Genomic DNA, 230,686 nt, shown 5'->3' with positions numbered 1-230,686 from the left:
AGGCCCTCCGAAAAACACAGCACGCCGGTCACACCGACGGCGGGGTTGTTGGCACGTGCCTTCTTGAGGATGGCAGCCAGGGTCTCCTGGTTGACGGACTCGGCAGCACGGCTGGCATACATCAGGCGTACAAGCATGGTGGTGTCCTTCAGGTTTTCTTGCTGAGCAACGACAGGAATTCGCGCCGCAGGTTGGCGTCTTTCAGGAAGGCGCCCCGCATCACGCTGTTGGTCATCATCGACTCAGTATCTTTCACGCCACGCCAATGCATGCAGAAGTGGTCGGCCTCCATCACGATGGCCAAGCCATCGGGTTTGACGCGCGACTGCAGCTCGTTGGCGAGCATGGTGACGGCCTCTTCCTGGATTTGCGGGCGCGACATGATCCAGTCACAGATGCGGGCGTATTTCGACAGGCCGATGAGGTTGGAATGTTCGTTCGGCAGGATGCCGATCCACACCTTGCCCATGATCGGGCAAAGGTGGTGGGAGCAGGCACTGCGCACGGTGATCGGCCCCACGATCATCAGCTCGTTGAGCCGCTCGACATTCGGAAACTCGGTGACCAGAGGCATCGGCACGTAGCGGCCGCGGAACACCTCGGTCAGGAACATCTTCGCCACTCGCTTGGCGGTTTCGTTGGTGTTGTGGTCGCTGTCAGTGTCAATGACGAGCGCCTTCAGCACCTCCTGCATCTTGGCCTCGACCTCGCCGCGCAATTCGTCGATTTCACCTTCGCGGATGAACGCCGCAATGTTGTCGTTCGCGTGATAACGGCGCTCGGCGCCGACAAGGCGGTAGCGAATGCGATCAGAGGCGCTGAGCTTGGCGAGTTCTTCTTCGCTGCGGAAGATGGGCTGGGAGATGTCGCCTGGCATGGCGGCTCCTGACGGTGCTGATACGGGCCCCGATTGTGCCGGCGGCGGGCGCCATCGGCACGCGGAGGGCCAAGCAGCGGTTATGCCGCCAATTCGTCGCGGGTGGCCAGCAGGCGAAGGTGGAATTAGTCGCACATCGGCCCGGCAAGGTGGGGTGAGCCTGCTGACACCACGCTGTCAGCATCCCCCGCGCAGCATCGTGCCTCTCACTTCAACGGAGGTTCCCATGGCCCAACACACACAACACCACGCCGTCAACTGGTTCGAGATTCCCGTCAGCAACATCGACCGCGCCCAGGCCTTCTACGAGAAGCTGCTCGCCGCCCCGCTGCGCCGCGAGAACATGGGCGAGCACACGCTGGCCGTCTTTCCTTACGACGACAACGCCGTCGGTGGCTGCCTGATGGCCGGCTCGGGCATCGAGCCGTCGAACCAGGGCGCGCTCGTCTACCTGAACGCCAAGCCTTCGCTCGACGCCGTGCTCGCTCGGGTCGAAGCCGCCGGCGGCCGCATCACCACGCCCAAGGTGCAGTTGCCCGGCGACATGGGCGTGTTCGCGCACGTCACCGACACCGAAGGCAACCGCCTCGGCCTGCACGCACTGGCTTAGCATGGCATTCCAGCGCAGGGAGACACGCCCATGAAGCTTGCCTACACCATCGTCTACGTGAGCGACGTTGCCGCGTCGCTCGATTTCTTCGAACGCGCCTTTGGCCTGCCGCGCCGCTTTCTGGACGAGAGCGGCGCCTACGGCGAAGTGGAGACCGGCGCCACCGCGCTCGGCTTCGCACAGCACGCCACCGCGCGCGGCAACGTCGGCCACGACTACGTGGACGCTGGCCGCTCCCCTCAGCCGCTGGGCATGGAGATCGGCCTCGTCACGACCGACGTCGCCGCGGCCTGCCAGAAAGCCGTGAAGGCCGGAGCGACGTTGCTCGCGCCACCGACCACCAAGCCCTGGGGCCAGACCGTCGCGTACGTGCGCTGCCCCGACGGCACGCTGGTCGAGCTGTGCACCGCGGTCGGAGCCTGAACGCCATGGATGAACGCAACAACTGGATCGCCGTGGCCTGCGCCGACCACGTGGCACGCGGTCGCGAGCTGGGCATCATGCAGGTCGGCCACGGCAAGGGTGCGCCGCTCAAGCGCATCCGCGCCGGCGATCGCGTCGCCTACTACTCGCCGGTGCAGACACTGGGCGAAAAACAGCCATGCCAGGCCTTCACCGCCATCGGCACCGTGCGTGACGAACTGGTGTACCAGGCCGACATGTCGGACATGCTCGAGGGCTTCAAGCCGTTTCGCAAGAACGTCGACTACGACCTGCATGCCCACCCTGCCCCGATCCACCCGCTGCTACCGCAGCTGTCATTCACCCGCGACAAGGCCCGCAACTGGGGCTACGTCTTCCGCTTCGGTCTGCTCAAGGTGACCGACGACGACATGGATGCCATCGCCCACGCCATGGGCTCCGCGCAAGACCACAAGCCCGTCCCGAGTCACCCGGGCTTGTCGACGACTGCCGGCCACCACCTCGAACCATCACACCCCCACAACCATGCGACGCGCTGACCGCCTGTTCCAGATCGTCCAGCTGATCCGCGGGCGGCGCCTGAGCACCGCCCAATTCCTGGCGCAACGACTCGAAGTCTCTGAACGCACGGTGTACCGCGACGTGGCCGAGCTGATGGTGCAAGGCGTGCCCATCGAAGGCGAGGCCGGCGTGGGCTACCGCATGCGTTCGGGGTTTGACCTGCCACCGCTCATGTTCACCCACGAAGAAGCCCAGGCCCTGGTCGCGTCCGTGCGCATCGCACAGCCGCGGCTGGATGCCGCATTGGCAGCGCAGGCTGAAAACGCGCTGTCGAAGATCCTCGCCGTGCTGCCTGTGGCGGCACGCGCCGCGGCCGAAAGCCTCGCCGTGTATGCACCGCCGATCGAGTTCGACGCCAGCACGCGCGCGCACCTGGAGCCGCTGCGGCTGGCTGCCGAGGCGCGCCGCAAGGTCAGCCTGCGTTACCGCGACCTGAAAGACAGCGACAGCGAGCGCACGGTGCGCCCGCTCGGCTGCTTCTACTGGGGCGCAGTGTGGACGCTCGCCGCCTGGTGCGAAGCGCGCGACGGGTTCCGTAACTTCCGCGTCGACCGCATCCAACAGCTCGACGTGCTGGACGAAGTCTTTCGCGACGAGCCGGGCAAGACCTTGCCCGACTTGTTCCGCCAGACCGAGCGGGAAGCAGAACTCCGCGGCGTGGCTGCACACAGCTGAGCCACCGCTCGGCAACGCGCTGCCCTCAGCCGAGGCGGTCGGCTTCCTGCTGCTGCCGCCAGCGCAGCAACAACTCGCGCCAGGGCCGCAACAGCATCGCTGCATTGCCCACCCGTTCACCGGAGACGCCGCGCCACAACGCAGATGCATCGAAGCTGAGCACCGGGGACAGGTCGGAGCGGCGAGACACGGGCAGCAGCAAGGGGTTCAGGTTGTCGAAGACCAGCGGGTCGTTTGAGCGGTCGGAGTCGGCGGCACCTATCAGCACGATGTGCGCCCGAGCCAGGCCCGGCGTGTCGGGCGGCGTGTGAATGGCATACATCAGCCGCGCGCATGCACAGGGTGCTGCGCACTCGTGCAGGAGGAAGAACTTCGCGATGGCGAAGTCTTCACAGTCACCGAGCTGCCGCGCCAGGGTTTCCGCAGGCGTCTGCCAGCGATCGACCTCGCCCCACTGCAGATCGTCGCCCGCATAGCCGACACAGCGGTTGATGCTGTTGTTGACGAAGCCCAGCCGTTCCTCCTGCGGCACAGAGCCCGCTGCAAGCGATAAGCGATGAAAGTCACCTAACCCACGGCTCACACGGCTGCCGGCGGGGCTCGAACTCACCGCCTGGGCATGCGAAGGCCCGTGAGCCCACAGGCCGGCGGCCAGAAAGGCGGCAATCGCTCTGCGCAGCATGGCACTCCCTTCTTCCTCGCACGGCGTTCTTGAGTGCGCCCGAGGTCAGCGTGGAAGTGTGGTCCGCTCTGCGTGGAAAACAAGCCTTGTTACCGCCTCACCGGACAAGCGGTCACGGCGGAGGCAGCTCAGCGCTGCTGGCCGGCCCAGAGGCCGTTGACGTTCACCAGCTCGCATTCCTTGGTGTAGGGCTTGCGATGCTCTTCGCACGCGGCCATGGCCGCGACTGCCGCCTGCCGCGGCGAGGCTTGGCCGGAGCGCCAGCCGAAGGCGCCGTCGTCCGACGCGGCAAAGGCCTTGGGGTTGGGCTCTCGCGCATAGGTCGCAAAGGCCTCCTGGGCGGCCGGTGACTCCAGGTATTCGGCCACCTGCTCGGCCGCTTCGGAACGGGCCTCGATGCGTTCGGCCGCTTCCTGCCCGCGCGAACCGCGCTTGATCATGGAGCTGGCAAACGTCGTCGCCAACGCCCCCGCCACGATGACCACGACCAGGATCGCGATGGCCGCGGCCGTGCTGCCTTGCTTCGGCTTCTCGCCGTAGTCGTTGTCCTCCGAGGTGCCGGGCATGAACATCAACACCAGGCTGGCCACCCAGCCGAGGTAGGGGATGAGGGTCACCAGCACCCACCAGCCGCTGCGGTTCATGTCGTGCAGGCGCAGCACCGTGACGCGGATGGCCCAGATGAAGAACAGCACGAAAGCGACGGCCAGCGGAATGAACATCAACCAGCTGCGCGACATCGGCAGCAGCACCGCAGCGCCGATGCCGATCATCGCCAGGCCCACCCAGGCGAGCAGGCCTGCGTTGAGGTAGGTAATGCGCCCCATGCGCCCCTCGAAGCTGAGTCCGATGATGGGCGGTGCCTCGACCAAGGCACCCGAATACACCTCGCCGCCGGCCGAGGACGGCGGGGCATACCGGCTTGCCGATCCGCCGCGGCGAAGCCGTGCCTCTTCGAGCCGCTCTTCGCGGGCGCGATCGGCGTCTTCCTTCTTCGCGGCAATGCCGCGCGGCATGTCGGTCGTGCATTCCTTGCAGAAGACGCGCTTGGACTGACGCGTGCCGCAGTTCGGGCAGACGATCTCTTCTTCAGCCGCTGCAGCCGCAGGCGCTGCGGCGACCGTGGGCTGCAGGGCCATGGACTGCAACGGCTGGACCGACGCCGGCTTTGCGGCGGCGGGCATCGGCGGCGAGGACGATGGCGCAGGCGCCTTCAGCGACTCCACATGCACCCGCACGCCCATCTTCTGCAGCTGCTTCACATAGCGCACCGCGTCTTCGCGCGAGAGGGCCCGCTTGAGCACGGTGCGCTCGCCCGAGAACATGGCGGCGAGCCGCTCGCCCTGCACCTTGAAGGCTTCGCCGAAGCGGCGCTTCACCTCGTCAGCCTGGAACCCGGCCAGTATTTCGCCGGCGAACACCAGGCGCACTTCTGCGTTGCTGCTTTCCAAGATTTCCTCCTCGCGGGTGGGCTCCGCGCATCGGTGGCGCAGGCCCCTGTGTGTTGTTGCGAGGGAGGATAAGCGAGGGGGTGCTGGTTTCCGCGTCAGACCAGCGCACGCAACTCGTCGAGCATGACTTTGTTGTCAAGATCGAAGTAGTGCGTGTGCGCGTCGGCACCGAGGCAGAGGTCGCGGTAGTCGGGAACGCGCTGCACGGGCTTGCCTTCGTAGGCCTGGGGGTCTACCGCCAAGGCCGGAATGGCGGGGTCGCGCGCCTGCGTCCACAACCAACGGCCCACGTAGTCGCCCGCACCCCATACGTTGACCCAGTGCGCCACGCCCAGGTCGCCGCGCGGGTCGGGCCCGGTCGTGGCGTTGGGCATGCCCGGCGGGCCGAGCACCCAGTCGTACTGGCACGGGAAGCGCAGCGCATACAGCTGCCGCAAGGGGCTGCCGGCCGTGAGCAGGCGGATGTTCTTCGCGGCGAGCCGCCGGCCCAGTTGCACCAGACGATCGCTCGCGGCGTCGGCCGGCTTCAAGCGGTGGCGACGCTGCAGGTAGCGCAGCAGGTCGGCCGTGATCACCGTGCCCTGGCTGTGCGAGACGATGACGATGCGCTCGTAGCCCTGGCTCAGCACCTGCTCCAGCACCGCCACGTAGCGCTCGAGGATCATCACCCGCGGGATGGCCTTGCGAGGGAACTCGCGGAAATGGTTGTCCACGTCGAGCGCGGCATCGAGTGGCGCACGCACGGCCTTCAACTGCTTGAAGGCCATGCCGCCCACCGCGACGAGGCCGACAGCACCGCCGGCGATCGTCACCACCAGCCGGGCCAGCAGATCGCCCGACCAGGTGCCCATCGGCAGCGCGACGAGGCCTAGCCACGGCAGCGAGATGTTCAGCCGCGCGAGCTGGCTGCCCACGAGCAGCACGGCCACGCCGACAAGCGCCAGTGCGATGAGCCAGCTCCACCAGCGCACCAGCCGGTCGAGCGCACGGTAGCCCGCCGTCAGCCAGTGCCCCAGGCGCGCCGCGCGAGGCCAGCCCGCGATGCGCAACTCCACCAGCACGCTGGGCAGGTAGATCAAGGCCACGTAGCCCAGCAAGGTGAGCAGCATGATGGCCACGACCGCGAAGGTGTCGGTGCTGGCGTTGAAGCGCAGCGCAAGGAAGCGGTTGGTCTGCATCTGCCCGTTCAGCGTCATGTCCTGGAACCACCAGGGCGCGTAGTGCAGCCCGGAGACCAGCGACTCGAGCGGCTGCGAGACCAGCGCCCACACCGTCATCACGAAGGCGACGAAGATGCCCATCGACACGAAGAGCCCGAGCCGTGCGGTCACGATGCTCTGGCGGCGTTCCAGCGAATCCTGCCCGCCGGTGCAGGCCCATTCGCCCAGGCCGACCGCGGCCGTGACCAGCAGCGCCATCAGCACCCAGCCGCTCAGCTGCATCAGCAGCAGCACCTCGACCGCACGCATCACGCCCGCGACCATGCGCTCGCCGGCGCCGGGCACGTCGTGGGTGGCGGCGCCCCAGGCCATCGAGCCCAGCGTTACCACCATCAAGAGAAGGCCCACGCCGTAGACCGCGCGAAAGCGCTCTTCGCAATAACCGAGAAAGGCGCGGTAGGCCCACAACAGCAAGAGCAGCATGCCGAGCAATACGGCCCAGGCCGCCACGCCCGGGCTGCTGACTGCGAACCAGGCCATCAACGCTGCACACACCGCGCCGGCCCAGAAGCCCGCGATCCACGCAAGGCGCAATGTGTACACGCAGACCACCGCCAAGGCCACGGCCGCCACGACCGCGCCGATGAGGCCCGCAGTGCGCTCGCGGCCCACCATCAGCGCGACGGGCACCAGCACGATCGCGCACACCAGCAGCTGGAGGAACAGCAGCGCGAGCAGGCGCGAAAACACCCAGTTGGCCCACCGGTGCAAACGAGCGAGCCCACGCAGCACGGCGCTGGGCGCTTGGGCCACGGCGGCGAGCGAGATGGTGTCGGCCCCGAGCTTGGAGAGATGGAACAGCAGCGTGAAGAGCTCGGTGAGGATGCGTGTGGCCCCACCGCTCAGGCGCGACAGGTCGGCCCAGTACATCTCGAACACATCGCACTGGCGCGTGGCCGTTTCGACGCGGTGGCGCGGCATCTCGTAATGCGCCGGTGTGACCTCGCTGCGGCGCACCGACGAGGCCTTGGCGAGCAGGTAGTCGGTGAAGCGCACGCCATGGTCGACGGCTTCGCCGTCGTCCTGGCTGACGGCGCTGTTGGGCATCGGCGGCGCCTTGGGATTTTTGTCAGGCCGCTCCCCCAGCTGCGGGTCGAGAAAGTCGCTGCGCAGCGATTGGCGCAGCGACTTGTTGATGCGCTCGATCCACCCCTTTGGGTTCCAGCGCTCGAACGGCACGGCCGGGTTCAGCGGCGTGATCTCGATCGGCATGTCGCTGCGCACCACATCGCCGTGCGCGCCAGCCGCCAATTGCACCGCCACCGCCGCCGAGGTTTCGCCGCGCCGCTGGTCCGCGATGCCATGCACCACGATCACGGCCACGCGTTCCGATGAGTGAGCTTGCGTCATGCGGCGAAGCGTAGGGCCGGGACCGCGAAGGCCTATCCCTAAGGTGTGGGAACGTGGGTAAGCATCATCAACCAGCGCGTCAGCCCATCGGCCACGGCCGCGATGCCGGCCGCAGCAGCTCCCAGGCATGCGAGATCTGCAGCACGCCGAGATCATCGTGACGTTGGCCGACGATCTGCAAGCCGATCGGCAGGCCGCTCTCCGTATAGCCGCAGTTGATGCTGGCGGCCGGCTGCTCGCTCATGTTGTAGGGCAGCGTGAAGGCAATGTGCTCGAAGGGCATCGACGGGTCGTTCGTCGGGCACGGCAGCTCGGCCGCGAAGGCGGGCATGGGCGCGGTGGGCGTGAACACGAAATCGAACGGGCGACAGGCGGTGACGGCCGCCTCACGCATGGCCGCCATCTGGCTGTAGCCGTTGAACACCTGCTCGCCGCTGAGGCCGGCGCCCCCGCGCGCCCACTCCGCGATGAAGGGCAGCACCTTGGCGCGGCGCTCGGGCGGCAGCGCCGAGATGTCCATCCACGCGCGGCAGCGCCAGAACCGGTCCATGCCTTCGGCCATCGAACGCGTCATGAAGGGCTTGAGCGGCTCGACGAAGGCCCCGGCCGCCTCGAAGGCCCGGGCCGCTGACTCGACGGCAGCGCGCACTTCGGCGTCGACCGGCAGGCCCCAACCCGCATCGAGCAGCAGGCCGATCTTCAGGCCGCGCAGCGGGCGCGCCAGCCCCTGCCATGCGATCGGCTGGTAGGGCAGGCTCATCGAATCGCGCACGTCAGGCAACGCGAGCACACGCATCATCAAGGCGGCATCCGGCACGCCGCGCGTCATCGGGCCTGCGACACGGCCGGCATACGGCGGGAAGATCGGAATGCGGCCGAGGCTGGGCTTCAACGCGAAGATGCCGCACCAACTGGCGGGCAGGCGCACCGAGCCGCCGATGTCGGTGCCCAGGTGCAGCGGGCCATAGCCACCCGCAGTCGCAGCAGCCGCGCCGGCACTGCTGCCGCCCGGGTTCTTGCTCGTGTCCCAGGGGTTGCGTGCGAGCGCATGAAAGCTGGAGAGGCCCGACGACAACATGCCGTAATCAGGCATCGTGGTCTTGCCGAGGATCACCGCATTCGCTTCGCGCAGGCGCGCGGCCGGCGGGGCATCGCGCTCGGCCGGCACGAGCTCCATGGCGGCCGTGCCCAGTGGCACCGGCACGCCACGGGTCGCGATGTTTTCCTTGATGGTGACGGGCACGCCGTCGAGCGCACCTTGCGGCTCGCCTCTGAGCCAACGTGCTTGCGAAGCCTCGGCCTGCGCCAGCGCGCCCATCGGGTCGAGCGCATACGTGGCATGCAGCTGAGGCTCGCAGCGTTCGATCTGCGCCAGCACCGCACGCGCCACCTCCACCGGCGACAAGGCCTTGCTGGTGTAGGCCGCGAGCAGCTCGATGGCGCTCAGGGAGTGCAATGCAGTCATGGGAGCTTCCTCAACGCTTCGTTGATCTTCGTTGTTGTGCTTTCTTGTGGCCGCCCTGTCATGGCCCGGTCATTGCCAGCTCACCGCCGCCATGTCGTTGGCGAAGATGGGCGAGCTGCTCCACAGGCCCTTCAACTTCTTGTTGGCCACCGCGAACTGCGGCAGCTGGAAAAGATAGACGTTCACCGCGTCGCTGGCCAGCTGCCGTTGCAGGTCACCCAGCAGCCGCGTGCGCTCCTTGGCTTGCGTGGCGCCGTTGTAGGCGGCGAAGAGGTCGCGGTACGCCTTGGCGTCGTAGCCGAAATAATAGGCCGGGTCGGCGTACACGCCGAAGTCCAGCGGCTCCACGTGGCTGATGACGGTCAGGTCGAAGTGGCCCTTGTAGGCGCCCGAGAGCCACTGCGCCCACTCCACGTTTTCCATCTTCGCGTTGATGCCGACCTTGGCCAGCTGCGAGGCGATGATCTCGCCGCCCTTGCGCGCATACTGCGGCGGCGGCAAGGTGAGCGTCACGTTCAGCGGCAGCGCCACACCAGCTTCCTTCAGCAGCGCACGGGCCTTGTCGGGGTTGTAGGTGTTGGCGCTCGTGAGGTCGACGTAGCCCGCATCGGTGGGCACCATGTGGCTGCCGATGGGCGTGCCGTAGCCTTCTTGTGCGCCGTCGATCACGGCCTTGCGGTCGATGGCCGCAGCCAGGGCGCGGCGCACGCGCACATCGTCGAACGGCTTCTTCTTGTTGTTGATGCCGACGATGGTCTTGCCTTCGGTGCCGCCGACCACCACGCTGAATCGCGCATCGCCCTGGAACTGCTTCAGGCTCTGCGGCGAACCGAAGCGCGGGATCGCATCCACGTCACCCGACAGCAAGGCCGCCACCTGCGCGGCCGGGTCGTTGATGAAGCGGAACACCACCTTCTTCAGCTTCACGTTCGCAGCACTGCGAAAACCGTCCCACTTGAGCAGCGTGACGGACGAGCCCTTCGACCAGCTCTCGAACCGGTACGGCCCGGTGCCCACCGGCTTGGTCGTGGCCTGGGCCGCACTCTTCGGGTCGAGGATCACGGCGGTGCTTTCTCCCAGGCGGAACAGCAGGTTGCCGTCGGCCTTGTCGAGCACCAGCACCACGGTGCCGGGGTCGGGCGCGCTGATGCTCGAGATGTTGTCGAACACCGCCTTCTTCGCCTTGTTGACGCTGCCTTCGGCCTTGGCCCGCTCGAAGCTGAACTTCACGTCGCTGGCGTCGAAGGCCTCGCCATCCTGGAATTTCACATCGCGGCGCAGCTTGAAGGTGTAGAGCCGGCCATCGGGGTCGACCGTCCAGCTCTGGGCGAGCAACGGCGAGACGCTGCCGTCCATGTTGATCTTCGTCAAACCTTCCAGCACGTTGTAGTGGACGATCTCGCCAACGGCGGCGGCCGGGTTGCTCGTCGGGTCCATGCCGGGCGGTTCGAGCGTCATGCCGATGATGGCGCTGTCGGTTCGGTGCTGCGCTGCAGCACCGAACGCCAGGCCGGCCATCATCCAAGCCGCAGTCAACCGACGGAAGGGCAGCGTCATTGGGTTTGCTCCTGTGTGCAAGACGGTCACGCCGCACTCTAATGGACGATGGACGTCGCCCGGGCAACGCCTTCAACGGCCCCTGGAAACCACCCGGTCGGCGGCATCGTTTTCCGCCCCGTATGAGCCGACAGACTCGCTAGACTCCGAGGAACCTGCATCGCCATGGCCCGCTTATGACCCAGTCAGATCGGCACTTCGAGATCATGCGGCGCGACGCAGAGTTCTCTCTGTACCGGGTGCAGGACCCGAATGCCAGCGAGCCCATGCTGGCGAAGTCGGTGGCCAGCGATGCGCCGGGTTCTGTCGGCGCGGCGCGGCTCGGGCATGAACTGGCATTGCGGCTCGAACTCGACCCGCAGTGGGCCGTGCGCCCGATCGAGCTGGTGCGCTGGGACGGCAACCCGACGCTGCTGCTCTCGGACCCGGGCGGCATGCCTCTCGACAGCTTCATCGGCCAGCCCATGGCCGTGCCGGTGTTTTTGCGCATCGCGAGCGCCTTGTCGGCCGCGCTGGCGGGCCTGCACGCGCGCTGCATCGTCCACAAGGACATCAAGCCAGCCAATGTGCTGGTCGACGCCGAGAAAGGCACGGCCCACCTGATGGGCTTCGGCGTCGCCACCCGCCAACCGCGCGAGCGTCATGCGCTGGCGCTGCCCGAAGACATTGCCGGCACGCTGGGCTACATGGCCCCCGAGCAGACCGGCCGCATGAACCGGTCGATCGATTCGCGCAGCGACCTGTACGCGCTGGGCGTCACCTTCTACGAAATGCTGACCGGCGTGCTGCCCTTCGAGTCGGCGGACCCGATCGAGCTGTTTCACTGCCACCTGGCGCGCCAGGCCATCCCGCCCGCCCAGCGGGTGCGCGAGGTTCCCGAGCAGCTGTCGGCCATCGTCATGAAGCTCATGGCCAAGGCCGCCGAAGACCGATACCAGACCGCCTCGGGTCTGCGAGCCGATCTCCGCGGCTGCGAGGCGCAGTGGGACGCGCAGGGGCGCTTCGACACCTTCGTGCTCGGCGCGCACGACGCATCCGACCAGCTGCTGATCCCCGAGAAGCTCTACGGCCGAGAGGCCGAGATCGACGTGCTGGTGGCAGCGTTCGAACGGGTCGCGGCCGAGGGCGCGCCGGAGTTCGTGCTGTTGTCGGGCTATGCCGGCATCGGCAAGTCGTCTGTCGTCAACGAACTGCATCGGGTGCTGGTGCCGCGGCGTGGTCTCTTCGCCGCGGGCAAGTTCGACCAGTTCAAGCGGGACATTCCCTATGCCACCTTGGCGCAGGCGTTTCGCGGGCTGGTCGGCCAGATCCTCGGCCAGAGCGAAACCCAGGTCGACCATTGGCGCGACGCGCTTCAGGCCGCGCTCGGCGCGAACGGGCACCTGCTCGTCAAGCTCATCCCGGAACTCGAATTCATCATCGGCCCGCAGCCGCTGACCGCGGACGCCCAGGACCTGCCGGCGCAGGACGCACAGCGCCGCCTGCAGCAGGTGTTCCGGCGCTTCCTCAGCGTGTTCGCCACGGCGGAGCACCCGCTGGTGCTCTTTCTCGACGACCTGCAGTGGCTGGACTCGGTCACGCTGGAGCTGCTCGAACATGTGATCGGCGAACCCGATCTGCGCCACCTGCTGCTGATCGGCGCCTACCGCGACAACGAGGTCGACGCCCTTCACCCGCTGAAGCGTTCGCTGGATGCGATCCGCCGGGCCGGCAAGGTGCCGGTGCGCGAGATCGTGCTCAGACCCCTGGCGCTCGACGACGTGGCGCGGCTGCTCGTCGACACCTTGCGCCGCGAACGCGCGCAGGTGCAGAGCCTGGCGGAGCTGGTGCACGCCAAGACCGGTGGCAACCCGTTCTTCACGATCCAGTTCATCTCCGCACTGGCCGACGAGCGGCATCTCGTGTTCGAACCCGCTGCCGCGCGCTGGGTGTGGGACACCACCAGCATCCGCGCCAAGGGCTTCACCGACAACGTCGTCGACCTCATGGTGGGCAAGCTCAACCGCCTGCCCGGCGCGACCCTGGCGGCGCTCAAGCTGCTGGCCTGCCTGGGCAACACCGCGGAGAGCGAGCAGCTGGTGCTGATCCACGGGGCGACCGAGGCAGGGCTTCACTCGGCGCTCTGGGAAAGCGTGCGCACCGGGCTCGTCTTTCGCGCAGACGGCAGCTACACCTTCCTGCACGACCGCATCCGCGAGGCCGCGTATTCGCTCGTGCCGCCAGGCGAGCGCGCGGCAGAACACCTTCGTATCGGCCGCCTGCTCGCGGCGCGAATGGCCCCCTCGGAGATCGAAGCCCGGATCTTCGAGGTCGTGAACCAGTTCAACCGCGGGGCCGAGCTGATCACCGAGCCGGCCGAGCGAGAGCGGCTCGCCGAACTCAACCTCATTGCGGGCCTGCGCGCGCAGGAGTCCATGGCCTATGCCGCGGCGCTGAAGTACCTCGGCGCAGGCCATGCGCTGCTGGGCGAAGGTAGCCGGGAGCGACGCCACGAACTCAGCTTTGCGCTCAAGCTCCACCTGGCCGAGTGCGAATACCTCACCGGCAACCTGAGCGCCGCCGAAGAACGCCTGGCTGCATTGGCGGAGGGCAGCACCAGCCATGCCGAGCTGGCCGCCATCACCTGCGCCCAGGTGAACCTCTACACCACGCTGGACCGCAGTGACCGGGCCGTCGAAGCGGGCCTCGCCTACCTGCGGCGCGTGCAGGTGGAGTGGTCGCCGCACCCGACGAGCGACGACGTGCGCGCCGAGTTCGACCAGATGCAGCAGCAACTCGCCGGCCGCCCGATCGAGTCACTGATCGACCTGCCGCTGATGAGCGACCCCGATTCGCGCGCGACGATGGACGTGCTCACGGCCATCTTGCCGCCCACCCTGTTCACCGACGAGAACCTGCTGGGCCTGGTCGTCGGGCGCATGGCGAACATCAGCCTGGCGCATGGCCACAGCGACGGCTCTTGCATCGGTTATGCGTGGCTGGGCATGTTCCTCGGGCCGCGCTTCGGCGATTACGCGGCCGGGTATCGCTTCGGCAAGCTCGGCCTCGACCTGGTGGATCAGCGGGGCCTCAGCCGCTTCAAGGCGCGCGTGTACCTGCACTTCGGCAACGTCGTCTGCCCGTGGACGCAACCCTTCCACACCGGCCGCACCTGGATACGGCGCGCCTTCGAGGTCGCCAACGAAAGCGGCGACCTGACCTTCGCCGTCTACAGCGGCAACCACCTGATCACCAACCTGCTCGCCAGCGAAGAGCCCTTGAGCGAGATCCAGCGCGAGGCCGAGGTCGGCATTGCGTTTGCACGCCGCGCTCGCTTCGGCCTGGTCGTCGACATCATGACCGGCCAGCTGCAGCTGGTTCGCGCGCTGCGTGGCCAGACAGCCGACTTCTCTTCACTCACCGATGCCGGCTTCGACGAAGCGCAGTTCGAGCGCCACCTGGCCGACGACCCGCGCCTGGCCATCGCCGCGTGCTGGTACTGGATTCGCAAGCTGCAGGCCCGGTTCCTGGCCGGCGACACTGCCTCTGCCCTCGATGCGGCGGGACAAGCGCAGCAGCTGCTGTGGACTTCGCCGTCGCACATCGAGGTGGCCGAGTACCACTTCTTCGCGGCCCTGGCGCGCGCCACGCGCTGCGACGAAGCCAGCTCCGAGGAACGCGCGCAACGCGTTGCCGAACTCGTCATCCACCACCGTCAACTGGCGGAGTGGGCTCGCAGCTGCCCCGACAACTTCGACAGCCGCGCCGCCTTGGTCGGTGCCGAACTCGCCCGCCTCGAGGGGCGTGACCTCGAGGCGATGCGTCTCTACGAGCAAGCCGTTCAATCCGCCCACGACCGCGGGCTGGCGCAGAGCGAAGGCATCGCCCACGAACTGGCCGCGCGCTTCTACCTGGCTCGCGGCTCGACCACCGCCGCCCGCGCCCATGTGGACGAAGCGCGAAACTGCTTTGTGCGCTGGGGCGCCACTGCCAAGCTGGGGCAGCTGGACTCTCGCTACCCGACACTCCGCGCGCAGCGCGCTGCGCCTCTCATCGCGCCTCCAGGCAGCGGCGTAGGCCAGGTGGACCTGCTCTCGGTCACCAAGGCCTCGCAGGCCATCTCCGGCCGCATCGTGCTCGACGAACTGGTCGACACGCTGCTGCGCATCGTGCTCGAAAACGCCGGCGCCCAGACCGGCCACCTGCTGCTGACGCGCGGCGCGGCGCTGTTGCCTGCGGCCGAAGCCCATGTCGAACAGCACGCGGTCCAGGTGCAGGTGCAACTGCACGCCGAGAAGACTCTGCAGGCGACCGACCTGCCAGAGTCCATCCTCAACTATGTGCGGCGCAGCCAGACCCCGGTGCTGTTGTCCGACGCGTCGCAAGCCAACCCGTTTTCCTACGACCCGCGCCTGGCCCGGCGGCGGTCGAAGTCGGTGCTGTGCCTGCCCATCACGCGGCAGTCGACGCTGATCGGCCTGCTCTACCTCGAGAACAACCTCGTGGCCCACGCCTTCACGCCGGAACGCCTGACGGTGCTGGAGCTGCTGGCGGCGCAGGCCGCGATCTCGCTGGAGAACGCGCTGCTGTACGCCGACCTGCAGCGAGAAAACGTGGAGCGCCAACGCGCCGAGGCCTCCTTGAGCGAGCGCGACCGGAGCGTGCGCCGGCTGGTGGAGTCCAACATCATCGGCGTCTTCTTCTGGAACACGGCCGGCGAGATCACGGAAGCCAACGACGCCTTCCTGCGCCTGGTGGGCTACACGCGGCAGGAGCTTCTGTCCGGCACGGTCCGCTGGCCCGACATGACGCCGCAGGAATACCGCGAGGCCGATGCACGGGCGATCGCGGAGCTGCTGGAAGCCGGGGCCGGTACGCCCTACGAAAAGGAATTCATCCGCAAGGATGGCCGGCGCGTTTCGGTGACGATCGGCGCGGCCTTTCTCGAAGGCTCGCAGCAGCATGGCGTGGCCTTCGTGCTCGACCTGACCGAGCGCCGCCAGGCCGAGACCGAGCGCGAGGCGCGGCAGGTGGCCGAAGCCGCCAACCAGGCCAAGAGCGAGTTCCTGGCCAACATGAGCCATGAGATCCGCACGCCGATGAACGCGATCCTCGGCATGTCGCATCTGGCGTTGCAAAGCGGGCTCAACCCGCAGCAGCTCAACTACGTGCAGAAGGTGCACCGCTCGGCCGAATCGCTGCTGGGCATCATCAACGACATCCTCGATTTCTCGAAGATCGAAGCCGGCCACCTTGACATCGAACACATCTCCTTCGACCTCGGCGACGTGATGGACAACCTGGCCAACCTGCTGGGCATGAAGGCCGACGAAAAGAACCTGGAGCTGGTGTTCGTGCTGCCGCCCAACCTGCCTCATGCGCTGGTGGGCGACCCCTCGCGCCTGGGACAGGTGCTGCTCAACCTCGGCAACAACGCCGTCAAGTTCACCGAGCAGGGCGAAGTCGTCATCGAAGTGCAGGTTCTGGAGCGCGACGCCGACTCGGTGCGCCTGGGTTTCCAGGTGCGCGACACCGGCATCGGCATCACGGTCGAGCAGATGTCACGGCTCTTCAGGCCGTTCTCGCAAGCCGATTCGTCGACCAGCCGGCGGTTCGGCGGCACCGGCCTGGGCCTGGCGATCAGCCACCACCTGGTGCGCATGATGGACGGTCAACTCGGCGTGGACAGCACGCTTGGCCAAGGCAGCCGGTTCCACTTCAGCGCGCGGCTGGGCCTCGGCCGCGAGCAGGTCATCGAGAGCCCGGGCTTGCTCAGCGCCGACCTGCGCGGCGCCCGCGTGCTGATCGTCGACGACAACGCATGTGCCCGCGAACTGCTGCTGCAGATGACCGGCACGCTCGCCCTGCAACCCACAGCCGCCAGCAGCGGCGCCGAGGCCATTCAAGCCATCGTGCGGGCCGATGCCGACAACGCACCCTATGCCCTGGTGCTGCTCGACTGGAAGATGCCGGGCATGGACGGTGTGTCCTGCGCGAAGCAGCTGGCACAGATGACCCTGCGCCACCGCCCGCCCACCGTGCTGATGCTCACTGCCTTCAGCCGCGACGAGATCGCGCGGCGCATGGCGAACGAACAACTCACCGTGGCGGCCACGCTGGCCAAGCCGGTCACGCCGTCCACGCTGCTCGACGCCTGCCTGCAGGCCGTGGGCCGCATGCGGCAGCAGTCCTTGCGCGGCGAGCTGCGCGAAGAGGCCCTGAGCAGCAACCGCAGCAACCTCGCCGGCGTGCGCATCCTGCTGGTGGAAGACAACCCCATCAACCAGGAGCTCGCGCGCGATCTGCTGACCCGTGCCGAGATCGTCGTGCTCGTGGCCAACGACGGACAAGAGGCGCTGGAGATGCTGTCGCGCGAGCACTTCGACGGCGTGCTGATGGACTGCCAGATGCCCGTGCTCGACGGCTACGCCGCCACGCGCGCGCTGCGCCGGCAGCCGCAGTGGCGCGACCTGCCCGTCATCGCAATGACGGCGAACGCCATGGTCGGCGACCGCGAGAAGGTGCTGGCCGCCGGCATGAACGACCACATCGCCAAGCCCATCCGCGTCGATGAGATGTTCGCGACGCTGGCCCGCTGGGTGCGGCCGGCGGCATCGCCCGCACGCAACCGGTTCCCCGGCATCGAAAGCCAGCTTGCACTCGCCGGGATGATGGGCGACGAGCATCTCTACCACCGCCTTCTGCGCATGTTCCGCGACCGCGAAGCGAGCTTTGCCGCGCGCTTCCAGGCGGCCTGCGCCGCGGGCGACATGCGCACGGCCACGCGCCTGGCGCACGACCTCAAGAGCGTGGCCGCCACCGTGGGGGCGCAAGCGGTTCGCGAAACCGCCGAGGCCCTCGAGCGCGCCTGCTCGAATGGCGCCGGCCCTGCCGACTTCGACAGCCTGCTGTCCACCGTGACGCACCAGCTCGACCCGGTGATTGCCGGCTTGCGCTCGCTGGAGGCGGTTCAGTGAAAGCCCGACCACGGGAGGGATGAGGAACCAGCGGCATGACGCACATTGCCTCCATCAGCTTTGCCAAGGCAGCCGCGTGTGCCACGTTCGCCTTCGGTGCGGGCGCCGCCGCAGCGGCACCGCTGTGTGACAAGTCGCAGATCCGCCTCGTCAACTCGATGCGCGAGATCGCGCAGCCCTATCACGCCAACCTCGACAAGGGCGGCCGCCTGTTTGCCAAGTGGGCCGGCATCGAACCGTCGCGCTACGTGCTGCAGCTCAACCAGGGCGACTCCGACAAGCAGGTCGCGCTGATGCGGGGCCTGCTCACCGCCCAGCCGAAATGCACGGTCTTCAACGTGGAGCCGAATGCTGACCTGGTGATCAAGCCGATGGTCAACGTGGCCAACCGATCGGGTGCCTGGATCGTCTCGCACTGGGCCCACAACGAAGGCTTTCACCCGTTCGACGGCAACGACCAGTGGATCGCCCACGTGGCCATCGACAGCCTCGACGCGGGCGTGTCCATCTCGAAGAGCCTGGCCGATGCGATGGGTGGCCAGGGCGGCATCGTGGCGCTGCAAGGCAGGCTCGACACCGACCCCGCGCGTAAGCGCTTCGCCGGCCTGCAGCAGGTGCTGAAAGACAAGCCCGGCATCAAGCTGCTAGACCAGCAGACCGCCAACTGGGACCGCACCGCCGCCTTCCCCGTGATGCAGACCTGGCTCGCCAAGTACGGCAAGCAGATCACCGCGGTCTGGGCCGCGAATGACGACATGGCGCTCGGTGCCCTCGAAGCGCTGCGTGCTGCGGGTCTGGCTGGCAAGATTCCAGTCGTCGGCGTCGACGGCATCCCGGAGGCGATCGACGCCATCGCCAAGGGCGAGATGGTCGCCACCGTGTCGAGCGATGCGTACTACCAGGGCAGCATCGGTTTCGCGATGGGCGTGTGCGTGCTCACCGGCCAGGCGCCGCTGCCCAAGGCCTGGGCCAAGGAGAAGCGCGAGTTCTATCTCAAGCTTCAGGTCATCACGAAAGACAACGTGGCGCAGTTCCGCGGCGAGCCGCAAGAGTCTGCCTATGCCAAGGAATGGGACTGCGCCAACCTGTGGAGCCGCTCTACGGGGAAGGCGTTTTGACGTCGGAAGGTGTGAATGAATCCGGCGTGCCCGAGCAGGCCGCCAGAATGGGCCCAATCAAGGCGCAAAGCGCAGCCGTAGCTCGGGCTACGGCGAGCATTTGCAACGCCGAGTGGGCGCGTTATGGCGGCATGAGCGGGCAGGCTGGGTTCGTTCGCACCTTCCCAGCCCGGCTGCGCCGGTGGGGTCCCTTCGCCGCGCTGCTGCTGCTGTGCGCCGGCTTCGCAATTGCCGAGCCGCGCTTCGCGACGCTGGAAAACGCGCTCGTCATTGCCGACCGCTGCGCCGTGCCACTGATCCTGTCGGTGGGCATGACCTTCGTCGTGCTTCAAGGCTCGATCGACCTCTCGATAGAGGGCGTGATGGCGGCCAGCTCGCTGGTGCTCGCGCTGCTCGTGGTCAATACCCGAACCGGGCTCGATCTCGGCGTGCTCGGCCTCGCACTCGCGCTGCTGCCCGGCCTGTGTGCGGGGCTGTTGAGCGGGGTGGTGGTGTCGCGCTTCCGGGTGCCCTCGTTCATGGCGACGCTGGGCGCCTGGTCGGCATTCCTCGGGTTGGCGATGCTCTTGTCCGGCGGCCAGCCGCCGCTCATTCGCGATGCGGCGCTGCGTGCCTTCGGCCTGGGTCGCTCGCTGGGCTTGCCGAACCTGGTGTGGGTGGCGCTCGCGGTGCTGGCGCTCGGCGTGCTGCTGCAGCACTGGACGCGCTTCGGCCGCTACAGCCTCGCCATCGGCGGCGGTGAAGACGTGGCCCGGCGCTCCGGGGTACCCGTCACCCGCTACAAGGTGTTGGCCTTTGCCTTCTGCGCCCTGCTCGCCGCGCTGGGCGGGGTGCTGGAGTCGACACGCATCGGCCTGGGCCACGTCGACATCGGCCTCGGTCAGATGTTCGCCACCGTCACCGCGGTGGTGATCGGCGGCACCTCGCTCAGCGGCGGGCGTGGTGGCGTGCTGCAGTCGGCAGTGGGCGCGCTCATGCTGGCCGTGTTGGCCAACGGCATGATCTTCGTCGGCATCTCGCCACACATCCAGAAATCGGTGCAGGGCGCGATCATCTTGTCGGCCTCGCTGTTGGCGACCTGGCACCTGCGCAGCCGGCTGCGGGTCGTCACATGAGCGAGGTCGTGCTACGCGTGGATGGCCTGCGCAAGCGCTTCGGTGCCACCACGGCGCTCGACGGCGTGTGCATGGAGCTGCGCGCGCATGAGGTGCTGGGTCTGGTGGGCGAGAACGGCGCAGGCAAGTCGACGCTGATCACTGTGCTGGCCGGACTGTGTCTACCCGACGAGGGGAGCGTCGTGGTGCGCGGCCGTGCGATCAAGCTCGGCAGCGAGCGCGCGGCGGCCGCGGCCGGCATCGGCCGGGTGGGCCAGGAGCCGTCTGTGCTGCCCAACCTGAGCGTGGCCGAGAACATCCTGCTCGGCCATGAAGGCGCTGCGCTGCGGGGCATCTTCTACGACTGGCGCCGGCTGAACGCATTGGCCGCCGCGCAGCTGGCCAAGCTCGGCAAATTGGGAGAAGGCATCTCGCCGTCGGCGCCGACCGACACACTCTCGTTCGCCGAGCGGCAGATGGCGGAGCTGGCCAAGACGCTCGCGATCGAAGAGCGCACGCCGCACGAGCCGGTGATCCTGCTCGACGAGCCAACCTCCATGCTCGATGCCGGGCAGATCGACGCCGTGCTCGCCCTGATCGAACGCTTGCGCGAACGGGCCAGCGTCGTTTTCGTGTCGCACCGGCTCGACGAGGTGCTGCGCGTGTGCGACCGCATCTGCGTGATGCGCGATGGCCGCGTGGTCGCGCAGCGTGATCGCGCGGGCTGCAGCGTGGCCGAGCTGCGGCAGTTGATGCTGGGGCGCGACGCGGGCACCGAACACAGCCCGCCCACCGCCGCATCCGAATCAGCGAGTGCAGCAGCGCACTGCCTGGCAGTGCGTGCGCTCAGCCGCGCGCGCAGCTACCAGGCCGTTAGCTTCGAACTGCTGGCGGGCCAGGTGCTGGGCATCGCCGGCGCCGAGGCCTCCGGACGCGAGAGCCTGTGCCGCACGCTCTTCGGTGCCGAAGCACCCGACAGCGGTGAGATGCTGCTCGGCGGTCAGGCGGTGCACTTGGCCGGGCCGGCCGATGCCGTGGAGCGGGGTATCGGCTACGTGCCAGCCGAACGCCGCGCCGAGGGCCTCGTCGCCGGCATGGGCGTGCGCGAGAACATGACGCTGGCGCAGCTGGGTGCGCTGTGCCGCGGCCCGGTGATCGCGTTCGCACGCGAGCGCGCCCTGGTGACGCGCTGGATCGAGCGGCTGCGCATCCGGCCCGGTGCCCCAGACACACCGGCCCAGCACCTGAGCGGCGGCAACCAGCAAAAGGTGGTGCTCGCGAAATGGATGATTGCGCGCAAGCCCGTGCTGCTGATCCTCGACCGCCCCTTGCGCGGGCTCGACGTGGCGGCCCGCGCCGAGATGATTCCCTTGATCCGTGAACTCGCGGCCGGCGGCATCGCCATCGTGCTCGTGGCCGACACGCTCGACGAACTGCTCGCGTTAAGCGACGACATCCTGGTGATGAAAGACGGTGCCGTGTCGGGCCGCTTCCCTGCGTCGGCCGCCAAGCCGACTGAACTGCAGGTTCTGGAATGCATGGTGTGAGCATGTCGACACCACCGCTCTCACGCCAGGCTTTCGCGCCCTTCATGCCGTTGCTGGCACTGCTGGCCTTGCTGGGTGCGGTGGGCGTGGCCGCACCGTCGTTCTTGTCGGTCGACAGCCTGGCCGTGCTGGCCGACGAGTCGAGCGTGATCCTGCTGCTGGCCACGGCGCAGACGCTGGTGATCCTGCTGGGCGGCATCGACCTCTCGATGGCGGCGCTTGCCGCGCTGGCGTCGGTGCTGATCGCGCTGTCGCTGCCGGGCCTGGGCTGGGTCGGCGTGATGGGCACGCTTGCACTGACGACGCTGCTGGGTGCCTTTCAAGGCTTCGTGCATGCGCGGGCGCAGCTGCCGTCGGTCATCGTCACGCTCGCGGGTCTGGGCATCTGGTCGGGCGTGGCGCTGGCGATTGCGCAAGCCACCATTCCGGTCACCGAAGGCCATGCCACGGTCGCGTGGCTGGAGGGCAGCAGCCTCGGGGTACCGCACGCGTTCGCATTCGCTGCTGCTGCGCTGGGGGCGCTGGCGGCGGCTTTGCGCTGGCTTCCGCTCGGCCGCTACATCCGAGCGATCGGCCTCAATCCGCAGGTCGCGCTGCTGAGCGGCGTGCGGGTCTGGCGGGTGAAGCTCATCGTGTTCGCGCTGACGGGCCTGTTCTCCGGGCTGGCGGGCATGCTGATGGTGGCGCGCACCTACAGCGGCAGCCCGACCGCGGCCGACAGCCTGCTGCTGCCAAGCATTGCGGCCGTGCTGATCGGCGGCACCGCCATGACGGGTGGCGTGGGTGGGCTTGCGCGCACGCTGATCGGCACGCTCGCGATCACCGTGCTGCGGGTGGGCATTGCCGCCGCGGGCGTGGACCCTGCCTTCGAGCCGATCGCCTACGGTGTGCTGGTGGTGATCGTGGTCGCGTTGACGACCGACCGCTCCGGGGTGTCGATCGCGAAGTAGCCCGTCATCGGGCCGTCGCGCCCGGCAGTGCGGCGAGCAAGGCCTGCGTGCAGGCGTGGGCCGGCGTGCGCAGCACCGTGTCGGTGGGCCCGTGTTCGACGATGCGACCGGCCTGCATCACCGCGACCTCGTCGCACAAATGTTCGACCACGGCGAGGTCGTGGCTGATGAACAGGTAGGCAATGCCGAACTGCTGCTGCAGGTCCTGCATGAGGTTGAGCACTTGCGCTTGCACCGACACATCGAGCGCGCTCAGCGGCTCGTCGGCCACGATCAGCTGCGGGCGCGTGATGAGCGCACGTGCGATGGCGATGCGCTGCCGTTGGCCGCCGGAGAACTCGTGCGGGTACTTGTCGGCATCGGCGGCACGCAGGCCCACCGCGTCGAGGGCTTCGGCGACGCGTCGCGCATCGGGTGCCAGCAGCGGCTCGGCCACGATGCGGCCGATGCGCTGGCGCGGGTCGAGCGAGCCGTACGGGTCCTGGAACACCATCTGGAAACCGGCACGCGCTTCGCGCAGTGCTTGTGGTGACAACGCGTGAAGGTCCTTCCCGTTCATCAGCACGCGGCCGCTGCTCGGACGCTCCAGCGCCATCACGAGGCGGGCGAGTGTCGACTTGCCGGAGCCCGATTCGCCGACGATGCCGAGGCTGCGGCCGGCCTGCAGCGTGAAGCTCACGTCGTGCAACGCCTGCACCACCGGCGCAGCGTGAAAGAGACTCTCTCGCGGCAGGCGGTACTGCTTGCCGAGCTGGTCGACCTGCAACAAAGGCGCGCTCATGTCACTGCATCCAGCCGGATGCAGCGTGCGTCATGCGCTGCGCCCACGGGCATCGGCGCTGGCAGGGCCTGGCGGCACGCATCGACGACCCACGCGCAGCGGTCGGCGAACGGGCAGCCCGCGGGCAAGTCGATGAGTTCGGGCACGCGGCCCGGAATGGTCGGCAGCCGCTGGCCGCGCCCGGCGCCGAGCCGTGGCCGTGCGCCGAACAGCCCGCGTGTGTAGGGGTGGGCTCGCTGCGCGAACACCCGCTCGGTCGGGCCTTCTTCGATCACCGTGCCGCCGTACATCACCAGCAGGCGCTTCACGCGCTGGGCCATCACGTCGAGGTTGTGGCTGATGAGCAGCAAGGCCATGCCGCTGTCGGCGACCAACTCGGCGATGAGGTCGAGGATCTCGCGCTGGATCGTCATGTCGAGCGCGGTGGTGGGCTCGTCGGCGATCAGCAGGTCGGGGCCGCAGGCGAGCGCTGCCGCGATCATCACGCGCTGGCGCTGGCCGCCTGAGAGCTGGTGCGGGTAGGCGTCGAGCCGCTGCGCTGCCTGCGGCATGTGCACGCGGTCGAGCAGGCGCAGCGCTTCGGCGCGCGCGGCCGGCACACCGAGGCCGCGGTGCTGGCGCAGCGGCTCGGCGATCTGGCGACCGACGGTGTGCAAGGGGTTCAGCGCCGTCATCGGCTCCTGGAAGACCATGCCGATGCGGTTGCCACGCAGCTCGCACATCGCGTCGTCCGCCAGGCCGACCAGCTCGCGGCCCTGGAAACGGATGCTGCCGCGGGTGCGGGCGCCATCCGGCAGCAGGCCCATCACGGCCAGCGCCGTCATCGACTTGCCGCAGCCGCTCTCGCCGACCAGGCCCAGTGTCTCGCCACGTGCCAGCGTGAAGCCCACGCCGCGCAGCGCGTCGGTCGGGCCGCTCGCCGTGTCGAGGCCGACACGGAGGTCACTGACGGCGAGCAGATCGCTCATCCCTTGGCCTGCAACAGGTCGAGGTAGGCGACGTCGATGAGCTGGTCGGCAGCAATGCCGAGCCGGGCCATCAGCGCGTGCGCTTCGGCCACGCCGTCTTGCATCGCATCGTCGTCGGCCAGCACGACTTCGAGCTCCATGAAATCACCCAGGCCTTCGACGCGGTCGAGATGGATGCGCGTGCGGCCGGCGAGCAGCAAGGTGCGCAGCTTGCGCACGCGCCCGATCTGGCCGTGCGCGAGCGTGAGCGCCTCGCGAAGCGTGTCGGGCGAGGCGGTGGGCGACAGCACGTAGAACGAGGTCTTGGGCCCGGCCTGGTCGGGCCGCTCGTAGTAGATGAGCTCGCCACGGCCGTCGGCGAAGGCACGCAGCTTGAGCCGGCCCTTCGCTGCGTTGAAGAAGGTGTCGTCTTGCGCGATCAGCTGCGGCTCGCCGTCGGCCAGCGGGCGGGCCAATGCCAGCGTGGCGTCGATGTCCGCGAGGCGGGCCTTGATTTCGATGTTGCGTGCCATGGTGTCAGCGGGTTCGTGAAAGTTTCGGGTCGAGCAGGTCGCGCAGGCCGTCGCCCATCAGGTTGAGGCCCAGCACGCTGAGCGCGATGGCGAGGCCGGGGTAGATGGCGAGCTGTGGCGCCTGGAAGATCATCGTCTGCGCTTCGTTCAGCATGCGGCCCCAGCTCGGTTGTGGCGGTTGCGTGCCGAGGCCCAAATAGCTCAGCGCCGCCTCGGCAAGGATGGCCACCGCGAACTGGATCGTCGCCTGCACGATCAGCACGCTCGCGATGTTGGGCAGCACATGGGCGATGGTGATGTGCCACGCGCCCTTGCCGCAAGCGCGCGAAGCCAGCACGTAGTCACGCGCCCACACGCCCAGTGCCGCGGCGCGCGTGATGCGTGCGAACACGGGGATGTTGAAGATGCCGATGGCCACCACCGAGGTAACCAGCCCCGGGCCGTGGATCGCGGTGAGCATGATGGCGGTGAGCAGCGCCGGAAAGGCGAAGGTGAAGTCGGCCGCGCGCATCAGCAGCTCGTCGACCCAGCCGCGGCGCGCGGCGGCCAGCAGCCCGGCCGCAACGCCCACACCGAGGCCGATGCCCACGGCGATCAGGCCCACGGCAATGGCGTTGCGCGAGCCGACGATAAGCAGCGAGACGATGTCGCGCCCCAGGCTGTCGGTGCCCAGCCAGTGGCTGGCGTTCGGCAAAAGCAGCTTGTTCGGCACGTCGATCTCGGTGGCGGCATGCGGCGTCCACAGCAGCGAAAGCGCGGCGGTGGCGAGCAGCAGCATCACCAGCACGCCGCCGATGGCGAAGCTGCGGTGGCGCAGTGCCCTGCGTGCAAAGCTCATGCGGCACCCACCTTCAAACGCGGGTCGATCGCCACGTAAAGCAGGTCGACGATGAAGTTGATGGCGATCACCGTGGCCGCCATCAGCATCACCACGTTCTGCACGACGACGATGTCGCGGTTGGAGATGGCCTGGAACACCAGCAGGCCGACGCCGGGCAGCGTGAACACCTTCTCGATCACCACCGTGCCCGTCAACAGGCTCGCGAACTGCAGTCCCATCACCGTGAGCACCGGGATCATCGCGTTGCGCAGCACGTGGCGCCACAGCACGGCACGCCGGCTCAGGCCGCGGGCGCGGGCGGTGCGCACGAAGTCTTCGCGCAGCACCTCGAGCACCGCCGAGCGGGTGATGCGCGCGAGGATGGCGGCCTGCACCACGGCCAGCGCGACGGTGGGCAGCACCAGCGCCTTCAGGCCTTGCACGATGCCCTCGTCCCAGCCGGGGAAGCCGCCGGCCGAGAACCAGTGCAGCTTCACTGAGAACAGGAGGATCAGCAGGATGGCGAGCCAGAAGCTCGGCACCGCGATGCCGAGCTGGCTCGCGGCCATCACGCCCACGTCACCGAGCTGGTTGTGCCGCGAGGCGGCGTAGAGCCCGAAGCCGAGCGCGAGCACGGTGGTCAGCGCCATCGCCATCAAGGCGAGCGGCACGGTGACGCCCAGGCGCTCGACGATGAGTTCGCGCACCGGCGTGTCGTACGCGACGCTCATGCCCATGTCGCCGCCCAGCAGCCCGCCGACCCAATGCAGATAACGGTGCCAGGCCGGCTGGTCGAGCCCGAGCTTGTGCGTGAGCGCGGCCACGGCTTCGGGCGAGGCGGTCTCGCCCAGCATCACTTCGACCACCGTACCGGGCAGCAGCACCAGCACCGCAAAAATCACCAGCGAGGCGGCGACCAGCGTGGCGATGAAGGCGGCAAAGCGCTTGAGGAGAAAGAGGCTGATGACCGACTCCGGCAAAAGGCGACGCCGCGCATCATGAACGGAAACTGAGACTAGCTTTTGGCGGGAGCCGTCTTTGGCACGGCCAGCCCGGCGAGGTACGCGTCGAGCACCTGCTTGCCGACCTTCACCAGATCGAAGGCCTTCGGGTCGAGCATCCAGTTCTGGATCAGCCCGTCGATCAGCGCGAAGACGCCCAGCGCCGCGGCACGCGCCGGGATGCGGCGGGAGAGCTGGCCTCGCTGCATGGCCAGTTTGATGCCGCGCTCCGAATGCAGCAGGCACTCGTCACGCGTGGTGAGGTGGCGGTCGCGCACGGCCGTGAGTTCACCGACGTATTCGACCTTGTGGGTGGCGATCTCGAACACCCGACGGACCTGAGGGTTGTTCGCCGTCATTTGCAAGGCATCGACGAAGTTGGCCATCATGTACGCCACCGGGTCGGCCAGCGCCGGGTCGTCGGCGCATTTGGCGGTTTCTTCCAGCGGCAGTGTCACGCGCTTCATCATCGCGTTGAAGAGGTCGGCCTTGTCCTTGAAGTGCCAGTAGATGGCACCTCGCGTCAGCCCGGCCGCCTGGGCGATGTCGTGCAGCGAGGTGCCCGACACGCCGTGCTCGTGAAAGAGCAGCTCGGCAGTGTCGAGGATGAGCGAGCGGGTGGCCTGGGCCTCTTCCTTCGTGCGGCGAACCATGTCGTTCTGCAGTTGTCAATTTACATTCATTATCGTATGTATACTAACCTGACCCGCTTGCCATCCGGTCGTACCCCGACTGCGGCGCAAGCCCATACCTAAATCCGGCGCCCTGATAGGCGCATGCCCGAAGGAATTCGCATGCCTGCGATGAATCAAGCTTTGCCCGTGGCTTTCGCATCCCGTGCCGGCCACCGACTCTGGTGGTGCCTGCTGCCGATCGCGGCACTGGTGCTTGCCGCTTGCGGCCAGAAAGACGGCGCACAAGCGGCCGCTGGTGGCGGTGCACCGCCACCAGCCGAGGTGGGCGTGATCACCGTGGCACCGCGTTCACTGGGCGTGACGACCGACCTGCCCGGCCGGCTCGAAGCCTCGCGTGTCGCGCAGGTTCGCGCACGCGCCGCCGGCATCCTGAAGCAGCGCCTGTTCAAGGAAGGCAGCGACGTGAAGGCTGGCCAGCCGCTGTTCCAGATAGACCCGGCGCCTTACCAGGCGCAGTACGCCAGCGCCCAGGCAGCGCTCGCAAAGGCGCAGGCCAATGTCGCGCAGGCCACCGCGCAGGCCGAGCGCTACAAGCCGCTGCTCGATGCCAACGCCATCAGCAAGCAGGACTACATCAACGCCGTGGCCGCGCAGAAGCAGGCCGAGGCCGACGTTGCCTCAGGCAAGGCCGCTGCGCAGATCGCGCAGATCAACCTCGGTTATGCGGCGGTCACCTCGCCCATCTCGGGCCGCATCGGCCGCGCGCTGGTGACCGAAGGCGCGCTGGTCGGCCAGGGTGAAGCCACCCAGCTCGCCGTGGTGCAGCAGATCAACCCGATGTACGTCAACTTCACGCAGTCGACCACCGAGGTGCTGCGCTTGCGCAAGGCCATCGAGAGCGGCAAGTTCAAGCAGGCAGCCGGCCCCGGCTCGGCCAGCGTGCGCGTCGTGCTCGAAGACGGCAGCCAGTACCCGCAGCCCGGCAAGCTCCTGTTCTCCGACCTGACAGTCGACGCGACCTCGGGCCAGATCACGCTGCGCGCCGAAGTGCCCAACCCGAACGGCATCCTGCTGCCCGGCATGTACGTGCGCGTGCTGATCGAGCAGGCCGAAGCCAATGACGCGATCACGCTGCCGCAGCAAGCCGTCACGCGCGGTGCCACCGGCGACACGGTGATGGTGGTCAGCGCCGACGGCAAGGTGGCACCGCGGCCAGTGAAGGTGGGCACGGCGCAAGACGGCCAGTGGCTGGTGCTCGATGGCCTGAAGACAGGCGAACAAGTCATGGTCGACGGCTTCCAGAAACTGCGCGGCAACGCGCCGGTGAAGGCGGTTCCTTGGCAACCCGCTGGTGCGTCTGGCGCGGCGGCATCGGCCCCGGCCGCAGCGGCACCGGCCTCGCAAGCGGCGTCGGCCAAGTAAGGAACGCACGCCATGGCCCAGTTTTTCATTGATCGACCCATCTTCGCGTGGGTGATCGCGCTGTTCATCGTCGTGCTCGGCGGCGTCTCGGTGACGCAGCTGCCGGTCGCGCAGTACCCGTCGGTGGCGCCGCCATCGATCGTGCTGACCGCCACCTACCCCGGCGCCTCGGCGCAGACGCTGGAAGACAGCGTGATCAGCGTCATCGAGCAGGAGATGAACGGCTCGCCCGGCCTGATCTACATGGAGTCGGTCAGCCAGGCCAATGGCGTAGGTTCGATCACGCTGACCTTCGAGTCGGGCACCGATGCGGCGCTTGCGCAGGTGGACGTGCAGAACCGGCTGAGCCGCGCGTCGCCGCGCCTGCCGGCCGCGGTGACGCAGCAGGGCGTGCGCGTCGACAAGGCGCGTGCGAACTTCCTGCTGTTCACGATCCTGTCTTCCGACAACCCGGCGTATGACCCGGTGGCGCTGGGCGACTACGCCTCGCGCAACGTGCTGCCTGAAATCCAGCGCATCCCTGGCGTCGGCCAGGCGCAGCTCTTCGGCACCGAGCGCGCCATGCGCATCTGGATCGACCCGGCCAAGCTGGTCGGCTTCAACCTGACGCCGAACGACGTCAACACCGCGATCCGTGCACAGAACGCCCAGGTGTCTTCGGGCACGATCGGCGACCTGCCCATCGTGCAGGGCCAGACCATCAGCGCCACCGTCGTCGTGACCGGTCAGCTGACAACCGTGGAGCAGTTCGGCAACATCCTGCTGCGTGCCAACACCGACGGCTCCGCCGTGCGGCTCCGCGACGTGGCTCGCATCGAGCTCGGCGCGCAAAGCTATGGCACCTCGGCGCGCCTCAACGGCAACCCGTCGACCGGCATCGGCGTGCAGCTCTCGCCCACCGGCAATGCGCTGGCCACCGCCACCGCGGTCCACAAGCGCATGGACGAGCTGTCGAAGTACTTCCCGCAAGGCGTGAAGTACGACATCCCGTACGACAGCTCCAAGTTCGTCAAGATCTCCATCAGCCAGGTGGTCGAGACGCTGATCGAAGCCGTGGTGCTGGTGTTCCTGGTGATGTATCTCTTCCTGCAGAACATCCGCTACACGCTGATCCCCACCGTCGTGGTGCCGGTCGCGCTGATGGGTGCCTTCGGGATGATGTTCGCCTTCGGCTTCTCGATCAACGTGCTGACGATGTTCGCGATGGTGCTGGCGGTCGGCATCCTGGTCGACGATGCGATCGTCGTGATCGAGAACGTCGAGCGCATCATGAGCGAAGAGGGCTTGTCGCCACGCGACGCGACCCGCAAGGCGATGGGGCAGATCACCGCCGCGCTGATCGGCATCACGGTCACGCTGGTCTCGGTGTTCGTGCCGATGGCCTTCTTCTCGGGCTCGGTGGGCAATATCTACCGCCAGTTCTCGCTGGTGATGGTGAGCTCCATGCTGTTCTCTGTGTTCCTCGCGCTGTCGCTCACACCAGCGCTGTGCGCCACCTTCCTGAAGCCGGTCGAGGCCGGCCACAAGCACGCAGCCACGGGCTTCTTCGGCTGGTTCAACCGCGGCTTCACCCGCACGGCCAAGAACTACGAAGGCTGGGTCGCCAGCATGCTGAAGCGCACGGGCCGCTTCATGGTTCTCTTCGTCGCCATCGTGGCGGTGGTAGGCCTGATGTACACACGCCTGCCGGCCTCGTTCCTGCCGAACGAAGACCAGGGCTACATCATCGCCAACGTGCAGCTGCCGCCGGGCGCCACACAAGAGCGCACGCTCGAGGTCATGAAGCAGGCCGAAGGCTTCTTCCTGAAGCAGCCCGAGGTCGACAAGATGGTCAGCGTGCTGGGCTTCAGCTTCTCGGGCAGCGGGCAGAACGCGGCGCTGGCCTTCATTCCGCTGAAGCACTGGGACGAACGCAAGGGCGCAGAGCACTCGGCCCAGGCACTGGCCGGCCGTGGCTTCGGTGCACTGATGGGCGTGCGCGATGCGTTCATCTTCGCGCTCAGCCCGCCGGCCATCCCTGAGCTGGGCACGGCGACCGGCTTCACCTTCCGCCTGCAAGACCGCGGCGGCAACGGCCACGCGGCGCTGCTGGCGGCACGCAACCAGATGCTGGGCATGGCCGGGCAGAGCAAGATCCTCGCGGGCGTGCGGCCCGACGGCCTCGAAGATGCGCCGCAGCTGCAGATCGACATCGACCGCGACCGCGCCAGTGCGCTCGGCGTGGGCTTCGACAGCATCAACAGCGCGCTCTCGACGGCGCTCGGCTCGACCTACGTCAACGACTTCCCGAACGCCGGGCGCCTGCAGCGCGTGGTGGTGCAGGCCGATGCACCGCAGCGCATGCAGCCAGATCACCTGATGAAGATCAACGTGCTGAACAACCAGGGCAAGCTGGTGCCGCTGTCGGCGATCGCGACCACGCGCTGGATCACCGGGCCGATGATGACGGTGCGCTACAACGGCTATCCGACGATGCGCCTGGCCGGTGACGCCGCGCCTGGCTTCAGCACCGGTGACGCGATGGCCGAGATGGAAAGGCTCGCCGGCCAGCTGCCTGCAGGTTTTGCCTACGAGTGGACCGGCCAGTCGCGTGAAGAGCGGCTCTCGGGTTCGCAGGCGACGATCCTGGTGGTGTTCTCGCTGCTGGCGGTGTTCCTCTGCCTGGCGGCGCTGTACGAGAGCTGGTCGATCCCGGTCTCGGTGCTGCTGGTGGTGCCACTCGGCGTCCTGGGGGTGGTGATCGGCGCATCGATGCGCGGCCTGCCGAATGACGTGTTCTTCAAGGTGGGCCTGATCGCGGTGATCGGCTTGTCGGCGAAGAACGCCATCCTGATCATCGAGTTCGCGAAAGACCTGCATGCGCAGGGCAAGGGCTTGATCGAGGCGACGCTGGAGGCCTGCCACCTGCGCTTCCGCCCGATCCTGATGACCTCGTTCGCGTTCATCCTGGGTGTGCTGCCGCTGGCCCTGTCGACCGGCGCCGGCTCCGCCAGCCAGCGCGCGATCGGTACCGGTGTGGTCGGCGGCATGTTCACCGCGACCGTGCTGGCCGTGTTCTTCGTGCCGGTGTTCTTTGTCGCGGTGCGCAAGCTCTTCAAGGGAAGCGAACGGCAGCGCCAGATGTATGCGCATGAACTCAAAGCGCATGAACTCAAAGAAAAAGGGAGCGCACCATGACCAAGCGATCGCTCAAGCTCGCTGCCCTGCCGCTTGCTTTGCTGGCGGCGGCCGGCTGTACCAACCTGGCACCAAAGTACGAACGCCCGGCTGCACCGGTGGCGCCGGCCTTCAGCGCCGACGCCGGTGCGGCAGGCCAGGTGCAGGCCAGCAGCATCGACTGGCAGAGCTACTTTGCCGACGAGCGGCTGAAGCGGCTGATCGGCGTGGCGCTGACCAACAACCGCGACCTGCGCGTGTCCGTGCTCAACATCGAACAGGCGCGTGCCACCTACGGCATCCGGCGCGCCGACCGGTTCCCCACCGTGAATGCCGGCGCCACCGCCACCGCGCAGCCCGAAACCGCCACGACGCCGGCGCGGCTCTACACCGTGGGGCTCTCGGTCTCGGCCTATGAGCTCGACTTGTTCGGCCGCGTGCACAACCTGAGCGAAGCGGCGTTTGCGCAGTACCTCGCCACTGAAGAAGGCCGCAAGGCGGCTCAAATCTCGCTCATCTCGGCCGTGGCCAATGCCTACTTGACGCTGATCGCCGACGACGAACTGCTCGGCCTGACGCGCGAGACGCTGAAGACGCGTGAAGAGTCGTACTCGCTGTCGAAGCTCAAGTTCGAGAATGGTGCGGCCTCCGAGATCGACTTCCGGCTGACCGAGTCGCTGCTCGAGTCGGCGCGTGCCTCGCTCGCACAGTTCACGCGCCAGCGCGCGCAAGACGAAAACGCACTGGTGCTGCTGCTGGGCCAGGGCCTGCCGTCTGACTTGCCACCGCCCCTGGCGATGAGCGAGCAACGCCTGGCCACCGACCTGCCGGTCGGCCTGCCGTCCGAGGTGCTGGCGCGCCGGCCCGACGTGCTGCAAGCCGAGCAGCAGCTGATCGCCGCCAACGCCAACATCGGCGCTGCGCGGGCCAACTTCTTCCCGCGCATCACGCTGACGGGGAGCGTCGGCACGGCCAGCACCGAACTGAACGGCCTGTTCAAGAGCGGTTCGTCGGCCTGGACCTTCGCCCCGCAGATCGTGCTGCCCATCTTCGACGCCGGCCGCAACAAGGCCAACCTCGAGGTCTCCAAGGTCAACCGCGACATCGCGGTCGCGCAGTACGAGAAGGCGATCCAGAGCGCCTTCCGCGAGGTGCAGGACGCCCTCGCCGGCCGCGCCACGCTGGGCGAGCAGGCACGCGCTCAGCTCGCACAGACCAACGCCGAGCAGGTGCGCTTCAAGCTCGCCGATCTGCGCTACCGGAACGGGGCCTCGAGCTACCTCGACGTGCTGGACGCGCAGCGCTCGCTGTTCACTGCGCAGCAGGGCCTGGTTCAAGTGCAGGCGCAGCAGGTGCAGAACCTGGTGACGCTGTACAAGGTGCTGGGCGGCGGCTGGACGGAGCCGCAGGCGGCGAAGTAAAGCGCGCCGCCGCCCAGTCGGCGGCGCCCTCTCGATCCATGCGAGACTGCCTCGACAACTCGGGGCATGTGTCGACGCGGCGATGTCGCGAAGCTCGACCGGGCCTCACGCCACTGTGACACGCCAACGCGCCTTCGCCCTCACCTTGCTCGCGATGCTGGCGTTCGCCGGCAACTCGCTGCTGTGCCGGCTCGCGCTGCGGCACACGCACATCGACGCCGCGAGCTTCACCGGCATCCGCATCGCCTCGGGTGCCATGGTCTTGGCGTTGATCCTTCGCTGGCGCGGTGGGCCGCATGGCTTGGCCGGGAGCTGGCCATCTGCGATGGCGCTGTTCATCTACGCGGCCACGTTCTCGTTTTCGTACGTGAGCCTCACCGCCGCCACCGGCGCCTTGCTGCTCTTCGGTTCGGTGCAGGCCACGATGATCAGTGTCGGCCTCTGGCGAGGCGAGCGGCTGAATGGCTGGCGCTCGTTCGGACTCTTGATGGCAGGGGCCGGGTTGGTCGGCCTGCTGTTGCCGGGCTTGTCGGCTCCGCCGCTCACCGGCTCGCTGCTGATGCTGGTCGCCGGGCTCGCATGGGGCGTGTACTCGCTGCGCGGCAAGGCAAGCGGCGACCCATTGGCGGTGACTGCGGGCAACTTCATCCGTGCTGTCGTGCTGGCCGTGGCCCTGTGTGCCGCCATGCTGCCGCGGGCGTCGCTCGACCTGAACGGGGCGCTGTATGCCCTGGCATCGGGCGCGCTCGCCTCAGGGGTGGGCTACGCCATTTGGTACACCGCGCTGCCCCACCTCAAGGTCACCAGCGCCGCGACAGTGCAGTTGAGCGTCCCAGTGATGGCCGCGCTGGGCGGCGTGGCGTTTCTCGACGAGACGCTCGACGCCAGGCTGCTGTTCTCGTCGGCCGCGGTCCTGGGTGGGATCGCGCTGGTGCTGACCCGAAGCGACAGCAAAAAACAGGGCGGTTCGATTCGATAACAGGTCGACGCTTGCGGCTGTTTGGTTCGATGAGCGTCACGGTCGCGACTCAGTGGAATCCTAGAATCCGTTCCCTCATTGCCCATGCGGTGCCTGACAGGCCACGCCACTCACCCCCGCTTCCCCATGACTTCGCGATTCATTCTGCTCGGCCTGCTGCTGGGCATTCACACTTCCTTCGTTCACGCTGGCGACATTCGCGGTGCGGGTGCGACCTTTCCTTCGGACGTCTACAAGGGCTGGGCGGTGGCCTACGAGAAGGAGCGTGGCGGCAAGGTGAGCTACCTGCCGACCGGCTCGGGCGACGGCATCAAACGCATCATCGCGCGGCAGGTGGATTTCGGCGGCTCCGACTCGCCGCTCAACGCCGCCGACCTCGACAAGAACAAGCTGGTGCAGTTTCCAACCGCTGTCGGCGGCATCGTGCCGGTCGTGAACCTGCGCGGCATCGCCAGCAACCAGCTGCGCCTGAGCGGCGAGTTGCTGGCCGACATCATGAGCGGAGAGATCACGCGCTGGGACGACAAGCGCATCGCAGCGATCAACCCCGGCACAGCGCTGCCCGCCACGGCCATCGTGCGCATCGTTCGTGCCGAACGCTCGGGTTCGACCGACGCGTTCACCCGGTATCTGTCGGCGATGTCGCCAGCATGGAAAGCCGGCATCGGCCACGGCCAGTCGGTGAAGTGGCCTGACGCACCGGTCGCGGCCGAAGGCAACGATGGCGTGGTGAAGGCGATCCAGAGCACGCAAGGCGCCATCGGCTACGTGTCCTACGACCGGGTCACACAGCACAAGCTCGTCGGCGTGATGTTGCGCAACCGCGATGGCAGCTTCGTCGCCGCGGCGGAAGACGGCTTCAAGTCGGCGGTGGTCGCATCCGACCTGAACAAGAAGGGCGACGAGACCGCGTCACTGCTGGACCAACCCGGCCCGCTGAGCTGGCCCATCACCGTCACGACCTATGTGCTTGTCGATGCCCAACCCAAGACGGCCGAAGGCGCGAAACACGCGCTGCAGTTCCTGTACTGGACCTTCTTGAAAGGCGATGCGCTGCTGCGCTCCACCGGCTTCACGCCGTTGCCGGTGGCCATCCAGGCGCGGCTGATCTCCCGTTTCCAGAAGATTCAGCCGTTGGATGGCCAGCCGCTGAATTTCTACCTGAACTGATTCGCTTCGAGGACGGTCTGCACCACACCGTCCACATCGGTCTGCCCGAACCAGACGGCGGTGACGTCGCCCGATGGGTCGATCGCCGTCTCCGGCGAGTTGGCCGAAACCGCCACGCCACTGGCAGGCGTGTCGATGGCGACTGGCTTGTGCCACTGGCCGGTGAGCACCTTGTACTGAATGGCCGTGGCGCGATGGGTGCTGTCCGGCGCGAAGACGACCACGACATTGCCGACCACGTCGACCGTGACCGACAAGTTGCCGGAGCCGCCGTCCATGCCAACGGGCGTGACCGCGCGTGGTGCCGACCATGAAACGCTGTTGGGCCGCAACCTCGCGCTGTACAAGCCACCGTTCTGCAACCACACGACGGTCGCATGGCCGCATGCATCAACAGCCAGCGCGGGGCGCGATGCGCCGGCCGGGTCGGTGCCGGCCCGGTCGAGCCGCACAGGCGCGGACCATGCTCCCGCCGCATGGTCGTAGCGCGCGGCTTCGATGCCTGGCGGCACACCGCCACCGAAGTCATGGGCCCATGCCATCGTGACCAAGCCCGCGCCGTCGATGCCCATCGAGAAAGCGTCGAAGCTGCCGGTCACGGGCCGGCTCGCGACGGGTACCGCGTCGCTCCAGGTCCCTGCGGCCACGTCGTAGCGGGCAGAGTAGATGGCCGGTTCGAGGTCGTCACCACCTTGCACCCACGCGGCCGTGAGGTTGCCCTTGGCGTCGACCAGCAGATTCTGGTTGCTCACCGCATCGCCGACGACCAGATGGTCGATGGCCTGCGGGCTGCTCCACGACATCAGCCCGTCGGTAGAGCGCGTGGCATAGAGCCGTGAGTATGTCGAGGTCACCAGGGTGACGTTGCCCTTGGCGTCCACGGCAGGAACGGCTACCAGGGGGTCGGCCCCGAACTCCACGGCAACGGGGTTCACCGGCTCGCTCCAGGAGCCGGTGGCAGCGACGTAATGCGCCAGCCGAATGCTGACCCGGCTGAAGGCGTATTCCGTCCAGCACAGATACGCATCACCGCCCGGTCCAGTAACGAGTTTGAAGGAACTCATGAAGCCCGATGAAAAGGCGGTGTAGATGGTCGCTGGGGCGCTCCACTTGCCGGTCTTGGCGTCCAGGCGCGTAGCGAACACGGTGTCGGCGCCGCCGACTGGGCGGTGCCACACCGCGATCACATTGCCTTTCGTGTCGGCCACCACGCTGGGTCGGGCGTCGGGGTCGAAGTCGGCCAGGGTGTCGATTGGTGTCGCCTTGGCAGCCCAGCGTTGCGGCGCGGTGATGAAGCTGCGCCAGAAGGGCAGGCCCAAGGCGTGGCCCGCCATGTCGGTGACGCTCGACGAAATCTGCAGCGTGTAAGTGCTGTCGCCCGGCAGGCCAGGTGCACCGGGCGCAAGCTCGAGCTCGTTGCCGTTCACCGCCAAGGTGGTGGCGATGGTGTTGCCTTCGGGGCCGATCAGCTTCACGTTCAGGTCGTTGACAGTGGAAGGCTCAGCCTCGCCGCTGAACTTCACCGCCATCACGCCCTTGCGCTCGACGTCGGTCATGCCTTCTGCCGGCGTGCCGGTGAGCACCGAGAACGCCGAAGCTTGCGGCGGGTTCCCGCTCTCATCCTCCGTGCTCCCGTCCCCTCCACCGCCGCCGCAACCGGCCAAGACCGATACCGCGCAGGTCAGCACCAGGCCGGACAAGCGCTGGCGCAGATGGCCGTGGGGATGAATGGAAGTCAGACCGGGAAAACTTGCCATGGCAGGCTCCGCTTACCGAACCGCGCGCAATCGCCGGTTGAGCATGGATTCGGTGTGATGAAGCTGATTGACCGACATCAGCCGTGCACTTGCGAGCAGGCTGAAGTCGGCGCTAACCACGTCGGCGGCGACGGCCGGCGTGTAGTAATAAACGATGTCGGATTTGAGCTGGCCGCTGCGGTCGGTGACCACGCGGTGGATGCATCGATGGCCCTCGGCCGGGCCGCTTCCTTGCAGAAGACGCAGGCTCATCTCGCCGCCGTCGCCCTGCTCGGCACGGTGCTCGCGAACGACAGTGGCGTCTTCGTATTCGTTCATCGGCTCTTGTCTCCGGACGAGCTCGGCGTGGACTGACGCAGCGCTGCCACGATGGCGTGCAGGCGTTGCTGCTGGGCAAACGTCGTGCCGCTCTGCCTCAGCGCGGCCGCGAACCAAGCGTCGCGCTGGGCGGCCGGATCGCGCACCTGCGGCGCGCGGCCCTCGAGCGTGTCTTTCAACGCACGCAGCTTCAGGTCCCGGCGCGCGGCCTGAAGCTCGGGCGAGGCCGGCAGGTCGAACGCGGCCTCCAGTTGCAGCAGCAGGTCATCGAAAGCCGGAGCCGCCAGCGGCCCGGACGTGGGCGCCGCTGACCAGCGTTGTGCCAAGGGCTTGTCCCATCCCGCGGGCACGGGCGCCACTGCGGCCCAGCGGTCGGCTCCATCGCTGGCTTCGGTGGCGGCGGATTCACGCTCTTCGCAAAGAGCGAGCTTGGCCAGCAGTGCGTCGCATTGAGCTTGCCAGCGCTTGCGCGCGCTGTCGGCAACAGCTTGCGCGAGCGCTGCGCGGGCTTCGCGGAAACGGGTTTCCAGCGAGTTGACTGCTGCGCGCGGCACCTCGACCACCTGGCGCCATTCGCGGTCGGCCTCGGCCAACGCACGCTGCATCTCGGCCACCGGCGTCGCATCGAGGTCGATGGCGGACAGGCGCGCCAACAGCGCCTCGCGTGCCGCGAGGTTGCTGGCCAGTTCGGCATCGCGTGCGCTGAAGGCGGCTTCGCGCTGCGCGAACACGGCATCAGTCGCCGCCTTGAAGCGGGCCCACAGGGCGCCTTCGACCGGGCGTGCCAGCGGCAGCGTGCGCGCATGCTGCTGCCACTCGGCCTGCAGCTCGCGCACGCGGGGAATCGCATCGCGTGATGCAGGGTTGCGGCCGAGCTCCTGCACCAGCGCTTCGGCACGGGCGACGAGCTGCTCGCGCTGCGACGTGGCGGTGCGGCGCGCCTCTTCGATCGGTGCCTCGATGCGTGCGACGCTGCTGCTCAGCCGCTTCTGCAGCGAGCTTCTTGCACCTGGCGGCACGGTGTGCTCCAGCGGCCCCAGCTGGCGCCAAGCCAGCTGGAAGTTGCCTAGCGCCCGCAGCTGCTCCTTGCGGTGTGCAGCCAGTTCGTCGGGGCTCAACGATTCGTCGGCATCGGGCAAGGCATCGAGGGTGGCGAGCAGCGCCTCGCGCGCCTGCAGGTTCTCCTGGCGCGCGGCTTTCTGCACCGCCTGTTGTGCGGCGATGGGCTGGTACGCGGTCTGCAGCGCAGCATCGAACCGGCTCCACAGCGCCTGGTTGGCGGTGGTCGAGCCGAGGCGATCAACTTCCTTCCAGCGCGAGCGCAGCGACTGGATGCTGTCCGCGTGCGTCTTGAGTCGCAGCTTGGGCGCGTTGGCAGCCTCGGGGTCTGCCGCGGCGAGCGTGGCGCGAGCAAGCACCTCGGCCTCGGCCACCAAGCTCTCGAGCGCACGCGCGCCACCCCACTTCTGCCACGCCTTCAAGCGCCCGCGTTCGGCGTGCAAAGCCTGCTGCCGCGCACGCAGGCTGTCGCTGAGCTTCGCCCCGTTCGCGGCCTCGAGTGCGGCGTCCAGCGCCTGAAGCTGCTGTTGCATGTCGCTCAGCTGGCCTTCGGCGAGGGCTGCCTCAGCCTGGGCCAGCAGCGCTTCGATCTGTGCACGCTGTTCGGTGCTGAGATTGGGTCTCGGAGCCGGTGGCTCAGCCGCGGCGGTTGATGTTTCGGGTTCAGCGCTCGCCGGTTCGACGACAGCAAGCGCGGCCAGCCGGGCCTCTTCCTCGGCTTGGGCTGCTGCTTGCGCCGCAGCCTCCGCCGCTTCTTGGGCCTGTTTCGCTTCGGCGATCTGGCGCTGCTGCGCCTGCTGTTGTTCGCCCTGCTCGCGCAGCAAGGTGTTGAGGCGCTCCTGCCATTGCGCGAACTCGGCCACCTGAGCTTCGGTCAGCAGCGTCGCATCGAGCGCTTGCCAGTCGCGGTCGATGGCGACGAGGCGGTTGGCCGGCAGCGGCACTTCGTCGGCCAGTTCGGCCGCGGCTTCGATCACCGACTGGGCGCCTGCGCGGGCTTCGCGCTGCGCCACGGCAGCCACCAAGCGGCGCTTGGCGGCGCGATGCACGCGGCTGTCTTGAGTGCGCATTTCGCGCTCGGCCTGCTTGAGTGACTCTTCGCTCACCAGACCCTCGACCGCTGCGAGCTTGACCTCCCACGTCGGTGCTGTTTGCGTGATCAGCAGCAGCGCAGCATCGTCACCCTGCGCCTGCTGCAGGCGAGGCGCCCACTCGGCGCGGGCTTCTCCGGCCAGTGCGGCCCGGTCCGGTGCGGCCGGCGCCAGGGGCGCCGAAGGAGTGGCGGCGACGTCGTCGCGTTTCTTGAATAGCCGGCTCAGCATCAGGGCAGGATCAGGTCAGGTGGAAGGAACTAAAGAGAAGAAGCAGGCACGCGGTGGCGCGCGCGACGGAGTGTAGGCCGCACAGGCCCGTCGAACAGCCCAGGAGACCCCCTGGGTCGGGTGTCGAAATAGCGCTTCTCAATGCATCAACACGTGCCAAGAAATGGCTTCAATCAGCCATCTCCTGCGAAAGCAAGTGCTTGCAAGGGTCTTTGCGACGCCGGTCACGAAGCGGCAACAGAAAGTAAGCCGCGACCGCCTGCGGAAATTGCGCAACAGGCACCCGTCAAGCCGGCTGCTGGCAGCTCATGCGTCGTACAGCGTCTCGAGCGACCTGAAGCCCTTGACCTCGATCGGGTTGCCCGACGGGTCGCGGAAGAACATCGTCCATTGCTCGCCCGGCTGACCCTCGAAGCGCACCTGCGGCGGCATCACGAACTCGACCTGTGCCGCAGTCAGCCGCTCGGCCAGCGCCTGCCAGTCGGGCAATTCGAGCACCACGCCCAGGTGCGGCATCGGCACCATGTGGTTCCCAACCCGGCCGGTATTGGTGGTCGTGAAGGGCTCGCCCAGATGCACCGAGATCTGGTGGCCGAAGAAGTCGAAGTCGACCCAAGTGGCCGTGCTGCGCCCTTCGCGGCAGCCGAGCAGGCCGGCGTAGAAGCGGCGCGCGGCATCGAGATCGCGAACGTGGAAGGCCAGGTGGAAGAGGCTGCGCATGGGCAGGGATGTTACGCAGCGCATCAACATCGACGCAACGAATGAATCACGCCACGGGGCTGGCGACACCGTGCTGATACGGCGCCACCGCATCCTTTCGGTTCTCCTGGAGGCGCCTCGCCGCGACATGCGAACGGCCTCCATCAACACAGTTTTTGGATGGACCGCATGAGCATCGAACCCGTGAACCCCGGCCGCCTCTCCGCCCGCACCCAGGGTGCCGGCGACCTGGTGGTCTGCCTGCATTCCAGCGCCGGCACCCATGCCCAATGGCAAGGGCTGGCGCAGACCCTGTCGACCCGCTGGCAGGTATTGGCACCCGACCTGTATGGCCATGGTCGCAGCCCACAGTGGCCGCAAGCGGCGATGAATACCCTGCATGTGGATGCGCAAGCCGTCACCGCACTGATGGAGTCGACCAGCCCGCACCTCGACCAGCGCGGCGTGCACCTCGTCGGCCATTCGTACGGTGGCGCCGTGGCACTGCAGATTGCGCTTCGCTATCCACGCCGCGTGCGCTCGCTCACGCTCTACGAACCGGTGGCCTTCGGCGTGATGCGTGAACTGGCGCCGCGCGACCCGGCGCTGGCCGAGATCACCGACATCGCCTACACCGTGCGCGGCCTGATGCGCCGCGGCGAGATGGACGAAGCCGCCGCCCAGTTCATCAGCTACTGGGGTGGTGACGACGCGTGGACCCGCATGACACCCGCACAACGCGGCGCCGTCGGCCTGCGCATGCCGGCCGTGCCGCGCCACTTCGAGGCCTGCTTCGCCGCCCGCTGGAGCCAGACGGTGCTGTCGCGCCTGAACATGCCCGTCCTGCTGATGCATGGTTCTCTGACGCGCACACCCGCACGCCGCGTGGCCGAGTTGTTGTCGCGCGCCATGCCTCACGCACAGCGCTGCGAACTGCCGGGTGCCGGCCACCTCGGACCAATGACACACGAGAAGACCGTGACGGAATGGATGGCGATGTACCTCGACCCATCCCTCGCCACAGGTCTGAATCGAGTCGCGATGGCGGCGTGATCGAGGCGCTCTATGCTCATGGTGTCTCGCACACCATGAGCGTTCATGAGCATCGACCCCGCCATCCACCGAACCCCGCCCACAGCAGAGCAGGTCGTGGCGCTGCTGCGCCAAGCCAACCGCGTCGCCGAAGAATCGCTGCGGCAGGGCCACCACCCCTTCGGGGCCATCCTCGTCGGCCCCGACCACGCGACCGTGTTGATGACACAGGGCAACGTCGACAGCGTGAACCACGCCGAAAGCGTGCTGGCGCGCAACGCCGCACGGCGCTTCTCCCCCGACGAGCTGTGGCACTGCACGCTCTACACAACAGTCGAGCCCTGCGCGATGTGCGCGGGCACACAGTACTGGGCGCACATCGGCCGAGTGGTCTACGGCATGAGCGAGCACCGGCTGCTGCAGATCACCGGCAACCACGCCGAGAACCCGACGCTCGACCTGCCCTGCCGCGACCTCTTCGCCCGCGGGCAGAAGGCCATCGAGGTCATCGGGCCGGTGGCCGAAGTCGAAGACGAGATCGCGGCGCTGCACCTGCGCTTCTGGCAAAGCGCATAGCTTCGCTCTTCAAGCTTCAAAGAGGCTGGAAGGCTCGGCGCTGGCCGTCTGCCCGTGCCAGCGCCAGGTACTGCGCCCCTCGCGCTTGGCCTGGTAGAGGGCGAGGTCGGCCGACTTGTACAAGGCGTCCGCATCGTCACCGTCAGTCAGCCCCAAGGCCACGCCGATGCTGGCGCCGGCCCGTATGGCCTGCGCGTTGAAGAACACCGGCAGCGCTGCCGCTTCGACGATGCGCTTGCAGACGATCTCCACCGCCTCGCGGCCGGTCGTGGCCGGCAGCAGCACCGCGAACTCGTCACCGCCCAGCCGCGCGATGCTGTCGACCTCGCGCACCGCCGCACGCAAACGCGCGGCGAGCTCGATCAGCAGTGCGTCGCCCGCGTCGTGCCCGAAGGTATCGTTGATCTGCTTGAAGTGATCGAGGTCGATCAGCATCAGCGTGAAGCCGACGCCGTCGCGCCGGGCCTGCGCAATGAGGCGCCGGAAGGTGTCGTTGAAGAACCGCCGGTTGGGCAGGTCGGTCAATGGGTCGCGGTAGGCGATCTGCTCGAGCTGCGTCTGGATGAGGTTCAGCTCCACCGTGCGGGCTTCAAGCTCCGACGTTCGCTGAAGAAGCGCCGCGGTTCGCTCGCTCACCAGGCCCTGGAGCTCCTTCTGGCGGCGTTTGAAGATGAGCGTGCGTGCCTGCACCACCGCGGCCACGAGACCGATAAATCCGAGACCCAGCAGCACTCGGAACCAGATCGTCTCGTACCACGCGGGCAGCACGCGAACCGGCAGGCTCAACACAGCATCGCTCCACTGCCCGTCGCGGCCTGAGCCTCGAATCTTCAGCGTGTAGTCGCCCGGAGACAGGTTCGTATAGGCGGCCACGCGGCGCAGCCCGTCGGACGCCACCCAGTCGGTGTCGAAGCCTTCCAGCCGATAGGCGTACTGGTTTCTCTCGGGCGCCGAGTAGTCGAGTGCAGAGAATTCGACCTGCAGGCTGCGTGCGCCCGGCGCCAGCTCGATCAGGCCGGCATGCCCAGGCACGTTGATCTGCGTGATCGGCATGCGTGTGCCGCCGACCCGCAGATCGGTCACCACGACCGGCGGGCGGAACTCACGGCGCTGCAGCAGCTCCGGTCGCACCACGGTCAAGCCGCCCAGCCCGCCGAAGAGCAGTTCACCTGCAGGCGTCAATGCGCCTGCGTTGCTCCAGTAGCCCGAGATGGCAACGCCCTCGGCGCGCCTGAGCGACCGCACGCCCAGACTGTCTGGGTCGATGACGACCAGCCCATCGTCGGTGCTGGCCCACACCTGCCCGTCGGCAATCTCCAGCAGCTTGTCCACACCGGTGCTCGGCAAGCCGTCCGACGTACCGAGGCGTCGGAACCGGGGTCTCCCGTTGGCGTCCCGCCGCTCGAGAACATGGATGCCACCGCCCATCGACGAAACCCACAACCGGCCACGCCGGTCCAGCAGCAGCGACGCCACATAGCCGCCGATCAGCGACGTGGGGTCAGCAGCATCCACGGGCATGCTCTCCAGCGTGCCAGTCGCCTTGTCCACGCGAAGCACGCCGAAGCGGGTGCCGACCCAGATGGCGTCGGGCGACTGTTCGATGACGGTGACGCTTTGCTCGATCACCGAGAGATCGCCTTGCGGGCGCTTCAGCTCCGGCGCGGAATCCGGGTGCATCGCCAGCGTCCAGAGGCCGTCGAGCCCACCGAACCAGAGACGGTCGCCATCGAAGCGCAGCGCCCACACGGCGGCTGTGGCGCTGCGCTGCGCGAAGCTCACGCGTCGCAGGCTGTGCGCCTTGCGGTCAGCTCGGTACAGGCCCTGGTGGGTGCCGAGGTATACATCCCCTTCGGGAGACAGCGCCATGGCCAGCACACGGCCCTTAGGCAGCGCCGTGAGTGGTTGCCGCGGATCGGGCCGAAGTTGCGCCACCCGGCCGAGTACCGGGTCCATGATGTCCACGCCGCCATCGCCCACGCTGAGCCACACGCGACCGTCCGGCATGGCGAGGACAGCAGGCACATTGGCATGCGAGATGCCGCGGCTGCGACCGCGCACGCCGAAGAGCGTGGACACCGCACGCTGCGGGTCATGCTGGCTGATGGCGGTGGTCGTGCTGAGCCAGATTTCGCCGCTGCGGTCACGGTACATCGCGTTGACGTCGTCGTCACGCAGGCTGGTGGGCAAGGAGGCTTGGCTTCGCACGCGGTGTGTCGTGCCGTTGTGGGTATCGACCACCAGGACGCCACCGCCCAGCGTGCCGATCCAGACCTCGCCGGGCGCGGCCTCTGCGAGCCCCATCACATCGTCGCCCGACAGTGCGGCTCCGGCGCCGTCTTCGCGAACGGGTCGCGCTGACGACTGGCCGGCTTCCATCACAAACGCGCCGTCCGGCCGGGTGCCCACCCAGATGCGGCCGCTGGAATCCTGCAACAGGCTCGTCACGGACGGGGCAGTCTCGTGCCGCGTCGGCAGCAAAACGGCGCTGAACTCCGTGGCATCTGGTTCACGCCGCGCCAATCCTCGGTTGGTGCCGACCCAGAGCGTGCCGGCACGGTCTTGAAGAATCGCCATGACGCGCCCGGCCAGCACACCCGAAGGCAGCCGTTTGACCACGCCGCTGGCAGGATCGAGATGGTCCAGCCCGGCACCCGTGCCGACCCAGATGCCGCCTGCACCGTCGTCGGCCAGCGCGTTGACGGTGACGTGGCTCAAGCCTGTCTTGCCGGCTGGGTAGTGCACGAACCGGTCGGTCAGTGGGTCATAGCGGGCCAGCCCGCCGGCGATGGTGCCGACCCACAGGCGCCCGCTTTCATCGGTGTGCAGCGTGACGACGAAGCTGTCGGGCAGCGTTCCTGGCAGGGTCGGGTCGGCCAGGTAGCTGCTGAAGCGATAGCCGTCCCACCGCAACAGACCGCCCTGGCCGCCCATCCACAGAAAGCCCTGGCCGTCTTCGGCGAAGGCGTTGGCGCCAGCGGCTTCGGCTGACGTGTTGTGACGGAAGACCGGGTCGGCCATGCTCGACCATCGGCCGGTGTTCGTGGCGGCACAGACCGATGCGGCCAGGCCGCAGGCCAGCAACGCGATGACGCGGACCAGCGTCTCCCCGATCGACATCGCGATGAGCTTGACCTGGCCTCCCCATCGGCGACGCTGGTCGAATGGCACATCACGATCGAACACCCACGCCCGCCCTTCTGGATTGAACAAGCTGCGTGACATTCCACACGCCTGGCCGATGCACGGCCACGCGGCAAATCACAACGCATCTCGCACCTTATCGGCAGCGCGGCGGCACACTGAAAAGAAAGCTTCCTCCGAACCGCAGTTACGGCCCGGTCGGCGTCGATTGCTTCACGCGGAATGGCGGCTGCGAGCCTGCGGTCAGAGCGGCGGCACCGGCGCCAGCGGCTCGAATTCGCCACTGCGCTTGTCCTTCCACGCAGCAATCGCCTCCGTCATCTCGCCGGTGTCGAAGATCGCGCTTTGCAGCAGCGTCATCTGCTGCAGGGCGGCGGCGGTGCCATGGTCACGCGCGTAGTTGATCGACAGCTTGGTGCCAGCCATCGCGAGCGGCGACTTGGCGGCGATGCTCTGGGCCAGCTTCATCGCATGCGCCAGGAGCGCGGGCGCATCGGGCAACACGGCATTGACGAGCCCCACGGCGAGTGCCCGCTCGGCACCGAGGCGGTCGCCGGTGTAGGCCATCTCGCGCGCCACGGCCTGCGGCACGATCTTGGGCAGGCGCTGCAGCACGCCGAGATCGGCGGCCATGCCGATGTGGATCTCCTGCACAGTGAAGAAGGCATCGGCCGTGCACAGGCGAATGTCGCAGGCGCTGGCCAGGTCGAGCCCGCCGCCGATGCAGCCGCCCTGCACTGCGCAGATGACGGGGAAGCGCACTTCGTCGAGCACGTCGAAGCATCCCATCAACCGGCGCAATGATTCCTGGAAGCTCAAGCGCGTGCGGGCGCTGGCGGTGTCGAGCATGCCGCTGTTGCCACTGAACACATCGAGCGACATGCCGGCGCAGAAGTGCTTGCCGGTGGAGCTGATGACGAGCACGCGCGTCTCGCCGCAGTCGTTCAGCTGCTGCACCGCGTCGCGCAATGCCGGGAAGAACGGCGGCGCCATGGTGTTCATGCGCTCGGGGCGGTTGAGCTGCAGATGGGCGATGCCGCCTTCGCTGCTGAGCTGGAAGAAGTCGTTCATGCAGAACTCCGTGTGGTCATGGGCGACAGTGTCGGCCGAACGGAAGGCGGCAGACAGCGGGCAAGCCCCGGTGCGCGCAGGCGACACCGCTCCCTACACTGCCGCCATGAACAACGCGCTCAGCACCGCCGACGGCCTGAAGCTCCACCTCAGGGAGTGGCCGGCGGCCAATGCGCGTGGCACGGTGCTGATCGTGCATGGCCTGGGCGAACACATCGGCCGGTACGAACAGGTGGCAGCGCATCTCAACGGCTGGGGCTGGAATGCGGTGGGCTACGACCACCGCGGCCACGGCCGCAGCGAGGGCGCAAGAGGCCGTATCCATACATGGGACGCCTTGCTGAAAGACCTCGCACAGGTGATCGACGCCGTGCGCGAGGACCGCCCCGGGCCCCTGGTGCTGCTGAGCCACAGCATGGGTGGCATGGTGGCGGCGCGCTTTGTCGCCGAAGGTCTTGCGAGCCCCGCGCCGTGGCACCGGCCGGTCGATGCGCTGGTGCTCTCCTCACCGGCGCTCGACATCGGCGTCGGCGGTTTCATGAAGGTCGTGCTGCGGGTGCTGGGGTCGCTGGCACCCAACTTGGGCGTGGGCAACGGCTTGAAGCCCGAATGGATCTCACGCGATGCCAAGGTGGTGGCAGCCTACGTGGCCGACCCCTTGGTGCATGACCGCATCAGCCCGCGATTGGTCAACTTCTTCATCGACAGCGGGGCCGTCACCCGCGAACGCGCTGCACTGTGGCATGTGCCCACGCTGCTGATCTACGCCGGCAGTGACCGATGCGTGGTGCCGGCTGGGAGCCGTGCGTTTTCGGCAGCAGCACCCAAGGCCGTGGTCACCACGCGCGAGTTCGGTCCGCTGTTCCACGAGATCTTCAACGAGCCCGAGCAGGCAGAGGTGTTCGCGGTGTTGGGCACATGGCTGCAAGGGTTGCGGCCCGTGGCCGAGGCAAAGCTCTAAACTGACCTTTCCCCACGAAGGAGAGCCCCAATGAACGCACGTGACCCGCTGCAACCCATCCAGCCCGACGAGGCTTCGGCCATCGCCGCTTTTGCCAATCGCACCTGGGACGAAGAGATCGTTCCGGCCATCACCAACTACATCGCCATTCCGGCCAAGAGCCCGATGTTCGATGCGCAGTGGGAGCAGCACGGCTACATCGACAAGGTGGTGCGCGATGCCGCCACCTGGGTCGAAGGCAAGCAGGTCGCCGGGCTCAAGCTCGAGGTGATTCGCCTGCCGGGGCGAACGCCGGTGATCTTCTTCGAGGTGCCTGCGACCAAGGCCGGCAGCACCGACACCATCTGCCTCTACGGCCACCTCGACAAGCAGCCCGAGTTCAACGGCTGGCGCAATGATCTCGGCCCGTGGACGCCCAAGTACGAAAACGGCTTGCTCTACGGCCGCGGCGGCGCCGACGACGGTTACGCGATCTACGCGTCGCTCACCGCGATCCTCGCGCTCGACAAGCAGGGCATTCCGCGCCCGCGCTGCGTGGGCCTGATCGAAAGCTGCGAGGAAAGCGGCTCCTTCGACCTGCCCGCCTATGTGGACATGCTGAAAGATCGGCTCGGTAACGTGAGCCTGGTGGTTTGCCTGGACAGCGGCGCCGGCAACTACGACCAGCTGTGGCTCACCACCAGCTTGCGCGGCAACGTGACCGGCACGCTGAAGGTAGAGATCCTCACCGAGGGCGTGCACTCGGGCGATTCGAGCGGGCTGGTGCCCTCGAGCTTTCGCATCCTGCGCCAGGTGCTCGACCGGCTGGAAGACAGCAAGACGGGCGAGCTGCTGCCGCAGAGCTTTCATTGCGAGATCCCGGCTGACCGCCGCGAGCAGGCGCGTGCCACCGCGCAGATCCTCGGCGACGAGGTGTGGAAGCGCTTTCCCTGGGCCTGCGGCGCCGATGGTGGCCCGACGCTGCCCACGTCCACCGACCCCTTGCAGGCACTGATCAACCGCACCTGGAAGCCCACGCTGAGCGTGACGGGCGTCGACGGATTCCCAGCACTGAAGGACGCGGGCAATGTGCTGCGGCCGTACACGGCGTTCAAGCTGAGCCTGCGTTTGCCGCCGCTCGTCGACGGCAACGAAGCGGCGCAGAAACTGAAGGCCTTGCTCGAAGACAACGCGCCCTACAACGCCAAGGTCACATTCAACGCGGATGGCCGCGTGGGTGCGCAAGGCGCGTCGGGTTGGAATGCGCCGAGCCTGTCGCCATGGCTGGAGGATGCGCTCAACACGGCCTCGCGGGCGCACTTCGGCGCGCCTTGCGGCTACATCGGCCAGGGCGGCACCATCCCGCTGATGAGCATGCTGCAGAAGAGCTTCCCGGCGGCGCAGATGATGGTCTGTGGTGTGCTGGGCCCCAAGAGCAACGCGCACGGCCCGAACGAGTTCCTGCACGTGCCCTATGGCAAGAAGCTCACCGCCGCAGTGGCCCAAGTGATGGCAGCCTGCCCCTAATGCCGTTGACGCGCCCCGCCGGCCTGGGAGCCGCCTTGCTGTGTGCGTGGGCGGCCTGCGCCGGCAGTGTGCAAGCGCAGGTGCTCGACGCCGCCACCTTGAGGCCGCGCTTCGAGGCTGAGCAAGACAAGATGGTGGCCTGGCGGCGCGACATCCACGAGCACCCTGAGCTCTCGGGCCAGGAGGTGCGAACCTCGCGTCTGGTGGCCGACCATTTGCGCAAGCTGGGCATGAGCGTCAAGACGGGTGTGGGTGGCTACGGCGTGGTGGGCGTGCTCAAGGGCGGGCGCCCAGGCAAGGTGGTGGCGTTGCGTGCCGACATGGACGCCCTGCCCATCGCCGAGGCGACGGGTCTCTCTTTCGCGTCGGAAGCCAAAGGCAAGCACCTCGGGCAGGACTCGCCGGTGATGCATGCCTGCGGCCACGACGGCCACACCGCCATCCTGCTCGGCGTGGCCGAAGTGCTCGCGAGCGTGAAGGCGCAGATCCCCGGCACGGTGAAATTCATTTTCCAGCCCGCTGAAGAGGGCATTGCTGAAGAGACCAACGGCACTCAGGCGAATTGGGGTGCGCGCGCGATGGTGACTCAGGGTGTTCTCGACAACCCCAAGGTCGACGCCGTGTTCGGCCTGCACATCTCACCCAACATGCCGTTTGGCTGGGTAGGCTACCGAAGCGGGGCGATGATGGCTGGAGCCGACACCGTGCACATCACTGTCACGGGGCAGCAGACGCATGGTGCAGCACCGTGGACAGGCGTGGACCCGATCGTCGTCTCGGCCCAGGTGATCACCGGGCTGCAGACCATCGTGAGCCGCCAGCTCAACATTGGCAAGGAGCCAGTGGTGCTGACCATCGCCTCCATTCACGGCGGCAACCGCGAGAACATCGTGCCCGAGAGCGTCGAGATGCTGGGCACGCTGCGCACCTTCGACGAAGACATGCGAGCCGAAACCAAGCGGCGCATCACCACCACGGCCGAGATGATTGCCGCCGCGAGTGGGGCGAAGGCGAAGGTGAGCTTCGGACCCACCGCCTACAGCGTGACGGTCAATGCGGCGGATCTGACAACGGCCATGCTGCCGTCCCTGCAGCGATCGACCGAAGACCAGGTGATGGTGATTCCGAAGATCGCGGCCTCGGAAGACTTCTCGGAGTACCAGAAGGTTGTGCCGGGCTTCTTCTACATCCTCGGCGCGCCGCCCAAGGGCAAGACACCCATGAACGCCGCCACCAACCACTCGCCGGCCTTCGACTTCGACGAAGACGCCATGCCGATGGGCGCGCTGACGCTCAGCATGCTGGCGATCGACTACCTCTCGGACCGCTGAAGCATTCGTGCACCGAGCGCCTCGGCGACCTCGATGCCGTCGACGCCTGCCGACATGATTCCGCCTGCGTAGCCGGCGCCTTCACCGGCCGGATACAGGCCTTGGACGTTGAGGCTCTGGAAGTCCTTGCCACGCGTGATGCGCAAGGGCGATGAGGTGCGTGTCTCCACCCCGGTGAGCACCGCGTCAGGCAGAGAAAAGCCCTTGATCTGGCGCTCGAAGGCAGGCAGGGCTTCGCGTATGGCAGCAATGGCGTAGTCGGGCAGGCTTTCGTTTCCGCGCTCGCCCAGGTCAGTCAACAGCACGCCCGGCTTGTAGGAAGGCTCGACCTTGCCGAGCACCGACGAGCGTTGACCCTTGATGAAGTCGCCCACCAGTTGGCCGGGAGCCTCGTAGGTTCCACCCCCCAGCTCGAAGGCCCGCGACTCCCAGACCCGCTGGAATGCCATGCCATCGAGTGGGTTCACCGGACCGCTCGCGTTCTTGTCGAGCTGGTAGTCCTGCGGCGTCACGCCCACCACGATGCCGGCGTTCGCATTGCGCTCGTTGCGCGAGTACTGGCTCATGCCGTTCGTGACCACCCGGTTCGGCTCCGATGTGGCCGCCACCACCGTGCCACCCGGGCACATGCAAAAGCTGTAGACCGACCGCCCATTGCGCGCATGGTGCACGAGCTTGTAGTCCGCCGCACCGAGGATGGGATGGCCCGCGCTGGGGCCGAAACGCGCGGCGTCGATCAAGCTTTGCGGGTGCTCGATGCGAAAGCCGACCGAGAAAGGCTTGGCCTCCATGTAGACGCCGCGCTCGTGCAGCATCGCGAAGGTGTCGCGTGCGCTGTGGCCGAGCGCCAGCACGACATGGTCGGCGCGCAGTTCTTCGCCAGAGGCGAGCGTGACGCCGCGGATGTGCCCGGCTTCGATGCGCACGTCGGTCACGCGCTGCTGGAAACGAATCTCGCCACCCAGGGCCACGATGTCCGCGCGCATCTTCTCCACCATGCTCACCAAGCGGAAGGTGCCGATGTGGGGCTTGGCGGCGTACAGAATTTCGTCCGGCGCCCCGGCCTTGACGAACTCGGTCAGCACCTTGCGCGTGAGGTGGCGCGGGTCGCTGATCTGGCTCCACAGCTTGCCATCGGAAAACGTGCCAGCACCGCCCTCGCCGAACTGCACGTTCGACTCCGGATTGAGAATGCGCTGACGCCACAGGCCCCAGGTGTCCTTGGTGCGTTGCCGCACTTCCTTGCCGCGCTCCAGCACGATGGGGCGCAAACCCATTTGCGCCAAGATCAGCGCGGCGAAGATGCCGCATGGCCCGAAGCCGATCACCAGCGGACGGGGTGTGTCGCTCGAGGCAAAGTCTATCGGCGCGTGGCCGACGAACTTGTAGGCGGTGTCAGGCGCCAGCCGGACGTGGACGTCACCTGTGAAACGCTGCAGCACCGCTGCTTCGTCGTCGAGTTCGCAGTCGACGGTGTAGATCAACACGATCGCGCTCTTCTTGCGGGCGTCGTAGCTGCGCTTGAAGACGGAGAACGCCTTCAGTTCGCCGTCATGGGCCAAGCCCAAGCGCTTCACCACTGCTGGGCGCAGGGCGTCTTCGGAGTGAGTGAGCGGCAGTCGAAGTTCGGTGATTCGCAGCATGGGGAGGATTCAGCGCAATCCGCCATTTTCGATGAGCCGCGGCCAAACGTGAAAAAGCCGCCCGAAGGCGGCTTGATCGAGCGGCGCAGAACGCCGAATCTCAGTAACCAGCAGTCTGCACGTTGGCAGTTTGGTTCAGGCGGGCGAAGGCGCGGGCTTCAGCCTTGACTTCTTCGCGGGTGCGAACCGGAGTTGCAGTGTCGTTGGCGTACTGGGCCACATCACCAACGTAGACGACCTTGCCGGCTGCACGAGCTTGCAAGAACTCGTTGCGCACAGCAGCGCGGGTGAGCGTCGTTGAAGCTGCCGGTGCAGCGGCAACAGGCGCTTCGCTGTTCGCGAGTTCACCAGCAGCACGAGCACGAAGGGCCTCAGCCTTGACGTCAGCACGTTGGACATTCGAAGACGTCGGGATTTCGACGTTCTGCACGGCTTCTTGAGCGAAGGCGGCAGAACCGAAGAGGGCGATGGCGGCAGCGGCGATGATTTGCTTGGTGTTCATGATGATTTCCTTAATTCAAAAAGTTGAGGTGACGTTCCGGGCAGGCGGTGTTGCTATGAGTGCCGTCGTGTCCAGCCTCGGTGAGTCGCTCTGTTTGCATTCGGCTCATCGATGAACTGAACTGTAGGCATTGCCAATCGATCAATAAATAGCCTATGCTTCAATTGCGCATTGCTCAAAACGAAACAATAGAGGTGTAAGAGATGGACCGACTGCATTCCATGCGGGTGTTTTCCCGGGTCATCGAAGAGGGCAGCTTCGCGGGCGCAGCCCGGCAGCTCAACCTATCAGCGGCCGTCGTCACCCGACTGGTGGCCGACTTGGAAGAGCATCTGGGCGCTCGCCTGATCAACCGCACGACGCGCCGCTTGGCGCTGACTGACACCGGTGAGCTCTACCTCGACCGCGTGCGACAGATCCTCACGGAGGTGGAAGAAGCGGAGGCGCTGGCCAGCGCCGCAACGTCGGACCCTCGCGGCCACCTGCGCGTATTGGCTCCGCCCGCGTTCGCGGTGCACCAGATCGCCAAGCACCTGCCGCGTTTTCGGGCGCTCTATCCGCGGGTGACGCTTGAGCTCGTCGTGCCGGGTCCGGTTGAAACCGTCGACGAGAACTTCGACATCAGCATCATCCAGGTCGGAAAGCAGGCGTTGGACGGCGACTTCGTGGCCCGTTTGCTGGCACGTTCGGAAGTGATCACCTGCGCTTCCCCGGAATACCTTGATCGCATGGGCAGGCCTGTGCACCCCAACGAGTTGCCGATGCATGAAGCCATGCTCCCGAGCCACATGCGGGAAATCACGTTTCATCGCGGCGACTGGGGCGACGACGAACCATCGGGCGAGTCGTTCACCCTGGTTCCTTCGAAGCCCGCTCTCAGCACCATCCACAGCGACACCATGTACGCCGCGGCCCTGGCTGGAATGGGCATTTCGGGCCTGCCCTCTTACGTGGTCGAAGATGCCCTGCTCGAGCACGCCCTGGAGCGGGTGCTGCCCGAATGGCGGGTTTTGACGCTGCGGCTTTACGCCGCCATGCCGACACGCAAGTACGTGCCGGCACGCACGCGGGCGTTCATCGACTTTCTCGTGCAGACGTTCGGCGGCGGCGAGCACGACCCCTGGCTTCAGGCCGCCGGCTGTGCCACGCCGCGCAGCGTGGGCCAGCTGGTTCTTCAGTAAAAGACTTCGTGGCGCGTGGCGCCCATCAGCGGCTCCAGCAGGTGGGCCAATGGCCCGAGGCCGTTGTAACGCGTTGCCACCTTGTGGGCGTAGGCAAAGAAGCGCGGCAGGTCTTCACAGTACTTGGGCTTGCCGTCCCGATGCTTCAAGCGGCTGAAGATGCCGAGCACCTTGAGGTGACGCTGCAGCCCCATCCATTCCAGCTGTTTCCAGAACTCGCCAAAATCGTCCGGAAGGCTGAGGCCGGCCTTTCGAGCCTGCTGCCAATAGCGCACCGCCCAGTCGATCTCCTGCTCTTCTTCCCATGAGATGAAGGCGTCACGAAGCATCGACGCAGGGTCGTAGCTGATCGGGCCTCGCACCGCATCCTGGAAGTCGAGAATGCCGGGGTTGCCCTGCTCGGCCGGGCAGACCATCAGGTTGCGTGGCATGTAGTCGCGATGCACGGCCACTGTGGGTTGCGCCAGCGCGCTGGCGACCAGCAGGTCGCACACCTTTTGCCACTTCGCTTGCTGATCGGGTGTCCAGGTGACGGCGTACTCGCGCGCCACACACCAGTCGGGGAACAGAGCCAGCTCTCTTCGAAGCAGCGCATCGTCATAAGCCGGCAGGCCGCTAGCATCGGCGCGGACTTGCCATTGCACGAGCGCCGCAATCGCGTCGTGCATCAGCGACGAGATACTGCGCGCATCGCCTTGTGCCTTGGCTTCTTGCAGGCGATGAAGGTAAAGCTGAGAGCCCAGGTCGGTGAGCAGCAGAAAGCCGTTTTGCACGTCTTGCTCGAGCACGCGTGGTGCATTCAGGCCTGCGCCTTCGAACATGGCCGCAACGCTGACGAACGGCCGCACGTCTTCTTGCGGCGGCGGCGCATCCATCACGATGAACGACGCACCTGTGTCGCCGTCGATGCGAAAGTAGCGACGAAAGCTCGCATCCGCACTCGCGGAGCGCAGGCTTGCGACGTTGAGCGCGTGACGCTCGGCCACGCCGGCCAGCCACGTCGCGAAGAGTTCGCGGCGAGCATCGTCGGTCCAGGCAATGGCAGGGGATTCGGAGGTCATGGCACAGCGCAATGCAGATAAGGGGAAGCCAAGGCGGCGAGCCCTCGCCCCTCGTTGATAATCGATTCTACAAATCGCCTCGGGTCGGCCTGCGCCGCACGACAGCACCAGGCGTTCTACCACCGCAGAACTCGCTCTCCGCCTCCGTTGCACCTTCTTTCTTCACATCGCCGCGCTTTTGCAGGCTGCCTCGCGGCCGGCTGGCTGACGGCTGGCAGCACGCTCGCGTGGCCGCAAGCGGCGAGCACGCCGCCCAAGCCACCCGTCACCGTGGAAGCTGCTGAGATTCGCGCGCACCCCGATGCCGACGTCACCGCTGAAGGCGACGCCTACCTGCGCCAAGACAAGACCGAGATTCGCGCTGACCGACTCAGCTACGACCAGCAGACAGACACCGCCCGCGGGCAAGGCAAGGTCAGCGTCTCCCGAGACGGCAACAAGTACAGCGGGCCCGAACTGCAGGTGCAGGTGGCCCGCTTCGAGGGCTATTTCATCAGCCCGACCTATTTCTTCTCACGCACCAAGGCCGGGGGAACGGCGACCCGCGTGGATTTTCTTGGCGAAGACCTGACCGTCGCCACAGGCGGTACCTACACCAGCTGCCCGCGCGACGGCTCGAGTAATCCCGCCTGGATGCTCTACACCGACAGCGTGAAGCTCGACTTCGCCAACAACGAAGGCCTCGCCAAAGGGGCAGTGCTGCGCTTCTACGGCGTACCCATTCTCGCGGCGCCCACATTGAGCTTTCCGTTGACCGACGCGCGCAAGTCGGGCTGGCTTCCGCCCAGCACCGGGCTGGACAGCAAAAGCGGGTTGCAGCTGTCGGTGCCGTACTACTGGAACATCGCGCCCAACCGCGACGCCACGATCACGCCCAGCATCATCTCCAAGCGTGGCGTCGGCCTGGGGACCGAGTTTCGCTACCTCGAACCGCAGTACGAAGGTGCCCTCAACCTGAACGTCCTGGCTAATGACCGATTGACCGGCAAAACACGTGGTTCGCTTGGCCTGACGCATGAAGGGACGCTGTTGGGTGACGGCGTGTACAAGGCCAGCGTCGCTCGCGTGACCGACGACGATTACTGGAAAGATTTTTCCCGCGACTATCCCGGCATCACACCTCGGCTGCTGGCCGCCGACCTGCAGGCCAGCAAGGAATTCGGCGACTGGAACACCTATGCGCGGGTATTGCGCTGGCAGTTGCTGCAAGCGGCCAGTTCGTCCAATCCAGCTGACCAGCTCGACCCCGCCCCCTACGACCGGTTGCCCCAGATTGGCGTGCGGGGATCACACAAGCTTTGGGGCGGCCTCGATTTCGCGCTCGAAACCGAGTTCAACCACTTCAGCAACCCGGACGGTAGCCTAGCTCCCTCGCGGGTCACGGGGTCTCGCGTTCATGCGCTGAGTTCGCTGAGCTGGCCTTATGTAACGCCGGGTTGGAGCTTGATTCCCAAGGTGTCGCTCAATGCCGCGTCCTACTCGATCGACCAGGCGGCGCTCTCCGGCCCGTACGCCAACCGCACCCATTTCGGCCGCGTCATTCCGAGCTTCAGCCTCGACAGCGCCTGGGTGCTCGAACGCGATGCCGTCTGGTTCGGCCGCTCCATGCGGCAGACGCTGGAGCCGCGCCTGCTGTACGTCAAGACGCCGTTCCACGACCAGACCTTCCTGCCCAATTTCGACTCGGCCGGCAAGGACTTCAACTTCGACTCGATCTACACCGACAACGCCTTCTCAGGCATCGACCGGGTGTCGGACGCTCATCAGGTCACTGCAGGCGTCACCACCCGCCTGCTGGACGCCCATACCGGCACGGAGACCCTGCGCCTGGGGGTGGCACAACGCTTCCTGCTTTCCGACCAGCTCATCACCCCGGATGGCACGCCATTCACACAGCATGTGTCCGATTTGCTGCTGCTCGGCTCTTCGACGCTCTCGTCGAAATGGAAGCTGGATGCGGGGCTGCAATACAGCCCGGACATCCACCGCACGGTGCGCTCGGTCGTCGGCACCCGCTACTCGCCTGGTCCGTACCGAACACTGAACGTCGCCTATCGGTTCAAGCGCGACACCCTTCAGCCCAAGGCCGACGGCAGCGGCGAATTGGTCAGCGCGCTGGACGGCACGGAACAGGTGGAACTCGGCTGGCAATGGCCGCTCTATGGTCCGATACGCAATGCATCGCGGAACAGCACGTCCAGCAACACCTGCTCCGGGACTTGGTACGGAGTGGGCCGGGTGAACTACAGCCTGCGCGACAGCCGGATCACCGACTCGGTGCTCGGCCTGGAGTACGACGCCGGCTGCTGGATCGGCCGCGTCGTGGCCAAGCGCCTGTCAACCAGCCAGGTGGAAGCCACGACGCAGTTGGGCTTCGAAATCGAGTTCATCGGCCTGTCTCGGCTTGGTACCAACCCGCTCAGGGTCTTGAAGGACAATATCCCCGGCTACCGCCTGCTGCGTGACGACACTTCCCCCTGATGGCAATGGCCGACGCGCCCTGAACATCCCATGACACTGATTCACTCCTGGTCCCGTATTGCCTTGTTGTCGCTCTTCGCAGCTGGCTTCGTGCCGGCCGCCCTGGCACAGCAGCGGGCGTCTACGCCACACACAGCCGACTACATCGTGGCCATCGTCAACCAGGAGCTGGTGACCGCCGGTGAGGTGCAGCTGAGACTGGCCCAGGTGCGTGAAGACGCCCGGCGCAGCGGTGCCCGCCTTCCGTCTGAGGAGGACCTGCGCCGGCAGGTGGTAGATGCCCTGATCGACGAGCGGGTGCAGATCACCAACGCGCGCGACAGCGGCCAGAAAGTCGATGACCCGGAGGTCGAGCGTGCCATGGCAAATGTGGCGTCGCAAAACCAGTTGACGCCCGAACAGCTGCGCGAACGGCTGAAGCGTGAAGGCATCGACTACGCGCGTTTTCGCAAGAACATCCGTGACCAGTTGATGGTCGAGCGCACCCGTGAACGCGAGGTGCAGTCGCGCATCCGCATCACCGACACCGAAATCGACGACTGGCTCGAGAAGCAGCGCGCCGCCGCCGGCCTCGCGACCGAATACAACATCGCCCAGGTGCTGGTGACGGTGCCCGATGGCGCCAACGTCGGCGCCGTAGCCGAGCGGCGTGCGCGGGCCGAATCGGCACTGGCCCGCATCCGCGGCGGCGAAGATTTCGCGGCCGTCGCACGCGAGATTTCCGAGGACAGCAACCGCGCTAAGGGCGGCGAGATCGGCCTGCGCCCGGCGGATCGCCTGCCCGACGTGTTCGTCGAAGCGGTACGTCCGCTGAAGGCTGGCGAGGTCTCGCCCGCGCTGCTGCGCACAGGGGCAGGCTTTCACGTTCTCAAGCTGCTCGAACGCAACGAGGCCAGCGCGCTGTCGGTGGCGCAGACGCGCGCCCGGCACATCCTGCTGCGCGTATCGCCCCAGTTGAGCCAGGAAGCGGCGATCCGCCGACTGCTGGAGTTCAAGCGCCAGATCGCTGCGGGCACCCGCGGCTTCGACCAGATCGCTCGCGACAACTCCGAAGACGGCAGTGCTGCGCAAGGCGGCGACCTGGGCTGGGTGTCGTCCGGCACCTTCGTCCCGGAGTTCGAGACCGCCATGAACGCGCTGCCCATCAACGGAGTGTCTGACCCGGTGGTGTCGCGCTTTGGCGTGCATCTGATCCAGGTGATTGAACGCCGCAAGGTGGCGCTCGATGCGAAGCAGCAGCGCGAACAGGCTCGCAACGCCCTGCGTGAGCAGAAGTTCGATGAGGCGTACGCCGAGTGGGTGCGTGACCTGCGCGCCCGCGCCTATGTGGAGATGCGCGAGCCTCCGCAGTAGCTTGTGAAGCACATTCCCCGCAAGCGCTTCGGGCAGCATTTCCTCGCTGACCAGGCGGTGGTCGAGGCCATCGTCGACGTCATCGATCCGAAGCCAGGGCAGGCGCTGGTGGAAATAGGGCCCGGCCTGGGCGCCATGACGAACCCGCTGGTCGAACGCTGCGAGCGGCTCACCGTCGTCGAGCTTGACCGCGACTTGGCTGCTCGCCTGCGCAAACGCAACGAGCTGAATGTCATCGAGTCCGACGTGCTGAAAGTCGACTTTGCGGCCGTCGCAGCAAAGGCCGATCAAAAGCTGCGTGTCGTCGGCAACCTGCCGTACAACATCTCTACGCCGATCCTCTTCCACCTGCTCGAACACGTCGGCCATGTCGTGGATCAGCACTTCATGCTGCAGAAGGAAGTGGTGGACCGCATGGCCGCGTCGCCCGGCAACAAGGACTATGGCCGGCTGTCAGTGATGCTGCAGTGGCGATACGACATCGAGTCGGTGCTTGACGTCCCTCCGGAGGCTTTCGATCCGCCACCGCGAGTGGACTCCGCAGTGGTGCGCATGCAGCCTCTGCCCCTCGCCGTGGGCGTCGACGCAAAGCTGCTCGGTGAACTGGTGACGGTGGCCTTTTCGCAAAGGCGCAAGTTGCTGAGGAACACGCTGGGCCGCTGGTTGGATGAGCGCGGGTTCGCCGGCGAATTCAACACGCAGCGTCGGGCCGAAGAAGTCCCGGTCAGCGACTACCTGGCCTTGGTGCGAGCGCTGAACTGACCGGGCAAAGAAAAAGGCAGCCTAAGCTGCCTTTTTCGTCCAACGCGCGTCAGATCACATCAAGCAGCGCTAAGCCACATCGAAGTGTCGAACGCGCTGCTCATCAGCGGCATGTTGGTGCCGAAGCTGGTATTGGCTGCGCTCTTCGCCGCCGCCTTGGCCGGCTTGTCTGCAACGCTTGGGGCCGTTTCCGTAGCCCGCTCCCATGACCCTTGTTCTTGGGAGCGGGCTACTGAAAAGAATAGAAGCACCTGAATGGAATCTTTCGCTCGGCCCAGAAATCGGCCGCATCGCGAAACACATCCAGCAGCTGCTCGCGTGCTTCGCGATCGAAGCGCGGGTTGTCGGGCAATTGCTCGAGAACCACCACGAATCCAGGCTGCGCGCCCGATTTGTGGACCAGGTCCGTCATGCAGTCGTACAACGCGTCCAGGTTTTTGCCGAAGTGCGCGGGGAACAGGAAGGATTCGGCAATCGCCTCCATCACATCCTGTTTGGTCTGGGCAGAAGTCAGGTTGGCGTAGAGGAAATGCTGGCCCGCACCCTGCGCGGCCTCGTGCAGTTCATCGACGCGATAGGCGCGTATCGACTGGACAATGTTTGGACGGACTGTCTGCAAAAGCATGGTCGCGTTCCTCCTTAGGTCAAATGAAAACTTGCTGGGCGATCACTGCACGATTCGGCGAAAGCTCGTGTAGTGATCGTCCGTATAAAAACAGGCATCGGGAGCAGTGGCCTGGGAGCCTCCGCACACGATCCGGCGCGCCCCTCGGTTGCGCGATCCAGGTGTCTTGACGGTGTATTCGCGGTAGTAGCCTCGGCGTTGGGCCGGGAGTTGCCGCTCGCGGTTGCCAAAACTCCTACCGTCTTGCGTGTAAGGAAATGGCCCACCGGCCCGGATCAGGCGGTCGGTGGCTTGGGCTTCACTCGGCAGGCTGGCCAGCGCAACGGTGTCTAGTTGCGGACTCGGCGTCTTTGCTGCGGCAACATTGCCGAAGACCGCAGCACCTGCCAGAACCATAGCGAGCCCCAACTTACCAAGGGGTGGCCATGCAGGCTGCCGACCAAAGAGAAACACGGGATATCCCTGAAATGCGAAACCGCGATGGTACTGAATCAGGTAAAAAATCTCAAGCCGTTGCCTCAATTTGGGGCAGGACCAGCGCCTCCGTAGTGAGCACAAACATTTCCGCCGGCACTTCGGATATGGAGATTCCGCAAGGCGCGAATCTCTCGGTCGAGCACTGAAAAGAGTTATGACAGCCGCTGTCACATTGTCCGTGCACAAGCCTCGGCCATCTGGCCAGCGCCTCCCGGCGCTGGCATATGTCGCTCAACGAAAAGCGTTGGCGTCCGCCACGGTCAGCGCCGTCATGTTGACGATTCGCCGAACCGTGGCAGACGGGGTCAGGATGTGCACTGGCTTGGCTGCGCCAAGCAGCACCGGCCCGATGGCAATGCCGCCGCCAGCGGCCGTCTTCAGCAAGTTGTAGCTGATGTTGGCGGCGTCGATGTTGGGCATCACCAGCAGATTGGCTTCGCCGGTCAGCGTGCTGCCGGGCATCAGCTGGTTTCGGTAAGGGGCGTCCAGCGCGGCGTCACCGTGCATCTCGCCGTCCACTTCCAGCCAGGGTGCCTGCTCCTGCAGCAGGGCCAGGGTCTCGCGCATCTTGATGGCTGAAGGCTGGTTGCTGGAGCCGAAGCTGCTGTGCGACAACAAGGCGGCCTTGGGCATCAGGCCGAAGCGCTTCATCTCCTCGGCCGCCATCACCGTGATCTCGGCCAGCTGCTGCGCGGTGGGGTCGTAGTTGACGTGGGTGTCGACCAGCATTACCTGACGGCCAGGCAAGATCAGCCCATTCATGCAGGCGTAGGTCTTAGCGCCCTTGCGCAGGCCGATCACCTGGTCGATGTAGTGCAGATGCAAGGCCGTCGTCGCCCACGTGCCGCACAACAGGCCGTCGACCTCGCCCTTGTGCAACAGCATCGAGCCGATCAGCGTGAGACGGCGTCGCATTTCGATCTTCGCGTATTGCTGCGTCACGCCCTTTCGGGCGTTCATCCGGTGGTAGGTCTGCCAGTAGTCGCGGTAGCGGTCGTCCTGCTCGACGTTGACGACGTCATAGTCGCGCCCGGCTTCCAAGCGAAGGCCGAACTTCTCGCAGCGCTGAGCAATGATGGCCGGCCGACCGATCAGCGTGGGCCGCGCGAGACCTTCGTCCACGATCACCTGCACGGCTCGCAACACGCGCTCTTCTTCACCTTCGGCGTAGGCCACGCGCTTGTTCTTGGCGCCCTTGGCCAGCGTGAAGATGGGCTTCATCGTCGTGCCCGAGGCATAGACGAAGCTCTGCAGCTTCTCGCGATAAGCGTCCAGGTCCTTCACCGGCCGGCTGGCCACGCCGGACTCGGCGGCGGCCTTCGCCACGGCCGGGGCGATCTTCATCATGAGCCGCGGGTCGAAGGGCTTCGGAATCAGGTACTCCGGCCCGAAGCTCAGCGTCGCGCCGGCATAGGCCGCGGCCACCACATCGCTTTGCTCGACTTGCGCGAGCTCGGCGATGGCATGCACAGTTGCAATCTCCATCTCGGCGCTGATGGTGGTCGCGCCGCAGTCCAGTGCCCCGCGGAAGATGTAAGGGAAGCACAGGACGTTGTTGACCTGGTTCGGATAGTCGGTACGGCCAGTCGCGATGATCGCGTCGCTGCGTACTTCCTTCACTTCTTCCGGAAGGATCTCCGGCGTGGGGTTGGCCAGCGCCAGGATCACCGGCTGCGGCTTCATCTTGGCAACCATGTCTTTCTTGAGCACACCGCCAGCCGACAAGCCCAGGAAGATGTCCGCATCGACGATGGCTTCGGCGAGCGTTCGCTGTGACGTCTTCTGCGCGAAGACGATCTTGTCTTCGTCCATCAGTTCAGTGCGGCCTTCGTAGACCAGGCCGGCAAGGTCGGTGACCCAGATGTTCTCGCGCGGTACGCCGAGCTTGATCAGCAGGCTCAGGCAAGCGAGCGCAGCCGCACCCGCGCCCGACGTCACCAGCTTCACTTCGCTGATCTTCTTGCCGGTGATGCGCAATGCGTTCAGCACCGCGGCGCCGACCACGATGGCCGTGCCATGCTGGTCGTCGTGGAACACCGGGATGTTCATGCGGCTGCGCAGCGCGCGCTCCACATAGAAGCAGTCGGGTGCCTTGATGTCTTCGAGGTTGATGCCGCCGAAGGTGGGCTCCAGCGCAGCGATCAAGTCGATCAGCTTGTCGAGGTTCTTCTCGTTCACCTCGATGTCGAACACATCGATGCCGGCGAACTTCTTGAACAAAACGCCCTTGCCTTCCATCACCGGCTTGGCCGCCAGCGGGCCGATGTCGCCGAGGCCCAGCACGGCCGTGCCGTTCGTGATCACCGCCACCAGATTGCCGCGCGAGGTGTACTTGAACGCGTTGGCCGGGTCCGCCACGATTTCTTCGCACGCGTAGGCCACGCCGGGCGAGTACGCCAGCGCGAGGTCACGCTGATTGACCAGCTGCTTGGTCGCCGCGATGGACACCTTGCCTGGCGTCGGGAACTCGTGGTACTCAAGTGCGGCGCGGCGAAGTTCGGCTCGCTTTTCTTCTGAGGAACTCATGGCGGGGTCTCGTCCTTTTGGCAGCGCGACGCGCTTCGGTGGGCTGGCATTGTAGGAGCGCCTGCGCTGAAGGAATGCGAGTAACTGCGTATCGTGTTCAAAGCCGCGTCCGTAATACTGCGCTCGTCAAATGCCCTCCTGATGTCTGCCCTTCCCTCGTCTCCGCCAACCATCCCCGCTCGGCCTCGCCGCTGGCGGCGCGCGCTGTTGTGGGGCGCGTTGGTGGGCCTGCTGCTGGTGGCCCAGTCGCTGCTGGTCTGGTTGACGCTCGACTACGAGAGCAACCGCGCGCAGGAACAGGTGGACGCCGCCGCAGCCGCGTCGGTCGGCGACCTCAAGCAGGCCCTCGGGCGTGACCTGCAAAGCCTGCAGGCGCTGACCTGGAACGCCCCGCCCATCCTGCAATGGCGGGCCGACGCTGCCGACCTGCTTCGCGCGCGACGCGAGCTGCTGCGCGTGGAGCGGCGCGACAGCGGCATGCGTGTCGAGTCCGCGGTGAACTCGCCCTTCCACACGGCGGTCTTCACGCAGATTCCGCGCTCGAGCATGGAGTTCGAGGCCCAGCTCGCCTGCGCCAATGCACAGCGCCAGGGCAGCCCGTCGTACTCGCGCAGCTACTTCGTACCCATCGCCAATGGCATGGGCCAGGAGGTGGTGGACGTCTGCCTGCCCGCACAGACCGCTGGCGAAACCGTGAGCTACCTGGTCGGCACGTTTTCGCTCGGCCAGTTGCTCACCGAAGTGGTGAGCCCCGAAGTCACGCGTGCGCATGAGCTTTCGTTCGTCGAAGGCGATGGCACCCGACTGGCGCGCGCCGGCCTGCCGCGCGGCAGAGGCATCTACCGTGCCGATCGCGTGCTCGACTTGCCCGGCCTCACGCTGCAACTGCGCGTGGACAGCGGCAAGGGCAGCCCGCGGCTGATTCCCAACCTGACCATCGCGCTGGTCCTGAGCCTGTCCCTCGCGCTCGGGGCCGTGGTGGTGCTGCTGGCGCGCGACGTGCGCCGTCGTGCCAACGTGGAATCGGCGCTGGCCGAAGCGCTGGCTCTGCGCAAGGCCATGGAAGACTCGCTTGTCACCGGCTTGCGCGCCCGAGACCTGCAAGGACGCGTCACCTACGTCAACCCGGCCTTCTGCAAGATGGTGGGCTTCTCCGCCGCTGAACTGGTTGGCCAGGCCACGCCGCCCTACTGGCCCCCCGAGAACACGCACGAGTACACGCAGCGCCAGCAGGTGCGCATGACGGGCTCGCCGCCACCGAGCGAAGGCTACGAAACCATCTTCATGCGGCGTAACGGCGAGCGTTTCGCGGTGATGATCTTCGAGGCGCCACTGGTCGACGGCCACGGCCAACACACCGGCTGGATGAGCACCGCACTCGATGTGAGCGCGCAGCGCAGCATCGAAGAGCTTTCGCGCCAGCAGCAGGAGCGCCTGCAAGCCACCGCCCGCCTCGCCACGGTGGGCGAGATGGCGTCGCTGCTGAGCCACGAACTCAACCAGCCGCTCGCCGCCATCGCGAGTTACGCCACCGGCTCGATCAACCTGATGAACGACGAGCACGATGCCAACTCGCCAGAGACACAGACCTTGCTGCGCCAGGCCGCCCAGCGCATCGCCGAACAGGCCGAGCGTGCAGGCCGCGTGATCAAGAGCGTGCACGACTTCGTGCGGCGCCGCGAGCAGGCGCGAGAAGCCATCCGCGTCGACGAGTTGATCGACTCGGTGCTTCCACTGGCGCGCCTGCAGGCACGCAAGAGCGGCACGCGCATCGAGCTCGACCTGCCGACCCCGCTGCCACGCGTGGTGTGCGACCGCACGATGCTCGAACAGGTGCTGCTCAACCTCACCCGCAACGGCATCCAGGCGATGGAGACCACAACGCCACTGCACAAACGCGAGCTGGTCATCCGGGTGCGGCAAACGCACGAGCGCTGGGTGAGCTTCAGCGTGATCGACCACGGACTCGGCGTCGCACCCGAGGTGGCGCAGCGCCTGTTCACGCCCTTCTTCACCACCCGCAGCGAAGGCATGGGGCTGGGCCTGAGCCTGTGCCGCACCGTCATCGAGCAGCATGGCGGTGTGCTCGACTTCCAGAACCTGCCCGCCAGCGGCACTGCCCCCTCGGGCGGCGCCGAGTTTCACTTCACGTTGCCAGCGGCTCCCGCGTCGCATCCAGGCAGCGCCGCCTCCAAAGATACACCCGTCGCGATGCCTTGACCTCAAACGACCAGAATGGCGCCATGAACCCGAACACCACGCTGCAACTCGGCCTGCCAATGGTCTACCTCGTCGACGACGAAGACGTGGTCCGGGACGCGCTGGCCTGGCTGCTGCGGTCGCGCCGCCTGCTGTCCGAAGGCTTTGCCAGCGCCGAAGCCTTCGAAGCCCTGCTCGACTCGCGCCTGGGCACCGCCCCGCGCAGCACGCTCACCACCAGCTGGCCGGCAGCCCCCAGTTGCCTGCTGCTCGATGTGCGCATGCCGGGCACCAGTGGTCTGGTGCTGTTCGAGCGGCTGATCGAGCGCGATCTGCTCCAGTACATGCCGGTGATCTTTCTCACTGGCCACGGCGACGTGCCCACCGCCGTGGCGGCCGTCAAGCGCGGCGCCTTCGATTTCGTCGAGAAGCCCTTCTCCGACAACGCCTTGGTCGACCGCGTCGAGCAGGCGCTCGAGGTCAGCGCCCAGGCCCTGCTGCGCCAACGCGAACAACTCAGCGTACGCCGCCGCCTGGCCGAGCTGACCGAGCGCGAACGCGACGTGATGCAGTGCGTGATCGACGGCCTGGCCAACAAGCTCATCGCCGACCAGCTCAACATCAGCGTGCGCACGGTGGAAGTGCACCGCGCGCGCGTGTTCGAGAAGATGGACGTGAAGTCGGCGGTCGAGCTGGCGAACCTGCTGCGCGGCATCTGATGCCTCACGTGGCGATGTGCCGCGGATAATGTTTCGCACCGTACTACCCAGCCCCGTCGTCACCGATGCGCTCACGCAGCACCGCTCACCCACGTCGGCAAGTGACATGACTGACCACCCGACTGCCTTGGGCGAATTCGACCTCATCGCCAAATACTTCACCCGCCCGGTGAAGCGCGCGGCGCTGGGCATCGGCGACGACTGCGCGCTGCTGCAACCGACGGCGGGCATGCAGCTCGCCATCAGCAGCGACATGCTGGTCGATGGGCGGCACTTCCTGTCGACCGTGTTGCCGCATCGCCTGGGCCACAAGGCGCTGGCCGTGAACCTCAGCGACCTCGCAGCCGCCGGCGCGCAGCCCCTGGCGTTCAGCCTGGCGTTGGCGCTGCCGCGCGTCGACGAGGCTTTTCTCGCCGGCTTTGCGAGGGGGCTGTTTGCATTGGCCGATGAGCATGGCTGCGAGTTGATCGGCGGCGACACCACGCAAGGCCCGCTCAACATCTGCATCACCGTGTTCGGCGAAGTGCCGCCCGGCCAAGCGCTGCTGCGCTCCGGCGCCCGCGTGGGCGACGACTTGTACGTGAGCGGCAGCGTGGGTGACGCACGGCTTGCACTCGAGTGCTTCCGCGGCAACATCACGCTCGCCGGCGACGCCTTCGAACAGGTGCGCCTCGCGATGGAGCAGCCGCAGCCGCGGGTGGCGTTGGGCGTTGCGCTGCGTAGCGTGGCAACGAGTGCGATCGACGTGTCGGATGGCCTGCTGGGTGATCTGGCGCACATCCTCAACCGCTCGTCCGTGGGCGCCACGATCGAGGTCGACGCCGTGCCGCGCAGCAGCGTACTTTCATCGCAGCCGCTCGCGCTGCAACGCGAATGCACATTGGCGGGCGGCGACGACTACGAGCTGCTGTTCACAGCGCCCCCGTCGCACGCTGCCGACGTGCAGGCTGCGGCGCGCGAGGCAGGCGTGCCGGTGACGCGCATCGGCCGCATCGACCGATCACGTGCACTCACGCTTGTCGATGCGCAAGGCCGCAGCGTGGCGCACACCTTCGGCTCCTTTGACCACTTCAAGACGACATGACCGACGCCCCGCTGAATCCACCGCTGCGCGTGGTGCCGCTCAAGCCCAGCGCGCGCTTCATGTTCCGCCACCCGGCCCACGTGATCGCGCTTGGCTTCGGCAGCGGGCTGTCGCCGATAGCCCCGGGCACGGTGGGCACGCTGTGGGCATGGCTGGCGTTTCTCGTGATGCAGACGTGGTTGAGCGACGTGCAATGGGCCATCGTGCTGGTCGTGGGCACCCTGGTGGGCTGGTGGGCCTGCACGGTGACGGCTCGCAACCTCAACGTGGCCGACCCGAGCGCCATCGTGTGGGACGAGGTGGTCGCCTTCTGGGCCGTGCTGTGGCTCATGATGCCGGCAGGCCTGTGGGGCCAGGTGGCGGCGTTCGCGCTGTTCCGCTTCTTCGACGCGGTCAAGCCGGGGCCGGTGGCCTGGGCCGATGGCTTGTTCAAGGGCAAGCGAGGCCAGCCGGTGGGTTGGGCGCAGGGCTTCGGCATCCTGTTCGACGATTTCGTCGCCGCCTTGTGCGCGCTGATCGTCCTCGCACTGTGGCAGTGGGTATGACACACGCCCTTGCCCGCTGGGACCGCCAGATCGAGACGCTCGCGCAGATGTTGCGCGAGCGGGGCCTGCACCTGGCCACCGCCGAGTCGTGCACCGGCGGGCTCATCGCCGCGGCCTGCACCTCGATTGCCGGCTCGAGCGACTGGTTCGAACGCGGTTTCGTCACCTATTCCAACGAAGCCAAGACGGAGTTGCTGGGCGTGCCCGACGCGCTGATCGACCGACATGGTGCCGTCAGCGCCGAAGTGGCCCGTGCCATGGCCGAAGGCGCGCTGATCCATTCGCAGGCAGAGCTGTCGGTGGCAGTCACCGGCATTGCAGGCCCGGGCGGTGGCACGCCCGGCAAGCCCGTGGGGACCGTGTGGCTGGCCCTGGCGCGGCGAGGCGAGGCGGCGCAGGCCACGCTGCTGCGGCTGAACGGCAACCGCAGTGACGTGCGTGAGCAGACGGTGGACCGCGCGTTGCAAGCGCTTGCCGCGTCGCTCATGTCATGAGCCTGCTGCTCGCCACGGACTTTGGGCCCGAGGCTTTGCAGGCCTGGGCCGAGCAGCTGCGCGAGGCCTTGCCTGGCGAAACGGTGTTGACGGAGCGTTCGCCCGAGCACGACGGAAGCGTCGAAATGGCGCTCGTCGCCAACCCGGCCCCGGGCTCGCTGCAAGGGCTGCCGCGCCTGAAGTTCATCCAGTCGATGTGGGCCGGCGTCGACAAGCTGCTGCGCGACGACACCATTCCCAGCGAGGTGCTTCTCGCCCGCATGGTTGACCCTGCCATGAACACCGCGATGGCTGAGACGGCGCTGTGGGCCGTGCTCAGCCTGCACCGCGATTACTTCGCCTACGCCGCGCAGCAGCGTGCGGGCGAATGGCGCTTGCTGGCTCAGAAGCGGGCCGACGAAGTGCACGTGGCCGTGCTGGGCCTCGGCGAAATGGGGCGCACCGTGGCGCTGCGGCTGGCGGCCAACGGCTACCCCGTGAGTGGCTGGAGTCGACGCGACGCTGCGCTGCCCGGCGTCGAGTGCTTCGCCCGCGACGCCGCCTTGCCAACCGTGTTGAAGCAGGCCGACATCGTGATCAACCTGCTGCCGCTCACCGCGCGCACACACAGCCTCTTCAACGCCGAGACCTTCGCGCGCATGAAGAAGGGCGCGAGCTTCGTGAACCTCGCCCGGGGTCAGCACGTGGTGGAGCCCGACCTGCTGGCCGCGCTGAACAGCGGTCACCTCCGGCATGCAGTGCTCGACGTGTTTCGCAGCGAGCCGCTGCCCGCGGGCGACGCGCTGTGGTCGCATCCTCAGGTCACCGTGTTGCCTCATGCTGCCGCGCAGACCGACCTGCGCAGCGCCACCGCTGTGGCCGTGGCCAATCTGAAGGCCTGGCGCGAAGGCCGCTCGGTCGTGAACCTGGTGAACCGCGCGCGCGGCTACTGAGCAGAGCGCTCTGAGAGCCTGGGAGCCTTTCGATCATGTCCGCCCATCACGCCAAAAGACACCGGCTCGTCGTTGCAAATGCTCGCCATAGCCCGAGCTATGGCTGTGCTTTGCGCCTAGATCCGGTGCCCTTTGACGCGCCGCTCGGGCACGCCCGAAAAACTCTCAGGCTCTGAGGCGACGGTCAGGCCGTCAGCGCCAGCCGCACGGTCTTGCGCGGCGAGCCGCTCGCCGTCCACTGCACCAGCATCAGCACCAGCCGCTTCAGCCCCTCCCAGGCATCGAACGGCCAGTCAGGGTGCTTGAGGCCCTTGGCCAAGCCATCGCAGACCTGCGCGGCCTCGACGAGTTGTGCGATGGCGTTGTCGGTGAGCAGCGGCACGGCGCGCTCGAACAAGCGCTCCTTGGCGCCCCACACACGCGCTTCGCGCAAGGCCATCGGCAAGGGCTTGCCGTGGTTGATGGCGTCTTTCACGCGCTTCAGCGAGAGGATGTCGTTGGCCAGCGTCCAGTGGACCAGCACGGCCGCTTCGCCTTCGGCCTGCAAGCCATCGAGCATGCGCAGCGCACGCGCCGCCTGGCCGGCGAGCACCGCCTCGCCGAGCTTGAACACGTCGTAGCGCGCCACGTTGAGCACAGCCGCTTCGATCTGCTCGAAGCTCAGCTCACCCGGTGGGTACAGCAGCCCGAGCTTCTGGATCTCCTGGTGCGCGGCGAGCAGGTTGCCTTCCACACGATCGGCAAAAAAGGCCAGGGTGTGCTGCCCGGCTTCACCGCCTTGAACCCGCTGACCCTGCGCGGCCAAGCGTTGCGCGATCCACGGCGGCAAGGCCCTGCGTTCGATGGCGTCGACACGGATCGTGGCGCCCGAGCCGTCGAGTGCGGTGAACCACGCACTGCTTTGCTGAGTGCGATCGAGCTTGGGCAGCTGGATGATCGTGAGCACGTCGTCCGAGAGCGTCTCGCAATAACGCTGCAAGGCCTCGGAGCCATCCTTGCCCGGCTTGCCCGACGGAATGCGGATCTCGATCAGCTGCTTGTCGGCGAACAGGCTCATCGCCTGCGACGCACCAAGCAGCCCGCTCCAGTCGAAATGGGCTCCCGAGACGGTGTGCACCTGCCGCTCGGTGTAGCCGGCAGCGCGGGCCGCGGCGCGGATGGCATCGGTCGTTTCCTGCGCCAGCAGGGGCTCATCGCCGAAGACGATGTAGAGCGGACGCAGCCCCTTGGCAAGGTGGGCGTTGAGTTGGTCGGCACGCAACAGCATGGAGCCTCCTACAGCGTCTGGACGGCGGCCAGCCGGCGCAGCACCTGGGACGCGATGTCGCTCTGCATGGCGCGGTAGAGCAGCTCTTCTTCCTGCTCTTTGGCGAGCGCGTCACGCTCGTTGTAGGTCATGTCGCGACTGGTCGAAATCTCCGTCGCCGCAATCAGCTCCTTGCCCGCCGGCGTGTGCACCCGAAAGTTCAGCTTGGATCGAAGTTGCACCTCACGCACCTGCCCGGCCGTGGTGGAAGTCACCACGCCCTTGTCACGCGAATCGGTCAGCGCTTGCAGCACCACCTCCGCCTGCGAAGCTGCCTCGACCACACGCGTGGTCGTGCTGCTCGCAATGCTCCGGCGAAGTTCGTCAGCAAGCGGCGAGTGCGCCTTGAACCCAGCAAGTTGCAAAGTCTTGAACTTCAACTCAGGCGCGCGCCGCAGCTCAAAGCCGCAGCCAGCGATCAAACCAATTCCACAAGAGATCAGCAGACGACGCCGGATCATGCTGCGACAAGCGAGCGCAGCAAGCGCCCCATCAAGCAACGCCCGAAGCACGGGTTCCCGGGGCCGATGGGTGGCGCCCCTTGGGAGCCGAGCCCGGACACAAACAGTCCAGCGGACTGTTTGTGCCTGGCGAGGAGCTGGGCCATCTGGCCCAGCGCGGCCTGCAAGGCGGAACGCAGCGACTGGGGGGGCCTCATCAACCCACCACCACGTTCACCAGGCGGCCGGCGACGATGATGATCTTCTTCGGCGGCTTGCCTTCGGCGAACTTGATGAAGTCCGGGTTCGCCAGCGCCGTCGCCTCGATCGCCGCCTTGTCCGACGCGGCCGGCACCTTGATCGCGCCGCGCAACTTGCCGTTGACCTGCAGCATCAGCTCGATCTCATCCTGCACCAGGGCCGCTTCGTCGACCTCCGGCCACGGGGCGTCGAGCAGGTCGCCCATCGGCGTTGCATAGCCCAGGTCTTGCCAGAGTTGCCAGGTGATGTGCGGACACGCCGGGTAGAGGGCGCGCAGCAAGATGCCGAAAGCCTCGCGAATGACACCCGGCGCACCGACCTTGAAGGCCTCGAGCGCGTTTAACAGCTTCATCGCCCCGGAGACGACGGTGTTGTACTGCATGCGCTCGTAGTCGTAGCTGATCTGCTTCAGCACGGTGTGCACCTCGCGGCGCAAGGCCTTGGCCTCCGCGCCATCGGCACCGCTGGTGTCGCCGCGCGCACGCAGCGCTTCGGCGTTCTTCACGCCGTAGTTCCACACCCGGCGCAGGAAGCGGTGCGCCCCTTCGACACCAGCGTCGTTCCACTCCAGCGTCTGCTCGGGCGGCGAGGCAAACATGACGAACAGGCGCGCCGTGTCGGCACCGTAGCGCTCGATCAGGTCTTGCGGGTCGACGCCGTTGTTCTTGGACTTGGACATCGTCGTCCAGCCCTCGTAATGCACCGGATTGCCGTCGGCCTTGGCCGTGGCCGAGAGCACGTGCGCGTGTTCGTCGCGCACGATGTCGAGATCGCTGGCCCAGAAATAGTCCTTGCCGCTGTCGGTGCGCGAGAACGCTTCGTTGAGCACCATGCCCTGCGTCAGCAGCTTGGTGAACGGCTCGTCGATCTTCACCAGGTGCAGGTCGCGCATCACCTTGGTCCAGAAGCGCGCGTACAGCAGGTGCAGGATCGCGTGCTCGATGCCGCCGATGTACTGGTCCATCGGCATCCAGTACTGGGTGCCGGCGCCGACCATCGCCTTGTCGTTGCGTGCATCGCAGTAGCGCATGAAGTACCAGGCGCTGTCGACGAAGGTGTCCATCGTGTCGGTTTCGCGGCGTGCCGGCTTGCCGCACACCGGGCAGTTCACGTTCAGGAACTGCGCGTGCTTGTTGAGCGGGTTGCCGCTGCCGTCGGGCACCACATCTTCGGGCAGCACGACCGGCAGATCCTTCTCGGGCACCGGCACGGCCCCATGCTCGTCGCAGTGGATGATGGGGATCGGCGTGCCCCAGTAGCGCTGGCGGCTCACGCCCCAGTCGCGCAGGCGCCAGGTGACCTTCTTCTCGCCCAGGCCCTTGTGGGCCAGCGCCGCGGCCACCGCGTCGACCGCATCCTTGTGGTTGAGGCCACTGAAGTTGTCGGAGTTGACGATCACGCCGCGCTGCTTGTCAGCGTACCAATCCTGCCAGTGGTCGTAGCTGTAGTGCTCGCCGTCGACGTGCACCACTTCCAGGATGTCGATGCCGTACTTCTTGGCGAACGCGAAATCGCGCTCGTCGTGCGCGGGCACACCCATCACGGCACCGTCGCCGTAGCTCATCAGCACGTAGTTGCCAACCCACACCGGCACCGGCTCGCCGGTGATCGGGTGCATCACCGTGAGGCCGGTCGGCACGCCCTTCTTCTCTTGCGTGGCGAGCTCGGCCTCGGTCGTGCCGCCGGTCTTGGCCTCTTCGATGAAGGCGGCCACGGTCGGATTGGAAGCAGCGGCGTGCTGGGCCACCGGGTGCTCCGGCGCCACGGCGCAGAAGGTCACGCCCATGATGGTGTCGGCACGGGTGGTGAACACGTAGAGCTTGCCGTCGCCGATGAGCTTGCCGTCAGCGCCTGCAATGTTGTGCGGGAAGGCAAAGCGCACGCCTTCGCTCTTGCCGATCCAGTTCTCCTGCATCAGCTTCACGCGCTCGGGCCAGCCGGGCAGCTTGGTGCTCACGTGCTCAAGCAGTTCGTCGGCGTACTTGGTGATGTTGAGGTAGTAGCCCGGAATCTCGCGCTTCTCGACCGGTGCACCCGAGCGCCAGCCGCGGCCGTCGATCACCTGCTCGTTGGCCAGCACGGTCTGGTCGACCGGGTCCCAGTTGACGACCTGCGTGCGGCGCTCGGCGATGCCGGCCTTCAGCATCTTCAGGAAGAACCACTGGTTCCAGCGGTAGTAGTCGGGCGAGCAGGTCGTGATCTCGCGGCTCCAGTCGATGGCCAGCCCCATCGCCTGCATCTGCTGCTTCATGTAGGCGATGTTGTCGTAGGTCCACTTCGCTGGCGGCACCTTGTTCTTGATGGCGGCGTTCTCGGCCGGCAGGCCAAAGGCGTCCCAGCCCATCGGCATCAGCACGTTCATGCCCTTCATGCGCAGCTGGCGCGTGAGCATGTCGTTGATGGTGTAGTTGCGCACATGGCCCATGTGCAGCTTGCCGCTGGGGTACGGCAGCATCGAGCAGGCGTAGAACTTTTCCTTGCTCGCGTCTTCAGTGACGCGGTAGGCGTCGGCAGCAGTCCACGCGGCCTGGGCTGCGCGCTCGATGTCGGTGGGCTTGAAATCGGGGTTCATGGGTCGAGCCGTGCAGTCGGCAGCCTCTTCGGGGGTGTGATCGGATTATAGGAACGCACTCTCACCGACAGCCTCTGCCGGGTTAAACGCCTGACCTCGCAGCGTCAGGGTTTTGTTCCGGCGGTGCTCGGCTCTCTTTTCACCGCATCCACGGCGTATTCGAGCATGGTGGGCGCAATGTACTTGCGGTGCGTGGCCGAGATCATGGCCATGTAGAACCGACCGAAGAGGTTCTTGCAGGCAACCCGGGTCGACAGCGAGAACTCGACCCGTTCGTCGTCGATGTGCTCGACGGCCACGCAGGAACGAAACACCAGGTGCTTGTCGTCTGCGCCGAGGATGACCTGCGCGAGATGGCCAGACACTTCCTGGCTGCGAACGGGGAACCGCCCAGCGAAGACTCCCTGCGTCGGCGCCGACAGCAGCGACGACACCGGGCAGCCGAGCGGAGATGTCCGCAGCTTGAGCGGGCGCACCAGAACATTCCGCAGCGACATCAACCGAGCCACGCCCACGGGCCTGTTGGCGAGGAAGCCATCCAGAAACGCCGCCAGCAATTCCGCCGCGCCAGCCCCGCGAAGCGCACCCAGAGACGCGGCCGGTAGCGTCAGCGTGAAGCGATCCTCGTGATGCACCCGGCGATCGGTCAGCTCCTTGCGAAGCAACGAATTAGCAGGAGACGCGTGGTGCTCGAACACGCGCGCCGGGCGGATCTCGCTCACATACCCCGCACCCGGCCGCCACCGCGCCCATGCACCGCAGATGTGGCCCAGGACGGACCGGTACTGCTTGCAGGCTGCCTCGAGCAAGCTGCCCGGCGCATCGTCGAGCGACAACACCGTGGTCGGCACCTCTGCGCGGTTCACCGGGCTGCGGCGCAGCAGCTCGACCACCGGCTCCGGCAGCAGCTGCGTGAGGGAAGGAATGTCGGCGCGATTGGCGATGACCTGCTGGCGCAGTTCGTCGCTCAGGTTGCCGCCGAGTTCGTTGGTGTGGCACGACAACGCGAAGAAGGCCGGGTGACCCGAGGCATCGTCCAGCGGCGAAAACTGATGCCAGGTTTCACCGGAGAAGCGCACCGTGAACAGGCAGTCCGGCGGAACGTTCACATAACGCAGCGCGCGCACGAAACTGGTTGGGTCCTGGGTGATCTCTTCCGGCGTGGCGCTGGAGAAGCGCAACTGCGAACCACCGCTGCCCGACACCGCTGTGAACACCCGATGGCCTTCGTGCCGATGAAACGGATGCCCGCGGTCGCCCACGCCGAAGGAGTACAGCGCGGTGGCGTCGCCCTTGGCGAAATCGGTGCCACCGAGCTTGGCAGACGGTTCGTCCAGTTCATCGACGAACTCATCGTGCTGGCGCTGGCGGGCCAGAACGCCATAGAACAGCTTGTTGCCAGAGCCGTGGGCCAGCCGGTCCACGAGGCAGACCTCCACCGGCACGCCGCCCGAACGGGAAGGCAGGGCAACAAAGGGAAAAGTGCTCGTCTGCCGTGTCTGCCGTCTCGACGACGTGTCGGCCTGCGCAAGAGATGGAGTCATCGGTCAGACCGGAGGTGAGCGTGGCGCATTCTCGCCGTGCCCTTGCGGAACGGTCAACGCAAGGAACGCACACCTTCAGAGACAACGTGCCTCAGAACCGCGGAAGCTCCGCAAAAGGAAGCAAGCCCTTGCGCACGTGCATCTTGCCGTACTCGGCGCAACGGGCCAGCGAGGGAATCACCTTGCCGGGGTTGAGCAGGCCGGCCGGGTCGAAGGCGCGTTTGACGGCCAGCATCTGCTCGCGCTCGGCGGGCGAGAACTGCACGCACATCGACGACAGCTTCTCGATACCCACGCCGTGCTCGCCGGTCACCGTGCCACCCAGCGCCACGCTGGTCTCGAGGATGTCGGCACCGAAGAGCTCGCAGCGGTGCAGCTGGTCGGGGTCGTTCGCGTCGAACAGGATCAGCGGGTGCAGGTTGCCGTCGCCCGCGTGAAACACGTTCACGCAACGCAGCTGGTACTTCTTCTCCATCTCGGCAATGGCGAGCAGGATGTCGGCCAGGCGCTTGCGCGGGATGGTCGAGTCCATGCACATGTAGTCGGGGCTGATGCGCCCGCTGGCGGGGAACGCGTTCTTGCGGCCGCTCCAGAAGCGCAGGCGCTGCGCCTCGTCACGGCTCACCTCCATGCGCGTAGCGCCGCTCTCGGCCAGCACGTCGAGCATACGGCCGATCTCTTCACTCACCTCTTCTGGCGTGCCGTCGCTCTCGCACAGCAGGATGGCAGCAGCATCGAGGTCGTAGCCCGCCTTCACGAAGCCTTCGACGGCGGCGACCATGGGCTTGTCCATCATCTCCAGCCCGGCGGGGATGATGCCGGCGGCAATGACGTTGGCGACCGCATCGCCGGCATGGCGCACGTCGCTGAAGCTGGCCATGATGCAGCGCGCAAGCTGCGGCTTGGGGATCAGCTTGACGGTGACCTCGATCGCCACCGCGAGCATGCCTTCGCTGCCAATCAGCACCGTCATCAGGTCGAGCCCCGCCACATCGAGCGCGTCGGATCCGAATTCGACCGCCTCGCCTTCGGCGGTGAAGCCGCGCACTCGCAGCACGTTGTGCAACGTGAGGCCGTACTTGAGGCAGTGCACGCCACCCGAGTTCTCGGCCACGTTGCCACCGATGCTGCAGGCGATCTGGCTGCTCGGGTCGGGCGCGTAGTAGAGCTTGTGCACGGCCGCCGCTTCGCTGATGGCGAGGTTGCGCACGCCGCACTGCACGGTGGCCGTGCGCGAGGTCGGGTCCACCTTCAGGATGCGGTTGAACTTGGCGAGGCTCAGCGTCACGCCCATGCGGTGCGGCAGTGCGCCGCCCGACAACCCCGTGCCGGCACCACGTGCCACCACGGGCACTTCCAGCTTGTGGCAGGCACGCAGCACGGCCGCCACCTGCTCCTCGGTCTCGGGCAGCGCGACGACGAGCGGCAGCTCGCGGTAGGCGGTAAGCCCGTCGCATTCGTACGGCGCGGTGTCTTCGCTCTGCCACAGCAGCGCGTGCGGCGGCAGCAGCGAGGTGAGTTCAGCAACCACGAGGGACTGGCGCGCCACGCGTTCGTCACGCGTGGGAGCGGGGGGCTGGGTCATGCTGTTCATCAGGCGCTCATCACATCAGGCTGGGCAAGCAAGGCAGACAGAAATCAGGCCGGGAACACCGTCAGCACACCGGTGTAGCCGTAGAGATGCCGGCGCGCGATTTCGCCACCGGCGAAGAAGCCCACCAGCGGCACATCGCCGAGCGCGCGGCGAATGATCGCGAGCTCGGCCGAGGGGGCACCAAAGTGCGGCCCGCCGCGGCCGACGCAGCTCACGTAGACGGCGCCGGCAATCTGCCGCGCCGGGTGCGGCGCTTGATCGGCATCGGCCCCATGCAAGGCGAGCGCGGTTTCGATGGGCAATTGCTCGGGTTCGACCTCTTCGCGGATCTCGCTGCAGATGCGCACCAGGTCGCGCCGCGCGGCCTCGGTGTCGCGTCGGCAGAAGGCGATCTGCATGCCCTCTTCCAGTGAGTCGCTCAAGGCCACGCCGCCGTTCGCCGGGTCGATGCCGGCGAGGTGGCGCACACGCGTGTCGGCGCCGAACTGGCCCGGGCGCGACAAGGTGTCGTCGCTTCCATCGCTCAGGCCCGCGAGCGTCTGGCGAATGCGGGGCAAGGCCTCGCGTGGCTCGCGGCCGCTCACGCCCAGGTCGCGCAGCAGGCAGTCGAGCGCCGGCTCGCCATCGAGCAGGGTCGCCACGTTGCGCTCGACCCGGGTGATGCGACGCACCGGGCCGATCGGCTGGCAGCCCTGGGTCACGCGCGACACCAGTGACACCTGCGGCCCGAAGGCCACACCCGACAAGCCGCCTTCGAACACGCCGTCGGCCACATGCAGCGGCTGCGTGCGAGCCGACGCGAGGCCACCGAAGAGATACCCCGTTGCCGTGCGGCCGCTCATCTCGGCGATCAGGTCGGGCAGCCCGTCGGCGCGCCCGTCGGCGTGCACTTGCGCGGTGTTCGGCACGAAGCCGCTCGGCGCCTGGGCCAGCGGCCGTGCGCCCGAGAACACGCTGAACTGGTCACGCGGCAGGTCGCACAGCATCAGCGCGATCGCGGGCTCGTCGAAATACTCCACGCCATTGGCCGACACGCCGACGCCCGCCGAGCCCACCCACGCCGCACCCGGCCACCGGCGCTGCAGCTCGGCCAGCAAGGCGTTGGCCTGCGGCGCGTAGTGGTCGCTGAAGTACACCCAGCCCAGGGTGGGCTGGCGGATGTGCGTGCCTGCGGGGTCGCTGCGCTGGGCGTCGATCTGCGCCGCCGCGAGTGCCACGGCCATGCGCCAGTCGGGGTGCGTGGCGTGCGCGTGTGCAAACAGCTTCATCGCGTGGTGCAGCCCCGGTTCAGGATTGTCTGGGGCTCGCGCGCTTTCGCGCACCGGCGGTCGCCTTGCGCGCCACCTTGGCCGGCACGCCCGCGGCCTTTTTGAAGGTCTGGCCGGCCGCTTCGGCCGACTGCTTAATCATCGCGCCGGCCAGGTTCTTGGCGGCATCGGTGGCGCTGTCTTTCATGGCAGACGCAGCGAGCTGGGTGAACTGCTTCGTGAGCGCGCCCCACCACTGCATCGGGTCGACGCCGGGCGGCGGGGCATCGGCGGCACCTTTGCCTGAACTCTTCGCGCCCGCCTTCGCCGGCTTGTCCTGCCTGTCGTCGCCTGGCCGGATGGTCAGCGATTCGCGCAGGTCGCTCATCTGCACGTTCATGGTCTTGAGCGTGGACAAGGTCATGCGCTGCACCTCGAGCGCCTGGATGGTCGCGCCCAGCATGCGGGCGTTCTGCTCCAGCCAGAACTGCACCGTGCGCAGCTCTTCAATGCGTTTCTCGAGCTCTTCAGGGTTGAGAGTGGGCGCCACCCATTGCCCGATGTTGGGCAAGGCCGAGCCGGCGTTCTTGACCAGTCCCTGAAGGAAATCGAAGCCCGGAACGAGCTTGGTGAAGTTCGGTGTGTCGGCCATGGCCTTGTCTCCTTGGGGCTCGAAGGTTTTGTGCAACCGATTGTGCCCACGTTGCCGCTGCCGGGGCAAACCCATCATCAGCCTGAAAGGATTGACAGGTGTGCCGCCTCCGCTTTTGCGCAACCCTGCACGGCCGGGCTTTCCACGGCCCGACACGGGCTCACGAGGGCTCTGCGTCCATTGTTCACTTCACGAGGATGACACATGAGACCTTTTGACAAAGCCCTCTTCGCCGTGCGCGCACTGAGGGCCAGCATGGCGGCCCTGGCGTTGGCGAGCCTGCCGCTTGCGGCGAATGCCGGCGGCGCAGCCGTCACCGCAGCCCCTCAGGCCGCAGCAGCCGCGAGCCCGGCGCCCACCGACCGGCTCATCATCAAATACCGCAGCGGCACGGCGGGCCCCAGCACGGCAGCCACCTCGGCCGACCGCACGCTGCTGCACCGCAATGCGCAGCAGGTCGCGGCCCGCCTGGGCCTGCAGCTGCAACTGCAGCGCATGGGTGCCTTCGACACCCATGTGATGCGGCTCGGCCAGCGTCTGCCGCAAAGCACCGTCGAACAACTTGCGCGCGACATCGCCGCCGCGGACCCGAACGTCGAGTACGCCGAGCCCGATCGAATCCTGCAGGCGCAATTCACGCCGAACGACACGCAGTACGGCCAGCAATGGCACTACTTCGAAGCCACCGGCGGGTTGAACCTGCCGGCCGCATGGGACAAGTCCACCGGCACAGGCGTCGTCGTGGCCGTCATCGACACGGGTTACCGCCCGCACGCCGACTTGGCCGCCAACATTCTGCCGGGCTATGACTTCATCATCGACACCGCCGTTTCCAACGATGGCAACGGGCGCGACAACAACCCGCAAGACCCGGGCGACGCCGTGGTGGCGGGCGAATGCGGCACGGGGTCTCCGGCTCAGGACGAGTCGAGCAGCTGGCACGGCACCCACGTGGCCGGCACCATCGCCGCGGTCACCAACAACGGCAGCGGCGTGGCCGGCGTGGCGTACAACGCCAAGGTCGTGCCGGTGCGTGTGCTGGGCAAGTGCGGCGGCTACACCTCGGACATCGCCGACGGCATCGTCTGGGCCTCGGGCGGCACGGTCGCGAGCATCCCCGCCAATGCCAACCCGGCGCGCGTGATCAACATGTCGCTGGGCGGCAGCGGCACCTGCGACACGACCACGCAGAACGCCATCAACTCGGCGCGCAGCCGCAGCACGGTGGTGGTAGTGGCGGCAGGCAACAGCAACGCCAACGCGGCCAACTTCTCGCCGGCAAGCTGCTCAGGCGTGATCACCGTCGCGGCCACCAACCGCAGCGGGGGGCGCGCGTACTACTCCAACTACGGCAGCGTGGTCGCAGTGGCGGCACCCGGGGGCGATATGCGCTCCAGCGCGGCCAACGGCATCCTGTCGACGCTGAATGCCGGCGCCACCGCCCCGGGCGCCGACAACTACGCCTACTACCAGGGCACCTCGATGGCCACGCCGCACGTGGTGGGCGTGGTGGCGCTGATGCTGGCCAAGAACTCGGCACTGACGCCGGATGAGGTCGCGACGCGGCTGAAGGCATCGACACGCGCCTTCCCGGCCACCTGCTCTCAGTGCGGCACGGGCATCGTCGACGCCAGCGCGGCGGTCGACGCCGCGGCAGGCGGTGGCACCACGCCGCCGGCGACGGGCAACGAGGTCGAGCCCAACAACAGCACCTCGGCGGCGCAGGCCGTGACCAAGGGCACGACCATCAGCGGCACCATGAGCAGCAGCACCGACACCGACTACTTCAAGGTCACGGTCGCGGCCGGCGCCACGTTGGCGTCCACGCTCACGCCCAACAGCAGCTCCGACTACGACCTCTATGCCTACAACAGCAGCGGCACGCAAGTCGGCAGCAGCGTCAAGGGCACGGGCCTGGTCGACGCGGTGACCATCACCAACAGCGGCTCCGCTGCAGCCACCTACTACGTGCGGGTGCGCTTCTACTCGGGCGGCACCGGCAGCACCGGTGGCACCTACACGCTGGCCATCAACTGACGACAGCGTTCAGAGGCTGACGAACGAAGAGGCTCCGCGAGGAGCCTCTTTCACAGGCTCTCAGGGCTTGAACTCGATGCGCTCGACCTTGTAGCCGCGGCGCGCCAGCAGTGCGGGCAGGCCCGATTTGCCAAACATGTGCAGGCTGCCAACGGCCGCGAAGACGGTCTTGCCGCCGGCATGCAACGCGTCGATGCGCGCGGCCATGGCGGGGTTGCGGTCGTCGAGCATGGCCTTGAGCGTGGCACGCTCGAGCGCCGTCTTCGCGCAGTCGCACCACTCGCGGTAGCGCAGCATCGTGTCGGCATCGCCATCGGCCCACACCTGGGCCACGCGCAGCAGCATCGGGCGAGCCCGGTCGTGCTCGAGGTCGTCGAGCATCTTCTCCAGGCCTTCGCGCAAATCGCCCGCCGAGCTGCTTTTCAGCAGCTTGAGCTGCAGCTCGGGTGTCTCGAGCGACACCACGGTCTTCATCTGTTCCCGCGCGATGTGCGCGAGCGCGGGGTCGATGCCGTAATTGGCGTCGAGGCCATCGCGCCGCACCGACATCATCACCAGCAGCGCACCGACCATCTCGGGCGACATGGCGCTCAGCATCTCGGGCGGCGCGCAGGCCGCGCGAAGGTGCTCGCGCAGGCGCAGGGCCAGATCCTCGGGCAGCTCAGCCCCGGGCTCGCCAGCCTGGGCCGAGAAGCCGCTCTGCAGCCGGCGCATCAAGGCGGCATCGGTGATGTCGAGCTCGAAAGCGACGACCTGGCTGGCCCGCAGGGCCGCGCTCACCTTCGGGCCTGGGAACATCCACTCCATGCGCGCGATGTGGATGGTGCCGTAGAGGTAGGAGCTGCGGCCGTTCTTGCTCACGCGCCACAGAAAGCCGTGGTCGCGTGCCTGTTCGGCGCCGCGGGCGCGCTCTTCGGCCGTCGGCATGTGGGGCGTTGGCGGGCACTCGACTGGCGCTGCTGCCGGTGCCGTCGTTGTTTGTGCTGCCGTCGTTTGCGCCACGGCCTGCAGCGCTATGCACAGCCACATTGCAGCGACGAAGCGCTTCATCGCTTGGCTCCGGTGTCGATGGTCAGCACACCGTCGTGCTGCTGCCAGCGCAGCTTGCCGAGCACGTCCATGCCCAGCAAGGGTCGGTCGCTCAGGCCGGCCAGTGCGGTGATGACCATGCGCTCGACGCGCACGCCACCTTGCAACATCAGATCGGCCCGCACCAATTCGCCGGTGACCACGCCGCCGGCGGTGTCGCTCTGCACACGGCGCAAGGTTTCCAGGCCGAGCTGGCGCGCCATTGCCTGCGACATGGCGGTGCCGGTGGCGCCGGTGTCGATGAGGAAGTCGACCTCCAGCCCGTTGATGCTGCCCGGCCAGTGGTAGTGGCCGTCCGGCCCGCGGCGAATCTCGATGACCTCGCCCTTGGCCGAGAACCGCGTCTCGTGCTGTTGGCGCTCGAACATCTGGAAGCCCAGGAACACGGCCAGGCCGACCAGGAGCCAGACGGTGGCGATCTTGAGGGTGTGCGGAAACTCGGAGCTCATCGTGGCACCAGTGTGCCGCGTTTGCCGTTCACCCACGGGGGCTCAGGCTGCTTCGATCGGTGTGGCCACGGTCTGGTCGATTGCGCCGAACACGGTCTGCCCGTCCAACCCTTTCATCTCGATGCGGATGGTGTCGCCGAACTGCATGAACTCGGTCTTGGGCTCGCCGGTCTCGATGGTCTCGATGGCGCGCTTCTCTGCCACGCACGAGTAGCCGTGCGTCCAGTCCTTGTTGCTCACGGTGCCGCTGCCGACGATGCTTCCGGCGCGCACGTTGCGGGTCTTGCAAATGTGGGCGATGAGCTGGCCGAAATGGAAGGTCATCTCCGGGCCGGCGTCGCACAGGCCGACGCGCTTGCCGTTCCAGGTGCTCTGCACGGCCAGGTTCAGGCGGCCGCCGTTCCAGGCGCTGCCCACTTCGTCGGGCGTCACGGCCACCGGGCTGAAGGCGGTGGCCGGCTTGCTCTGGAAGAAGCCGAAGCCCTTGGCGAGCTCGGCCGGAATGAGGTTGCGCAGGCTCACGTCGTTGGCGAGCATCAGCAGGCGGATGCCTTCGAGCGCTTCATCGGGCGAGGTGCCCATGAGCACGTCGCCGGTGATCACGGCCACCTCGGCCTCGAAGTCGATGCCCATCTTCTCGCTGGGCACGACGATGTCGTCGCAGGGGCCGAGAAAGTCGTCGCTGCCACCCTGGTACATCAGCGGGTCGGTGTAGAAACTTTCGGGCACCTCGGCATTGCGCGCCTTGCGCACCAACTCCACATGGTTGATGAAGGCCGAGCCGTCGGCCCACTGGTAGGCGCGCGGCAGCGGCGCCATGCACATCTTGGGGTCGAAAGGAAAGGCATGGCGTGCGCGGCCTTGGTTGACCGTGGTGTAAAGATCTTCGAGCTGGGGCGAGAGAAAACTCCAGTCGTCGAGCACCTGCTGCAATCGCGTGGCGATGCCGGTGGCGTAGTGGGCAGTGGCGAGGTCGCGCGACACGACGACCAGCTGGCCGTCGCGCGAGCCGTCTTTGTAGCTTGCAAGTTTCATGGTCTTCTCATTTCGCTAGGATGGCCGTATCGCTTATTGTCAACGCATGCATTCCGCCGCTGCCACTCCCTCCACGCTGCGCCGGCCCTGGTTCCGGCTGCTGACGGTGGCAATGGGCGTGGCCGCGTTGCATGTGGCGTTGTGGCAAGGCGTGGCCGACTCGTTTGCCGCCGGTACGGTGCCCGATCGCGCGTTGACCGCGCTGCAAGTGCGCACTGTCACGCCGCCAACGCCGCTCGATGTGCAGCCCGTGGCGGAGGTGATCGTCGCCAAGCCCAGCCCGCCGCCTCGCCGAACACCCGCTGCCGTGCCCGTCGCCGTGATCGAACCTGAGCAGACGCCACCCGTGCCCCCGCCGGAACCCGCGACCGAACCCGTGCTCGTGGCTGCCGTGCTGCCGGCTCAAACCAGCCTCGAGCCCACACTGGTGGTCAACGCAGCCGATGACGTGCCGGTGTATCGCACCCAGATGCCGCCCGCGATGACGCTCCACTACGACATGCGACGCGGTGCGCTCAGTGGAACGGGCGATCTCGAATGGCGCCCCACGGCGAAGGGCTACCAGGCTCGCCTGGAGGGGCGCGTCGCCGGCTTCAGCATCCTCACCTGGGCCAGCCAGGGCAACTTCGATACGGCGGGGATTGCGCCGACGCGCTTCACCGACCAGCGTCGCGGCAAGAGCGAGCAGGCCGCCAACTTCCAGCGCGAAGCGGGCAAGATCAGCTACTCAGGCCCGTCGACCGAATACCCCTTGATGGACGGGGCGCAAGACCGGCTGAGCTGGATGATCCAGGTGGCCGCCATCGCGCAAGCCGACCCCAAGCGTGTGGCGCCGGGCAAGCGTGTCGCGATGTTCGTGACCGGCGCAAGAGGCGACGGCGACGTGTGGTCATTCCTCGTGCAGGGCGTCGAAGACGTGAGCACGGGGAGCGGCAATCTGCGCGCCATAAAGTTGCTGCGCGAGCCGCGCAAACCGCACGACACCCGCGTCGAGGTGTGGCTCGCGCCCAGCCTGCATTACCTGCCCGTGCGCGCGCGCCTGTCCAGCGACGACTCGGCCCTCGACCTGCAGTTGCAGACGGCTCAGCCGGCCTCCTGACCCACGGGCAAGGGTATTAGCGGCATCGGCGTGGCTTGAATACGGCCTTTCCGTCCCGAAGTAGCAGCGAAGGAGATGCCTGATGCAAATGCTCTACAACTCGGATAACTTCGCTGTGGTGCAGTTCGACGTCCCTGACGCCGAGGCCAGCGCGAGCCGTGAAACCCTCTCGCGTGGCGGCTATGAGATCGTCGACAAGTTCGCCCGCAAGGAAATATTCATCGAGGGCGCCATGGCCGAAAGCTTCAAGGAAGGCGTCGAGGCCCTCATCGAGACCTCGCCCTCCGAAGAAGAGATGGACGATTACATCGAGCGATATTCCTCGCTGATGCAACAGCCGCTGATCTTCCACTGATCCCGTACCGACCCTCGCGCGGTGCCCTGCCGCGCGGGTGAATCGCCGCACGCGCGGCGAGCTTTTGCACACTCTGCGGAACCTTTGCACACGCCTTGGCAAAAGGGGGCTTGTCGCATCCGGGCTGCTGCGCCAAGATCGCCCCGGAAGTTTCCTGCCGGAGGTGCCGATGGCGACCCCTCACATTGATGCACGCGTGGTGCTGTCACCGGGCCTGAAAGAGGCTCCGGTGCTCGACCGCATGTGCTCGCAATTCGTGCTCACGCTGACCGTGCGGCACGCAGGGCGATTCAATGTGCGGCGTGACTGGAACGGCCTGCTCTCGCTGACCGGCAAGCACCTGGTGTGGCCCACGTCGGTGCTGGCGCGGTTGCGCGCTTTTCTCAACGTGCGCTGCAAGGGCAACGAACACTGGCCGAACCACGAAGGCCTGAGCGACGCCGTCTTCATGCAGCGCCACGGCGGCTGGAACGGCCCGTACGAAGAGGGCACGCTCTTCTTCTACATCGACGAATACATCAAGGACGCACCGAAGGACCTGCTGGCCGTACTCGGTGCCACCGCCGACTGGCTCGACCGCAGCCTGAAGAAAGAGTCGACCCTCGTCGAGAAGAACATCGACGCGCTCGCCGGCCTGCTGCAGCTCAACCCGGCCGAACGCGCGCTGCTGCTCTATGGCACCCTCGCCCGCTACCAGCGCGATCTGCGCGGCTTGCTGGTGGAGTTCAAGGTGTCGAACGCACAAGAGGCTTATGCCGCCATCGCCGCGGTGGCTGGCGTGAACGAACAGGACGTGGCCGAGGCCCTGCGCGCGGGCTCGCGGCTCGAACGCACCGGCATGGTCGAGAACCTGATCTCCGAGCACAACATCACCGACCTGGCCGATCTGATGAAGGTCAGCGAGCAGCTGCCGCCGGTGCTGATGCGCCACTACGAGGGCCCGTCCGACCTGATGGCGGTGTTCACACGGCCGGCCACGCGCAGCGAGCTGAACCCTGAAGACTTCCATTTCGTCGGCGTCGACCAGCAGGTGCTGACCTCGCTGTTGCGCAACGCGGTCGCGCGCAAGGCGCCTGGTGTCAACGTGCTGCTCTACGGCCCGCCCGGCACCGGCAAGACCGAGCTGGCCAAGGTGGCGGCGCAAGCGGCTGGCCTCGAGCTGTACGAAGTGGAGTACGCCGACCGCGACGGCAACTCGCTGAGCGGCCGAGACCGTTACCGCTCGCTGCAGATCAGCCAGGTGTTCCTGAAGAGCAGCCCGCAGGTCGCTCTGTTGTTCGACGAAGTGGAAGACGTGTTCCCGCCGATCTCGACCGATGCCGCGCAGCTGATGGCCCGGCTCGACACCGGCGACGGCGCGCTGTCGGGCAGCGTGAGCGGCAAGGCCTGGGTCAACCAGATTCTCGAGACCAACCCGGTGCCGGTGATCTGGGTCACCAACCGCATCGAGCAGATCGACCCGGCATTTCGCCGCCGCTTCCAGTACCACCTTGAACTGAAGAGCCCGCCGCCCGGCGCACGTGAAGCGCTCGTCACGCGGGCGCTCGACGGTGTGAGCGTCTCGGCCGACTTCGCAGCGCGACTGGCGGAGCGCAAGGGGCTCACGCCGGCGCAGGTACGCACCGCCGTGAAGTTCGCCAAGCTGGCAGCCGATGAGGTGGCCGGCACGACGATGGAATCGCTGATCGAGCGCCAGTTGGGCAACGCTGACAAGGCGCTCGGCAGCACCAGCAACGAGCGTGGTGCACGCCGTGTGGTCACTCAGTACGACCTGAGCCTGGTGCACACCGAATCGCGCTTCGAGTTGCCGCGCATCATCGAGGCACTGCGCCGCAAGGGCTATGGCACCTTGTGCTTCCACGGCCCGCCCGGCACCGGCAAGACAGCGCTCGCCGAGCACATCGCGCAGCAGCTGCAGCGGCCGTTGATGATCCGCCAGGCGTCTGACCTGGTGAGCAAGTACGTCGGCGAAACCGAGACCAACATGGCGCGCATGTTCGACGAGGCGCAGACCGAGCAATCGGTGCTACTGCTCGACGAGGCCGACAGCTTCTTGCGCAGCCGGCGCATGGCCGAGCGCAACTACGAGGTGAGCGAGGTCAACGAGATGCTGCAAGGCATGGAGCGCTTCTCAGGCGTGTTCATCTGCACCACCAACCTGTTCGACGATCTGGATGAAGCGGCGCTGCGGCGCTTCACCTTCAAGATCCGCTTCATGCCGCTGACGGCCGGGCAGCGCGAACGCATGTTCGTCGCCGAGGCCCTGGGCGGCGATGCCAGCCTGCTGAACGCCGAACAGACCGAGCGCTTGCACCGGTTGGACGCGCTGGTGCCGGGCGACTTTGCATCGGTGAAGCGGCAGGTCGATGTACTGGGCGAGGTCTTTTCGCCCGACGAATTCCTGTCGCAGCTCGAGGCCGAGCACCGCGTGAAGCCCGAGGTGCGCCGCCGCAGAGACATCGGGTTCCTGCACTGAACGAGACTTCCGTCACGCCCCAGTAGCAACGCTCAAGCCGCCTCCCGTTCGGCCGATAAAGAACGGACGACCGTGTGGCCGAGGGTTCGATGGAAGAGATATTTCTCGAGTGGAGGTTTCGCGCAGATTTGTGGGCCGCCTCCACAGCCATGGCCATGTTCGCCGCTTATGTGGCGCTCGACCTTGCGCGCGGCGTGTCGTCGCGCCACAACTTCACCGTCTGGCGTTCGCTGGTCGTCGCTGCACTCGCCTTGTCGACCGGCACCTGGGCGACCCATTTCATAGCGATGGCCGGCGAGCCGCTGCCGTTCGCCCGCGGGTATGACGCAGGCATCGCCTTGGGTGCCCTCGGCGTGGCGTTCATGAGTTCACTGATCGGCGTGCACCTCACCGCCCGCCCGCACCTGGGAGCCGTTCGCGTGGTGATCGCCGCGCTGGTGCTCGGCAGCGGCGTGTGCGTCGTGCCCGCCATGGGCCTGTGGGCACTGCAGATCGCACCAGCGGTGCACTGGAAGTGGCTGCTGCTGGCGGCGGGCTGGGCCACGGCCTGTGTCTGTTCGGGCGCAGCCTTGTCCATCGTCGCCAAACTGCGGCGCAGCGCCGCCCACCTGGGCTTCGGCTGGCAGGCGGGCGTGGCGCTCGGGCTGGGCGCCGCCATTGCCGCGGGCAACGCCAGCGTGCTGTACGCCGCGTCGATTCCCGAACTGTCAGTGTCGCTCGCGGCCAACCGCATTGGCGTGGGCACCATGACGGCACTGGCCGCCCTGGGCGTGCCCGCCTTGCTGGGCCTGCTGCTGATGATCTCGCTGCTCGAAGCCCGCTTTCGGCGGCTGCTCAGGCGCACGCGCGAAGAAGTCAAACGTGCAGCCCAGACCGATAAGCTGACCGAGCTGCCCAACCGCACGATGTTCGAGGAATGGCTGCAGGCCGCGGCGATCCGCGCTGACCGTCAGCAACAGAAGCTGGCGCTGCTGTTCATCAATGTCGACGGTCTCAAGGCGGTCAACGAATCCTTCGGCCAGAGCACCGGCGACCAGGTCTTGCGAGAAGTGGCGCAGCGCCTGCGCGCGCTGGCGGGCCCAGGCGATGTCGTGGCTCGAGCCGGAGGCGACGAATTCATGCTGATGCTGGTCGGCAACCCCGGCTCGCAAGAGGCTTCGGAGGCCGCCGTGAATGTGCTCGGCGGCATGAACGAGTTGTGCCGCATTGAAGAACACGAGATCTCGATGTCGTGCTCGGTCGGTGTGGCGATGTACCCGGCGCATGGGTCGCCGACGAAGCTGATCGCCCACGCAGCCGCGGCGATGCGGGCTGCCAAGCACACCGGCGGCGGCGCGCACTGCTTCTTCGAGGAGCGCATGGTGGCCGGCGCGCGCGAGCAAGTCGAGTTGCTGCAGGACCTGCGGCGCGCCATCGCCAACAAGGAGCTCGAGCTCCATTACCAACCGAAGATCCACGCGCCGAGCGGCCAGATCACCGGGGCCGAAGCGCTGATGCGCTGGAAGCACCCGCAGCGCGGCATGATCGGCCCCCACATCTTCATTCCGCTGGCCGAGCGCTATGGCCTGATCAACGCGCTGGGCAACTGGCTGATCGAAGACGTGTGCCGGCAGATCCGCGTGTGGCGCGACCAGGGCCTGCGCATGCGCGTGGCCATCAACCTGTCGGTGCACCAGCTGCGCCAGGTCGACCTCGTCGAGCGCCTTGTCAGCGCTTTGAAGCGCAACAACGTGGAACCTTCGCTGCTGACCTGCGAGATCACCGAATCGTCCGCGATGGACGACACGCGCGCCACGCTGCTGATGATCGAGCGGCTCTCAGCCATTGGCGTGCACCTGTCGATCGACGATTTCGGCACCGGCTATTCATCGTTGAGCTACCTGCGCCAACTGGCCGCCGAGGAGCTCAAGATCGACCGCAGCTTCGTGCTCGACCTCGAAACCAGCGCCGACGCTCGGGCCATCGTCGACGCCGTCGTGAAGTTGGCCCAGGCCCTCGGCCTGAAGGTGGTGGCCGAAGGCGTGGAGACCGAGCAGCAGCAGGAGATCCTGCGCAGCCTCGGCTGCAACGAGCTGCAGGGCTACCTGTTCGCCAAACCGATGCCGGCCGCCGCGCTGGCCTTGTGGGCCATGAACGACGATGGTCCGCGCGCGCTCGATTTCCGCCCCTCGCTCTTCGGAGACACCTTGTCTCAGACCGTTGCGACCTAACTCGCTGCAATGCAGGGGCTTGACAGCGTTTCTACAATCACGAGATGAACGCTTCCGTCTACACCCGCGCCGCCGCGCTGCCCCAGATCCTCAAGAACCGCATCGCCATCCTCGACGGTGCGATGGGCACGATGATCCAGCGCTACAAGCTGACCGAGGCCGACTACCGCGGCGAGCGTTTCAAGGACCACCCCAAGGACCTGAAGGGCAACAACGAGCTGCTGCAGTTCACACGGCCCGATGTGATCACCGAGATCCATGAGCAGTACCTCGCCGCCGGGGCCGATCTGATCGAGACCAACACCTTCGGCGCCACCAGCGTGGCCCAGGAAGACTACGGCTTAGCCCATGTGGCACGCGAGATGAACGTGGCCGGCGCCCGACTCGCGCGCGCCGCCTGCGACAAGTACAGCACCCCCGACAAGCCGCGCTACGTGGCCGGCGCCCTCGGCCCGACACCCAAGACCGCGAGCATCAGCCCCGACGTGAACGACCCGGCGGCGCGCAACGTGAGCTTCGACGCGTTGAAAGACGCCTACTACGAGCAGGCCGAGGCTTTGCTCGAAGGTGGCGCCGACCTGTTCCTGGTCGAGACCATCTTCGACACGCTGAATGCCAAAGCCGCCATCTTCGCGCTCGACGAGTTGATGGAGGCCACCGGCGAGCGCCTGCCGGTCATCATCTCGGGCACCGTGACCGACGCCTCGGGGCGCATCCTCTCGGGCCAGACGGTGAGCGCCTTCTGGCACAGCGTGCGCCACGCCAAGCCGCTGGCCGTAGGCTTGAACTGCGCACTCGGCGCGGCGCTGATGCGGCCTTACATCGAAGAGCTGGCCAAGGTGGCCGGCGACACCTTCATCAGCTGCTATCCGAACGCCGGTCTGCCCAACCCGATGAGCGACACCGGCTTCGATGAGACGCCCGACATCACCGGCGGGCTGGTCGAAGAATTCGCGAAAGCAGGCTTCCTGAACATCGCCGGCGGCTGCTGCGGCACGACACCGGAGCACATCGCAGAGATAGCCAAGCGTGTGGCGGCGTACCGCCCGCGCAGCCGACACGATCCGTTGTTCGGCGCGCTCATGGCGGCCTGAGCAGGTCAGAGACTCTCGGCCCATGTCGGCCGAGGCCTTGGCTCTTTACTTCGACGCCGAGGCGCCTGGCTTGGCCTTCTCGCCGACCAGAATTTCCACCCGCCGATTGGTGGCCCGCCCGGCCTCGTCGTCGTTGCTGGCCAATGGGTCGCGCGAGCCGCGGCCCGCCACCGCAATCCGCACCGGCGACATGCCGCGTGCCACCAGCCAATCGCGCGTGCTGGCCGCGCGGTCGAGCGAGAGCGCGTCATTGGCTGCAGCGGCACCCTTGGAGTCGGTGTGGCCGACGATGCGCACTTCGGCCGCCGGCACGCCACGCAGCGCAACGACGATCTTGTCGAGCACGGCCGTCGCGCCGGGCTTCAGCGCCGAGCGGTTGGGCTGGAAGGCCAGGTCGCCCGGCAACGTGATCCACAGGCGCTCGTCGGTAGTCTTGGCCAAAGACACGCCGCTGCCGCTGAGCGCGTTGCTGAGCTGGCGTTCTGCGGCTTCCATCTGCGGCGACCAGCCGCGGGCATCAGGCGACGGCGCCTGCCCGTAGACCGGCCCCGGTGCGGAGCCCGGCACCGAGGTGACGACCGGTGGCACCGGCACCACCTTGGGCGGCGGAGCGGCGCAACCGGCCAGCAGGGAAGCGAGGAGGGCGAGTCTCAGGACAGGATGCTGCAGCATGGTCTTGTGATTTTGTCGTGGCCAGCCATTGGAACCGCTGAACACCCCGAACACGCCAAGGGGGTCTCTTGGGGTTGTAACGAGCTGCTGACTGGCCAATTTCACGGATCGAACGAGCCGCGGACGCTTAAAATCGACAGCTTCCAAGGAGCGTTGCGACGGTGCCCATCTCTTCCGGGTGCCGCCAGGCTTGGAAGCTCGCAACGACGCTCGCCCCTGCATGCCCCGGTGTACCGCACCGCTACCGCATGCGCTGCGGGTGAGCACCGCAGCGCATGCCGAGTCTGATGCTGCCATGACCGCCACGCCCGCTGCCCGCCCCGTTCCAGCCGTTCCGCCGATGAAGCTCTCGGGGCTCGAGCCCGTGCTCATCGGCGAGGGCAGCCTGTTCGTCAACATCGGCGAGCGCACCAATGTCACCGGCTCCAAGGCCTTTGCACGCCTCATCCTCAACGGCCAGTTCGAAGAAGCCCTGGCGGTCGCGCGCCAACAAGTGGAAAACGGCGCCCAGGTGATCGACATCAACATGGACGAGGCCATGCTCGACAGCAAGGCTGCCATGGTCCGATTCCTGAACCTGATCGCAAGCGAGCCCGAGATCGCGCGCGTGCCGATCATGATCGACAGCTCGAAGTGGGAGGTGATCGAAGCCGGCCTCAAGTGCATTCAGGGCAAGGGCATCGTCAACTCCATCTCGATGAAAGAAGGCGTGGAGCAGTTCAAGCACCAGGCCAAGCTGGTGCGCCGCTACGGTGCCGCGGCGGTGGTGATGGCCTTCGACGAGAAGGGCCAGGCCGACACCTTCGAACGCAAGATCGAGATCTGCGAGCGCGCGTACCGCATGCTGGTCGACGAGATCGGCTTCCCGCCCGAAGACATCATCTTCGACCCCAACATCTTCGCCATTGCCACCGGCATCGAGGAGCACGACAACTACGCGGTCGACTTCATCAACGCCACGCGCTGGATCAAAGAGAACTTACCGGGCGCCAAGGTCTCGGGCGGCGTCAGCAACGTGAGCTTCAGCTTCCGCGGCAACGACCCGGTGCGCGAAGCCATCCACACCGTGTTTCTGTACCACGCGATCAAGGCGGGCATGGACATGGGCATCGTCAACGCCGGCATGGTCGGCGTGTACGACGACCTGGAGCCGGTGCTGCGCGAGCGCGTGGAAGACGTGGTGCTGAACCGCCGCTCCGATGCGGGTGAGCGCCTGGTCGAAGTGGCCGAGAGCGCCAAAGGCGCCGCCAAGGACGACAGCGCCAAGCTCGCCTGGCGCGCCAAGCCGGTCGACGAACGCCTCAGCCATGCGCTGGTCCACGGCATCAACGACTTCATCACCGAAGACACCGAAGAGGTCTACCAGCGCATCAAGGCCGCTGGCGGCCGGCCGCTGCATGTGATTGAAGGGCCGTTGATGGACGGCATGAACGTCGTCGGCGACCTCTTTGGCCAGGGCAAGATGTTCCTGCCGCAGGTGGTGAAGAGCGCCCGCGTGATGAAGCAGGCCGTGGCCCACCTGCTGCCCTACATCGAAGAAGAGAAGCGCCTGCTGATCGACGCCGGCGGTGAAGCCAAGGCCAAGGGCAAGATCATCATCGCGACCGTGAAGGGCGACGTGCACGACATCGGCAAGAACATCGTCACCGTCGTGCTCCAGTGCAATAACTTCGAGGTGGTGAACATGGGCGTGATGGTGCCGTGCCAGGACATCCTGGCACGCGCCAAGGTGGAGGGCGCTGACATCATCGGTCTGTCGGGCCTGATCACGCCGAGCCTCGAAGAAATGCAGCACGTCGCCGGCGAAATGCAGCGCGACGACTACTTCCGCATCAAGAAGATTCCGCTGCTGATCGGCGGCGCCACCACGAGCCGCGTGCACACCGCGGTGAAGATCTCGCCGCACTACGAAGGCCCGGTCGTGTACGTGCCCGATGCGAGCCGCAGCGTGAGCGTGTGCAGCGACCTGCTGAGCGACGACAAGGCCGCCGCCTACGTGGCCGAGCTGAACGCCGACTACATCCGCGTGCGCGAGCAGCACGCCAACAAGAAGGCCACGCCGCTGGTGACGCTGGCGCAGGCGCGCGCCAACAAGACGCCGATCGACTGGGCGGGCTACACGCCGCCCAAGCCCAGGTTCACGGGCAAGCGGGTGTTCAAGAACTACGACCTCGCCGAGATCGCGCAGTGCATCGACTGGGCGCCCTTCTTCCAGACCTGGGACCTCGCCGGCCCCTACCCCGCGATCCTGACCGACGAGATCGTCGGCGAGTCGGCACGCCGCGTGTTCAGCGACGGCCAGAGCATGCTGACGCGCCTGATCAAGGGCCGCTGGCTCACGGCGCAGGGCGTGATCGGCCTGTACCCGGCTAACACGGTGAACGACGACGACATCGAGATCTACACCGACGAGTCGCGCACTGAAGTGCTGATGACCTGGCGCGGCCTGCGCATGCAGAGCGTGCGGCCGGTGGTCGACGGCCCGGATGGGCAAAAGATGACGCGGCCCAACCGCTGCCTGGCCGACTTCATCGCCCCCAAGTCGTCGGGCGTGGCCGACTACATCGGCCTCTTCGCCGTGACGGCCGGCATCGGCACCGAGAAGAAGGAGAAACAGTTTCTCGACGACCACGACGATTACAGCGCGATCATGCTGAAGGCCCTGGCCGATCGCCTGGCCGAGTCGTTCGCCGAGCGCATGCACCAGCGCGTGCGCAAGGAGTTCTGGGGCTATGTGCCCGACGAGACGCTGGGCAACGACGAGTTGATCGCCGAGAAGTACCGCGGCATTCGCCCGGCACCGGGCTACCCGGCCTGCCCAGACCACACGGTAAAGGCCGAGATGTTCCGCGTGCTCCAGTGCGAGGACATCGGCATGGGCCTCACCGAGAGCCTCGCGATGACGCCGGCGGCCAGCGTGAGCGGCTTCTATCTGTCGCACCCGGAGGCCACCTACTTCAACGTCGGCAAGATCGGCGACGACCAGTTGAAGGACTGGGCCGAGCGCAATCAGCTCGACACGCACCAGGCCCAGCGATCGCTCGCATCGCTGCTGTAACGGCGCTGTGAAAGCGGGCCGCGGTTGCGGCCGCTTACAGACGATTCACCTGCTCGCAAGAGCTGCCTGAATCGTCACCATTTGCCGCGTTGCGAGAGGTAAGCGCTTCTCGAAGCGCCAACTATTCACGCAAAGCGTCGGGCTTCGCCTCGAACAATGGCGGCACGACGCTGGTACGACTTCTGCCTGCTTAGCGTCTGTATCAGATCGCACAAGCCGAGGGAGATGTCCGTGGACAGCAAGCTTCATCAACTGCCAGAGGGTCACGCGTGGGTTCAGCGCCTTGCGCGCAGTCTCGTAGCGACCGCCGTGATCGCTGTGCTGTCCGCTTGCGGAGGCAGCAATGGCAGCGGCAATGGCGACGGAGCGGAGCAGCCGCAGTCGTCCGCGCCGCCTACCGGCACGGACGCTCCTGCTTCTCGCGAAGCCGCTGCACGTTTCCTGACGCAAGCCAGCTTCGGCCCCAACGATGCCTCGGTACAGCGCGTGATGGACCTCGGCTACAGCCAGTGGATCGACGAGCAGCTGCGCAAGCCCGCGTCAAGCCACCAGGCCAACTGGCAAACGCTGGACGCGGTGGCCAAGACGGCCGCCGGGGCCACCGACACCACGACCATCGGTGGTGATGGCGTGACCTACTCCTTCTGGCGCACCGCCGTTGCCGGCGACGATCAGTTGCGCCAGCGCGTGGCATTCGCGTTGTCGCAGATCTTCGTCATCTCGCTCCAAGACGGGAACGTGGGCAACAACCCGCGCGCCGTGGCCAACTATTTCGACATGCTGGCCACCAAGGGCGTGGGCAACTACCGCGACCTGCTCGAAGGTGTCTCCCTGCATCCGATGATGGGCATGTACCTCTCGTCGCTCGGCAATCGCAAGGCCGACCCCAAGACCGGTCGCGTGCCGGACGAAAACTATGCACGCGAGGTGATGCAGCTGTTCAGCATCGGCCTGCTGCAGCTCAACATGGATGGCTCGGTCAAGATGAACGGCAGCGTGCCGGTCGAGAGCTACACGCCGGCCGACATCGCCGGCCTGGCCAAGGTCTTCACCGGCTGGAGCTGGGCCTGCCCGGTGGCGCCCAGCACGACCACCAGCACCTGCTTCAGCAGCGGCTCGGTCAACGGCCAGTCTGACCCGGAGCGCACGACCAAGCCGATGATCAACTACCCGCAGTACCACTCGCCTGAAGAGAAGAAATTCCTGACGGCGGTGATCCCTGCCGGCACCGATGGCAAGGCCAGCCTCAAGACGGCCCTGGACACACTCGCCAATCACCCGAACGTCGGCCCCTTCCTCGGCAAACAGCTGATCCAGCGCCTGGTCACCAGCAACCCGAGTCCGGCCTATGTGAGCGCGGTCGCAAAAGTCTTCAACGACAACGGCGAGGGCGTGCGCGGCGACATGAAAGCGTTGGTCAAGGCCATCCTCACACACCCCGAGGCCAGGACCCTGTCGACGAAGTCGGGCAAGGTGCGCGAGCCAGTGTTGCGGCTGTCGGCGCTGATGCGCGCCTTCAACTACAAGTCGGACAGCGGCTACTACAAGATCGGCACCACCGACAGCCCCACGCAGCTGGGGCAGACCGTGATGCGATCGCCCACGGTGTTCAACTTCTACCGGCCGGGCTATGTGCCTCCCGGTTCCGCCACGGAAGCCGCCAGGCTCGAAGCCCCCGAACTGCAGATCTCGCACGAGACCACGGCAGCCGGCTACGTGAACTTCATGCGGGACACCGTCTCGGGAAACATCGGCCAAACCGGCGGCTCGTTGAACCGGCGCGACGTGCAGATCGACTACGGTCCGGAAATGGCGCTGGCGGACAAGCCGTCGGAGCTTGTGGCCCGCGTCAATGCCAAGCTCATGTACGGCACCATGCCGGCGGCGCTGAAGACGCTGATCACGGACGCCGTCACCGGCATCACGATCCCGCCCAACGGCACCCCAACACAGATCGACGGCGCAAAGCACAACCGCGTCAACGCCGCCATCTTCCTGACTCTGGTCTCGCCGGAGTTCCAGGTCCAGCGCTGATGCGAACGGGAGAACACACATGAGCACACACAACGCTTCACGCCGCCTCTTCCTGCGCCACGCCGGCGCACTCTCCACCACGCTGGGCAGCGCCGCAGCCCCGCTGGCACTAAACCTCTCGGCCATGGGCTCGGCGGCCGCGCAGTCGGCCAGCGACTACAAGGCGCTGGTCTGCATCTTCCTGTTCGGCGGCAACGACTCCATCAACATGGTGCTGCCGACGGACACCGACTCGTGGACCAACTACACGACGGTTCGCAACCAGGCACCCGATTCCATCGCGCTGCTGGCACCGGGCACGGCTGCCAATGCCGGCGCCGCTGCCGGGTCGCCGGCCCGCTTGGGCGGCGTGCTGCCCATCAACCCCGCGCGCTCGCAAGGCCGCACGTTTGCGCTGCACCCGATGATGGGCACGCTGCAAACGATGTTCAACACCGACAAGCGGCTGGCCATCCTGCCCAACGTCGGGCCGCTGATCGTGCCGACGACCAAGGCGCAGTACAACGCTCGCTCTGTGAGCCTGCCGGTTAGCCTGTATTCGCACAACGACCAGCAAAACACCTGGCAGTCGTTCCGTCCCGAAGGCGCCACGCAAGGCTGGGGTGGTCTGATGGGCGACCTGCTGGCGGCGCAGAACGGCCGCTCGGTGTTCACCGCCATCTCGACCTCGGGCAACAACGTCTGGTTGTCTGGGCAGACGGTGCGCCAGTACCAGGTCGGCGCCAACGGTGCGATCCGCATGGGTACGAACAGCGCGAATCAGATCTTCGGTTCGGCGAGCGTGGGAACGGCGATGAAGAGCATCGTCACCGCCACGCGCGGTGGCCACGTCTTCGAAAGCGATCTCGCGGCCATCTCAGCGCGTTCGATCGACGCCGAGGAAGCCCTGCGCTCCGTGCTCAAGGCAGCGGACAACCCGCTGTTCGGCACCGCGACAGGCAGCACCTACAACGCCAACAACGACCCCAAGCTGCAGTACGACCACCCGCTCAACGGCAACAAGGCCTTCAACAGCCTGGCCCAGCAGCTGCAGGTCGTCGCCCGCATGATCGACGCTAGCGCCGCTTCGGGCGTGTCGGCCAAGCGCCAGGTGTTCTTCGTGAGCCTGGGTGGCTTCGACACGCACGACGCGCAGAACCGCAGCCATGCCGACCTCTATGCGCGCCTTGCGCACGCCATGCGCTACTTCGACACCACGCTGGCTGGCATGGGCGCGCTGAACAAGGTCACGACCTTCACCGCCTCTGACTTCGGCCGCACCTTCACCAGCAATGGCGACGGCACCGACCACGGCTGGGGCGGGCACCACTTCGTGATGGGCGGCGCCGTCAAGGGCGGCGACCTGTACGGCAACTTCCCCACCCTCGGTGCGAAGAACGCCAACAACAACAATTTCGACAGCAGCGCCGACCAGTTGGGCAACGGCGCGTTGTTGCCCACCACGTCGGTGGACCAGCTGGGTGCGACACTGGCCAAGTGGTTCGGCATCAGCGATGCCGACGCCTTGACCGTGTTCCCCCACCTCGCGAGCTTCACGACACGCGATCTGGGTTTCATGAACGCGGGATGAGATTCAGCCAACAAATCGATCAACAGGAGTAGTAGAGATGACCGTTTCTTCAAATGAATTGCAGGCACCGGGTGCTGTTCAACGATCCACGCTGCCCAAGCCCATCGTCTGGTGGCTCGGAGGCCTGGGGCTGGTCGGTGCCGGCGCATTGGCAGCGTCGTTGGTGACCACATCGAAGAGCGATACGCCACCGCCGCCCGCAAGCACGATGGTGGCATCGACCACGTCAACCACGCCGGCCAAGGTCTCCAAACCCGCTCCCACCAAGCTGGCATCGGCGGCGGTTTGCAGCAACTGCGGCACCGTGGAAAGCGTCAAGTCGGAGAAGCACAAGGGAGAGGGCACCGGCCTGGGCGCCGTGGGCGGCGCTGTGTTGGGGGGCGTCGTCGGTCATCAGCTGGGAGGCGGCAACGGCAAGAAGGCACTCACGGTGCTGGGCGCCGTCGGCGGCGGGCTGGCCGGCCACGAAGCGGAGAAGCAGGTTCGCGCCACCACGGTTTATCACGTGCAGATGCGCATGGATGACGGCAGCACCCGCACCGTCACGCAAAACACGGCGCCGGCCGTGGGAGCGCGTTTCGAAGTCGAAGGCTCCCAACTCAAGCCGCTGACTGCGGCCAAGAGCTGACGCGCTTTCAGTGCGCCGCGAGAACGCGGCGGTATTGAATGGCCTCGGCCAGGTGGGCAACCTGGATGGCCGCGCTGCCGGACAAGTCCGCCACAGTGCGAGCCATGCGCAGCACACGGTGGTAGCTGCGCGCTGACCAGCCCAGGCGCGCAGCCGCCGCTTGCAAGAAGCGCGCTCCTGCGTCGTCGAGCGCGCAATGGGTGTCGACCAAGGCCCCTGTGAGCTGGGCATTGCTGCAACCCTGCCGGGCCCAGGCCAGTTGCTGCGCTCGAACCACGCGTTCGGCGATCTGCGCGCTGGGTTCACCGTCCGGTGCCGCGGCCAGCGTTTGGGGTGCCACTGCGGGCACCTCGACCTGCAGGTCGATGCGGTCGAGCAAGGGGCCGCTGATACGCCCCTGATAACGCAAGACGGCATCAGGCGTGCAGCGGCACGCACGCAACGGGCTACCCAAATGTCCGCACGGACAGGGATTCATGGCTCCGATGAGCTGGAAGCGGGCCGGGAACTCGGCTTGCCGTGCCGCACGCGAAATCGTGATTCGACCTGTCTCCATCGGCTCACGCAGCGCTTCGAGTGCTGCGCGTGGGAACTCCGGGAGCTCATCGAGAAAGAGCACCCCGTGATGCGCGAGCGAGATTTCGCCAGGGCGCGGCGGCGAGCCGCCACCGACCAATGCCACCGCCGATGCTCCATGATGCGGCTGGCGCACGACCCTCGATCGCCACCGCTCCGGTGTGAAGCTACCGTTCAGGCTCAACACCGCGGCCGACTCCAGCGCTTCGTCTTGCGACAGCGGTGGCAGCAAGCCGGCAAAACGATGCGCCAGCATCGACTTGCCGGTACCTGGCGGGCCCATCATCAATACGCTGTGGCCTCCCGCAGCAGCGATCTCAAGCGCGCGCTTCGCGGCACTTTGGCCCTTGACCTCGAGCAGGTCCGGCACGCTGGCAACGTACGGACTCAACTCGGCCTTGGCACGCGGCAGGTCGGATGCAAGCGCGGCATCGCCAGGCAGCATGGCCTGAACGACATCCAGCAAATGACGTGCACTGTGGATGACCAGCCCGTCGACCAATGCGGCCTCCTGCGCACTTTCTTGCGGCAGCACCAGGGCTCGCACCGGTTGCGCGTCACTCGCCGAGCGCTGCAATGCCAGCCCCATCGCCAGTGCTCCGCGCACGGGACGCAAATCCCCCGCTAGCGACAACTCGCCCGCGAACTCAAAGCGCGACAGGCGCTGTGCATCGATCTGGTCGCTCGCCGCCAGGATGCCCAGGGCTATCGGCAGGTCGAACCGACCGCTTTCTTTTGGGAGATCGGCAGGTGCGAGATTGACAGTAATTCGTTTGTTATGAGGAAACGCGAGCCCGCTGTTCTGCAGTGCCGCACGCACCCGCTCGCGCGCCTCTTTGACTTCCGTGTCGGCGAGCCCCACCAGCGTGAAGCTGGGCAAACCGTTGGCCAGATGGACTTCGACCGTGACCGCAGGCGCATCGAGACCATCGAGCGCCCGGCTGTGGATAACCGCGAGTGACATGCTTGTTCTTCCCTGATTCAGCCGGTGGCAATCTCACCCCGGCTGTTTTTGATGACTGGGATTGTGCCGCCCCACCCGTCCACTGAGCAGGCCGCGTTCACATGGAGTTCAGGCACCAGGCGAGTGCAAGCTGGTGAACAAACCCACAAAAGGCACTCAACGAGGGCAAAACTCAAGTCCGGCAAGACATGAAGCTCCCGAATTGGGGCGCCATGCCCACAAAAGGCACATGGCACAAAAGCTGCAAATCGTCGTTCCGACCCAAACACACGTTGAACGCGGAGATCACCCATGCTGAAGAAAACTCTCTCTCCAATGGCCGTCGACGCGGTCAAACCCATCCTCTAACCACCACAACCTCTGGAGATGACCATGAAAATGGTGACTGCCATCGTCAAGCCTTTCAAGCTTGACGAAGTTCGTGAAGCCCTGAGCGCCATCGGCGTGCAAGGCATCACAGTGACCGAAGTCAAGGGCTTCGGCCGTCAAAAGGGCCACACGGAGCTGTACCGCGGCGCCGAATACGTGGTGGACTTTCTGCCCAAGGTGAAGATCGAAGCCGCCGTTGATGACTCGCTCATCGACCGCGTGATCGAAGCCATCGAAACCGCAGCCCGCACCGGCAAGATCGGCGACGGCAAGATCTTTGTTTCGCCCTTGGAGCAGGTGGTGCGCATTCGCACCGGCGAGACAGGCAAAGACGCACTCTGACGCAAAAGAAGAGACAACCAACCATGAAAAAACTCATTGCAACCCTCGTCCTGGGCCTGTCGGTCCTGGGCTTCAGCGGAGCCGCGTTTTCGCAGGCGGCCTCCGCACCAGAAGCAGCTGCTTCCGTTGCAGCAACTCCTGGAGCAGCCTCTGCGCCTGAGGCTGCTGCTTCGGCGGCTGCCCCCGCCGCTTCTGCCGCACCGGCTCCCGTCGCCAACAAGGGCGACGTGGCCTGGATGATCGTCGCGACCCTGCTCGTCATCATGATGACAGTGCCAGGTCTCGCACTGTTCTACGGCGGCTTGGTGCGCAGCAAGAACATGCTGTCGGTGCTGATGCAGGTGATGGTCACGTTCTCGTTGATCGTCGTGCTGTGGATGATCTACGGCTACAGCTTGGCATTCACCGAGGGCAACAAGTTCATCGGCGGCCTGGATCGGCTCTTCATGAAGGGCATGTTCGACGCATCCGCTGGCACCTTCGCCATGGGCGCCACGTTCAGCAAAGGCGTCTACATCCCCGAGCTTCTGTTCGCAGCGTTCCAAGCCACGTTCGCCGGCATCACGTGCTGCCTGATCGTTGGCGCCTTCGCAGAACGCATCAAGTTCTCGGCCGTTCTGCTGTTCATGGCGCTGTGGTTCACCTTCAGCTACGCCCCGATCGCTCACATGGTCTGGTACTGGATGGGCCCGGACGCCTACGGCTCGGCTGCAGTCGTCGATGAAATGAACTCCAAGGCCGGCCTGATCTGGCAATGGGGCGCACTCGACTTCGCGGGCGGTACCGTGGTGCACATCAACGCCGCCGTTGCAGGCTTGGTCGGTGCCTACATGGTTGGCAAGCGCGTCGGCTACGGCAAAGAAGCCTTCACGCCGCACTCGCTGACGCTGACGATGGTCGGTGCTTCGCTGCTGTGGGTGGGCTGGTTCGGCTTCAACGCCGGTTCGGCCCTGGAAGCAGGCAACAGCGCCGTGCTGGCCTTCATGAACACCTTCTCGGCAACGTCCGCTGCGGTGTTGGCATGGTGCATCGGTGAATCGCTGATGAAGGGCAAGGCCTCGATGCTGGGTGCCGCTTCGGGCGCTGTCGCTGGCCTCGTCGCCATCACGCCGGCTGCAGGCAACGTGGGCATCATGGGCGCGATCATCATCGGCTTCATCGCCGGCTTCGCTTGCCTGTGGGGCGTCACCGGCCTGAAGAAGCTGCTCGGTGCCGATGACTCGCTCGACGTGTTCGGCGTGCACGGTGTCGGCGGTATCGTCGGCGCGCTGCTCACCGGCGTGTTCAACGCCCAATCGCTGGGTGGCCCGGGCCTCGTCGGTGACTGGGTGACGGCTTCTGTGACGTCCAACGGCATCGGTGCCCAGGTCTGGATCCAGCTCAAGGCTGTGCTGCTGACCGTTGTCTGGTCGGGCGTGGTCTCGTTGGTCGCCTTCAAGATCGTTGACCTGGTGATCGGTCTGCGCGTTCCGGAAGAAGAAGAACGCGAAGGCCTGGACATCACGTCCCACGGCGAGACGGCTTACCACCAGTAAGTCGCCACTTCGGCAAACGAAAAGGCCACCGCGAGGTGGCCTTTTTCATGGGTGCGCGGTTTCTCACGCCGCTGGAGCCTCGTGCCGCTTGCAGTCCGCGCAACGAGCCCCAAGTGCCTAGAATTCCATTCCTCTGGCGTTTTCGGGCCTCCTGCTCATCATGGTTCCTCACCTCATCACTGCGCTGACCGGCCCGATCAACGAACTGGAGCAGCGCATTCTCGAGTCGCTGCCGGCCATCGAGCGCTGGTTCCGCCTCGAGTGGATGGAGCACACGCCTCCGTTCTACACCTCGGTCGATTTGCGCAATGCCGGCTTCAAGCTGGCACCGGTCGACACAAACTTGTTCCCCGGCGGCTTCAACAACCTCACGCAAGAAATGCTGCCGCTGGCCGTGCAGGCGGCCATGGCTGCCATCGAGAAGATCTGCCCCGAAGCCAAGAACCTGCTGCTGATTCCCGAGAAGCACACGCGCAACACCTTCTATCTGAGCAACGTGGTGCGCCTGAAGCAGATCTTTCACCAGGCGGGCCTCAACGTGCGCCTGGGAACGCTGGACGACAGCGTCAAGGCGCCGACCGAGATCGAGCTGCCCGACGGCTCGTCGCTCACGGTCGAACCTTTGGTGCGCACGCGCGGGCGCCTGGGGCTGAAGGATTTCGACCCCTGCACCATCTTGCTGAACAACGACTTGTCCGCCGGCCTGCCCAAGGTGCTGGAAGGTCTGCACGAGCAATACCTGCTGCCACCACTGCACGCCGGCTGGGCCGTGCGCCGCAAGACCAACCACTTTCAGGCTTATGAAGAAGTAGCCAAGAAGTTCGCCAAGCTTCTGGGCATGGACCCGTGGCTCATCAACCCGATGTTTGCGCGTTGCGGTGAAGTGAACTTCAACGACCGTGTCGGTGAAGAGTGTCTGGCCAGCAATGCCGAGGCCCTGCTGGGCAAGATCAAGCGCAAGTACAAGGAATACGGCATCCAGGAGAAGCCGTTCATCATCGTGAAGGCCGATGCCGGTACCTATGGCATGGGCATCATGACGGTGCGGGATCCGAAGGAGTTGGTCGACCTGAACCGCAAATCGCGCAACAAGATGAGCGTGATCAAGGACGGGCAAGAGGTCACCGAGGTCATCCTGCAAGAAGGCGTGCCCACCTACGAACGCGTGAACGACGCGGTGGCAGAGCCCGTGGTCTACATGATCGACCGCTACGTGGTGGGTGGCTTCTACCGTGTGAATGCCGAGCGCGGCATCGACGAGAACCTCAACTCCCCGGGGGCCAGCTTCGTGCCACTGGCCTTTGCCGAGTCGAACCAGCTGCCCCGGCCTGGGGTCAAGCCTGGTGCCAGCGCACCGAACCGGTTCTACATGTACGGCGTGATTGCGCGGTTGGCCATGCTGGCTTCCAGCTATGAGCTGGAAGCCACGGACCCCGATGCCGAGGTGTATGAATAAGGCGTGTCCGACGCTATTTCGTGAACGGTTCGACGGTAGCAAGGCCGTTGCTGCACTGCAACAAATTGCAACCGGGCCCCACGGCGGTGGGCGATTTGCCCCCAAAGCACGGAGCACAATAGCCGCTCTTTGTGTTTGAGCCAGGCCGCTTGCGCAGGTTTGGTTGACTGTGAACCCTCCTCGTCCCAGCTCCAGCCTCGCGGCGCTCACGCTCGGCGCCATCGGCGTCGTCTACGGCGACATCGGCACCAGCCCTCTCTACGCACTCAAGGAAGTGTTCGCCCACGGCCGCGTGCCGTTGACACCGGAGAACATCTACGGCGTGCTGTCGCTGGTGTTCTGGACGCTGACGGTCGTTGTTTCCCTCAAGTACGTCGCGCTCATCTTGCGAGCCGACAACAATGGCGAGGGCGGCTTGATCGCCATGTTGGCGCTCGCTTCGCAGGCAGTTAGAGACAGGCCAGAGCTGCGTCGGCGCCTGTTGTTGCTGGGCATCTTCGGGACGGCGATCTTCTTTGGCGATGGCGTGATCACGCCGGCCATCTCGGTGCTATCTGCCGTGGAAGGCCTGGAAGTCGCCGCACCCGGCCTGCATCACTACATCGTGCCGGTGACGCTGCTGGTGTTGACCGCCCTGTTCCTCGTGCAACGCCATGGCTCTGCCAGCGTCGGCAAGCTTTTCGGCCCGGTGACGGCCGTTTGGTTCGCCGTTCTCACGGTCCTGGGCGTGATCCACATCGCGAGCAACCCGGACGTGCTGTGGGCCCTGAGCCCGTTGTATGCGCTGATCTTTCTGGGTGCGCACCCCGGCGTCGCCTTCATTGCCCTCGGTTCGGTGGTGTTGTGCGTCACCGGTGCCGAGGCGCTGTATGCCGACATGGGCCACTTCGGCAAACGGCCGATTCGCCTCGCCTGGTTCGGCCTGGTGATGCCAGCGCTGGTGATCAACTATTTCGGCCAGGGCGCCATGCTGCTGGAGCACCCCGAGAACGTTAAAAACCCGTTCTATGAGATGGCTCCGCAATGGGCGTTGTATCCGTTGATCGCGCTCGCGACCGGCGCGACCGTCATCGCCTCGCAGGCGCTCATCACCGCGGCGTTCTCGGTCACCAAGCAGGCCATCCAGCTGGGTTACCTGCCGCGGCTGCGCGTGACCCACACCTCCGTCAAGGAGACGGGCCAGATCTACGTTCCCTTCATCAACTGGACGCTCTACGGCTGCATCGTGTTGGCGGTGGTGGTGTTCGGCAGCAGCAGCAAGCTGGCCTCGGCCTATGGCATCGCGGTAACCATCGACATGCTGATCACCACGACGATGACGTTCTTCGTGATCCGCTACGGGTGGAAGTACCCCTGGTGGGTGTGCGTTGCCGCCACGGGCTTCTTCTTCGTGGTCGACATGGTGTACTTCTCGGCCAACATCGTGAAGGTGTTCGACGGTGGCTGGTTCCCCGTGGCCATCGGCATCGTGATGTTCATGCTGATGATGACGTGGAAGCAAGGCCGCTACCTGATGCGCGAACGCCTACGCGACGACGCCATCGACTTGAAGAGTTTTCTCGAGGCCGTGTTCGTGAGCCCGCCCACACGCGTCAGCGGCACCGCCGTGTTCCTGGTCAGCGACCAGGGCATCACGCCGAATGCGCTGCTGCACAACCTCAAGCACAACAAGGTGCTGCACGAGACCAACCTCTTCGTCACCGTGAAGCACCACGAAGTCCCGTGGATCGGCTTCAACAGGCGCTGCGAGATGGAGCCGCTGGGCCACGACTGCTGGCAGGTCACGCTCAACTTCGGCTTCAAGAACGACCCCGATGTGCCCGAAGCCTTGGCGCTGCTGCGAGGCCGCGGCGTGCAGCTCGATGACATGGAGACCTCGTACTTCCTGTCGCGCGACATCGTGATCCCCACGCTCGGCAAGGGCATGACGATGTGGCGCGAGAAGCTCTTCGCGAGCATGCACCACAACGCCAGCGGCGCCGCCGACTTCCTTAGCCTGCCAACCAACCGTGTCGTCGAACTCGGCTCTAAAGTCGAAATCTAGTTCGAGGAGACCCGTGCCTGACGCATGGCTTGACGAGCGACTTGCGTTGCCGGCGAGGTTTTGTGCAACAGTGGCGGCCTCTCCTCGCTTGAGACTCGCCCCATGAAGCTGCTGTTCGTCGCCGACCCACTGGAAGGCTTCAAGACCTACAAGGATTCGACCTTCGCGATGATGCGCGAGGCCGCGTCGCGCGGGCATACGCTGCTGGCGTGCGAAGCACGCGACCTAGGCTGGCAGCGCGGTGGGCGCGTCATGGCGCAGGCGCGCGCCTTCACGCTCACCGGTGACGAGCACGACTGGTTCGCCCCCGAAGCGCAGGCGGCAGTCGCCCTCGCCGATGTGGATGCGGTGCTGATGCGCAGCGACCCGCCCTTCGACAGCGAATACTTCTACGCCACCCACCTGCTCGGGCAGGCCGAGCGCGAAGGCGCGCGCGTGTTCAACAAGCCATCTGCCTTGCGCGAGCATCCCGAGAAGCTTGCGATCCTCGAGTTCCCGCAGTTCATCGGCCCCACGTTGGTGACACGGCATGCGGCTCACATCCGCGAGTTCCACGCCGAGCATCAAGACATCATCCTCAAGCCGCTCGACGGCATGGGCGGCATGGGCATCTTCCGCGTCGGTCCCGACGGGTTGAACCTCGGCAGCATCATCGAGACGCTGAACAAGCACGGCGCCGAGACGGTGATGGTGCAGCGCTACCTGCCTGAAATCGTCAAGGGCGACAAGCGCGTGCTTTTGATCGGCGGCAAGCCGGTGCCGCATGCACTGGCGCGCATTCCACAGGGCAGCGAGATCCGCGGCAACATGGCGGTCGGCGGCAAGGGCGTGGCGCAGCCGCTGTCGGCGCGCGACCGCGAGATCGCCGAAGCGATCGGCCCGGTGCTCGCTGCACGCGGCCTGCTGCTGGTGGGGCTGGACATCATTGGCGACTGCGTCACCGAGATCAACGTCACCAGCCCGACCGGGTTTCAAGAGATCACCAGGCAGACCGGCTTCGACGTCGCAAGCATGTTTGTCGACGCGCTGGAGCAGGCGCTGAAGCCCTGACGTAGAACGCGCGGCCCCGGAGCGCGACAATGGCGGTTTCGCTCAGAAACCGCCATGGCCGTCCTTTCGCTCTCCAACGCCCACTTGGCCTTCGGCCACGTGGCCCTGCTCGACAACGCGGCGTTCTCGCTCGAATCGGGTGAACGCCTCGGCCTGATCGGCCGCAACGGTGCCGGCAAGTCGTCGATGCTGAAGATCATCGCCGGGCTCGAGAAGCTCGACGACGGCCTGCTGCAGATGACGCAGGGCGTGCGCATCTGCTATGTGCCGCAAGAACCGGTCTTCGAACCCGGCCACACCGTGTTCGAGGCGGTGAGCGAAGGCGTGGCCGAGGCCCGCGCCGTGCGCCAGGCCTACGAAGAACATGCCGAAGGCGTCGACCTCGATGCCTTGCAGACGCGCATCGAGGCGCTCGATGCATGGAACTGGGAGCAGCGCGTCGACACCACGCTCGCGCAGCTTCACCTCGATGGCACGCGCGAGATCAGTCAGCTCTCGGGCGGCATGAAGAAACGCGTGGCACTGGCCCAGGCGCTGGTGGCGGTGCCCGACGTGCTGCTGCTCGACGAGCCGACCAACCACCTCGACCTCGACTCCATCGCCTGGCTCGAAGAGCTGCTGCGCGGCTTCAAGGGCAGCGTGATGCTGATCACCCACGACCGCGCCTTCCTCGATGCCGTGGCGACCCGCATCGTCGAACTCGACCGCGGCATCATCCGCAGCTACCCGGGCAATTTCAGCGCCTATGAGCGCATGAAGGAAGAGCAGCTCGCCTCCGACGCGCTGGCCAATGCACGCGCCGACAAGCTGCTGGCGCAGGAAGAAGTGTGGATCCGCAAGGGCGTGGAAGCGCGCCGCACGCGAAGCGTGGCCCGCATCCAGCGCCTCGAGGTGCTGCGCGACCAGCGCCAGAAGCGCCGCGACTCGCTGGGCCAGGTTCGACTCGAAGTGGACTCCGGCGCGCCCAGCGGCAAGATCGTTGCCGAACTGCGCGATGTGAACCTGAGCTTCGGCGAGAAGGTCATCGTCAAGGACTTCACCGCCACCATTTTGCGTGGCGACAAGGTCGGGCTGATCGGCCCCAACGGCGCTGGCAAGACCACGCTGCTCAAGCTCATCCTCGGTGAATTGAAGCCCGACTCGGGCCATGTGCGCCAGGGCACCAAGCTCGAGGTCGCCTACTTCGACCAGATGCGCAGCACGCTCAAGCTCGACGCGACGCTGGCCGACACCATCAGCCCCGGCAGCGAATGGGTCGAGTTCAACGGCCAGCGCAAGCACGTGATGAGCTACCTCAACGACTTCCTGTTCTCACCGGAGCGTGCCAACTCGCCGGTGCGCACCTTGAGCGGTGGCGAGCGCAACCGCGTGCTGCTGGCGCGCCTGTTTGCGCTGCCCGCCAACGTGCTGGTGCTCGACGAACCGACCAACGACCTCGACATCGACACGCTAGAGCTGCTGGAAGAGCTGCTGCAGGGCTACCCAGGCACCGTGTTCCTGGTGAGCCACGACCGGCGCTTTCTCGACAACGTGGTGACCAGCACCATCGCCTGGGAAGGCGACGAGTCGCCAGGCTTCTGGCGCGAGTACGAAGGCGGCTACGAAGACTGGAAGGCGCAGCAAACACGCGCCCGCAGCCTGCGCGAAAAGCCGGCCGCCAAGCCATCAGCTTCAGCGTCCGCAGCAGCCCCTGCTCCGGTCGTCAAAAAGGCGAAGCTCAGCTACAAGGAACAGCGCGAACTCGAAGCGCTGCCAGGGCGCATAGAAGCACTCGAAGCGGAGCAAAAGACACTAGCCGACCTGCTGGCAGGCACCGAGATTTATGCCGACGCAAAGAAGCTGGCAACAACGCAATCCCGCTACGCCGCACTCGATGCTGAGTTACTGGCAGCTATGGAACGCTGGGAAACACTAGGGGCTCGCTGAGCGAAGCAAAAGCGCCCTCAAGCAACGCCCGCGGAACCGGCTTTGCCGGGCCGCTAGGCGGCGCCCCATGGGGGCAGGAGCGAGAGCGACTGGGGGGCCGTTTAACTAGCCCAACCGGCCAAACCAAGACTCGCTGAAACCGGCAGGTCGGGTACGGCTGACGATGAGCCCGGACTGCAGGTACAGCGCATTCAGCAGACGTGCAGCCCGTTCGGTGTCCATCCCTGGCCAGTCGGTCATCTCGCGCAGTGTCACGCGCTCGCCCTGCAGCCGCTGCACCGCGGCCATCAGCGCGCCGGACACGCGCAACACGCCGAGATCGATGCCCGGCGCAACCCGATAAGCAACGTGCCCCGCGATCTCGGGCAGCAAGGTGCTGCGCGCTCCGCGCAGCGCCAATTCCCAGAGCACCGGCCGCAGCGAGTGGTAGTGCTGGTCTTCGCCCACCAGGGACAACTCTTCGTCGCCGGGCGGCCGCAGGATGGCGGGCTCGACATGCAGAACACGCAGCTCGGTGGGGCGGTGGAACAGCAGCGTGTCGAGGTTGATCGGGCAGTGCACGAGGCGGTCGAGCGCAAACACCGTCAAGGGCACGACCGAGTCGCCCATCTGCAGATGGATCACCACCTGCTCGGAATGGCGCACACAGGCAGCCAGCACTTCAAGCGCCTCGGAGGCCTGGCCTCGTTGCTCGAAACGGCTCAGATCAGCCAGCAACGACTGGCTCAGACCGGGTTGGCGCACAGCGGTTTCGAGCACCTCGCGCGCTCGCGGGCCGCCTGGTTCATGGAGGTAGCGCTGAAAGTCGCTGACCCGCATGAGCTCCGGCTCGCCAAAGGGGATGGTGGGTTCGAACAAACTCATACGAAAGGGGGAATGTAGGTCAGCCGGCGGGTCGAATGCAACCCGGCCGGGAGGTGGGTTATAGGCGCTGAAACGAGGGCTAAATCGCCTCGCGTGTACGCTCCAGCGCCTGCCAGAACGTGGCGTCCTGGGTGGTCGCAAAGTTGATGCGCATCAGCGTGGACGGGCGCGGTGTCGCATGAAACAGCGAACCCGGCGCCAGCAGCCACCCTTGATCGACCATGGCATGCGACAAACGTTCCGTGTCGACACCGGCATCGACCCAGCCAAACAGGCCGCGTGGCGGTGCCGCGAACCGGCAGCCAGCCGATTCGGCAAGTTTGACCGATCGCGCGCGCGCCGCGTCGAGCTTCTGCCCCACCCGCTCGGCATGGCGCCGCAACAGCCCCTGCTCCAGGCAATGCGCCAGGGCCTGCTCCATGAGGCTGGGCGTGGTGAGGCTGGTCAGCAGCTTGGTGTCGATCATGCGGTCGACCAGACCGGGTGGCACGGCCATGAAGCCCACGCGCCAGTTGGGCACCAGGATCTTCGAGAAACCCGAGATGTAGATGGTGCGCTCTAACGCGTCGAGCGCGGCCAAGCGCGGCAGGTGGGCCGGCGCCAGGTGCGCATAGGTGTCGTCTTCAAGGATGTGCAGGTCGTGTGCCTGCGCCAGCTTGAGCAGGCGATGCGCGTGGCCGAGCGAGAGCGACGCCCCGGTCGGGTTGTGCAGCACCGAGACGGTGACGTAGAGCCGCGGGCGCTCGTGCGGCTTCTGCGCTTCGATCAGGCGCTGCATCACGGCGAGGTCGGGCCCGTCGTCGCCACGCGGCACCGGCAGCACGCGCAAGCCGAGTGCTGCCAGGCGGGCGAACTCGATCGACCAGCCCGGCTCGTCGACCAGCACTGAGTCGCCTGCCCGCAGCAGGCTGCGCGTAACGATGTCGAGCGCCTGGGTCGCCCCCAGCGTGGTGACGATCTGCTCGGGCACTGCCTTCACACCCAAGTCCCCCAGCCGCAAGGACAGCACGCGCCGCAGCCGCAAGTCACCGGCCGGCTCGCCGTATTGCAGAGACAGCGCGCCGAGCTGCGACGCGCCGCTGACACGGCGCAGGGCGGTGCTCAGCATCGGCAGGTCGAGCCAGTCCATCGGCAGAGTGCCCAGGCCGGGCATGGGCCGGCTGCCCGGAGGCTGGAACATGCTTCGGACGAGCATGGTCGCGCTGACCGGTGCTGCCATGCGGGGCTGCAAAACCGACGGCGAAATCGACGCCTCGTCGCCCGCCGCCGCGCTGCGCCGCTGGTCGCGCACGAAGAAGCCACGCTGCTTGCGCGACTCGACCAGGCCTTGGGCCAGCAACTGGTCGTAGGCAGCCACCACCGTGTATGGACTCACGCCGTGGCGGCGCGCACATTCGCGCACCGATGGCAGCCTCGCGCCGGGCGCGATCAGATGCTGGCGGATGTGTTCGGCAAAACGGCCCGACAGCTGCTCGGTGAGCGTGGCGTCGGACTGGCGAGACAAAGGCAGAGGAGAGTTCATGTGCTGGCCTGAGCACCAATACAGATCGAGAAATGTGCCGGCCAAGTGTATCGGCTCTGTGCTGGCACAAGCCCATAAACTGGGCCGATGCACTCAGAAACCAAAGGCCTTTGGCTTGGCTTGGCCGGCGTGACCTTGTTCGCGATGACCACGCCGATGACGCGCTTGGCCGTGGGCTCGGTGGCGGACCCTCAGTTGCCGCCACTCTTTGTCACCGCGGGCCGCGCCGCGCTGGCCGCGGTGTTAAGTGCGATCTACCTGCTGCTGACGCGAGCGCCTTTGCCGAAGGCAAGGCACCTGGGGCCACTGCTGCTCAGCGCCATGGGCACGGTCATCGGCTTTCCCTTGTTCCTGAGCCTGGCGCTGCGGCAGGTCGATGCCATGCACGCGGCGGTGGTCACCGGGCTCTTGCCGCTGGGCACGGCGGTGGTGGCGGCAATCGCGCTGCGGCAACGGCCATCGACCGGCTTCTGGGCCTGCGCCGTGCTGGGGTTCGTGCTGGTTTTAGGCTTTGCCCTCTATGCCGGCGGAGGCGTGAGCAGTGCCGATGCGCTGTTGCTGCTGGCGGTGCTGAGCGCGTCGGTGGGCTATGTGGCCGGCGCACGGCTGTCGGCCGAGTGGTCGGCTGAGCACGTGATCTGCTGGGTGCTGGTGCTCAGCGTGCCGCTGACCTGGCCGGTGACTTGGCTCGCCTGGCCCACGCAAGCGGCCAGCGCTTCGGCCTGGCTGGGCTTTGGCTACGTGACACTGTTTTCGATGTGGATCGGCTTCTTCGCCTGGTACCGCGGCTTAGCGCTGGGCGGCACGATGCGGGTGAGCCAGGTGCAACTGGTCCAGCCGTTCTTGACGCTGCTGTTCGCGGTGCCGGTGTTGGGTGAGCAGCTGGATACGGTGACACTGCTGTTCTCGCTGGCGGTGATCGCCACGGTGTTTGCCGGCAAGAAGATGCCCACGAACCTGCCGCTGAAAGAGGTATCCGCATGACAGTCCAAACGGGTTTCGCGTTGCTTGAAGCCACACGCGACGGGTTCACGATCTCGACCGACCGGCAGCAGCTGGACATCGCGGCGGTCCACGCCTATCTGACCCGCTCGTACTGGGCCGAGGGCATATCGGCAGCGCTGGTGGCGAAATCGATCCAGGGCTCACTGTGCTTCGGGCTCTACGACGCATCGGCCGCGCAAGTTGGCTTCGCCCGCGTCGTCACCGACGGCGCCACCTTCGCCTACCTCTGCGACGTCTACGTGCTCGAAAGCATGCGCGGCCACGGCCTGGGCATCTGGCTGATGGAGACTGTCATGCAGCACCCCGACCTCGCCGGCCTGCGACGATCGATGCTCGTCACGCGCGACGCGCACGGTCTCTACGCCCGCTTCGGTTTCACACCCTCCAAGTTTCCCGATCGCATCATGGAAATTGCCCGCCCCGGTCTCTACAAAGAAACATCAAGCACATGAACACGACCCCGCCCTGGAAGCTTGCGCGCCGCGCCGAGCGCATGAACCCCTCGGTCATCCGAGAGATCCTCAAGGTGACCGAGCAGCCGGGCATCATTTCGCTCGCGGGCGGCCTGCCTTCGCCCGACACCTTCCCCATCGAAGCGATGCGCGAGGCCACCGCCCGCGTGCTGCGCGACCAGCCGCGCGAAGCGCTGCAGTACGCAGCGAGCGAAGGCTACGGTCCATTGCGCGAGTGGGTGGCGGGCGAACTCGGCGCACAAGGGCTGCGCGTGGACGCGTCCCAGGTGCTCATCACCACCGGTTCGCAGCAAGGCCTGGATCTCGCCGGCAAGGTGCTGATCGATGTCGGCAGCACGGTGGCGGTGGAGGCACCGACCTATCTCGGCGCGCTGCAGGCCTTCAACCCCTACGAACCTGAGTATGTGTCGGTGGCCTGTGATGACGACGGGCCCTTGCCCGACGGCCTGGCCGCCGCCCGAGGCGCGCGCTTTCTGTACGCGCTGCCCAACTTCCAGAACCCGAGCGGCCGCTGCATCAGCGCCGGTCGGCGAGACGCGCTGGTCAAGTCGGCGCAGGCACTGGCTCTGCCCATTCTCGAAGACAACCCCTACGGCGACCTGTGGTTCGACGAGCCGCCGCCAGCGCCACTGGCTTCACGCTGGGCCGAGGGTACGGTCTACCTGGGCTCGTTCTCGAAAGTGCTCGCGCCCGGCTTGCGCCTGGGTTATGTCGTCGCACCCAAGACCTTGATGCCCAAGCTGCTGCAGGCCAAGCAGGCAGCCGACTTGCACACACCGGGCTTCAACCAGCGGGTGGTGCATGAGGTGATCCGCGATGGCTTTCTGCTCAAGCACGTGCCGACCATTCGCGAGCGCTACCGCGCCCAGCGCGACGCGATGAGCGCCGCCTTGACCGCCCACATGCCCACCGGCTGCCGCTGGAACACACCGCACGGCGGCATGTTCTTCTGGATCGAATTGCCCGCGGGTGTGGACGCGGTGGCACTGTTTCCCAAGGCAGTGGCGCACGGCATGGCGTACGTGCCGGGTGCTGCCTTCTATGCCGACCAGCCTCGCGCCAACACGCTGCGCCTGTCATTCGTGACGGTGTCGCCTGGCGAGATCACGCGCGGCATCCAGATGCTGGCGCAGACGCTGAAGGAGGCCGCATGAGCACATTTCCCTTCACCCAGGTCGACGTGTTCACCGACCAGCCACTGCGGGGCAACCCGCTGGCGGTCGTGCATGGCGCCGATGGCCTGAGCGATGCGCAGATGCAGACGCTCGCGCAGTGGACCAACCTGTCGGAGACGAGCTTCCTGCTGCAACCCAGCGACCCGGCGGCCGACTACCGCTTGCGCATCTTCACACCCGGCGGCGAACTGCCCTTTGCCGGCCATCCGACGCTGGGTACTTGCCACGCCTGGCTCGGCGCTGGCGGGCAGCCGCGTGCGCGCGGCATCGTGATCCAGCAGTGCGGCGTGGGGCTGGTGCGCATTCGCCTGACTGGTGAACGAGCAGCCTTTGCCGCGCCGCCGCTGCAAATGGAATCGGTGGATGAGCCGACGCTCCATGGCGTGTTGCCGGCTTTGGGGCTGCGCCGCGACCAGGTGCGTGCCTCGCAATGGTTGAACAACGGGCCGAGGTGGCTGGGCCTGTTGCTCGATAGCGCCGACACCGTGCTCGCCATCGAACCCGACCATTCCGCGTTGAAGACGCTGCCCAAGGTGGGCGTCGTGGCACCGCATGCGCCGGGCAGCGAGTGTCAGTTCGAAGTACGCGCCTTTGCGGCTTCGATCGGCGTCCCCGAAGACCCGGTGACAGGCAGCCTGAACGCCGGCCTCGGCCAGTGGCTGATCGCCACGGGCGTCGCGCCGACTCGCTATGTCGCCGCCCAAGGCCAGCGCCTGGGGCGGGCCGGCCGCGTGAGCATCGAGCAAGACGGCCACACGCTCTGGGTGGGCGGCCACAGCGTGAGCTGTATCCGGGGTGAACTGGTGCTGTGATGGCTGTCGTGCTCGATCACCTTGTCGTAGGCGCACGTTCGCTCGATGAGGGAGTGGCGTGGTGGAGGCCACCTTCGGCGTCACACCAGGGTCGGGTGGGCGGCACGCGTTGATGGGCACGCACAACCGGCTGGTCAACCTGTCATCGGACACGTTTCCGCACAGCTACCTCGAGATCATCGCCATCGACCCGGAGGCCCCACCGCCCGGCCGCACCCGTTGGTATGACCTGGATGACGAGGCGCTGCAGGCGGCGCTGGCGGAAGGTCCGCAACTCATTCACTGGGTGGCTCGCAGTTCGAACTTGCAAGCCGACCTGGGCGCGTTGTCGTCAGCCGGGTGGGACGGCGGCGAAGCGATCCATGTCGAACGCGGCGAATTGCGCTGGCAAATCAGCGTTCGACCCGATGGCCGGCGACTGTGTGGTGGTGTGCTGCCAACCTTGATTCAGTGGGAGTCGAAGCATCCATGCGACGACATGCCAGCCAGTGCAGTCCGCCTGCAATCGCTCAAAGGGGAAGGTCTGCCAGAGTCCGTGATGCGGGCGCTGAAGCCTGAAGGCCTCGACGTTCAGCCGAAGTCGCCTGCATCAAGGCTGAAAGCAGTTTTCTCTGCAGGCAATGGGTTGGTGGAACTCGCGTCCCACCCACGTTGATTCAGCCGCGCAGCCTCCAGGCCTTTGCCAGCTGCGCCCAGGCCTGCGGGCTTTGTTCGCGCACCATCGCACGGTACCTGCGCCACACCACGAACAGCGACGACAAAAGCACGCCGCGAAGATGGCAGCTAGCACGGAATACTCGTCGGGCCTGAGCGTGCAGGGGCTTTTTATTTCAGACCCTAATGTTCACTGTGTCCACTCCAAACGCTCGGACACACTCGCCACGCCAAGTTTGACCGGTTATCTTTGCACTGCATTCACTTCGATCAACGCCATGCCGTGTGCCCTGCGCCCGATCTGCGTAACGTGTATCCCACAGGCGCAGTCGGTAGCTGGTGACACTGGGGGATAGATGGACACACCTGCAGTTCGCCTGATCACGGTCGACACGGCTGAATTGATTGCCAGCACGCGGTCGATCTTTCGCGAGTACGCCGCCAGCCTGGACGTCGACCTGAACTTTCAGGGCTTCGAAGCCGAGTTGGCCACGCTGCCTGGCGAGTACGCCGCACCGACCGGCCAGTTGCTGCTGGCGATGGTGGACGACGACGTGGCCGGCTGCGGCGCCTTTCGTCCGTTGGCCGACGTGGACTACCCCAACGCCTGCGAGATGAAGCGGCTCTACGTACGCCCGGCCTATCGCCGCTTCGGCATGGGCCGCCTGATGGCGCAGCGCCTGCTCGACGACGCCCGTCGCGCCGGCTATTCGTACATGCTGCTCGATACGCTGGACGACATGGAGTCCGCCCGTGAGCTGTACGCCACCCTGGGCTTCGAGGACGTTCCGCCCTATTATTACAACCCGATTCCCGGCGCACACTACCTGCGGGCCAAGCTCGACTAGCCAGCCACCACGCGACCACAGGAGGCCGACGCGATGAATGCCTTCCAGCAACTCCTCAAGTCCTCGGGCGGCCACGCGCCCATCGGCACCTGGATCCTGTCGGCGAACCCGCTCGTGGCCGAAGCGATCGGTTGTGCGGGCTTCGACTGGGGCGTGATCGACATGGAGCACGCGCCGCTCGACGTGATGGGCGTGGTGCACCTGTTGCAGGCCGTGGCCGGCACCAAGATGCTACCGGTCGTGAGGGTGCCCTGGAACGACGCCGTCGTCGTCAAGCGCGTGCTCGATGCAGGCGCCACCACGCTGCTGTTTCCGATGATCCAGACCGCCGCCGAGGCCGAGCGTGCTGTCGCAGCCACGCGGTATCCGCCCGACGGCCAACGGGGCATGGCCGGCATGAGCCGCGCCTCTCGCTTCGGCACCACGCCCTACTACTTGAGGACGGCCAATCAGCACGTCGGTGTGATCGCGCAACTCGAGACACCGGCCGCCATCAACCGGTTGGAAGCCATCGCCCAGGTGAAGGGAGTCGACGCGCTCTTCATCGGGCCGGCCAACCTGTCCGCAGCCATGGGGCACGCGGGCGAGCCCCATCACCCCGCCGTGATGGAGCTGATGGCGCAGGCCGCTCAGCGCTCCAGGGCGCTCGGCATTGCGGTCGGCACCATCTGCGAAACACCCGAGCTGGTCGCCCAATGCCGCGCCTCGGGGTTCGACTACGTGGCGATCGGCTCCGACCTTGGGCTGATGATGCGCAGCGCCCGTTCGGCCATCGCCGCCCTTCGCACTGGCGGCAGCAACCACGTGCACCTGCTCTCCAGCGGCACGCAGACCGGCACCTGAGCCGCGTACGATCGCGGCCACCCGATCTCTCATTGCCCCGAAAACTCATGCCCGGCTCGTCGAACAACCACCTTGAACTCCATTCCGGCGCGCTGCGCCTTGCCGTTCGCCCCGGCCTAGGTGGCTCCGTCGCTGGCCTGTGGCATCACGCGACGCCATTGATGCGCTCGACGGAACCGGCTGAACTCATGAGTTCTCGGCTGTCGGCCAGCTACCCGCTGGTGCCGTATTCCAATCGCCTGGGGTACCGGCGGTTCAGTTGGGAGAGCAAGCACTACACCACGGCACCCAATTTCGGCGACAACCCGCACTCGGTGCATGGTGTGGCCTGGCTGCGCACCTGGCAGGTGACGTCGTTCAGTGCAGCCGAGCTGGTGTTGCGCTATGAGCACCAGCCCGACGAGCACTGGCCCTTTCCTTTCGAAGTGACGCAGCAGTTCAGCCTGACGTCGCAACAGCTCGCCGTGCGGCTCGTGTTCACCAACACCGCAAAGCTCGCCCAACCCGTGGGCCTGGGGTGGCACCCCTACTTCCCGAAACGGGCGAGCAGCCACCTGCAGATGGAGGTGGCTGCTCGGTGGGAATCCGACGCGACGCAACTGCCCACCCACAAGGTCGCCCAGCAGGGCATCGATGGCAGCGTGTCGCACCTCGACTTCGACCACTGCTTCGAAGGTTGGACGGGGCCGGCCAGCATCCGCGACGAGCACTTCTCGCTGCAACTCACTTCGTCGCTGCGCTACCTGGTGATTTACACACCGCACGACAAGGAATACTTCTGTGTCGAGCCCGTGAGCCACGTTAGTGACGCCATCCACATGGCCGATCCGGCTGGCCACGGCCTGTTCACGCTCCAGCCCGACCAAACCACCGAAGCGTGGATGAAGATCGACGTGGCCCTGCTGTGATGACTGCATCATCCGCTGATGAACGCATCATCGCCCTTGATGCGCCCGCATCGCTGCTGGGCGAGTCTCCGCTATGGCACCCGATAGAGCAGGTGCTGTATTGGTGCGACATACCCGGCCACGCGCTGAACCGCTTCGACCCGGCCACATCACGCCACGACCGCTGGCTGTTCGACACGGATGTGGCGAGCTGTGCGCCTATGCGCGACGGCGCCTTGCTGCTGGCGATGCGTGACGGGCTGTGGCGCTTCGATGCGCGCAGTGGGGAGCGCACAGCGCTCGCCAGCGCGCCCTACGATGCAAGCAAGGAACGCTTCAACGATGGCAAGTGCGACCCGCGCGGCCGCTTCTGGGTCGGGACCATTTATGAGCCACGCGACCCACCGCTGGCGGCGCTGTATCGATACGAGCCCGGCAATCTGTCGCGCATGCTGGGCGACATCACCGTCAGCAACGGCCTGGGCTGGAGTCCCGATGCACGCACTCTGTATTGCAGCGACACGAAGGCGCACGCCATCTACGCATTCGATTTCGATGCGGCTGCCGGCACGCTCGGCACGCGGCGCGTGTTCGCAAGCTTCCCCGTCAAGCAAGCCCAACAAGACCTCAACACCTATGGCGGTCGGCCCGATGGGGCTGCTGTCGATTCCGAAGGCTTCTATTGGGCGGCGATGTTCGAGGGTCAGCGGCTGCTGAGGCTGTCGGCTGACGGCAAAGTGAATCGCGAAATCCGCCTGCCCGTTCGCTGCGCGACCATGCCCTGCTTTGGTGGCCCCGATCTGAAGACTCTCTACATCACAACATCGAGAGAGAACCGGCCCGGGGCCGAACTCGAGGCGCAACCACTCGCCGGTCGCGTGCTCGCGATGCGCGTCGACGTGCCTGGCTTGTGCGCCAACACCTTCGGCTGATCATCTTCGCGTCAGCTTCGAATTCGGGCTGCAGAGCCGAGGCTCCGCAGTAATCCCAGACCACCCCTCCGGGTCCTTCCGGGCGCGAAGGGGTTTCCACGTATAATTCCGAGGCTTTGCTGCAACCGCCTGTAACCCAAGCCATGACCAATACCGTGGGCCGTGCCTGGGAGGCAGATGAGGCGGAGTCAACGTCCTTCAAGACGCTGACTCCCGAAGAAGCGAAGGCTCTGAAAGCCAAGCTGCCAATGGTGTCCCCATGGCGCGTGGTAGGTGTTCAGGCCCTCGTCGGTTTGCTGTGTGCCGCCCTCATCTGGGCCATCACGCAACGCAGCTCTGCAGCCTGGTCGGCGCTCTACGGTGCGCTGTCCGTGGTGCTTCCGGGGGCCTTGATGGCCCGTGGGATGACCAGGGGGACAAGAAGCCCGGTGGGTGCCGCCGTCGGTTTCATGTTCTGGGAAATGCTGAAGATTGCGGTGGCGATCGCCTTGTTGGTGATTGCCGCCAGAGTGGTACCCCAACTGAGCTGGCCAGCGTTGCTGATCACGATGGTGGTGTGCATGAAGGTGAACTGGCTGGCGCTTGCGTGGCGGGCTCGCCGGTGACTGACAAAACAACTTGGACAAGGTTGCAGGATTGAGCATGGAAACCGCCGGCCACGAACACGCCCCTTCCGCGGGTGAATACATCATTCACCACCTGCACCACCTGCAGAACAAACCTCAGCACGGGGTCGTGGACTTCTCGGTCATCAACCTCGATTCCGTCTTTTTCACCGTGGTGCTCGGCGCCATAGGCTGCTGGCTTCTGTGGCTGGCCGCTCGTAAGGCAACCTCCGGCAGGCCGGGTCGTTTCCAGGCCGCCGTCGAGATCCTGGTCGAGATGGTCGACAGCCAAGCCAAGGGCATCGTCCACAACGCGCAGAGCCGCAAGCTCGTGTCGCCGCTCGCGCTGACGGTGTTCGTGTGGATCTTCCTGCTCAACGCAATGGACATGCTGCCCGTCGATCTGTTGCCCTGGGTCAACGAGCACACACTCGGCCTGCCTTATCTGCGCGTCGTGCCGACAGCCGATCTGTCCATCACCATGGGCCTGTCGCTCGGCGTGCTGTTGCTGTGCCTGTTCTACAACGTCAAGATCAAGGGCTTGGGCGGCTGGATCCACGAACTCTTCACCGCACCGTTCGGCGACAAGTGGTTCCTGTATCCGTTCAACTTCTTCATCCAGATGGTCGAGTTCGTCGCCAAGACGGTCTCTCACGGCATGCGGTTGTTCGGCAACATGTACGCCGGCGAACTGATCTTCATGCTGATCGCCTTGATGGGCGGCGGTTTTGCCCTCACTGGCACGGGCTTGGCCCTGTTTGCCGGGCACCTCGTGGCAGGCACGGTGTGGACCATCTTCCACATCCTGATCATCACGCTGCAAGCCTTCGTGTTCATGATGTTGACCCTGGTCTATCTCGGTCAGGCACACGACGCTCACTGAATCTCGCTTGCTCTCGTTTCTGTTTTTCTCTTTCTCTCAAAACCCCAAAAGGAGTCACCATGGAAGTCATTAGCTTTGTTGCCCTCGCCGCCGGCCTGATCATTGGTCTGGGTGCCGTCGGCGCCTGTATCGGCATCGGCATCATGGGCAGCAAGTACCTCGAATCGGCTGCCCGCCAGCCCGAGCTGATGAACGAACTGCAAACCAAGATGTTCCTGCTGGCAGGTCTGATCGACGCCGCTTTCATTATCGGTACCGGTATCGCCCTGTGGTTCGCCACGGCCAACCCGTTCCTGGCCCAGATCGCCAACCTGCCGAAGTAAGTCGTTTCGGCCCCGCCGAGACCTCTTCCTTTTCGTTTCGTCCTTTCCCCTAGAGGCACCAACGTGAGCATCAACGCTACGCTGATCGCGCAGTTGATCGTGTTCCTGATCCTGGTGTGGTTCACGATGAAGTTCGTGTGGCCGCCCATCGTGAAGGCACTCGACGAACGTGCGCAAAAGATTGCCGACGGCTTGTCGGCCGCCGACAAGGCCAAGTCCGAGCTCTCTCTCGCCAACAAGCGTGTGGAAGAGCAACTGACCGCGGCGCGCAATGAAACCGCGCAGCGTCTGGCTGATGCCGAGCGCCTGGCTCAGTCGATGATCGAAGACGCCAAGTCTCGCGCCAGCGAAGAAGGCGCCAAGATCGTCGCCAATGCAAAGGCCGAAGCGGCTCAAGAGTCGATCAAGGCCCGCGAAGCCCTGCGCGAGCAAGTCGCCGCACTGGCAGTAAAGGGTGCCGAAGCGATCCTGCGCAAGGAAGTCACCGCCGGCGTTCACGCCGATCTGTTGAACCGCCTGAAGACCGAGCTCTGACCATGGCCGAGCTTGCAACCATCGCCCGGCCTTATGCCGAAGCTCTGTTCCAGGTAGCCATCAAGGGTGACCTGAAGCAAAGCACCGAGCAGCTCGATGCGATTGCCGGTGTTGCCGCCGACGCGCAGATGCGTCAGTTCGCCGACAACCCGAAGACGGGTACGCAGCAGGTGTTTGATGTCATCACTGGTGTCGTCAAGGCACCGCTGTCGGACAGCATCAAGAACCTTCTGCGCACGGTGATCGAGAACGGCCGCCTGGCTGCCTTGCCGGAAGTGGCACAGCAGTTTCATGCGCTGGTGAACTCGCGCTCGGGGGTGTCGGATGCCAAGGTCTTCAGCGCCTTCCCGATCGATGCGGCGCAACTCGCTGCTGTCGTTGGCTCGCTGGAAAAGCGCTTCGGTCGCAAGCTCAATGCGAGCGTGCAGGTGGAGCCCGAGTTGATCGGTGGCATCCGAGTGGTGGTCGGTGACGAGGTGCTCGACACCTCCGTCAAAGCCCGTCTTGAACAAATGAAGGTGGCGCTGACGGCTTGAAACCCGTGAGCGACAGCGTCTGAACCAGCAGGCTCCAGCAGCCCGCGGACCGGAGAAAGCAATGAACCTGAATCCCGCAGAAATTTCCGAACTGATCAAGAGCCGCATCGAAGGCCTCGGCAGCTCGGCTGACATCCGCAACCAAGGCACCGTCGTTTCGGTGACCGACGGCATCTGCCGCATTCACGGCCTGTCGGACGTGATGCAGGGGGAAATGCTGGAATTCCCCGCCGGCTCCGATGGCCAGCCCACCTACGGCCTGGCACTGAACCTCGAGCGCGACTCGGTCGGCTCGGTGATTCTGGGCGAGTACGAGCACATCTCCGAAGGCGACACGGTCAAGTGCACCGGCCGCATTCTCGAAGTGCCCGTGGGCCCCGAGCTCAAAGGCCGTGTGGTCAACGCGCTGGGTCAACCGATCGACGGCAAAGGCCCGATCAACGCCAAGCTGACAGCCCCGATCGAGAAGATCGCTCCGGGCGTGATCGCACGTAAATCCGTTGACCAGCCGATGCAGACCGGCCTGAAGTCGATTGACTCCATGGTGCCAATCGGCCGTGGCCAACGCGAGCTGATCATCGGCGACCGCCAGACCGGCAAGACCGCCGTGGCCATCGACGCGATCATCAATCAGAAGGGTCAGAACATGACCTGCATCTACGTTGCGATCGGCCAGAAGGCGTCGTCGGTCAAGAACGTGGTGCGCGCGCTCGAAGCCAACGGCGCGATGGAATACACCATCGTCGTGGCCGCAACCGCCGCCGAATCGGCCGCGATGCAGTACGTGTCGGCCTATTCGGGCTGCACCATGGGCGAGTACTTCCGCGACCGCGGCGAAGACGCACTGATCGTGTACGACGACTTGTCCAAGCAAGCCGTGGCCTACCGCCAGGTCTCGCTGCTGCTGCGCCGCCCACCAGGCCGCGAAGCCTACCCCGGCGACGTGTTCTATCTCCACAGCCGCCTGCTGGAGCGTGCCGCTCGCGTGAACGCCGATTACGTCGAAGCCTTCACCAAGGGCGAAGTCAAGGGCAAGACCGGTTCGCTGACGGCGCTCCCGATCATCGAGACGCAAGCCGGTGACGTGTCGGCCTTCGTGCCGACCAACGTGATCTCGATCACCGACGGCCAGATCTTCCTGGAAACCTCGCTGTTCAACGCCGGTATCCGCCCCGCCATCAACGCCGGTATCTCGGTGTCACGCGTGGGCTCGTCGGCCCAGACCAAGGTGATCAAGGGCTTGTCGGGCGGCATCCGTACCGACTTGGCGCAGTACCGTGAACTGGCCGCGTTTGCGCAGTTCGCCTCCGACCTCGACGAAGCCACCCGCAAGCAGCTCGACCGCGGCGCGCGCGTGACGGAATTGCTGAAGCAGGCCCAGTACTCGCCGCAGCCGATCAGCCTGATGGGCGCGACGCTGTTCGCCGTGAACAAGGGCTTCATGGACGACGTCGAAGTGAAGAAGATTCTGGCCTTCGAAGCCGGTCTGCAACAGTTCCTGAAGTCCAGCCATGCTGCGCTCTTGAAGAAGATCGAAGACACCAAGCAACTCGACAAGGAAGCTGAAGCCGAGCTGTCCGCTGCCGTGGCTGCCTTCAAGAAGTCCTTCGCCTGACCCCTGCCCTTCGATACCTCAGGGTGATCGGATAAATCGAAAGGAGCTTCCGTCATGGCAGCAGGAAAAGAGATACGCGGCAAGATCAAATCGGTGGAGAACACCAAGAAGATCACCAAGGCCATGGAGATGATCTCGGTGTCGAAGATGCGCAAGGCGCAGGAGCGCATGCGCCACGCCCGACCGTACGCCGACAAGATCCGCAGCCTGGCCGCCAACCTGGCGCAGGCCACGCCCGAGTACAAGCACGCGTTCATGGTGGCTAACGACAGCACCAAGCCCGCGGGCTTCATCGTGGTGACCACCGACAAGGGCCTGTGCGGTGGCTTGAACAGCAACCTGCTGCGCATGGTCACTGCCAAGCTCAGAGAAAACGAAAGCCGTTCGGTGAAGGCCCAGTCTGTGGCCATCGGCAACAAGGGCCTGGGTTTCATGAACCGGGTCGGCATTCCGGTGGTTTCGCAGGTCACGCACCTCGGTGATCGCCCGCACCTCGACAAGCTGATCGGCCCCGTCAAGGTGCTGCTCGACGCTTATGCCGAGGGCAAGCTGAGCGCGGTGCATGTTTGCTACAACCGCTTCATCAACACCATGCGGCAAGAGCCGGTGATCCAGCAGCTGCTGCCACTGTCGGCCGAGAGCATGGCCGTGGACAAGGCCCAGCACGGCTGGGACTACATCTACGAGCCTGATGCACCTTCGGTGATCAACGAGCTGCTGGTTCGCTACACCGAGGCACTGGTGTACCAGGCCGTGGCCGAGAACATGGCGTCTGAGCATGCGGCGCGCATGGTGGCCATGAAGGCTGCGACCGACAACGCCGGCAACGTGATTGCCGAGCTGAAGCTGGTCTACAACAAGACGCGGCAAGCGGCGATCACCAAAGAACTGTCTGAAATCGTGGCCGGTGCGGCCGCAGTTTGAGCATCAAGAATTCGACTTTCAAAGGATACGAACATGGCTGACGGCAAAATTGTTCAGTGCATTGGCGCGGTGGTGGACGTTGAGTTCCCCCGCGACGCGATGCCCAAGGTCTACGACGCACTGAAGTTGGCAGGCTCCAACCTGACGCTCGAAGTGCAGCAGCAGCTGGGCGACGGCGTGGTGCGCACCATTGCGCTGGGTTCCTCCGACGGCCTGCGCCGCGGCCTGACGGTGAGCAACACCGACAAGCCCATCATGGTGCCGGTCGGCCGCGCAACGCTCGGCCGCATCATGGACGTGCTGGGCGCGCCCATCGACGAGCGTGGCCCCGTGAGCCAGGAGCTCACGATGTCCATCCACCGCAAGCCGCCGGCTTATGACGAGCTGAGCCCGTCGCAAGACCTGCTCGAAACCGGCATCAAGGTGATCGACTTGGTCTGCCCGTTCGCCAAGGGCGGCAAGGTTGGCCTGTTCGGCGGCGCCGGTGTCGGCAAGACCGTGAACATGATGGAACTCATCAACAACATCGCCAAGGCGCACAGCGGCTTGTCGGTCTTCGCAGGCGTAGGTGAGCGCACCCGTGAAGGCAACGACTTCTATCACGAGATGTCCGACTCGGGTGTCGTGAATCAAGAGAAGCTCGAAGACTCCAAGGTCGCCATGGTCTACGGCCAGATGAACGAGCCTCCGGGCAACCGACTGCGCGTGGCGCTGACCGGCCTGACCATCGCCGAATCGTTCCGCGACGAAGGCAAGGACGTGCTCTTCTTCGTCGACAACATCTATCGCTACACGCTGGCCGGTACCGAAGTGTCGGCGCTGCTGGGCCGCATGCCTTCCGCCGTGGGCTACCAGCCGACGCTGGCCGAAGAAATGGGCCGCCTGCAGGAGCGCATCACATCGACCAAGGTTGGCTCGATCACCTCGATTCAAGCTGTTTACGTTCCCGCGGACGACTTGACTGACCCGTCGCCAGCCACGACCTTCGCCCACTTGGACTCGACCGTCGTGCTGTCGCGTGACATCGCTTCGCTGGGCATCTACCCCGCCGTGGATCCGCTCGACTCGACCTCGCGCCAGCTCGACCCGAACGTTGTCGGCGAAGACCACTACAACACCGCCCGCGCGGTGCAAGGCACGCTGCAGCGCTACAAGGAACTGCGCGACATCATCGCGATTCTCGGCATGGACGAACTGGCTCCCGAAGACAAGCTGGCCGTGGCCCGCGCCCGGAAGATCCAGCGTTTCCTGAGCCAGCCATTCCACGTGGCCGAAGTGTTCACCGGCTCGCCCGGCAAGTACGTGCCACTGAAGGAAACCATCCGCGGCTTCAAGATGATCGTGGCCGGTGAGTGCGACTCGCTGCCCGAGCAGGCCTTCTACATGGTTGGCACCATCGATGAGGCTTTCGAGAAAGCCAAGAAGATCCAATAAGGAACGACCATGGCAACCCTGCACGTAGACGTCGTCTCAGCCGAAGAAAGCATCTTCTCCGGCGAAGCGAAGTTCGTCGCCTTGCCGGGTGAACTGGGCGAGCTCGGGATCTACCCGCGCCACACGCCTTTGATCACTCGCATCAAGCCGGGCGCGGTGCGCATCCAGCGCGCTGACAACGACCAGGAAGAGTTCGTGTTCGTGGCCGGCGGCATTCTCGAAGTGCAGCCAGGCACGGTCACCGTGCTCGCCGACACCGCGATCCGCGGCAAGGACCTGGACGAAGCCAAGGCCGTCGAGGCTCAGAAGCTTGCCGAAGAAGCGCTCAAGAACGCCAAGAGCGAACTCGACCAAGCCAAGATCCAGAACGAACTGGTGGCCCTCGCCGCTCAAGTGGCTGCGCTGCGCCGCTTCATGAAGAAGTAATACCTCGCGTCGGCCTGTGCCGAACGACCAACCCGCACCTGCCAAGCAGCTGCGGGTTTTTTCTTGCCTGCAGTTCTCCTCTCGCTTAGCCAATCGACCCGAAATGGTTCGAACATCGATCTTGCCTGGCTGAAGTTGGACGCCTAGCATGCCCTGATCGAGCCACGTCAGATGGCCATCAGGAGACAAGATGAGCCCTTGGACCGACTTGTCGGGCAGTGAACTGACCGTGCTGGACAGCGTGTTCTGGTGTGGCGGACTTTCGCGCGACGCGCTCGCCAACCGGGCGTCCTTCTCCAAGACACGTGCGAACGCCACCGTGGCAGGCCTGCTCGACCAGGGCCTGCTGGAAGAAGCCGGACTGCAAAGTTCGTCCGGAGGCCGTCGACCCGAGACGCTGCGGCTCCATCACGGGCTGGGTGTGCTGCTCGGTGCCGATCTCGGCGCCACCGGCCTCGAGGTGGCCGTGCTCACACCAGACCTGCAAGTGCTGGCCAGCCACCGTGAGGCCGCGGACGTGCGCCGCGGCCCCGGCCTCGTGCTGTCACGCGTGCGTGCGCTGATGGCCGAGCTGTTGGCGCAATGCGGCAAGACGGCGCGCGATGTCGTCGCCATCGGCATCGGTGTGCCAGGGCCGGTCGATTTCGAAACCGGCCAACTCGTCAACCCGCCGCTGATGCCCGAGTGGGACAGCTTCTCCATCCGCGACGACCTGCGTGCCGACTACAGCGCGCCCGTCTTCGTCGACAACGATGTCAACCTGATGGCGCTCGGCGAGCTGTGGCGGCTACAGCGCGGCCTGCAGAACTTTCTCGTGATCAAGATCGGCACCGGTATCGGCTGCGGCATCGTCTGCCACGGCGAGGTCTACCGCGGCGCGAATGGGTCGGCCGGCGACGTCGGCCACATCTGCGTCGACCCGCACGGCCCGCGCTGCCACTGCGGCAACCTCGGCTGCGTGGAGTCGATGGCCGGCGGCCCCGCGATCGCCGCGCAAGCCATCGAAGCGGCCCGGGCTGGCGAGAGCCCGATGCTCGCCGCCGTGTTGGCTGAGCGCGGCACGATCACGCCGTTCGATGTCGGCCAGGCCAGCCGAGCAGGCGACGCGGCCTCGAACGCCATCGTGCAACGCGCCGGCGCCTTGATCGGCCAGATGCTCGCCAGCATCGTCAACTTCTTCAACCCATCGCATGTGTTCATCGGCGGCGGCATCACGCGCATCGGCCCGCTGTTCCTGGCCTCGTTGCGGCAGAGCGTCTACCACCGCTCGCTGGCCCTTTCCACACGCCATCTCGAGATCCAGTACACACCGCTCGGCGAACAGGCCGGCGTGATCGGCGCCGGCGTGCTGGCGATGCACGAGACGATGAAGGCGCGAGGTGTCGTGTCATGAGCGTCGCCGTCGAGTTCATCGATCTGCGCAAGGCCTTCGGCCCGGTGCAGGTGCTGCACGGCGTGAGCTTCGCGCTTGAGCCCGGCCGCGTGATCGGCGTGCTCGGCGAAAACGGCGCCGGCAAATCGACGCTGATGAAGATCCTTGCAGGCTACGAGCAGATGAGCGGCGGCGAGATGCGCATCAACGGCCAGCCGATGAGCTTCAGCGGCTCGCGCGCGGCCGAAGCCGCGGGCATCGTGCTGATCCACCAGGAGTTCAACCTCGCCGAAGACCTGACGATCGCGCAAAACATCTTCCTCGGCCACGAGCGCAAGCGCGGCTGGCTGCTCGACGACGACGCGATGCGCGCCGAGTCGGCCCGTGTGCTGCAGCAGGTCGGCCTCCAGGCCAGCCCCGACACACTGGTCAAGCACCTCATCGTCGCCGAGAAGCAGCTGGTCGAGATCGCCCGCGCGCTCGCACGCAAGGCGCGCCTGCTGATCATGGACGAGCCCACCGCCACGCTCACGCTCGGCGAAACCGAGCGCCTGTTCACGCTGATGGCGCAGCTCAAGGCCGACGGCGTGACCCTCCTCTACATCTCGCACAAGCTCGACGAAGTGGAGCGCGTCACCGACGAAGTGATCGTCATGCGCGACGGCCGCTTCGTGGCGCGCGAGGCCACCGCCAAGCTCACACGCCACCAGATGGCGCAGCTGATGGTCGGGCGCGAGCTGGCCGATCTCTTCCCGCCCAAGGAGCCGCCGCCCGCGGGCGCAGCACCACTCCTCGAAGCCAAGCACCTCCGCGTGCCGGGCTGGGCAGAAGACATCAGCTTCGACGTGCGCCCCGGCGAGATCCTCGGTTTCGCCGGCCTCGTCGGCGCCGGTCGTACCGAGCTGTTCGAAGGCCTGCTCGGCCTGCGCCCCTGCACGGGCCAGCTCGAGATCGGCGGCGAGCCAGTGCGCCTGCGTAACCCGCGCGAGGCGGCTGACAAGGGTCTGACCTACCTGAGCGAAGACCGCAAGGGCAAGGGCCTGCACGTGCGCTTCGGCCTGCGCGAAAACCTCACGCTGATGGCGCTCAAGCGTTACGCCCGCCCCTGGCTGCGGCCGGTGGCCGAACAGCAGGCGCTGCGCGGTGCGGTTGACGCCTTCGGCATCCGCACCGGCAACCTCGACGCACCCGCTTCATCGCTCTCTGGCGGCAACCAGCAGAAGCTCGCGCTCGCCAAGGTCCTGCACCCCGATCCGCGCGTGGTCGTGCTCGACGAGCCGACCCGCGGTGTCGACGTGGGTGCCAAGCGCGACATCTATTTCCTGATTCAGCGCCTCGCGCACGAAGGCCGCGCAGTGATCGTGATCTCGTCCGAGTTGATGGAGCTGATCGGTCTGTGCCACCGCGTCGTGGTGATGCGGGGCGGCCGCCTGCAGGCCACGCTGGACGCCACCCAATTGACCGAAGAGGAGCTCATCGCCCATGCCACCGGAACGCATTGACGCGGCTGTCGCACCCGCCGTGGCCCGACAGCCAGCACGCTGGCGCGCCCGCCTGCACGGCCTCGGTCCTGTGGCCGGGCTGGTGCTACTGTGCATCGCCGGCACGCTGCTCAACAGCGATTTCGCGACGCTCGACAACGCGATGAACCTGCTCACGCGCACGGCCTTCATCGGCATCATCGCGGTGGGCATGTGCTTCGTCATCATCTCCGGCGGCATCGACCTGTCGGTGGGCTCGATGGCGGCGCTGATCGCCGGCAGCGTGATCCTCTTCATGAACGCCATCGCGGACTCCATCGCCTCGCCCGTACTCGTGGTAGCGCTGGGCATGGGTTTCGCGCTGATCCTGGGCGCGCTATTCGGGCTCGCCCATGGGTTGCTGATCACCAAGGGCCGCATCGAGCCCTTCATCGTGACGCTGGGCACGCTCGGCATCTTTCGCGCCTATCTCACGTACTTCTCCAACGGCGGCGCGATCACGCTCGACAACACACTCGCCGATGCCTACGGGCCCGTCTATTACGCAAGCCTGCTCGGCGTGCCGATCCCCGTCTGGGTGTTCATCGGTGTCGCGGCGCTGGGCGGCGTGATCCTCAACCGCACCGCCTACGGCCGCTACGTGCAGGCCATCGGCTCCAACGAACAGGTGGCGCGCTATGCCGCGGTCGACGTCGACCGCATCAAGGTCATCACCTACGTGCTGCTCGGCGTGTGCGTCGGCATTGCGACCTTGCTCTACGTGCCGCGTCTCGGCTCGGCGTCACCCACCACCGGCCTGCTGTGGGAGCTGGAGGCGATCGCAGCGGTGATCGTCGGCGGCACGGCGCTCAAGGGCGGCGCCGGCAGCATCACCGGCACCGTGGTCGGCGCGGTGCTGCTCTCGGTCATCAGCAACATCCTCAACCTCACCAGCATCATCAGCGTGTACCTCAACGCGGCGGTGCAGGGCTTCGTGATCATCGTCGTGGCCTTCATGCAGCGGCGCCAGCGCTGATCGCGATGACAAGGCTTTTCCTCGCTTCCCCACTGCAGCGACAGGCTGCGCTTCTTTCCTTCCATCAAAAAACGGAGACAACACCATGAAATTCGCTGTTCGCCTGCTCGCCATTGCCGCCACCGCGGCCGGCGCGCTCAGCTTTGCATCCGGCGCCTTTGCGCAAAACAAGGTCAACCTCGGCGTTGCCATCCCTGCCGCCACGCACGGCTTCACCGGCGGCATCGTCTGGTGGGCCAACGAAGCGAAGAAGGAACTCGAGAAGGCCCACCCCGACCTCAAGATCACCATCAAGACCGCCGCCAACGCGGGCGAGCAGGCCAACCAGCTGCAAGACCTGGTGACCGCCAGCAAGATCAACGCGCTGGTCGTGTTCCCCTTCGAGTCCGCGGCGCTCACCAAGCCGGTGGCTCAAGTCAAGGGCAAGGGCGTGTACGTGACGGTGGTCGACCGGGGCCTCACCGACACGAGCGCGCAAGACGCGTATGTCGCCGGCGACAACACCGCCTTCGGCAGGATCCCCGGCGAATACCTGGTGAAGGCGCTCGGCGGCAAAGGCAACATCGTCGCCATGCGCGGCATCGCCACCACGCTCGACAACGAGCGCATGGACGCGTTCAACGCCGCCATCAAGGGCAGCCCCGACATCAAGCTGCTCGACGCCAAGTACGCCAACTGGAATCGCGACGACGCCTTCAAGACGATGCAGGACTACCTGACGCGCTTCAAGCAGATCGACGCCGTGTGGGCGGCCGACGATGACATGGCCGTGGGCGTGCTCAAGGCCATCGACCAGGCCAAGCGCACCGACATCAAGATCGTGTTCGGCGGCGCCGGTGCCAAGGGCATGATCAAGACGCTGATGGACGGCAAGGACCCACGCATCCAGGCCAACGTGTCGTACTCGCCGAAGTTCATCTACGACGCGATCAAGCTCACCGCTGAAGCGCGACTGAAGAACGACAAGCTGCCGGCCACGACGATCATTCCGTCTGTTCTTATCACCAAGGACAACGCAAAAGACTTCTACTTCCCCAACTCGCCGTTCTGAGTACCCAGGGCGCGGGCGTGCAAGACATGCCCGCGCCTCGAACCAGCAGCTCGACATCCACGTCACCTTCGCCACGAACCACAGGCATTCTCATGAGCGATTCAACGAACCGGACCCTGCGCTACGCGATGGTGGGCGGTGGCCGCGGCGCCTTCATCGGCAGCGTGCACCGCGCCGCCATGGCGCTCGACGGGCAGATGCAGCTGGTGTCGGCCGCGCTCTCATCGCAAGCGGACAAGGCGCTTGCCTCGGGGCGCGACCTGCGCCTGCCCGATGCACGCAACCACACCAGCTGGCAGGCCTTGCTCGCGGACGAGCTGAAGCGTCCGCCCGAGGAGCGCATCGACTTCGTCTCCATCGTCACGCCCAACGACCTGCACTACCCGGTGGCCAAGGCCTTTACCGAAGCCGGCATCCATGTGGTGTGCGACAAACCCCTCGTGCACACCAGCGCGCAGGCGCAAGACCTGCTGCAGGCCACCGCGCGTGCCGGCACGGTGTTTGGCGTGACGCACAACTACACCGGCTACCCGATGGTGCGCGAAGCGCGCGCCATGGTGAAGGCCGGCGCCATCGGCGCCATTCACAAGGTGATCGTCGAATACCACCAGGGCTGGCTGGCCCCGCAGATCGCTACCGGCGACAGCAGCGGCGCCTGGCGCACCGACCCCGCCCGCAGCGGCCCCGGCGGCGCGCTGGCCGACGTGGGCACGCATGCCGAGAACCTGCTTTGCACCGTCACGGGCCTCGGCATCGAGAGCCTGTGCGCCGACCTCACCGCCTTCATTCCCGGCCGCCGGCTCGACGACGATGCCAGCCTGCTGCTGCGCCTGAGCAATGGCGCGCGTGGCGTGCTGATGGCCTCGCAGGTAGAGACCGGCTGCGAGAACGACATTCGCCTGCGTGTGTTCGGCAGCCTCGGCTCGCTCGACTGGCGGCAGGAAGACCCGAACCAGCTGGTGCATTCGCCGATCGACGGGCCGAAGCGCATCCTCACGCGTGGCTCGCCGTGGCTGAGCGAGGCGGCCAAGCGCGCGGTCCGCATCCCGGCGGGCCACCCCGAGGCCTTCATCGAGGCCTTCGCCAACATCTACCTCGGCGTGGCCGCCGACATCCGCGCTCGTCTGGCCGGCACAACGGCCGACCCACTCGACGCCGACTACCCCACGCTCGGCGACGGTGCGCGCGGCGTGCGCTTCATCGAGAAGGTGATCGAGTCAGCCGCGAGCAGCAGCAAGTGGACATCGATGGCCGATTGATCTGACGGCCTGACGCAGCCCCTCAGGGCTTGGCCTTGTGTGCAGGCGCCGTCGGCGGTGAAAACGGCTTCAGGTCGCCGCAGTCGGCACCCAGCCACTTGGCGTTGAGCGTCATCTTCGACAGGTGCTCTTTGCCCTGCATCGTCATCGTCGTGCTGCTCTTGACGGTGTAGGCCTCGGCGCTCGTGAATGCCGCTTCGCCATCGGTCACCGACGGCGGCTGGTCGCAGGTGGACCGCCACTTCCAGAGGCTGCCGCCGGTGTTGAAGTCGGTCTTGCAGCGGGTCTGCTGGCCTTGCCACTTGCCCGAGTCGAGCGACTCGCGTGTCATGCACATCTTCATCTGGCCCGGGCCACCGCTCATGTCGATGCCGTGCTGCTTCATGTTGTCTTCCATGCGCTTGCGCATGTCGGGCGGCATGGTCTTCAGCTGGGCGCCCATGTCCGGCACCTTCTTGCCGTCGCTCATGTTGTCCGTCTGCACCTGCCACAGCCCCGGCTTGATGGGTGGGGATGGCGGCGCAGACTGCGCCTGCGCGGCGGCGGCGCACACCATGAGCATGCCGCCCAGGGCACCGCGAGGAAGGCGAGATTTCATCAGGTTCTCCAAAAGCGTGGCGCGAGGCGCCTACTGGACCACAGGTGCGTCAGGCAGCTCATTGGGATTTGCCACATGCGCCTCGACACCAAAATGCCAGGTCAGCAGCGCACCCACCGCATCGACCGCGTCGTTCAGCCCCGCCTCGTAGCGGCCGGCACGGAAAGCCTCGGCCATGCCGTCGGTCAACGCACGCCACTGCGCCGCATCGACTACGCGGTTCAGGCCGCGGTCGGCCACGATCTCGATCGCATGCTCGGCCAGCAGCAGGTAGATCAGCACGCCATTGTTGTGCTCCGTGTCCCACACGCGCAGCTTGCCGAACAGGGCCACCGCACGCTCACGCGCGCTCGCGTTGCGCCACAGGTAGGACAGCGGCAGGCTCGCCTCGATGCACAGGCGAATCTCGCCACTGTGCTGCCGCTCGCTCGCAGCCACGCGCTCTTGCAATTGCTTGAGCGCGGGGGCACCGAGCGCGCGGCGTGCATCGGCTTCGTCGAGCCAGCGGTGTTTGAAGATGCGCAGCCAGCGGTTCATGCTCACCACCGCCCGCCGGCACCACCGCCGCCGAAGTCGCCGCCACCGCCTGAGCTGAAGCCGCCACCTCCACCGCCCCCGCCGCCGAATCCACCTCCACCGCCCCCACCGCCCCAGATGACGGGCATGCCGCCACCCCGGCGCGAGCCGACGCCGAACACACCCACGAGGATCAGCGCGACGATGCCCGCCCCCGCGGCCAACAGCATGCTGGTCGTCAGGAACCAGCCCACCCCGCCCGCGGCGCCTGCCGTCACCAGCGAACCGAGCTTGCGGCCGAAGATGCCCGTCAACACCGCACCGAGAACCGGCACACCGACGAAGAAGAAGATCGCCATGTCTTCCAGGTCGAAGCCGGAGCGTGCGGACCGGGTGCTCTTGCGTGCAGAAGGCTCGGGCAGGCCTTCGGTGCCGATGCGCGCAGCCAGACGATCGACTGCGGCGTTGAGGCCGCCGGCGTAGTCGCCCGCCTTGAAGGCCGGGATGATGCGCTCCTCGATGATCTGCTTGGCGGCGAGATCGGGCACGGCGCCTTCGAGCGCCTTGGCCACCGTGATCCACACCGCGCGGTCGTTCTTCGCGACCACGATCAGCAGCCCGTCGCCCACGTCCTTGCGGCCGATCTTCCAGGCCTCGCCGATGCGCTGCGCGTAAGACGCGATGTCTTCAGGCTGCGTGGTGGGAACGATCAGCACCACGACCTGCGAACCGCGCTCCTGCTCCACCTTGGCCAGCTTGGCGGTGAGCGCCTGCACCTGCACCGGCGTGAGCGTGCTGGTCGTGTCCACCACGCGGCCCGACAGCGGCGGCACCGGCAGCACGTCTTGCGCGTGCAGCGGCGCCATCCACAGCGCCACCAAGCAGGCGAGCAGCCAGCGCATCGTCACCTTACTTCGAGGCGGGCTTGTCGAAGTTGACCGCCGGCGGCGTCGATATCTCGGCTTCGTTCTGCACCGTGAAGCTGGGCTTGGGCGAGTAGCCGAACATCTTGCCGGTCAGGTTGGTCGGGAAGCTGCGTGCCAGCACGTTGTACTCGGCCACCGCCTTGATGAAGCGGTTGCGCGCCACGGTGATGCGGTTCTCCGTGCCCTCGAGCTGCACCCGCAGGTCCTGGAAAGCCGCATTGGCCTTCAGGTTGGGGTAGTTCTCGGTGACAGCGAGCAGGCGGCTCAAGGCGCCGCTCAGTTCGCCCTGTGCCTTCTGGAACTTGTCGAACGCAGCCGGGTTGTTGATCAGCTCCGGCGTGGCCTGGATGCTGGTGGCCTTGGCGCGCGCCTCCACCACTTTCGTCAGCGTCTCCTGCTCGAAATTGGCCTCGCCCTTCACCGTGGCCACGATGTTGGGGATCAGGTCGGAGCGGCGCTGGTACTGGTTGAGCACCTCGGCCCAGGCGGCCTTGGTCTGCTCGTCGAGCCGCTGGAAGTCGTTGTAGCCGCAGCCGCTCAAGCCCAGCGTGGCAGCGAATGCGAAGGCGGCGAGCCAGAGTCTGCGAATCATCATGTGTCCTTCTTGCAAGTGGCAGCGCGCATGCTACCCCGGGGCCAAGGTGCGGCGGCGCCCCTGCATTTCAAGAGCGAGGGGATACTGGCAGCCATGTCCTTGATCCACGACGCCCTACGTGCCGGCCACGCACCGCCCGTTCACCGGCGCGCTGCCGGCCCGCGTGTTTTGGTGGCCGGCGGCGGTGGCGCGCTCGGCTCTGCACTGCTGGAGCAGTTGCTTGGGGCGCGGCACTTCGCGCAGGTGAGCGTGCTGGTCACGCAGCCGGTGCAGGCGGCCTTGCGCGGGCTGGTCTCGGTGATGTGGGGCGAGGCGTTGGCGCCGAACGCGGCGCTCGACCGCACGGCCGTCGTGGTGTTCGACCGCCAGCGTGGCGTCAACGGGCGCGAAGACGCTTTCATGAAGCCGCAGCCGGAGCAGCTGCCTGTCTTGGCCGCCTGGTTGCAATCGCGCGGTGTGCGGCACCTGCTTGTCGTGATGCCGCACGCGCAGGCCAGCCTGCCCGACGCGCTGAAACGCGGGCTTGCGAGCCTTGATGAACACGCCGTCGCCACGCTGGGCTTCGAACACCTGGTGTTCATGCGCTCGGCGCAGGCGCCCAACCATGAGCGCCACGACCATCCGGCGCAGCGGCTCGCGCACTGGATGCTCTCGCAGCTGCAGATGATGGTGCCGCAACGCGAGCGGCCAGTGCGCGTCGCCAAGGTCGCGCAGTTCGCTGCCGAACTGGCGGCCCGGCTGTCCAGCTCACCCCCAGGCACGCGTGTCGTCCCGCCGGAGGTCGTGTGGGAAGCCGCTCAGGCTCAGAACATCGCGACGCTGGCGACTCACTGGCTCAGCGGCCAGCCGCTGCCCGAGACGCCGATACAGCCATCGCGGATGTGAGTGCCGGGCGCGGCGGCTGCCACCGCTGCGCGGCATCGAGCAGTGCCTCCCGCTCGCGCCGGGCCACCGGCCGCAGCTGATCGGCCACCCAGGCGACGCGCTGCACATTCACCTGCCCGTCACGCGCCAAGCGGGCGAGCTCGCGATCAGGGTTGTGCAGCAGCGTGGCCAGCCACACGGCTTCCATCGGTGAGAGTTGGTCTGCTGACTTGTTCAGGAAGTGTTTCGCCGCGGCGTGGGCTCCGCACTGACCATCACCCCAGGGCGCCATCGCAAGGTAAAGGTTGAGCACGCGCGCCTTGCCGAGATTGCGATCGAGTTCGACCGCGTAGAGCAGCTCGCGCAGCTTGCGGCCGTGGCTGCGGTCGTCGCCGGTGTAGACGAGCTTGGCGAGCTGCTGTGACAACGTGCTCGCCCCATGCAGCGTGTCGCCCGACCGCTGGTGCGTGGACCAGGCGGCGACGATCTCGGCCAGGTCGTAGCCCGGGTGCTCGTAGAAGCGCTGGTCTTCGGCCGCGATCACCGCGCGCGGCAGCCAGGCGCCGAAGTCGGCAGCAGCCCCGCAGGCCGGCAGCGCATCGGCCAGCGCGTCGGTGCCCAGGCCCGCGACACGCAGACCGTCGACACGCGGCTTCAGCGTGAACTCATTCGACGGCAGGCGCCACTGCGCTTTCACGCTCAGGCGGCCATCGATCTGCGCACGGGCCACGGGAATGTCTTGCTTGAACAAGGCGAAGGCGCGCAGAACCGGCTCGTCGACGATGCTGAAGTTCAACGTGAGCTGATCGCGCTCGACACGCGAGGACCAACGGCCGTGCAGTGCCTGCGGCGCATCGCCGAGCGCGAAGCTGCCCTGCAGGTTCATCTCGATGTCGGGCACCACGTTGAACTCGATGCGCGAAACACGCATCGCCTCACGGCCGAGCTCACCTACATGCAGCGTGCAGGGCGCACACACGCCACGCCAGGTGTTGGGCGCGGCCAGCGCTTCCCACTGCACCGCACCGTACGGCGTACGCAGCGTGCGGCCTGCGAGCAGGTGCAGCGTGAAGGGGTGGCTCGCGATGCGCAGCACGGCCGGCACGCTGACGTCGCGCTGCCAAGGCCCGATCTGCACACTGTGCGTCCATTCGCCCGCCGCCGGCTTCAATGCCCGCAGAACGCCTGCGAGCACCAGCGCCAGGCTAAGCAGCAGGCCCAGCAACAGACCGAAGAAAAGCTTGACCCATTTGTTCACAATGCCCTCGCCTTGATTCACAACGACCAGGCGGTCGTGATGGCTTGCCAGGGGCCGGTGGATTGGCCCAGTTGCGCCGCCCAGAACCAGCTCGACGCGTCGGTGTAGGTGCGGCCCTGCGCATCGACAATGCGCTCGCACACGCGCAGGCGCTTGCCGTCGCGTTCGGCGACGAAGCAGCGCCACAGGCCTTGCTGCGCATCGCGTTCGAGCTGCGCTTGCTGGATGCGGTAGCCGAGGCCGCGGTAGCAGTCGGCCGCAGGGTGCAACATGCGTGTCGGCTGGCGCACCTCGCGCAGCACGATCACCTGCTCGTCGTCCGTGAGGCGCGCGATGCGGCCCGGGAACTGCGATGCGAAGCGCGTCTCGACCGTGCTCAGCGCGAGCGGACGCAGCCGGCGGCCTTCCCAGGTGGCGGGCCACTCGGCCGCCTGCACTGCCGTCTCGCCACTGCCCGCCGCCGGGCGCTGCGCCAACGGCGCGAGCGCGCAGGCCGCGAGCACGGCGGCGAAGAGCGGCTTGCTCCACCACCCGTCAAGCGTGCTCATCGCGGCCTCCGCGGATCACCATCACCACACCGGCGCACACCAGCGTCAGCACGACCAGGCCGACGCCCTGGTGCACGGACTCCGACACGGCGTCTCGCTGTGCTTCGAGCGCCACCAGCACGCTGTTGCGCAGCACGTTGCCGCTCAGCACCATCACGCCGACCCACGGCAGGCGTGCCAGCAGCTGCCGGTCGCGCAGGCCACTGAAGGCCGCCACGGCGCAAGCGCAGAAGTACGCCATCCACACCATCTGCACACCGGAGCACGGCGCGTCGACGATGACCAGCCGGCCTTCAACCTGCATCGCCGTGCCGCTGCGCTCGGCGACGAAGCCCGCCGCTTGCAACAGCCAGGTGCTCAGCTGCGCCGTCACCACGCGCAGCGGAAAGCCGGCATAGAACTGCAGCGACGACACCACCGGCAGTGACAGCACCGCGAGCCCCGCCATCGGCAGCACCGCGTGGCCCGAAGGCATGAAGGAGCGCAGGCCCAAGGCCAGCGCCAACGCCGCCAGCAGAGCACCGATCAGCGGCGGCGCCGCGAACACGGCCAGCGTGGCGCCCGCGGTGGCGACGAGCGACGCCGCGAGCCAGCCCGGCTTCGGCGCGCCACGCAGTTGCGGCTCCAGCCTAGCGACGACGCACAGCAAGGCCAGCAGCGCGGCGAGGCCGAGCGGGTCGTCGGACCCGTCCATCACGCGCGCCGCGGCCCAGCGCCAGTGCGGCCACAGCGCCGCCGCTTGCAGCGCAAGCCATGCCAGCGGCGGCATCGCATCGAAACGGCCCAGCCAGCGCCCGCTGGACTGGGTGGCAATGACGGTCGAGTTCATGTTGGGTTCGCTTCAGTCGCGGCGACGCGACCACAGCGTCGCGGCCACGATGCCGATCACCACCAGCAGTGCCAGCAGCGCACCCGGCTCAGGCGTGCTCGGCACTTCGGCGCCGATGGCGGCATTGCTCACGCCTTCAGGCATCGGCGACGGCTGGTCGACACGCTGCGCCAGCGCCGGGTTCGGGTTGCGCACGCGCTGGTCGACCGCGATGAAGCTCGTGTATTGCGTGAGCAGGCTGTAGGTGAGGCCGAGTTGCGTGATGGCGGGCTTCTGTGCGCCATTGCCTTCGAGCGCCTCCTGGTCGCTCAGCGCAGCGATGCGCTGGCGAGCCCACAGGTGGCGCAGTGCCGACGAGGTCTGGTCTTCCCGGCCGGCAGTCGCCAGCTCGTTGCGGTACTGACCGTCCGCAGTGCGACCTTCAACGATCAGCTTCGCGTTCACCGGCAGGCCGGCTTGGCTGTCGTCGCGGCGCCATTTGCCGAACACCACCACCGGGCGGCCGCCCAGCACATCGGGCAGCTGGGCCGGCTCCACGTCGTACACGTCCAGCCCTTCGAAGCGAGCCTTCACCTGCGTCAGCACCGGAGACTCGATGATCTTGCGCAGACGCTCGGCCTGGTCGGCCGCCTGCTCGGGTTTGGTGACGATGAAGGCCTCGCCCTGCCCCGCGCGCGCCATGCCTTCGATCAGGTGGCGGTTGACGCTGCTGCCGATGCCGAAGGCGAAGACGTTGCTCTGGTTGAGGCTCTGGCGGATGAGCTGGAACACCTCGGCTTCAACGCTCACGTAGCCGTCGGTCACGAAGATCACGCTGCGCGACACGTCGTCGGCCTTGGCCAACGCAGCCACGCGCTTGAGCGCCGGCACGATCTCGGTGCTGCCGCCACCGCCCATCGCATCGATCGTCTTGATGGCTTGCTCGATGTTGGCGCGCGTGGCGGGCACCGAGGTCGGCGAGAGCATGCGGTTGCTGCCCGAGAACAGCATCACGTTGAAGGTGTCGCTCGCTCGCAGGCCGCCGATCAGGTTGCGCAGCAGCACCTTGGCGGTCTCCAGCGGGTAGCCGTGCATGGAGCCCGAGATGTCGACCACGAAGATGTAGTCGCGCGGGTTGATCTGCTTGGTGGCGATGGCCTTGGGCGGCTCGATCATCGCGAGGAAAAAGTTCTCGCCGCCGTCGTCCGGGCCGCGGAACAGCATCAGGCCCGACTCGATGCGGTCACCCGCCAGGCGGTAGTTGAGGATGAAGTCGCGGTTGTTCGCCGACACCTCGCTGGGCTTGAGCGACACCACGGCGTGCCAGCTGCCGGCGCCGTCGACCATCACCTCGTGCGAAGGAGATGCAATCTCTTTCACCGGCACCGGCGTGTCCAGCGTCACGCGGATGGTGAAGGCCGTTTGCGAAGGCTCGCCGCTCTTCAGGTAAGCGCCGCCAATAGCCGGGCCGTTGCCTTCCGCGCGGGTCGGGCTGTTGTAGCGCGGGCCGACGACGGTCGGGAACACGAAGCCGTACTGCGCGTCGCGCGGCGTCAGCAGCTCGGTGTAGTGCAGCTCTACCGCCACGTCGTCGCCGGGCAGGATGTTGGCCACGTTCATCTCGAACACGTTCGGACGCTGCTGCTCCAGCAGAGCGCTGGTCTTGCCCTCCTTCTTCGCGGCTTCGTACTCGATGCGGGCCTGCTGTTTCTCCTTGATGCGTGCGGTGAGCAGGCGGTCGCCCAGGCGCACGCTCATCGCGTGCACCGCTGCCTGCGTCGAACCCGGGAACAGGTAACGCGCCTCGATCGCGCGCTGGCCTTCGTTGCGGTAGTGCTGGGTCACCGTCACGTCGGCGATCACGCCGGTGATGCGCACGTCCACATGGGTCGACTTGAGCGGCAGGCGGTCGGTGCCCGGCTCGCTGCTGTTGACGGCGAAGTACGGGCTCTCGCCCTTCTGCGCCTCCGAATCGTCGGCGCGGGCTGGTGACCAGAACAGCATCAGCACGGCGGAGAAGAGCGACAGCGCGATGCACCACATCACACGGCCGGTGCAGGTGAGCGGGTGCAAAGGCGCTTTGGAATAGAAGCGGCGCGGGCGGGACATGGCGGTTTTTCTCCTGGGCGGCCACACCGATGCGGTGGGCCTGGGTGCCAAGGATCGAGCGCCCGTGCGAAGACGGTTTGAAGCCTGAGGCGCGTTTTGTGAAGCCTGTGTGAACTGCGCGCCAGCACCGATACTGGCGGCGTTCTTCAATCAGGAGTCACCCGATGAAAGTGTTTGCCTTGTCTCGTGTTTTGCCTTGCGTTCTGTCTGGCGTTCTGGCGATCGCCGCCGCCCCTTCCTTCGCCGCCAAGCCGTGCGATGAGCTCAAGACCGAGATCGCCACCAAGCTCGATGCGGCCCACGTCACCGGCTACACGCTGGAGATCGTGGCCACCGACCAGGTGGGCGAGCGCAAGGTCGTCGGTAGCTGCGACGGCGGCAGCAAGAAGATCGTCTACGTCAAGCCGGCGAAGTGATTCGCGTCGCCTGCTCGCTCAGCGGCAGGGACAAGGTGGCCAGCGCGCCACCTTCGGGCGCGTTGGACAGCGTCACGCGCCCTTCGTGCAACTCAGCAACCTCTTTCACGAAGGGCAGGCCGAGCCCGGTGCTCTTCTTGCGCGAGTGCGGCCGCGCCAGCGAATAGAACTTCTCGAACACCTTGTCTCCGGCGTAATCGGGAATGCCGGGCCCGCGGTCGCGCACCGTCACGTCGACCATGCGGCGGTGCCTCGCAAGCCCCAGCGTCACGGTGCCGCCGGGCGGCGAGAAGTCGATGGCGTTGGCGACCAGGTTCGACAGCGCCTGCTGGAGCAGGAAGGCATCAGCCTCGACCGTCGCATCGGCGATGCCGTCCGCCACGACGACGTGCAGCCCACGCGCCTCGGCCGCTGGCTGCGCACTCGCGGCCAGCTCGTGCAGCAGCGGCTTCAGCGCCACTGGCGCGGTGGCGTCGAGGCTGCGGCGCGACTCGAGGGCGGTGAGCTCCATCATGCGATCGACCAGCTCCTGGATGCGCTGCGTCTCGCGCGAGATGTTGGCCAGGAAGCGCGCACGATCGGCATCGGGCATGGGCTCCTGCAGCAGCTCGGCCGCGCCGCGGATGGCCGACAGCGGGCTCTTCACCTCGTGCGTGAGCGTCTGCACATAGTCGGCCACATAGTTGCGGCCGGCCAGCGCATCGCGCATCTCGTCGTAGGCGGCTCGCACCGAACTCAGCGCCCTTCGGCTCAGGCGCAGCAGGCTGAACGAGCGCTGCGCGCGCACGTAGCGCACGTAGTCGGCAAACACGCCGAAAGGCCGCACCAGCCACACCGACAGGATCACCACGAACAGCAGCACCGCCACCACCGAGATCGTGCCGACCAGCACCGTCTTTCGGCGCGCCGCCTGCACGAACTGGCCGAAGCTTTGCACGGGCTTGCCCACGCTGACCGCCCCGATGATCTGGTTGGCCACGCGAATCGGCGCGGCCACGTACATCACCGAGGTTCGCGGATCGGTCTCGACATCGGGCGTGGTGCGTGCGCCGTACTCGCCTTGCAGCGCGAGCCTCACGTCGCGCCACTGCGAATAGTCGGCGCCGAGTGCGCGGTGGGTCGAGTCGAACACCACGCGCCCGCCACGGTCGACCACCGCCAGCCGCATCTCGACACGCGTCTTCTCGAAGCCATAGATGTTGGCCTTGAAGCGGCGCGCATAAAGGGCCTGGAACACCGGGTCGAGCGCATCGGCCTGCAATGTGCCGTCGCGCGACACGCCCTCGATCAGCGTGGCCAGCAGCTGCGCCGTTTCAACCAGTGATTCTTCGGCCGATTCGCGGTAGCGCGGGTCGATCTCCTCGAGCTGGCGGTACATCAGCAGGCCCACGCCGGCCACGTAGGCCAGCAGGATGCCGATGAAAATGCGCGTTCGCTTGCTCATGGTGCGACGTTATCAGGCAGGTGCAAGTTCGCCCCGTTGGAGCGCGTTGCAGGGCGCACTGGAGTGATGCGCGCCGGGGTAGCGTGACAAAAACACTCGCACGGCGTCTTTCGCTTCGCCAAGGCCCGCTCCAGCGGGTAAAACGCGCGGTGCTGCTTTCCATCCCATCGCGCTGCCCGCTGACCCACTCCCGTTGATGACCTCGTCTCCGCTCCCGGCCCCGTTCTCGCGTGCCGCCACCGGCCGCGCGACCGGGTTGCGCCAGCGCGCGGCTTGGCTCGCGCTCGCCACCTCACTGCTGATGGGGCTGGCGCTCGATGCAAGCGCCGCAGCGGCGGTCAAAGCCGAGGCCGCCGACACGTTGATCGAGGCTCTGGCCGACGAGGGCCGGGCACGCCCGCTCGAGACCGCTCGCGCGTTGCTGGCGCTGGCATCCGAGCCGTACAGCGTGCGCCGCCGCGAAACCATGTTTGCGCGCGGCGTGCTGCTGGCGGCTGCACGCCAGCTCGACACCGCCGAAACGATCGCACGCGAATTCGACCAATGGGACGAGGAGCGGCCCGACCCCATCGTGCGGGCCAGTGCCATGCTGCTGCGTGTGCGCATCGCCTTGCGGCGCGGGGACTCGAAGAGTGCCGAGCCGCTTACCGTTCAGTCGCTCGCGCTGCTGCCGCCCGACGCACCCGTTCTGGTGAAGTTTCGCCACGTGCGCCAGCTCGCCGAACTGCGCAACGATGCCCTTCGCGTCGACGACGCATTGCGCCTCTGGCACGACGCGCTGAAGCTCGCCAACGAGAGCGGCCGTGCCTCGCGCCGGGTGGACGCACTGTCCCACCTCGCCTTCGCGTATCACGCCGCCGGCCAGGCCGAGCGTGCACGCCGGTTCAGCGACGAATCGATCGCGGTCGCAGAGGAAGCGAACGACTGGATGTCGATTGCCAACGCGTACAACACGCGGGCCATCCTGTACGACGCCGCCGGCGACATGGCGGGCGAGCGCCGCGCATTGCAGAACGCCATCGACAACGCCCGCCGTGCCGGTGCCAAGGCCGAGGAGTCCCTGTTCAGCGCGAACATGTCGAACTTCTTTCTCATGACCAACGAGCCGAAGACGGCCATCGCCTACGCTGAGCGCGCACTGCCGTTGGCGCGCCAGGTCGGCGACACCGAAGGCGAGGTGGTCGCGCTCAGCAACATGGGCCTGGGCTACATCGCACTGCGTCAAATCGACACCGGCAAGCGGTTGGTGAACGAGGCACTGGCCATCGAGCAGCAGCGCGGCATGGTGGCCAGCGTGGCCGACGGCAACCGCGAACTCGGCGCCGCACTGGAGCGGGCCGGCGACGCGGCCGGTGCAATCGCAGCGCTGCACGCCTACCGCCACGACTCGGACGCAATCCTCCGCAGCGGCACGCAAAAGGCGATGCTGGCGGTCCAGGAACAGTTCGACGCCGATCAGCGCAGCGCGCAGCTCGAACTGCTTTACCGCGAGAACCGGCTCAAGGCCGAGCAGCTGAAGCACGGCACGCTGCTGCAGCAGCTGTGGCTGGTGCTGGGCTTGCTGTTCGCACTGTCGATCCTCGGCGTGACCATGCTCTACCGTCGAGTTCGCCGGACCAACCAGGCACTGGTTGCGAGCAACCAGATGCTGAAGGTGCAGAGTGAGCGCGACCCGCTGACCGGGCTGGCCAACCGGCGCTACTTCCAGGGCGCCATGCAGAAGCTGGCGCCAGACGGCAAGATCGTCGGCACCGTGGCGCTGATCGACGTCGATCATTTCAAGTGCATCAACGACAGCCATGGGCATGCCGCCGGGGACGCGGTGCTCGAAGAGGTGTCTCGCCGGCTGCGTGCCGCGCTGCGCGACGACGACATGATCGTGCGCTGGGGCGGTGAAGAGTTTCTCGTCGTGGCGCAGACGACCGCCGGCGACACCGCCGACACGCTGGCGCAACGCATGCTGAACGCGATCAGCGGCGAGCCGGTGGTGTACGAAGGCCGGCACATCGCCGTGACGGCATCGATCGGCTTCGCGACCTTTCCGATCGCGCCAACGCAGCTTGCGGTGGCATGGGAACGCGCCATCCGCCTGGTCGACGCCGCGATGTACCTGGCCAAGGACCATGGCCGCAACCGCGGCTACGGCGTGAAGCTGCTGCACGCCCGAGACGAGGCCGGCATCGACGCCGTCGCCAGCGAACTGGAGTTTGCTTGCCGCGAAGGCCAGGTTGCGCTGACGCTGCTGCAAGGGCAGCAGGCCGACCTGCCGTGCGAGGCCGAGGCGGAATGGGCATGAGCGCAATTCAGCGGCCTGCGCGCGCCTTCGTCCTCGCCTTGGCGCTCGGCTGCGCACTAGCGAGCAACGTCAGCGCGCAGACGAACACATCGTCATCGGCCCGCTGGGTCGCGGGCTCACTGGATGATCGCGTCGACCGTCTGGTGCGCGAAGGCTATGAGCGGCCAGGGCCCGCGAGAACCGAACTCGACCGCTTGCGCACGAAGCCTGGGCTTTCGCCGCGCGAGAACATCGTCGTGCTGCAAGGCCTCGCCGCGGTAGAGCTCCAGATCAATCGCCTGGCCGAAGCTCGCGCCATCGGTGAGCAGATGACGGTGATGGCGCGCGATGCAAACGACCCGATCGGCACCGCCGTGGCACGGCTCGTTCAAGGCCTGATCGCCGACACGGCGGGGCAGATGGACGAGGCCGCAGCCTCGGCACAAGCCGCGCTCGGCCCGCTGCAGCAAGCCTGCAACAACGGGCCGGTGGTCGACAGCGATTGCGACTACCGCTCGGCATGGCGCAGCTTGCGGCTGCTGGGGCGACGCTCGATGGCGCTGGGCGCCGTGTCGATGGCAAGAGCGCATGAGAAATCGGCACTGGCCGTCGCCGCGCGGGCCGGTGACGTGCATCGACAAGCCATGAGCCTGGGTACGCTCGCAGTCCTGGCGCAGCGCAGCGACGAGTCGGCCGCCGTTCAGCCGTTGCTGCAACAGGCCTTCCGCCTGGCCGATGCGTCGGGCGACGTGGCGCTGCAAGCCCGCACGCGCAATGACGCCGCCACCGCCAGCGACCGCAGCACGAGCACCGGGACCAGTCCCGGCACCAGCAAGGCCGACATGCTGCGCTACCGCCAGGAAGCACTGGTCTTGGCTCGCAAGGCCGGCGAACCGCGGCTGGAGGCACAGATGCTCACCAACCTGAGCGACGCGTACATGCGGCTCAAGCAGCCAGCCGAGGCCTTGCAGGCCGGCCAGCAGGCCTTGGCCATCGTGCGCGGCCTCGGCGAAGGCGCGGCCGAGCCGGCGATATTGATCAACAACATCGGCATCGCGAAAATCGGACTCGGCCGCATTGATGCCGGCAAGCAGGACCTCGCCGACGTGCTCGACATCTGGAAGCGCCGCGGCGACCTGCGGCATCAGGCCGAGTCGCTGCGCGAATACGGCGAAGCACTGGCCGCCGCAGGCGACGCACACACGGCCCTGCAGCTGTATCACCAGGAACGCGAGATCAGCGCCAGTCTGGCCAAGGCCAACGGCGAAGCGGCGCTGAAGGAATTGCGGCTGCAGAACGATGCCGAAGCCAAGCAGCGCAGCATCGAGCTGATGGCCCGTGACAACGCCCTGAAGACCGAGCAACTCGGCAATGGCGAGCTGCGCCAGCGCATCGCCTGGCTGGTGGGCGCGCTGATGTGCCTGTCGATCGGGCTCGTGTGCCTGCTGTACCGCCGCGTTCGTGAGATCAATCGCCGACTGAGCGCAAGCCATGACAAGCTGCGCATGCAAAGCGAGCGCGACACGCTGACCGGCCTGGCCAATCGTCGCCACGTGCATGCCACGCTGCAGGCGATGGGCGCGCAGCGCGGGGCGGGGCAAGGCTTCGAAGGCACGCTGCTGCTGGTTGACGTGGACCATTTCAAGCAGGTCAACGACCGCATCGGCCACGCCGCTGGCGATCAGGTGCTGGTGGAGATGGCGCGCCGGCTGACCCACGCCACCCGGCGCGACGACCTGGTCGCACGCTGGGGTGGCGAAGAGTTCCTGATCCTCGTGCCCAAGGCCTCGGCCGAGCAGGTCGACCAACTGGCCGCCCGCGTGCTCGAGGCGGTGTCGGGCACGCCCATCGAAGCAGGCGGCCGCTTGCTACGTGTCACCGCGTCAATCGGCTACGCACGCTTTCCGTTGCCGCCGCATGCCGTGCCACTGAGTTGGGAGCAGGCGATCAACCTGGTCGACCTGGCGCTCTACATCGCCAAGAGCGAAGGTCGACACCGCGCCATCGGCATCACCGGCAGCAGCGCGGCCAGCGTGCAGGCGCTGCAGGCTGTGGAGGCCGATTTCGATCGTGCGCGGCAGGACGGGCGGGTCACGCTGGTTCGAGCGATCGGCGTCAGTCTGCCGATCGCAGCCTGACGAGCTAGGGGTCCTAGGCCGGCAGCGTCGTCGGCAAGTCCTCGGCCAGCGCGTAACCCGTGCCGCGGTGGGTGCGGATCGGCTCCAGCGTGGGCGCGACGGTTTTCATCTTCGCGCGCAGCGTCTTCACGTGGGCATCGACGGTTCGGTCCAGGCTTTCGGTGGCGTCGTCCCACACGCGCTGAAGCAGGGCGTCGCGCGAGAACACGTGGCCGGGCCGGGAGGCGAGCGTCTGCAGCAGGCCGAACTCGTAGCGCGAGAGTTCGAGCAGCGCGCCGTAGAAGCGGATCTGCCGCTTGCCCTCGTCCACGCTGAGCGGCAACGCGGGAGGCTGCGGAGGGGCAGCCGGCGCCTTGGCGCTGCGGCGCAGGATGGAGCGCACGCGAGCCACCAGTTCGCGCGGCGAGAAGGGCTTGGCCACATAGTCGTCAGCCCCGAGTTCGAGGCCGACCACGCGGTCGATCTCGTCGCTGCGCGCGGTGAGAAACACGACCGGCAAATCGGTGAACTCGCGCAGGCGCTTGAAGACCTCGAAGCCACTGGTGTCGGGCAGGCCGACGTCGAGGATCACGAGCGCCGGCATTTGCGCCTTCACCTGCGCAAGCGCTTCTTCACCGGTGGCCACCCAGGCCGGATCGAACCCTTCGGTTCGTAGCGCGTATTGCAGCGTGTCGGCAATGCCGGGTTCGTCTTCGACGATCAGGACGCGTGGTTTCATTTCAAACTCTGAAGGCTGAGGCGCCGGCCAAGCGCCGGGCCGCTCCCAAGCTGGCCGGCAATCCCCTCGGGGGAGCGGAAGCGGACCAGGATTCCCCGACTGCTCGGGGAATGCCCGCTGGAGCGCCAACAGGCTTGCGAGCCGGTTGGCCGTTTGCCCTGTTCAGCGATCGAGGGGCTGTCATTCCGCGGGCAAGAAACCTTCGATGGAGAGGTAGCGCTCGCCGGTGTCGTAGTTGAAACCCAGCACCGTGGCACCCTTGGCCAGCTCGGGCAGCTTCTGCGCGATCGCAGCCAGCGTGGCACCGGACGAGATGCCGACCAGCAGGCCTTCTTCGCGCGCCGAGCGGCGGGCGTACTCGCGGGCGGCTTCGGCCTCGACCTGGATCACGCCATCGAGCAGATCGGTGTGCAGGTTCTTCGGGATGAAGCCCGCCCCGATGCCCTGGATCGGGTGCGGGCTGGGCTTGCCGCCGCTGATGACGGGCGAGGCGCTGGGCTCCACCGCAAACACCTTCAGCTTGGGCCACATGGCCTTGAGCACCTTCGCGCAGCCGGTGATGTGCCCGCCGGTGCCCACACCGGTGATCAGCGCATCGACACCGCTCGGAAAGTCGGCCGCGATCTCCTGTGCGGTGGTGCGCACATGCACGTCGATGTTGGCCGAGTTGTCGAACTGCTGCGGCATCCACGCACCCGGGGTCTCCGCCACCAGCTCGGTGGCGCGGGCGATGGCGCCGTTCATGCCCTTCTCACGCGGCGTTAGCACGAAGGTGGCGCCATAGGCCAGCATCAGCCGGCGGCGCTCGACGCTCATGCTCTCGGGCATCACCAGCACCAGCTTGTAGCCCTTCACAGCCGCCACCATCGCCAGGCCAACGCCGGTGTTGCCCGAAGTCGGCTCGATGATCGTGCCGCCGGTCCTCAGCACCCCGCTCTGCTCCGCCGCCTCGATCATCGAGAGCGCAATGCGGTCCTTGATCGACCCGCCCGGATTCGCCCGCTCGCTTTTCACGTACACGCTGTGCGAGTTGCCGAACAAGCGGTTGATGCGGATGTGCGGCGTGTTGCCGATGGTCTGCAGAACGTTCTGAGCAAGCATGGCATCTCCTTCAAGACAAGCGATGATGGTCGCATATCTTCAGACAACGAGAGGGCTTCGATACCTCAGTCCGAGCGGGTGGAGGTCTGCGAACGGACCTCAAAAGCGAGCAACGCGAAGCGTGACAGAGCAACGCCCGCGGAGCCGGCTTCGCCGGGCCGCGGGGTGGGCCTTGCAGGCCGCGCCGGGCGAGACGCCCGGCCCTTCGCCAGGCACATCTCGTCCACAGGACAAGATGTGTCCGGGCTCAGCCCCCTGGGGGCAGAAGCGAAGCGACTGGGGGCCATAATTCCTTCGATGTTTGCCCCCCTACAAAACGACACCTTCCTGCGGGCTTGCCTGCGCCAGCCCACCCACTACACGCCGGTGTGGTTGATGCGCCAAGCGGGYCGCTACCTCCCTGAATACCGTGCCACCCGTACCAAGGCCGGCAGCTTCATGGGCCTGGCAACGAACACCGATTTCGCCACTGAGGTCACGTTGCAGCCGCTGGAGCGCTACAAGCTTGACGCGGCCATTTTGTTCAGCGACATCCTCACCGTACCCGACGCCATGGGCCTGGGCCTGAGCTTTGCGCTCGGTGAAGGGCCCAAATTCGCGTCACCGGTGCGTGACGAGGCCGCGGTCGCGAAGCTCGAAGTGCCTGACATGGACAAGCTGCGCTATGTCTTCGACGCAGTCACCTCGATCCGCAAGGCATTGAATGGCCGCGTGCCGCTGATCGGCTTCTCGGGCAGCCCATGGACGCTTGCCTGCTACATGGTCGAAGGGGCCGGCTCGGACGACTACCGCCTCGTCAAGACCATGCTCTACAGCCGGCCCGACCTGATGCACCGCATGCTGCGGATCAACGCCGATGCGGTCGCCGCGTACCTGAACGCCCAGATCGAAGCCGGCGCCCAGGCGGTGATGATCTTCGACAGCTGGGGCGGCGTGCTGGCCGATGGCGCCTTCCAGCGCTTCAGCCTCGACTACACCCGCCGCGTCCTGGCGCAGGTGAAGCGTGAGCACGATGGGCAGCGCATTCCGCACATCGTGTTCACCAAGGGCGGTGGCCTGTGGCTGGAAGAGATTGCCGTCACCGGCGCAGACGTCGTGGGCTTGGACTGGACCGTCAACCTCGGCGCCGCCCGCAAGCGCATCGGCCATCTCGCCGCGCTGCAAGGCAACCTCGACCCGAACGTGCTCTTCGCGTCACCGGAGCAGATCCGCGCCGAGGTGGTCGCCACACTCGACAGCTTCGGGCCAGCAGAGGCCGCTGACGGGATCGCGGCCGGCCACATCTTCAATCTCGGCCATGGCATCAGCCAGCACACGCCACCCGAAAGCGTCACGGCCTTGGTCGATGCGGTGCATGAGCACTCGCCGCGCCTGCACGAGCGTGCCTGAAATCAGCGGCCCAGTTGCAACTGCTTGCACTTCGACGAAACGTGGGGCAGTGATTTCCCGGTGAGCAATCACTCAGGGCTTGACTTATCCCCAAAAGCCGGAATGTGCCTTTTCGAGATGTCCGGCGGCTTATCCGGGCACGCATATTTCGTATTGATGCGCTAAGTCCTTGATTTCATTGATACGCGAAATTGCTTCGAAAGTGGGCAACGTAGCGCCAGGCCCCGAAAATCAACGATCTAGCGTCATTTTTTGCATGTTTCCCACAAAGTTATCCACAGGAGCCGTGGAAACATTCAAAAGGCTTTGAAAATCAGTCACTTAAAGCCGATCCCTCACGAGAGCCTGAACTGTGGCGCCTAACTGGACCTTGATCCGACATGGATGAGCCGCAGCGTCTTCGGGTCGCTGTCGAGGCACCCCAACACACTGGCCTGCAGACCGCGCTCGACTATTTATGTGAGCGCCGGCTTCCGCCAGGCACCTTGGTGCGTGTTCCGCTGGGTCGCCGCGAAGTGGCCGGTGTGGTGTGGCCTGGCGAGCCTTTGGACGAGCCTTCGCTGGCCCTCAAGCCCATTGCGCAGGTCCTGCAGGCGCTGCCGCCCTTGTCTGCCCGCTGGTGCGAACTGGTCGAGTTTGCAGCAGCGTATTACCAGCGGGGCCTGGGTGAAGTGGCGCTCTCGGTGCTGCCGCCCGAGTTGCGCAAGCTCGACGACGCCCAGCTCGCCAACCGCATCACCCGTTTGCGCAAGGCCTTCGACAAACCGGTCGACGCGGTCGCGCCGGCTTCGCGGCCCGAACTGAGCCCCGACCAGGCCGCTGCACTCGAACGCCTGCGCGAACTCAGCACGCCAGGCGCGGCGCCGGTGGTGCTGCTGCACGGCTTGACCGGCAGCGGCAAGACGGAGGTCTACCTGCGGGCCGCCGAAGAAGCGCTGGCCGCCGGCCGGCAGGTGCTGGTGCTGGTGCCCGAGATCAACCTGACACCACAACTCGAAGCTCGCTTCGCCGAGCGGTTCGGCGGCGGCGCCGCGCCGCGCCGCATCGTCTCGCTGCACAGCGGCCTGACGCCGGCGCAGCGGCTGAAGAACTGGCTGGCCGCGCACCTGGGCCTCGCTGACCTGGTGCTGGGTACACGGCTGGCGGTGTTCGCGCCGCTGCCGCGACTCGGCCTGATCGTGGTCGACGAGGAGCACGACCCGTCGTACAAGCAGCAGGAAGGCGCGCGCTACTCGGCACGCGACCTGGCGGTGTACCGCGGCAAGCTCGAAGGCGCCTGCGTGGTGCTGGGCTCGGCCACGCCATCGCTCGAAAGCTGGCAGCGCGCGGAGCAAGGCCGCTACGTGCGCCTGTCGCTGGCCAGCCGCATCGGCGGCGGCGCGCTGCCGGCGGTGCGCCTGGTCGACATGAACCTGCTGCCCAAGGCGACGGGCGTCACATCGACGCTGTCACCGCAGCTGGTGGCGGCTCTTGCCACGCGGCTCGAGCGCGGCGAGCAAAGCCTGGTCTTCCTGAACCGCCGCGGCTATGCGCCGGTGCTGCACTGCACCGACTGCGGCTGGAAGAGCGGCTGCCCCAACTGCAGCGCCTGGCGCGTGTTCCACAAGCTCGACCGCACGCTGCGCTGCCACCACTGCGGCTTCACGCAGGCCGTACCGCGCGCCTGCCCCGACTGCGGCAACCTCGACATCGCCTCCATCGGCCGCGGCACCGAGCGGCTGGAAGAACAGCTCGCCGCCAGCCTGCCCGGCGCCCGCGTGGCCCGCATCGACGCCGACAGCACCAAGCTGAAAGGCGCGCTCGAAGCGCAGCTCTCGGCCGTGCATGCCGGCGATGTTGACGTGCTGGTCGGCACGCAGATGATCGCCAAGGGCCACGACTTCCGTCGCATCACGCTGGTCGCTGCGGTGAGCCCCGACAGCGCCCTGTTCAGCAGCGATTTCCGCGCGCCCGAACGACTGTTCTCGCTCTTGATGCAGGCCGCGGGCCGCGCCGGTCGCGACGCCGCACAGGCCGCACGCAGCGAGATGTGGGTGCAGACCTGGCACCCCACGCATCCGCTGTATGGGGCGCTGCGCCGCCACGACTACACCGCCTTCGCCGCGAGCCAGCTGAAGGAGCGCGAGATGGCCGGCCTGCCTCCGTTTGCGCACCTGGCGCTGCTGCGCGCCGAAGCGCGCACGGCCGAGGCGGCAAAGGACTTTCTGCAGGCAGCCGCCGACCTTGCCGCGCAAATCCCCGGCGCCTCGGAGCTGCTGATCTACCCGGCGGTGCCCACCAGCGTGGCGCGCGTGGCCAACATCGAACGCATGCAGATGCTGATCGAGGCCTCGACGCGTGGTGCGCTGCAACGCGTGCTCACGCCATGGATGGCTTCGCTGCCCTCGCTGCGCGGCCAGCACAAAGCGGTCATGCGCTGGGCGCTGGACGTGGACCCTCTCGCGATCTAGCGAGCACTGCCGGACGCCCCGGCCCAGGGGAAGGGCTTCTACCGATCCGCCCCCCCGCCCCGGCGCGCAACATGGTGTCACGCCTTCACGAGCCGTCTCGTGGAAAAAGGATGCGCCATGAAATCCACCCGGGTTCGCACGCCAGCCATCGTGGTCGCACTGCTGGGTCCGTTCGCGGCCTCGGCTCAGCAACAGCTTGATCCCGTGATCGTGGTCGGCACCCGCGGCAGCCTCGAGTCGGCGATCGAGCGCAAGCGCAACAGCAACGACATCGTCGACAGCGTCGTCGCTTCCGAGATCTACAAGCTGCCCGACCTCAGCGTTGCCGATGCGGTGCAGCGCATCACCGGCGTGCAGATCACACGCGACCGCGGCGAAGCCTCGGTCCTTTCGGTGCGCGGGTTGACTCAGGTCGAGACGACGCTCAACGGGCGCGAACTGTTCACCGCCGGCTTCGGCCGTGCGTTCGACTATGCCGACCTGCCGAGCGAGATGCTCTCAGGCATCGACATCTACAAGAACTCGTCGGCCTCGCGCATCGAAGGCGGGCTCGGCGGGGTGGTCGACCTGCGCACGCGGCGGCCGTTCGACTTCCGCGACCCGACGCTTGCCCTGTCGGCGCGCGCGATGCACGGCGACCTGGTGGACAAGAGCGCCGGCCAGTTCTCGGTGTTGTTCGGCAACCGTGCGGCCACTGGAGTCGGCGAGGTCGGCATGCTGCTCAACGTGGTGCTGCAGAACCGCGCGTGGCGCGAGGACACCAAGGGCACCGGCACGCCGATGAGGTGCCGGGTTCCCAGCATCCCGCCGGCCCCGACGGACCCGACCTGCAATGTCGATCTCGTCCCCGGCCAGGAGACCGAGGCGCCCGGCTCGACGAGCGAAAGCACGAACTTCGGCCGCCGCCGCCGCAGCGCGGCCAGCCTGATGCTCGGCTGGCGGCCCAGCGCTGCGCTCGAGGTCTACGGCGAGGCCCACTTCGCCGAGCTGCGCACGAAGCAGGACACGCAGCAGATCAACGTCGGCCCGAACTTCAGCAGCGGCAGCAGCTTCGACCCCGCGAGCGTCGCCCTCTTCCCTGGCACCAGCGACGTCCAGCACATCACTTGGACCAACGCGCCGATCTCCATCTTGAGCTTCGCGCGCGACACGATCGACCGCACGCGCCAGTTCGCCACCGGCGCCATCTGGTCAGACGGCCCGCTGCGCCTCACTGCCGACCTCAGCCACACGCGCAGCCGCAACCACCTGTTCTTTTCCGGGACGACGCTCGTGGCAAACGCGGCCCGCTTCACGCACGACCTCTCGGGCAGCGTGCCGGCCACCTCGATCACAGGCACCGACCTGGCCGACCCGGCGAGCTACCGCTACACCTCGGTCCTGTACCGCATCCGGCCGCTGAGCGGCAAGCTGCTCGCCGCCCGACTTGACGGCGAATGGCAGCTCGAGAGCGGCACGCTCGACCGCGTCACCTTCGGCTGGCGCCAGGCGCGCCGCGAGGCCAGCAACGCGCCGAACCTGATCTTCGGCGACGTGGCGGTGCCAGGCACGGTGAGCGCCGCCAGCATGCCGGGCCGGACCCAGCCCTATCCCTACGGCCCCTTCCTCAATGGCCACACGACCAGCATCGACGGTTACCTGACCGACACGCTCGTCGATGCGCGCGACCCGGCTGCGCTGCGCGCTGCGTTCGGCATCACGACGCCGCTGCCGACCGAGGGCAGCCCGCTCGGCGTCTGGCGCATCCGCGAGCAAACCGACGCTCTCTATGCGCAGGCCGGCTGGAAGCTGCCGGTCCAGCGGCTCGACGGCGAAGTCGGAATGCGCGTCGTGCACACGCGCTCGATGGTCGACGGCAACCAGACCGTGCCGTCGACCGGCGCCATCGAGCCGATCGCGACCGACACCTCGACGACCGATTGGCTGCCGAGCGCGAGCGTGCGCTGGCGCACCGATAGCCCGCTGCAGCTGCGCGCGGCCGCATCGCGCACGATCACACGCCCCGACTTCAACCAGCTTTCGCCATCGATCACGCTGACACCGAACTCGGTGAACCCTCGGCTCAACCAGGGCACCTCCGGAAACCCGGCGCTGCGACCGCTGCGCGCGACCAATGTCGATCTCGCAGCGGAAGGCAACTTCGGCCGCGGCCATGCAGCCTCGGCGACCCTGTTCTGGAAACGCGTCGATGGCGTCATCGTGACCCAGACTCAGGACGAGGAGCACGACGGCGCGACCTATCGCGTGAGCCGGCCCTACAACGCCGATACCGGCAACGTTCGTGGCGTCGAAGTGGCGTATCAGCGCTTCCTCGACTTCCTGCCCGGCGCCTGGCGGGGCCTCGGCCTGCAGGTCAACGCCACCTACGTCGACAGCAGCATCTACGACCGCGTGCTCCAAGCCAACGTGCCGATGCAGAACCTGTCGCGCAAAAGCATGAACCTGATCGGCCTCTACGAATACGGTGACTGGTCGGCGCGGCTGGCCTGGAACTGGCGCAACCGCTTCATCAGCCGAACGACGAGCGTCGTCGGTTTGGGCGCATTCCCGGCCTACACGAAAGCCTACGGCTGGCTCGACGCGTCGCTGCGCTGGCGCATGAACGATCGCGTGGCCTGGTCGATCGATGGCGGCAACCTGCTCGGCACGGTGCGTCGCTCATACTTCGGCACCGAGACGCGGCCGGAGAACGCGTGGGTCAACGACCGCCAGATCGGCATCAGCCTGAGCGTGCAAATCTGACGGATCGCCAACACCGGGCAGGTGCCGGCTGTCCGCCAGTGGCCGACACTGCAAGCAAAGGAGGGACATCGATGGCGGAAGGTCGATCCGGTCGGGCCTGGCTTGCTAGCCTGTGCGCTGCGGCGCTCTGCACGCTTGCCGCAGCTGCCGCCATGGCCACGCCGCTCGACGACTGGCGCACCAGCGTCACGCAGACCCGCCTGCTTGCGGACAACGACGGCCCGGCCGCCTACGAGCAGGCATTGCGGCTGCTGGCGTCCTTGCCCGCAGACGCCGCCCCGCCCGACCGCGCCCGCGCACTCAACCTGCTGTCGCGCACCGAGATTCACCTCGCGCTGACAAAGCCGGCGATCGAGCACGCCGAGCAGGCGCTGAAGATCGCGGGCGCCGCCGGTGATCGGGCAGGCCAGGCCGAGGCGGAGCTCAACCTCTCGCTCACCGCAATCAACGAGGGCCGCATCGACCGCCTCGTCGAGACGACGACACACAGCCTCTCGCTGCTCGATGGCATCCACCGACCCGACCTGCTGGCTGAGGCGATGCTGCGCACGTCGGTGATGTACCGCCGCATCGGCCAGTACGAGGACTCGGTCACGCTGGCGATGCAAGGCATGGACATCGCCCAGCGCTCGGGCAACCCGCTCGCGCTCGTCTACGCGCACCATGGCATCGCGATCGCGTACGACCAGAGCGGCCGCCTGCCTGAAGCTGTGGAGCAATACGAATTGATGCGCGACCACGCGAAGGTGGCCGGCTCGAAGGTGCTGGAGGCGTATGCGGTGCTGGGCATTGCCGGCATGCTGGTCCAGCGCGGCGACACAGAGGGCGGCATGGCGATGAACCGGCAGGCGATCGTCATGTTCGAGACGACGCGCACGCCGGCGAACCTCGCGATCGCGTACTACACCCTCGCCTACAACCTGCAGCGGGTAGGCCGGCTGGCCGAAGCTGCCACCGAGGTCGATCGCGCGATCGCGATCTACGAGGAGAGACCGCACCGCATCGGCATGTGGTACTCGCTCAAGGTCCGCAGCGAGATACACGAGGCACGCGGCGAGCGAGCCGCCGCGCAGGCCGATGCCGACAGCGGCTACGAGCTCGCCGGCCAGATCGATGCGCCGTTCTACCGCGCCGAAAGCGCCCGCCGCCTGGCCAAGCTGGCCGCGGTTGCCGGCGACTACAAGCGAGCCTACATGCTGACGACCGAAGCGACCGAGATGCAGTCACGCGCGGCCATCGAGCGCAGCGGCGCACGCATGATCGAACTCACGCAGCGCTACCGCGTCGAGAGCCGCCAGCGCGAACTCGCCGAGCTGCAGCGCCGCGGCGAGCAGCAGGCCACCGCGCTGCAGACGCGCGAGCTGCAGCAGCGCTGGCTGTGGACGGTTCTCGCGGCCAGCTTCGTCGCCCTGGCCGGCACGGTGTTCTTCCTGCTGCGGCTGCGCCGCTCACGCGGCGAGCTGCAGAACCAGACCCGCATCCTGCGCTCGGTGCTCGACGGCATCGGCGATTCGGTGCTCGTCGTCGACGAGCACGCCGAACTCGTGCTGATGAACCCGGCGGCCGAGAAGATCGCCGGTGCCGGGCTCACGACCGGGAGCGCCGGCAACTGGTCGAGCCGCTTCGGCCTGTACCTGCCCGACCGCACGACACCGTGCCCCGCGGCCGAACTGCCGCTGGCGCGCGCGCTGCGTGGCGAGCCGGTCGATCACGTCGATCTGTACATGCGGCACGAAGGCGAGGCGCCGGACAGCGGCCGCTGGCTGACGGTGACGTCTCGGCCGCTGCGCGACGAGCGCGGCGCGGTGCACGGTGCGGTCGGGGTGTTCGCCGACACGACGGTGCGCCGACGTGCCGAGGAGGAGGTGCGCGCGCTCGCAACCGGCCTGGAGCAGCGCGTGCACGAACGCACCGGCGAGCTGGAACGTGCACAGCGCGCCGCCGAGGCGGCCACGCAGGCGAAGAGCGAGTTCCTGGCCAACATGAGCCACGAGATCCGCACACCGATGAATGCGGTGCTCGGCATGTCGTACCTCGCGCTGCAAAGCGACCTGAATCCGCAGCAGCACAACTACATCAACAAGGTGCATGCATCGGCCGGGGCGCTGCTGGGCATCATCAACGACATCCTCGATTTCTCGAAGATCGAAGCCGGCAAGCTCGATGTGGAGACCATTCCCTTCAGCCTGGGCGACGTGGCGGAGAACGTGGTCAACGTGCTGAGCATGAAGGCCGACGAAAAGGGCCTGGAACTGCTGCTCGACATGCCGCTGCAGCTGCCGACCGCGTTGGTGGGCGACCCCTTGCGGCTGAGCCAGGTGCTGCTCAACCTGGGCAGCAACGCCGTCAAGTTCACCGACAGCGGCGACGTGGTCGTGGCGGTGCACGTGCTTGAACAAGACAGCGTGTCGGCCCGGCTGCGCTTCCAGGTTCGCGACACCGGCATCGGCATGAGTGCGGAACAGCAGCAGCGCCTGTTCCAGCCCTTCACGCAGGCAGACACATCGACCAGCCGGCGCTACGGAGGCACCGGCCTCGGGCTCGCGATCAGCCAGCATCTGTTGCACCTGATGGGCGGCGAACTCCAGGTCGACAGCAGGCCGGGCCATGGCAGCAGCTTCCACTTCGACCTGAGCTTCCCGCTGCAAGACGCTCCGGACGCGCAGCCGCCCAGCTGGAGCGACGAGGCACTGCGCGACACGCGCGTGCTGGTCGTCGATGACAACGCCGGCGCACGCGAACTGCTCGCCGCCATGTGCCAGGCGCTGGATCTGCGGGTGGATGTGGCGGACAGCGGCGAAGCGGCACTCGTGCAGGTCGGGCAGGCCGACGCGAGCGGCGAGCCGTACGAGCTGCTGCTGCTGGACTGGAAGATGCCGGGCATGGATGGTGTCGCCTGTGCTCAGGCGCTCGTCGGACGGGCGGCACTGCGGCACCCGCCACCGGTCGTGATCATGGCCACGGCCTTCGGCCGCGAAGAAGTGCGGCACCACCTGACCAAGCGCCAGTTGAAGGTGGGCGCGCTGCTGACCAAGCCGGTCACGCCGTCAGCCCTACTCGATGCCTGCGCCACGGCCCTCGGGCGGACCCTCGCCGTCCGCACGCGCAGCGCGCGGCGCGAAGAAGCCATGGTCGACCACCGGGCGGCGCTGGCAGAAGCGCGCATCTTGCTGGTCGAAGACAACGTGTTCAACCAGGAACTTGCGGTGGACCTGTTGAGCCGCGTCGGCGTCATCGTCAGCGTCGCCAACGACGGGCAGCAGGCACTCGACATGCTGGCTCGCGAGCGTTTCGACGCGGTGCTGATGGACTGCCAGATGCCCGTCATGGATGGCTACGCCGCCACCAAGGCGCTGCGCGAGCAGCCGTCGCTGCAAACCCTGCCGGTGATCGCGATGACGGCCAACGCGATGGTCGGCGACCGCGAGGCCGTGCTGGCCGCGGGCATGAACGACCACATCGCCAAGCCGATCGTCGTCGCCGAAATGTTCGCCACCCTCGCGAAATGGGTGAAGCCGAACAGGTCATCGGGCGACGGCAGCCAGCGCGTGGAGGCGCCCTTTTCGCCGAACGGCATCGACATGCCCAGCGGCCTGGCCAACGCCGGTGGCAACGAAGCGCTTTACCGCCGCATGCTGGGCATGTTCAGCAAAAAAGAGGCTGACTTCGTGCAGCGCTTCCGCGCTGCTCGCGCCAACGGAGACGCCGACGTCGCAACACGCGCCGCACACGACCTCAAAAGCGAGGCCGGCACACTGAGCATGCATGGGTTGGAGCAGTCTGCCGCCGCGTTGGAGCACGCCTGCATGGAGGGCGCGAGTGACTCCGACATCGACAGCATCGTGCAGGCCGTGTCCAGCAAGCTGGACGAGGTCATGGGCGAACTTCGCTCGCTCGAGGCCACGCCCGCTGCGTGACCCGACAGAGGCGCCTTGCCCGCTCGCTAAGTCAGCAGGCCCGGGACCTGGCCTACCAGTGCCTGCCGCTGCGTCGTGGCGGTGCCCAGCAGCGCAAAGCCAAGCAGCTGGCCATCGCCGCTCATGAAGCGGGCGTCGCAGGCTTCATCGCTCTCGGTGACCACCCAGGCGCCTGAGGCGTCGAGCGGCGGCGGGCAGACCACCGTCGGGCAGGCGGGCGTCTTCACGAGCACCGGCATCGGCGGGTAGAGCACCGGCGTCGGTGTGCCGTTCAACGTGGCGGCCAGCGCGCGGGCCTGCTGCATGATGGGCATCACGTAGGGCAGCGTGTGGCCGTCGACCTCAGCGCAGTCGCCCATGGCGTGCACGTTTGCAGCGCTGGTGGCGAGCAGCCGGTTGGTCACGATGCCGCGGTTCACCAAAATGCCCGCTTCATGCGCAAGCGCTGTGCGCGGGCGAAGGCCGATGGCCGACAGCACGAGGTCGGCCTGCAATGTGCTGCCGTCGCTCAAGGTCAAGCTCAGCCCGCTGGCCGCACGGTCCACGCGCTGCACCGAGACGCCGAAGCGAAAGCTGGCACCTGCTGCCTCGAGCCGGGCCTGGAGGCGCGCGCTGGCCTGTGGCGGCAACAGGCGAGGCAAGGCGCGGTCGGCCAGGTCGATGACCGTCGGCTTGATCTCGCGCGACAGCAGGTCGTTCGCGAACTCGCAGCCGATCAGCCCACCGCCGAGGATGGCGACTGTCTTCACGCCCTCGAGCCGCTCCGCGAAACGTGCGTAGTCATCGAGGTCGTTGACCGAGAGCACCGTGTCGGCCGCGTCGCCTTGCAACGGCAGGCGGATCGGGTCGGCACCCAATGCCAGCACCAGGTCTCGGTAGTGGATCTTGTCGCCGTTCTCGAATTCGACGGCCTGCGCTTGCGTGTCGATGCGCTTCACTGCCGTGTTGGCGTGAAGCACGGCGTTCAGCTCCGCCGTCATCTTGTCGACGGCTTTCATGACCAGCGATGCCGCGGTCTTCTTGCCAGCCAACGCGTTGGAGAGCATGGGCTTGGAATAGAAGCCCGCATGGTCGCGGCTGATGATGTTGAGCGGCGTTTCCTTGTCGAGCTTGCGGAACTCGCGGGCCAACGTGTAGCCGGCGAGGCCGGTGCCGAGAATGACGATGGGATGTTGTGACATGCCGCGATTGTCGGCGACTCGTCCTTCGGCCTTACGCCATGAGGGCTGCCCCGCGCTGTACTAGCAGGCCGCGCAGCACCGAGCGGTGGCAGCGCGACTCTTCCACACAATAGCAGCCGATCGAGAAGTCGGTCTGGTGCGACAGCGCGGCCAGCGTGTCCAGCAGATGCGCCTTGTCGGGCTCCTTCATCTCGGCCATGAAGCGGCGCGTGAAGGCTTTCCATTGCGCATCGGTCTCCGCGGCCAGCGCCTGCTTCACCAGCTCATCGGTGGGCGCAAGATTGGGCAGCCACACGTCGTAGAAATCGCGTTGGGCGAACTCGGCCTTGGGCACGCCTCGGGGCGGGCGACGTACTGTGCCGAGGCGCAGGCCCTCGCCCTTTGCGCGGGGTGTTCCGAGTTGAACGATGCGAATCGACATGGCAGCTCCTCATGGCGATGGAGAACGCATTGTTCAACAAGCGCGCAGGCCCTATCACCCACAAAAGATGCGAGCAAAAGAAAAGCGGGCTGTGCTCACGCACGGCCCGCTGAATGAACCGCAGCATTCAGGGAGGGAGGGAGGAGGGAACTGCGGCCCGAAAAAATAGTACCGCTGCCGCATGGGTCGCGTCTGTAGGAAAACAGGCCGTTGTCGCCCAGGCGCAGGCATGGCATTTCAGCGCGTAGCGCATGCGTTTCGCGCCGTGTTGGGAGCGCTTCGTCTCATCGCACTGTTGTGCGAAGCGAGGCTGCGGGACAGTGCCATCAACACGAACATGCCAGGAGCGCTTCGATGACCCCACGCCCTCTTCCCCTCAGCTTCGCCACGATGATGGTGAGAGCGCAGCGCCGCCACGAAGCACGCTGGGCCGCCTCTGCATTTACAGTGCAGCCAATCACCCGCACGCCCCTGGAGCCGAGATGCCCACACCCCGACGATTTGGCAAGACACGCACCTGGTTCGGCCGGCTCTGGTGGCTGGTCGACGCCACACGCCGCACGATCTTCAATCTGATCTTTCTGCTGATCCTGGTGGTGGTCATCGTGGCCATCGCCAACAGCGGCCCACCCAAGCTCGAAGACAACACCGCCCTCGTGCTGAACCTGCGCGGCCCGCTGGTCGAGCAGCATGCGGCCGGCCTGCGCGATGCGGCTTTGGCACAGCTCAACGGCGAGCCGCCGAACAGCACGCAACTGCGCGACGTGCTCACCGTGCTCGATGCCGCCGCCAACGACCCGAAGATCAGCCGCGCCGTGCTCCTGCTCGACGACTTCAAGGGCGGCGGCATGGCCAGCCTGCGTGAAGTGGCCGCGGCCATGCAGCGCTTTCGCGCCAGCGGCAAGAAGATCACCGCCTGGGGCGGCAGCTACGACCAGCGCCAGTACTACCTGGCGGCACAGGCCGACGAGGTACTGCTGCACCCGATGGGCATGGTCTTCCTGCAGGGCTTCGGCCGCTACCAGAACTACTACCGCGACGCGCTCGACAAGGTGGGCGTCAGCGTGAACCTGGTGCGCGTGGGCACCTACAAGAACTTCGGCGAGCCCTACACCTTGAACGAGCCGTCGAAAGAGTCGATCGAGGCAAGCGGCTTTCTCTACAACGGCCTGTGGCACACCTACACCGACGGTGTCGAGAAGGCGCGCAAGCTCCCGGCCGGGAGCCTGATGGCGATGATCAACGACCTGCAGCCGCTGCTGGCCGCTGCCGGTGGCGAGGCCAGCAAGCTCGCGCTCAACGCGAAGCTCGTCGACGGCCTGAAGACGAAAGACGAAGTGCGCGACATCATGATCGAGCGCGGCGTGAAAGACGAAGAAGGCAAGACCTTCCGCCAAGTCTCGTTCGATGGCTACCTCGCGCGGCAAAAGCGCTCGATCGTCGGCGATGCCATCGGTGTGGTGGTGGCTGAAGGCGAGATCGTCGACGGCAGCGCGCCGGCCGGCAGCGTGGGTGGTGCCTCGACAGCCGAGCTGATCCGCAAGGCGCGCAACGACAAGAACATCAAGACCTTGGTGCTGCGCGTGAACTCGCCTGGTGGCGCCGTGTACGGCTCCGAGCTGATTCGCCGCGAGTTGGAGCTCACGCGTGCCGCCGGCAAGCCGGTGGTGGTGTCAATGGGCGACGTAGCGGCCTCCGGCGGCTACTGGATCTCGATGGCGTCGGACGAAGTGATCGCCGATGCCGGCACCATCACCGGCTCGATCGGCGTCTTCGCGCTTCTGCCCAACGCTGACAAGGCGCTCGACAAGATCGGCGTGCACACGGCCGGTGTCACCACGACCTGGCTCGCCGGCGCCGGCGACCCGCGCCTGCCGCCCAACCCGCGCTTCAACGAACTGGTGCAAACAGCCATCAACCAGATCTACAGCGAGTTCACCACCAAGGCCGCGCAAGCGCGCAAGACCACGCCCGACAAGATCGACGCCGTGGCGCAAGGCCGCGTGTGGACGGGAGAGCAGGCCAAAGAGCGCGGGCTGATCGACACGCTGGGCAACTACCGCGATGCGCTGAAGTCGGCCGCCACGCGCGCCAAGCTGCCCGAGGATGCGCGTGTCGTCTACATCCAGCCCGAGCAAGGCCGCGCCGAGCAGCTGCTCGATCTGCTCGGCCCAGCCGCGGCGCAAGCCATCGCCAAGCACTTCGACATGCAGCTCACGCCAGTCGCGATGCCTGGCCGGGTGGTGCAGGAAGCACGGCAAGAGCTCGGCTGGCTGGTGGAGATGACCGACGGCCGCAAGCCGTTCACGGCCATCACCCACTGCCTGTGCAAGGAGCCCTGAGGTATTGCTGCATCGAACAACCAAGCCAGTGCCAAGCGCTACACGCCGAGCGCAGCGAAGCGTCAGATCAAGCAACGCCCACGGATCCGGCTTTGCCGGTCCGTCGGGTGGCGCCCCTTGAGGGCAGGAGCGAAGCGACTGGGGGGCAAACTCAGATGGATTGGCCGCCCGAGACTTCGATGCGCTGTGCGTTGATCCAGGCGGTGCCGGGTGACAGCAGAGAGGCGATCGCGCCGCCGATGTCGTCAGGCAGGCCCACGCGGCCAAGCGCCGTCTGTGACGCGATCATTGCGTTCAGCTGCGCGTTGTCGCGCACCGCACCGCCGCCGAAGTCGGTCTCGATCGCACCCGGAGCCACGGTGTTGACCGAGATGCCTCGCGCACCAAGCTCCTTGGCCAGGTAGCGCGTAAGGACCTCCACTCCGCCTTTCATCGCTGCATAAGCCGCGTAGCCGGGCAGTGCGAAGCGCGCCAGGCCGCTCGAGATGTTGACGATGCGGCCGCCATCGGCGAGCAGCGGCAATAGCGTCTGCGTGAGGAAGAAGGTGCCCTTGAAGTGCACGTTCACCAGTTCATCGAACTGTGCTTCGGTGGTCTCGGCAAAGCTTGCGTGGACGCCCACGCCGGCGTTGTTGATCAGATGGTCGAACTGCTCGCGCTGCCAGGTCTGCGCCAGGGTGCGCTTGAGCACCGCCGCGAAGTCGCGGAAGCTCTTGCTGTCGCCCACATCGAGCGGCAGGGCCACGGCACGGCGGCCCATCTGCTCGATCTGCGCGACCACCTTGGTCGCTTCGCTGGTGTTGCTGCGGTAGGTCAGGACAACGTCGACGCCTTGCTCGGCAAGCTTGAGCGCGGTGCTCTTGCCGAGGCCGCGGCTGCCGCCGGTGATGAGTGCGATGGAGGTGCTCATGTCAGGTTCCTTCATGGAAGTGGATCGGGTGCGTGACTTTATTGATTCGATCCAATCGGATAAATTGGCCTGAAACGATTTGTTTGTTCAGATTTCCAGACCAATGACACCCAACCCACTCTCGATGAACCGGCTCGACAGCCTGCAGATGTTCGTGCGCGTGGCCGAGCTGAGCAGCTTCACGCAGGCGGCCGAACAGCTGGGCCTGCCGAAGGCGCGTGTCTCGACCGCCGTGCAGCAGCTCGAGGGCCTGCTCGGCACACGCCTCTTGCACCGCACCACCCGCCGCGTGCAGATGACGCAAGACGGCCAGGCGTTCTACGAGCGCTGCAAGGACGTGCTGGCCGACGTGGACGAGCTGCAGGCCATGTTCCAGCAAGGCGTGCAGGCCCTGCGCGGCCGGCTGCGGGTCGACATGCCGGTGCTGGTGGCGCGCGACCAGGTGATTCCGCGGCTCTCCGAGTTCCTGGCCGTCCACCCACAGATCGAGATCGAGCTCAGCAGCACCGACCGCCGTGTCGACGTGGTGCGCGAGGGCTTCGATTGCGTGATGCGCGTCGGCCCGCTCAGCGACTCAGGTCTCGTGGCGCGGCCACTCGGCGCACTGAAGCAGATCAACTGCGCGAGCCCGAGCTACGTGAAACAGTACGGCAAGCCGAAGACGCTGGCCGATTTGGCCAAGCACCGGCTGGTGCACTACGTGCCGACGCTGGGCGCCAAGTCGGTGGGCTGGGAGTACGTGGACGAAGGCCGCACCCGCATGGTGGCGATGGGTGGCGTGCTCAGCGTGAACAGCACCGAGTCATACCAGGCCGCCTGCCTGGCCGGGCTCGGCCTGATCCAGGCGCCGGCAGCGGGATTGCGGCCGCTGATCGAGCGCGGCCTGCTGGTCGAGGTGATGCCGCGGTGCCACGCGCCCTCGCTGCCGGTGTCCTTGCTGTACGCCAACCGGCGCAACCTGCCCAAGCGGGTGCAGGTCTTCATGGGCTGGCTGGCGCAGATCCTCACGCCGTATCTCGAGGCGAGTTGAGCCATGCAGGCTCCCCAGGCAACCTAGTCAGGCAGCCTGCGCCCCCGGCTTGCCGGCCTCGACGCAGAAGCGCGCCACCGTGTTCACGGCCGAAGCCGGGTTGTTGGGCTCCACGACGGCGAGCAGGCTGGCGTCGAGCCGCTTGCCGGTGAGCGTGAAGTCCATGTAGCCGCGCTGGTCGCCGCGGGCGTAGTGAACATGGGGGTTGAACGGCAAGGCGGCATCGATGCGCTGCTGCGAGATGCCGTGGCTGCTGATGGAGCTGCCGCAGAACTCGCTGGCGATGACGGCTGATTTGGCATCGTCGTAATCGACCTTGAGATCAGTCACGTAGTGGCTGTGCACGTCGCCGCCCAGCACCACGACGTTCGGCAGCTTGCGTTCGGCCACCGTGCCGAGCAGGCGCTTGCGGGCCGGCGCATAGCCATCCCAGCCATCGGTCCAGTAGCTGCCGCCCGGGGTGGCGGAAGACGCGGGGTCGGACCGCGTGAAGCGTGCCATCAGCGTCTGCTGGGCGAGCAGGTTCCACGGGCGTGTCTCGTCCCAGCCTTGCGCGAGCCAGCGCTCCTGGTCGGCACCAAGCAGCGTGCGTTTCGTATCGAGCAGCTCGGGGCAGCCTTTCAGCGGTACGGTGTTCGACCCGTTGCGGCCAGGCCCGGGGCAGGCCTGCGCGTCGCGGTACTGGCGGTCGTCGAGCGCATGGATGCGCGCAAGCGTGCCCCAGTCGTAGCGGTCGTACAGGCGCATCTCGGTGCCGCGCGGGCGCATCACCTTCGGAAACGGCATGTGCTCCCAGTACGCCTGCGTCGCCGCGGCGCGGCGATGGTTGAAGAAGGGGTCGGGCATCTGCGGTGTGTCGGCGGCGTAGTCGTTCTCGATCTCGTGGTCGTCCCACACCGCCATCCACGGGGCGATGGCGTGCGCGGCCTGCAAGGCGGGGTCTGTCTTGTACTGCGCGTAGCGGGCGCGGTACTGGTCGAGCGAGCGCGCCATCGGGCCGTCGTGCAGGCGCACCGCCGCGGGCGGCGAGGCGTATTCGTAGATGTAGTCGCCGAGAAAGAGAACGAGGTCGAGCTCTTGCGTGGCCATGTGACGCCACGCGGCGTAGTGGCCGTGGTCCCAGCGCTGGCAGCTTGCGATGGTGAAGCGCAAGGCACTCACTGCTGCGTCGGGCGCCGGCGCGGTGCGCGTGCGGCCCACGGCGCTTTGCTGGCCGAGTGCGGTGAATCGGTACCAGTACCAGCGGCCCGGCTGCAAGCCCACGGGCTCCGCGTGCACGCTGTGGGCCCAGGCGGCTTCGGCCACGTCGACACCACTGGCGGCGATGTTCTTGAAGGCCTCGTCGTGCGCCAGCTCCCAGCGCACGTCGACACGTTCGGGAAGGGGGTCACCGGTGAGCCGCGTCCACAGCACCAGGCGGTCGGCGCGCGGGTGGCCCGAGGCGATGCCGAGCGCGAAGCGCGGCGTGTCGGCCGCCATCGCGTGGCGAACGAACCAGGGCGCCAGCGCAGCGCCGGCAGTGAGTGTGAGAACGTGGCGGCGGGTGGTCGAGTTCATGGCCGCCGGGTTTACCACAGACCGTTGACGAAGCCGTCTACGGCCCCACACGTCTGCGCAGAATCAGCGAGACGAGGTCAACACCGGCTGCGCGCAGCTGCCGGTAACGCCTTCCACCACAAAGGGCAGCGTGCTCCAGGTGTTCGATGCACAGGTGGCGCCGGTCTTGCAGCCGCAGGTCTTGGCCTTCACCATCTGGTCGAAGGCACCGGCTTCGCGCGGCGCGAGCTTGGGCAGCTTGGCGCCAAAGATCAACTGCATGGCTTCGTCGGGCGCCGCTGCATCACGCGCCGGCAGGTGGCCGAGGATGGTGCCGATGTTCTGTGCATCGGCCCACGCGGCTGCCGGCTTGGCACCGGCACGCAGGCGCGTCACATAGGCGAGTGCAATTTCCATCGCGGCATAGCCGCGTGCCGCCGAGAGAGTGAACGGCTTCTTGAACGCGGCCGTGTAGGCCGGCGCAACGTCGTACCAGCGCGCCTTGTCGACCGACAGCACAGGGCACAAGGCCGCGTCGTACTTGTCGGACACGCGCGGCTCGAAGTCGATCCAGCAGACGCTGTTGGCCGTGACGCGCAAGCCGGCTTCGGTGCGCAGACGGGCAGCGATGCCATCGGCCACGTTGGCGTTGAGCCGGGCGAATTGCACCGAGCCGTCGGCGGCGTAGCGCTCGGCATTGCTGGACACGAAGAGTAGGCCCGCGTTCTTGAGCAGCACCGGCACCGAGCCGACCACGCACCAGCCACCGAGCACGAGGTCGACCTTCTCTTCGATGAGCGATTGCGCAGCGAGCGCGGCGCGATGCGGATTGCAGGCGCTGTCCTTCACCACCAGCGTGGGCACCGGCGCCTGGCCGGGCCAGGTCTGCAGCGCGAGCTGCATGCCGTTGCGGATGTCTTGCCCTTGCGCTGCATTGGGCCAGCTCTCGGGGACGATGGCGCCGATGTGGATCTCGGTCGCCTTGACCGGCTTGGCTGTCTTGGGTGGCGCAGCCATCGCGAACGACGCCATCAGCCACCCTGCACCAACGAGAACGAGGGCCGCCACCGTGGGCCTTCGAGACGACGCGAGCTGCAGCGTGGTTCCCTCTGTGTGCGCTTCGTTGTAGTGCATTGTTCTTTCCTGTGTGGACGGCGCCGGGCTTCGTGGGCCCGGGCCGAATTGCGTAACAAATGGTATGAGCGGCGTGCCACGCTGCACAACGCCAAGGTTCGCGCCACTTTTCACGCTTGAGTCAAGTTCGACCCTGCCACCGCACCAACGGTGCTTGGCTATGATGAGCCGCTCCCCTCGCCCCGCCTCCCGTCTTGTCTTCTCCCCCCGATACCCTCAACTCCGCCCAGATGGAAGCGGTGCACCACCTTGGTGGGCCATGCCTCGTGCTCGCAGGCGCAGGCTCGGGCAAGACGCGTGTCATCACGCACAAGATCGCGCGCCTGCTCGAAGCCGGCTACGCCCCCGGGCAGATCGCCGCCATCACCTTCACCAACAAGGCCGCGCAGGAAATGCGCGAACGGGCCAAGTCGCTGATCGGTGCGCGCGCGGCCAAGCACCTGGTGGTGAGCACCTTCCACTCGCTGGGCGTGCGCATCTTGCGCAGCGAGGGCGAGAAGCTGGGCCTCAAGGAGCAGTTCAGCATCCTCGACAGCGACGATGTGCTGAGCGTGCTGAAAGACGCCGGCTCGAGCAGCGACAACAACCTTGCGCGCCGCTGGCAATGGACCATCAGCCTGTGGAAGAACCAGGGCCTGAGCAGCGACCGGGTGGAACCGCAGAACGACGATGAGCGCGTGGCCCAGCAGGTGATGAAGCGCTACGAGGAGCGGCTGGCCGCTTACCAGGCGGTCGACTTCGACGACCTCATCGGCCTGCCGCACAAGCTGCTGCAGCGCGACGCCGAAGCGCGCGCCAAGTGGCAAGACACCTTGCGCTATTTGCTGGTCGACGAGTACCAGGACACCAACGCCATCCAGTACGAGATGCTCAAGCTGCTGGCCGGCGACCGCGCGATGTTCACCGCGGTGGGCGACGACGACCAGAGCATCTATGGCTGGCGCGGTGCGACCATCGACAACCTGCGCCGGCTGCCGGCCGAGTACCCACAGCTGAAGGTGATTCCGCTGGAGCAGAACTACCGCTCCACCGGCCACATCCTGCGTGCGGCCAACGCGGTGATCGGCCACAACCCGAAGCTCTTCGAGAAGAAGCTGTGGAGCGACCTGGGCGACGGCGAACCGGTGCTGGTGGTGGAGTGCGACAACGAAGAGCACGAGGCGGAACGCGCGGTGGCGCGCATCCAATCCATTCGCGCCCAGGGGGGCGCGATCGTCAATCAAAGTGGACAAGGCGGCGAGGTGCTGTTCAAGGACTTCGCCGTGCTCTACCGCGCCAACCACCAGGCGCGCATCTTCGAGAAGGCGCTGCGCCGCGCCAACATTCCGTACAAGGTGTCGGGCGGGCAGAGCTTCTTCGACCGCGCCGAGATCAAGGACCTGTGCGCTTGGCTGCGCCTGTTGGTCAACAACGACGACGACCCGGCGTTCCTGCGTGCTGTGACCACGCCCAAGCGCGGCATCGGCCACCAGACGCTTGCGTCGCTGGGCGAGTTCTCGGGCAAGTGGAAGACGAGCCTGTACGAAGCGCTGTTCGCCGAGAGCCTGGGCACGATGCTGAACGCGCGCGCCGTGGGTTCTCTGCATGAGTTCGGCCGCTACGTGAACGACCTGGAGTACCGCGCACGGCACACCGTGGGCGCCGAAGATGCCAAGGCCTTTTTGATGGGCTGGCTGAAAGACATCGACTACGAGAAACATCTGCTCGAAGGCGAAGACAGCGAAAAGATGGCCGCCAACCGCTGGGGCAACGTGCTCGACTTCATCGACTGGATCGCCAAGCGCTGCGGCGGGCAGATCGAGAACGACGGCGGCATCAGCGTGGAGATCGAAAAGAAAAGCGTGCTCGAGGTGGCGCAGACCATCTCGGTGATCATCAGCCTGGCCGAACGCGGCGATGAGCAAGACCAGGTGACGCTCTCCACCTTGCATGCCTCCAAGGGCCTGGAGTGGCCGCACGTGGTGCTCGCCGGTGTCAACGAAGGCCTGCTGCCCTTCAAGAGCGACGACGACGAGATGACGCCGCAGCGATTGGAAGAAGAGCGCCGCCTGATGTACGTCGGCATCACACGCGCGCGGCGCACGCTCGCGGTCAACGTGCTGCGCCGACGCAAGAAGGGCCGCGACACCATCCAGGGCATTCCCAGCCGCTTCATCGCCGAGATGAAACTGCACGAGGCCAAGGCCAAGGAAGACCCGCGCGAGAAGCTGAAGGCACTGCGCGCCGCCGCCGCCAAGCGGGCGGAAGACGCGAAACAGGCCGAGCCCAGCAAGGGTTGATCGTTGCGGCTACGCTCTCGCCGAGCCGCCGTGATGCCGTCACGGAAACCGCCACAGAGACCGCCGCAGAGACCGTTTCGCATACCCGAGGAGACCCCATGACCACCGCCCGTGCCATCCGCCTCACCGAATTCGGCGCGCCCGACGTGATGAAGCTGGAGACCGTCGAGCTGCCCGCCCCTGCTGCTGGCGAAGTTCAATTGCGCCAGACCGCCATCGGCTTCAACTTCATCGACGTGTACCAGCGCGCCGGCAGGTACCCGCTGCCTTCGCCGACCGGCCTGGGCCATGAGGCCGTCGGCGTGGTCGAGGCCGTGGGCAGCGGGGTGCGCGACCTGCATGTCGGGGACCGCGTCGTCTACATGAACGCCGGCGTCGGCGCCTATGCCAGCCACCGCAACGTGCCGGCCGAACGCATGGCGCGCCTGCCAGCCAGCGTGAGCGACGAAGACGCCGCGGCCGTGTTCTTCAAGGCAATGACGGCGCAGTTCCTGGTGAAGAAGACGCACCGCGTGCAGCCCGGCGACATCGTCGTCGTGCATGCGGCAGCCGGCGGCGTCGGCCAGATCCTCAGCCGCTGGTGCAAGGCGCTGGGCGCGACCGTGATCGGCACGGCCGGCTCGGCCGCCAAATGCGAAGCGGCCCTTGCCGCGGGTTGCGATGCGGCCATCGACTACTCGCAGGCGGACTGGGTGGAACGGGTCATCGCCGCCACGAACGGGCACAAGGCGCGCGTGGTCTACGACTCAGTGGGCCAGCACACCTTCATGGGCTCGCTCGACTGCACCGCGCCGTTCGGCCTGGTGGTGCTCTACGGCGCCGCCTCCGGGCCGGTGCCGGCCTTCGAACCCGAGCTGCTGAACAAGAAGGGCTGCCTGTTTCTCACGCGGCCGTCGGTCTTCCCGCACAACGCCGACGTGGCCACCTTCCGTCACAACGCGGCCGACGTGTTCGAGGCCATGGCCTCGGGTGCGGTGGTGGCCAGCATCGGTGCGCGCTTTCCGCTGGAGCGGGCGGCTGACGCCCACCGCCTGGCCGAGTCGCGCGGCACGGCGGGCGCAATCGTCATGACGCCCTGAAGACCGCGCCGCGGGTGCGCCGAAAGGTGTACCGTGCAGCTTCCTGGATGCAGGAGAACGTGGTCATGTCCGAGCAAGCCAAGGCCCCACCGCCCAAGCCCGCCAGCTACCTGTACGTTCGCCACGCGCTGCCGGTGCGTGCGATGCACTGGATCAACGTGGTCTCGCTGACCGTGCTGCTGATGAGCGGGTTGATGATCTTCAATGCCCACCCGTCCCTCACGTGGGGCAAGTCGTCGTACACCGGCCGGCCGCCGGTGTTCGAGATCACCGCCCTGCGCACCAGCAGCGGCCAGCTGATCGGCGTCACGCGCATCTTCGGTCGCCAGTTCGACACCACCGGCGTGCTCGGCGTGTCGGCCGGACCGAACGGCAAGCCGACCCTCATCGCGTTTCCGCAGTGGCTCACGATTCCCAGCAGCTACTCGCTCGCCGCGGCCCGCCTGTGGCACATCTTCTTCGCCTGGATGCTCATGTTCAACGGCCTGGCCTACTTGGCCTACGCGCTGACCAGTCGCCACCTGCAGCGCAACCTGCTGCCCACGCGCACCGACTGGCGCGGCATTGGCCAATCGATCCGCGATCACATCCGCCTCAAGCACCCGCAGGGCGAAGCGGCCAAGCACTACAACGTGCTGCAGAAGCTCAGCTACGTGGTGGTGATCTTCGTGCTGCTGCCGCTGATCATCCTCACCGGGTGGGCCATGTCGCCCAAGTTGAACTCGATCTGGCCGGGCTGGGTGGACGCATTCGGCGGGCGGCAATCGGCGCGCACGGTGCACTTCGTCGTCGCATGGCTGCTGGTCGGCTTCGTGGCAATCCACGTGTTCGAAGTGATCGTGAGCGGTTTCTGGAACCACCTGCGCTCGATGATCACCGGCCACTATCGAATCACCGACCCGCAGAGAAAGACCCGCCCATGACGAAAGCGCGCAACCGGCTCGGCGTGACACCCGAGGCCCTCGCCAAACGGCGGTTCCTGACACGCACACTGGGCGGCACCGGCGCGCTGCTGCTCGCGGGCTGCGACAAGCTGAACCAGAGCCCGGCGTTCAAGAAGGTGCTGTCGACCGGTGAAGTGCTGAGCGAGAACGTGCACCGCTTCGCCGCCGGGCCGGGGTCGATGGCGCAGGAGTTCTCTCCCGCCGACCTGTCGCCGAGTTTTCGCGGCAACGGCAACACCAACCCCGGGAGCGCCGAGTACAAGGCCCTGGCCGCCAACGGCTTCGCCGACTGGAAGCTCGTGGTCGACGGCCTGGTGGAGCAGCCCGGCGCGTGGTCGCTCGAGCAGCTGCGCGCCATGCCCAGCCGCACGCAGATCACCCGCCACGATTGCGTCGAAGGCTGGAGCGCCATCGGCCAATGGACCGGCGCACCGCTCGCCCAGCTGCTGGCGTTGGTCAAGCCCAAGCCCGAAGCGCGCTACGTGGTGTTCCATTGCGCCGACTCGTTCGGCAGCGCGCGGTACTACGAGAGCATCGACATGGAGGACGCTTACCACCCGCAAACGCTGCTCGCCTACGCGCTGAACGGCCAGACGCTTCCCGTAACCAACGGCGCGCCGCTGCGCCTGCGTGTCGAGCGCCAGCTCGGCTACAAGCACGCCAAGTACCTGATGCGGCTGGAGCTGGTCAACGACTTCTCGCGCATCGGCGGCGGCCATGGCGGCTACTGGGAAGACCAGGGGTACCAGTGGTACGCCGGCATCTGAGACGGCATCGTTCTTTCATCGCAGCGCGAGCTCCGCGGAACGCCAATTGCTCAGGCGGCTCATATCAGGAGGCGGCCGCCATGCGCAGAGTGAAGAATTTGTGGGTCCGATCGGTCAATGCCATCAAGGGAGTGCAAAGCAAAGCGAGGTTGCGGCAGTGGGTGAAGGAGCGTGACGCCCGGCGAGCGACCGAGAAGAATTTACAAACCTCGGGCAAGAAGTACCTTTACGCCTCGCCAGTCGGCGCTTCGGGCGAAGCCCAGCTGAGAAAGCTGCTCGAGAAGTTCGATGCAGAGCACTTTGACTTTCTGATCTTCGTCTACGACGGGCACCAGTTCGAGGGCGCGCCGTTCGACCGCTGCACCTTCATCCATGAGAAAGGCGTGATCTACCACTTCTTCAAGAAGTACATCACGCCCGAAGTGGCCGCCAAGTACGACGTGATCTTCCTCGGCATGGAAGACATCGAGATCGACGACTTCTCGTGGCAGCGCTTCATCGAGGTGATGAAGCGCAACCAGCTCGACATGGCGGCGCCTGCGCTCTCGGCGCAGTCGATCACACCGCACAAGATCATGTACCGCCAGCCCACCGAGACCGGGCGGCTGGTGGATGTGATCGAGCTCTTCCTGACGGCGTTCGACGCGCGCGCGTGGCCACGCTTCTGGAACCTGATCGAGCGCGACTACAACCACTGGGGCTGGGGCTACGTGCAGCTGGCGCAGTACGCGTGCGAATTCAAGATGGGCCTGGTGGATTGCGAAACCATCTCGGTCGTGCGCCCGCCCAACTACCGCCAGGAGTCGGCCGACGGCATGAAGGCCTTGTTCGCCAAGCACCGCCACACGCGGCGCGCGAACTTCATCTCCTACGGGCTGCTGGAATAGCCGGCGGCGGCCTTCAGCGCGACAAGCGCTGCTGCGTCAGGCCAGCGCCGAGAAGATGCATTGATTCTCAGGGCCGAGACGCAGCATCACGTGCCATGCCGACACGTCGATGATCTGGCCGCSTTCGTTGTAGGCGTAGCAGAGCCGCCCGCCGCCGGTGAAGTGCACCACGTGCGAGGTGGAGCCCGCGATGTGGTTGATCTGATGGCTTTGCACCTGCGCCAGATCGGCGATGCCCACCGAAGCGATGGCCTCGACCTGCAGCGTGATGTTGCCTTGCGCATCGGTGAAAAACGCGCGGCGAGTGCGGGTGCTGTTCACGGTGGCGCTCGAAGAGTTGGCGTGTCCGGGTCGGACCCCAAGGCCAGCGGGTGGTTCCGTGGCCCGACTCGAATTCGGGGGTCTGACAGGTACGCGCAAGCTTCCTCGGCCGCCCTGTGACTACATCCCTTTGAACAGGCCTGTGAAGCTGCGGCTGACCTCGAGCTTCTCGTTGTGGCCCTTCACGCTGACGAGCTGGCGGCCACGCATGTCGCGGCTCACGCCGGCGATGGCCTTGGTGTTGACCAGCGTGGAGCGGTGGATCTGCCAGAACTGCTCGGGGTCGAGCTCGTCGATGAGCTCCTTGATGGGCTTGCGGATCAGCGCTTCGAGTGTGGCCGTCTGCACCCGGGTGTACTTCTCGTCGGAGATGAAGAACAGCACGTCGTCGACCGGGATCATCTGAATGCTCTGACCCACGGTGGCCTGGATCCACTTCAGGCGCTGCGGCGCACCGCCTGGGTTCATCTGGCTCGCAAGCTTGTGCAGCAGCTGCTGCATGTCGGCACCGGCCGACGGCGGCGGCTCGCGCGTGGCTTGGCGCTGCGCCAGCCGTTTGCGGATGCGTTCGACGGTGAGCTGCAGGCGCTCGCGCTCTGCCGGCTTCAGCACGTAGTCGACCACGCCCTGCTCGAAGGCCTCGACCGCGTACTGGTCGTAGGCGGTGATGAAGACGATCTCGCAACCGGGCCAGGCCTCAGGCTCGTCGCCATGCTGTTCATCGGGTTGCTCGTCCGGCAGCACGGCGATCTGCCGCGCGGCTTCGACGCCCGTCATGCCGGGCATGCGGATGTCGAGGAAGACGATGTCGGGCCGGTGCTGCCGCGTGAGTTCCACCGCTTCGAGGCCGTTCTTCGCCTCGGCCACGATCTCGAGCTCGGGCCACACCTCGCCCAGGCGCGCGCGCAGTTGCTCGCGCATCAATCGTTCGTCGTCGGCGATCACGGCTCTCAGCTTCATGCAGTCTCTCCAGAGTGCGAGGAATAGGGCACCGTGATGGTCACCGCCGTGCCGCCCCCTGGATTCTCCGCCACCGTCAGGCTGGCCTTGTTGCCATAGAGAAGCTGCAGCCGCTCGCGGATGTTGGCGAGGCCGATGCCGGTGCCCGCCGTGGGCGCCTTGCCGAAGCCGAGGCCGGTGTCAGCCACCTTCACGGCCAGCTTGCCGTGCACGATCTCGGCGCTCACCGTCAGCGAACCGCCTTCCGGCTTGGGCTCCAGGCCATGCTTGATGGCGTTCTCGACCAGGCTCTGCAGCATCATCGGCGGGAACTCGGCCGACATCAGGCCCTCGTTGACACGAATGTCGGTGACGAGGCGGTCTTCCATCCGCACCTTCAATATCTCGAGGTAGGGCCGGATCATCGCCAGCTCGCGGCCGAGGTCGCGGCTGCCTTGTGCATTGGCTTCGCGCATCGTCGGCATGCTGGCACGCAGCAGCGCGATCAGGTTCTTCTGCATCTTGCTGGCGCGCGGCGGGTCGGTCTCGATCAGGTGGTCGATGCTGGCCAGCGTGTTGAACAGGAAGTGCGGCTCCACCTGCGCCTGCATCGCGGCCATGCGGGCTTCGATCACCTGGCGCTTCAGCGCTTCGGACTCGGCCATCTCGGTGGCGACGACCGCTTGCGCTTCGGCCTTGAAGCGGCCGGCCGCCATGATCTTGGTGATGCCCGAGATGACGATCATCAGGAAGGCGAACGGCGGCAGGTGGTCGCCCAGGCGGAAGGCCTTGATGCGGATCTCCTTCATGCCGGAGGCTTCGGCCGCAGCCGCCGCCTCTGCCGCGTCGCGCTCGGCTTCCTTCGCGTCTTCGATGGCTTCCTTGATCGCGGATTTGGCTTCCTCGATGGCGGCACGCACGTCGGCGTTGGTGGCCTTGTCCGGCAGGTCGATGTTCACACTGGGCAGATCAACATGAAGGCCACTCGGCGTGCTGGCAGCCGATGCGGCGGCGGCTGGCGCACTGGCCGACACCGGCCCGATGCGAATGCCGTGCTCGTCGACGGTGAGGGCGTATTGCTTGCCGTTGATGTCGAACAGCGAACTCTCGCTGCCGGGCTTGGCAGGCGGCTGCGGTGCCTGGGGCGCCACAGGCGCTTTCGGCGGCTTGGGGGGAACGACCGGGCGCGGCTTGTAGATGACCGTGTCTTCACCCCAGCGCAGGTTGAAGGGCGGCAGGTCGGACGCGACGCCGGCGACGATCATCGTCAGCACCGACAAGAGGAAGAACCGCTTCCAGCTGATGCTGTCGAGCCAGCGCGCGTAGGCGCTGAAGGCGCGGACGAACGCGCTCACGAATTGCGAAGTGGAAGAAGGAGCGGAGGGAGCAGAGGAAACCATGCACTCACTGTAAGCCGCCCCCTGGCAGCCCCGCCACGGGCAAGCGACAGGCCGAACGATCGATCGGACAGGCTGCAGGCCGGGCCGACAGGCGTCAGCGCCGGCCAGCCCGCCAACCGGGCGTCAGAGGAAGCCGAGCTTGCGGTTCGTGCCGAAATTCACGAGATTCGGCAGCACCGTGTTGAGCTGGCTGTCGGTGGCGCCGAACCAGCCCAGCAGCGTGGCGGCGTACTGGTCGACCGAGGTGGTCGGGATCCAGCGGCCTTGCAGCTCCCAGCTGTCGACGCCCACGTCGTTGGCGCCGCCCAGCGCCAGCTCCGGGAAAGTACCGTAGCTCGCCCCACCCTTGACCGCGCCGCCCACCACCAGGTGGGTGTTGCCCCAGGCGTGGTCGGTGCCGGAGCTGTTGTTCGGCGTGAAGGTGCGGCCGAAGTCGCTCTGCGTGAACGCGGTGACCGCGTCGCCCATGCCGAGCGCTTTCATCGCCGAGTAGAAGGCGCCGAGCGCATCGCCCAGTTCCTTCAGCAGGTTGGCGTGGTTGCCGGTGGTGGGCGCGCCGCCGGCAACCTGGTTGCCGTGGGTGTCGAAGCCATCCATGCGGGCGAAGAACATCTGCTTGTTGCCGCCGACGGTGCCGTTGGCGGCGATGAGCTTGGCGATCTGGTAGAGCTGGCCCGCCAGGTCGGTGGTGAGCTCGGTGCCAGCGATCAGCGGCTTGAAGGCGGCGTCGATGGCGGCCAGCGCGCCAGTACCGCCCGGCTCGATCGCAACCAACCCGCCCAGCCGCTCGGACACGCTGAAGGCGTTGCGCTGCGCGGTGGCATAGGCCTCGGTGAGGTCGGTCTCCTGACCGCTGGCGTAGAGCGCATTGAGTGCGCTCTTGCGCAGTTGGTTGGGCGCGTACTTTTGTGCCTCGGTCTCGAGGACGTAGGCGCCGAAGGTCTCGCCCGGCGTGTCAGGCAGCACCAGCGGCGAGATCGTGTCGGTGAGGCCGAAGCGCGTGCTGCCTGCGACCGAGATGACCGGGTTCTGCGTCGCCAACGCGGCCGAAGCGCGGCCACCCCAGCCACTGCGCGTGAGTGCGCTGGTGCTGCCGGTCTCCCACTCGATCTGCTGGTCGGAGTGTGAGAACAGGTTGGCCGGGATCAGCGTGGAGCTGTCGGGCTCGGCGCGGAACTGCGCCTTGGTCATCGGCTTGTAGAGCGTGCCAAGGTTGAACACCGGTGCCAGCTTGCCTTCGGCCCACACCGGCGCCAGGCCTTGCAGCGACGGGTGCATGCCGTAGCTGATGCCCGACATCGGCAACAGGCTCGCGCTCGGCAGCGCCAGGCCCTTGCGCACCGTGGCGTACTGGTTGTAGCGCGCGGTGTCGGTCGGCACGATGGTGTTGAGGCCGTCGTTGCCGCCGTACAGGAAGATGCAGACCAGCGCCTTGTAGTCGGCGGCGTACGCGCGCTTGGTGCCGAGCACCAGGTTGGCGGCAGTGCCCAGGCCCAGCGCACCGGCCATGCCGGCGCTGCTGCGCATCAGCCAGCGGCGGCGGTCCATCGAGAGGGCGGCAGTCGCGAAGGAAGTCTTCTTGTTCATGGCCATGTCCTTAGCGTTGCACTTGGTAGTGCGGGGAGCCATAGATCAGGTACGCCGCAGCCTTGACGCGATTGACCTTCCAGTTGGCCGAGTCGGTCGACGACGTCCACCACGAGACGGCCTTGACGACCTCGGTGCGTGCGGCAGTCGGCAGCGTGTTGCCGAGAGCGAGCATCGAGATTCGGTCGACCAGAACGTTGGCATCGGCGGCGTCGGTGGTGAACGCACTCAGGTTGACCAGGGTCCCGACCGGGTTCGGCACGCTGCTGTCGGGGGCGCTGCCGCCCCAGTCGAGCATGTAGGTCAGGAAGTTGAGCCGCGCGAGCGCCGTGTTGGCGTTGTGGATGCCAAAAGTCGGCCCCACCAGGGTGGTACCGGCGACGGGATAGTCGGGCGGGTAAAAGTTGAAGACCGAAGGCGGGCGGAACACATGCTCGCGCATGGTCTCGCCCCACCACCAGCTGAGCGCATCGCCGTCGGTCTTGCCGTTGAGGCCGCGCAGCACGCCGGTGAACATCTGCACCGGCTCGCGCAGCTTGCCGCCGCCGCGGGTGACGCTGTCGCCGCGTGCTTCGGCATCGAGCAGCACCGCGGCCACGGTGGCCGCGAGGTCACCACGCTGGCCGGTGCCGAAGCTCAGGTACTTGCCCGTGGTGAAGGCCGACGCCACGCGGCTCACGTAGGCGGCTGACGGGTTGCTGCTCACCAGGTGCTGGATCAGCTGCTTGCCGATGAACGGCGCGGTATTCGGGTGGGTGATCACGCTGTCGAGCACCGTCTCGAGCGCCTGTGGGGCAGTCTGCCCGGCGGCCACGGTGTAGCCGTTTAGCAAGGGGCGCACAGTGGTGTCGTGGTACTTGGCCACGGGGACCATGTCGCCGTCGTTCGCGCCGCCGTAGTAGCGGCAGTTGGCACCGCTCGGGTAGCAGCCGTACGACGTGGCGCCGCCGGCGGGGTAGGTCCAGCCGGTCAGCGCGTAGGCATAGGAGCGCACCGTCTCGTTGGTGTAGGTGGGTGTGCAAGCACCGCCCTTCAGCGTGCCGTTGGGGTTGAGCTCGCAGGTGCCGATGGAGAAGAGCTGCAGCAGCTCACGCGCGAAGTTCTCGTTCGGCGCGTCCTTGTCGTTGTTGGCGTTGTTCAGGAAGTCGCCCATCACCGGCGACAGGATCACCTTCTTCAGCACCTGCCGGTAGTTGCCGAGAGATTCGCGCAGCAACACGTTGTAGTAATTTCGGAAGCCATAGTTGCCACTGACGTCGAGGTTGTTGATCACCACGATCTGTTGCAGCGCGAAGGCCACGCGCTGGCGCAGCTGGTCGGGCTGGTTGACGGCGTTGCGGTAGAAGTCCCAGAGCAGCGGCTCGGTGGAGTAGTAGTCGCGCCAGCAGTCGTCACCTTTGCCGGTGCAGAAGTCGCCGCTGCCGGTGAACTGGTGGATCTCGCCGCCCTTGCCACTGGTGTAGCTGGAAGTCTTCAGCGCCATCTGCTCCGCCACCCACGCGCTGGCGCCTTTGCTCTTGATGCTGGCGACCAATGCTTCGGTCGGGCCGAAGCTGGCCTGGTCGGCCAGCCGCACGGCGTCGCGTTGCGACATCGGTGCTGGTGCTGGTGCTGGTGCGGGTGCTGGTGCTGGTGCAGGCGCTGGTACTGGAGCGGGTGCAGGCGCCGGAGCGGGAGCTGGAGATGGCGCAGGGGCTGGTGCAGGTGACGGCGCTGGTGCCGGAGATGGCGAAGGCGCTGGCGCGGGGGCTGGTGCAGGCGCCGGCGAAGGCGCGGGTGCAGGCGCCGGTGAAGGCGTGTCCGACACTGGAGGCGACACCGGTGTGCCGTTGCTTTCTCCACCTGAGCCGCCGCAGGCGCTCAGCACGGCAGTGAACAGGCCCGCGATCGCGGCCTTCTGCCAACGTGAGTTCAGCAGCTTAGGCGCGGCGTGGCGCGTAGAAGAGTGGCTGGCAACCGGCATGGGGTGTCCCTGTTTGCTTGCAAGAGTGGCAATTTGCGTCGCGGGCGTGTCGTCGCCGACCTCGCTCTCGACGGGTTTCGTCGGTGTCTTTGTCAAACACCTTGGCGAAACGCAGCCAGGGTCATTGCAGCAGGATGGGTGCCTGTTGCTGTTACCGGATGTTCACCTGTTTCAGTGAGGTGCGGCCACCGGGCGCATGCGCGACAGCACATGCGCCGCCATGCCGCTGGCCAGCTCCTGTTCGCCGATGAAGACGGTGCCCACCTGCTCCTGCGCGAGCAGCGCAGCCTCGTCGTCGCTGTGGCTGCGCACCACCACCTCGATGGCGGGGTTCAGCATGCGCGCGTTCTCCACCATCTTGCGCACGCTGAAGGTGTCGGGCGTTGCGATCACCAGCATGCCGGCCTGCGCAATGTGGGCCTGGATCAGTACCGCTGGGTCGGCCGCATCGCCGCTCACTGCCGGCGTATGGCGCGCACGCAGCTGCTCAACGATTTCCCGGTTCTCCTCGGCTACCACGTAGGGAATGCGCTTCTCGTCCAGTGCCTGCGCGATGCGCCGCCCAACGCGGCCGTAGCCGACGAGCACCACCTGTCCGGTGAGGTAGGAGGCATGCACCGAGGTCGGCAACTCGGCCAGCGGGTCGTCGCGCTGCTCCAGCTTGCGCGCGAGCGGAGACTTCGCACGCAGCCACGCCTGCACCGGCTCGATGGTGGTGAACAGCAGCGAGTTGAGCGCGATCGATATCAACGCACCGGCGAGGATGAGGCTCTGCCCTTCCGGAGACAGCAGGCCCAGCGCAACACCCAGCCCGGCGAGGATGAACGAGAACTCGCCGATCTGCGCCAGGCTCGCGCCGACCGTGAGCGCGCTGTTGATCGGGTACCTGAAGGCCAGCACCAGCGCGATGGCCGCGATCGTCTTGCCGACCATGACGATGGCGACCACCATCAGCACCTTGAGCGGCTCGTCGATCAGCACGCGCGGGTCGAACAGCATGCCCACCGACACGAAGAACAGCACCGAGAACGCGTCGCGCAACGGCAGCGACTCGTCGGCCGCGCGATGGCTGAACTCCGACTCGCGCATCATCATGCCGGCGAAGAAAGCGCCCAGCGCGAACGACACATCGAACAGCTTGGCCGAGCCGTAAGCCACGCCCACGGCAGCCGCCACCACGCACAACGTGAACAACTCGCGCGAGCCGGTCTTCGCCACCAGCCACAAGAGCTTGGGGAACAAGCGCTTGCCGACGATCAGCATCAGCGCGATGAAGGTGCCGACCTTTGCGAAGGTGATGCCCAGCGTGGCCCAGAGGCCGTGCTCCGACGGCGCGGCATTCATGTTGCCGCCCAGCAGCCCGGCCATCGGCGGCAGCAACACCAGCACCATCACCATCACAAGGTCTTCGACCACCAGCCAGCCGACCGCGATGCGCCCGTTCAGTGACTCGAGCACGCCCCGCGCCTCCAGCGCTTTCAACAACACCACGGTGCTCGCGACCGACAGCGACAAGCCGAACACCAGCGAAGCACCCAGACTCCAACCCCAGACCGCTGCCACGCCCATGCCCATGGCGGTGGCTACCGCGATCTGGATGATGGCGCCCGGAACTGCGATGCGCCGCACCGCCATCAAGTCGGCCAGCGAGAAATGCAGGCCCACGCCCAGCATCAGCAGCATCACCCCGATCTCGGCCAGCTGGCCTGCCAGGTCCACATCGGCCACGAACCCCGGCGTGGCCGGCCCGATGACGATGCCCGCGAGCAGATAGCCCACCAGCGGCGGCACCTTGATGCGGGCTGCAAGAAAACCCAGGATCAGCGCCAGGCCCAGGCCGGCTGCGATGGTGGAGATGAGGCTGACGTTGTGAGGCATGCCCAGTTATAGACGACTTGGCACGGGTCGCTCCCTGCGGCGCTGCGCATCCATTGGTCAGCCCAGGAGGCCATGTCATCGGCCGGCCTGCACCACGTGGGGGCAATCCCTGGGGCTTTCGCGTTAGCTGGTCTGGCGCATGCCTTGCTTAGTGGTCGCCCCAACCCATGGGCGACTTGTATCGCCGGCCGACAAACAAGAGCGCAATCGAGCCAGCCCCCTCGAGGTTCCATCTGCTGGCCTCACGAGGGCCATTCGCTGCAGTCCCCGCCTAACCCAATCGCTCAGGAGAGAAGTACGTCACCCCGGCTACCGCCGGGACGTTCCGGGTGCCTCCTGAGCATCACCACCCGGAATCTTCCATCAACCGATAGCACTTCCCCACGAGGGAGGAGGACCGTTATGCATCGAAAAACGAAGATCCATCGGGCGCTTGGCCTGGCATTTGGCGGAGGCATGCTCCTGGCCGCCCATCAATCCATGGCGCAGCAGCAACTTGAACGGGTAGAAATTACCGGCTCGTCGATCCGACGCGTCGAGTCTGAAACCGCCCTGCCGATCACCGTCATCACACGCGAACAGATCGAGCGCAGCGGCGCAACGAATGTGGAAACGCTGATCCAAAGAGTTTCCGCCAGCAGCGGCATGCAGTCCGACACCACCCAAGGAACGGGTTACGCGACCTCGAACGCCAACATGCGCGGTTTGGGTGCCAACTCGACCCTGGTGCTCTTGAATGGACGGCGGCTGGCGAATCACCCGTTCGGCAGCATCGGCGGCACGGTCTCGGTGGACTTGAACAGCATCCCGTTTGCAGCCATCGAACGCATCGAGGTCTTGAGAGACGGCGCATCTGCCGTGTACGGCACGGATGCCGTCGGCGGGGTCATCAACTTCATCACCCGACGCGACTACAAGAATGGCGAATTGAGCCTGCGCTACGGGGCTCCCGAGAAGAACATCGGCGGCAAGGAAAGCGGCCTCACGCTCTCCTTTGGCATGGGCGACCTGCCAAGCGACGGCTACAACTTCCTGCTGACCGCCAACTACCAGGACAACACCCGCGTGCGCGCGGTCGACCAGAAGTTCTACAACCGAGGCATGCAGGAGATCCCCGGCTCCGACCCACCCACTTCGGGTCGCGCTTTCCCCGGCCGGTTGGTCGACTACGGCTTGAGCCCAGGTGCCTACATCAGCAACGGCACCTTCGTCGACCCGAAATTCGCACCTTGCGATCCGGAGAACACCACCACCCAAAACGCCGGAACCACACCTGGCGGGCAGGACTTGCTTCGTTGCCGCTTCATCTATTCAGCGACGCTGGACAACCTGCCTGATCAGACCAAGGGAGACCTCTTCGGGCGCTTCACTCGCCGCATCGATGCATCCAACGAGTTCTTCGCCGAAGCGTCCTATGCCCGCAATCACAACATCGGGCGCGTGGCGCCGGTGCCCATCGATTCGACGGCGGGGCACCTCGACCCCGTCACCGCGTCTTACCCAAGCTTCGCCATCCCGGTCAGCAGCCCCTACTTTCCGGCGGCTTTGCTGACCAGCCTGGGCTACACCGTGCCCACGACCGGGGTGGCCGAGATCTCGATGCGGGCGGTTCCAGTCGGCAACCGGATCAACGACAACGTCAACGAGCAGTTGCGCGTCGTCTCGGGCGTCAAGGGAACGATGGAAGGCTGGGACTACGACTCGGCCGTGACGGTTGCGCGCGGTGCCGGCAAGCTGAGCTACCAGGGCTACATCAGCGAGCCTCGTTTCATCGCAGCGCTCGCCACGGGCAAGATCAATCCTTTCGGCCCCAACGACGCGGAAGGCGATGCCTTGCTGCGTTCCACCCTGATGGAAGGGGAAATGCGCAAGTCGTCGACCACGACGACCGTGATCGACGGTAAAGCGAGCCGCGAATTCATGGCGCTGCCTGGCGGGCAACTGGCTGCTGCCTTTGGCTTCGACGTTCGCCACGAACAGGCAAACGACAAGCCCGTCAACGACGAATACCGCCTCGGTCTTCACATCGGCGGGGAAGGGTCAGTGCCTGAAACCAAGGCCAGCCGCAACGTGTTCGCGGTGTACTCCGAAGTCAACGCGCCATTTGCCAAAGGGTGGGAAGCCAGCGTCGCAGCACGTTTCGACCGCTACAGCGACTTCGGCTCCACCTTCAACCCGCGCGCCAGCATCCGCTGGCAACCGAGCTCGGAGATGCTGCTGCGCGCGTCGGCGGGCACGGGCTTCCGCGCACCGTCGCTGTGGGACGTCAACAGCCCGCCTTCGGTAACCAACACGGCGAACTCGCTGGTCGACCCGAACTGCCCCATCGCCGGGGACGCCCGATGCGAGAGCCAGTTCAACGAGCGCTTCTCGTCTTCACCCAATCTGAAGCCGGAAAAGTCTCGCCAGTTCTCGGTCGGCCTGGTACTGGAACCGGTGAAGTGGATATCAGCCTCGCTGGACTACTGGAACATCCAGAAGAAGGACCAGATCAGCGTGATCACGGGGGATGCAATCCTTACCGATCCTGAGTTGCTGGCGAAGTTCGGCGGCCGCATTCACCGCACGGCCGACGGCTTCCTGAGCTACATCGATACGCCTGTCGAGAACCTGGGCGACCTGAAGACCTCGGGCATCGACATCGACATCACCACGCGCTGGAACCTGGAGTCGCTGGGCAAGCTCACCGCCAGCGTGAACGGTACTTACGTCGACACGTTCAAGCGCCAAGCCTACGCCGATGGTCCCTTTACCGACTACGCCGGTACCGCCGGCGACGGCGGAAGTGTGCAGCCTCATCCGCGCTGGCAGCACACCGTGAGCTTCGATCTGCAACAAGGCGTCTGGGGCGTTGCCCTGCAGAACGTGTTTGTGAAAGGCTGGACGGAATCGGCCGAACTGGTCAACGCGAACATCGGCGTCAACGCGCCGTATCACGTGAAGGATTCCAGCCGCTGGAATCTGTCCGGCATCTTTACTGGGCTGAAGGACGTGACCGTGCGCGTTGGCGTGCGCAACCTGTTCGACGAAGACCCTCCGTTCACGGCGGTGTCTTCGTACGGCTCGCACGCAGCCGGCTATGCGGCGTCGTTCACCGATCCGCGGGGCCGATTTTACTACGCCAGTCTGGGATACCAGTTCAAGTAACGGAGACAGGGATGTGAAGACCTTGGAGGCCCCGCTGGGGCCTCTTTTTTTTGCCAACGACACGCCGTTACGTCCGCTAACAGGTGGAGGCGTCGCATGCGCAAAACCGGCGAAGACCAGACACCTCCTACACGCAGAGGCGTTCAACACTGATCGCGCAGGGCGGTTCGGGCTGGTTCAATGGTTCTCACGTAGCCGGGCAAATCACCTTAAGGGGGCACACCATGAGTCAGCAAGACACCAACGAATCGCGCGAAAAGTTGTGGGAATTGATCAAGGACACGAAGTTCGCGATGTTCACCACCCGCCACAGCAATGGCCACCTGCATTCGCGGCCAATGACCACGCAGAACAAGAAGGTCGACGAAGACAGCAGCCTGTGGTTCTTCATGTCTCGCTCCGGAGACCCGGTCGAGGACATCGCCGCCGAGCCGAACGTGAATGTGGCGTATGCCAACCCGGACAAGGACAGCTACGTGTCGGTCTCCGGCACCGCCCGCGTGGTGGACAACATGGCGAAGAGGGAGCAGCTGTGGAGCAAGCTCAACGAGGCGTGGTTCCAGGGCGGCTTGACCGACCCTGATCTGGCCCTGGTGCAAGTACAGATCACCCACGCCGGCTACTGGGACGTGAAGTCCAACAAGCTGGTGCAGCTCTTTGCGATGGCGAAGGCCGCCGTGACCGGACGTTCGCCACGAGACATCGCCGAACACGGCGAAGTCCGCATGCGCTGACGCGCTGGCCTCCACTTCATGAAAGACATGGACATGCACACGCTCAGGACCTACATCGTCGAAGACAGCGCGGTCATTCGCGAGAGCTTGATCGAGCTCTTGGAAGAGTCGGTGCCGGTACAGGTGGTCGGCACCGCGGAAGACGAGCTCACCGCCTTGCGCTGGATCGACAAGGACAGCAGCCAGTGCGACCTGGTCATCGTCGACATCTACCTCAAGGGTGGCTCCGGGCTCGGGGTGCTCAAGGCCGGCGCCGGTGTCTACAACCGGCCAGCGAAGTGGGTGGTATTCAGCAACCATGCCACGCAGGAGATGCGTGAACGCTGCCTGGAACTGGGCGCGGATTGCGTGTTCGACAAGTCGAACGAGATTGATGAGTTGCTGATGTACTGCAACCGGCTGGCCGAGTCCGACGTGGTGAACTGAGGCGGGCCGACCGAAACCTTCATGAAAAAAGCCGGCTGACGCCGGCTTTTTGGCACCCCGCAGCGTGACCGTTCAGGACGCGCGCTTGGCGGTGATGACCACCGCTTCGAGCTGCATCACCGGTGCCTTGGCGACTTGCTCGGTGGACTGTGCAGCCGGCGTGGCGAACAGCGCCATCGCGATCGCAACGTGACCTGCGATCAAGGTAGAGAAGGTCAGGACGGGGGCAATGAAACGTTCGATCATGGTGGGCTCCTGCGGGGTGGTGTGTTGCGATGAGTGAACTTTAGGCAGCACACCCTGCCCTGCCCAGCGGCTTGCGACAGGCCGCAAACAATGCGGGACGAGATGCAATCAGCGCGGATGGAAGTGTTCGCCGATGGGCACTACCGAGCCCCGCAGTCACGCGTCATCGGTGTAATCGACGACTGATCTTCCCGCGACTGCCTGACAAAATGACCGGCACTCGGGCCTCGCCTCTGTTCATTGCGACGAGTGGGCCCCAAGGTGACGTGAGCAAAGGACTTGCAAATGGACTGGATCGAGCTGCTTCAGCGATTCGCCCCCGATTCGCTGCTCGGGATGGGGTCGCTCATCGTGCTGGTGAGCAGCTGCATCGCCCAACGCAGGCTGAGCAGAAAGCTCTGGGACTGGCAGGGCCACAAGGCCTATCTCGAAGAGATCCGATCCGCCATCAGCAGCCAGTCTCGCGACCAAGCCATCGGCTTCTTGCTGTTCGCGGTCGGCTTCGCGATGAAGTTGTTCTGGACCGCCTGAGCGGCCACTCGGCGGCGGAGCAGACGCTCAGGGCTTCTTCGCCACGCCTAGCTTAATGAGCAGGCGCACGTATTCAACCTGAGCGTGCAAGACCTCCATCTCCCGCTTTAGCTCGAGCCATTGGTTGACCTTGGCCTCGATGGCTGCGTTGGACTGCGGTTCGCGTGGGGTGTCAGGCGTGTTCATGCCTCACATCGTGTCGGCGCATGACCCGCGAATCAACCCCGTAACTTGGTGCGCTTGCTACCGACGGTAAGCGGCCACCGAATGCAAGCGAACTGACCGTCACGGATGAGCCTGCGCTTGCTTCCCACCCCAAGCTGAACCGGGAGTGACGAGAGCAGCCGAAGAGCACTGACTCGGCGAGCACACCCTCGGGTTATCCCGAGGTGGAGTTTTCAAGTCAACTGGTACTCTTACCAGACCAGTAGGCCAGTTCATCATCGATTCCTGTAGTCATCTGTAATCACCCATGGAACTCATCGCCCGCATCCCCGGGGACAAAGGTCAGATCGGCAAACGGACGGTCAAGGACCAGATCAGCGACAAGCTGATCTACATGATCCATTCCGGCTTGCTGCGCGTCGGCGACGAGCTGCCTTCGGAACGCGAGTTGGCCGCCACGCTGGGCGTGTCGCGCGAGACGGTGCGCGCGGCGATGGGCGTGTTGCAGGCGCGCAAGATGATCGAAGTGAGCCAGGGCGCGCGCACCCGCGTGCTGGGCACCGGGCCGTATTCGTTGCACGAGTCCGTGAGCACGCTGAGCAACCTGAAGGACCGCTCGTTCGAAGAGGTCGCCGAGGCACGCGCCGCGGTCGAGGTGCAGGTGATCTGGCTCGCCGCGCAGCGCATCAACAACAACGAGCTGGCGCGCCTAGCCACGCTGGTGCACGACCAGGAAGCGATGCTGCGTGACCCGGTGCGCTTCCAGATCTCTGACCGCGAGTTCCATGCAACGCTGTACCAGGCCTGCGGCAACGCGCTGCTCGTCGACGTGGTGTCCGACTTCTACGACTACGCGCTCGAGTTCCGGCGCCGCGCGCTGCAACGGCCGGGCGCGATCGCACACAGCGTGGCCGAGCACCGCGGCATCGTCGAGGCACTGAAGACGCGCAAGCCCGAGGCTGCCGTGGCCGCGGCGCGCAAGCACCTGGAGCAGGTGCGCCGCACCACGCTCGACGAGATGAGCGCGCCATGAATGACGTGATCGTGTTCGACCCTCGCGCGGCCGAGCTCGGCCGCGCCGGTGAAGCACTGGAGCGCCTCGCCACCGGCGCGACCTGGAGCGAAGGCCCGGTGTGGATGCATGAAGACGGCAGCGTGCTGTGGAGCGACATTCCCGCCAACCGCATGTTGCGCTGGCACCCGCGCGACGGGATGAGCGTCTGGCGCGACCAGGTCGAATTCACCAATGGCCACACCCGCGAGGCCGATGGTTCGCTGCTGCACTGCTCGCATGGCCTGCGCGCGATCGTGCGCACGCGCTTTGGCGCCAGCCTGGCCGACACGAATGACGAAGTGCTCGTCAGCCACTACCAGGGCCGGCGCCTGAATTCACCCAATGACATCGTCGTGAAGCGCGACGGCACGATCTGGTTCACCGACCCGCCCTACGGCATCTTGTCCAACTTCGAAGGCCACCAGGCCGAGTCCGAGCTGGGCGACAACTACGTGTTCCGCTTCGACCCGGCCAGTGGTGCGCTCGACGTGGTCAGCAGCTTCGTCGAAGAACCCAACGGCCTGGCGTTCTCGCCCGACGAATCGGTGCTGTATGTGTCCGACACCTCGGCGGCGCTGCGCACCGACGGCAGCGGCCACCACCACATCGTCACGTTCGACGTGGTCGCCGGCCGCACGCTCGCGAACCCGCGCATCTTCGCGGTCGTGAGCCCGGGCGTGTCCGATGGCTTTCGCCTCGACGCGCGTGGCTGGCTCTACACCAGCAGCGCCGACAGCGTGCAGGTTTATCACCCCGACGGCACGCGCCTGGCCGCGATCCCCGTGCCCGAGAAGGTCGGCAACCTTAGCTTCGGCGGCGTGGAGCGCGACGAGCTCTACATCTGCGCGAGCACGTCGCTGTACCGCATCCGCCTGAACGCGTGCGGCCTCCAAACTCCCTGAGGACAACATGAGCCGAGACACCCTCCTGCTGGTCGAGAAATGCGCGCACTGCTTCAGCTGGTACGACCTGGAGTCGGGTGAGCGCCTGCGCACCTTGCAGCTGCCCGACTTTCCACATGAGTTCGTCACCGACCGTGACGCGCGTTTCGCCTATGTCGGCCACTACGGCGTCGAAACGTCCGGCCACACCGGCGCGGGGGGCCACTCCGTCATCCAGATCGACATTCGTTCGGCCCAACTGGTACGGTCTATAGACCTGTACCCGTTCAACCGGATCCACGGCCTGCAGATCGACGCACAGGACCGGCTCTACGCGCTCAGCGAAGAGAAGGCCACGCTGCTGGTGCTCGACGAACCGGCGACCGATGCCGCTGCGAAACGCGCCGTGCCGTCGGGCGGCATCAAGAGCCACCTGTTCGCATTGACGCGCGACGGCCAGACCGCCTACTGCATGAACCTGCTGAGCCACACCGTGACCAAGGTGAAGCCGTGGGACCCGCTGTTCCAGCCGGTGGCCTGCCACCCGGGCCAGAAGCCCGAGGGCTACTGCCTGAGCGACGACGAGCGCACGCTGTTCGTCAGCAACCGCTGGAGCAACACGCTCTGCGCGATCGACACCGACACGATGACGGTGCGCCACTCTGCCGCCTCGCGCGACGACGTGACGCGCATCCACCGCGCGCACGATGGCCGCCTGTTCACCAGCAACTATGGTGACCGCAGCCTCTCGGTGGTGGACCCACTCACGCTCGAAGAGACCGGCTACCTCCCGCTCGGCGCGCGTGCGATCGCGCTGTCGTTCCACCCGACCAAGCCGCTCGCGTTCATCTCGCTCGACGACGACCGCGTGGCCATGCTCGACACGCAGGCGATGCGCATCGTGCGTTTCATCGCCACGCAGCGCGAGCCCGACGTGTCGAAGGTGGTGTTGCTGTGAGCGCGGCCTTACTGGAATTCCGCAACATCAGCAAACGCTTCGGCGGCACGCAGGCCGTCGATGCCGTCAGCTTCGACGTGCACGCCGGCGAAATCGTCGCGCTGCTGGGAGAGAACGGCGCCGGCAAGTCGACGCTGATCAAGCTCTTGGCCGGCATCTTCCCCATCGACAGCGGCGAGATGCGCTTCGACGGCCAGCCTGAATCGGCGTGGCGCAGCAGCGATCGCGCCCGCCAACCGGTCGCCTTCATCCATCAAGACCTCGGGCTCGTCGAGTGGATGACGGTGGCCGAGAACGTCGCGCTCGGCATGGGCTACCCGCGCCGCTTCGGCCTGATCGACTGGAGCGCCGCACGCGCCACCGCGCGCCGCGTGATGAGCCGCGTCGGCTGCGACATCGACCCCGACCGCCGCATCTTCTCCCTCACGCGCGCCGAGAAATCTCTGCTCGCGATCGGCCGCGCACTCGAAGTGCAAGCGCGCCTGCTGGTACTCGACGAACCGTCTGCCAGCCTGCCGATGGCCGACGTAGAGCGCCTGTTCGGCGTGCTGCGCGAGCTGCGCCGCCAGGGCATGGCGATGATCTATGTCTCGCACCGACTCGACGAGGTGATGGCCATCTCCGACCGCGCCGCGGTCATGCGCGACGGCAAGCTGGTCGCGGTGCGCACCACGGTGCAGACCAGCGAGAGCCAACTCGTCGACCTGATCGTCGGCAAGGCGCTGGCGTCCACCGTTGCGAAGGCAAAACCGGCGACGCAGAGCGAGACCGTGCTGCAACTCGACCAGGCTGCGAGCGGCAACGCCGGGCCGGTCAGCTTCGCGGTGCGGCGCGGCGAGGTCGTCGGCCTGATTGGGCTGCGCGGCGCGGGGCACGAGGCGATCAGCCGCGCGCTGTTCGGGCGCGAGCCGCTGTCGGCCGGGCGCATGGCGCTGTTCGGCCGCGACGCGGTGTTCCGCACCTCGGCCGATGCGATCCGCGCGGGTGTGGCCTATGTGGCGGGCGAGCGGCTTGAAGAGAACCTGGCCGGCTCGATGTCGGTGCTCGAGAACCTGTTCCCGCACCCGTCGCTGCACGGCGACCGCGGGCTGTCGCTCGACCGGCGGCGCCAGGAGCACGACACCGCGATGTCGCTGATCCAGCGCTTCGATGTGAACCCACCGGCGCCGCATGCTGAGGTGCACCAGCTCTCGGGCGGCAACCAGCAGAAGGTCGTGCTGGCGCGCTGGTTTCACCTCGACAAGCCGCTGGTTGTGCTGGAGGAGCCGACGGCCGGCGTGGACGTCGGCGCCAAGCGCCAGATCTACGGCGTGCTGCGCGAGCGCGCCGAAGTGGGCAGCGCGCTGATCGTGGTCTCGACCGACTTCGAGGAAGTGGCCACCGTCTGCACCCGCGTGCTGGTGTTCCGCAACGGCCTGATCGCGGCCGAACTCACCGGCGATGACATCACGGTCGAACGCCTGCTCGCGCTCGCCGCTGGCGGCGCCGCGCATCAGACCTCACAAGAAATGGAGACAACAGCATGACGACCTCGATGAAATCCACCGCGCTCGAACCCGACCGCGCGCTCGACGGCGAGGCGATCTCGCTGATGCAACACCTCGGCCGCGCGATGCCGGTGTACGGCCTCGTCGTGCTGACCGTCGGTCTCGCGCTGCTGTTCTCGCTGCTGCTGCCCGACACCTTCCCGACGCTGTTCAACCTGCGCGCGATCCTCGCCGACAAGTCGGTGATCGCGCTGCTCGCTCTGGCCGCGACGATCCCGATGATCACCGGCAAGATCGATCTGACGGTGGGCTACGGCATCGTGCTGTGGCACATCCTGGCAATCAGCCTGCAGACCAAGCTCGGCGTGCCGTGGCCACTGGCGGTGCTGATCGTCGTCGCGTGCGCGGCGCTGTTCGGTGTGCTCAATGGCTTGCTGGTTGAACTCGCGCAGATCGACTCGTTCATTGCGACCTTGGGCACCGGCACCGTGATCTATGCGGTGGCGATGTGGCACAGCGGTGGCCGCCAGGTGGTTGGTGACCTGCCCGATGGCTTCGTCGGCATCGCCGGCGGCAGCCTGCTCGGGCTGCCGGTCGGTGCGTTCTACGTGCTCGCCGTGAGCGTGGCGATGTGGCTGGTCACCGAGTTCACACCGCTCGGCCGCGCGCTCTACGTGATTGGCGCGAACCCGAAGGCGGCGCAGCTCAACGGCATCGCGGTGCGCAAGCATGTGATGGGCGCTTTCGTCGCATCGGGTGCGCTGTCGGGCTTTGCCGGCGTGCTGCTGGCCTCGCGCCTGCAGATCGGCCAGGCGAGTGTCGGCCTCGAGTTCCTGCTGCCGGCGCTGGTCGGCGCCTTCCTCGGTTCGACGACGATCCGCCCCGGGCGCGTCAACGTCTGGGGCACGCTGGTCGGTGTGGCGATCCTTGCGATCGGCATCTCGGGCATCCAGCAGTTCGGCGGCGCCTTCTATGTCGAACCGCTGTTCAACGGCCTGACGCTGCTGGTCTCCATCGGCATCGCCGGCTGGGCGCAGCAGCGCCGCAATGTGTCGATCAAGCGGCGCATCGCCGCACGCCAGCTCGGCGCCGTTGTGCCCGAGCACGCACCCGGCCAGGTCGCCTCGGCCTCCCCTTCCCCCCAAGCCGCGAGCCAAGCGGCAGCCCACTGAAGCAACCCCAGGAGACATTCCCATGAACAAGAACTTCTCGCGCCTCGGCGCGTTGGCCTTCGCGCTTGCGACCGCCGGTTTTGTCAGCCAAGCGCTGGCCGATGACTTCCTCGAAGCCGCAAAGCAAAAGGTGGCGGTCGCCACGATGTCGAAGGAAAAGTGGGACGGCCCCAGCAGCGGCCCGAAGGCCGCCGCCGGCAAGACCATCGTGTTCGTCGCCGGTGACCTGAAGAACGGCGGCATCCTCGGTGTCTCCAAGGGTGTCGAAGAAGCCGGCAAGGCGATCGGCTGGAGCGTGCGCGTGATCGACGGCCAGGGAACGGTCAGCGGCCGAACCGCCGCGCTGAACCAGGCGCTGGCGCTGAAGCCGGGCGGCATCATCGTCGGCGGCTTCGACACCACCGAGCAAAAGGTCGCGTTCGAGAACGCCGCGAAGTCGGGCCTGCCGCTGGTCGGCTGGCACTCGGGCGAAAAGCCGGGGCCGAACGACAAGGCCGGGCTGTTCGCCAACGTCACCACCGTCACCGACGACGTGGCCGACGTGGCCGCCTCGTGGGCGGTGGTTGACTCCGGCGGCAAGGCCGGCGTTGTGATCTTCACCGACTCGCAGTACGCGATCGCGCTCTACAAGGCGCGCGCAATGGAGGCGGTGATCAAGAAGTGCGGCGGCTGCACCGTGCTGAGCTTCGAAGACAGCCCGATCGCCGAGAGCTCGACCCGCATGCCGCAGCTCACGACCTCGCTGCTGCAGCGCTTCGGCGACAAGTGGACGCACTCGCTCGCGATCAACGACCTGTACTTCGACTTCATGGGCCCGTCGCTCTCCGCGGCCGGCAAGAAGGGTGACGGCAGCCCGAAGGCCGTGTCGGCCGGTGACGGCTCGGAGGCCGCGTACCAACGCATTCGCAGCAAGCGCTACCAGGCCGGCACCGTGCCCGAGCCGCTGAACATGCAGGGCTGGCAGATCGTCGACGAGCTGAACCGCGCGTTCAACAAGGCGCCGTGGTCAGGCTACGTACCAAAGGTGCACCTGGTGACGGCCGAGAACGTCACGAAGGACGGCGGGCCGAAGAACCTGTTCGACCCGGACAACGGCTACCGCAACGCCTACAAGACGATCTGGGGCAAGTGAGCCTGCCCCTCCCGCAACCGCCTTCCCCGTCCGCACGAGGAAGGCCTCAATGAAGCGCCACTGTCCATGACCGATCCATCACTCCCCGTCGTCGCGCTGACCCTGGGCGACCCCGCCGGCATCGGCTCCGAGCTGATCGCTCGCCTGCTCTCGCGCACCGAGCGCATCGCTGCGGCCAACGTCGTGCTGATTGGCGACCCGTGGCTGTGGGAAGAAGGCCAGCGTGTGGCCGGCCTGCGCGTGGCGACCACGCCGGTCGCGTCGTTCGCGGCCGTTCGTGCGCGGCCCGACGCAGCCACGCCGGCGTTCCTGGCCGTGGACACGGTGCTGCCTGAGCAGGTGCACCGTGCGCAACCCGCGGCGCCGGGCGGCGCCTCGGTGCTCGCGGTGCTCGACCTCTGTATGGACGCAGCGCTCGCGCGCGAGATCGACGCCATCTGCTTCGCGCCGCTGAACAAGTACGCGATGAAGCTCGGCGGCCTGAAGCACGAGGACGAGCTGCACCACTTCGCGCAGCACCTCGGCGTGACCGGCTACTTCTGCGAGTTCAATACGCTGGAGGGCTTGTGGACTTCGCGCGTGTCTTCGCATGTGCCGCTGAAGGACGCTCCGAAGTACCTCGACCAAGGTCGCATCATCGACGCGGCGACGCTGATCTACCGCTCGCTGCAGGCCAACGGCGTGGCACGGCCGCGCGTGGCGGTGGCCGGCTTCAATCCGCACAACGGCGATGGCGGCACCTGCGGGCGCGAAGAGATCGACATCATCGAACCCGCGGTGCGCGAGCTCAACGCGCGCGGCGTCGAGGTCGTCGGCCCCTACCCGGCCGACACCATCTTCTTGAAGGCGCGCGACGGCGAGCTCGACGCGATCGTGACCATGTACCACGACCAGGGCCAGATCGCGATCAAGCTGATGGGCTTCTCGAAGGGCGTGACGGTGCAGGGCGGCCTGCCCGTGCCGATCACGACGCCGGCTCACGGCACCGCCTACGACATCGCCGGCCAGGGCCGCGCGAATGTGGACGCCACCGCGAACGCCTTCGACATCGCCTGCCGCATGGGCCGCGCGTACCGCGCCGGCCAGTCCCTCTTCGGTCAACCTCAGTGAAAGCCTCACGATGAAAATCAAGTCCGTCCGCGCCCGCGTCTTCGAATGGAAAGGCAAGACCGTTCCGCCGCAAGGCAACTTCTGTTCGAACGCGATGGACCTCGTGTACGACAACCGCGCCAATGCGCATGCAGCGGGCCAGGACACGATGAACACCTTCCGCTTCCACGGCTGGACCGTGGTCGAGGTGGAGACCGATGACGGCATCGTCGGCCTGGGCAACGTGGCGCTCGCGCCGAAGATCGCCAAGGCCATCATCGACGAGTACCTCGCGCCGCTCGTGCTCGACCAGGACCCGTGGGACTACGAGTACCTGAACCAGCGCATGTACCGCGCCACGCATGCCTGGGGCCGCAAGGGCGTGAGCATGGCGGCGATCTCGGCGGTCGACATCGCCATCTGGGACATCCTCGGCAAGAGCGTCAACAAGCCGGTGTTCAAGCTGCTGGGCGGGCGCACGAAGGAGAAGATCCCCTGCTACTACAGCAAGCTCTACCGCACCGACCTGAAGGAGATGCAGGCCGAGGCGGCAAGGTTCCTGGACCAGGGCTTCAAGGCCTTCAAGATGCGCTTCGGCTATGGCCCGGCGCACGGCCAGAAGGGCGTGGTCGAGAACCTGAAGTCGGTCGAGGCGGTGCGTGAAGTGATCGGCTACGAGAACGACCTGATGCTCGAGTGCTACATGGGCTGGAACCTCGAGTACGCCAAGCGCATGCTGCCCAAGCTCGAGAAGTACCAGCCGCGCTGGCTCGAAGAGCCGGTGATCGCCGACGACATCGACGGCTATGCCGAGCTGAACCAGCTCACCAGCATCCCGATCTCGGGCGGCGAGCATGAGTTCAGCCTGTACGGCTTCAAGCAGCTGCTCGACAAGAAGGCGGTCTCGGTGGTGCAGTACGACACCAACCGCGTGGGCGGCATCACCATGGCGCACAAGATCAACGCGCTGTGCGAGGCCTACAGCGTGCCGGTGATTCCGCACGCCGGCCAGATGCACAACTACCACCTGACGATGAGCAGCCTGAACTGCCCCATCAGCGAGTACTTCCCGATCCACGACGTGGAAGTCGGCAACGAACTTTTCTACTACATCTTCGACGGCGACCCGGCGGCGGAGAACGGCTTCCTGCAGCTCGACGACCACAAGCCGGGCCTGGGCTTGACGCTGAAGACCGAGTACCTCGACCAGTTCAGCATCACGGGGTGAGCATGCGCCGCGTCATCTCCCTGGCCGTGACCTTGGCCGGCTTCGCGCTGGGCAGCGCACACGCCTTCGACATTGCCCCGCACCGCGTCGGCGACAGCCTCGACACCGCCGCAGCCCAGGCGCTGCTGGCGCGCTACGAAGCGCGGGCCAAGCAGCCGTGGCGCGAGCCAGATGAATCGCGCATCCCCGCCGGGCCGGAGGGCGCGCAGATCCGCGAGGGCATCGACCTCTTGCGCAACACCTCGCGGCGTGTCGGCAAGCTGGCGCCCGATGCCGCCAAGCGCATGAACTGGAACAGCCTCAATTGCGTGAACTGCCACCAGGCCGGGCCGTCGGGCCTGCCGGGCAGCAAGATGTACACACTGCCGCTGGTCAATGCCGTCAACGACTACCCGAAGTTCGACATCAAGTCGGGCAAGGTGATCTCGCTCGAGCAACGCGCGCTCGGCATGTTTGGTGCCGGCGCGGTGCCGATCAAGGCCGACACGCCCGAGTTCCAGGCCATCATGGCCTACCTGCGCTGGCTCAGCCGCGACACGGTGCCGGGCGCCGCGATGGTGGGCAGCGGCTTGATGCCGATCACCCCGCTCGCGCGTGCCGCCGATCCGAAGCGCGGCAAGCCGCTGTTCGAGGCCAAGTGCCAGGTCTGCCATGGTGCCGATGCCACGGGCCAGCGCCAGGCCGACTTCGCCGCGGGCGGCGGCTACCTGTTCCCGCCGCTGGCCGGAAGCGACACCTACGACAACGCGGGCCACATGTTCGCGGTGCCGCTGCTGGCGCGCTACATCGCCGCGTCGATGCCGCTCGGCGCGACCCACGACAAGCCGCAGTTGACGGCCGCCGAGGCGCTCGACATCGCGGCCTATGTGAACGACGACAGCACGCCGCGCGGCCAAAACCCGAACCGCCCCAAGCTCTACCCGGACGCGGCGTTGCGGCCGCAGGGTTACGCCATTCCCGAGCACTACGCCGGCCAGCCGCCCGAGGCCTACCAACGCGCCAAGTTCGGCCCCTTCCGCAATGTCAACGAAGACTACTGACCGATGAGCTCACTCAAGACGCCACGCTACCGGGGCGTGTTCCCGGTCGCGCCGACCACGTTCACCGAGACCGGCGAGCTCGACCTCGCGAGCCAGAAGCGCTGCATCGATTTCATGATCGATGCGGGCTCGAACGGCATCTGCATCCTGGCGAACTTCTCCGAGCAGTTCGTGCTTGCCGACGACGAGCGCGAACTGCTGACGAAGACCATCCTCGAACACGTGGCCGGCCGCGTGCCGGTGATCGTGACGACGACGCACTTCAGCTCCAAGGTGTGCGCCGAGCGCAGCCGCCGTGCGCAAGACATGGGCGCCGCGATGCTGATGGTTATGCCGCCGTACCACGGCGCCACCTTCCGCGTGCCGGAGCCGCAGATCTTCGAGTTCTGCGCACAGCTGTCGGATGCGGTCGACATTCCGATCATGATCCAGGACGCACCTGCGAGCGGCACGGTGCTGTCGCCGGCCTTCCTCGCGCGCATGGCCCGCGAGATCGAGCACGTGGCGTATTTCAAGATCGAGACGGCCGGTGCCGCGTCGAAGCTGCGCGAACTGATCCGGCTCGGCGGCGACGCGATCGAAGGCCCGTGGGATGGCGAAGAAGCCATCACGCTGCTGCCCGACCTCGATGCCGGCGCGACCGGCGCGATGACCGGCGGCGCGTACCCGGATGGCATCCGCCGCATCGTGGATGCGTACGCCCGCGGCGATCGCGAGACGGCCGTGGCCGAGTACCAGCGCTGGCTGCCGCTGATCAACTGCGAGAATCGCCAAGGCGGCCTGCTCGCCGCCAAGGCACTGATGAAGGAAGGTGGCGTGATTGCCTGCGAAGCGCCACGCCATCCGCTGCCTGCAATGCACCCCGACACACGCGCCGGGCTGATCGAGACGGCGCAGCGGCTCGATCCGATGGTGCTTCACTGGGAACCATGACCATGACGAACTTTCCGAACCTGATCAACGGCGAATGGGTGGCTGGCGCGGGCGAGTTGCCCAACATCAACCCGTCGGATACCAGTGACGTGATCGGCTTGTACGCACAAGCCAACGCAGCGCAAGCAGAGGCCGCGATCGCGGGCGCGCAGGCAGCGTTCCCGGCCTGGAGCCGCAGCACGCCGCAGCAGCGCTTCGACGTGCTCGATGCGGTAGGCAGCGAGATTCTTGCGCGCAAGGACGAGATCGGCCGGCTGCTGTCGCGCGAAGAGGGCAAGACCTTGCCCGAAGGCATCGGCGAGACGGTGCGCGCGGCCATGATCTTCAAGTTCTTCGCCGGCGAGGCGCTGCGCTGCGGCGGCGAGGTGATCCCGTCGGTGCGACCGGGGGTCGGCGTCGAGATCTTTCGCCAGCCGGTCGGCGTGGTCGGGCTGATCGCCCCGTGGAACTTCCCCATTGCGATCCCTTCGTGGAAGATCGCGCCGGCGCTGGCCTACGGCAACTGCGTCGTCTTCAAGCCGGCCGAGCTGGTGCCCGGCTGCAGCTGGACGCTGGCCGACATCCTGCACCGCTGCGGCGCGCCCAAGGGCGTGTTCAACCTTGTGATGGGGCCGGGGCAGATCGTCGGCAACACGCTGGTCAGTTCACCGAAGGTCGACGCGATCAGCTTCACCGGCTCCGTCCCCACCGGGCGGCGCATCATCGCCGCCTGTGCGAGCCGTGGCGCGAAGGTGCAGGCCGAGATGGGCGGCAAGAACCCGCTGGTGGTGCTCGATGACGCCGACCTCGGTGTGGCGGTGAACGCCGCAGTGCAGAGCGCGTATTTCTCGACCGGCCAGCGCTGCACGGCATCGAGCCGCATCGTCGTCACCGAAGGCATCCACGATCGTTTCGTCGCTGCGGTGATCGAGAAACTGTCGACGCTCAAGATCGACCATGCGCTGAAGGCCGGCACCGATGTCGGGCCCGTGGTCGACCAGCGCCAGCTGGCCAGCAACCTGAAGTACATCGACATCGCGCGCGCCGAGGGCGGCCTCGTGGCTTTCGGCGGCGAGCCGCTGACGCGCGAGACGGCCGGGTTCTTCCAGCAGCCGGCACTGATCACCGAAACGACGAACGCGATGCGCATCAACCGCGAAGAGGTGTTCGGCCCGGTCGCCAGCGTCGTTCGCGCCAGGGACTACGACGAGGCGCTGCACCTGGCCAACGACACCGAGTTCGGTCTCTCGTCGGGCATCTGCACGACCTCGCTCAAGTACGCGACGCACTTCAAGCAACACGCACAGGCCGGCATGGTGATGGTCAACCTGCCCACCGCCGGGGTGGACTACCACGTTCCCTTCGGTGGCCGCAAAGGCTCTAGCTACGGGTCGCGCGAGCAGGGCACGTATGCGCGCGAGTTCTACACGACGGTGAAGACGGCGTACACCGCGGCCGGGTGAACCGCCAGCCGGTCGAGGCCTGAGCGGCCCGCCGGTCACATGGGCGGCATCTTGTCGAACTTCATCAACGCGGGGTCGAGAAGGTCCCAGGCGTGTCCGCGCACGGCGTAGGTCACGGCCTGCGGCTTGTAGCGGCCCGGGTCGTCGAGACTGGCGGCGTGCACGGTGAACACGTCGGGCATCGCGGAGAAGGTCATGTAGACCGGTGACCCGCAGGTGGGGCAGAAGGCGCGTGTCTTCACATGGCCGCTGTCAGCGACGATGTCCCAGTGGGTTGCTGCCCCAGCTTGTTCCACGCCCTGACGCGGGAAGCTCAAGTACGACCCATGCCCCGTGCCGCTCTTGTGCTGGCAGTCGCGGCACTGGCAGTGGTTCTGGAACAAGGGTTCGGCGGCGATGTGAAAGCGGATCGCGCCGCAGGCGCATCCGCCGGTGTAGGCCTGGGTCATGACTGTTTCTCCTGCAGATGAATGTTCGTGACGTGCGCGTTAGTGCAGTTCGCCGGCCACCGTGCCGAGCTTCTGCACCACCTTCGGCCAGCCACCGCCCATGCTCTTGAGCGCCGAGTCGTTCTTCGGCGTGATGAAGCCGGAATGCACGAGGTGAAGCCGCGTGCCGCCTTCGACGCGTGAAAGCGTCCACGTGACGACGGTATCGAGCGGCGCGCCGTAGCCAACGTTCGACTCGTGGCCGCCCTTCCAGGCATAAGCGAGGCGCTCGTTCGGGATCACCTCCAGCACCTCGCAGTGAATGACGCCGTCCCAGGCGCCGCCGGGCGTCGTCTGGAAGGTGAAGCGCGTGCCGGTCACGGGCTCGAAGCCGGTCGGCACCATGATCCAGCGGCCGATCAGATTGCCGTCCGTCAGCGCTTTCCAGATCGTCTCGGGCGCATGCGGGAAGACTTCGTCGACGACGATCTCCTGCATGTCCATCTTCAAGGCGGCGTCGTTCATGGGTCGATTTCCTTCAACAGGTTTCGGAGGTCGGCGAAGCTGTCGCGCCAGAAGACGCCGTAGTGGCTCATCCAGTCGACCAGCGGTGCGAGCCCCTTTGCTTCGGGGCGGTAGAAGACGTTGCGGCCCTGTGCGCGATCGGCCACCAGGCCGGCCTGCTTCAGCGAGCGCAGGTGTTGGGAGACGGCCGACTGCGTCACGCCGCTGCCGCTCGTCAGCTCGGCGACGCTGATCTCGCCTGACTGGATGATCCGTTCGAAGACGGCCCGCCGGGTGGGGTCGGCGAGCGTGCGCATGACAGCGTCGAGGGGAGCGGCTTCGGGCATGGCTTCATATTAGCCACTGCTAATTCATCAGTCAATGCTAATTTGTCACGGTGGTGGGCGCCACTGCAGTCACCTCAGCAACCCTCTGCGCAACTTGCACGTGCCAACCAGCCTCACCTTCGCGAATGGCAACTCGCACCGGCAGAAACCCTTCGATGACGCCAGCGTTGGTTCGGGCGTGTTCCGTCATCTCCGTGCAGGTGAAAGCCGCTGAACCGCCGCGCTTCCAGACCGCCAAGGCGAGTGGCAGCATCCACTGGTCTGCCAGATGAGGACCGAGCGCGCCTGGGCTTGTCTGGTACGTCGTCACCTCGCGGGCCAATGCCCGGGCGACCTGCTCAGCGCTGACGCCTCGCTCGCCGAAAGCCGTGGCAAGCTCGCTGACGTTCTCATGGGTGAGCGTGACCATCAACGCGTTGCCCGGCCCTTCGTTCTGCCGCACTGGTGGCGTGCGCAGCTGCTCGCCTGACCAGCTGAGGGCACGTGCCAGTGCCGACAGTTCGCGCGTGGCCACGGTGTGCGGCAGGCCAGGGGCCAGGCATTCCGCATAGGCTTCGCGCAGAAGGCCGCGGTCTGTCAGGTCGAAAGGCAGCAGGCCATCCGTCGCCGGCTGCACTTGCGCCCAGACCTCGCCGCCACCGGCAGGGTAGAAGCCGTGGCGACGCAGCTCCAGCGTGAGGCCAACACCCAGACGGCGCAGCAACGGCGCAAAGCAACGCTCGAGAAAGTGGAACGGCGGCGCCATCGGGTTGTGTGTGCCGCCGCCCAGCATGAGGCGGCTGGGCTGGGCTGCAAGCATCAACGCCGGCAAGACCGTCTGAAGCACCAGCGTGCAACTGCCTGCAGTACCGACATTGAAGGTGTAGTCGCCCGCACGCACAGCGCCCGGTTCGAAGACCAGGGTGGCAGAGCCCAGCTCGGCACCGTCGACCTTGGCACCACAGACGGCGACGGCCGCTTGCACGCAGGTGAGGTGCTGACGCATCAGGCCGGGCTTCGGGCGCTTTGCTCGGATGCGGTCGATCCGCACGGACTGCCCGGTGCACATGGCCAGCGCCAGCGCCGTGCGCAAGATCTGGCCACCACCTTCGCCGGTCGAGCCATCCAGTTGAATCATGTTCATCTCTCCCTCATTTGCTTCGTTCTTGTTCGTGTTTCAACACGGTCTCGGCCAGAAATGCATCCAGCCCAGCAGCATCTGCGCGTGACGTTTCGACGACGGTTTGCCCTGCCACGGCCGCCAGTTCGCTCTCGATGAAGTCGTGCAGCTCATTCCAACGCGGACTCGTGGCTGCCTCGCCGGCGCGCATCTTCACTTCGAGCAAGCGGTTGATCTCGGCGAGCACTGAACCGTCTTGAAGCGTGACTGCGGCCAGCTCCGCGAATCGCATGGGCGGCACCCCACGGCCAGCACGAATCCATCGCGCTGCCAGCAGCGGCCGCAGGACGTACAGGTACTTCTTGTAGCGCATGGTCTCGCCACGCAGGTGCTCACGAAAGTTCTTCTTCGCCATCGACACGTAGTGGTGGTAGCCGCGCACCGGTGAGAAGCCCTCGGTCGCCAGCACGCGCAGGCGCGCTGCCGCCTCAGCCTCCTCCCGGTAGACGATCGGCGAGCGCAGCCACTCGAGCAGCGTCGGGTTCGACTGCTGCAGCAGCTGCAGCGTCTTGCGCAGGTCCCAGCCGTTGACGTCGAGCTCGCCACTGATCGGCTGCTCGATCACGTCGCGACGCGGCTCGACCGTCAGGTACCACGGCAAGCGGTTCACGTAAACGAAGCGCACGTCGTAATCGCTGTCCGGTGACGCGAAGCCCCAGCCGCGGCTGCCGGATTCGCACGCGAACAGCACCTTCACCTCGTGCTCGGCCTCAAGCCGGCTCAGGCACTCGAGGATCTGCGTGCGCATCGCCGGCTCGACCGGATGCGCGCTGACCAATGTTTCGTTCTTCATGACTCTCTCCCTCCTGCTTCAACGAAGGGAGAGAGCCACCTGCCCTCACCCCTTCACACACACCACCTGCTTCAAGGTGTGAACGACTTCAACCAAATCCTTCTGCGCCTCCATCACCGCGTCGATGTCTTTGTAGGCCATCGGGATCTCGTCGATCACGTCCTTGTCCTTGCGACACTCGACACCTTCGGTCGCCTTGATCTGGTCATCGACCGTGAACAGCTTCTTTGCCTTGGTGCGGCTCATCACGCGGCCGGCACCGTGGCTGCAGCTTTCGAAGCTCTCGGCGTTGCCCAGGCCACGCACGATGTAGCTGCGCGCGCCCATGCTGCCGGGAATGATGCCCAACTGGCCGCGCTTCGCACTCACGGCACCCTTGCGGGTGACGAACACGTCCTCACCGAAGTGGCGCTCCTGCTGCACGTAGTTGTGGTGACAGTTCACCGCTTCCACGTGCGACTCGAACGGCTTGGTGATCACCTTGCGCACTGTGGCGATCAGGTTGACCATCATCACCTCGCGGTTGCGCTCCGCGAACTTCTGCGCCCAGCCAACACCGCGCACGTAGTCACCGAAGTACTGCGCGCCTTCTTCGAAGTACGCCAGGTCCTGGTCGGGCAGGTTGCGCTGATGCGCCTCGGCATCTTTCTTCGCCAGTTCGATGAAGTGCGTACCGATCGCGTTGCCAACGCCACGCGAGCCCGAGTGCAACATGAACCAGACGAAGCCATCTTCGTCGAGGCAGACCTCGATGAAGTGGTTGCCGGTGCCCAGCGTGCCCAGGTGCTTGCGGTTGTTTGTGTTCTTCAGGCGCGGGTGCAGCTCGCACAGCGCGTCGAACTCGTCCACCAGCGTCGCCCATGCCTGGTCGACCGCCTCGGGCGGGTTCTCCCAGCTGCCTTGGTCACGGCCACGGTTGCGGGGCGACGACCCGTGCGGAACGGCGCGCTCGATCGCGGCACGCAACGGTGCCAGGTTGTCCGGCAAGTCGTTCGCGTGCAGCGTGGTCTTGCAAGCCATCATGCCGCAGCCGATGTCCACGCCAACGGCCGCCGGGATGATGGCGCGCAGCGTCGGGATCACCGAGCCCACGGTCGCCCCGATGCCCAGGTGCACGTCCGGCATCGCGGCGATGTGCTTGAACACGATGGGCAGGCGCGCGGCATTCGCGAGCTGCTTCTTCGCCTCGTCTTCGACAGGCACGCCACGCGTCCACATCTTGATGGGCACGCCGCCTTCGGGCTGGTCGATGTTGTAGTTCTGTTCCATGTTCATCTCATTCAAAAATGGTGCCCCGTTGCGACAAGGGGTGGTGAAACGATCGTGCTCTACCGGACTGAGCTACGGTCCCCCTGATCTGGGACCGGCGGGATTCGAACCCGCGACCACGAGCTTAGAAGGCTGTAGTTCCACCTGCATTCGCAACGCGACATCAAAAACTGCGCGACAAGGGTCGGCAAGACGATATGCCCATGCCGGTTGCCCGGCACCGGAGGTTCGACCCTCCGAAGGCTCCATGTAGTCCTGCCTGCATTCGCGCCAAATCTGTACTTTCCTTTCAACTGCTCTCGGGTGGCGACGAGAGAAATGGTGAGACCTTGGGCGTGGGTAAACGATGTAGTTCCACCAAGCATTCGCCACTCGGTAGCAGTCGATTCGAGGTTGGTGCCGCATGCGACAAGATTCGCAAGAGTTGCCGGCCGATTGCTCGGCTGCGGGTTTGCGGCCCGCGTGGCAAGTGGGTGCTGTACTCCTGCGCGCATTCGCATGCGGCACCTTCCTTCTCACTCTCTCAACTCAATCACTGAAGGTCAAGTGACACCTTCTCGATCTCGCCGACCCAGTGCTCAGCCCCCGTCTTGCCTTCGGCGAACGAGGCCATCATCGTGAACACCGCATCCGAGAAGCCGCCGACATTCATGATGTCGCGCCGCTCCGCCGCCTGCGTGGTCCCGTAGGGCTGGATGTCGATGCACACCAGGCGCGCTTGGGGGTTGCGGTTCTTCAACACCTCCCACTCACGCATGGTCTGCGTCGCACCGCGACGGTTCGCATCGAGCCACGACTCGTTGTCCGAGACGAGGATCACCATGTCGACCATCGCGCGCTCACGGTTCAACAGTGCCAGCGGTGCGCTGCAGTTGGTACCCCCACCCCCGATGGATGCCAACGCTTGCGCATTGGTCATCACCGAGTCGCGGGCGTTCAACGACAACTTCACCACGTCCTGCTCGAAGGGCAGCACACGTGCCGCCGGGTTCTTTCGCAGCACCGCCGCGGCGACCAGGGCCGCCACGTCGATGCAACGCACGCTGGACGTCGCCGTCCCGCGGTGACCCGTCACGGCCGAGCTCATCGAGCCCGACACATCGGGGCACACCACCACACGGCCTTCGAAGCGCGGCACATTCACCAAGGCAGCTTCCATCGCATCCTGCAGCGCATCGCGGATCACCACGGGCACGGAGTCCCCGGTCGCCTTGAATGCCGACATCAACTGGTACGGCAAAACACGAGCATTCGCCACGGCTTGCGGATCACGCAACTTCGCTGCAATGACTTCAGCCATGCCTTCTTGCTCAAACACGCCATGACGCGCAAAGGTGTTCAGGTTCTGACGCAACATCTGCCACGAGCCCGCGCGGGCAATCTGCGCCCATTGCGCCGAAGTCAACTCCAGCGCGGTCAGCATCTGGAACGGAACATCCGGCACTTCGGCCGCGGCGCCTTCGGCGGTCGCCCGCTTGAAGCGCTCGAAGGCCTGGGTGATGGGCGGCAACGCCGCTTCATCGAACGCCTTGCCGATCAACCATGCGAACCATGCGGCGCGCCAGGCTTCTGCCGGCTTCGGGTGAACCATCTTCACCACGTCTTCCAGCGACGGCGAGTTGCCCACCGAGGCATTCAGCAGCTGCTTCTCGCTTGCGCCCAGCAGCCAGTTCTGCACCAGCTTCTTCGGGCGCGAACCCAGCGACTTTCGACCGGTGGCACCGCTTCGCACGATCTGCACGAAGTTGCGCAGCATCTTGCCGTTATCGACCACTTGGCCGAACACCTGACTCAGCAAGGCCACGTCACGTACAGCAAGCGTCGCGGCCAGCAGGGCAGGCATGTCCTTCATGTAGCCGGCCTGGCGGGCGTAGAGCGCCGTCTTCGCCACGAAGGCGGGTTCGACTTGCAGCGCCAGGGCGCTCACGGCATCAAGTTGCGCCTCGGCGTTGGCGTAGAAGGTTTGATTGAGGCAACCCGTCGCCGCGAGCTGGGCCAGCTGGTGCCGGGCGCTCAGGGCATAAGCCGGCGCTTGTTGGTGGTTGAGCGCGGTGGCGGCAGGCAGCAGGGCGCCCTGCAGCGTCTGAAAAAGTTGGGTGTTGACCATGGGGTTCTCCTCTTGCATTCAACTTGTATGGCTCTCTTATCGCAACGGCTGTGCCAACGACATGCCGCCGAATCCAAGCACTTCATAAGTTATTGATTCAAATGGACTTATTCCATTGCGAGGGCACACCACATCAGCTCCAATGAAACCAAGACAAGGAAGAAAGCTAGAATTAAAGCGCGCCAACTAGCAAAATACCCATGCCCAAGAAAACCGTGGTGATCGGCTTCCTCGGCACCCAGCTCGACTCGGGACAGGGCGCGGGGCGCTGGGAGAAATGGCGGCCCACCGTTTCGCTCGTGCAGCACGAGGACACGCTTGTCCATCGTCTGGAGCTGCTCTACACGCCGCGGCACGAGACGCTCGCGAGAGGGGTGCAGCGCGACATCGCCACCGTGTCGCCCGAGACCGAGGTGCGGCTGGTGCCGTTGGAGATCGCCGACCCCTGGGACTTCGGCGAGGTCTACGGCGTGCTCTATGACTGGGTGCGCAGCTACCCCTTCACCGACACGGAGCAGTACTGGACCCACATCACCACCGGCACCCACGTCGCGCAGATCTGCATGTTCCTGCTGGTCGAGTCGCGTTTCATTCCGGGCGTGTTGCTGCAAACCGCACCGCCGAAGAAGCAGACACGCGAACAACCGGGGAGTCTCGCGCTGATCGACCTGGACTTGTCGCGCTACGACGTGCTGGCGACACGCTTCGAGCAGGAGCAGCGCGATGCGCTGGACTTCCTGAAGAGCGGGATCGCGACGCGCAACGCAGGTTTCAACACGCTGATCGAAGAGATCGAACGCGTGGCCGTGCGGTCGCGCGCACCGATCCTGCTGACCGGCCCGACCGGCGCCGGCAAGTCACACCTGGCGCGCCGCATGTTCGAGCTGAAGAAGTCACGTCATCAGGTGAAGGGCGAGTTCGTCGAGGTGAACTGCGCGACGCTTCACGGCGATGGTGCCGCCTCCACACTCTTCGGCCACAAGAAAGGCGCCTTCACCGGCGCAGCGGCCGACCGCGCCGGGCTGCTGCGTACCGCGCACGAGGGCGTGCTGTTCCTCGACGAGATTGGGGAACTCGGTGCCGACGAACAGGCCATGCTACTGAAGGCCGTCGAAGAGAAGCGCTTCTTCCCAATGGGCAGTGACCGCGAGGTGATGAGCGACTTTCAGCTGATCGCCGGCACCAACCGCGACCTGCGGGTCGACGTCGCACAGGGCCGCTTCCGCGAAGACCTGTACGCACGCATCAACCTCTGGTCGTACACCTTGCCCGGCTTGGCGCAACGCCCAGAAGACCTGGAGCCCAACGTAGACCATTTGCTGGCTCGCGCCGCGGTCGAGACCGGCCGTGCGGTGCGCTTCAATGCCGAAGCCAAGTCGCAGTACCTGCGCTTCGCGCAGTCGCCAGACGCAGTGTGGAGCGGCAACTTCCGCGATCTCGCGGCCAGCGTCACGCGGCTCGCCACACTGGCCGATGGCGGACGCATTTCTGCGGCGCAGGTCGAGGCCGAAGTGCAGCGGCTGCGCTGGCTCTGGCAGCACAGCGCGGACGGCGGCTTACCCAGCCAAGGCGTTGCACTCGAGACGCTGCTGCCCGAGCCAGTGCTGGCGGAGCTGGACCGCTTCGATCGCATCCAACTCGAAGCGGTCCTGCGCGTCTGCCGACAGGCACGCACACTCTCCGAAGCCGGCCGGCAGTTGTTCGATCGATCGCGCCTGCAGCGCACGGTCGTCAATGACGCAGACCGGTTGCGCAAGTACCTGCAGAAGTTCGGGCTGAGCTGGGAGACGGTCAGCGCTTGACCGACGCTGCGACGCGCGACCTTATGTCGGAAAGGTCTTCAAAAAGCCCGGAAGATCACACACTGGATCTCTTCAGACGAAACTGGTCGCCATCGACGTGCCACCACCGCTATCGCGTCAGTCGGAATGCCTCAGCTGAACCATGCGTTGCATCGCGTTCGGCGCGCCGCGATGGCCGCGCCCGGGATCGGCGTCATCTTGCTGGCCGCCCGTAACTACATCCTTCACCAGAGCGCCAATCAGGCCGGCAGCATGGCCTTCTCGTCGGTGCTGGCCATGTTTCCGCTCTTGCTGTTGCTGTCCGCCGCCGCCGGCTTTGTCGGACAGCCCGGCGACGCGGCAGCGCTGGCCAACCGCGTCATGGAGTACGCGCCACAGGTCGTTCGCAACGCGCTGCAGCCCGTCATCGATGAAGTGCTTGCTCAGCGCAATCAGGCGCTGCTGACCGTCGGCCTGGTCGTCACCTTGTGGACCGCGTCGTCAGGCATGCAGGCGGTGCGCACCGGGCTGAATCGCTCTTATGGCATCGAGCGCGGCCTGCCGTTCTGGAAGGCGCGAATCAAGGTCACCCTGTTCACGATCGTCGTTGGCGCCGGTATTCTGGCCACGTTCAGCTCGGTGATCGTCATGCCGTATCTCTGGCAAGCGCTTGAAACGAATGTGGGTAGCGGGCGGGACGCACTCTGGCTTCATAACAGCGTGCGCTACGGCGTGGCGTTCCTGGTACTGACCGCGCTCTACGCGCTGCTTTACGGCTGGCTGCCAGACATTCACCAGCGCCTGAGCACCGTCATGCCGGGCGCTGTGGTCGGGGCTGCACTGTGGGTGACGGCGGCCGCCACTCTGTCGTACACGCTGCGCAACGCCGGCAAGCTGGCACTGGTCTACGGCAGCTTCGCAGGCGTGGTCGCCACCCTGGTGTTCCTGTACATCAGCGCGACGACGTTGATCTTTGGCGCCGAGGTCAATGGTGTACTTCGTGAGAAGCTGGTGCCTCCGCCGTCGCCGCGATAGCGCACGTAGGCGGCTTGCGGAAACTGCGCATCGGGGGAGCCCCTCGTCCTCCGCTTTCTGCACGTCGCAGCGCCTGGGAGATGCAGAAGAACTTGGCCAGCCCAATTGGCGGGAAGTACACCTCCGCGGTGGCACGCTGGCAGGCCACAGTCGAGCAGCTGGCTCCGTTGCATGCATTGACCCACGGCTTCGCCGCACCATTCGTCGCGCCGAGGACCTCGAACTGGCCGTCGGGCGGTCGACAGTCAGTCGTCCAGGACCACGACATCAGCGCTGAACAGCTCGATGGCGGTCATCGCAACCTTGCGGGTGTCATAGAACGCGTAGGCCGCCACGCCAGCGGCGCCGACGACGGGCGCATAGCGGGCAATCGCCTTGCCCATCGCGCGCTGGGTGACCTTGATGCCGATCGTGGTGGCGAGCTGCTGCAGCAGCTGGAGCGAGGCGCGGCGGACGAGGAACCGTTCCCCCGTTCGAACCACGATGTCACGCAGCCCCTGCGAGATCATGTGCTTGAAGAGGCAGTACAGCATGTGCTCCCGGGTCAGCGCAGCACTTTGACCGTAGGCGGCCGCAATGTCGGCCACCATCTGGGCCTGCACGCGCCAGACGCCGATGATGTCGGGCAACAGGGTCAGCAGCCCGACGGGTCCAGGCACCAGCGCCGCGCCGCCGGACAGTCCGGCCGCGGCCCGCGCGGCACGATTCGCCAGTGCACGGGCTCGCACCGCCGGCGACCCGCTTCCCGGCTCGGTCGACGCCGGAATCAGTCCGACCACATCAAGAATCGCGTTTGCGACCCGGTTGCCGTGCAGCACCTTCTTCAGGTTGCTGCCCACGCCTCCGGCGTCATCCGCACTGCCCGTTGCCGACATATGCACCTCACGGCTGTGCCCCATGCACTTAGCATCGCACATCGTTCCGCCCATCGTGCGCGAGGCATTTCAGCGGAGAGGGGTTGCGGCGCTTTAGTTACGGTGTCACCGGGCTTAGGAGTCAGCTCAAAGTCATAGAGAAAGCCAGTGTCTATGCTCGTTCTTGTGCAATGGTCGTCAGTATTCCCTTGTTAACTCCTGTTTTGGCCTGAAGGTAGGTCCGCACGTTCTGCTCCAGGAGCCTGCTTCCATATGCCGCGTATACGTTGGCCAAGACCTTGCCCGGTATTGCGAAGAGGTAGCTGCTGTAGCCACCAGTCTTCGTGGAAGCTGCAAGGCACGGAATCGCGCCTTCGAAGTCCTCGTTGAAGCTAACTTCGACTGGATCCGATCCAGCGGACGAGAGGCGCTCGTCGACCGTCTGTCCAAGACCTTCATCCAGCAGACGGTCGCAGTTCGTCCAGATGACCTCGGTTCCGCAAGAAGTTTGTGGGGCAGGCTTCAGTAGCGACAAGGCTTCCGGTCCCTCGTACAGGTCCATCGACCAATCTTCGATGTCGTCGATGTTCCAGCGCGCGGCAGAGACGCCGACCGTGGTCCAGGAAACAACGGTGAGAACGCGTGCCTGCGATAGCGATGCCGACTTCAAGCCCCAGCCGAATCGCCCAAGATCAGAAGCATCGCGAACCAGCTCCGGGTCAGCGCTTGCCGGCTGCATTGCCGCTATGAGACGGTCACGGGTCATACCCCTACCATCGTCGCGAATTCTGACAGTCACTTGAGCGTCGTGCGGCGAGACGTTGATGGTGACGCGCCCCGCACGTGCCTGAATACTGTTATCCACCAGATCCGCCAGTGCAGCGGCAAGGTCGTAGCTTCCGAAACTCCGCGCCGTCTTCATCAGCGCAGAGGCCCGTGGTGGATTGTTTACCCTCATCTGGCTGACATCGTGTTTGATGATCGGTTCGGCATCAGAATTCGCGAGTGGTCCCCGACCGAGCCTTATGCATCGCAATTGAAGTGCGGCGACGATGAAAGGCGCTCGAATGTAACCGGGCGCACAGGATTAACTCTTCTGTCGCGCCACGTGCGCCACTCGTGTTGAGTGCTTCGTGTTGTATCAGTCGGCACGGCTCCGCTGCCAGCGCTCTAGTGGGCGAAGTGCCAACTACTTGTCGATTCTCTCGACTGCGCTGCATGGCAGCCAATTGCTGGCGCGCAGCCTATCCTGCACTAACCTACTCATAGAGTTTTGGCTCTCATGGCGACCTCCAGGTCGATGATTTCCGAGCCACAAATCATCGAACCGCCGACAGTTGCGGACGGTCCGCTGATCGCAAGGCACCGCAAAGCCGACGCAGCGCATCCCAAAGCCGCCGGCGAGGCGACGCGGACCCGGCGCTGGTGACGCACAGCCACGCGGTATCCGCTCCTGCCCGCCGATCACACGACGCGCACGCGACCAAAAGACGACGCAGCCGGTCGCGCAGCCATCTCGAATGCGCCGCCAAGCCGCTTAAAAATCGCTGAGTTTCAGCGCGGTAGGTCACACCCCCTCGACCTAGATTGGGTGGTATCGCCATCACAACCCAATCGCGAGCCAGCCGTGGAACTGCAACCCAAGCGCCAACCCGGACGCGCCGACCGCAAGGCAGCAGCGTATGCCGTCGAGATCCTGCGGCTGCGCAGCGCGGGCTACACCTACGAGGCGATCCGCGAGGCGTTGGCCGAGGTCGGCATCGAGGTGAGCACGAGCGCGCTGCGGCGTGAGGTGCGCCGACCTCGCGTTCGGTCCAAGGCTGTCGTGTCCGGGTTGCCGTCAGCACCCCGACCGGCTGCAGCGAACACGGTGAACGCCCCACCGCCGGCTTCGTCACCACCGGCGCCTTCCCCTGCAGTACCGCCCGGCTCCCGCGGCCGCGACATCGCCGAAGCCTTTTTCAACGCCAACCCCAGCAACCCGCTGGTCCATACCAAGGAGATCCCATGAAACTCGCCGTGATCAACTTCTCTGGCAACGTCGGCAAGAGCACGGTGGCCCGCCACCTGCTCGCCCCGCGCATCCCCGGCTGCGAGTTCGTCGCGGTGGAGAGCATCAACGCCGACGACAGCAAGCCCATGACGATCCGGGGACGGCAGTTCGCGCAGCTGCAGGAATACCTGCAGACGGTCGCCGACCTAGTCGTCGATGTCGGCGCGAGCAACGTCGAAGACCTGCTCGCGCTGATGCGTCGCTACAGCGGCAGCCACATGGACTTCGACGGGTTCATCGTGCCGACCGTGCCGGCCCGCAAGCAGCAACAGGACACGGCCGCAACGCTGGCCGAGCTGGCGCGCATCGGCGTGCCGCCGCAGCGCGTGCGGCTGGTCTTCAACCAGGTCGAGGACGACAGTCCGATCGAGACGGTCTTCGAGACCCTGCTGGCCTACTGCGCCGCCTCCGGCCACGCACATCCGCGCCTAGCCGCGAATCTGCGATTCAACGAGGTCTACGCGCGCGTTCGAGGTGCGGATCGGTCGCTCATCGAACTGGCTGCAGACACCGTCGACTACAAGGCCGAGATCGTCAAGGCAGGAACGATGTCGGACAAGCTGGCGCTGGCGCAGCAACTGGCCAACCAGCGGCTCGCACGCGGGGTCCTCCCCGAACTCGACGCCTGCTTCGCCGCCCTGGACCTGCGCAGCCTGACCCACGGTCGACCCAGAAGCGCGCAAGGAGCGTCTGTGATCTCCAAGTCCGCGTGGCAGTAGGACGCGGACTGCTCTGCGGTCTTCGGCGAAGACGCACTGCAAGGCCAGCGGGTCACCGCACCCACGAGTATGCCGCCAGCCTTGACATGCACTCGGAATCCGGAATCGATGCACGCCTTGACCCGGGCCGTCAGCGTGATTCGCGACGCTTCGCAGCTGAAGGTACTTGGCTTGCAGTGCTACCCAACATAGTCGGTGCCGACTGGGGTGCCATTCCTAGTCGCGCTCGTGGGATGCGGGGCTTTGGTTTCCTCCCCAGATCAGAGGAGGGCGGGCGATGGGCTCTGCGGCAGAGTCATCCAGAGTCGTTCAGCATGGCGCGCCCACCTCAAGAAACGTCATCGCAGATGCGTGCGAGATGCTGCGCCGACCACCGAACCACCGAACTTCGAAACCTTGTATTAGGGATATGACTAGTCGGCAGGCCAACACACACTCTCTGAACCTCGGATTACTGCAAGTCGATGCAGCGGCCGCTCCGTTCGGAAGACGCTGACGTCTTCGCTGCCAAACTGAAGAGTCGGCACGGCGCGAAGGTCCCCATGCTTGGGAACTAGGCATTCAATCGATGGTGATGGAGGGATAAGCCATGGATACCGCAGCTTGGACCGCTAGGCTCGAGACCGTTCTCAAGTCGCTGCCAGACGATCCTAAGAATCGCTTCGCAGAGGCGATGAAGAACGGAACGATGGTGACGGGCTTGTACGCGCCGACAGCAGAGGACCTGCAGCGGCCGCATCCACGGGACGAGATCTACTTCGTCGCCAAAGGTAGTGCGCAGTTCATTCGTGGCGACGAGCAGCTTGCGGTGCAGGCGGGAGATGCGCTCTTCGTTCCGGCGTGGACGCCCCATCGGTTCGAGAAACTGAGTGCAGATCTCGCCGTGTGGGTCGTCTTTTACGGGCCTTCCGTCGACGATGCCTCGCGGTCGGTGATCGACACGCGCGAGGAGTTGGTCAACGCGCTCGTCGAAGCGGCCGAACTCGAGCATGGCCTGTTGATCCAATACCTCTTCGCGGCATTCAGCCTGAAACGCCGTCTCGACGAAGGGATGTCGCTGGTGCAGCGAGAGAACGCGATCCAATGGGAGCGCAGGCTACTCGCTGTGTGCCACGAGGAAATGTTCCATCTTGCGCACGTCAACAACATGTTGACAGCCATTGGAGCGGCTCCGTGGCTTGGCCGTCCAAACTTTCCTCAACAGGGTTCCCGCTACCCCGATCCATTTAAGTTCGAACTGGAGCGCTTCTCTCCCAAGACCATCGCTCGCTTCGTGCTTTTCGAGCTGCCCGTTGGCGAGACCCTCCCTGAAGATGTCAGGCAAGTGCTCTTCCCTCCCACCGATGAGGCCGCGTTCAAGCTGATGGCGGCTCCGCTTCCGGATCGGTTGATCTACGAGAGTGTCGGAGACCTGTACGCTGCGATCGCAAATGCGTTCCGCACGCTGCCCGAAGAGGACCTCTTTCTTAGCCCGGACGCGCAGGTACTGGGGGAATGGGGCCTGCGGTCTGCCAGGGCGCCGGTCTTCAAGGTCTTCGACAGAGCGTCCGCGCTTCGTGCGATCGACCAGATTGTCAAGAACGGAGAGGGCAGTCCGCAAGATCGAGAAGGCTCGCACTACAAGACGTTCCTAGAGATATTTAGGGAACTCAGGCAAGCAAAGGACGAAGATTCATCCTTCGACGTTGCTCGACCAGTTTGTGGAAACCCCACTCTGCGCAGCTTGCCGAACACCGTCGGGCGCGCCAATCTGCTGACGCATCCCGTCGCCGTGGCGGCCGCTTCGCTCTTCGATGGCATCTACGGGGTGATGTTGATGATGTTGTTGGAGGGCTTCGCTCCGGCGATCTCGGCTGCCAACGCCGAGCGCCTTGAACTTGTCAGGACATCTGCCCGGCGACTGATGAGCGCCGCAATCCGCCCGCTGGCGGAGATCTTGACGCAACTGCCCGCATTTGACGACGCGCAAGGAGCGGCTGGCCCAGCTTTCGGTACATACGGTCCGCTCTTGCTTCCAACGCTCGAGGGCAACCGGTGGCCGTTCCTCAGGGACCGCCTGGAGAGGCAGGTCGATGCCGCCAAGCAAGTGCGCATCCTGGTCGGTGAAGTCTTGCCGGGCGAAGACGGACGAATGGCGCGAATCTGCGATGTTCTCTTGTGGACCCTTCAGCGCCTTGACGAAGTCGGGGGAGGGCCGAAGCTGCCTGTGGCCCTCCCCCTCGACGCTCCTGAGGAAGCGGTCTATCCACTCGAGGTGTCCTTCCGGGGTTGGATGCAAGTTCGTCTGGCGACAGATCCCGACCCGTCCGATGAACCAAGGGGAATCAGTGGTTACATCGCTGCCCTGCCGTCCGAGCCGGATCTTGATCGCATCATCCGATTCCAACCGCCCTTCGTCACGCGGACGTACGGTCCACAGCTCGGCGTAGAAGTCGACGCAGTGCGACTCCACGGCGAGGATCTAAGAGGCCATGTCTTAGTGGGGGGGCGCGTCAATCTCGAAGGGTCACCGGTGTTCAAAGGAGAGAACGGCGTTGTCGCCGAGGACGGCTTGGAGCCGATCGTTCCGTTCATCCTTTCCGTCGCGAAGGACGATAGTGTCCTGCTGATGCGAGGTACTTCCCCTACGCCGAATTACAAGGATTTCCCTTTCGCCAATCTTCAGGCGACATCGATCGGGCCGGCACCGCTCTCCCTGCTCGCGCAAGCCGGTGTCGCGGATCCCAAGGGCTACTTCGCGGAACGTTCGCGACGTCTGCACAAGGAGTTGGAACAGTTGACGGATCCGGAGACACGCCTGGCTCTTCTCACGAGGATCAAGGTGCTTGATGGAGTGGGCAGTGGCTTTTTTGGCTTCCAGATGACGTGGCGTGTCGAACTCGGGTCTCGCGACGTAACGGCAGATGGATCGGGCCTGCCCGGCTTCGCGGTCTACAGAGGCAGCCCGTGGCTCGTGGAACTCCGGATTGGCTGTTGGGACCCCGACATCCAATGTTCATACGTCGTTGGGTCGCTTTGGCTTCCCGGCTGGAAGACGCCCGAGGAGGGATGAGCCTTCCAGGGATTGAATTGAGAGTCGCAACCCTGGTAGGGCAAGTGGCGCGGGTCGATCGGGGCCTTCGCTCGATGCGATAGATGTGGCGACGCGTCAGGATGGATGGGGATTGGAGGCGATGCGCGCACTCCCTCGTCGTTGCCACGGTGGCGGCGTGATGCCGGGGGCTGACATGGACTTGGAACAATTCATGAACACAAACGGTTCTCGTAGCCGGGGGGCCGATTTGACTCAACTGGGTCAGAACACCCAACCGGCTTGGAACGCCATAGCCGATGCGGTCTCCAAGGGAGAGAGCGAAGAAGCGGAGCAGCGTCTGGCCGATTTCCAGCGGCGAGCCAAGTGGAGTCCTGACCTCGTGCCGGACGACGCCGAGCGCTTGGTTGAGAAGGCCCGGGCGCGCATGCCGAGCATCCAGCGCTCGAACACAATTGCGATGGACCGACGCCGCTCCTTCCCCGTCGTTGGAGGAGTTGAACCTCTACAGCGACGCATCGGGGCTGCGGGCGCATGAGCCGTTTCAGTTTCGCCATCGGGAACTCGGTCGACTGCGCGATTCAGCCGCTGTTCTCAAAAGCGACTACGTGCGCCCACATCTGTCGAACTATCGTCTCTGTAGCCGGAAGCGACGGATCCACTGGAACGCAGCCCAGCTCGCGGCCGGCAGGCAGGCGGCCGAGAAAACCAACACTGCTGTCGACGATCCTGCTTCGCTCAGACCAAGCCATCCCGCGAGGCCGTACGCGGTGGCGACCAACAGCGATGACGCGACCGCCGATGCGAGAGACGGCAGGAACGGCATGCGCACGCTGCCCGCGAATATCGCAACCACTTCGGCCAAGACGGGTACGGGCCGCGAAGCTGCGATCCACAACAAGCTTGCCGAAAGGTGATCGGAAGCCAACGCATCCCAAGTCTGAGCGCCAACCCACTTGCGAAGGCGCGCAGCAGGCATCAGACGGCCAGTCTGGAAACCAACGACGAATGCCCCGACCATGCCCACGAAGACTGCCAGCCCTCCCAAAGTGGGTCCGAGTAGGAAGCAAAGGCCTATCGAAACCACGCTGCTGGGGATCGGCATGACGACATCTAGCACGAGCAGGATGATGCCCGCCGAGGCTATGGCCCATTTTGTTGCCTGATCCTGCACAACTTGGGGTGCGCTGACATCCATCTGCTCACCCCAGATCACGAACGGGACGATGACAAATGCAGCGAGTGCCAGAAGAAGTGCGAGAACTCGACTCCAGGGCACGAGTCCTGACACGCGGCGCACCCCGTTCTGGCTCTCCCCCTGATCCATCGTTGTCTCCTCCATCGGCCGAGCACACGTTCATGTCGATGCCATGTGTTGGGCGGCGCGCTCGATGTGGTTCCGATCACGGAATAGATCTCAGCAGGGTACGCATCGAAGAACATGGTGCGGACCGCTACGGAAAGAGTACGGCATTGCAGCGGTTTGTACAAACGAGGGTGTCGCACGATGCCGCGTTCGCACGTCTCCTTCTGGCGGCGTGCGCTGTCTTGCTGGGGCAGTTCGCCTACGCTGCGAATGATACTGATGAGATGCCGGCGTCAGCCCAACCGCCAACTTCCCTGAGCCGAGTGGTGGTCTTGGGCGCCCGGGTCCCGCTGACAGCGGGCCAAGAGACCGAAGGTCTGACGGTCCTCACACGCGAGAAGATCGAGCGCATGGGCGTTGCCAGTGGCGCCGATCTGTTGCGTCAGGTTGCTGGCGTGCAGGTGGACCAACTCGGCGGCCCTGGCGGACTGAGCCTGGCCTACATCCGCGGAAGCGACCCCAATCACGTGCTGGTCCTGATAGATGGTGTGCGCGTGATCGATCCCACCAATTCCCGAGGAGGTGGGTTTGATCTTTCGAGCATTAGTCCAAACGAGATCGAGCGTATCGAGGTGCTGCGTGGCGCCGCGTCTTCGACCTACGGTGCCGACGCACTCGGCGGCGTGATCAACATCTTGACTCGCCGCGACGAGACAGGTGCTTCGTCCAGTGCGGGCGCCGGGGGGCTGGGCTACCGCGCCCTCAGCGCGAGAGCGTCTCTTGCCGGCGAAGATGGAAGCCGCCTTTCGCTCTCGGCTTCGACGCTGAAAGATGGACTCGAGTCCGAAGGCAGTCGCCTGAGGCTGGACCAGCTCAGCCTTGCAGGGCGGATCCTGGTATCCAAGGATTCACGCGTGGAGATGCAGCTGCGCCACGCAGATCGCACCAGCAGCACCTTCCCCGATGACAGCGGCGGGGTAGAGCTGGCTGAGATTCGATCTCTCGAGCGCGGACGGTCCGAGGGGACGTCTCTCGGACTCCGCTATCTGGTCGACGCAGGAGCTTGGTCGTTGACGCTGGAGGGAACCGGGTTCCGCCATCTGCAGATCACCGACTCACCCGGCGTGGCGCCAGGCGTGCGCAGCGACTTCGGGCTGCCGGCATCCTCCTCGAGGACGCTCTACAGGAGAACCGGCGTGCTCCTGAACGCTGTCAGGCACATGGCCGGTGGGACCGAGCTGGCCCTCGGCGGCGAATTCCAGCGAGAGCAGGGCACCGCAGTCACGACCTACGAACTGTTCGGCATGCAGATCCCGGCAGACTTCGACCTGCGCCGCAACACCCGGTCGGCTTTCGCCGAAATCAAATGGGTCGCCAGCCCGAAGCTGACCGTGCGTGCGGGAGTTCGTCACGATGCTGTCGACGGCAACGGAGCGCAGACCAGTCCGACGGTCGGTGTCCGCTACGGCCTGTCCGAGGCCAACGATGATGCCGATGGACATCTCATGGCAAGCTATTCCGAAGGCTTCAGGCCGCCCAGCTTCTTTGCGCTGGGTCTACCACCAGCGCTGGGTGGCAATCCGACGCTCAATGCAGAGCACAGTCGAGGTTTCTCGGTCGGGTACGGGAAGAGTCTCCCGCGGGGAGTGGGCGAACTTTCGATGGCCGTCTTTCGAAGGAACTACACAGACCTGGTGACGTTCGACAACGAAGCCAACCAGCTGGTGAATGCAGAGCGCGTGTACGTCAAAGGATTCGAGTTCGCGATCCAGTTGCAGGCCAGTGAAACATTCAATCTGCAGGCGCAGTACACGCGCCTCATCAGCCGGGTGAGTCCCGCCGACGAACCATTGCGGCAGCGTCCAGGCCATCGAGCCGGCGTCCAGACTGCCTGGCAGGTGACGGCGCGCTCACGTCTAGTGTGGCGACTCGAGTTTGCCGACCAGATCTTCGACTCGTCAATCCCGACAGGAAACCGGTTCCTGCCGTCCTACCTGCGCAACGACCTGGTACTGACGCACACGGTCACCCCGGCGTTCACCATCTCGGCGGCCATCGACAACCTTGCCAATCGGAACAACCTGTGGTACGTCGGGGCTCGATCGCAGGGTCGACGCGCGCGGGTCGGCGCCAGCACTAGCTTTTGATCGAGAGGGGGCTGCTTTCGTTGCTTGAGCGGGTCGCCACGCAGAGTCGTGTCTGTCTGGCGCACCTCCTGTTGTCGCTCGTTTCAATCCCTTCGAAACCACAGCTAAGAGAACGGTATTGAGTCTCGCGTGATGTGCTCAACAACTTTAGGGATTCTCTGGAGCATTGATCGTTGCTATACATCAGGCCGGCTCATCGGATGAGGGTTTGATGAATTCGACGCGCCCCTGCCTATCAACATCCCGACTTGGGAGATATCAATGCTTCTCGGACGCAAATCGAAGGTCGCCCTCTGCCTCTGTGGATTGATGCTCACCGCTAGCTTGGCTACATCGGCATTGCTTCCATCCTCCGACGAGCCGATTTCCTATATAGGTCATGGTGCCATGTTGGACAAAGGCGGTGTCGAACTTGCGCCGACGCTGCGCGTCATCGGCCGCGCCCAATCGTGGTATCTCCAGATGCTCACGCAGCGACTGAGTGTCGAAGATGGCGCCAAATTTGCGCAGCTTCAACGCCGCCTAACGAAGGACGAATCGTCGGATGTGCAGGCGCGCTTGGTCGTCGAGTCGCGACTTCTTGAATGGCTGGTCCACCATGCGAAGATCGAAAAGAAAGCCGAGTTGTTGGGAAAGCTCGCGCTCCTTCGCAGCAAGCTTAGGTACGTGAGAGTCGCCGATGGATCGGCACCTGCGTCCGCTGCAACGCTGTACGAGTTGCCGTCACAGGTGTCGGAACGCTTGAGAGGCGAGCCGGAGCTCAAGGCATTGGCGTCCAAGTCTCCATTCCTGGCGGTGACAGGGGTAAGCGGCGAGGCCTATCGAAAGCTGTGTTCAGAGCACGGAGTGCCGTTGCCCCCTGATTTCGGACCCGGTTCAGCGTGGCAGTCGCAAGGGGTCATTGACGCAAAAGATCTCTTCCTCGAGCGTGGGATGAATGCCGAGGTTCTGACGTACACCAGTGCGAGCCCTGCCGGCCTGTGCATCGCTTTGCCCCGCTTCGATGACAAGAACATTGTCCAAGCGGACGGCGTCGTGTGCCTTGGCCAGGTAGATCCCTTGGATGCGAAACGCGCCAAGGTTTGCTTCTGGGACAACCAAGACCCCAACAAGCCCGAGCTGGATTCTCAGTTCACGTTCCCGCGCGGCTCTGTGCAACCGATATCTCAGTTTGCGGGTGGGAGCGATCTGCGTGCCAAATCTGGCGGCGTCTGTTCAAGCTGCCATGCGGGCGAGAATCCTTACGTCATCCACGGGACGGTTCTGAACGGGGTGTCGACGAAGTTCGCCACGTTGATATTCGCCAAGACTTGGTATGAGCCGATCGTTCGCACGGGCGACACCGAGCCTTGGCCCGAGAATCCCGGGCCGATTGCGGCTGCACCCAACAGCTGCACGAAGTGCCACGCCGAAGAGGATGCGGGACGGCTGCCAGCACTTTCACCCGCTCTCAAGTCCTACTGCAGTACGGTGCTCAGGTCCGCGGTCGGCGCTCGGGCTCCACCCTTGCCCGATGAATCAGGGACCTTGGCGGCCAATGCTCCACCGTCGATGCCACCGACCAGGCCGGGCAGTTACGCCTGCACTCCGAACATTCCTGCCGGAGATCCGAGGTACGTCCAATGCACTGCTGCGCATACGACGGCATGCACGCCGAACTTTGCTGACGACGATCCTCGCAAGGGCGACCGGCTGTACGAGGTTAAGTGCACGTCCGACCTTGCATCCGTTCTTGCGCAGTGCGAGGTCCCTCTGGTCGCCTTCAAGCGACCGCTGAGTGCCGACAAGGCCCTAGCGGTGAGTGCTGCGGTGATGAAGGCGCGCAAGTAGCTCACGAGTCGGTACCGTTTAAGTTGGCGATCTCGGTTCGAGCAGTGGTAGTCACGTCTGCACCATATTCGCGCTGCGGATTTCTTCGAATCTATTTCGAAAGCCGCCACGGCCCATCCGACGCAATCAGCATCTGTGACCCTCGCAGGGCCTTCTAGCACTCATCAATACGAAGTGCCGGCTGGATGCTCGAACATGCGCGCCAATCGTCAGCACCTCGATCTTCGACTGGGTTATCACACACCCTCGCTGCATCGCTGCCGGCCGCGAGTCGAACGGCGCCTCAAGACTGGCTGCCGCCGGTAAGGGCGCGCAGGCGAATGGCTGCGGGGTAAGCGTCTAGCCAACCCATCTTGAGAACCGCAGTCGCAACGATAACGATGCTGTCCGGTTAACAAATAGCTGGACAGCATGGAAGCAGACCAGAGTCTCAAGCGCAGGCGCTACACCCGTGACCTGCTGCGTTTCCCTGGGCCACTTATCCTGCATAACTTCATCAAGCTCGGCAACTGCGCGCGCTCGACCTCTGGACCCCCCGCTGCGGGAGTGGCGTCGAGCGTGACGTGACTCCGGCCAGCTACACGGGCACTGAGGGCGTCGGAGTCGACCAATGTCCCCGCCCCCTCTTAGGCCCGCTCCGGTCGGCGGCCCCGCTTCTCGGCCGCCCCCTTTTGCGTGCAGACGCTAGCGAGCCTTCTGGCCGAGAAGCTTGCGACGCGGAGACTGGCCCGGGGTGTTTGGCAGCGGAACTCGATGCCTGCTTCAACGAGTTGGATCTGGCCGCCTTAGCGGCACAAGACTTGAATCGGCGTGCGGTCTTCGGTCGCCTACCAGCCTTCCATCCATGTGGTCAGCTGGAGCGTTGCCTTGGCAATGTGCTTCTCCACCGTGCTGACACTCAGCCCGTGCCGCTGGGCAATCTGTTGATAGGTCAGAGCATCGATCCGATGGGCCAGGAAGATTTCGCGTGTCTTGTCGCTCAAGCGCCCGAGGCATTCACTCAGGCGCGCCATGCGTTCCTTGGCCAGAACCACAGCCTCGGTGTCCGGAGATAAGTCCAGGAGGACCACCTCCTCCAGGTCAACCTCTTCTCCATGTCCAATTCGCGTCCTGTGCGCGTCGATGGACAGATTCAATGCCGTGCGCATCAGGAAGGCATCGGACTGCTCCACCTCGTGATCGCGCTCGTAGCAGGCCATGCGCACCCAGGCCTCCTGAACCAGGTCGTCGGCGTCATGTCCGCTGCGACCGCGACGCATCAGCGCCGCTCGTACGCGCGACAAGGCGTCGCGCCAGTCCTTGATGATTCGAGCCGTCATGGAAGGCTCAGGAGCCCTGGAGGTCGGTCGTCGAGAAGGCAGGCGCATCTCTTGAGTCGAAGCGGCGACTCCCGCTCGCCACATCTGGGAGGCCTTGGTCTGCCCGCCGTAGAACGTCCGAAACGAAGGCAACGGCATCGGAATCGTTCGGCCGCCTTTCCCGTTGACGCACAGCCCGATCTACCGCCTTCTGCACAAACTCTGCGGCGTCGTTAGCCAACCGAACGGTGCGCCTTTGGCGGGTCCTCCGATGAGGTCCCGGAGCATCGAGACCGTCCTCCCCGAGAACAGTTGTCGCCGCGAACCGCTTCGAGGTTTCAGTGCCGATCGCATTCCATGCAACGGCTGGTCTTACACACACCGATCCGATTCTCTCGACTCCTCGTGCCTCCAAATCGGCCGCGATTTGGCGCGCCACGGATGACGACTCACCTTGCCAAGCACCCAACACTTCGCACTCCCCGCTCGCCGAGATGCCAAGTGCCCAATGCCAATCAAGCGATTCGCCCTGATTGCATGCGGCGAGTCGAAACGCTCCGAACTGCGCGAACGAATATCTGCGGCACAGCGGCCTGCTCAACCAGCCACCGGGCTGCGCTCGACGTTCCTCGTTCATTCCGACCAGCCGGCATTGATTGCGACCTGCTTGATTGGCGAGTGCGTTCATAGAGCCTCCTGAGCACTTAGTGTCACGTCTTTCGTGACGACGAATTATGGACCAGTCACGAGACTCGTGACATGCCTCAAGCGGGAGTCCAGCCCACAACAATCGTCGGTCGACGCATGCGCGCCCGACGAGAAGAGTTGGGTTGGTCCCAGGAGAAGGTCGGCGTGCTCATCGGCATCGACGAGTCAAGCAGCAGGGCTCGGATAAGTCGATATGAGCTCGGTGTGCATGAGCCACCGATCGCCACCGCCAGACTGATCGCGGGCGCGCTCGGCGTGTCGCTTCCCTACCTGTACTGCGAAGACGACGCAGTGGCGCAGCTCCTGCAAGCGCTGCATCAACTTTCCAAGGAGCAACGTGCCCGGACCGCAAGGCAGTTTCTCGCGGCGATTGGATAGTTTTACCTCGGTTCGGGCAGCAGGCTCCCGTGAAGGAGCCTGTCCGCTCAGGTTTTCAACTTGCGCATCTCTTCGGCCAGCACCCACAGCGCCCGGTTGAGACTCACGCTCCGATCGATGCTGCCGACCGCGCGCGTCCGCATCCGTCGCCCTTGGACGCTTCGACCTGACTGGCCTCCCCTCAGCATGTTTTCCTGCAGGCGATTCATCGAAACCCACAGGCTGCGTCCGAGGTCTTCCGGGCGCCGTGATTCGATCAGCTGCTCGGCCGTGATCGGTGCCGCGGCTTGCCCTTCGGTGGGCTCGCCATAGCGAAGCGCGAGGGCGGCCGTGGCGAAGGCGTGTTCTTCCTCGGGCTTCAAGTCGAGCAGCTTCATGCCGTCGATCGATGCATCGACGGCTTCAAAGTCGCCGAGAACCCGAATCGCGCCCTCGATCACCTCGTCCTGAATGTCGCCCCGGTGAGGTAAGCGAATGTCGTGCGCGATGTCGCCGACGACGAGGCCGTTGCAACAGACGTAGCGGACCACGCCGCAAAGTAGTTGATAGCAGCTGGCGCCGTCGTGGCTGTTGATCAGGATGATCTCGTTCGCCTCGGCCTTGCTGCCGACGTGGTGGGCGTGACGCATGCGGATCATGTGTTTGGTGAACTCGGTCTTGCCTTCGATGCGGCTCTTGCTCTGCGCGACCATGAAGGGCTCGAAGCCCTCTGTGCGTAGGCCACGCAAAACCTCGATGGTCGGGATGTAGCTGTAGCGCTCGGAACGGCTGGCGTGCTTGCCGCTGGCAAAGATCGACGGCGCGGCCTGGCGCATCTGGTCCTCGGCGAGCGGGGTCTCGCTGCGAAGGACGAAGGTGTTGCGCGCGAATCGCGTGGCGAGGCTGGGGGAGGCGTTAGATGAATGCATGTCGACTCCAATCGATTGGGTTTGAGAAAAGCGAGCGGGCGCATCCGCCCTGCCCGCCGGATGTCTGTTCACTGCTGACCAGGCGCCGCAGCCCTGCCTGCGCTGCGTCCGTTGCGGTCGCGCGATGCGCTCTGTGTCGGCTGTCGGGCAGCGGCCGGTTTGTCGTCCCGCGCCCCTCCTTGCCGTCCCCGTCGCGCGTCGGCCTCCGCCCGGCTGTCCAGGTAGTCCAGTTCCTCGCAGGTGAACTGGAAGCCGTAGACGGTGCTGCCGCCTTTCTCGTAGTTGTTGTTCTGCAGGCGCCCGACCACGTTCACGCGCGAGCCCTTGCCCAGGTACTCGGCGGCGTTCTCGGCCTGCTTGCCCCACAGCGTCCACTGGATCGCGGTCGCTTCCTCGACCCGGTCCTCACCCGACCCGCGGCGGCTGTTGCTGATGACGGTCACGATGCCCTTGGCAACCTCGCCGTCGCGACCCTTGACGAACTCGACGCGGACCGCCGTTGCCAGACGCGCATTGCGTTGTTCCACTCGTACGAAAGCCATGATGTGCTCCTTCAGAACGACCAGCCGGCCACCGTGTGGTGAGCCTTCCAACTGATCCTTCTGCTCGGACTTCCTCGCTCCCGCCCACGGGCGGGCGGGGGGTGGGCAGGGCCTGTTCCCTCACGGGAAGAGGTCGGGAGATGGGTGGGGTTCTCGCCAGCAGCCGAAGCAGTGAGCCAGTTCCCGGCCCACCGCATCGAAGATCCCACCACAAGTCCCCCTCACGGAGGACGGGGGCGCCGCTGGGGGGAGCGCGGTGGGTTGCCCTGGCGCACGCGCTGCCACGGTCTTGGGCGGCGCAGCGCCGCGACCGATGTGCCAGCTCGCTTGGCGCAGCGGTTGCAGCGAAGCCGGCCCAACATCCCCGAGCAGCGGCGCCTCTGCGACCGACGTGACACCGAGCGGAGCGAATGGCGCGGCGGCCGAGCCGCTGTGAGCACTGCAGGGAATCGGCCTTCAGCGGCCCGGCATCGGGCAGGGCGGGTGCACGGGGTTGCGATCTGGCGGGTGTGCAGCGAACGCAGCGCAGCGCAGAGAACGGAACACCGGCCAGTTCGGCAAGTGGGCTCGTTCACGTACCCCGTGAAGGAAACCAGCCTGCGGTCCCCGGGCACGGGAACGGGCCGCTGCGCATGAGGGATGGCCGCCCGCAGGGGCGAGACGCCGGGCCTTCGACAGCGGCTCGACGCACCGCGCCACAGCCCGGCCCCGCGCCGCGGGGACACGCCCCAAGAGATCAGCCCAACACGATCGATCGCCGACACCCTGTCAAGCGGCGACCCACAGGCATCACTGCACGCAACGTCGGTAGCGCAGGGTCTCAGTGACCTTGTCACCGCGCCATCGTTGTCACCCCTTGGCCAGACTGGCCTCGACCGCCTTCCCGAACTGCGGAAAAGTCACGGCGCCCGAAGCCCCGATTGCCACCAGCGACCGGGCAATCAGATTTCGCAAAGCGACCTCCACGGACTCGTCTGATGCCGCTGCACCCAGCAAGGCCTTGAGCATACGCCGCAGCGATGCCTGCTTGACCGGCCGCTGGTCACCCATCTTGCGTAGGCTGTCGGTTATCTTCTGCAGCATGACCGACGACCCGGCCGTAGCACTGCCGGCCTGCGCCTTGGCGGGCAGCGGTGCAGGTTTCACAAGCTTCGCGGGATGGCCGGCTTTCTTCGCTGCGGGCGGCTGCACTTTCTTGGCAGCCGCCTTCTTCGGCGAGGTCTTCTTCGCGACGAGTGTCTTGGCAATCGGCTTCGGAGCAACCTTCTTCGCAGTCGCCTTCTTCGCGGCCGCCTTCTTGGCGACGGCTGTCGCGGGACGCGGAGCGGCAACCTCGACGACCTTCTGAACCACCGGTTCCGCCGATCGCGCGTGGCCGTGCTGGCGCACCGCAAACCCCAGCACCTTCGCGTGCTCCAGCATCGGCTCGTAGCCCTTGTCATTGGCCACCACGACAAACTTCGCCTGCTGATTGCGCGAGGCGATGTAGCCCATGTAGAACGACAGGTGAAAGTCCAGCGCGTTCTTGCCCGTCTTGCTGATCGGCACCGCCGTCATGCCGGTGCCGAAAGACGCAAAGCGCTGCTCGACCTGCTTCTGATGCGGTCCGTGGAAGACCCAGACCCGGGTGGCCTCCGGCACCATCACTCGCAGCTCGACCTCGGTCGGCTGCACATTCTCGTAGTCCAACAGGATGTGCGTGTCGGCCGACGACGCCTCGGCGGGCTCGACCACCGCCACCACGCGCTTCGCCGGGTACTTCTCGGCATTGCGCACCAGCTTGTCCTTGACCGCCTGCACGACATCGACCTGCGTGTGGTCCGCCACCTGCAGCAGGTAGAGCAACACATCGGCGATCTCCTCGCCAATGCGCTGCTTCGACGCCGCATCCAGATGCGCCTCGCGCGACTCCTCCGGCGTCATCCACTGGAACACCTCCGCCAGCTCGGCAGCCTCCACCATTAGGGCAGTCGCCAGGTTCTTCGGTGTGTGGAAGGGTTGCCACTCGCGCTCGGCCGCGAAGTGGCGAAGCGTGGCCTGCAGGTTGGCGATGTTCATGGCTGTGGAAACCTCTGGTTCTCCGCGATGGGGCCATCTTGCCAGCCCACCCCTCACCCCGGTGGGCGAACGCCACCTGCATGACACCAAGTCACCCGCAGGCGAGGCGACTGGCGCGTGGGTCGAGCCGGCTCGACCCGTGCAAGGCCTTCAGCGGCCCGGCACCGGGCATGGCGGGCGACCAAGGTGTGATCTGGCGCGCCGATCCGCTACCGAAGCGCAGCGCCGCGAGCCGAGCCGCCGCCAATTCGCCAAGCGCTCGTTCATGTACCGCATGAAGGAAGATGGCGCGCGCTCCCGGCACGGGAACGAGCCGCGTCCCAGCGCGTTTGAATCGAGGCGGGGTCAGCGACCGATGTCACGACCGCGGTCCTGCGGCTGACGCTGCGGCGACACATTCGCAGGCGTCCGCCCGCCGCGCTGTCGTTCGACCGCCCAGTCGCGCACGGCCGGCGACTCGCGCACGAAGCGTGCGATCTCGCCTGACAAGCGGCGGTCCTCCGGCCGGTCCGACGCGCCCAGCGCACGCGCAATGTGCGCCCACGCCTCCAAGGCACCTCCGCGGCTGATGCGATAACGCTCACCGGACTTCGCCGACTCGTCGTCACGGAGCAGCCTTCCGTCGGCGCGCGCCTTCACACGCCACAGAGGATCGGCCTGGCGATTGGCGCCACGCGTCGCCTGCCGCGTCGCCTCGGCCTCCACACCCCAGCCGCGCAGCTTCTTCGCGAACGTCTCGCGCCAGCGGTGGAGGTCCGCCTTGCGCGGATTCAGCCGCACACCCGACCTGGACTCCGCACGTACAGCCAGGTGCACGTGCGGATTGGCCTGGTGCTCATGCAGCACCATCACATACGCGTGGTCCTTCAGCTCAACCTTCGCGAACTCGCGTGCCGCCTGCCTCACGATCCGGGGATCGGTGCCCTGCGGCATCGACAGCACGATGTTGAACGCCTCACGCCGAGGGCTGATCTCCTCGATCAGCGACCCGCCGAAGCGCCATTGCTCCACCAGGTCGTGCAGCGCCTCCCTGCCCTGGCTCACCACGCCTCGATCGTCCTCGATGTCCAGGCGTCCGTTCTTGCTGATGTAGCGGAAGTGCGCCGCGATCGCTGCCATCCCACGACCACCGCCGGTCACCTTGACCATCACCTGCGGCATGCGCCGGCTCACCGTGGCCGCGATCCGGCCACGGAGGACCGCCGCCTTGCGCCGCGTCAACGCGTCCAGCCGCGCGGGTGGCATCGGCCTGACGATGCGATTGTCCGGATAGAACAGCCGCTCGCCCCACTGGACCAGCACGCCATCGACGCTGGGGCCGGATGTCATCTCGGCACCCGTTCACGGCGCCGTGCGCCATGGCGCAGCCTCATCCGCTGCTGCGACGTCAGTTCGGTCATCAGCCGCGACGCCACCTCCAGGTGCGCTCGCATGTCCACAGCAAGCGACATCAGGCCGGCACGGTACTTCTCCGCCGCCTCATCGCCTTTGGCGTTGCGTATCAGCCGAAGGAACCCGTGGATGTCGGCACTCATCGCCGCGACCTTGTGCGTCGAATCGGCAAGCGCTGCGACGGCAGCGCCGTGGTCAGCGGACCTCGGGCCCGGCGGCTGCCCATCCAGAAGTCCCATCACATAGGCGCCCTGCGAGACGTCGGCCGACCGAGCGCGACGGGCCAGCCAAGACGCGTGCGCGCCATCGAGGCGCAGCGTCACCTTGACGGCTCGCACATCGATCGGCTCGGCGACACGACCCGGTTCCGCGGGGCCGCCCTCGGCATCGAACGCCGCGACAACGGCTGCCCGCACCACCGCGGCGGTCGTCTTGCCGTGAGCAGCAGCATGAGCGTGCAACCGGGGACCGATCCCCCGAAGGTCGATCGTCACGCGCTCGCGTGGAGACGGAGTCACGATTCCCTCGCGATGTCGTCGTCAACCCTCGGTACACCCATGATGACGAGTGCCCGCCGCGATCAGTGCGCGGTGACGGGACGCGCTTCGCTCCAGGCCTCCACGTCCGAGCGCCGCCATGCGACGGCACGGGGTCCGAGTCGAACAGGGCGCGGGAACTGCTCCTCCGCGATCAGCCGGTAGAGCGTGGAGCGGCTCAGTCCCGTGACGTGCAGGACCGCCGGCAGACGCAGGAGCACCGCGACAACATCACCAGGAGCTGGCGATTGCCGAAGCTCACTGATCGCAGCGAGCGCATCTGAGGGATGAGCCATGTGACCTCCGTCTTGCCAGCTTGACGATGCAACCACCAGGAGTCGTTTGGCGCGACGATTCAGAGCCAGAAATCATCGAGCAGAACGACGCGGGAGCATCCAAAATGACGGGTGACGCATTAACTTTAGGACCAGAGGGGTCGGATCGCGCGATGAATTCCGGCGGAAGTTGAGCACTGGGCCAGTGCCTTGCGGCAAAGGCGGAGAGTGGAAACCGGCGTGAGGCAACGCGTTGCGCGCCCGGTGCGCCACGCGTTCGACGAGGACAGCTCGCTCGACGTCGCCTCAAATGGCTGGTGAGGGACCAAGTCCTCCTTCACCCGCTGTCCGGAAGGCGCTTGTTCCGAACGAAGACGATGATCGCCGGTGCGCGGACATCTGCCCATCGACGATCGGGAACCCGGGTTCCGCGGCGAAGAACCTGCCGAGCTTGGCAAGTTCACCGTGAACGGCGCGGGGATTGCAACGCAGCTGACGTGCCTCACTCGACGAATGGAAGGAGTCTCTCGCGACAACGCAGTCCGTGCCGCCATCGGCTGGCGCTCCTGACTTCGGAGGTCAACGCGGATACAACCTGCGGATGAAGGACTCCGAGGTCGGACGACCGCTTCAGCGAATGATCGGAAGATCTCGAGACAGAGAGACGGCCTCGACAGAGGGGTCCAGCTCCAAGCGACGAAGGTCACCGGCGGGCATTTCAGCGGAGAACAGCTCCGGTGAGAATTCGGCCCGCGGCGCAACATACGACGGACGCTTGGCGCCCTTCCGCAATCGCACCATGACGACCACGCGCTCACCGTCCGCGCGAGCGGAAGCCAGCCCTGATGCGGGGAGCGTCTCGAGCTTGTTGAGCAGTGCGAGGTTGATTGCCATGAATCAATAGCTGAGGGTATTTGTTCAGAATACACGCGTGCGTGACGCGTTGCAACGATAAATCCCCAACTTGGTGCGATGTTGCATGCAATTGTTTGACGAAGTGCCAGCACTGTCAAACCATCCGGTCAAATGGCCCTGGAAGACGCCCGCCCCGCCCCGGATCGCGGATCCCATGCTCCAGCGCCGGCCACCGGGGCGGCGGGGTCCGCGCCAGCCAACAGCTTGGCCCTCAACTGCGCGCTGGACAATGCAATCCCGTTGCGAGTTGCCTCGGCCATCATCAGCGCCACAAGTCCGGTGACAGCAGGCGCGGCCATGCTGGTTCCGGACTTGCGGGTGAGGCCGTTCCTGGTTCTGGAGCGGGCGGCGATCACGTTGCCGCCAGGTGCGGAGATCTCCGGCTTCTGTCTACCGTCCCGCGTCGGGCCGGAACTCGAGAAGCTCGACAAGGGGAACGCAGCTTTGTGAGCATCGTATGACCCCACCACAATGGTTTCGTACCCGGTCGAGATCGATCCCAGGGTGTGTGTCGGCACTGGCGTGACGAACGAGGACTGGCTGCCATCCAGCCGCTCGAGCCAGGCGTGATAGTCGACAGGCGCATTGCTGAGCGAGCGCAGCCTGACGGTCCATGTCCCGCCCGCCACACCGCCTGCGACCCAGATGCCGATGACATTGCAGTTGTTGTTGGGATCGCCGAGCCGGCTGCTGATGAAGATGGCGACCTGGGAGCCAAGGGCAAGCGGCTGGCTGTTGCCAGGCTGCACGGTCGCTACCTGGGTTCCATCGGGGCCGATCAACGTGATCTCGAGGCGCCGGTTACCTTCGTACCAGAGTTCGAACTCGCCTCCCGCCTCTTCGATAAGAGTCCAACCCAAGTCGACCGATTGGCCCATGCCGACGATGCCGCTGGTATGGATGTCATCTGTCTGGGAATTCGAAGCGGCAATGACGATTGCGCGATTCGGCTTGGCGTTGACCAGTGCATCCATGCCCTGCTCCAGCAACGAAGTCCCGTCGTGCGGCCCGCCGTTGGTTCCGAGACTCAAGTTGACGACGCACGGCCTGTCGCCGGCAAGTTCAAAGATGTACTTGACCGCTTCTAGCATCTGCGCGGAGTCGCCGAACGATTGCTTGACCACGTCCGGGCCGGTCCAGGCGATGTCCGTCGCCGAGATCTCCACGAACACGATGTCCGCGTCCGGCGCCACACCCGGCAGGCCGGTCCCGGCGCCATTGCCGGCCGCAATGTCCATGACATGCGTGCCGTGCTGGCCTTGTTCATTGGGGGTGTCGGGGCGTGGGCCATACCCCAGTGCTGCATAGGGATTCGGCGCC

General features: G+C 66.1%; 191 protein-coding genes and 1 riboswitch (2 of these 192 running past the window's edge). Of the genes, 109 read left to right on the top strand and 82 right to left on the bottom strand.

Features of this window, described 5'->3' with window-relative positions:
* Both AC1DYS_RS06000 and folE read right to left on the bottom strand, forming a co-directional pair.
* Positions 1–137, bottom strand: the beginning of a protein-coding gene (locus AC1DYS_RS06000) for a BLUF domain-containing protein (RefSeq protein WP_477896995.1). The gene continues 283 nt to the left of window position 1, outside the view; only the first 137 of its 420 coding nucleotides appear in the window; it begins with the start codon at positions 135–137; the stop codon falls past the left edge of the window.
* 11 nt (positions 138–148) lie between these two features.
* Positions 149–877, bottom strand: a complete 729-nt coding sequence (gene folE / locus AC1DYS_RS05995; RefSeq protein WP_477896993.1) for a GTP cyclohydrolase I — start codon at positions 875–877, stop codon at positions 149–151.
* 226 nt (positions 878–1,103) lie between these two features.
* On the opposite strand from folE, the gene AC1DYS_RS05990 reads away from it, so the two are divergent.
* Genes AC1DYS_RS05990 through AC1DYS_RS05975 form a run of 4 tightly spaced genes read left to right on the top strand, consistent with a single transcriptional unit; the run spans position 1,104 to position 3,146 of the window.
* Entirely contained in the window at positions 1,104–1,487 is a 384-nt protein-coding gene (locus tag AC1DYS_RS05990) for a VOC family protein (protein ID WP_477896991.1), read from the top strand.
* A 30-nt stretch (positions 1,488–1,517) separates the two neighbouring features.
* On the top strand, positions 1,518–1,910 hold the full coding sequence (locus AC1DYS_RS05985) for a VOC family protein (protein WP_477896989.1): 393 nt from the start codon (positions 1,518–1,520) through the stop codon (positions 1,908–1,910).
* Positions 1,911–1,915: 5 nt separating this feature from the next.
* On the top strand, positions 1,916–2,449 hold the full coding sequence (locus tag AC1DYS_RS05980; RefSeq protein WP_477896987.1) for an EVE domain-containing protein: 534 nt from the start codon (positions 1,916–1,918) through the stop codon (positions 2,447–2,449).
* Positions 2,436–3,146, top strand: a complete 711-nt coding sequence (locus AC1DYS_RS05975) for a helix-turn-helix transcriptional regulator (protein ID WP_047487332.1) — start codon at positions 2,436–2,438, stop codon at positions 3,144–3,146. Before AC1DYS_RS05980 ends, AC1DYS_RS05975 begins: the two co-directional genes overlap by 14 nt.
* Positions 3,147–3,171: 25 nt before the next feature.
* Here AC1DYS_RS05975 and AC1DYS_RS05970 read toward each other — a convergent pair whose 3' ends face one another.
* The 5 genes from AC1DYS_RS05970 to AC1DYS_RS05950 all read right to left on the bottom strand — a co-directional run bounded on the left by AC1DYS_RS05970 (position 3,172) and on the right by AC1DYS_RS05950 (position 10,871).
* On the bottom strand, positions 3,172–3,828 hold the full coding sequence (locus AC1DYS_RS05970) for a transglutaminase-like cysteine peptidase (RefSeq protein WP_477896985.1): 657 nt from the start codon (positions 3,826–3,828) through the stop codon (positions 3,172–3,174).
* A gap of 128 nt (positions 3,829–3,956) precedes the next feature.
* Positions 3,957–5,279: a DUF805 domain-containing protein gene (locus tag AC1DYS_RS05965; RefSeq protein WP_477896983.1), complete on the bottom strand. Its 1,323-nt coding sequence runs from the start codon at positions 5,277–5,279 to the stop codon at positions 3,957–3,959.
* A 95-nt stretch (positions 5,280–5,374) separates the two neighbouring features.
* Positions 5,375–7,849, bottom strand: coding sequence for a hypothetical protein (locus AC1DYS_RS05960; RefSeq protein ID WP_477896981.1), 2,475 nt, complete (start codon positions 7,847–7,849; stop codon positions 5,375–5,377).
* A gap of 79 nt (positions 7,850–7,928) precedes the next feature.
* Complete coding sequence (locus AC1DYS_RS05955; RefSeq protein ID WP_477896979.1) at positions 7,929–9,314, bottom strand: amidase; 1,386 nt, start codon at positions 9,312–9,314, stop codon at positions 7,929–7,931.
* A gap of 69 nt (positions 9,315–9,383) precedes the next feature.
* Positions 9,384–10,871: an ABC transporter substrate-binding protein gene (locus tag AC1DYS_RS05950; protein ID WP_477896977.1), complete on the bottom strand. Its 1,488-nt coding sequence runs from the start codon at positions 10,869–10,871 to the stop codon at positions 9,384–9,386.
* Between the two features lie 176 nt (positions 10,872–11,047).
* Here AC1DYS_RS05950 and AC1DYS_RS05945 point away from each other — a divergent pair, with 176 nt between their 5' ends.
* From AC1DYS_RS05945 to AC1DYS_RS05925, 5 genes are read left to right on the top strand one after another with little or no spacing between them, the layout of a single operon-like run.
* Positions 11,048–17,827 carry an AAA family ATPase gene (locus AC1DYS_RS05945; RefSeq protein WP_477896975.1) on the top strand — a complete coding sequence of 2,260 codons (6,780 nt, stop codon included), beginning with the start codon at positions 11,048–11,050 and terminating at the stop codon, positions 17,825–17,827.
* A gap of 35 nt (positions 17,828–17,862) precedes the next feature.
* Entirely contained in the window at positions 17,863–18,945 is a 1,083-nt protein-coding gene (locus AC1DYS_RS05940) for a sugar ABC transporter substrate-binding protein (RefSeq protein WP_477896973.1), read from the top strand.
* A 47-nt stretch (positions 18,946–18,992) separates the two neighbouring features.
* A complete protein-coding gene (locus AC1DYS_RS05935; protein ID WP_477896971.1) occupies positions 18,993–20,060 on the top strand; it encodes an ABC transporter permease in 1,068 nt (355 codons plus the stop codon).
* Complete coding sequence (locus AC1DYS_RS05930; RefSeq protein ID WP_477896969.1) at positions 20,057–21,586, top strand: sugar ABC transporter ATP-binding protein; 1,530 nt, start codon at positions 20,057–20,059, stop codon at positions 21,584–21,586. Before AC1DYS_RS05935 ends, AC1DYS_RS05930 begins: the two co-directional genes overlap by 4 nt.
* Positions 21,587–21,588: 2 nt before the next feature.
* Positions 21,589–22,536: an ABC transporter permease gene (locus AC1DYS_RS05925; protein ID WP_477896967.1), complete on the top strand. Its 948-nt coding sequence runs from the start codon at positions 21,589–21,591 to the stop codon at positions 22,534–22,536.
* A 4-nt stretch (positions 22,537–22,540) separates the two neighbouring features.
* Here AC1DYS_RS05925 and AC1DYS_RS05920 read toward each other — a convergent pair whose 3' ends face one another.
* From AC1DYS_RS05920 to AC1DYS_RS05895, 6 genes are read right to left on the bottom strand one after another with little or no spacing between them, the layout of a single operon-like run.
* Positions 22,541–23,317 (bottom strand): ATP-binding cassette domain-containing protein, encoded by a 777-nt coding sequence (locus AC1DYS_RS05920; RefSeq protein WP_477896965.1) that lies wholly within the window; start codon positions 23,315–23,317, stop codon positions 22,541–22,543.
* On the bottom strand, positions 23,314–24,285 hold the full coding sequence (locus tag AC1DYS_RS05915) for an ABC transporter ATP-binding protein (RefSeq protein WP_477896963.1): 972 nt from the start codon (positions 24,283–24,285) through the stop codon (positions 23,314–23,316). Before AC1DYS_RS05915 ends, AC1DYS_RS05920 begins: the two co-directional genes overlap by 4 nt.
* Positions 24,282–24,797, bottom strand: a complete 516-nt coding sequence (locus AC1DYS_RS05910) for a class IV adenylate cyclase (protein ID WP_477896961.1) — start codon at positions 24,795–24,797, stop codon at positions 24,282–24,284. The genes AC1DYS_RS05915 and AC1DYS_RS05910 overlap by 4 nt, the downstream gene beginning before the upstream one ends.
* Before the next feature lie 4 nt (positions 24,798–24,801).
* Complete coding sequence (locus AC1DYS_RS05905; RefSeq protein ID WP_477896959.1) at positions 24,802–25,635, bottom strand: ABC transporter permease; 834 nt, start codon at positions 25,633–25,635, stop codon at positions 24,802–24,804.
* Positions 25,632–26,582 (bottom strand): ABC transporter permease, encoded by a 951-nt coding sequence (locus tag AC1DYS_RS05900; RefSeq protein WP_477897294.1) that lies wholly within the window; start codon positions 26,580–26,582, stop codon positions 25,632–25,634. Before AC1DYS_RS05900 ends, AC1DYS_RS05905 begins: the two co-directional genes overlap by 4 nt.
* Positions 26,583–26,632: 50 nt before the next feature.
* On the bottom strand, positions 26,633–27,271 hold the full coding sequence (locus AC1DYS_RS05895) for a TetR family transcriptional regulator (RefSeq protein WP_477896957.1): 639 nt from the start codon (positions 27,269–27,271) through the stop codon (positions 26,633–26,635).
* A gap of 141 nt (positions 27,272–27,412) precedes the next feature.
* Between AC1DYS_RS05895 and AC1DYS_RS05890 the strand changes: the two genes are divergently transcribed.
* The 5 genes from AC1DYS_RS05890 (at position 27,413) to pstS (ending at position 35,401) form a co-directional block, all read left to right on the top strand.
* Positions 27,413–28,675: an efflux RND transporter periplasmic adaptor subunit gene (locus AC1DYS_RS05890; RefSeq protein WP_047487359.1), complete on the top strand. Its 1,263-nt coding sequence runs from the start codon at positions 27,413–27,415 to the stop codon at positions 28,673–28,675.
* Positions 28,676–28,687: 12 nt separating this feature from the next.
* Positions 28,688–31,852, top strand: a complete 3,165-nt coding sequence (locus AC1DYS_RS05885; protein WP_047487362.1) for an efflux RND transporter permease subunit — start codon at positions 28,688–28,690, stop codon at positions 31,850–31,852.
* A complete protein-coding gene (locus AC1DYS_RS05880; RefSeq protein WP_477896954.1) occupies positions 31,849–33,252 on the top strand; it encodes an efflux transporter outer membrane subunit in 1,404 nt (467 codons plus the stop codon). Before AC1DYS_RS05885 ends, AC1DYS_RS05880 begins: the two co-directional genes overlap by 4 nt.
* Positions 33,253–33,367: 115 nt before the next feature.
* The gene (locus AC1DYS_RS05875; protein WP_477896952.1) at positions 33,368–34,231 is read left to right on the top strand and encodes a DMT family transporter; all 864 of its coding nucleotides are present in this window, start codon (positions 33,368–33,370) and stop codon (positions 34,229–34,231) included.
* Positions 34,232–34,357: 126 nt separating this feature from the next.
* A complete protein-coding gene (gene pstS / locus AC1DYS_RS05870) occupies positions 34,358–35,401 on the top strand; it encodes a phosphate ABC transporter substrate-binding protein PstS (RefSeq protein WP_477896950.1) in 1,044 nt (347 codons plus the stop codon).
* On the opposite strand, the gene AC1DYS_RS05865 is transcribed toward pstS, so the two are convergent.
* From AC1DYS_RS05865 to AC1DYS_RS05850, 4 genes are all read right to left on the bottom strand, one after another.
* The gene (locus AC1DYS_RS05865; RefSeq protein WP_477896948.1) at positions 35,389–37,158 is read right to left on the bottom strand and encodes an Ig-like domain-containing domain; all 1,770 of its coding nucleotides are present in this window, start codon (positions 37,156–37,158) and stop codon (positions 35,389–35,391) included. The genes pstS and AC1DYS_RS05865 overlap by 13 nt on opposite strands.
* A gap of 12 nt (positions 37,159–37,170) precedes the next feature.
* Complete coding sequence (locus AC1DYS_RS05860) at positions 37,171–37,476, bottom strand: hypothetical protein (RefSeq protein ID WP_477896946.1); 306 nt, start codon at positions 37,474–37,476, stop codon at positions 37,171–37,173.
* Positions 37,473–39,857 (bottom strand): DUF349 domain-containing protein, encoded by a 2,385-nt coding sequence (locus tag AC1DYS_RS05855; protein ID WP_477896944.1) that lies wholly within the window; start codon positions 39,855–39,857, stop codon positions 37,473–37,475. The genes AC1DYS_RS05860 and AC1DYS_RS05855 overlap by 4 nt, the downstream gene beginning before the upstream one ends.
* Before the next feature lie 306 nt (positions 39,858–40,163).
* Positions 40,164–40,577: a VOC family protein gene (locus AC1DYS_RS05850; RefSeq protein ID WP_477896942.1), complete on the bottom strand. Its 414-nt coding sequence runs from the start codon at positions 40,575–40,577 to the stop codon at positions 40,164–40,166.
* A gap of 168 nt (positions 40,578–40,745) precedes the next feature.
* On the opposite strand from AC1DYS_RS05850, the gene AC1DYS_RS05845 reads away from it, so the two are divergent.
* Positions 40,746–41,609, top strand: a complete 864-nt coding sequence (locus tag AC1DYS_RS05845) for an alpha/beta fold hydrolase (RefSeq protein ID WP_477896940.1) — start codon at positions 40,746–40,748, stop codon at positions 41,607–41,609.
* A 45-nt stretch (positions 41,610–41,654) separates the two neighbouring features.
* A complete protein-coding gene (locus AC1DYS_RS05840) occupies positions 41,655–42,164 on the top strand; it encodes a nucleoside deaminase (protein WP_477896938.1) in 510 nt (169 codons plus the stop codon).
* 9 nt (positions 42,165–42,173) lie between these two features.
* Here AC1DYS_RS05840 and AC1DYS_RS05835 read toward each other — a convergent pair whose 3' ends face one another.
* Positions 42,174–45,389 carry a ligand-binding sensor domain-containing protein gene (locus AC1DYS_RS05835; RefSeq protein ID WP_477896936.1) on the bottom strand — a complete coding sequence of 1,072 codons (3,216 nt, stop codon included), beginning with the start codon at positions 45,387–45,389 and terminating at the stop codon, positions 42,174–42,176.
* 162 nt (positions 45,390–45,551) lie between these two features.
* Entirely contained in the window at positions 45,552–46,379 is an 828-nt protein-coding gene (locus AC1DYS_RS05830) for an enoyl-CoA hydratase-related protein (protein ID WP_477896934.1), read from the bottom strand.
* Between the two features lie 106 nt (positions 46,380–46,485).
* Between AC1DYS_RS05830 and AC1DYS_RS05825 the strand changes: the two genes are divergently transcribed.
* The 3 genes from AC1DYS_RS05825 to AC1DYS_RS05815 are packed head-to-tail and all read left to right on the top strand — an operon-like array spanning position 46,486 to position 50,177.
* Positions 46,486–47,340, top strand: coding sequence for an alpha/beta hydrolase (locus tag AC1DYS_RS05825; protein ID WP_477897292.1), 855 nt, complete (start codon positions 46,486–46,488; stop codon positions 47,338–47,340).
* Positions 47,341–47,370: 30 nt separating this feature from the next.
* Complete coding sequence (locus AC1DYS_RS05820) at positions 47,371–48,846, top strand: M20 family metallopeptidase (protein WP_477896932.1); 1,476 nt, start codon at positions 47,371–47,373, stop codon at positions 48,844–48,846.
* Complete coding sequence (locus AC1DYS_RS05815) at positions 48,846–50,177, top strand: amidohydrolase (protein WP_477896930.1); 1,332 nt, start codon at positions 48,846–48,848, stop codon at positions 50,175–50,177. The genes AC1DYS_RS05820 and AC1DYS_RS05815 overlap by 1 nt, the downstream gene beginning before the upstream one ends.
* Here the strand turns inward: AC1DYS_RS05815 and AC1DYS_RS05810 are convergent.
* Both AC1DYS_RS05810 and AC1DYS_RS05805 read right to left on the bottom strand, forming a co-directional pair.
* Positions 50,159–51,820 (bottom strand): NAD(P)/FAD-dependent oxidoreductase, encoded by a 1,662-nt coding sequence (locus tag AC1DYS_RS05810; protein ID WP_477896928.1) that lies wholly within the window; start codon positions 51,818–51,820, stop codon positions 50,159–50,161. The genes AC1DYS_RS05815 and AC1DYS_RS05810 overlap by 19 nt on opposite strands.
* A gap of 100 nt (positions 51,821–51,920) precedes the next feature.
* Positions 51,921–52,322, bottom strand: coding sequence for a DUF4148 domain-containing protein (locus tag AC1DYS_RS05805; protein ID WP_477896926.1), 402 nt, complete (start codon positions 52,320–52,322; stop codon positions 51,921–51,923).
* Positions 52,323–52,525: 203 nt separating this feature from the next.
* Here AC1DYS_RS05805 and AC1DYS_RS05800 point away from each other — a divergent pair, with 203 nt between their 5' ends.
* The gene (locus AC1DYS_RS05800) at positions 52,526–53,503 is read left to right on the top strand and encodes a LysR family transcriptional regulator (protein WP_477896924.1); all 978 of its coding nucleotides are present in this window, start codon (positions 52,526–52,528) and stop codon (positions 53,501–53,503) included.
* On the opposite strand, the gene AC1DYS_RS05795 is transcribed toward AC1DYS_RS05800, so the two are convergent.
* The gene (locus AC1DYS_RS05795; RefSeq protein WP_477897290.1) at positions 53,497–54,564 is read right to left on the bottom strand and encodes an aminoglycoside phosphotransferase family protein; all 1,068 of its coding nucleotides are present in this window, start codon (positions 54,562–54,564) and stop codon (positions 53,497–53,499) included. The genes AC1DYS_RS05800 and AC1DYS_RS05795 overlap by 7 nt on opposite strands.
* A 147-nt stretch (positions 54,565–54,711) precedes the next feature.
* Between AC1DYS_RS05795 and AC1DYS_RS05790 the strand changes: the two genes are divergently transcribed.
* The 3 genes from AC1DYS_RS05790 to rsmA are packed head-to-tail and all read left to right on the top strand — an operon-like array spanning position 54,712 to position 59,160.
* Positions 54,712–57,045: an LPS-assembly protein LptD gene (locus AC1DYS_RS05790; protein ID WP_477896922.1), complete on the top strand. Its 2,334-nt coding sequence runs from the start codon at positions 54,712–54,714 to the stop codon at positions 57,043–57,045.
* Positions 57,046–57,075: 30 nt separating this feature from the next.
* On the top strand, positions 57,076–58,398 hold the full coding sequence (locus tag AC1DYS_RS05785) for a peptidylprolyl isomerase (RefSeq protein ID WP_477896920.1): 1,323 nt from the start codon (positions 57,076–57,078) through the stop codon (positions 58,396–58,398).
* Between the two features lie 3 nt (positions 58,399–58,401).
* The gene (gene rsmA / locus AC1DYS_RS05780) at positions 58,402–59,160 is read left to right on the top strand and encodes a 16S rRNA (adenine(1518)-N(6)/adenine(1519)-N(6))-dimethyltransferase RsmA (protein WP_477896918.1); all 759 of its coding nucleotides are present in this window, start codon (positions 58,402–58,404) and stop codon (positions 59,158–59,160) included.
* 229 nt (positions 59,161–59,389) lie between these two features.
* On the opposite strand, the gene AC1DYS_RS05775 is transcribed toward rsmA, so the two are convergent.
* On the bottom strand, positions 59,390–59,785 hold the full coding sequence (locus AC1DYS_RS05775) for a barstar family protein (protein ID WP_047487417.1): 396 nt from the start codon (positions 59,783–59,785) through the stop codon (positions 59,390–59,392).
* 42 nt (positions 59,786–59,827) lie between these two features.
* Positions 59,828–60,181: a guanyl-specific ribonuclease gene (locus AC1DYS_RS05770; protein WP_477896916.1), complete on the bottom strand. Its 354-nt coding sequence runs from the start codon at positions 60,179–60,181 to the stop codon at positions 59,828–59,830.
* A gap of 29 nt (positions 60,182–60,210) precedes the next feature.
* Here AC1DYS_RS05770 and AC1DYS_RS05765 point away from each other — a divergent pair, with 29 nt between their 5' ends.
* Positions 60,211–60,408 (top strand): hypothetical protein, encoded by a 198-nt coding sequence (locus AC1DYS_RS05765; RefSeq protein WP_477896914.1) that lies wholly within the window; start codon positions 60,211–60,213, stop codon positions 60,406–60,408.
* Positions 60,409–60,493: 85 nt separating this feature from the next.
* On the opposite strand, the gene AC1DYS_RS05760 is transcribed toward AC1DYS_RS05765, so the two are convergent.
* Positions 60,494–62,788, bottom strand: a complete 2,295-nt coding sequence (locus AC1DYS_RS05760) for an NADP-dependent malic enzyme (protein ID WP_477896912.1) — start codon at positions 62,786–62,788, stop codon at positions 60,494–60,496.
* A 141-nt stretch (positions 62,789–62,929) separates the two neighbouring features.
* Here AC1DYS_RS05760 and AC1DYS_RS05755 point away from each other — a divergent pair, with 141 nt between their 5' ends.
* The 6 genes from AC1DYS_RS05755 to AC1DYS_RS05730 all read left to right on the top strand — a co-directional run bounded on the left by AC1DYS_RS05755 (position 62,930) and on the right by AC1DYS_RS05730 (position 68,761).
* Entirely contained in the window at positions 62,930–65,008 is a 2,079-nt protein-coding gene (locus AC1DYS_RS05755) for a two-component system sensor histidine kinase NtrB (protein WP_477896910.1), read from the top strand.
* 23 nt (positions 65,009–65,031) lie between these two features.
* Positions 65,032–65,706, top strand: a complete 675-nt coding sequence (locus AC1DYS_RS05750; protein WP_477896908.1) for a response regulator transcription factor — start codon at positions 65,032–65,034, stop codon at positions 65,704–65,706.
* 127 nt (positions 65,707–65,833) lie between these two features.
* Complete coding sequence (gene thiL / locus AC1DYS_RS05745) at positions 65,834–66,790, top strand: thiamine-phosphate kinase (RefSeq protein ID WP_477897288.1); 957 nt, start codon at positions 65,834–65,836, stop codon at positions 66,788–66,790.
* Positions 66,787–67,335: a phosphatidylglycerophosphatase A family protein gene (locus AC1DYS_RS05740; protein ID WP_477896906.1), complete on the top strand. Its 549-nt coding sequence runs from the start codon at positions 66,787–66,789 to the stop codon at positions 67,333–67,335. The genes thiL and AC1DYS_RS05740 overlap by 4 nt, the downstream gene beginning before the upstream one ends.
* The gene (locus tag AC1DYS_RS05735; RefSeq protein WP_477896904.1) at positions 67,332–67,829 is read left to right on the top strand and encodes a CinA family protein; all 498 of its coding nucleotides are present in this window, start codon (positions 67,332–67,334) and stop codon (positions 67,827–67,829) included. Before AC1DYS_RS05740 ends, AC1DYS_RS05735 begins: the two co-directional genes overlap by 4 nt.
* Positions 67,826–68,761, top strand: a complete 936-nt coding sequence (locus tag AC1DYS_RS05730; RefSeq protein WP_477896902.1) for a 2-hydroxyacid dehydrogenase — start codon at positions 67,826–67,828, stop codon at positions 68,759–68,761. The genes AC1DYS_RS05735 and AC1DYS_RS05730 overlap by 4 nt, the downstream gene beginning before the upstream one ends.
* 184 nt (positions 68,762–68,945) lie before the next feature.
* Here the strand turns inward: AC1DYS_RS05730 and holA are convergent, their stop codons facing one another.
* The 7 genes from holA to AC1DYS_RS05695 all read right to left on the bottom strand — a co-directional run bounded on the left by holA (position 68,946) and on the right by AC1DYS_RS05695 (position 78,377).
* Positions 68,946–70,028, bottom strand: coding sequence for a DNA polymerase III subunit delta (holA, locus tag AC1DYS_RS05725; protein WP_477896900.1), 1,083 nt, complete (start codon positions 70,026–70,028; stop codon positions 68,946–68,948).
* 8 nt (positions 70,029–70,036) lie between these two features.
* Positions 70,037–70,447: an LPS-assembly lipoprotein LptE gene (locus AC1DYS_RS05720; protein ID WP_477896898.1), complete on the bottom strand. Its 411-nt coding sequence runs from the start codon at positions 70,445–70,447 to the stop codon at positions 70,037–70,039.
* A 277-nt stretch (positions 70,448–70,724) separates the two neighbouring features.
* The gene (leuS, locus tag AC1DYS_RS05715) at positions 70,725–73,340 is read right to left on the bottom strand and encodes a leucine--tRNA ligase (RefSeq protein WP_477896896.1); all 2,616 of its coding nucleotides are present in this window, start codon (positions 73,338–73,340) and stop codon (positions 70,725–70,727) included.
* A gap of 104 nt (positions 73,341–73,444) precedes the next feature.
* The gene (locus AC1DYS_RS05710) at positions 73,445–74,884 is read right to left on the bottom strand and encodes a DUF2867 domain-containing protein (protein ID WP_477896894.1); all 1,440 of its coding nucleotides are present in this window, start codon (positions 74,882–74,884) and stop codon (positions 73,445–73,447) included.
* A gap of 91 nt (positions 74,885–74,975) precedes the next feature.
* Positions 74,976–76,478, bottom strand: a complete 1,503-nt coding sequence (locus AC1DYS_RS05705; protein ID WP_477896892.1) for an FAD-linked oxidase C-terminal domain-containing protein — start codon at positions 76,476–76,478, stop codon at positions 74,976–74,978.
* A gap of 44 nt (positions 76,479–76,522) precedes the next feature.
* Positions 76,523–77,746, bottom strand: a complete 1,224-nt coding sequence (locus tag AC1DYS_RS05700) for an FIST signal transduction protein (RefSeq protein ID WP_477896890.1) — start codon at positions 77,744–77,746, stop codon at positions 76,523–76,525.
* Between the two features lie 19 nt (positions 77,747–77,765).
* On the bottom strand, positions 77,766–78,377 hold the full coding sequence (locus AC1DYS_RS05695; RefSeq protein WP_477896888.1) for a PhaM family polyhydroxyalkanoate granule multifunctional regulatory protein: 612 nt from the start codon (positions 78,375–78,377) through the stop codon (positions 77,766–77,768).
* Positions 78,378–78,581: 204 nt separating this feature from the next.
* On the opposite strand from AC1DYS_RS05695, the gene AC1DYS_RS05690 reads away from it, so the two are divergent.
* Positions 78,582–80,414, top strand: coding sequence for a S8 family peptidase (locus tag AC1DYS_RS05690; protein WP_477896886.1), 1,833 nt, complete (start codon positions 78,582–78,584; stop codon positions 80,412–80,414).
* Between the two features lie 60 nt (positions 80,415–80,474).
* Here the strand turns inward: AC1DYS_RS05690 and AC1DYS_RS05685 are convergent, their stop codons facing one another.
* Genes AC1DYS_RS05685 through AC1DYS_RS05675 form a run of 3 tightly spaced genes read right to left on the bottom strand, consistent with a single transcriptional unit; the run spans position 80,475 to position 82,987 of the window.
* On the bottom strand, positions 80,475–81,464 hold the full coding sequence (locus AC1DYS_RS05685) for a TraB/GumN family protein (protein WP_477896884.1): 990 nt from the start codon (positions 81,462–81,464) through the stop codon (positions 80,475–80,477).
* Positions 81,461–81,952, bottom strand: a complete 492-nt coding sequence (locus tag AC1DYS_RS05680; RefSeq protein ID WP_477896882.1) for a retropepsin-like aspartic protease family protein — start codon at positions 81,950–81,952, stop codon at positions 81,461–81,463. Before AC1DYS_RS05680 ends, AC1DYS_RS05685 begins: the two co-directional genes overlap by 4 nt.
* A 42-nt stretch (positions 81,953–81,994) precedes the next feature.
* Positions 81,995–82,987: a fumarylacetoacetate hydrolase family protein gene (locus AC1DYS_RS05675; RefSeq protein WP_477896880.1), complete on the bottom strand. Its 993-nt coding sequence runs from the start codon at positions 82,985–82,987 to the stop codon at positions 81,995–81,997.
* A 46-nt stretch (positions 82,988–83,033) separates the two neighbouring features.
* Here AC1DYS_RS05675 and AC1DYS_RS05670 point away from each other — a divergent pair, with 46 nt between their 5' ends.
* The 5 genes from AC1DYS_RS05670 to AC1DYS_RS05650 all read left to right on the top strand — a co-directional run bounded on the left by AC1DYS_RS05670 (position 83,034) and on the right by AC1DYS_RS05650 (position 90,221).
* Complete coding sequence (locus AC1DYS_RS05670; RefSeq protein ID WP_477896878.1) at positions 83,034–84,086, top strand: DUF3108 domain-containing protein; 1,053 nt, start codon at positions 83,034–83,036, stop codon at positions 84,084–84,086.
* A gap of 82 nt (positions 84,087–84,168) precedes the next feature.
* Complete coding sequence (locus AC1DYS_RS05665; RefSeq protein ID WP_477896876.1) at positions 84,169–84,441, top strand: BTH_I0359 family protein; 273 nt, start codon at positions 84,169–84,171, stop codon at positions 84,439–84,441.
* A 169-nt stretch (positions 84,442–84,610) separates the two neighbouring features.
* A complete protein-coding gene (locus AC1DYS_RS05660; RefSeq protein WP_477896874.1) occupies positions 84,611–86,917 on the top strand; it encodes an ATP-binding protein in 2,307 nt (768 codons plus the stop codon).
* A 149-nt stretch (positions 86,918–87,066) separates the two neighbouring features.
* Positions 87,067–89,127 (top strand): putative bifunctional diguanylate cyclase/phosphodiesterase, encoded by a 2,061-nt coding sequence (locus AC1DYS_RS05655; protein ID WP_477896872.1) that lies wholly within the window; start codon positions 87,067–87,069, stop codon positions 89,125–89,127.
* Between the two features lie 44 nt (positions 89,128–89,171).
* Positions 89,172–90,221: a homocysteine S-methyltransferase family protein gene (locus tag AC1DYS_RS05650; protein ID WP_477896870.1), complete on the top strand. Its 1,050-nt coding sequence runs from the start codon at positions 89,172–89,174 to the stop codon at positions 90,219–90,221.
* A gap of 45 nt (positions 90,222–90,266) precedes the next feature.
* Here AC1DYS_RS05650 and AC1DYS_RS05645 read toward each other — a convergent pair whose 3' ends face one another.
* Positions 90,267–90,893, bottom strand: a complete 627-nt coding sequence (locus tag AC1DYS_RS05645) for an OmpA family protein (protein WP_477896868.1) — start codon at positions 90,891–90,893, stop codon at positions 90,267–90,269.
* Between the two features lie 139 nt (positions 90,894–91,032).
* Positions 91,033–91,112, top strand: a riboswitch (S-adenosyl-L-homocysteine riboswitch).
* A 1-nt stretch (position 91,113) separates the two neighbouring features.
* Here AC1DYS_RS05645 and metH point away from each other — a divergent pair.
* The 4 genes from metH to AC1DYS_RS05625 all read left to right on the top strand — a co-directional run bounded on the left by metH (position 91,114) and on the right by AC1DYS_RS05625 (position 98,183).
* Positions 91,114–93,951: a methionine synthase gene (gene metH, locus AC1DYS_RS05640; protein ID WP_477896866.1), complete on the top strand. Its 2,838-nt coding sequence runs from the start codon at positions 91,114–91,116 to the stop codon at positions 93,949–93,951.
* 231 nt (positions 93,952–94,182) lie between these two features.
* On the top strand, positions 94,183–95,985 hold the full coding sequence (locus AC1DYS_RS05635; RefSeq protein WP_477896864.1) for a DUF1800 domain-containing protein: 1,803 nt from the start codon (positions 94,183–94,185) through the stop codon (positions 95,983–95,985).
* Between the two features lie 19 nt (positions 95,986–96,004).
* The gene (locus tag AC1DYS_RS05630; RefSeq protein WP_477896862.1) at positions 96,005–97,555 is read left to right on the top strand and encodes a DUF1501 domain-containing protein; all 1,551 of its coding nucleotides are present in this window, start codon (positions 96,005–96,007) and stop codon (positions 97,553–97,555) included.
* Positions 97,556–97,592: 37 nt separating this feature from the next.
* Positions 97,593–98,183: a glycine zipper 2TM domain-containing protein gene (locus AC1DYS_RS05625; RefSeq protein ID WP_477896860.1), complete on the top strand. Its 591-nt coding sequence runs from the start codon at positions 97,593–97,595 to the stop codon at positions 98,181–98,183.
* A gap of 7 nt (positions 98,184–98,190) precedes the next feature.
* On the opposite strand, the gene AC1DYS_RS05620 is transcribed toward AC1DYS_RS05625, so the two are convergent.
* A complete protein-coding gene (locus AC1DYS_RS05620; protein WP_477896858.1) occupies positions 98,191–99,723 on the bottom strand; it encodes a YifB family Mg chelatase-like AAA ATPase in 1,533 nt (510 codons plus the stop codon).
* 372 nt (positions 99,724–100,095) lie between these two features.
* On the opposite strand from AC1DYS_RS05620, the gene glnK reads away from it, so the two are divergent.
* The 6 genes from glnK (at position 100,096) to AC1DYS_RS05590 (ending at position 108,445) form a co-directional block, all read left to right on the top strand.
* Positions 100,096–100,434 carry a P-II family nitrogen regulator gene (gene glnK, locus AC1DYS_RS05615; protein WP_047487477.1) on the top strand — a complete coding sequence of 113 codons (339 nt, stop codon included), beginning with the start codon at positions 100,096–100,098 and terminating at the stop codon, positions 100,432–100,434.
* A gap of 23 nt (positions 100,435–100,457) precedes the next feature.
* Entirely contained in the window at positions 100,458–101,969 is a 1,512-nt protein-coding gene (locus tag AC1DYS_RS05610) for an ammonium transporter (RefSeq protein ID WP_477896856.1), read from the top strand.
* Positions 101,970–102,129: 160 nt separating this feature from the next.
* Positions 102,130–103,425: a glutamate--cysteine ligase gene (gene gshA / locus AC1DYS_RS05605; RefSeq protein ID WP_047487483.1), complete on the top strand. Its 1,296-nt coding sequence runs from the start codon at positions 102,130–102,132 to the stop codon at positions 103,423–103,425.
* A 163-nt stretch (positions 103,426–103,588) separates the two neighbouring features.
* Positions 103,589–105,469, top strand: coding sequence for a potassium transporter Kup (locus tag AC1DYS_RS05600; protein WP_477896853.1), 1,881 nt, complete (start codon positions 103,589–103,591; stop codon positions 105,467–105,469).
* Positions 105,470–105,571: 102 nt separating this feature from the next.
* The gene (gene gshB / locus AC1DYS_RS05595) at positions 105,572–106,519 is read left to right on the top strand and encodes a glutathione synthase (protein WP_477896851.1); all 948 of its coding nucleotides are present in this window, start codon (positions 105,572–105,574) and stop codon (positions 106,517–106,519) included.
* A 54-nt stretch (positions 106,520–106,573) separates the two neighbouring features.
* Positions 106,574–108,445 (top strand): ATP-binding cassette domain-containing protein, encoded by a 1,872-nt coding sequence (locus AC1DYS_RS05590; protein ID WP_477896849.1) that lies wholly within the window; start codon positions 106,574–106,576, stop codon positions 108,443–108,445.
* Between the two features lie 105 nt (positions 108,446–108,550).
* On the opposite strand, the gene AC1DYS_RS05585 is transcribed toward AC1DYS_RS05590, so the two are convergent.
* Together AC1DYS_RS05585 and AC1DYS_RS05580 are read right to left on the bottom strand one after the other, a co-directional pair.
* A complete protein-coding gene (locus AC1DYS_RS05585; RefSeq protein WP_477896847.1) occupies positions 108,551–109,309 on the bottom strand; it encodes a hypothetical protein in 759 nt (252 codons plus the stop codon).
* Between the two features lie 79 nt (positions 109,310–109,388).
* Positions 109,389–110,831: an aminotransferase-like domain-containing protein gene (locus tag AC1DYS_RS05580; RefSeq protein WP_477896845.1), complete on the bottom strand. Its 1,443-nt coding sequence runs from the start codon at positions 110,829–110,831 to the stop codon at positions 109,389–109,391.
* An 87-nt stretch (positions 110,832–110,918) separates the two neighbouring features.
* On the opposite strand from AC1DYS_RS05580, the gene AC1DYS_RS05575 reads away from it, so the two are divergent.
* The 23 genes from AC1DYS_RS05575 to AC1DYS_RS05465 all read left to right on the top strand — a co-directional run bounded on the left by AC1DYS_RS05575 (position 110,919) and on the right by AC1DYS_RS05465 (position 131,918).
* Positions 110,919–111,815 carry a DMT family transporter gene (locus AC1DYS_RS05575; RefSeq protein ID WP_477896843.1) on the top strand — a complete coding sequence of 299 codons (897 nt, stop codon included), beginning with the start codon at positions 110,919–110,921 and terminating at the stop codon, positions 111,813–111,815.
* A complete protein-coding gene (locus AC1DYS_RS05570; protein WP_477896841.1) occupies positions 111,812–112,288 on the top strand; it encodes a GNAT family N-acetyltransferase in 477 nt (158 codons plus the stop codon). Before AC1DYS_RS05575 ends, AC1DYS_RS05570 begins: the two co-directional genes overlap by 4 nt.
* Positions 112,285–113,463, top strand: coding sequence for an aminotransferase-like domain-containing protein (locus AC1DYS_RS05565; protein WP_477896839.1), 1,179 nt, complete (start codon positions 112,285–112,287; stop codon positions 113,461–113,463). Before AC1DYS_RS05570 ends, AC1DYS_RS05565 begins: the two co-directional genes overlap by 4 nt.
* Entirely contained in the window at positions 113,460–114,296 is an 837-nt protein-coding gene (locus tag AC1DYS_RS05560; RefSeq protein ID WP_477896837.1) for a PhzF family phenazine biosynthesis protein, read from the top strand. The genes AC1DYS_RS05565 and AC1DYS_RS05560 overlap by 4 nt, the downstream gene beginning before the upstream one ends.
* A 61-nt stretch (positions 114,297–114,357) precedes the next feature.
* Positions 114,358–114,951 (top strand): VOC family protein, encoded by a 594-nt coding sequence (locus AC1DYS_RS05555; RefSeq protein WP_477896835.1) that lies wholly within the window; start codon positions 114,358–114,360, stop codon positions 114,949–114,951.
* A 355-nt stretch (positions 114,952–115,306) separates the two neighbouring features.
* Positions 115,307–115,798, top strand: coding sequence for a GNAT family N-acetyltransferase (locus AC1DYS_RS05550; protein ID WP_477896833.1), 492 nt, complete (start codon positions 115,307–115,309; stop codon positions 115,796–115,798).
* 33 nt (positions 115,799–115,831) lie between these two features.
* The gene (locus AC1DYS_RS05545; RefSeq protein ID WP_477896831.1) at positions 115,832–116,641 is read left to right on the top strand and encodes an HpcH/HpaI aldolase family protein; all 810 of its coding nucleotides are present in this window, start codon (positions 115,832–115,834) and stop codon (positions 116,639–116,641) included.
* A gap of 47 nt (positions 116,642–116,688) precedes the next feature.
* Entirely contained in the window at positions 116,689–117,549 is an 861-nt protein-coding gene (locus tag AC1DYS_RS05540; RefSeq protein WP_477896829.1) for an aldose 1-epimerase, read from the top strand.
* Positions 117,549–118,460: an SMP-30/gluconolactonase/LRE family protein gene (locus AC1DYS_RS05535; RefSeq protein WP_477896827.1), complete on the top strand. Its 912-nt coding sequence runs from the start codon at positions 117,549–117,551 to the stop codon at positions 118,458–118,460. The genes AC1DYS_RS05540 and AC1DYS_RS05535 overlap by 1 nt, the downstream gene beginning before the upstream one ends.
* A 143-nt stretch (positions 118,461–118,603) precedes the next feature.
* Positions 118,604–119,065, top strand: a complete 462-nt coding sequence (locus AC1DYS_RS05530; RefSeq protein ID WP_477896825.1) for an ATP synthase subunit I — start codon at positions 118,604–118,606, stop codon at positions 119,063–119,065.
* A gap of 37 nt (positions 119,066–119,102) precedes the next feature.
* Positions 119,103–119,948, top strand: coding sequence for a F0F1 ATP synthase subunit A (gene atpB, locus AC1DYS_RS05525; protein ID WP_477896823.1), 846 nt, complete (start codon positions 119,103–119,105; stop codon positions 119,946–119,948).
* A gap of 59 nt (positions 119,949–120,007) precedes the next feature.
* Positions 120,008–120,271: a F0F1 ATP synthase subunit C gene (atpE, locus tag AC1DYS_RS05520; protein WP_047487532.1), complete on the top strand. Its 264-nt coding sequence runs from the start codon at positions 120,008–120,010 to the stop codon at positions 120,269–120,271.
* Positions 120,272–120,334: 63 nt separating this feature from the next.
* Positions 120,335–120,805, top strand: a complete 471-nt coding sequence (locus AC1DYS_RS05515; RefSeq protein WP_477896821.1) for a F0F1 ATP synthase subunit B — start codon at positions 120,335–120,337, stop codon at positions 120,803–120,805.
* A gap of 2 nt (positions 120,806–120,807) precedes the next feature.
* A complete protein-coding gene (locus AC1DYS_RS05510; protein ID WP_477896819.1) occupies positions 120,808–121,341 on the top strand; it encodes a F0F1 ATP synthase subunit delta in 534 nt (177 codons plus the stop codon).
* A 61-nt stretch (positions 121,342–121,402) separates the two neighbouring features.
* Positions 121,403–122,956: a F0F1 ATP synthase subunit alpha gene (gene atpA / locus AC1DYS_RS05505; protein ID WP_477896817.1), complete on the top strand. Its 1,554-nt coding sequence runs from the start codon at positions 121,403–121,405 to the stop codon at positions 122,954–122,956.
* A 54-nt stretch (positions 122,957–123,010) separates the two neighbouring features.
* Entirely contained in the window at positions 123,011–123,880 is an 870-nt protein-coding gene (gene atpG / locus AC1DYS_RS05500; protein WP_477896815.1) for a F0F1 ATP synthase subunit gamma, read from the top strand.
* A gap of 33 nt (positions 123,881–123,913) precedes the next feature.
* Complete coding sequence (gene atpD / locus AC1DYS_RS05495) at positions 123,914–125,314, top strand: F0F1 ATP synthase subunit beta (RefSeq protein ID WP_047487550.1); 1,401 nt, start codon at positions 123,914–123,916, stop codon at positions 125,312–125,314.
* A 9-nt stretch (positions 125,315–125,323) separates the two neighbouring features.
* Entirely contained in the window at positions 125,324–125,740 is a 417-nt protein-coding gene (locus tag AC1DYS_RS05490; protein ID WP_047487553.1) for a F0F1 ATP synthase subunit epsilon, read from the top strand.
* A gap of 190 nt (positions 125,741–125,930) precedes the next feature.
* Complete coding sequence (locus AC1DYS_RS05485; RefSeq protein WP_477896812.1) at positions 125,931–127,133, top strand: ROK family protein; 1,203 nt, start codon at positions 125,931–125,933, stop codon at positions 127,131–127,133.
* Positions 127,130–128,614: a sugar ABC transporter ATP-binding protein gene (locus tag AC1DYS_RS05480; RefSeq protein WP_477896810.1), complete on the top strand. Its 1,485-nt coding sequence runs from the start codon at positions 127,130–127,132 to the stop codon at positions 128,612–128,614. The genes AC1DYS_RS05485 and AC1DYS_RS05480 overlap by 4 nt, the downstream gene beginning before the upstream one ends.
* Entirely contained in the window at positions 128,595–129,608 is a 1,014-nt protein-coding gene (locus AC1DYS_RS05475) for an ABC transporter permease (protein WP_477896808.1), read from the top strand. The genes AC1DYS_RS05480 and AC1DYS_RS05475 overlap by 20 nt, the downstream gene beginning before the upstream one ends.
* An 85-nt stretch (positions 129,609–129,693) precedes the next feature.
* Positions 129,694–130,659: a substrate-binding domain-containing protein gene (locus tag AC1DYS_RS05470; RefSeq protein ID WP_477896806.1), complete on the top strand. Its 966-nt coding sequence runs from the start codon at positions 129,694–129,696 to the stop codon at positions 130,657–130,659.
* Positions 130,660–130,751: 92 nt separating this feature from the next.
* A complete protein-coding gene (locus tag AC1DYS_RS05465) occupies positions 130,752–131,918 on the top strand; it encodes a Gfo/Idh/MocA family protein (RefSeq protein WP_477896804.1) in 1,167 nt (388 codons plus the stop codon).
* A gap of 22 nt (positions 131,919–131,940) precedes the next feature.
* Here the strand turns inward: AC1DYS_RS05465 and AC1DYS_RS05460 are convergent, their stop codons facing one another.
* Genes AC1DYS_RS05460 through AC1DYS_RS05445 form a run of 4 tightly spaced genes read right to left on the bottom strand, consistent with a single transcriptional unit; the run spans position 131,941 to position 134,550 of the window.
* Positions 131,941–132,516 (bottom strand): DUF3617 domain-containing protein, encoded by a 576-nt coding sequence (locus AC1DYS_RS05460; RefSeq protein ID WP_477896802.1) that lies wholly within the window; start codon positions 132,514–132,516, stop codon positions 131,941–131,943.
* A 30-nt stretch (positions 132,517–132,546) separates the two neighbouring features.
* The gene (locus AC1DYS_RS05455) at positions 132,547–133,053 is read right to left on the bottom strand and encodes a TPM domain-containing protein (RefSeq protein WP_477896800.1); all 507 of its coding nucleotides are present in this window, start codon (positions 133,051–133,053) and stop codon (positions 132,547–132,549) included.
* A 2-nt stretch (positions 133,054–133,055) separates the two neighbouring features.
* The gene (locus AC1DYS_RS05450; protein WP_477897286.1) at positions 133,056–133,934 is read right to left on the bottom strand and encodes a TPM domain-containing protein; all 879 of its coding nucleotides are present in this window, start codon (positions 133,932–133,934) and stop codon (positions 133,056–133,058) included.
* A 7-nt stretch (positions 133,935–133,941) separates the two neighbouring features.
* On the bottom strand, positions 133,942–134,550 hold the full coding sequence (locus AC1DYS_RS05445; RefSeq protein ID WP_477897284.1) for a LemA family protein: 609 nt from the start codon (positions 134,548–134,550) through the stop codon (positions 133,942–133,944).
* Positions 134,551–134,646: 96 nt separating this feature from the next.
* Here AC1DYS_RS05445 and AC1DYS_RS05440 point away from each other — a divergent pair, with 96 nt between their 5' ends.
* A complete protein-coding gene (locus tag AC1DYS_RS05440) occupies positions 134,647–135,438 on the top strand; it encodes a hypothetical protein (RefSeq protein WP_477896798.1) in 792 nt (263 codons plus the stop codon).
* Here the strand turns inward: AC1DYS_RS05440 and AC1DYS_RS05435 are convergent.
* The 4 genes from AC1DYS_RS05435 to AC1DYS_RS05420 are packed head-to-tail and all read right to left on the bottom strand — an operon-like array spanning position 135,389 to position 140,140.
* Complete coding sequence (locus tag AC1DYS_RS05435; protein WP_477896796.1) at positions 135,389–136,675, bottom strand: biosynthetic peptidoglycan transglycosylase; 1,287 nt, start codon at positions 136,673–136,675, stop codon at positions 135,389–135,391. The genes AC1DYS_RS05440 and AC1DYS_RS05435 overlap by 50 nt on opposite strands.
* A 17-nt stretch (positions 136,676–136,692) precedes the next feature.
* The gene (locus tag AC1DYS_RS05430; protein WP_477896794.1) at positions 136,693–137,223 is read right to left on the bottom strand and encodes a hypothetical protein; all 531 of its coding nucleotides are present in this window, start codon (positions 137,221–137,223) and stop codon (positions 136,693–136,695) included.
* On the bottom strand, positions 137,210–138,052 hold the full coding sequence (xrtQ, locus tag AC1DYS_RS05425) for an exosortase Q (RefSeq protein WP_477896792.1): 843 nt from the start codon (positions 138,050–138,052) through the stop codon (positions 137,210–137,212). Before xrtQ ends, AC1DYS_RS05430 begins: the two co-directional genes overlap by 14 nt.
* A gap of 12 nt (positions 138,053–138,064) precedes the next feature.
* Positions 138,065–140,140, bottom strand: coding sequence for a VIT and vWA domain-containing protein (locus tag AC1DYS_RS05420; protein ID WP_477896790.1), 2,076 nt, complete (start codon positions 140,138–140,140; stop codon positions 138,065–138,067).
* 164 nt (positions 140,141–140,304) lie between these two features.
* On the opposite strand from AC1DYS_RS05420, the gene AC1DYS_RS05415 reads away from it, so the two are divergent.
* Positions 140,305–140,556, top strand: a complete 252-nt coding sequence (locus tag AC1DYS_RS05415; RefSeq protein ID WP_477896788.1) for a DUF1161 domain-containing protein — start codon at positions 140,305–140,307, stop codon at positions 140,554–140,556.
* Here AC1DYS_RS05415 and creC read toward each other — a convergent pair.
* Positions 140,540–142,000 carry a two-component system sensor histidine kinase CreC gene (gene creC, locus AC1DYS_RS05410; protein WP_477896786.1) on the bottom strand — a complete coding sequence of 487 codons (1,461 nt, stop codon included), beginning with the start codon at positions 141,998–142,000 and terminating at the stop codon, positions 140,540–140,542. The two genes, AC1DYS_RS05415 and creC, sit on opposite strands and share 17 nt — an antisense overlap.
* Before the next feature lie 196 nt (positions 142,001–142,196).
* Here creC and AC1DYS_RS05405 point away from each other — a divergent pair, with 196 nt between their 5' ends.
* Positions 142,197–144,296: a GGDEF domain-containing protein gene (locus AC1DYS_RS05405; protein ID WP_477896784.1), complete on the top strand. Its 2,100-nt coding sequence runs from the start codon at positions 142,197–142,199 to the stop codon at positions 144,294–144,296.
* A complete protein-coding gene (locus AC1DYS_RS05400) occupies positions 144,293–146,413 on the top strand; it encodes a tetratricopeptide repeat-containing diguanylate cyclase (RefSeq protein WP_477896782.1) in 2,121 nt (706 codons plus the stop codon). Before AC1DYS_RS05405 ends, AC1DYS_RS05400 begins: the two co-directional genes overlap by 4 nt.
* 13 nt (positions 146,414–146,426) lie before the next feature.
* Here the strand turns inward: AC1DYS_RS05400 and creB are convergent, their stop codons facing one another.
* Together creB and cysK are read right to left on the bottom strand one after the other, a co-directional pair.
* Positions 146,427–147,131, bottom strand: coding sequence for a two-component system response regulator CreB (gene creB / locus AC1DYS_RS05395; RefSeq protein WP_477896780.1), 705 nt, complete (start codon positions 147,129–147,131; stop codon positions 146,427–146,429).
* 180 nt (positions 147,132–147,311) lie between these two features.
* Positions 147,312–148,232: a cysteine synthase A gene (gene cysK / locus AC1DYS_RS05390; protein ID WP_477896778.1), complete on the bottom strand. Its 921-nt coding sequence runs from the start codon at positions 148,230–148,232 to the stop codon at positions 147,312–147,314.
* Between the two features lie 297 nt (positions 148,233–148,529).
* Between cysK and hemE the strand changes: the two genes are divergently transcribed.
* The 4 genes from hemE to AC1DYS_RS05370 all read left to right on the top strand — a co-directional run bounded on the left by hemE (position 148,530) and on the right by AC1DYS_RS05370 (position 158,730).
* Entirely contained in the window at positions 148,530–149,621 is a 1,092-nt protein-coding gene (gene hemE, locus AC1DYS_RS05385) for a uroporphyrinogen decarboxylase (RefSeq protein WP_477896776.1), read from the top strand.
* A 380-nt stretch (positions 149,622–150,001) separates the two neighbouring features.
* Positions 150,002–152,071, top strand: a complete 2,070-nt coding sequence (locus AC1DYS_RS05380) for a primosomal protein N' (RefSeq protein ID WP_477896774.1) — start codon at positions 150,002–150,004, stop codon at positions 152,069–152,071.
* A gap of 117 nt (positions 152,072–152,188) precedes the next feature.
* The gene (locus AC1DYS_RS05375) at positions 152,189–154,813 is read left to right on the top strand and encodes a TonB-dependent receptor (protein ID WP_477896772.1); all 2,625 of its coding nucleotides are present in this window, start codon (positions 152,189–152,191) and stop codon (positions 154,811–154,813) included.
* Positions 154,814–154,884: 71 nt separating this feature from the next.
* Positions 154,885–158,730, top strand: coding sequence for a response regulator (locus tag AC1DYS_RS05370; RefSeq protein WP_477896770.1), 3,846 nt, complete (start codon positions 154,885–154,887; stop codon positions 158,728–158,730).
* A gap of 26 nt (positions 158,731–158,756) precedes the next feature.
* On the opposite strand, the gene AC1DYS_RS05365 is transcribed toward AC1DYS_RS05370, so the two are convergent.
* Together AC1DYS_RS05365 and AC1DYS_RS05360 are read right to left on the bottom strand one after the other, a co-directional pair.
* Positions 158,757–159,911, bottom strand: a complete 1,155-nt coding sequence (locus AC1DYS_RS05365) for an NAD(P)/FAD-dependent oxidoreductase (protein ID WP_477896768.1) — start codon at positions 159,909–159,911, stop codon at positions 158,757–158,759.
* A gap of 31 nt (positions 159,912–159,942) precedes the next feature.
* Complete coding sequence (locus AC1DYS_RS05360) at positions 159,943–160,332, bottom strand: DUF488 domain-containing protein (protein ID WP_477896766.1); 390 nt, start codon at positions 160,330–160,332, stop codon at positions 159,943–159,945.
* A gap of 482 nt (positions 160,333–160,814) precedes the next feature.
* Here AC1DYS_RS05360 and sppA point away from each other — a divergent pair, with 482 nt between their 5' ends.
* Complete coding sequence (sppA, locus tag AC1DYS_RS05355) at positions 160,815–162,674, top strand: signal peptide peptidase SppA (RefSeq protein WP_477896764.1); 1,860 nt, start codon at positions 160,815–160,817, stop codon at positions 162,672–162,674.
* Positions 162,675–162,825: 151 nt separating this feature from the next.
* On the opposite strand, the gene AC1DYS_RS05350 is transcribed toward sppA, so the two are convergent.
* The gene (locus AC1DYS_RS05350) at positions 162,826–163,584 is read right to left on the bottom strand and encodes an SDR family NAD(P)-dependent oxidoreductase (RefSeq protein WP_477896762.1); all 759 of its coding nucleotides are present in this window, start codon (positions 163,582–163,584) and stop codon (positions 162,826–162,828) included.
* A gap of 124 nt (positions 163,585–163,708) precedes the next feature.
* Between AC1DYS_RS05350 and AC1DYS_RS05345 the strand changes: the two genes are divergently transcribed.
* Positions 163,709–164,614 carry a LysR family transcriptional regulator gene (locus tag AC1DYS_RS05345; RefSeq protein ID WP_477897280.1) on the top strand — a complete coding sequence of 302 codons (906 nt, stop codon included), beginning with the start codon at positions 163,709–163,711 and terminating at the stop codon, positions 164,612–164,614.
* A gap of 27 nt (positions 164,615–164,641) precedes the next feature.
* Here the strand turns inward: AC1DYS_RS05345 and AC1DYS_RS05340 are convergent, their stop codons facing one another.
* Positions 164,642–166,171: an alkaline phosphatase D family protein gene (locus AC1DYS_RS05340; protein WP_477896760.1), complete on the bottom strand. Its 1,530-nt coding sequence runs from the start codon at positions 166,169–166,171 to the stop codon at positions 164,642–164,644.
* 63 nt (positions 166,172–166,234) lie between these two features.
* Positions 166,235–167,284 (bottom strand): type 1 periplasmic-binding domain-containing protein, encoded by a 1,050-nt coding sequence (locus AC1DYS_RS05335; RefSeq protein WP_477896758.1) that lies wholly within the window; start codon positions 167,282–167,284, stop codon positions 166,235–166,237.
* A 194-nt stretch (positions 167,285–167,478) separates the two neighbouring features.
* Here AC1DYS_RS05335 and AC1DYS_RS05330 point away from each other — a divergent pair, with 194 nt between their 5' ends.
* From AC1DYS_RS05330 to AC1DYS_RS05310, 5 genes are all read left to right on the top strand, one after another.
* Positions 167,479–169,563: an ATP-dependent helicase gene (locus tag AC1DYS_RS05330; RefSeq protein ID WP_477896756.1), complete on the top strand. Its 2,085-nt coding sequence runs from the start codon at positions 167,479–167,481 to the stop codon at positions 169,561–169,563.
* Between the two features lie 98 nt (positions 169,564–169,661).
* Entirely contained in the window at positions 169,662–170,642 is a 981-nt protein-coding gene (locus AC1DYS_RS05325) for a quinone oxidoreductase family protein (RefSeq protein ID WP_477896754.1), read from the top strand.
* Between the two features lie 65 nt (positions 170,643–170,707).
* Positions 170,708–171,565 (top strand): cytochrome b/b6 domain-containing protein, encoded by an 858-nt coding sequence (locus AC1DYS_RS05320; protein ID WP_477896752.1) that lies wholly within the window; start codon positions 170,708–170,710, stop codon positions 171,563–171,565.
* Positions 171,562–172,353 (top strand): molybdopterin-binding protein, encoded by a 792-nt coding sequence (locus AC1DYS_RS05315; RefSeq protein ID WP_477896750.1) that lies wholly within the window; start codon positions 171,562–171,564, stop codon positions 172,351–172,353. The genes AC1DYS_RS05320 and AC1DYS_RS05315 overlap by 4 nt, the downstream gene beginning before the upstream one ends.
* 80 nt (positions 172,354–172,433) lie before the next feature.
* Positions 172,434–173,240 carry a DUF707 domain-containing protein gene (locus AC1DYS_RS05310; protein WP_477896748.1) on the top strand — a complete coding sequence of 269 codons (807 nt, stop codon included), beginning with the start codon at positions 172,434–172,436 and terminating at the stop codon, positions 173,238–173,240.
* A gap of 36 nt (positions 173,241–173,276) precedes the next feature.
* On the opposite strand, the gene AC1DYS_RS05305 is transcribed toward AC1DYS_RS05310, so the two are convergent.
* The 5 genes from AC1DYS_RS05305 to AC1DYS_RS05285 form a co-directional block, all read right to left on the bottom strand.
* Positions 173,277–173,561: a hypothetical protein gene (locus AC1DYS_RS05305; RefSeq protein ID WP_477896746.1), complete on the bottom strand. Its 285-nt coding sequence runs from the start codon at positions 173,559–173,561 to the stop codon at positions 173,277–173,279.
* A 120-nt stretch (positions 173,562–173,681) separates the two neighbouring features.
* Positions 173,682–174,521, bottom strand: coding sequence for a LytR/AlgR family response regulator transcription factor (locus AC1DYS_RS05300; RefSeq protein WP_477896744.1), 840 nt, complete (start codon positions 174,519–174,521; stop codon positions 173,682–173,684).
* The gene (locus AC1DYS_RS05295; RefSeq protein WP_477896742.1) at positions 174,518–175,855 is read right to left on the bottom strand and encodes a sensor histidine kinase; all 1,338 of its coding nucleotides are present in this window, start codon (positions 175,853–175,855) and stop codon (positions 174,518–174,520) included. The genes AC1DYS_RS05300 and AC1DYS_RS05295 overlap by 4 nt, the downstream gene beginning before the upstream one ends.
* Before the next feature lie 168 nt (positions 175,856–176,023).
* The gene (locus AC1DYS_RS05290; protein ID WP_477896740.1) at positions 176,024–177,487 is read right to left on the bottom strand and encodes a DUF1501 domain-containing protein; all 1,464 of its coding nucleotides are present in this window, start codon (positions 177,485–177,487) and stop codon (positions 176,024–176,026) included.
* A gap of 10 nt (positions 177,488–177,497) precedes the next feature.
* Complete coding sequence (locus AC1DYS_RS05285; RefSeq protein ID WP_477896738.1) at positions 177,498–179,081, bottom strand: DUF1800 domain-containing protein; 1,584 nt, start codon at positions 179,079–179,081, stop codon at positions 177,498–177,500.
* A gap of 2 nt (positions 179,082–179,083) precedes the next feature.
* Between AC1DYS_RS05285 and AC1DYS_RS05280 the strand changes: the two genes are divergently transcribed.
* Complete coding sequence (locus tag AC1DYS_RS05280) at positions 179,084–179,362, top strand: hypothetical protein (RefSeq protein WP_477896736.1); 279 nt, start codon at positions 179,084–179,086, stop codon at positions 179,360–179,362.
* Positions 179,363–179,621: 259 nt separating this feature from the next.
* On the opposite strand, the gene AC1DYS_RS05275 is transcribed toward AC1DYS_RS05280, so the two are convergent.
* A complete protein-coding gene (locus AC1DYS_RS05275; RefSeq protein WP_477896734.1) occupies positions 179,622–181,328 on the bottom strand; it encodes a cation:proton antiporter domain-containing protein in 1,707 nt (568 codons plus the stop codon).
* A gap of 402 nt (positions 181,329–181,730) precedes the next feature.
* On the opposite strand from AC1DYS_RS05275, the gene AC1DYS_RS05270 reads away from it, so the two are divergent.
* The 3 genes from AC1DYS_RS05270 (at position 181,731) to AC1DYS_RS05260 (ending at position 185,635) form a co-directional block, all read left to right on the top strand.
* The gene (locus AC1DYS_RS05270) at positions 181,731–184,475 is read left to right on the top strand and encodes a TonB-dependent receptor plug domain-containing protein (RefSeq protein WP_477896732.1); all 2,745 of its coding nucleotides are present in this window, start codon (positions 181,731–181,733) and stop codon (positions 184,473–184,475) included.
* A 224-nt stretch (positions 184,476–184,699) separates the two neighbouring features.
* Complete coding sequence (locus AC1DYS_RS05265; RefSeq protein WP_477896730.1) at positions 184,700–185,209, top strand: pyridoxamine 5'-phosphate oxidase family protein; 510 nt, start codon at positions 184,700–184,702, stop codon at positions 185,207–185,209.
* Between the two features lie 27 nt (positions 185,210–185,236).
* Positions 185,237–185,635, top strand: coding sequence for a response regulator (locus AC1DYS_RS05260; protein WP_477896728.1), 399 nt, complete (start codon positions 185,237–185,239; stop codon positions 185,633–185,635).
* Between the two features lie 72 nt (positions 185,636–185,707).
* Here the strand turns inward: AC1DYS_RS05260 and AC1DYS_RS05255 are convergent, their stop codons facing one another.
* Entirely contained in the window at positions 185,708–185,881 is a 174-nt protein-coding gene (locus AC1DYS_RS05255) for a hypothetical protein (protein ID WP_477896726.1), read from the bottom strand.
* A 285-nt stretch (positions 185,882–186,166) separates the two neighbouring features.
* Here AC1DYS_RS05255 and AC1DYS_RS05250 point away from each other — a divergent pair, with 285 nt between their 5' ends.
* On the top strand, positions 186,167–186,412 hold the full coding sequence (locus AC1DYS_RS05250; protein WP_477896724.1) for a hypothetical protein: 246 nt from the start codon (positions 186,167–186,169) through the stop codon (positions 186,410–186,412).
* Positions 186,413–186,439: 27 nt separating this feature from the next.
* On the opposite strand, the gene AC1DYS_RS05245 is transcribed toward AC1DYS_RS05250, so the two are convergent.
* Complete coding sequence (locus tag AC1DYS_RS05245; protein WP_477896722.1) at positions 186,440–186,598, bottom strand: hypothetical protein; 159 nt, start codon at positions 186,596–186,598, stop codon at positions 186,440–186,442.
* Between the two features lie 286 nt (positions 186,599–186,884).
* On the opposite strand from AC1DYS_RS05245, the gene AC1DYS_RS05240 reads away from it, so the two are divergent.
* The 11 genes from AC1DYS_RS05240 to AC1DYS_RS05190 all read left to right on the top strand — a co-directional run bounded on the left by AC1DYS_RS05240 (position 186,885) and on the right by AC1DYS_RS05190 (position 198,993).
* Positions 186,885–187,610, top strand: a complete 726-nt coding sequence (locus AC1DYS_RS05240) for a FadR/GntR family transcriptional regulator (RefSeq protein WP_477896720.1) — start codon at positions 186,885–186,887, stop codon at positions 187,608–187,610.
* A complete protein-coding gene (locus AC1DYS_RS05235) occupies positions 187,607–188,533 on the top strand; it encodes an SMP-30/gluconolactonase/LRE family protein (RefSeq protein ID WP_477896718.1) in 927 nt (308 codons plus the stop codon). Before AC1DYS_RS05240 ends, AC1DYS_RS05235 begins: the two co-directional genes overlap by 4 nt.
* Positions 188,534–188,540: 7 nt before the next feature.
* The gene (locus AC1DYS_RS05230; RefSeq protein WP_477896716.1) at positions 188,541–189,470 is read left to right on the top strand and encodes a YncE family protein; all 930 of its coding nucleotides are present in this window, start codon (positions 188,541–188,543) and stop codon (positions 189,468–189,470) included.
* Positions 189,467–190,996: a sugar ABC transporter ATP-binding protein gene (locus tag AC1DYS_RS05225; protein WP_477896714.1), complete on the top strand. Its 1,530-nt coding sequence runs from the start codon at positions 189,467–189,469 to the stop codon at positions 190,994–190,996. Before AC1DYS_RS05230 ends, AC1DYS_RS05225 begins: the two co-directional genes overlap by 4 nt.
* A complete protein-coding gene (locus AC1DYS_RS05220; protein ID WP_477896712.1) occupies positions 190,993–192,129 on the top strand; it encodes an ABC transporter permease in 1,137 nt (378 codons plus the stop codon). Before AC1DYS_RS05225 ends, AC1DYS_RS05220 begins: the two co-directional genes overlap by 4 nt.
* Before the next feature lie 22 nt (positions 192,130–192,151).
* Positions 192,152–193,261, top strand: a complete 1,110-nt coding sequence (locus tag AC1DYS_RS05215; RefSeq protein ID WP_477896710.1) for an ABC transporter substrate-binding protein — start codon at positions 192,152–192,154, stop codon at positions 193,259–193,261.
* Between the two features lie 66 nt (positions 193,262–193,327).
* Complete coding sequence (locus AC1DYS_RS05210; RefSeq protein WP_477896708.1) at positions 193,328–194,371, top strand: 4-hydroxythreonine-4-phosphate dehydrogenase PdxA; 1,044 nt, start codon at positions 193,328–193,330, stop codon at positions 194,369–194,371.
* 10 nt (positions 194,372–194,381) lie between these two features.
* Positions 194,382–195,578 carry an L-rhamnonate dehydratase gene (locus tag AC1DYS_RS05205; protein ID WP_477896707.1) on the top strand — a complete coding sequence of 399 codons (1,197 nt, stop codon included), beginning with the start codon at positions 194,382–194,384 and terminating at the stop codon, positions 195,576–195,578.
* Between the two features lie 2 nt (positions 195,579–195,580).
* On the top strand, positions 195,581–196,618 hold the full coding sequence (locus AC1DYS_RS05200; protein WP_477896705.1) for a c-type cytochrome: 1,038 nt from the start codon (positions 195,581–195,583) through the stop codon (positions 196,616–196,618).
* A gap of 3 nt (positions 196,619–196,621) precedes the next feature.
* Positions 196,622–197,551: a dihydrodipicolinate synthase family protein gene (locus AC1DYS_RS05195; protein WP_477896703.1), complete on the top strand. Its 930-nt coding sequence runs from the start codon at positions 196,622–196,624 to the stop codon at positions 197,549–197,551.
* A gap of 2 nt (positions 197,552–197,553) precedes the next feature.
* Positions 197,554–198,993: an aldehyde dehydrogenase family protein gene (locus tag AC1DYS_RS05190; protein ID WP_477897278.1), complete on the top strand. Its 1,440-nt coding sequence runs from the start codon at positions 197,554–197,556 to the stop codon at positions 198,991–198,993.
* Positions 198,994–199,028: 35 nt separating this feature from the next.
* Here AC1DYS_RS05190 and AC1DYS_RS05185 read toward each other — a convergent pair whose 3' ends face one another.
* The 7 genes from AC1DYS_RS05185 to AC1DYS_RS05155 form a co-directional block, all read right to left on the bottom strand.
* The gene (locus tag AC1DYS_RS05185) at positions 199,029–199,442 is read right to left on the bottom strand and encodes a GFA family protein (RefSeq protein WP_477896701.1); all 414 of its coding nucleotides are present in this window, start codon (positions 199,440–199,442) and stop codon (positions 199,029–199,031) included.
* A 39-nt stretch (positions 199,443–199,481) separates the two neighbouring features.
* Positions 199,482–199,946 (bottom strand): SRPBCC family protein, encoded by a 465-nt coding sequence (locus AC1DYS_RS05180; protein ID WP_477896699.1) that lies wholly within the window; start codon positions 199,944–199,946, stop codon positions 199,482–199,484.
* Positions 199,943–200,272, bottom strand: a complete 330-nt coding sequence (locus AC1DYS_RS05175; protein WP_477896697.1) for an ArsR/SmtB family transcription factor — start codon at positions 200,270–200,272, stop codon at positions 199,943–199,945. The genes AC1DYS_RS05180 and AC1DYS_RS05175 overlap by 4 nt, the downstream gene beginning before the upstream one ends.
* Positions 200,273–200,309: 37 nt before the next feature.
* Positions 200,310–201,389, bottom strand: coding sequence for an RNA 3'-terminal phosphate cyclase (gene rtcA / locus AC1DYS_RS05170; RefSeq protein WP_477897276.1), 1,080 nt, complete (start codon positions 201,387–201,389; stop codon positions 200,310–200,312).
* Positions 201,390–201,402: 13 nt separating this feature from the next.
* Positions 201,403–202,224 carry a nucleotidyltransferase domain-containing protein gene (locus tag AC1DYS_RS05165; protein ID WP_477896695.1) on the bottom strand — a complete coding sequence of 274 codons (822 nt, stop codon included), beginning with the start codon at positions 202,222–202,224 and terminating at the stop codon, positions 201,403–201,405.
* 45 nt (positions 202,225–202,269) lie between these two features.
* A complete protein-coding gene (locus AC1DYS_RS05160; protein ID WP_477896693.1) occupies positions 202,270–203,493 on the bottom strand; it encodes an RtcB family protein in 1,224 nt (407 codons plus the stop codon).
* Between the two features lie 532 nt (positions 203,494–204,025).
* Positions 204,026–205,600, bottom strand: coding sequence for an RNA-binding protein (locus AC1DYS_RS05155; protein ID WP_477896691.1), 1,575 nt, complete (start codon positions 205,598–205,600; stop codon positions 204,026–204,028).
* A 200-nt stretch (positions 205,601–205,800) separates the two neighbouring features.
* On the opposite strand from AC1DYS_RS05155, the gene rtcR reads away from it, so the two are divergent.
* Both rtcR and AC1DYS_RS05145 read left to right on the top strand, forming a co-directional pair.
* Positions 205,801–207,402 (top strand): RNA repair transcriptional activator RtcR, encoded by a 1,602-nt coding sequence (gene rtcR, locus AC1DYS_RS05150; protein WP_477896689.1) that lies wholly within the window; start codon positions 205,801–205,803, stop codon positions 207,400–207,402.
* Between the two features lie 126 nt (positions 207,403–207,528).
* Positions 207,529–208,416: a YihY/virulence factor BrkB family protein gene (locus AC1DYS_RS05145; protein WP_477896687.1), complete on the top strand. Its 888-nt coding sequence runs from the start codon at positions 207,529–207,531 to the stop codon at positions 208,414–208,416.
* A gap of 245 nt (positions 208,417–208,661) precedes the next feature.
* On the opposite strand, the gene AC1DYS_RS05140 is transcribed toward AC1DYS_RS05145, so the two are convergent.
* Both AC1DYS_RS05140 and AC1DYS_RS05135 read right to left on the bottom strand, forming a co-directional pair.
* On the bottom strand, positions 208,662–209,255 hold the full coding sequence (locus tag AC1DYS_RS05140) for a hypothetical protein (protein WP_477896685.1): 594 nt from the start codon (positions 209,253–209,255) through the stop codon (positions 208,662–208,664).
* Between the two features lie 187 nt (positions 209,256–209,442).
* Positions 209,443–210,192, bottom strand: a complete 750-nt coding sequence (locus tag AC1DYS_RS05135) for an ATP-binding protein (protein ID WP_477896683.1) — start codon at positions 210,190–210,192, stop codon at positions 209,443–209,445.
* Between the two features lie 705 nt (positions 210,193–210,897).
* On the opposite strand from AC1DYS_RS05135, the gene AC1DYS_RS05130 reads away from it, so the two are divergent.
* The 4 genes from AC1DYS_RS05130 (at position 210,898) to AC1DYS_RS05115 (ending at position 215,611) form a co-directional block, all read left to right on the top strand.
* Entirely contained in the window at positions 210,898–211,281 is a 384-nt protein-coding gene (locus AC1DYS_RS05130; protein WP_477896681.1) for a hypothetical protein, read from the top strand.
* Positions 211,278–212,042, top strand: a complete 765-nt coding sequence (gene stbB, locus AC1DYS_RS05125; protein ID WP_477896679.1) for a StbB family protein — start codon at positions 211,278–211,280, stop codon at positions 212,040–212,042. Before AC1DYS_RS05130 ends, stbB begins: the two co-directional genes overlap by 4 nt.
* Before the next feature lie 589 nt (positions 212,043–212,631).
* The gene (locus AC1DYS_RS05120) at positions 212,632–215,094 is read left to right on the top strand and encodes a ferritin-like domain-containing protein (RefSeq protein ID WP_477896677.1); all 2,463 of its coding nucleotides are present in this window, start codon (positions 212,632–212,634) and stop codon (positions 215,092–215,094) included.
* 175 nt (positions 215,095–215,269) lie between these two features.
* Positions 215,270–215,611 carry a hypothetical protein gene (locus AC1DYS_RS05115; RefSeq protein WP_477896675.1) on the top strand — a complete coding sequence of 114 codons (342 nt, stop codon included), beginning with the start codon at positions 215,270–215,272 and terminating at the stop codon, positions 215,609–215,611.
* A gap of 90 nt (positions 215,612–215,701) precedes the next feature.
* Here the strand turns inward: AC1DYS_RS05115 and AC1DYS_RS05110 are convergent, their stop codons facing one another.
* Positions 215,702–216,400 (bottom strand): TVP38/TMEM64 family protein, encoded by a 699-nt coding sequence (locus tag AC1DYS_RS05110; RefSeq protein ID WP_477897303.1) that lies wholly within the window; start codon positions 216,398–216,400, stop codon positions 215,702–215,704.
* On the opposite strand from AC1DYS_RS05110, the gene AC1DYS_RS05105 reads away from it, so the two are divergent.
* Both AC1DYS_RS05105 and AC1DYS_RS05100 read left to right on the top strand, forming a co-directional pair.
* Positions 216,307–218,526: a TonB-dependent receptor plug domain-containing protein gene (locus AC1DYS_RS05105; protein WP_477896673.1), complete on the top strand. Its 2,220-nt coding sequence runs from the start codon at positions 216,307–216,309 to the stop codon at positions 218,524–218,526. The genes AC1DYS_RS05110 and AC1DYS_RS05105 overlap by 94 nt on opposite strands.
* 387 nt (positions 218,527–218,913) lie before the next feature.
* Complete coding sequence (locus AC1DYS_RS05100) at positions 218,914–220,356, top strand: hypothetical protein (protein WP_477896671.1); 1,443 nt, start codon at positions 218,914–218,916, stop codon at positions 220,354–220,356.
* 827 nt (positions 220,357–221,183) lie between these two features.
* Here AC1DYS_RS05100 and AC1DYS_RS05095 read toward each other — a convergent pair.
* Positions 221,184–221,675: an RNA polymerase sigma factor gene (locus AC1DYS_RS05095; protein WP_477896669.1), complete on the bottom strand. Its 492-nt coding sequence runs from the start codon at positions 221,673–221,675 to the stop codon at positions 221,184–221,186.
* Positions 221,676–222,413: 738 nt separating this feature from the next.
* Between AC1DYS_RS05095 and AC1DYS_RS05090 the strand changes: the two genes are divergently transcribed.
* A complete protein-coding gene (locus tag AC1DYS_RS05090) occupies positions 222,414–222,740 on the top strand; it encodes a helix-turn-helix domain-containing protein (protein WP_477896667.1) in 327 nt (108 codons plus the stop codon).
* Positions 222,741–222,787: 47 nt separating this feature from the next.
* Here AC1DYS_RS05090 and AC1DYS_RS05085 read toward each other — a convergent pair whose 3' ends face one another.
* The 8 genes from AC1DYS_RS05085 to AC1DYS_RS05050 form a co-directional block, all read right to left on the bottom strand.
* Entirely contained in the window at positions 222,788–223,648 is an 861-nt protein-coding gene (locus AC1DYS_RS05085; RefSeq protein WP_477896665.1) for a DUF932 domain-containing protein, read from the bottom strand.
* A 68-nt stretch (positions 223,649–223,716) separates the two neighbouring features.
* Positions 223,717–224,190, bottom strand: coding sequence for a single-stranded DNA-binding protein (locus AC1DYS_RS05080; protein WP_477896663.1), 474 nt, complete (start codon positions 224,188–224,190; stop codon positions 223,717–223,719).
* Between the two features lie 849 nt (positions 224,191–225,039).
* Complete coding sequence (locus AC1DYS_RS05075; protein ID WP_477896661.1) at positions 225,040–226,248, bottom strand: nucleotide pyrophosphohydrolase; 1,209 nt, start codon at positions 226,246–226,248, stop codon at positions 225,040–225,042.
* A gap of 345 nt (positions 226,249–226,593) precedes the next feature.
* Entirely contained in the window at positions 226,594–227,577 is a 984-nt protein-coding gene (locus AC1DYS_RS05070; protein WP_477896659.1) for a relaxase/mobilization nuclease domain-containing protein, read from the bottom strand.
* On the bottom strand, positions 227,574–228,134 hold the full coding sequence (locus AC1DYS_RS05065) for a hypothetical protein (RefSeq protein WP_477896657.1): 561 nt from the start codon (positions 228,132–228,134) through the stop codon (positions 227,574–227,576). The genes AC1DYS_RS05070 and AC1DYS_RS05065 overlap by 4 nt, the downstream gene beginning before the upstream one ends.
* Before the next feature lie 86 nt (positions 228,135–228,220).
* Positions 228,221–228,472 carry a helix-turn-helix transcriptional regulator gene (locus tag AC1DYS_RS05060; RefSeq protein ID WP_477896655.1) on the bottom strand — a complete coding sequence of 84 codons (252 nt, stop codon included), beginning with the start codon at positions 228,470–228,472 and terminating at the stop codon, positions 228,221–228,223.
* Between the two features lie 609 nt (positions 228,473–229,081).
* The gene (locus tag AC1DYS_RS05055) at positions 229,082–229,345 is read right to left on the bottom strand and encodes a hypothetical protein (RefSeq protein WP_477896653.1); all 264 of its coding nucleotides are present in this window, start codon (positions 229,343–229,345) and stop codon (positions 229,082–229,084) included.
* Positions 229,346–229,473: 128 nt separating this feature from the next.
* Positions 229,474–230,686 carry the 3' portion of a S8 family peptidase gene (locus AC1DYS_RS05050; RefSeq protein WP_477896651.1) on the bottom strand. 1,100 nt of this gene lie beyond the right edge of the window, so 1,213 of the gene's 2,313 nt are visible here — the last part of the coding sequence; its start codon lies off the right edge, out of view — the gene reads right to left on this strand; the stop codon is at positions 229,474–229,476.

Source organism: Rhizobacter sp. P2_G4 (assembly GCF_056403575.1).
This window is presented reverse-complemented; position numbering and strand designations above follow the sequence as displayed.

Excerpts from the sequence above, each read along its gene's own strand:
- AC1DYS_RS05350 (WP_477896762.1), bottom strand. The coding sequence starts at position 163,584 with ATGAGCACCTCCATCGCACTCATCACCGGCGGCAGCCGCGGCCTCGGC.
- AC1DYS_RS05370 (WP_477896770.1), top strand. The coding sequence starts at position 154,885 with ATGGCGGAAGGTCGATCCGGTCGGGCCTGGCTTGCTAGCCTGTGCGCT.
- AC1DYS_RS05985 (WP_477896989.1), top strand. The coding sequence starts at position 1,518 with ATGAAGCTTGCCTACACCATCGTCTACGTGAGCGACGTTGCCGCGTCG.
- AC1DYS_RS05815 (WP_477896930.1), top strand. The coding sequence starts at position 48,846 with ATGCCGTTGACGCGCCCCGCCGGCCTGGGAGCCGCCTTGCTGTGTGCG.
- AC1DYS_RS05945 (WP_477896975.1), top strand. The coding sequence starts at position 11,048 with ATGACCCAGTCAGATCGGCACTTCGAGATCATGCGGCGCGACGCAGAG.
- AC1DYS_RS05610 (WP_477896856.1), top strand. The coding sequence starts at position 100,458 with ATGAAAAAACTCATTGCAACCCTCGTCCTGGGCCTGTCGGTCCTGGGC.
- AC1DYS_RS05300 (WP_477896744.1), bottom strand. The coding sequence starts at position 174,521 with ATGAAGCTGAGAGCCGTGATCGCCGACGACGAACGATTGATGCGCGAG.
- AC1DYS_RS05920 (WP_477896965.1), bottom strand. The coding sequence starts at position 23,317 with ATGAGCGCGCCTTTGTTGCAGGTCGACCAGCTCGGCAAGCAGTACCGC.
- AC1DYS_RS05730 (WP_477896902.1), top strand. The coding sequence starts at position 67,826 with ATGAGCCTGCTGCTCGCCACGGACTTTGGGCCCGAGGCTTTGCAGGCC.
- AC1DYS_RS05080 (WP_477896663.1), bottom strand. The coding sequence starts at position 224,190 with ATGGCTTTCGTACGAGTGGAACAACGCAATGCGCGTCTGGCAACGGCG.
- AC1DYS_RS05695 (WP_477896888.1), bottom strand. The coding sequence starts at position 78,377 with ATGGCCGACACACCGAACTTCACCAAGCTCGTTCCGGGCTTCGATTTC.
- AC1DYS_RS05430 (WP_477896794.1), bottom strand. The coding sequence starts at position 137,223 with ATGAGCACGCTTGACGGGTGGTGGAGCAAGCCGCTCTTCGCCGCCGTG.
- AC1DYS_RS05450 (WP_477897286.1), bottom strand. The coding sequence starts at position 133,934 with ATGCGCTGGCTGCTCGCCTGCTTGGTGGCGCTGTGGATGGCGCCGCTG.
- AC1DYS_RS05085 (WP_477896665.1), bottom strand. The coding sequence starts at position 223,648 with ATGCATTCATCTAACGCCTCCCCCAGCCTCGCCACGCGATTCGCGCGC.
- AC1DYS_RS05750 (WP_477896908.1), top strand. The coding sequence starts at position 65,032 with ATGAACCCGAACACCACGCTGCAACTCGGCCTGCCAATGGTCTACCTC.
- rtcR (WP_477896689.1), top strand. The coding sequence starts at position 205,801 with ATGCCCAAGAAAACCGTGGTGATCGGCTTCCTCGGCACCCAGCTCGAC.
- AC1DYS_RS05405 (WP_477896784.1), top strand. The coding sequence starts at position 142,197 with ATGACCTCGTCTCCGCTCCCGGCCCCGTTCTCGCGTGCCGCCACCGGC.
- AC1DYS_RS05940 (WP_477896973.1), top strand. The coding sequence starts at position 17,863 with ATGACGCACATTGCCTCCATCAGCTTTGCCAAGGCAGCCGCGTGTGCC.
- AC1DYS_RS05915 (WP_477896963.1), bottom strand. The coding sequence starts at position 24,285 with ATGAGCGATCTGCTCGCCGTCAGTGACCTCCGTGTCGGCCTCGACACG.
- AC1DYS_RS05785 (WP_477896920.1), top strand. The coding sequence starts at position 57,076 with ATGACACTGATTCACTCCTGGTCCCGTATTGCCTTGTTGTCGCTCTTC.
- AC1DYS_RS05550 (WP_477896833.1), top strand. The coding sequence starts at position 115,307 with ATGGACACACCTGCAGTTCGCCTGATCACGGTCGACACGGCTGAATTG.
- AC1DYS_RS05455 (WP_477896800.1), bottom strand. The coding sequence starts at position 133,053 with ATGAACCGCTGGCTGCGCATCTTCAAACACCGCTGGCTCGACGAAGCC.
- AC1DYS_RS05645 (WP_477896868.1), bottom strand. The coding sequence starts at position 90,893 with ATGCTGCAGCATCCTGTCCTGAGACTCGCCCTCCTCGCTTCCCTGCTG.
- AC1DYS_RS05165 (WP_477896695.1), bottom strand. The coding sequence starts at position 202,224 with ATGAAGAACGAAACATTGGTCAGCGCGCATCCGGTCGAGCCGGCGATG.
- AC1DYS_RS05235 (WP_477896718.1), top strand. The coding sequence starts at position 187,607 with ATGAATGACGTGATCGTGTTCGACCCTCGCGCGGCCGAGCTCGGCCGC.
- AC1DYS_RS05540 (WP_477896829.1), top strand. The coding sequence starts at position 116,689 with ATGCCCGGCTCGTCGAACAACCACCTTGAACTCCATTCCGGCGCGCTG.
- AC1DYS_RS05345 (WP_477897280.1), top strand. The coding sequence starts at position 163,709 with ATGAACCGGCTCGACAGCCTGCAGATGTTCGTGCGCGTGGCCGAGCTG.
- AC1DYS_RS05670 (WP_477896878.1), top strand. The coding sequence starts at position 83,034 with ATGCATTCCGCCGCTGCCACTCCCTCCACGCTGCGCCGGCCCTGGTTC.
- AC1DYS_RS05255 (WP_477896726.1), bottom strand. The coding sequence starts at position 185,881 with ATGATCGAACGTTTCATTGCCCCCGTCCTGACCTTCTCTACCTTGATC.
- AC1DYS_RS05735 (WP_477896904.1), top strand. The coding sequence starts at position 67,332 with ATGACACACGCCCTTGCCCGCTGGGACCGCCAGATCGAGACGCTCGCG.
- AC1DYS_RS05810 (WP_477896928.1), bottom strand. The coding sequence starts at position 51,820 with ATGCTGCGAATCACCGAACTTCGACTGCCGCTCACTCACTCCGAAGAC.
- AC1DYS_RS05905 (WP_477896959.1), bottom strand. The coding sequence starts at position 25,635 with ATGAGCTTTGCACGCAGGGCACTGCGCCACCGCAGCTTCGCCATCGGC.
- AC1DYS_RS05415 (WP_477896788.1), top strand. The coding sequence starts at position 140,305 with ATGAAAGTGTTTGCCTTGTCTCGTGTTTTGCCTTGCGTTCTGTCTGGC.
- sppA (WP_477896764.1), top strand. The coding sequence starts at position 160,815 with ATGCCCACACCCCGACGATTTGGCAAGACACGCACCTGGTTCGGCCGG.
- AC1DYS_RS05180 (WP_477896699.1), bottom strand. The coding sequence starts at position 199,946 with ATGAACGACGCCGCCTTGAAGATGGACATGCAGGAGATCGTCGTCGAC.
- atpG (WP_477896815.1), top strand. The coding sequence starts at position 123,011 with ATGGCAGCAGGAAAAGAGATACGCGGCAAGATCAAATCGGTGGAGAAC.
- AC1DYS_RS05475 (WP_477896808.1), top strand. The coding sequence starts at position 128,595 with ATGCCACCGGAACGCATTGACGCGGCTGTCGCACCCGCCGTGGCCCGA.
- gshA (WP_047487483.1), top strand. The coding sequence starts at position 102,130 with ATGGTTCCTCACCTCATCACTGCGCTGACCGGCCCGATCAACGAACTG.
- AC1DYS_RS05190 (WP_477897278.1), top strand. The coding sequence starts at position 197,554 with ATGACGAACTTTCCGAACCTGATCAACGGCGAATGGGTGGCTGGCGCG.
- AC1DYS_RS05175 (WP_477896697.1), bottom strand. The coding sequence starts at position 200,272 with ATGCCCGAAGCCGCTCCCCTCGACGCTGTCATGCGCACGCTCGCCGAC.
- AC1DYS_RS05460 (WP_477896802.1), bottom strand. The coding sequence starts at position 132,516 with ATGAAATCTCGCCTTCCTCGCGGTGCCCTGGGCGGCATGCTCATGGTG.
- AC1DYS_RS05380 (WP_477896774.1), top strand. The coding sequence starts at position 150,002 with ATGGATGAGCCGCAGCGTCTTCGGGTCGCTGTCGAGGCACCCCAACAC.
- AC1DYS_RS05630 (WP_477896862.1), top strand. The coding sequence starts at position 96,005 with ATGAGCACACACAACGCTTCACGCCGCCTCTTCCTGCGCCACGCCGGC.
- AC1DYS_RS05895 (WP_477896957.1), bottom strand. The coding sequence starts at position 27,271 with ATGGTTCGCCGCACGAAGGAAGAGGCCCAGGCCACCCGCTCGCTCATC.
- glnK (WP_047487477.1), top strand. The coding sequence starts at position 100,096 with ATGAAAATGGTGACTGCCATCGTCAAGCCTTTCAAGCTTGACGAAGTT.
- AC1DYS_RS05680 (WP_477896882.1), bottom strand. The coding sequence starts at position 81,952 with ATGAGCTCCGAGTTTCCGCACACCCTCAAGATCGCCACCGTCTGGCTC.
- AC1DYS_RS05400 (WP_477896782.1), top strand. The coding sequence starts at position 144,293 with ATGAGCGCAATTCAGCGGCCTGCGCGCGCCTTCGTCCTCGCCTTGGCG.
- AC1DYS_RS05365 (WP_477896768.1), bottom strand. The coding sequence starts at position 159,911 with ATGTCACAACATCCCATCGTCATTCTCGGCACCGGCCTCGCCGGCTAC.
- AC1DYS_RS05885 (WP_047487362.1), top strand. The coding sequence starts at position 28,688 with ATGGCCCAGTTTTTCATTGATCGACCCATCTTCGCGTGGGTGATCGCG.
- AC1DYS_RS05445 (WP_477897284.1), bottom strand. The coding sequence starts at position 134,550 with ATGATTCGCAGACTCTGGCTCGCCGCCTTCGCATTCGCTGCCACGCTG.
- AC1DYS_RS05775 (WP_047487417.1), bottom strand. The coding sequence starts at position 59,785 with ATGCTTTTGCAGACAGTCCGTCCAAACATTGTCCAGTCGATACGCGCC.
- rtcA (WP_477897276.1), bottom strand. The coding sequence starts at position 201,389 with ATGATTCAACTGGATGGCTCGACCGGCGAAGGTGGTGGCCAGATCTTG.
- AC1DYS_RS05160 (WP_477896693.1), bottom strand. The coding sequence starts at position 203,493 with ATGGAACAGAACTACAACATCGACCAGCCCGAAGGCGGCGTGCCCATC.
- AC1DYS_RS05240 (WP_477896720.1), top strand. The coding sequence starts at position 186,885 with ATGGAACTCATCGCCCGCATCCCCGGGGACAAAGGTCAGATCGGCAAA.
- AC1DYS_RS05590 (WP_477896849.1), top strand. The coding sequence starts at position 106,574 with ATGGCCGTCCTTTCGCTCTCCAACGCCCACTTGGCCTTCGGCCACGTG.
- AC1DYS_RS05935 (WP_477896971.1), top strand. The coding sequence starts at position 18,993 with ATGGGCCCAATCAAGGCGCAAAGCGCAGCCGTAGCTCGGGCTACGGCG.
- AC1DYS_RS05575 (WP_477896843.1), top strand. The coding sequence starts at position 110,919 with ATGCACTCAGAAACCAAAGGCCTTTGGCTTGGCTTGGCCGGCGTGACC.
- AC1DYS_RS05465 (WP_477896804.1), top strand. The coding sequence starts at position 130,752 with ATGAGCGATTCAACGAACCGGACCCTGCGCTACGCGATGGTGGGCGGT.
- AC1DYS_RS05490 (WP_047487553.1), top strand. The coding sequence starts at position 125,324 with ATGGCAACCCTGCACGTAGACGTCGTCTCAGCCGAAGAAAGCATCTTC.
- AC1DYS_RS05220 (WP_477896712.1), top strand. The coding sequence starts at position 190,993 with ATGACGACCTCGATGAAATCCACCGCGCTCGAACCCGACCGCGCGCTC.
- AC1DYS_RS05440 (WP_477896798.1), top strand. The coding sequence starts at position 134,647 with ATGTCCTTGATCCACGACGCCCTACGTGCCGGCCACGCACCGCCCGTT.
- AC1DYS_RS05755 (WP_477896910.1), top strand. The coding sequence starts at position 62,930 with ATGTCTGCCCTTCCCTCGTCTCCGCCAACCATCCCCGCTCGGCCTCGC.
- AC1DYS_RS05795 (WP_477897290.1), bottom strand. The coding sequence starts at position 54,564 with ATGACCTCCGAATCCCCTGCCATTGCCTGGACCGACGATGCTCGCCGC.
- AC1DYS_RS05845 (WP_477896940.1), top strand. The coding sequence starts at position 40,746 with ATGAGCATCGAACCCGTGAACCCCGGCCGCCTCTCCGCCCGCACCCAG.
- AC1DYS_RS05285 (WP_477896738.1), bottom strand. The coding sequence starts at position 179,081 with ATGTCGCAACGCGACGCCGTGCGGCTGGCCGACCAGGCCAGCTTCGGC.
- AC1DYS_RS05825 (WP_477897292.1), top strand. The coding sequence starts at position 46,486 with ATGAACAACGCGCTCAGCACCGCCGACGGCCTGAAGCTCCACCTCAGG.
- AC1DYS_RS05485 (WP_477896812.1), top strand. The coding sequence starts at position 125,931 with ATGAGCCCTTGGACCGACTTGTCGGGCAGTGAACTGACCGTGCTGGAC.
- AC1DYS_RS05310 (WP_477896748.1), top strand. The coding sequence starts at position 172,434 with ATGCGCAGAGTGAAGAATTTGTGGGTCCGATCGGTCAATGCCATCAAG.
- AC1DYS_RS05840 (WP_477896938.1), top strand. The coding sequence starts at position 41,655 with ATGAGCATCGACCCCGCCATCCACCGAACCCCGCCCACAGCAGAGCAG.
- AC1DYS_RS05660 (WP_477896874.1), top strand. The coding sequence starts at position 84,611 with ATGGCGACCCCTCACATTGATGCACGCGTGGTGCTGTCACCGGGCCTG.
- AC1DYS_RS05275 (WP_477896734.1), bottom strand. The coding sequence starts at position 181,328 with ATGCCTCACAACGTCAGCCTCATCTCCACCATCGCAGCCGGCCTGGGC.
- AC1DYS_RS05230 (WP_477896716.1), top strand. The coding sequence starts at position 188,541 with ATGAGCCGAGACACCCTCCTGCTGGTCGAGAAATGCGCGCACTGCTTC.
- AC1DYS_RS05955 (WP_477896979.1), bottom strand. The coding sequence starts at position 9,314 with ATGACTGCATTGCACTCCCTGAGCGCCATCGAGCTGCTCGCGGCCTAC.
- AC1DYS_RS05860 (WP_477896946.1), bottom strand. The coding sequence starts at position 37,476 with ATGAACGAATACGAAGACGCCACTGTCGTTCGCGAGCACCGTGCCGAG.
- AC1DYS_RS05185 (WP_477896701.1), bottom strand. The coding sequence starts at position 199,442 with ATGACCCAGGCCTACACCGGCGGATGCGCCTGCGGCGCGATCCGCTTT.
- AC1DYS_RS05200 (WP_477896705.1), top strand. The coding sequence starts at position 195,581 with ATGCGCCGCGTCATCTCCCTGGCCGTGACCTTGGCCGGCTTCGCGCTG.
- AC1DYS_RS05685 (WP_477896884.1), bottom strand. The coding sequence starts at position 81,464 with ATGAAGCGCTTCGTCGCTGCAATGTGGCTGTGCATAGCGCTGCAGGCC.
- leuS (WP_477896896.1), bottom strand. The coding sequence starts at position 73,340 with ATGAACCCCGATTTCAAGCCCACCGACATCGAGCGCGCAGCCCAGGCC.
- AC1DYS_RS05375 (WP_477896772.1), top strand. The coding sequence starts at position 152,189 with ATGAAATCCACCCGGGTTCGCACGCCAGCCATCGTGGTCGCACTGCTG.
- AC1DYS_RS05155 (WP_477896691.1), bottom strand. The coding sequence starts at position 205,600 with ATGGTCAACACCCAACTTTTTCAGACGCTGCAGGGCGCCCTGCTGCCT.
- AC1DYS_RS05740 (WP_477896906.1), top strand. The coding sequence starts at position 66,787 with ATGACCGACGCCCCGCTGAATCCACCGCTGCGCGTGGTGCCGCTCAAG.
- AC1DYS_RS05270 (WP_477896732.1), top strand. The coding sequence starts at position 181,731 with ATGCATCGAAAAACGAAGATCCATCGGGCGCTTGGCCTGGCATTTGGC.
- stbB (WP_477896679.1), top strand. The coding sequence starts at position 211,278 with ATGAAACTCGCCGTGATCAACTTCTCTGGCAACGTCGGCAAGAGCACG.
- AC1DYS_RS05980 (WP_477896987.1), top strand. The coding sequence starts at position 1,916 with ATGGATGAACGCAACAACTGGATCGCCGTGGCCTGCGCCGACCACGTG.
- AC1DYS_RS05690 (WP_477896886.1), top strand. The coding sequence starts at position 78,582 with ATGAGACCTTTTGACAAAGCCCTCTTCGCCGTGCGCGCACTGAGGGCC.
- atpB (WP_477896823.1), top strand. The coding sequence starts at position 119,103 with ATGGAAACCGCCGGCCACGAACACGCCCCTTCCGCGGGTGAATACATC.
- holA (WP_477896900.1), bottom strand. The coding sequence starts at position 70,028 with ATGCTGTTGCGTGCCGACCAACTCAACGCCCACCTTGCCAAGGGGCTG.
- AC1DYS_RS05110 (WP_477897303.1), bottom strand. The coding sequence starts at position 216,400 with ATGGATCAGGGGGAGAGCCAGAACGGGGTGCGCCGCGTGTCAGGACTC.
- AC1DYS_RS05800 (WP_477896924.1), top strand. The coding sequence starts at position 52,526 with ATGGACCGACTGCATTCCATGCGGGTGTTTTCCCGGGTCATCGAAGAG.
- AC1DYS_RS05145 (WP_477896687.1), top strand. The coding sequence starts at position 207,529 with ATGCCTCAGCTGAACCATGCGTTGCATCGCGTTCGGCGCGCCGCGATG.
- AC1DYS_RS05765 (WP_477896914.1), top strand. The coding sequence starts at position 60,211 with ATGCAGGCTGCCGACCAAAGAGAAACACGGGATATCCCTGAAATGCGA.
- AC1DYS_RS05710 (WP_477896894.1), bottom strand. The coding sequence starts at position 74,884 with ATGACTCCATCTCTTGCGCAGGCCGACACGTCGTCGAGACGGCAGACA.
- creB (WP_477896780.1), bottom strand. The coding sequence starts at position 147,131 with ATGAAACCACGCGTCCTGATCGTCGAAGACGAACCCGGCATTGCCGAC.
- AC1DYS_RS05760 (WP_477896912.1), bottom strand. The coding sequence starts at position 62,788 with ATGAGTTCCTCAGAAGAAAAGCGAGCCGAACTTCGCCGCGCCGCACTT.
- AC1DYS_RS05135 (WP_477896683.1), bottom strand. The coding sequence starts at position 210,192 with ATGAAGACGGCGCGGAGTTTCGGAAGCTACGACCTTGCCGCTGCACTG.
- AC1DYS_RS05470 (WP_477896806.1), top strand. The coding sequence starts at position 129,694 with ATGAAATTCGCTGTTCGCCTGCTCGCCATTGCCGCCACCGCGGCCGGC.
- AC1DYS_RS05770 (WP_477896916.1), bottom strand. The coding sequence starts at position 60,181 with ATGGTTCTGGCAGGTGCTGCGGTCTTCGGCAATGTTGCCGCAGCAAAG.
- AC1DYS_RS05560 (WP_477896837.1), top strand. The coding sequence starts at position 113,460 with ATGAGCACATTTCCCTTCACCCAGGTCGACGTGTTCACCGACCAGCCA.
- AC1DYS_RS05105 (WP_477896673.1), top strand. The coding sequence starts at position 216,307 with ATGCAGCGAGTGCCAGAAGAAGTGCGAGAACTCGACTCCAGGGCACGA.
- AC1DYS_RS05910 (WP_477896961.1), bottom strand. The coding sequence starts at position 24,797 with ATGGCACGCAACATCGAAATCAAGGCCCGCCTCGCGGACATCGACGCC.
- AC1DYS_RS05090 (WP_477896667.1), top strand. The coding sequence starts at position 222,414 with ATGCCTCAAGCGGGAGTCCAGCCCACAACAATCGTCGGTCGACGCATG.
- metH (WP_477896866.1), top strand. The coding sequence starts at position 91,114 with ATGCCCCGGTGTACCGCACCGCTACCGCATGCGCTGCGGGTGAGCACC.
- AC1DYS_RS05265 (WP_477896730.1), top strand. The coding sequence starts at position 184,700 with ATGAGTCAGCAAGACACCAACGAATCGCGCGAAAAGTTGTGGGAATTG.
- AC1DYS_RS05420 (WP_477896790.1), bottom strand. The coding sequence starts at position 140,140 with ATGTCCCGCCCGCGCCGCTTCTATTCCAAAGCGCCTTTGCACCCGCTC.
- AC1DYS_RS05335 (WP_477896758.1), bottom strand. The coding sequence starts at position 167,284 with ATGCACTACAACGAAGCGCACACAGAGGGAACCACGCTGCAGCTCGCG.
- xrtQ (WP_477896792.1), bottom strand. The coding sequence starts at position 138,052 with ATGAACTCGACCGTCATTGCCACCCAGTCCAGCGGGCGCTGGCTGGGC.
- AC1DYS_RS05580 (WP_477896845.1), bottom strand. The coding sequence starts at position 110,831 with ATGAACTCTCCTCTGCCTTTGTCTCGCCAGTCCGACGCCACGCTCACC.
- AC1DYS_RS05865 (WP_477896948.1), bottom strand. The coding sequence starts at position 37,158 with ATGGCAAGTTTTCCCGGTCTGACTTCCATTCATCCCCACGGCCATCTG.
- AC1DYS_RS05565 (WP_477896839.1), top strand. The coding sequence starts at position 112,285 with ATGAACACGACCCCGCCCTGGAAGCTTGCGCGCCGCGCCGAGCGCATG.
- AC1DYS_RS05290 (WP_477896740.1), bottom strand. The coding sequence starts at position 177,487 with ATGAACAAGAAGACTTCCTTCGCGACTGCCGCCCTCTCGATGGACCGC.
- AC1DYS_RS05215 (WP_477896710.1), top strand. The coding sequence starts at position 192,152 with ATGAACAAGAACTTCTCGCGCCTCGGCGCGTTGGCCTTCGCGCTTGCG.
- AC1DYS_RS05195 (WP_477896703.1), top strand. The coding sequence starts at position 196,622 with ATGAGCTCACTCAAGACGCCACGCTACCGGGGCGTGTTCCCGGTCGCG.
- AC1DYS_RS05245 (WP_477896722.1), bottom strand. The coding sequence starts at position 186,598 with ATGAACACGCCTGACACCCCACGCGAACCGCAGTCCAACGCAGCCATC.
- AC1DYS_RS05620 (WP_477896858.1), bottom strand. The coding sequence starts at position 99,723 with ATGTCACTCGCGGTTATCCACAGCCGGGCGCTCGATGGTCTCGATGCG.
- AC1DYS_RS05070 (WP_477896659.1), bottom strand. The coding sequence starts at position 227,577 with ATGACATCCGGCCCCAGCGTCGATGGCGTGCTGGTCCAGTGGGGCGAG.
- AC1DYS_RS05340 (WP_477896760.1), bottom strand. The coding sequence starts at position 166,171 with ATGAACTCGACCACCCGCCGCCACGTTCTCACACTCACTGCCGGCGCT.
- AC1DYS_RS05510 (WP_477896819.1), top strand. The coding sequence starts at position 120,808 with ATGGCCGAGCTTGCAACCATCGCCCGGCCTTATGCCGAAGCTCTGTTC.
- AC1DYS_RS05320 (WP_477896752.1), top strand. The coding sequence starts at position 170,708 with ATGTCCGAGCAAGCCAAGGCCCCACCGCCCAAGCCCGCCAGCTACCTG.
- AC1DYS_RS05095 (WP_477896669.1), bottom strand. The coding sequence starts at position 221,675 with ATGACGGCTCGAATCATCAAGGACTGGCGCGACGCCTTGTCGCGCGTA.
- cysK (WP_477896778.1), bottom strand. The coding sequence starts at position 148,232 with ATGCTTGCTCAGAACGTTCTGCAGACCATCGGCAACACGCCGCACATC.
- creC (WP_477896786.1), bottom strand. The coding sequence starts at position 142,000 with ATGAGCAAGCGAACGCGCATTTTCATCGGCATCCTGCTGGCCTACGTG.
- AC1DYS_RS05970 (WP_477896985.1), bottom strand. The coding sequence starts at position 3,828 with ATGCTGCGCAGAGCGATTGCCGCCTTTCTGGCCGCCGGCCTGTGGGCT.
- AC1DYS_RS05250 (WP_477896724.1), top strand. The coding sequence starts at position 186,167 with ATGGACTGGATCGAGCTGCTTCAGCGATTCGCCCCCGATTCGCTGCTC.
- AC1DYS_RS05060 (WP_477896655.1), bottom strand. The coding sequence starts at position 228,472 with ATGGCTCATCCCTCAGATGCGCTCGCTGCGATCAGTGAGCTTCGGCAA.
- AC1DYS_RS05975 (WP_047487332.1), top strand. The coding sequence starts at position 2,436 with ATGCGACGCGCTGACCGCCTGTTCCAGATCGTCCAGCTGATCCGCGGG.
- AC1DYS_RS05890 (WP_047487359.1), top strand. The coding sequence starts at position 27,413 with ATGCCTGCGATGAATCAAGCTTTGCCCGTGGCTTTCGCATCCCGTGCC.
- AC1DYS_RS05850 (WP_477896942.1), bottom strand. The coding sequence starts at position 40,577 with ATGCGCAGCCTCTTCCACCTGGCCTTCCACGTTCGCGATCTCGATGCC.
- AC1DYS_RS05805 (WP_477896926.1), bottom strand. The coding sequence starts at position 52,322 with ATGAACACCAAGCAAATCATCGCCGCTGCCGCCATCGCCCTCTTCGGT.
- AC1DYS_RS05115 (WP_477896675.1), top strand. The coding sequence starts at position 215,270 with ATGGACTTGGAACAATTCATGAACACAAACGGTTCTCGTAGCCGGGGG.
- atpE (WP_047487532.1), top strand. The coding sequence starts at position 120,008 with ATGGAAGTCATTAGCTTTGTTGCCCTCGCCGCCGGCCTGATCATTGGT.
- pstS (WP_477896950.1), top strand. The coding sequence starts at position 34,358 with ATGACTTCGCGATTCATTCTGCTCGGCCTGCTGCTGGGCATTCACACT.
- AC1DYS_RS05315 (WP_477896750.1), top strand. The coding sequence starts at position 171,562 with ATGACGAAAGCGCGCAACCGGCTCGGCGTGACACCCGAGGCCCTCGCC.
- AC1DYS_RS05535 (WP_477896827.1), top strand. The coding sequence starts at position 117,549 with ATGACTGCATCATCCGCTGATGAACGCATCATCGCCCTTGATGCGCCC.
- AC1DYS_RS05650 (WP_477896870.1), top strand. The coding sequence starts at position 89,172 with ATGAACGCTTCCGTCTACACCCGCGCCGCCGCGCTGCCCCAGATCCTC.
- AC1DYS_RS05545 (WP_477896831.1), top strand. The coding sequence starts at position 115,832 with ATGAATGCCTTCCAGCAACTCCTCAAGTCCTCGGGCGGCCACGCGCCC.
- AC1DYS_RS05120 (WP_477896677.1), top strand. The coding sequence starts at position 212,632 with ATGGATACCGCAGCTTGGACCGCTAGGCTCGAGACCGTTCTCAAGTCG.
- AC1DYS_RS05655 (WP_477896872.1), top strand. The coding sequence starts at position 87,067 with ATGGCCATGTTCGCCGCTTATGTGGCGCTCGACCTTGCGCGCGGCGTG.
- AC1DYS_RS05665 (WP_477896876.1), top strand. The coding sequence starts at position 84,169 with ATGCAAATGCTCTACAACTCGGATAACTTCGCTGTGGTGCAGTTCGAC.
- AC1DYS_RS05260 (WP_477896728.1), top strand. The coding sequence starts at position 185,237 with ATGGACATGCACACGCTCAGGACCTACATCGTCGAAGACAGCGCGGTC.
- AC1DYS_RS05835 (WP_477896936.1), bottom strand. The coding sequence starts at position 45,389 with ATGTCACGCAGCTTGTTCAATCCAGAAGGGCGGGCGTGGGTGTTCGAT.
- AC1DYS_RS05055 (WP_477896653.1), bottom strand. The coding sequence starts at position 229,345 with ATGGCAATCAACCTCGCACTGCTCAACAAGCTCGAGACGCTCCCCGCA.
- AC1DYS_RS05210 (WP_477896708.1), top strand. The coding sequence starts at position 193,328 with ATGACCGATCCATCACTCCCCGTCGTCGCGCTGACCCTGGGCGACCCC.
- AC1DYS_RS05820 (WP_477896932.1), top strand. The coding sequence starts at position 47,371 with ATGAACGCACGTGACCCGCTGCAACCCATCCAGCCCGACGAGGCTTCG.
- atpA (WP_477896817.1), top strand. The coding sequence starts at position 121,403 with ATGAACCTGAATCCCGCAGAAATTTCCGAACTGATCAAGAGCCGCATC.
- AC1DYS_RS05585 (WP_477896847.1), bottom strand. The coding sequence starts at position 109,309 with ATGAGTTTGTTCGAACCCACCATCCCCTTTGGCGAGCCGGAGCTCATG.
- AC1DYS_RS05880 (WP_477896954.1), top strand. The coding sequence starts at position 31,849 with ATGACCAAGCGATCGCTCAAGCTCGCTGCCCTGCCGCTTGCTTTGCTG.
- AC1DYS_RS05700 (WP_477896890.1), bottom strand. The coding sequence starts at position 77,746 with ATGAAGCTGTTTGCACACGCGCACGCCACGCACCCCGACTGGCGCATG.
- AC1DYS_RS05675 (WP_477896880.1), bottom strand. The coding sequence starts at position 82,987 with ATGAAACTTGCAAGCTACAAAGACGGCTCGCGCGACGGCCAGCTGGTC.
- AC1DYS_RS05855 (WP_477896944.1), bottom strand. The coding sequence starts at position 39,857 with ATGCTGAGCCGGCTATTCAAGAAACGCGACGACGTCGCCGCCACTCCT.
- AC1DYS_RS05075 (WP_477896661.1), bottom strand. The coding sequence starts at position 226,248 with ATGAACATCGCCAACCTGCAGGCCACGCTTCGCCACTTCGCGGCCGAG.
- gshB (WP_477896851.1), top strand. The coding sequence starts at position 105,572 with ATGAAGCTGCTGTTCGTCGCCGACCCACTGGAAGGCTTCAAGACCTAC.
- AC1DYS_RS05990 (WP_477896991.1), top strand. The coding sequence starts at position 1,104 with ATGGCCCAACACACACAACACCACGCCGTCAACTGGTTCGAGATTCCC.
- AC1DYS_RS05960 (WP_477896981.1), bottom strand. The coding sequence starts at position 7,849 with ATGACGCAAGCTCACTCATCGGAACGCGTGGCCGTGATCGTGGTGCAT.
- AC1DYS_RS05205 (WP_477896707.1), top strand. The coding sequence starts at position 194,382 with ATGAAAATCAAGTCCGTCCGCGCCCGCGTCTTCGAATGGAAAGGCAAG.
- AC1DYS_RS05360 (WP_477896766.1), bottom strand. The coding sequence starts at position 160,332 with ATGTCGATTCGCATCGTTCAACTCGGAACACCCCGCGCAAAGGGCGAG.
- AC1DYS_RS05930 (WP_477896969.1), top strand. The coding sequence starts at position 20,057 with ATGAGCGAGGTCGTGCTACGCGTGGATGGCCTGCGCAAGCGCTTCGGT.
- AC1DYS_RS05570 (WP_477896841.1), top strand. The coding sequence starts at position 111,812 with ATGACAGTCCAAACGGGTTTCGCGTTGCTTGAAGCCACACGCGACGGG.
- AC1DYS_RS05950 (WP_477896977.1), bottom strand. The coding sequence starts at position 10,871 with ATGACGCTGCCCTTCCGTCGGTTGACTGCGGCTTGGATGATGGCCGGC.
- AC1DYS_RS05925 (WP_477896967.1), top strand. The coding sequence starts at position 21,589 with ATGTCGACACCACCGCTCTCACGCCAGGCTTTCGCGCCCTTCATGCCG.
- folE (WP_477896993.1), bottom strand. The coding sequence starts at position 877 with ATGCCAGGCGACATCTCCCAGCCCATCTTCCGCAGCGAAGAAGAACTC.
- AC1DYS_RS05100 (WP_477896671.1), top strand. The coding sequence starts at position 218,914 with ATGTTGGACAAAGGCGGTGTCGAACTTGCGCCGACGCTGCGCGTCATC.
- AC1DYS_RS05625 (WP_477896860.1), top strand. The coding sequence starts at position 97,593 with ATGACCGTTTCTTCAAATGAATTGCAGGCACCGGGTGCTGTTCAACGA.
- AC1DYS_RS05705 (WP_477896892.1), bottom strand. The coding sequence starts at position 76,478 with ATGAACAGCATGACCCAGCCCCCCGCTCCCACGCGTGACGAACGCGTG.
- AC1DYS_RS05480 (WP_477896810.1), top strand. The coding sequence starts at position 127,130 with ATGAGCGTCGCCGTCGAGTTCATCGATCTGCGCAAGGCCTTCGGCCCG.
- AC1DYS_RS05325 (WP_477896754.1), top strand. The coding sequence starts at position 169,662 with ATGACCACCGCCCGTGCCATCCGCCTCACCGAATTCGGCGCGCCCGAC.
- AC1DYS_RS05830 (WP_477896934.1), bottom strand. The coding sequence starts at position 46,379 with ATGAACGACTTCTTCCAGCTCAGCAGCGAAGGCGGCATCGCCCATCTG.
- atpD (WP_047487550.1), top strand. The coding sequence starts at position 123,914 with ATGGCTGACGGCAAAATTGTTCAGTGCATTGGCGCGGTGGTGGACGTT.
- AC1DYS_RS05530 (WP_477896825.1), top strand. The coding sequence starts at position 118,604 with ATGACCAATACCGTGGGCCGTGCCTGGGAGGCAGATGAGGCGGAGTCA.